The organism is Cloacibacterium sp. DMC96 (assembly GCF_056313765.1).
In genome coordinates, this window is sequence record NZ_JBQUZQ010000002.1 from 229040 (window position 1) to 459725 (window position 230686).

The 230686-nt window shown below is 33.1% G+C and carries 217 protein-coding genes and 3 tRNA genes (1 of these 220 only partly in view); 127 read left to right on the forward strand and 93 right to left on the reverse strand.

Going from position 1 to position 230686, the window contains the following annotated elements; genetic code table 11:
* The 3 genes in view from ACT53I_RS09915 to ACT53I_RS09925 are tightly spaced (each overlapping or abutting the next) and all read left to right on the forward strand, a layout consistent with a single transcriptional unit that may run on beyond the window.
* Positions 1-813 carry the 3' portion of an acyltransferase family protein gene (locus ACT53I_RS09915; RefSeq protein ID WP_476079523.1) on the forward strand. 243 nt of this gene lie to the left of the window's left edge, so only the last 813 of its 1056 coding nucleotides appear in the window; its start codon lies beyond the left edge, outside the window; its stop codon occupies positions 811-813.
* Complete coding sequence (locus tag ACT53I_RS09920) at positions 810-1613, forward strand: glycosyltransferase family 32 protein (RefSeq protein ID WP_476079524.1); 804 nt, start codon at positions 810-812, stop codon at positions 1611-1613. Before ACT53I_RS09915 ends, ACT53I_RS09920 begins: the two co-directional genes overlap by 4 nt.
* Positions 1610-2287, forward strand: a complete 678-nt coding sequence (locus ACT53I_RS09925) for an NAD-dependent epimerase/dehydratase family protein (protein WP_476079525.1) — start codon at positions 1610-1612, stop codon at positions 2285-2287. The genes ACT53I_RS09920 and ACT53I_RS09925 overlap by 4 nt, the downstream gene beginning before the upstream one ends.
* Here the strand turns inward: ACT53I_RS09925 and ACT53I_RS09930 are convergent.
* Positions 2284-3282, reverse strand: coding sequence for a glycosyltransferase (locus ACT53I_RS09930; RefSeq protein WP_476079526.1), 999 nt, complete (start codon positions 3280-3282; stop codon positions 2284-2286). The two genes, ACT53I_RS09925 and ACT53I_RS09930, sit on opposite strands and share 4 nt — an antisense overlap.
* An 82-nt stretch (positions 3283-3364) precedes the next feature.
* Between ACT53I_RS09930 and ACT53I_RS09935 the strand changes: the two genes are divergently transcribed.
* The 16 genes from ACT53I_RS09935 (at position 3365) to ACT53I_RS10010 (ending at position 18322) form a co-directional block, all read left to right on the forward strand.
* Positions 3365-3919: an acyltransferase gene (locus tag ACT53I_RS09935; protein ID WP_074650878.1), complete on the forward strand. Its 555-nt coding sequence runs from the start codon at positions 3365-3367 to the stop codon at positions 3917-3919.
* A 3-nt stretch (positions 3920-3922) separates the two neighbouring features.
* Entirely contained in the window at positions 3923-4891 is a 969-nt protein-coding gene (locus ACT53I_RS09940) for a glycosyltransferase family 2 protein (RefSeq protein WP_476079527.1), read from the forward strand.
* Positions 4885-5904, forward strand: a complete 1020-nt coding sequence (locus tag ACT53I_RS09945; protein WP_476079528.1) for a glycosyltransferase family 2 protein — start codon at positions 4885-4887, stop codon at positions 5902-5904. The genes ACT53I_RS09940 and ACT53I_RS09945 overlap by 7 nt, the downstream gene beginning before the upstream one ends.
* Positions 5904-7070, forward strand: coding sequence for a glycosyltransferase (locus ACT53I_RS09950; RefSeq protein WP_476079529.1), 1167 nt, complete (start codon positions 5904-5906; stop codon positions 7068-7070). Before ACT53I_RS09945 ends, ACT53I_RS09950 begins: the two co-directional genes overlap by 1 nt.
* Positions 7071-7130: 60 nt before the next feature.
* Positions 7131-8045, forward strand: coding sequence for a glycosyltransferase family 2 protein (locus tag ACT53I_RS09955; protein ID WP_476079530.1), 915 nt, complete (start codon positions 7131-7133; stop codon positions 8043-8045).
* Positions 8046-8048: 3 nt separating this feature from the next.
* Positions 8049-9494, forward strand: a complete 1446-nt coding sequence (locus ACT53I_RS09960; protein ID WP_476079531.1) for an MBOAT family O-acyltransferase — start codon at positions 8049-8051, stop codon at positions 9492-9494.
* Complete coding sequence (locus ACT53I_RS09965; protein WP_476079532.1) at positions 9494-10432, forward strand: hypothetical protein; 939 nt, start codon at positions 9494-9496, stop codon at positions 10430-10432. Before ACT53I_RS09960 ends, ACT53I_RS09965 begins: the two co-directional genes overlap by 1 nt.
* A gap of 3 nt (positions 10433-10435) precedes the next feature.
* Positions 10436-11581, forward strand: a complete 1146-nt coding sequence (locus ACT53I_RS09970; RefSeq protein WP_476079533.1) for a glycosyltransferase — start codon at positions 10436-10438, stop codon at positions 11579-11581.
* Positions 11582-11668: 87 nt separating this feature from the next.
* Positions 11669-12223, forward strand: coding sequence for a serine O-acetyltransferase (locus ACT53I_RS09975; protein ID WP_476079534.1), 555 nt, complete (start codon positions 11669-11671; stop codon positions 12221-12223).
* 125 nt (positions 12224-12348) lie between these two features.
* Positions 12349-13026 (forward strand): carbonic anhydrase, encoded by a 678-nt coding sequence (locus ACT53I_RS09980; RefSeq protein WP_104793183.1) that lies wholly within the window; start codon positions 12349-12351, stop codon positions 13024-13026.
* Positions 13027-13039: 13 nt separating this feature from the next.
* Positions 13040-13333 carry a hypothetical protein gene (locus ACT53I_RS09985; RefSeq protein WP_476079535.1) on the forward strand — a complete coding sequence of 98 codons (294 nt, stop codon included), beginning with the start codon at positions 13040-13042 and terminating at the stop codon, positions 13331-13333.
* A gap of 147 nt (positions 13334-13480) precedes the next feature.
* Positions 13481-15070, forward strand: coding sequence for a SulP family inorganic anion transporter (locus ACT53I_RS09990; RefSeq protein WP_476079536.1), 1590 nt, complete (start codon positions 13481-13483; stop codon positions 15068-15070).
* A 103-nt stretch (positions 15071-15173) separates the two neighbouring features.
* Positions 15174-15809: a carbonic anhydrase gene (locus ACT53I_RS09995; protein ID WP_476079537.1), complete on the forward strand. Its 636-nt coding sequence runs from the start codon at positions 15174-15176 to the stop codon at positions 15807-15809.
* 281 nt (positions 15810-16090) lie between these two features.
* Complete coding sequence (locus ACT53I_RS10000) at positions 16091-16807, forward strand: phosphatase PAP2 family protein (RefSeq protein ID WP_476079538.1); 717 nt, start codon at positions 16091-16093, stop codon at positions 16805-16807.
* Entirely contained in the window at positions 16791-17915 is a 1125-nt protein-coding gene (locus ACT53I_RS10005) for a hypothetical protein (protein WP_476079539.1), read from the forward strand. Before ACT53I_RS10000 ends, ACT53I_RS10005 begins: the two co-directional genes overlap by 17 nt.
* Entirely contained in the window at positions 17912-18322 is a 411-nt protein-coding gene (locus ACT53I_RS10010) for a hypothetical protein (protein WP_476079540.1), read from the forward strand. The genes ACT53I_RS10005 and ACT53I_RS10010 overlap by 4 nt, the downstream gene beginning before the upstream one ends.
* Here the strand turns inward: ACT53I_RS10010 and pth are convergent.
* Genes pth through mfd form a run of 4 tightly spaced genes read right to left on the reverse strand, consistent with a single transcriptional unit; the run spans position 18309 to position 23904 of the window.
* Complete coding sequence (gene pth / locus ACT53I_RS10015; protein ID WP_476079541.1) at positions 18309-18872, reverse strand: aminoacyl-tRNA hydrolase; 564 nt, start codon at positions 18870-18872, stop codon at positions 18309-18311. The two genes, ACT53I_RS10010 and pth, sit on opposite strands and share 14 nt — an antisense overlap.
* Positions 18873-18901: 29 nt before the next feature.
* Positions 18902-19618: a hypothetical protein gene (locus ACT53I_RS10020; RefSeq protein ID WP_476079542.1), complete on the reverse strand. Its 717-nt coding sequence runs from the start codon at positions 19616-19618 to the stop codon at positions 18902-18904.
* Positions 19619-19629: 11 nt separating this feature from the next.
* Complete coding sequence (locus ACT53I_RS10025; RefSeq protein ID WP_476079543.1) at positions 19630-20517, reverse strand: hypothetical protein; 888 nt, start codon at positions 20515-20517, stop codon at positions 19630-19632.
* A 30-nt stretch (positions 20518-20547) separates the two neighbouring features.
* Complete coding sequence (gene mfd / locus ACT53I_RS10030) at positions 20548-23904, reverse strand: transcription-repair coupling factor (protein ID WP_476079889.1); 3357 nt, start codon at positions 23902-23904, stop codon at positions 20548-20550.
* Positions 23905-24038: 134 nt separating this feature from the next.
* Between mfd and ACT53I_RS10035 the strand changes: the two genes are divergently transcribed.
* The 3 genes from ACT53I_RS10035 to ACT53I_RS10045 are packed head-to-tail and all read left to right on the forward strand — an operon-like array spanning position 24039 to position 26110.
* Entirely contained in the window at positions 24039-25541 is a 1503-nt protein-coding gene (locus ACT53I_RS10035) for a GH3 auxin-responsive promoter family protein (protein WP_476079544.1), read from the forward strand.
* A 46-nt stretch (positions 25542-25587) separates the two neighbouring features.
* Positions 25588-25827, forward strand: a complete 240-nt coding sequence (locus tag ACT53I_RS10040; RefSeq protein WP_461375601.1) for a hypothetical protein — start codon at positions 25588-25590, stop codon at positions 25825-25827.
* Complete coding sequence (locus tag ACT53I_RS10045; RefSeq protein ID WP_476079545.1) at positions 25811-26110, forward strand: type II toxin-antitoxin system RelE/ParE family toxin; 300 nt, start codon at positions 25811-25813, stop codon at positions 26108-26110. Before ACT53I_RS10040 ends, ACT53I_RS10045 begins: the two co-directional genes overlap by 17 nt.
* On the opposite strand, the gene ACT53I_RS10050 is transcribed toward ACT53I_RS10045, so the two are convergent.
* Positions 26111-26446 (reverse strand): DMT family transporter, encoded by a 336-nt coding sequence (locus ACT53I_RS10050; RefSeq protein ID WP_476079546.1) that lies wholly within the window; start codon positions 26444-26446, stop codon positions 26111-26113.
* Positions 26447-26505: 59 nt separating this feature from the next.
* Between ACT53I_RS10050 and ACT53I_RS10055 the strand changes: the two genes are divergently transcribed.
* The 9 genes from ACT53I_RS10055 to ACT53I_RS10095 all read left to right on the forward strand — a co-directional run bounded on the left by ACT53I_RS10055 (position 26506) and on the right by ACT53I_RS10095 (position 38216).
* Positions 26506-27741: an MFS transporter gene (locus ACT53I_RS10055; protein WP_476079547.1), complete on the forward strand. Its 1236-nt coding sequence runs from the start codon at positions 26506-26508 to the stop codon at positions 27739-27741.
* Between the two features lie 164 nt (positions 27742-27905).
* On the forward strand, positions 27906-29471 hold the full coding sequence (gene dnaB / locus ACT53I_RS10060; protein ID WP_213190068.1) for a replicative DNA helicase: 1566 nt from the start codon (positions 27906-27908) through the stop codon (positions 29469-29471).
* An 87-nt stretch (positions 29472-29558) separates the two neighbouring features.
* Positions 29559-30035: a ribonuclease HI gene (rnhA, locus tag ACT53I_RS10065; protein WP_476079548.1), complete on the forward strand. Its 477-nt coding sequence runs from the start codon at positions 29559-29561 to the stop codon at positions 30033-30035.
* A gap of 116 nt (positions 30036-30151) precedes the next feature.
* Positions 30152-31726, forward strand: coding sequence for an L-aspartate oxidase (nadB, locus tag ACT53I_RS10070; protein WP_476079549.1), 1575 nt, complete (start codon positions 30152-30154; stop codon positions 31724-31726).
* A 36-nt stretch (positions 31727-31762) separates the two neighbouring features.
* A complete protein-coding gene (nadC, locus tag ACT53I_RS10075) occupies positions 31763-32635 on the forward strand; it encodes a carboxylating nicotinate-nucleotide diphosphorylase (protein ID WP_476079550.1) in 873 nt (290 codons plus the stop codon).
* Positions 32636-32810: 175 nt separating this feature from the next.
* Entirely contained in the window at positions 32811-35429 is a 2619-nt protein-coding gene (locus ACT53I_RS10080) for a TonB-dependent receptor (protein WP_476079551.1), read from the forward strand.
* Between the two features lie 77 nt (positions 35430-35506).
* Positions 35507-35944: a hypothetical protein gene (locus ACT53I_RS10085; protein ID WP_374449616.1), complete on the forward strand. Its 438-nt coding sequence runs from the start codon at positions 35507-35509 to the stop codon at positions 35942-35944.
* A 194-nt stretch (positions 35945-36138) separates the two neighbouring features.
* Positions 36139-37146 (forward strand): aspartate-semialdehyde dehydrogenase, encoded by a 1008-nt coding sequence (locus ACT53I_RS10090; protein ID WP_374449618.1) that lies wholly within the window; start codon positions 36139-36141, stop codon positions 37144-37146.
* Positions 37147-37208: 62 nt separating this feature from the next.
* Positions 37209-38216 (forward strand): cation diffusion facilitator family transporter, encoded by a 1008-nt coding sequence (locus tag ACT53I_RS10095; protein ID WP_476079552.1) that lies wholly within the window; start codon positions 37209-37211, stop codon positions 38214-38216.
* Here ACT53I_RS10095 and ACT53I_RS10100 read toward each other — a convergent pair.
* A complete protein-coding gene (locus tag ACT53I_RS10100; protein ID WP_476079553.1) occupies positions 38213-38647 on the reverse strand; it encodes an exosortase F system-associated membrane protein in 435 nt (144 codons plus the stop codon). The genes ACT53I_RS10095 and ACT53I_RS10100 overlap by 4 nt on opposite strands.
* Positions 38631-39164, reverse strand: coding sequence for an exosortase family protein XrtF (xrtF, locus tag ACT53I_RS10105; protein ID WP_476079554.1), 534 nt, complete (start codon positions 39162-39164; stop codon positions 38631-38633). Before xrtF ends, ACT53I_RS10100 begins: the two co-directional genes overlap by 17 nt.
* Before the next feature lie 198 nt (positions 39165-39362).
* On the opposite strand from xrtF, the gene ACT53I_RS10110 reads away from it, so the two are divergent.
* From ACT53I_RS10110 to ACT53I_RS10140, 7 genes are all read left to right on the forward strand, one after another.
* Positions 39363-40913, forward strand: a complete 1551-nt coding sequence (locus ACT53I_RS10110) for a S8 family peptidase (protein WP_476079555.1) — start codon at positions 39363-39365, stop codon at positions 40911-40913.
* Positions 40914-41013: 100 nt separating this feature from the next.
* Complete coding sequence (locus ACT53I_RS10115) at positions 41014-42036, forward strand: aminoglycoside phosphotransferase family protein (RefSeq protein WP_476079556.1); 1023 nt, start codon at positions 41014-41016, stop codon at positions 42034-42036.
* A 67-nt stretch (positions 42037-42103) separates the two neighbouring features.
* Positions 42104-42508 carry a GxxExxY protein gene (locus tag ACT53I_RS10120; RefSeq protein WP_424307187.1) on the forward strand — a complete coding sequence of 135 codons (405 nt, stop codon included), beginning with the start codon at positions 42104-42106 and terminating at the stop codon, positions 42506-42508.
* A gap of 84 nt (positions 42509-42592) precedes the next feature.
* Complete coding sequence (locus tag ACT53I_RS10125; RefSeq protein ID WP_476079557.1) at positions 42593-43003, forward strand: RapZ C-terminal domain-containing protein; 411 nt, start codon at positions 42593-42595, stop codon at positions 43001-43003.
* A gap of 29 nt (positions 43004-43032) precedes the next feature.
* Positions 43033-43752 (forward strand): nucleotidyltransferase family protein, encoded by a 720-nt coding sequence (locus ACT53I_RS10130; protein ID WP_476079558.1) that lies wholly within the window; start codon positions 43033-43035, stop codon positions 43750-43752.
* A gap of 139 nt (positions 43753-43891) precedes the next feature.
* Positions 43892-44611 carry an LOG family protein gene (locus ACT53I_RS10135; RefSeq protein ID WP_213190079.1) on the forward strand — a complete coding sequence of 240 codons (720 nt, stop codon included), beginning with the start codon at positions 43892-43894 and terminating at the stop codon, positions 44609-44611.
* 79 nt (positions 44612-44690) lie between these two features.
* Positions 44691-45161, forward strand: coding sequence for a DUF6702 family protein (locus tag ACT53I_RS10140; RefSeq protein WP_476079559.1), 471 nt, complete (start codon positions 44691-44693; stop codon positions 45159-45161).
* A gap of 56 nt (positions 45162-45217) precedes the next feature.
* Here ACT53I_RS10140 and ACT53I_RS10145 read toward each other — a convergent pair whose 3' ends face one another.
* The 3 genes from ACT53I_RS10145 to ACT53I_RS10155 all read right to left on the reverse strand — a co-directional run bounded on the left by ACT53I_RS10145 (position 45218) and on the right by ACT53I_RS10155 (position 50566).
* A complete protein-coding gene (locus ACT53I_RS10145) occupies positions 45218-45577 on the reverse strand; it encodes a hypothetical protein (RefSeq protein ID WP_476079560.1) in 360 nt (119 codons plus the stop codon).
* An 87-nt stretch (positions 45578-45664) separates the two neighbouring features.
* Positions 45665-47710, reverse strand: coding sequence for a DUF5689 domain-containing protein (locus ACT53I_RS10150; protein WP_476079561.1), 2046 nt, complete (start codon positions 47708-47710; stop codon positions 45665-45667).
* Positions 47711-47728: 18 nt separating this feature from the next.
* Entirely contained in the window at positions 47729-50566 is a 2838-nt protein-coding gene (locus tag ACT53I_RS10155) for a carboxypeptidase regulatory-like domain-containing protein (RefSeq protein WP_476079562.1), read from the reverse strand.
* Positions 50567-50818: 252 nt separating this feature from the next.
* Between ACT53I_RS10155 and ACT53I_RS10160 the strand changes: the two genes are divergently transcribed.
* Together ACT53I_RS10160 and ACT53I_RS10165 are read left to right on the forward strand one after the other, a co-directional pair.
* Positions 50819-52024 (forward strand): endonuclease/exonuclease/phosphatase family protein, encoded by a 1206-nt coding sequence (locus tag ACT53I_RS10160; protein ID WP_476079563.1) that lies wholly within the window; start codon positions 50819-50821, stop codon positions 52022-52024.
* A 94-nt stretch (positions 52025-52118) separates the two neighbouring features.
* Positions 52119-52538: a DUF6146 family protein gene (locus ACT53I_RS10165; RefSeq protein ID WP_104793160.1), complete on the forward strand. Its 420-nt coding sequence runs from the start codon at positions 52119-52121 to the stop codon at positions 52536-52538.
* Positions 52539-52608: 70 nt separating this feature from the next.
* Here the strand turns inward: ACT53I_RS10165 and ACT53I_RS10170 are convergent, their stop codons facing one another.
* Positions 52609-53208 carry a superoxide dismutase gene (locus ACT53I_RS10170; RefSeq protein WP_104793159.1) on the reverse strand — a complete coding sequence of 200 codons (600 nt, stop codon included), beginning with the start codon at positions 53206-53208 and terminating at the stop codon, positions 52609-52611.
* 178 nt (positions 53209-53386) lie between these two features.
* A complete protein-coding gene (gene rho / locus ACT53I_RS10175; RefSeq protein WP_476079564.1) occupies positions 53387-55189 on the reverse strand; it encodes a transcription termination factor Rho in 1803 nt (600 codons plus the stop codon).
* A gap of 145 nt (positions 55190-55334) precedes the next feature.
* Between rho and ACT53I_RS10180 the strand changes: the two genes are divergently transcribed.
* The 4 genes from ACT53I_RS10180 (at position 55335) to ACT53I_RS10195 (ending at position 59754) form a co-directional block, all read left to right on the forward strand.
* The gene (locus ACT53I_RS10180) at positions 55335-55724 is read left to right on the forward strand and encodes a DUF4293 domain-containing protein (RefSeq protein ID WP_476079565.1); all 390 of its coding nucleotides are present in this window, start codon (positions 55335-55337) and stop codon (positions 55722-55724) included.
* Positions 55725-55802: 78 nt separating this feature from the next.
* Positions 55803-57596 carry a hypothetical protein gene (locus tag ACT53I_RS10185; RefSeq protein WP_476079566.1) on the forward strand — a complete coding sequence of 598 codons (1794 nt, stop codon included), beginning with the start codon at positions 55803-55805 and terminating at the stop codon, positions 57594-57596.
* A 24-nt stretch (positions 57597-57620) separates the two neighbouring features.
* Positions 57621-59453 carry an ABC transporter ATP-binding protein gene (locus tag ACT53I_RS10190; protein ID WP_476079567.1) on the forward strand — a complete coding sequence of 611 codons (1833 nt, stop codon included), beginning with the start codon at positions 57621-57623 and terminating at the stop codon, positions 59451-59453.
* A 1-nt stretch (position 59454) separates the two neighbouring features.
* The gene (locus tag ACT53I_RS10195) at positions 59455-59754 is read left to right on the forward strand and encodes a hypothetical protein (protein WP_476079568.1); all 300 of its coding nucleotides are present in this window, start codon (positions 59455-59457) and stop codon (positions 59752-59754) included.
* 61 nt (positions 59755-59815) lie between these two features.
* Here the strand turns inward: ACT53I_RS10195 and ACT53I_RS10200 are convergent, their stop codons facing one another.
* From ACT53I_RS10200 to rsfS, 5 genes are all read right to left on the reverse strand, one after another.
* Positions 59816-60469: a phosphatidylserine decarboxylase family protein gene (locus ACT53I_RS10200; protein ID WP_461377088.1), complete on the reverse strand. Its 654-nt coding sequence runs from the start codon at positions 60467-60469 to the stop codon at positions 59816-59818.
* A 25-nt stretch (positions 60470-60494) separates the two neighbouring features.
* Positions 60495-61367, reverse strand: a complete 873-nt coding sequence (locus ACT53I_RS10205) for a phosphatidate cytidylyltransferase (protein ID WP_476079569.1) — start codon at positions 61365-61367, stop codon at positions 60495-60497.
* 26 nt (positions 61368-61393) lie between these two features.
* Positions 61394-61975 (reverse strand): LUD domain-containing protein, encoded by a 582-nt coding sequence (locus ACT53I_RS10210; protein WP_274780428.1) that lies wholly within the window; start codon positions 61973-61975, stop codon positions 61394-61396.
* A 134-nt stretch (positions 61976-62109) separates the two neighbouring features.
* Positions 62110-64089, reverse strand: a complete 1980-nt coding sequence (ftsH, locus tag ACT53I_RS10215; RefSeq protein ID WP_461375579.1) for an ATP-dependent zinc metalloprotease FtsH — start codon at positions 64087-64089, stop codon at positions 62110-62112.
* 67 nt (positions 64090-64156) lie between these two features.
* The gene (gene rsfS, locus ACT53I_RS10220; protein WP_476079570.1) at positions 64157-64519 is read right to left on the reverse strand and encodes a ribosome silencing factor; all 363 of its coding nucleotides are present in this window, start codon (positions 64517-64519) and stop codon (positions 64157-64159) included.
* Positions 64520-64598: 79 nt separating this feature from the next.
* On the opposite strand from rsfS, the gene ACT53I_RS10225 reads away from it, so the two are divergent.
* Positions 64599-65309: a biotin--[acetyl-CoA-carboxylase] ligase gene (locus ACT53I_RS10225; RefSeq protein ID WP_476079571.1), complete on the forward strand. Its 711-nt coding sequence runs from the start codon at positions 64599-64601 to the stop codon at positions 65307-65309.
* Here the strand turns inward: ACT53I_RS10225 and ACT53I_RS10230 are convergent.
* From ACT53I_RS10230 to ACT53I_RS10245, 4 genes are read right to left on the reverse strand one after another with little or no spacing between them, the layout of a single operon-like run.
* Positions 65303-66400 (reverse strand): LptF/LptG family permease, encoded by a 1098-nt coding sequence (locus ACT53I_RS10230; RefSeq protein WP_476079572.1) that lies wholly within the window; start codon positions 66398-66400, stop codon positions 65303-65305. The genes ACT53I_RS10225 and ACT53I_RS10230 overlap by 7 nt on opposite strands.
* Positions 66401-66442: 42 nt before the next feature.
* Entirely contained in the window at positions 66443-67576 is a 1134-nt protein-coding gene (tgt, locus tag ACT53I_RS10235) for a tRNA guanosine(34) transglycosylase Tgt (RefSeq protein ID WP_476079573.1), read from the reverse strand.
* Between the two features lie 26 nt (positions 67577-67602).
* Positions 67603-67974 carry a DUF4296 domain-containing protein gene (locus tag ACT53I_RS10240; protein ID WP_476079574.1) on the reverse strand — a complete coding sequence of 124 codons (372 nt, stop codon included), beginning with the start codon at positions 67972-67974 and terminating at the stop codon, positions 67603-67605.
* Positions 67971-68687 (reverse strand): polyprenol monophosphomannose synthase, encoded by a 717-nt coding sequence (locus ACT53I_RS10245; protein ID WP_104793148.1) that lies wholly within the window; start codon positions 68685-68687, stop codon positions 67971-67973. The genes ACT53I_RS10240 and ACT53I_RS10245 overlap by 4 nt, the downstream gene beginning before the upstream one ends.
* 113 nt (positions 68688-68800) lie before the next feature.
* Here ACT53I_RS10245 and ACT53I_RS10250 point away from each other — a divergent pair, with 113 nt between their 5' ends.
* From ACT53I_RS10250 to ACT53I_RS10275, 6 genes are all read left to right on the forward strand, one after another.
* The gene (locus ACT53I_RS10250) at positions 68801-69445 is read left to right on the forward strand and encodes a DUF4271 domain-containing protein (protein ID WP_476079575.1); all 645 of its coding nucleotides are present in this window, start codon (positions 68801-68803) and stop codon (positions 69443-69445) included.
* Positions 69446-69466: 21 nt separating this feature from the next.
* The gene (locus ACT53I_RS10255) at positions 69467-70210 is read left to right on the forward strand and encodes a uroporphyrinogen-III synthase (protein ID WP_461375573.1); all 744 of its coding nucleotides are present in this window, start codon (positions 69467-69469) and stop codon (positions 70208-70210) included.
* Positions 70211-70349: 139 nt separating this feature from the next.
* Entirely contained in the window at positions 70350-72401 is a 2052-nt protein-coding gene (locus ACT53I_RS10260; RefSeq protein ID WP_476079576.1) for a S9 family peptidase, read from the forward strand.
* Positions 72388-72738, forward strand: coding sequence for a hypothetical protein (locus ACT53I_RS10265; protein ID WP_461375572.1), 351 nt, complete (start codon positions 72388-72390; stop codon positions 72736-72738). The genes ACT53I_RS10260 and ACT53I_RS10265 overlap by 14 nt, the downstream gene beginning before the upstream one ends.
* A 147-nt stretch (positions 72739-72885) precedes the next feature.
* A complete protein-coding gene (locus ACT53I_RS10270) occupies positions 72886-74430 on the forward strand; it encodes a sensor histidine kinase (protein WP_476079577.1) in 1545 nt (514 codons plus the stop codon).
* Between the two features lie 25 nt (positions 74431-74455).
* Positions 74456-75142, forward strand: a complete 687-nt coding sequence (locus ACT53I_RS10275; protein ID WP_274780419.1) for a response regulator transcription factor — start codon at positions 74456-74458, stop codon at positions 75140-75142.
* 53 nt (positions 75143-75195) lie between these two features.
* On the opposite strand, the gene ACT53I_RS10280 is transcribed toward ACT53I_RS10275, so the two are convergent.
* On the reverse strand, positions 75196-75711 hold the full coding sequence (locus ACT53I_RS10280) for an SPOR domain-containing protein (protein ID WP_476079578.1): 516 nt from the start codon (positions 75709-75711) through the stop codon (positions 75196-75198).
* Between the two features lie 180 nt (positions 75712-75891).
* Here ACT53I_RS10280 and ACT53I_RS10285 point away from each other — a divergent pair, with 180 nt between their 5' ends.
* The 14 genes from ACT53I_RS10285 (at position 75892) to ypfJ (ending at position 92221) form a co-directional block, all read left to right on the forward strand.
* Positions 75892-77235, forward strand: a complete 1344-nt coding sequence (locus ACT53I_RS10285) for a c-type cytochrome (protein WP_476079579.1) — start codon at positions 75892-75894, stop codon at positions 77233-77235.
* 22 nt (positions 77236-77257) lie between these two features.
* Positions 77258-80293, forward strand: a complete 3036-nt coding sequence (locus ACT53I_RS10290) for a TAT-variant-translocated molybdopterin oxidoreductase (protein WP_476079580.1) — start codon at positions 77258-77260, stop codon at positions 80291-80293.
* Between the two features lie 20 nt (positions 80294-80313).
* Complete coding sequence (gene nrfD, locus ACT53I_RS10295; RefSeq protein WP_069800010.1) at positions 80314-81711, forward strand: NrfD/PsrC family molybdoenzyme membrane anchor subunit; 1398 nt, start codon at positions 80314-80316, stop codon at positions 81709-81711.
* Positions 81698-82219: a DUF3341 domain-containing protein gene (locus tag ACT53I_RS10300; RefSeq protein ID WP_104793140.1), complete on the forward strand. Its 522-nt coding sequence runs from the start codon at positions 81698-81700 to the stop codon at positions 82217-82219. Before nrfD ends, ACT53I_RS10300 begins: the two co-directional genes overlap by 14 nt.
* Entirely contained in the window at positions 82212-82904 is a 693-nt protein-coding gene (locus tag ACT53I_RS10305; RefSeq protein ID WP_476079581.1) for a c-type cytochrome, read from the forward strand. Before ACT53I_RS10300 ends, ACT53I_RS10305 begins: the two co-directional genes overlap by 8 nt.
* 15 nt (positions 82905-82919) lie before the next feature.
* Entirely contained in the window at positions 82920-84254 is a 1335-nt protein-coding gene (locus ACT53I_RS10310; protein WP_476079582.1) for a quinol:cytochrome C oxidoreductase, read from the forward strand.
* A 241-nt stretch (positions 84255-84495) separates the two neighbouring features.
* Positions 84496-84876 (forward strand): hypothetical protein, encoded by a 381-nt coding sequence (locus ACT53I_RS10315; protein ID WP_476079583.1) that lies wholly within the window; start codon positions 84496-84498, stop codon positions 84874-84876.
* A 170-nt stretch (positions 84877-85046) separates the two neighbouring features.
* On the forward strand, positions 85047-86195 hold the full coding sequence (locus tag ACT53I_RS10320; protein WP_476079584.1) for a hypothetical protein: 1149 nt from the start codon (positions 85047-85049) through the stop codon (positions 86193-86195).
* 16 nt (positions 86196-86211) lie between these two features.
* Entirely contained in the window at positions 86212-86748 is a 537-nt protein-coding gene (locus ACT53I_RS10325) for an adenine phosphoribosyltransferase (RefSeq protein ID WP_104793136.1), read from the forward strand.
* A gap of 133 nt (positions 86749-86881) precedes the next feature.
* Complete coding sequence (locus ACT53I_RS10330) at positions 86882-87913, forward strand: potassium channel family protein (protein WP_476079585.1); 1032 nt, start codon at positions 86882-86884, stop codon at positions 87911-87913.
* A gap of 81 nt (positions 87914-87994) precedes the next feature.
* On the forward strand, positions 87995-88705 hold the full coding sequence (locus tag ACT53I_RS10335) for a YfgM family protein (RefSeq protein ID WP_476079586.1): 711 nt from the start codon (positions 87995-87997) through the stop codon (positions 88703-88705).
* 9 nt (positions 88706-88714) lie between these two features.
* Complete coding sequence (ribH, locus tag ACT53I_RS10340; RefSeq protein ID WP_476079587.1) at positions 88715-89203, forward strand: 6,7-dimethyl-8-ribityllumazine synthase; 489 nt, start codon at positions 88715-88717, stop codon at positions 89201-89203.
* Positions 89204-89239: 36 nt separating this feature from the next.
* On the forward strand, positions 89240-91324 hold the full coding sequence (locus tag ACT53I_RS10345; protein ID WP_476079588.1) for an LTA synthase family protein: 2085 nt from the start codon (positions 89240-89242) through the stop codon (positions 91322-91324).
* Positions 91325-91369: 45 nt separating this feature from the next.
* Positions 91370-92221 carry a KPN_02809 family neutral zinc metallopeptidase gene (gene ypfJ / locus ACT53I_RS10350; RefSeq protein WP_476079589.1) on the forward strand — a complete coding sequence of 284 codons (852 nt, stop codon included), beginning with the start codon at positions 91370-91372 and terminating at the stop codon, positions 92219-92221.
* A 53-nt stretch (positions 92222-92274) separates the two neighbouring features.
* Here the strand turns inward: ypfJ and ACT53I_RS10355 are convergent, their stop codons facing one another.
* A complete protein-coding gene (locus tag ACT53I_RS10355; protein WP_476079590.1) occupies positions 92275-92781 on the reverse strand; it encodes a hypothetical protein in 507 nt (168 codons plus the stop codon).
* 121 nt (positions 92782-92902) lie between these two features.
* Entirely contained in the window at positions 92903-93439 is a 537-nt protein-coding gene (locus tag ACT53I_RS10360; RefSeq protein ID WP_476079591.1) for an RNA methyltransferase, read from the reverse strand.
* Positions 93440-93522: 83 nt separating this feature from the next.
* Between ACT53I_RS10360 and mutS the strand changes: the two genes are divergently transcribed.
* Positions 93523-96102: a DNA mismatch repair protein MutS gene (gene mutS / locus ACT53I_RS10365; protein ID WP_476079592.1), complete on the forward strand. Its 2580-nt coding sequence runs from the start codon at positions 93523-93525 to the stop codon at positions 96100-96102.
* A gap of 38 nt (positions 96103-96140) precedes the next feature.
* Here the strand turns inward: mutS and ACT53I_RS10370 are convergent, their stop codons facing one another.
* From ACT53I_RS10370 to ACT53I_RS10385, 4 genes are all read right to left on the reverse strand, one after another.
* On the reverse strand, positions 96141-96488 hold the full coding sequence (locus ACT53I_RS10370; RefSeq protein WP_476079593.1) for an energy transducer TonB: 348 nt from the start codon (positions 96486-96488) through the stop codon (positions 96141-96143).
* 1 nt (position 96489) lies between these two features.
* Entirely contained in the window at positions 96490-96912 is a 423-nt protein-coding gene (locus tag ACT53I_RS10375; RefSeq protein ID WP_476079594.1) for an energy transducer TonB, read from the reverse strand.
* A 65-nt stretch (positions 96913-96977) separates the two neighbouring features.
* Complete coding sequence (locus ACT53I_RS10380; RefSeq protein WP_476079595.1) at positions 96978-97415, reverse strand: hypothetical protein; 438 nt, start codon at positions 97413-97415, stop codon at positions 96978-96980.
* A gap of 107 nt (positions 97416-97522) precedes the next feature.
* Positions 97523-97873 (reverse strand): hypothetical protein, encoded by a 351-nt coding sequence (locus tag ACT53I_RS10385; protein WP_476079596.1) that lies wholly within the window; start codon positions 97871-97873, stop codon positions 97523-97525.
* 36 nt (positions 97874-97909) lie between these two features.
* Between ACT53I_RS10385 and ACT53I_RS10390 the strand changes: the two genes are divergently transcribed.
* The gene (locus ACT53I_RS10390) at positions 97910-98278 is read left to right on the forward strand and encodes a ribosomal maturation YjgA family protein (RefSeq protein WP_476079597.1); all 369 of its coding nucleotides are present in this window, start codon (positions 97910-97912) and stop codon (positions 98276-98278) included.
* The gene (locus ACT53I_RS10395) at positions 98275-99630 is read left to right on the forward strand and encodes a DUF4403 family protein (protein WP_476079598.1); all 1356 of its coding nucleotides are present in this window, start codon (positions 98275-98277) and stop codon (positions 99628-99630) included. Before ACT53I_RS10390 ends, ACT53I_RS10395 begins: the two co-directional genes overlap by 4 nt.
* Before the next feature lie 95 nt (positions 99631-99725).
* Here the strand turns inward: ACT53I_RS10395 and ACT53I_RS10400 are convergent, their stop codons facing one another.
* Positions 99726-100931, reverse strand: coding sequence for a BaiN/RdsA family NAD(P)/FAD-dependent oxidoreductase (locus tag ACT53I_RS10400; protein ID WP_476079599.1), 1206 nt, complete (start codon positions 100929-100931; stop codon positions 99726-99728).
* A 147-nt stretch (positions 100932-101078) separates the two neighbouring features.
* On the opposite strand from ACT53I_RS10400, the gene ACT53I_RS10405 reads away from it, so the two are divergent.
* Together ACT53I_RS10405 and thiL are read left to right on the forward strand one after the other, a co-directional pair.
* Entirely contained in the window at positions 101079-101579 is a 501-nt protein-coding gene (locus tag ACT53I_RS10405; RefSeq protein WP_104793124.1) for an acyl-CoA thioesterase, read from the forward strand.
* Between the two features lie 52 nt (positions 101580-101631).
* Complete coding sequence (thiL, locus tag ACT53I_RS10410) at positions 101632-102684, forward strand: thiamine-phosphate kinase (protein ID WP_476079600.1); 1053 nt, start codon at positions 101632-101634, stop codon at positions 102682-102684.
* 29 nt (positions 102685-102713) lie between these two features.
* Here thiL and ACT53I_RS10415 read toward each other — a convergent pair whose 3' ends face one another.
* Entirely contained in the window at positions 102714-103565 is an 852-nt protein-coding gene (locus ACT53I_RS10415) for a UDP-2,3-diacylglucosamine diphosphatase (protein WP_476079601.1), read from the reverse strand.
* Positions 103566-103731: 166 nt separating this feature from the next.
* A complete protein-coding gene (gene pepT, locus ACT53I_RS10420) occupies positions 103732-104982 on the reverse strand; it encodes a peptidase T (protein ID WP_476079602.1) in 1251 nt (416 codons plus the stop codon).
* A gap of 302 nt (positions 104983-105284) precedes the next feature.
* Between pepT and ACT53I_RS10425 the strand changes: the two genes are divergently transcribed.
* From ACT53I_RS10425 to ACT53I_RS10435, 3 genes are read left to right on the forward strand one after another with little or no spacing between them, the layout of a single operon-like run.
* The gene (locus ACT53I_RS10425) at positions 105285-106130 is read left to right on the forward strand and encodes a hydroxymethylglutaryl-CoA lyase (RefSeq protein WP_476079603.1); all 846 of its coding nucleotides are present in this window, start codon (positions 105285-105287) and stop codon (positions 106128-106130) included.
* A 12-nt stretch (positions 106131-106142) separates the two neighbouring features.
* Positions 106143-107159: a tetratricopeptide repeat protein gene (locus ACT53I_RS10430; RefSeq protein WP_476079604.1), complete on the forward strand. Its 1017-nt coding sequence runs from the start codon at positions 106143-106145 to the stop codon at positions 107157-107159.
* Complete coding sequence (locus ACT53I_RS10435) at positions 107156-107995, forward strand: sulfurtransferase (protein WP_476079605.1); 840 nt, start codon at positions 107156-107158, stop codon at positions 107993-107995. Before ACT53I_RS10430 ends, ACT53I_RS10435 begins: the two co-directional genes overlap by 4 nt.
* Positions 107996-108132: 137 nt before the next feature.
* Here the strand turns inward: ACT53I_RS10435 and ACT53I_RS10440 are convergent, their stop codons facing one another.
* From ACT53I_RS10440 to ACT53I_RS10470, 7 genes are read right to left on the reverse strand one after another with little or no spacing between them, the layout of a single operon-like run.
* The gene (locus ACT53I_RS10440) at positions 108133-108462 is read right to left on the reverse strand and encodes an SUF system Fe-S cluster assembly protein (RefSeq protein WP_069799686.1); all 330 of its coding nucleotides are present in this window, start codon (positions 108460-108462) and stop codon (positions 108133-108135) included.
* A 21-nt stretch (positions 108463-108483) separates the two neighbouring features.
* Complete coding sequence (locus ACT53I_RS10445) at positions 108484-109182, reverse strand: 3'-5' exonuclease (RefSeq protein WP_371460958.1); 699 nt, start codon at positions 109180-109182, stop codon at positions 108484-108486.
* 28 nt (positions 109183-109210) lie between these two features.
* Positions 109211-109720, reverse strand: a complete 510-nt coding sequence (locus tag ACT53I_RS10450; RefSeq protein WP_476079606.1) for a hypothetical protein — start codon at positions 109718-109720, stop codon at positions 109211-109213.
* 21 nt (positions 109721-109741) lie between these two features.
* Entirely contained in the window at positions 109742-111034 is a 1293-nt protein-coding gene (gene sufD / locus ACT53I_RS10455; RefSeq protein ID WP_476079607.1) for a Fe-S cluster assembly protein SufD, read from the reverse strand.
* Between the two features lie 18 nt (positions 111035-111052).
* Positions 111053-111796 carry a Fe-S cluster assembly ATPase SufC gene (sufC, locus tag ACT53I_RS10460; protein WP_104793115.1) on the reverse strand — a complete coding sequence of 248 codons (744 nt, stop codon included), beginning with the start codon at positions 111794-111796 and terminating at the stop codon, positions 111053-111055.
* Between the two features lie 24 nt (positions 111797-111820).
* On the reverse strand, positions 111821-113269 hold the full coding sequence (sufB, locus tag ACT53I_RS10465) for a Fe-S cluster assembly protein SufB (RefSeq protein WP_213190128.1): 1449 nt from the start codon (positions 113267-113269) through the stop codon (positions 111821-111823).
* A 2-nt stretch (positions 113270-113271) separates the two neighbouring features.
* Entirely contained in the window at positions 113272-113601 is a 330-nt protein-coding gene (locus tag ACT53I_RS10470) for a HesB/IscA family protein (RefSeq protein ID WP_104793113.1), read from the reverse strand.
* A gap of 142 nt (positions 113602-113743) precedes the next feature.
* On the opposite strand from ACT53I_RS10470, the gene ACT53I_RS10475 reads away from it, so the two are divergent.
* From ACT53I_RS10475 to ACT53I_RS10485, 3 genes are all read left to right on the forward strand, one after another.
* Positions 113744-114565, forward strand: a complete 822-nt coding sequence (locus tag ACT53I_RS10475; RefSeq protein WP_461377114.1) for a GLPGLI family protein — start codon at positions 113744-113746, stop codon at positions 114563-114565.
* A 105-nt stretch (positions 114566-114670) separates the two neighbouring features.
* Entirely contained in the window at positions 114671-115015 is a 345-nt protein-coding gene (locus ACT53I_RS10480) for a hypothetical protein (RefSeq protein ID WP_476079608.1), read from the forward strand.
* 73 nt (positions 115016-115088) lie between these two features.
* A complete protein-coding gene (locus tag ACT53I_RS10485) occupies positions 115089-117470 on the forward strand; it encodes a TonB-dependent receptor domain-containing protein (RefSeq protein ID WP_476079609.1) in 2382 nt (793 codons plus the stop codon).
* Positions 117471-117524: 54 nt separating this feature from the next.
* Here ACT53I_RS10485 and ACT53I_RS10490 read toward each other — a convergent pair whose 3' ends face one another.
* Together ACT53I_RS10490 and msrB are read right to left on the reverse strand one after the other, a co-directional pair.
* Positions 117525-118265 (reverse strand): murein L,D-transpeptidase catalytic domain family protein, encoded by a 741-nt coding sequence (locus tag ACT53I_RS10490; protein ID WP_476079610.1) that lies wholly within the window; start codon positions 118263-118265, stop codon positions 117525-117527.
* Between the two features lie 130 nt (positions 118266-118395).
* Positions 118396-118914 (reverse strand): peptide-methionine (R)-S-oxide reductase MsrB, encoded by a 519-nt coding sequence (gene msrB / locus ACT53I_RS10495; RefSeq protein ID WP_476079611.1) that lies wholly within the window; start codon positions 118912-118914, stop codon positions 118396-118398.
* Positions 118915-119010: 96 nt separating this feature from the next.
* On the opposite strand from msrB, the gene ACT53I_RS10500 reads away from it, so the two are divergent.
* Positions 119011-120255: a DUF445 domain-containing protein gene (locus tag ACT53I_RS10500; protein ID WP_476079612.1), complete on the forward strand. Its 1245-nt coding sequence runs from the start codon at positions 119011-119013 to the stop codon at positions 120253-120255.
* Positions 120256-120277: 22 nt separating this feature from the next.
* Here the strand turns inward: ACT53I_RS10500 and ACT53I_RS10505 are convergent, their stop codons facing one another.
* Positions 120278-121300: a quinone-dependent dihydroorotate dehydrogenase gene (locus tag ACT53I_RS10505; protein WP_476079613.1), complete on the reverse strand. Its 1023-nt coding sequence runs from the start codon at positions 121298-121300 to the stop codon at positions 120278-120280.
* Between the two features lie 436 nt (positions 121301-121736).
* On the opposite strand from ACT53I_RS10505, the gene ACT53I_RS10510 reads away from it, so the two are divergent.
* On the forward strand, positions 121737-123278 hold the full coding sequence (locus ACT53I_RS10510; protein ID WP_476079614.1) for a glycine--tRNA ligase: 1542 nt from the start codon (positions 121737-121739) through the stop codon (positions 123276-123278).
* Positions 123279-123355: 77 nt separating this feature from the next.
* Here ACT53I_RS10510 and ACT53I_RS10515 read toward each other — a convergent pair whose 3' ends face one another.
* The gene (locus ACT53I_RS10515) at positions 123356-123955 is read right to left on the reverse strand and encodes an OmpW/AlkL family protein (RefSeq protein ID WP_374451426.1); all 600 of its coding nucleotides are present in this window, start codon (positions 123953-123955) and stop codon (positions 123356-123358) included.
* Between the two features lie 143 nt (positions 123956-124098).
* Between ACT53I_RS10515 and ACT53I_RS10520 the strand changes: the two genes are divergently transcribed.
* Entirely contained in the window at positions 124099-125253 is a 1155-nt protein-coding gene (locus ACT53I_RS10520; protein ID WP_476079615.1) for a serine hydrolase domain-containing protein, read from the forward strand.
* 239 nt (positions 125254-125492) lie between these two features.
* Positions 125493-126719, forward strand: coding sequence for an aminotransferase class V-fold PLP-dependent enzyme (locus ACT53I_RS10525; RefSeq protein WP_476079616.1), 1227 nt, complete (start codon positions 125493-125495; stop codon positions 126717-126719).
* An 86-nt stretch (positions 126720-126805) separates the two neighbouring features.
* Here ACT53I_RS10525 and ACT53I_RS10530 read toward each other — a convergent pair whose 3' ends face one another.
* Positions 126806-127678, reverse strand: a complete 873-nt coding sequence (locus tag ACT53I_RS10530) for an AraC family transcriptional regulator (protein WP_476079617.1) — start codon at positions 127676-127678, stop codon at positions 126806-126808.
* Between the two features lie 169 nt (positions 127679-127847).
* Here ACT53I_RS10530 and ACT53I_RS10535 point away from each other — a divergent pair, with 169 nt between their 5' ends.
* Positions 127848-128441, forward strand: coding sequence for a hypothetical protein (locus ACT53I_RS10535; protein ID WP_476079618.1), 594 nt, complete (start codon positions 127848-127850; stop codon positions 128439-128441).
* A 90-nt stretch (positions 128442-128531) separates the two neighbouring features.
* On the opposite strand, the gene ACT53I_RS10540 is transcribed toward ACT53I_RS10535, so the two are convergent.
* The 17 genes from ACT53I_RS10540 to ACT53I_RS10620 form a co-directional block, all read right to left on the reverse strand.
* Positions 128532-128906, reverse strand: coding sequence for a hypothetical protein (locus ACT53I_RS10540; protein WP_476079619.1), 375 nt, complete (start codon positions 128904-128906; stop codon positions 128532-128534).
* 2 nt (positions 128907-128908) lie between these two features.
* Complete coding sequence (locus tag ACT53I_RS10545; RefSeq protein ID WP_476079620.1) at positions 128909-129901, reverse strand: endonuclease/exonuclease/phosphatase family protein; 993 nt, start codon at positions 129899-129901, stop codon at positions 128909-128911.
* A complete protein-coding gene (locus tag ACT53I_RS10550; RefSeq protein WP_476079621.1) occupies positions 129902-130627 on the reverse strand; it encodes a rhomboid family intramembrane serine protease in 726 nt (241 codons plus the stop codon). It abuts the gene before it with no gap.
* Positions 130628-130642: 15 nt separating this feature from the next.
* Positions 130643-132421 carry a DNA mismatch repair endonuclease MutL gene (gene mutL, locus ACT53I_RS10555; protein WP_476079622.1) on the reverse strand — a complete coding sequence of 593 codons (1779 nt, stop codon included), beginning with the start codon at positions 132419-132421 and terminating at the stop codon, positions 130643-130645.
* A 130-nt stretch (positions 132422-132551) separates the two neighbouring features.
* Positions 132552-133979 (reverse strand): glycoside hydrolase family 30 protein, encoded by a 1428-nt coding sequence (locus tag ACT53I_RS10560; protein WP_476079623.1) that lies wholly within the window; start codon positions 133977-133979, stop codon positions 132552-132554.
* Positions 133980-133998: 19 nt separating this feature from the next.
* Positions 133999-135441, reverse strand: a complete 1443-nt coding sequence (locus tag ACT53I_RS10565) for a glycoside hydrolase family 30 protein (protein ID WP_476079624.1) — start codon at positions 135439-135441, stop codon at positions 133999-134001.
* Positions 135442-135453: 12 nt separating this feature from the next.
* Positions 135454-136515, reverse strand: a complete 1062-nt coding sequence (locus tag ACT53I_RS10570; protein ID WP_476079625.1) for a glycoside hydrolase family 16 protein — start codon at positions 136513-136515, stop codon at positions 135454-135456.
* Between the two features lie 66 nt (positions 136516-136581).
* Positions 136582-137550 carry a hypothetical protein gene (locus ACT53I_RS10575; protein ID WP_476079626.1) on the reverse strand — a complete coding sequence of 323 codons (969 nt, stop codon included), beginning with the start codon at positions 137548-137550 and terminating at the stop codon, positions 136582-136584.
* An 8-nt stretch (positions 137551-137558) separates the two neighbouring features.
* Positions 137559-138698, reverse strand: coding sequence for a hypothetical protein (locus ACT53I_RS10580; RefSeq protein WP_476079627.1), 1140 nt, complete (start codon positions 138696-138698; stop codon positions 137559-137561).
* Positions 138699-138708: 10 nt separating this feature from the next.
* On the reverse strand, positions 138709-140211 hold the full coding sequence (locus ACT53I_RS10585; RefSeq protein ID WP_476079628.1) for a RagB/SusD family nutrient uptake outer membrane protein: 1503 nt from the start codon (positions 140209-140211) through the stop codon (positions 138709-138711).
* 12 nt (positions 140212-140223) lie between these two features.
* Positions 140224-143133, reverse strand: coding sequence for a SusC/RagA family TonB-linked outer membrane protein (locus tag ACT53I_RS10590; protein WP_476079629.1), 2910 nt, complete (start codon positions 143131-143133; stop codon positions 140224-140226).
* Positions 143134-143648: 515 nt separating this feature from the next.
* The gene (locus tag ACT53I_RS10595) at positions 143649-144488 is read right to left on the reverse strand and encodes an endonuclease/exonuclease/phosphatase family protein (protein WP_476079630.1); all 840 of its coding nucleotides are present in this window, start codon (positions 144486-144488) and stop codon (positions 143649-143651) included.
* 20 nt (positions 144489-144508) lie between these two features.
* The gene (locus ACT53I_RS10600) at positions 144509-146431 is read right to left on the reverse strand and encodes a sialate O-acetylesterase (RefSeq protein WP_476079631.1); all 1923 of its coding nucleotides are present in this window, start codon (positions 146429-146431) and stop codon (positions 144509-144511) included.
* A 49-nt stretch (positions 146432-146480) separates the two neighbouring features.
* A complete protein-coding gene (locus ACT53I_RS10605) occupies positions 146481-148700 on the reverse strand; it encodes a glycoside hydrolase family 3 N-terminal domain-containing protein (protein ID WP_476079632.1) in 2220 nt (739 codons plus the stop codon).
* Positions 148701-148711: 11 nt separating this feature from the next.
* On the reverse strand, positions 148712-150124 hold the full coding sequence (locus ACT53I_RS10610) for a glycoside hydrolase family 30 protein (RefSeq protein ID WP_476079633.1): 1413 nt from the start codon (positions 150122-150124) through the stop codon (positions 148712-148714).
* Between the two features lie 96 nt (positions 150125-150220).
* Positions 150221-151672 (reverse strand): RagB/SusD family nutrient uptake outer membrane protein, encoded by a 1452-nt coding sequence (locus ACT53I_RS10615; protein ID WP_476079634.1) that lies wholly within the window; start codon positions 151670-151672, stop codon positions 150221-150223.
* A gap of 19 nt (positions 151673-151691) precedes the next feature.
* Complete coding sequence (locus ACT53I_RS10620; RefSeq protein WP_476079635.1) at positions 151692-154502, reverse strand: SusC/RagA family TonB-linked outer membrane protein; 2811 nt, start codon at positions 154500-154502, stop codon at positions 151692-151694.
* Positions 154503-154737: 235 nt separating this feature from the next.
* Between ACT53I_RS10620 and ACT53I_RS10625 the strand changes: the two genes are divergently transcribed.
* The 3 genes from ACT53I_RS10625 to ACT53I_RS10635 all read left to right on the forward strand — a co-directional run bounded on the left by ACT53I_RS10625 (position 154738) and on the right by ACT53I_RS10635 (position 157442).
* A complete protein-coding gene (locus ACT53I_RS10625; RefSeq protein WP_476079636.1) occupies positions 154738-155919 on the forward strand; it encodes an MFS transporter in 1182 nt (393 codons plus the stop codon).
* Complete coding sequence (locus tag ACT53I_RS10630; protein WP_476079637.1) at positions 155909-156670, forward strand: NUDIX hydrolase; 762 nt, start codon at positions 155909-155911, stop codon at positions 156668-156670. The genes ACT53I_RS10625 and ACT53I_RS10630 overlap by 11 nt, the downstream gene beginning before the upstream one ends.
* 88 nt (positions 156671-156758) lie before the next feature.
* A complete protein-coding gene (locus ACT53I_RS10635; protein ID WP_476079638.1) occupies positions 156759-157442 on the forward strand; it encodes a hypothetical protein in 684 nt (227 codons plus the stop codon).
* Positions 157443-157583: 141 nt separating this feature from the next.
* On the opposite strand, the gene ACT53I_RS10640 is transcribed toward ACT53I_RS10635, so the two are convergent.
* The 3 genes from ACT53I_RS10640 to ACT53I_RS10650 form a co-directional block, all read right to left on the reverse strand.
* A tRNA-Leu gene (locus ACT53I_RS10640) sits at positions 157584-157667 on the reverse strand.
* Between the two features lie 9 nt (positions 157668-157676).
* Positions 157677-157749, reverse strand: a tRNA-Gly gene (locus ACT53I_RS10645).
* A gap of 14 nt (positions 157750-157763) precedes the next feature.
* Positions 157764-157845, reverse strand: a tRNA-Leu gene (locus ACT53I_RS10650).
* A 164-nt stretch (positions 157846-158009) separates the two neighbouring features.
* On the opposite strand from ACT53I_RS10650, the gene ACT53I_RS10655 reads away from it, so the two are divergent.
* The 8 genes from ACT53I_RS10655 (at position 158010) to ACT53I_RS10690 (ending at position 164522) form a co-directional block, all read left to right on the forward strand.
* Positions 158010-158390 (forward strand): DUF3127 domain-containing protein, encoded by a 381-nt coding sequence (locus tag ACT53I_RS10655; protein ID WP_424307642.1) that lies wholly within the window; start codon positions 158010-158012, stop codon positions 158388-158390.
* A gap of 67 nt (positions 158391-158457) precedes the next feature.
* Positions 158458-159120 carry a leucyl/phenylalanyl-tRNA--protein transferase gene (gene aat / locus ACT53I_RS10660; protein ID WP_476079639.1) on the forward strand — a complete coding sequence of 221 codons (663 nt, stop codon included), beginning with the start codon at positions 158458-158460 and terminating at the stop codon, positions 159118-159120.
* Between the two features lie 105 nt (positions 159121-159225).
* Positions 159226-160101: a DMT family transporter gene (locus ACT53I_RS10665; protein WP_476079640.1), complete on the forward strand. Its 876-nt coding sequence runs from the start codon at positions 159226-159228 to the stop codon at positions 160099-160101.
* Positions 160102-160286: 185 nt separating this feature from the next.
* A complete protein-coding gene (locus ACT53I_RS10670; protein WP_476079641.1) occupies positions 160287-160940 on the forward strand; it encodes a CBS domain-containing protein in 654 nt (217 codons plus the stop codon).
* A gap of 30 nt (positions 160941-160970) precedes the next feature.
* Positions 160971-161837, forward strand: coding sequence for an NAD kinase (locus ACT53I_RS10675; RefSeq protein WP_104793069.1), 867 nt, complete (start codon positions 160971-160973; stop codon positions 161835-161837).
* Between the two features lie 74 nt (positions 161838-161911).
* Complete coding sequence (fbaA, locus tag ACT53I_RS10680) at positions 161912-162982, forward strand: class II fructose-bisphosphate aldolase (protein ID WP_213190175.1); 1071 nt, start codon at positions 161912-161914, stop codon at positions 162980-162982.
* A gap of 54 nt (positions 162983-163036) precedes the next feature.
* Positions 163037-163888, forward strand: coding sequence for an acetyl-CoA carboxylase, carboxyltransferase subunit beta (gene accD, locus ACT53I_RS10685; protein WP_069799756.1), 852 nt, complete (start codon positions 163037-163039; stop codon positions 163886-163888).
* Between the two features lie 109 nt (positions 163889-163997).
* A complete protein-coding gene (locus ACT53I_RS10690) occupies positions 163998-164522 on the forward strand; it encodes a DUF6973 domain-containing protein (protein WP_476079642.1) in 525 nt (174 codons plus the stop codon).
* 35 nt (positions 164523-164557) lie between these two features.
* Here ACT53I_RS10690 and ACT53I_RS10695 read toward each other — a convergent pair whose 3' ends face one another.
* From ACT53I_RS10695 to ACT53I_RS10710, 4 genes are all read right to left on the reverse strand, one after another.
* Positions 164558-165637, reverse strand: coding sequence for a mannose-1-phosphate guanylyltransferase (locus ACT53I_RS10695; RefSeq protein ID WP_476079643.1), 1080 nt, complete (start codon positions 165635-165637; stop codon positions 164558-164560).
* Positions 165627-166229 carry a SprT-like domain-containing protein gene (locus ACT53I_RS10700; RefSeq protein ID WP_476079644.1) on the reverse strand — a complete coding sequence of 201 codons (603 nt, stop codon included), beginning with the start codon at positions 166227-166229 and terminating at the stop codon, positions 165627-165629. The genes ACT53I_RS10695 and ACT53I_RS10700 overlap by 11 nt, the downstream gene beginning before the upstream one ends.
* A gap of 126 nt (positions 166230-166355) precedes the next feature.
* Positions 166356-167669 carry a TolC family protein gene (locus ACT53I_RS10705; RefSeq protein WP_476079645.1) on the reverse strand — a complete coding sequence of 438 codons (1314 nt, stop codon included), beginning with the start codon at positions 167667-167669 and terminating at the stop codon, positions 166356-166358.
* Between the two features lie 96 nt (positions 167670-167765).
* Positions 167766-169166, reverse strand: coding sequence for a nucleoside recognition domain-containing protein (locus ACT53I_RS10710; protein WP_476079646.1), 1401 nt, complete (start codon positions 169164-169166; stop codon positions 167766-167768).
* Positions 169167-169513: 347 nt separating this feature from the next.
* On the opposite strand from ACT53I_RS10710, the gene ACT53I_RS10715 reads away from it, so the two are divergent.
* The 4 genes from ACT53I_RS10715 (at position 169514) to ACT53I_RS10730 (ending at position 174986) form a co-directional block, all read left to right on the forward strand.
* Positions 169514-171640 (forward strand): elongation factor G, encoded by a 2127-nt coding sequence (locus ACT53I_RS10715; RefSeq protein ID WP_476079648.1) that lies wholly within the window; start codon positions 169514-169516, stop codon positions 171638-171640.
* Between the two features lie 386 nt (positions 171641-172026).
* A complete protein-coding gene (locus ACT53I_RS10720; RefSeq protein ID WP_476079649.1) occupies positions 172027-172806 on the forward strand; it encodes a hypothetical protein in 780 nt (259 codons plus the stop codon).
* A gap of 165 nt (positions 172807-172971) precedes the next feature.
* A complete protein-coding gene (locus ACT53I_RS10725) occupies positions 172972-174507 on the forward strand; it encodes a YifB family Mg chelatase-like AAA ATPase (protein ID WP_476079650.1) in 1536 nt (511 codons plus the stop codon).
* A 20-nt stretch (positions 174508-174527) separates the two neighbouring features.
* Positions 174528-174986, forward strand: a complete 459-nt coding sequence (locus ACT53I_RS10730) for a DUF5362 family protein (RefSeq protein WP_476079651.1) — start codon at positions 174528-174530, stop codon at positions 174984-174986.
* Between the two features lie 64 nt (positions 174987-175050).
* On the opposite strand, the gene ACT53I_RS10735 is transcribed toward ACT53I_RS10730, so the two are convergent.
* Together ACT53I_RS10735 and ACT53I_RS10740 are read right to left on the reverse strand one after the other, a co-directional pair.
* Complete coding sequence (locus ACT53I_RS10735) at positions 175051-175833, reverse strand: DUF4382 domain-containing protein (protein ID WP_476079652.1); 783 nt, start codon at positions 175831-175833, stop codon at positions 175051-175053.
* 167 nt (positions 175834-176000) lie between these two features.
* Positions 176001-177107, reverse strand: a complete 1107-nt coding sequence (locus tag ACT53I_RS10740) for a DUF3078 domain-containing protein (RefSeq protein WP_476079653.1) — start codon at positions 177105-177107, stop codon at positions 176001-176003.
* A gap of 165 nt (positions 177108-177272) precedes the next feature.
* Between ACT53I_RS10740 and ACT53I_RS10745 the strand changes: the two genes are divergently transcribed.
* The 3 genes from ACT53I_RS10745 to gdhA all read left to right on the forward strand — a co-directional run bounded on the left by ACT53I_RS10745 (position 177273) and on the right by gdhA (position 180715).
* Entirely contained in the window at positions 177273-178043 is a 771-nt protein-coding gene (locus ACT53I_RS10745) for a rhomboid family intramembrane serine protease (protein WP_476079654.1), read from the forward strand.
* Positions 178044-178067: 24 nt separating this feature from the next.
* Complete coding sequence (gene dprA, locus ACT53I_RS10750) at positions 178068-179171, forward strand: DNA-processing protein DprA (protein WP_476079655.1); 1104 nt, start codon at positions 178068-178070, stop codon at positions 179169-179171.
* A gap of 185 nt (positions 179172-179356) precedes the next feature.
* Entirely contained in the window at positions 179357-180715 is a 1359-nt protein-coding gene (gdhA, locus tag ACT53I_RS10755; RefSeq protein WP_213197104.1) for an NADP-specific glutamate dehydrogenase, read from the forward strand.
* A 448-nt stretch (positions 180716-181163) separates the two neighbouring features.
* Here the strand turns inward: gdhA and ACT53I_RS10760 are convergent, their stop codons facing one another.
* Positions 181164-181655 carry a YkgJ family cysteine cluster protein gene (locus tag ACT53I_RS10760; RefSeq protein ID WP_476079656.1) on the reverse strand — a complete coding sequence of 164 codons (492 nt, stop codon included), beginning with the start codon at positions 181653-181655 and terminating at the stop codon, positions 181164-181166.
* 33 nt (positions 181656-181688) lie between these two features.
* Positions 181689-182621, reverse strand: a complete 933-nt coding sequence (locus ACT53I_RS10765) for an ion channel (protein WP_476079657.1) — start codon at positions 182619-182621, stop codon at positions 181689-181691.
* Between the two features lie 62 nt (positions 182622-182683).
* Between ACT53I_RS10765 and ACT53I_RS10770 the strand changes: the two genes are divergently transcribed.
* Positions 182684-183070: a group III truncated hemoglobin gene (locus ACT53I_RS10770; protein ID WP_476079658.1), complete on the forward strand. Its 387-nt coding sequence runs from the start codon at positions 182684-182686 to the stop codon at positions 183068-183070.
* On the opposite strand, the gene ACT53I_RS10775 is transcribed toward ACT53I_RS10770, so the two are convergent.
* The 6 genes from ACT53I_RS10775 to ACT53I_RS10800 form a co-directional block, all read right to left on the reverse strand.
* Positions 183065-183403, reverse strand: a complete 339-nt coding sequence (locus ACT53I_RS10775) for a DUF6122 family protein (protein ID WP_476079659.1) — start codon at positions 183401-183403, stop codon at positions 183065-183067. The two genes, ACT53I_RS10770 and ACT53I_RS10775, sit on opposite strands and share 6 nt — an antisense overlap.
* Positions 183404-183406: 3 nt before the next feature.
* Positions 183407-184120: a DNA alkylation repair protein gene (locus ACT53I_RS10780; protein WP_476079890.1), complete on the reverse strand. Its 714-nt coding sequence runs from the start codon at positions 184118-184120 to the stop codon at positions 183407-183409.
* Positions 184121-184409: 289 nt separating this feature from the next.
* Positions 184410-185621 carry a GTPase HflX gene (gene hflX / locus ACT53I_RS10785; RefSeq protein ID WP_476079660.1) on the reverse strand — a complete coding sequence of 404 codons (1212 nt, stop codon included), beginning with the start codon at positions 185619-185621 and terminating at the stop codon, positions 184410-184412.
* A 48-nt stretch (positions 185622-185669) separates the two neighbouring features.
* Positions 185670-185936: a SemiSWEET family sugar transporter gene (locus tag ACT53I_RS10790; protein ID WP_213197109.1), complete on the reverse strand. Its 267-nt coding sequence runs from the start codon at positions 185934-185936 to the stop codon at positions 185670-185672.
* Positions 185937-186006: 70 nt separating this feature from the next.
* On the reverse strand, positions 186007-186270 hold the full coding sequence (locus ACT53I_RS10795; RefSeq protein WP_213190194.1) for a SemiSWEET family sugar transporter: 264 nt from the start codon (positions 186268-186270) through the stop codon (positions 186007-186009).
* A gap of 104 nt (positions 186271-186374) precedes the next feature.
* A complete protein-coding gene (locus ACT53I_RS10800; RefSeq protein WP_461377170.1) occupies positions 186375-186797 on the reverse strand; it encodes an META domain-containing protein in 423 nt (140 codons plus the stop codon).
* Positions 186798-186890: 93 nt separating this feature from the next.
* On the opposite strand from ACT53I_RS10800, the gene ACT53I_RS10805 reads away from it, so the two are divergent.
* The 4 genes from ACT53I_RS10805 to ACT53I_RS10820 all read left to right on the forward strand — a co-directional run bounded on the left by ACT53I_RS10805 (position 186891) and on the right by ACT53I_RS10820 (position 191268).
* A complete protein-coding gene (locus tag ACT53I_RS10805) occupies positions 186891-189023 on the forward strand; it encodes a S46 family peptidase (protein WP_476079661.1) in 2133 nt (710 codons plus the stop codon).
* Between the two features lie 165 nt (positions 189024-189188).
* Positions 189189-189665, forward strand: a complete 477-nt coding sequence (locus ACT53I_RS10810; RefSeq protein ID WP_476079662.1) for a DUF1905 domain-containing protein — start codon at positions 189189-189191, stop codon at positions 189663-189665.
* 17 nt (positions 189666-189682) lie between these two features.
* Positions 189683-190750 (forward strand): calcium:cation antiporter, encoded by a 1068-nt coding sequence (locus ACT53I_RS10815; RefSeq protein ID WP_371487924.1) that lies wholly within the window; start codon positions 189683-189685, stop codon positions 190748-190750.
* A 5-nt stretch (positions 190751-190755) separates the two neighbouring features.
* Positions 190756-191268, forward strand: a complete 513-nt coding sequence (locus ACT53I_RS10820; RefSeq protein ID WP_476079663.1) for a GNAT family N-acetyltransferase — start codon at positions 190756-190758, stop codon at positions 191266-191268.
* 3 nt (positions 191269-191271) lie between these two features.
* Here the strand turns inward: ACT53I_RS10820 and bcp are convergent, their stop codons facing one another.
* Complete coding sequence (bcp, locus tag ACT53I_RS10825; protein ID WP_069799804.1) at positions 191272-191718, reverse strand: thioredoxin-dependent thiol peroxidase; 447 nt, start codon at positions 191716-191718, stop codon at positions 191272-191274.
* Positions 191719-191866: 148 nt separating this feature from the next.
* Here bcp and nth point away from each other — a divergent pair, with 148 nt between their 5' ends.
* Complete coding sequence (gene nth / locus ACT53I_RS10830; RefSeq protein WP_476079664.1) at positions 191867-192487, forward strand: endonuclease III; 621 nt, start codon at positions 191867-191869, stop codon at positions 192485-192487.
* Between the two features lie 31 nt (positions 192488-192518).
* On the opposite strand, the gene ACT53I_RS10835 is transcribed toward nth, so the two are convergent.
* Positions 192519-194309: a DUF885 domain-containing protein gene (locus ACT53I_RS10835; protein WP_476079665.1), complete on the reverse strand. Its 1791-nt coding sequence runs from the start codon at positions 194307-194309 to the stop codon at positions 192519-192521.
* A 95-nt stretch (positions 194310-194404) separates the two neighbouring features.
* Positions 194405-194902, reverse strand: coding sequence for a DinB family protein (locus ACT53I_RS10840; protein ID WP_274780322.1), 498 nt, complete (start codon positions 194900-194902; stop codon positions 194405-194407).
* 127 nt (positions 194903-195029) lie between these two features.
* Here ACT53I_RS10840 and ACT53I_RS10845 point away from each other — a divergent pair, with 127 nt between their 5' ends.
* The 10 genes from ACT53I_RS10845 (at position 195030) to ACT53I_RS10890 (ending at position 203744) form a co-directional block, all read left to right on the forward strand.
* Positions 195030-195917, forward strand: coding sequence for a GLPGLI family protein (locus ACT53I_RS10845; RefSeq protein WP_476079666.1), 888 nt, complete (start codon positions 195030-195032; stop codon positions 195915-195917).
* A gap of 43 nt (positions 195918-195960) precedes the next feature.
* Positions 195961-196953 carry an AraC family transcriptional regulator gene (locus ACT53I_RS10850; protein WP_476079667.1) on the forward strand — a complete coding sequence of 331 codons (993 nt, stop codon included), beginning with the start codon at positions 195961-195963 and terminating at the stop codon, positions 196951-196953.
* 96 nt (positions 196954-197049) lie between these two features.
* Positions 197050-199266: a TonB-dependent receptor gene (locus ACT53I_RS10855; protein WP_476079668.1), complete on the forward strand. Its 2217-nt coding sequence runs from the start codon at positions 197050-197052 to the stop codon at positions 199264-199266.
* Positions 199267-199540: 274 nt separating this feature from the next.
* The gene (locus ACT53I_RS10860) at positions 199541-200197 is read left to right on the forward strand and encodes a hypothetical protein (protein WP_476079669.1); all 657 of its coding nucleotides are present in this window, start codon (positions 199541-199543) and stop codon (positions 200195-200197) included.
* 219 nt (positions 200198-200416) lie between these two features.
* Positions 200417-200704: a 2TM domain-containing protein gene (locus ACT53I_RS10865; protein WP_476079670.1), complete on the forward strand. Its 288-nt coding sequence runs from the start codon at positions 200417-200419 to the stop codon at positions 200702-200704.
* A gap of 23 nt (positions 200705-200727) precedes the next feature.
* Positions 200728-202071 carry a 2TM domain-containing protein gene (locus tag ACT53I_RS10870; RefSeq protein WP_476079671.1) on the forward strand — a complete coding sequence of 448 codons (1344 nt, stop codon included), beginning with the start codon at positions 200728-200730 and terminating at the stop codon, positions 202069-202071.
* The gene (locus ACT53I_RS10875) at positions 202062-202370 is read left to right on the forward strand and encodes a 2TM domain-containing protein (protein ID WP_371487941.1); all 309 of its coding nucleotides are present in this window, start codon (positions 202062-202064) and stop codon (positions 202368-202370) included. The genes ACT53I_RS10870 and ACT53I_RS10875 overlap by 10 nt, the downstream gene beginning before the upstream one ends.
* 3 nt (positions 202371-202373) lie before the next feature.
* Complete coding sequence (locus ACT53I_RS10880; RefSeq protein WP_476079672.1) at positions 202374-202685, forward strand: 2TM domain-containing protein; 312 nt, start codon at positions 202374-202376, stop codon at positions 202683-202685.
* Positions 202682-203422, forward strand: coding sequence for a LytR/AlgR family response regulator transcription factor (locus ACT53I_RS10885; RefSeq protein ID WP_476079673.1), 741 nt, complete (start codon positions 202682-202684; stop codon positions 203420-203422). The genes ACT53I_RS10880 and ACT53I_RS10885 overlap by 4 nt, the downstream gene beginning before the upstream one ends.
* A gap of 7 nt (positions 203423-203429) precedes the next feature.
* Entirely contained in the window at positions 203430-203744 is a 315-nt protein-coding gene (locus ACT53I_RS10890) for a hypothetical protein (RefSeq protein ID WP_476079674.1), read from the forward strand.
* A 2-nt stretch (positions 203745-203746) separates the two neighbouring features.
* Here ACT53I_RS10890 and ACT53I_RS10895 read toward each other — a convergent pair whose 3' ends face one another.
* A complete protein-coding gene (locus ACT53I_RS10895; protein WP_476079675.1) occupies positions 203747-204976 on the reverse strand; it encodes a DUF6051 family protein in 1230 nt (409 codons plus the stop codon).
* A gap of 130 nt (positions 204977-205106) precedes the next feature.
* The gene (mnmA, locus tag ACT53I_RS10900; protein ID WP_461376359.1) at positions 205107-206294 is read right to left on the reverse strand and encodes a tRNA 2-thiouridine(34) synthase MnmA; all 1188 of its coding nucleotides are present in this window, start codon (positions 206292-206294) and stop codon (positions 205107-205109) included.
* Between the two features lie 108 nt (positions 206295-206402).
* Here mnmA and ACT53I_RS10905 point away from each other — a divergent pair, with 108 nt between their 5' ends.
* The 3 genes from ACT53I_RS10905 to ACT53I_RS10915 all read left to right on the forward strand — a co-directional run bounded on the left by ACT53I_RS10905 (position 206403) and on the right by ACT53I_RS10915 (position 208917).
* Positions 206403-206927, forward strand: a complete 525-nt coding sequence (locus ACT53I_RS10905) for a hypothetical protein (RefSeq protein WP_476079676.1) — start codon at positions 206403-206405, stop codon at positions 206925-206927.
* A 198-nt stretch (positions 206928-207125) separates the two neighbouring features.
* Complete coding sequence (locus ACT53I_RS10910; RefSeq protein WP_476079677.1) at positions 207126-207776, forward strand: hypothetical protein; 651 nt, start codon at positions 207126-207128, stop codon at positions 207774-207776.
* 52 nt (positions 207777-207828) lie between these two features.
* Positions 207829-208917, forward strand: coding sequence for an ImmA/IrrE family metallo-endopeptidase (locus ACT53I_RS10915; RefSeq protein ID WP_476079678.1), 1089 nt, complete (start codon positions 207829-207831; stop codon positions 208915-208917).
* 34 nt (positions 208918-208951) lie between these two features.
* On the opposite strand, the gene ACT53I_RS10920 is transcribed toward ACT53I_RS10915, so the two are convergent.
* The gene (locus ACT53I_RS10920; RefSeq protein WP_476079679.1) at positions 208952-211468 is read right to left on the reverse strand and encodes an ATP-dependent Clp protease ATP-binding subunit; all 2517 of its coding nucleotides are present in this window, start codon (positions 211466-211468) and stop codon (positions 208952-208954) included.
* A 160-nt stretch (positions 211469-211628) separates the two neighbouring features.
* On the opposite strand from ACT53I_RS10920, the gene ACT53I_RS10925 reads away from it, so the two are divergent.
* The 8 genes from ACT53I_RS10925 (at position 211629) to porW (ending at position 219237) form a co-directional block, all read left to right on the forward strand.
* Positions 211629-211847, forward strand: coding sequence for a uroporphyrinogen decarboxylase (locus ACT53I_RS10925; RefSeq protein ID WP_069799835.1), 219 nt, complete (start codon positions 211629-211631; stop codon positions 211845-211847).
* 12 nt (positions 211848-211859) lie between these two features.
* Positions 211860-212978, forward strand: coding sequence for a glycosyltransferase (locus ACT53I_RS10930; RefSeq protein ID WP_476079680.1), 1119 nt, complete (start codon positions 211860-211862; stop codon positions 212976-212978).
* Between the two features lie 142 nt (positions 212979-213120).
* Positions 213121-213540 (forward strand): SufE family protein, encoded by a 420-nt coding sequence (locus tag ACT53I_RS10935; RefSeq protein WP_371460825.1) that lies wholly within the window; start codon positions 213121-213123, stop codon positions 213538-213540.
* A 44-nt stretch (positions 213541-213584) separates the two neighbouring features.
* Positions 213585-214490 carry a glycosyltransferase family 9 protein gene (locus ACT53I_RS10940; RefSeq protein WP_476079891.1) on the forward strand — a complete coding sequence of 302 codons (906 nt, stop codon included), beginning with the start codon at positions 213585-213587 and terminating at the stop codon, positions 214488-214490.
* 126 nt (positions 214491-214616) lie between these two features.
* On the forward strand, positions 214617-215372 hold the full coding sequence (locus ACT53I_RS10945; protein WP_476079681.1) for a Rossmann-like and DUF2520 domain-containing protein: 756 nt from the start codon (positions 214617-214619) through the stop codon (positions 215370-215372).
* 82 nt (positions 215373-215454) lie between these two features.
* Positions 215455-215973 (forward strand): KdsC family phosphatase, encoded by a 519-nt coding sequence (locus tag ACT53I_RS10950; protein ID WP_374451380.1) that lies wholly within the window; start codon positions 215455-215457, stop codon positions 215971-215973.
* A gap of 157 nt (positions 215974-216130) precedes the next feature.
* A complete protein-coding gene (locus ACT53I_RS10955; protein ID WP_476079682.1) occupies positions 216131-216691 on the forward strand; it encodes a Maf family nucleotide pyrophosphatase in 561 nt (186 codons plus the stop codon).
* A 77-nt stretch (positions 216692-216768) separates the two neighbouring features.
* Positions 216769-219237, forward strand: coding sequence for a type IX secretion system periplasmic lipoprotein PorW/SprE (gene porW, locus ACT53I_RS10960; protein WP_476079683.1), 2469 nt, complete (start codon positions 216769-216771; stop codon positions 219235-219237).
* A gap of 1 nt (position 219238) precedes the next feature.
* Here the strand turns inward: porW and tsaB are convergent, their stop codons facing one another.
* The 7 genes from tsaB to ACT53I_RS10995 form a co-directional block, all read right to left on the reverse strand.
* Positions 219239-219910 (reverse strand): tRNA (adenosine(37)-N6)-threonylcarbamoyltransferase complex dimerization subunit type 1 TsaB, encoded by a 672-nt coding sequence (gene tsaB, locus ACT53I_RS10965; protein ID WP_476079684.1) that lies wholly within the window; start codon positions 219908-219910, stop codon positions 219239-219241.
* A gap of 94 nt (positions 219911-220004) precedes the next feature.
* Positions 220005-220754 (reverse strand): SDR family NAD(P)-dependent oxidoreductase, encoded by a 750-nt coding sequence (locus ACT53I_RS10970; RefSeq protein WP_476079685.1) that lies wholly within the window; start codon positions 220752-220754, stop codon positions 220005-220007.
* Positions 220755-220776: 22 nt separating this feature from the next.
* On the reverse strand, positions 220777-221148 hold the full coding sequence (locus ACT53I_RS10975; protein ID WP_476079686.1) for a YraN family protein: 372 nt from the start codon (positions 221146-221148) through the stop codon (positions 220777-220779).
* 299 nt (positions 221149-221447) lie between these two features.
* Positions 221448-222377, reverse strand: coding sequence for a S66 peptidase family protein (locus ACT53I_RS10980; protein WP_476079687.1), 930 nt, complete (start codon positions 222375-222377; stop codon positions 221448-221450).
* Complete coding sequence (locus ACT53I_RS10985) at positions 222374-223060, reverse strand: LysE family translocator (protein ID WP_476079688.1); 687 nt, start codon at positions 223058-223060, stop codon at positions 222374-222376. The genes ACT53I_RS10980 and ACT53I_RS10985 overlap by 4 nt, the downstream gene beginning before the upstream one ends.
* Positions 223061-223171: 111 nt before the next feature.
* Entirely contained in the window at positions 223172-225319 is a 2148-nt protein-coding gene (gene rnr / locus ACT53I_RS10990; RefSeq protein ID WP_476079689.1) for a ribonuclease R, read from the reverse strand.
* Between the two features lie 69 nt (positions 225320-225388).
* A complete protein-coding gene (locus tag ACT53I_RS10995) occupies positions 225389-225820 on the reverse strand; it encodes an RpiB/LacA/LacB family sugar-phosphate isomerase (RefSeq protein ID WP_476079690.1) in 432 nt (143 codons plus the stop codon).
* 658 nt (positions 225821-226478) lie between these two features.
* Between ACT53I_RS10995 and ACT53I_RS11000 the strand changes: the two genes are divergently transcribed.
* Positions 226479-227669 (forward strand): phosphoglycerate kinase, encoded by a 1191-nt coding sequence (locus ACT53I_RS11000; protein WP_213190229.1) that lies wholly within the window; start codon positions 226479-226481, stop codon positions 227667-227669.
* Between the two features lie 183 nt (positions 227670-227852).
* Here the strand turns inward: ACT53I_RS11000 and ACT53I_RS11005 are convergent, their stop codons facing one another.
* Together ACT53I_RS11005 and mnmG are read right to left on the reverse strand one after the other, a co-directional pair.
* Positions 227853-228671, reverse strand: a complete 819-nt coding sequence (locus tag ACT53I_RS11005) for a class I SAM-dependent methyltransferase (protein WP_476079691.1) — start codon at positions 228669-228671, stop codon at positions 227853-227855.
* 69 nt (positions 228672-228740) lie between these two features.
* Positions 228741-230606, reverse strand: coding sequence for a tRNA uridine-5-carboxymethylaminomethyl(34) synthesis enzyme MnmG (mnmG, locus tag ACT53I_RS11010; protein WP_476079692.1), 1866 nt, complete (start codon positions 230604-230606; stop codon positions 228741-228743).
* Between the last annotated feature and the right edge of the window lie 80 nt (positions 230607-230686).

Genomic DNA, 230686 nt, shown 5'->3' on the forward strand with positions numbered 1-230686 from the left:
AGAATTCTGAGATTATTCCCTGCTCTTTTGGTAATGGGAATTTTTATACTTCTAGTTATTGCTCTATTTTTATATAAAAGTGATGTTCCTATTTTAGAAAACTACTCGTTTTTAACCTATTTTCCAAGAGTACTTTCATTATTTTTCTTACAAGAAAATATAGATGGTGTTTTTCAGGACTTGCCTTATCAAACCATCAACGGAAGTTTATGGACACTTTGCTATGAATTCTCTATGTACATCACTATTTCTATATTGTTTTTTGTAAAAAATAGAAGATGGAGATTTTATTTTTTGGCTTTACTGTTTATCATATTTTTTCTCTTGATGAATTTATACCCTGCATTTCTTAACAAGAGATTATTCTCTCTATTAGAAATGAATTCTTATAACTTCTATGATTTGGGAATTTTTTTCGTAGCAGGTGCTTTACTCACGTATGTAAACTTCAAAGCAACTAAAATTCAGAAAATATTATTCTATGTATTTATCGTCATAATTATTCTGTCTGTATTTTTCAGATTCTACAGCATTGCTAAATACCTATTTCTACCTTATATTATTATTTATTTTGGTGTATCATCTACACCTGTAATAAATAAAATTGGAACTACAATTGGTGATACTTCTTACGGAATTTATATCTATGGATGGTTTGTACAACAATTTTTACTAGAAACCTTCCAACTTGCTACATATCCTTTAATGATTTTCAGTTTATTAATTACCTTTGTTTTAGGATATATTTCATGGCACTTAATTGAAAAGAGAGCATTGACTTATAAAAATTTATTTTCAAAAAACACAAAATGATTCCTAAAAAAATACATTATTTCTGGTTTGGAAGAGGTGAAAAGTCTCCTCTTGTAAAGCATTGTATAGAAAGTTGGCAAAAAATCCAACCAGATTTTGAAATCATAGAATGGACAGAAGATAACTTTGATGTAAACCAATGCAAATTCTCCCAAAAAGCCTACGAAAATAAAAAATGGGCTTACGTTTCAGATTTTGCAAGAGCTAAAATTCTCTTCGAACATGGCGGTTTCTACCTAGATACTGACATGGAATTGAAACTTCCGCTCAATGAATTTTTAGAAAATCAAGCTATTTGTGGCTTTGAAATGAAGGGAATTCCTTATTCTGCATTTTGGGCGGTAGAAAAAAATCATGAATTGGCAAAAGACATTCTACAATATTATTTAGATAAAAATACATTCGAGGAAATTCCGAACACCAAAATTTTCTCTGATTTATTGGTCAAAAAATATGGAGCTGATGCTGAAAAAGATGCTCTTCAGGAATTGAAATTCGGGGTAAAACTTTATCCTTCCACTTACTTTTCGCTTGATTTACCGAAGAATTATATTGCACACCATTTTTCTGGTTCTTGGCATGGAGCATGGAGCGAAGAAAAAAACACCTATAAAAATCTAGTTAATACGTATGGTTTGATGAAACTTTTCTCTGAAATTCCAGACGGAAAGGCCAATGTAAAAAACGTAGTTTACAATCATAAAAAAATGGAAATTGACCAAATTTTAAATCAAATTCCGCTTTCTTATTTAGTGAAATATATCAAGAATCAAATTTTTAAAAAACTAAAAATCAAATGATTGTAGGAAACGGACTGATTGCGAATTTATTTAAAAATGAAGACAGAGAAAATGTAGTTTTCTTTGCAAGTGGCGTTTCTAACTCTCTAGAAACCGAAAAATCTGCGTTTCTTCGAGAAGAAAACCTTCTTAGAAAACACCTAACAGAAAATCCTAAAAAAATCTTCATTTACTTTTCTACCTGTAGCATTTATGATTCCTCTAAAAATGGAAGTCTCTACGTAAATCATAAACTAAAAATGGAGCGATTGGTAGAAGATTTGGCACCTAAATATTTAATTCTTCGCGTGAGTAACGCAGTTGGCAAAGGTGGAAATCCAAACCTTTTGATGAATTATTTGGTAAATTCTGTGAAAGAAGAAAAAATCATCAATGTGCATACTTTGGCCACCAGAAACCTTATTGACGCAGATGATATTAAAAATATTACGTTAGAATTAATCGACCAAGGAAGATTGAACCAAATCATTAATGTAGCTTATTTGGAGAATTTCTCAACCTTAGAAATTCTAGAAATTTTAGAAAAATTCTTCTCTAAAAATGCCAAAACAGAACTACACAAAAGCGGACAAACGTATAAAATCTCTATTCCAGAAGTAGAGCCATACTTTGTTGAAAATCAATTAACCAACAAGGAAAATTATCTGCTGAGAATTCTAGAAAGATATTACTAACTCCCAAATCTCTTCCTGAAAATTTTATACCCTAAATCTGTCGGTAGATTTTGTAATAAATTTTTCTTTTTAATTTCTTTAGAAAAATCTGTACTCCAATAATCTGCAAAAGATAGAGAAACGAGTTTTTTGTAGGCATCATAACTATACTTCCAGAGTTGCTCATTTTTCTGTGCCTTCCAATTCATGAGAAGCGTCAAATCTTTATAATCGATGATATACGCTAAAATTTGTTTTTTGCGATTAGGATTTTGCTCTTTTTGATAATGCTTTTCAAAAATTTGTGCAATCGTAATCCAGTTATCAAAATGTTTTTTCTTTCGATTATGAATCACAGAATCTTGATGAAGATAGTAGATATAAGTGTAATCTTGCAGAAAACAAACCGATTCTAAAACCAAGGCTGTTTCAAAACTTTGGAGTGAATCTTGCGCAAAAAGTCCCGGTGTAAAATACAATTGGTTTTTCTTCAAAAAGTCAAGAAGGATTAGCTTATTCCAAGACGGAACAGGAAATTTACCTTGAACAAAGAGGTCAAAAATCTGTTTATTTCCTTCTATTTTTTTCTCAGTAATTGCTAGTTTGAAGGCATCGGTTTCTTCTCGAGTGTCTAATTTTATGGTTTTTACATTTCCACAAACCATTTCTACCTGTTCACGTTCGGCAATTTCTACCATTTTCGAGATGCAATCTGGCGTAATTTCGTCATCTGAATCTAGAAAGAAAATATATTTTCCTTGAGCGTTATCAATTCCTACATTTCTCACGACTGAAAGCCCAGAATTCTTCTTATTTTTTAAAATTTTGAAATTTAAATGAAGATTTTTCTGAACAAAATCTTCTACTAAAAGCATACTGTTATCATTCCCAAAATCATCCACCAAAAGTATTTCTAAATTCTGATACGTTTGGCTCACTACCGATTTCAAGCAATTAATAATATAATTTTCGCATTGATAAATGGGTATAGAAATGGTAACTAAAGGAAGATTCATGGATGGGACTTAGTTTAAAACATTTGTTAATAAGCAAAAATAGAATTATTTTGATAAATTTGTAATAGAAAACCGATGAAAAATGAAATCTTTACTGATTAAACTCTATAATCTCCAAAAAAAATTAATTTCTGAAGACCAGAGAAAAAAATTCTTTAAAAACAAAAAAAGTAGCGTTAATTCTTCTTTTAAATTGGGCATTAACAATTATATCGACATTTCTGAAAATGCAGAAATTACCATAGAAGAAGGAGTGACCATCAACGAATCCAATAATATTGCCCTCAAGAAAAATGGTCAGTTCATCATCGGCAAAAACACCTATATTACAAGAGCTACCATTGCGTGCTATGAAAAAATAGAAATTGGCGAAAATTGTATTTTAGGGGAAGGAATGAAAATTTTCGACCATAATCATCAATATACTACCGAACCTTTCTCTGTATCTAAAACAGAATTTAATACCGCTCCTGTAAAACTCGGAAACAACGTTTGGACTGGTGCTAATTGCATCATTTTAAAAGGAGTAACAATAGGCGACAATGTAATTCTAGGAGCGGGCTGTGTAATTCACAAAGATATTCCTGCAAATTCTATTGTGATTAATAAACAAGAATTGGTAATAAAACCGCTATAAACCATGAATCCTCCTCTAGTTTCTGTAATAATGTCTGTTTACAATGCGGAAAAGTTTTTACACAGTGCCATAGAATCAATAACAAATCAGACTTTTACTGATTTTGAATTTATCATTATTGAAGACTGTTCTACTGATAAAACCTTAGAAATTTTAAGAGAATTCAAAGAGAAAGACAACAGAATAAAAATCATACAAAAAGAGAAAAATGAAGGTCCAAAAGGTTTTATAAAAAACTTAAATGTAGGCTTAAATATGGCACAAGGAAAATACATTGCAAGAATGGATGCAGATGATATTTCTTTGCCTGAAAGATTTCAAAAACAAGTATTGTTTTTAGAAAACAATCCTGAAATATCTATGGTTGGAGCTCAGATTGATTTTATAAACGAAAAAAATGAAATCATCGGAGAAAAAACAGGTGCGCTAGAACATGAAGAAATCGTAAAAAAAATGACTTCTAAAATTCAACTTTTTCACCCAGTCATCATGTTTAGAAATCATCAAAACATAAAATATAGAGAAAAATTCATCTATTGTGAAGATTACGACCTTTATCTCAATTTAATTACCCAAGGAAAAAAACTCGCAAACATAAATGAAAAGCTTCTCCATTATAGAATTTTAGAAAGCTCTATTTCTAGAAAAGGAGATAATTTTGTAAAAAAGTTAATGGTAGAGAAAGCACTTTACTTTTATAAATTAAGAAAAGAAAACGGACAAGATTTATACGAAACCTTCAACAATGAAGAAGTATTAGAGATTAACAACTTCGAATTTAAAAACAAAATAGAGGAATTATTTTTCGCATTAGAAGCAGCCATTAAGCTCAATAAAAAAGAAAAAATAGTTCTTCTCGTAAGAAAAATCAAAAAATATTATCCCAAAGAAAAGATTCCTTTCAAGTACGTGTTGCTATCTAGTGTTCCACTGTCATTTTTCAGAGTTTTAAAAAAACTATTTTCATGGTAAATATCTTCATCAAATCCTTTAACCGTCCGTTTTACTTAGACCGCTGTTTGCAAAGCATAGAAAGCTTTGTAGAAGGGGATTTTTGCGTAAAAGTGCTTGATGATGGAACCCCAGAAACCTATCTTTCTAAAATCAAAGAAAAGCACCCAAAAATAGAAATCATAAAATCTGAAAATTATCAAAATAAAGTTGCTGCAATTGCAGAAAATTTACAATCTGGAAAGGAAATTGACGGCTTCACTATTCCTACCAATTTATGGTACAGAGCGGCAAAAAACGCTTCGGATTACTTTATCATGATAGAAGATGATGTTTGGTTTACCCACAAAATAAACGTGAATGATTTACAAGAAGCTTGTAAAAAAAATCAAATTTCACTGCTAAAATTAGGTTGGTTAGGCAACAAAAAGGATGATGAATTTGTAGAAATTTCAGAAATCACAGAAGAAATTCTTCGAGTGGAACCGAAAAACTTACTCCTTTTTCCAGAATTTTTTAACGATTTATTCTTTTATAATAAATTCAAGTTTTTCACCATTCTTTACAAATTAGGAATCGTAGATAATGCCACAAAACAAAAATATTGGTCGCTCAATTCTATTTTGATGGGATTTTGGCAAAAAGAATATTGGCTACACATTTGGAAAAACGCCAGAGGAAAAGTAGACGAAAAACAACAACTCAGAAATGCTTCTAATTACTACCGAAAACATCAAGACAATCCTAATTTTATTGCAAAATTAGAAAAAGAAGCACTGAAAACCACTTTCCAATCCTCGGCAACCAATTCTTACCATAAATACGGTGATGATTTTGATGTGAATTACTTCAATCATCTCATCAATCAAGCTTGGCTCAATGGTAGTTTTGATGAAATGCAAAATTTCCCTAGAGATTTTTCTTTAGAATACTTTGAGAAATTTTTAGAAGAAAAAATAGATAAAACAGCATTTAGAAATTGGGTGCTAAAATTTAAAAATCAGTACAAAAATTTAGGCTGTGAAGTAGAATAATGGATAATCAAAAAAAAATAAAAGTTCTTTTTAGGCTTCGCTCATTAGAAATGGGCGGAGTTCCTAGAGTGATCCTCGATTTATTGAGAAATTTACCCAAGGATAAATTTGATTTTACCTTGATGCTCAATTTGTATCAAGGCGAATTGGTTACAGAAATCCCGAAAGACATTAAACTCATCGTGGTAGAAAAAGGCCGTGAACAAATGTCGAAAAATCCTTTTATCCAAAAAATGCAACTCGGATTAAGAAGACTAAAACTAGAAATTTTCGATAAATTCCCCTCCATTTTATATGCTTTAAAAGTAAAGGAAGATTTTGACATAGAAGTTTCGCCAGGTTATGCAGAATTTGAAATGGTGCTGAATTCTCCCAACAAAAAATCTAGAAAAATCGGTTGGTTTCACACAGATGTAAGTTATGACACAGACCAAAACAGAGTCATAAAACGCATCAATCTGATGAAAAAATTTGACTGGATGATTTTCGGCGCTGCGCAAACCAGACAAGTGATAGAAGATTTGTACGGTGTTTCTTACCCAAAAAGCTCTGTGATTTACAACGTGATAAAACTCCCAGAAGTAAGAAAAAAAGCAGAAGAATTTCAAGCAGATTTTGAGATAAGACCTACATTTATTTCCATAGGAAGATTGCACCACAGAAAAGGCTATGCAGAACTGATGAAAGTCCATCGCAGACTTTTAGACGAAAATTTGATACATTCCATCGCTGTAATTGGTGGCGGAAACGAGATAGAAAATTTGAAAAATCGAGCAAAAGAATTAGGTGTAGAAAAAACCTTTCTGCTTCTAGATTCTCAAAAAAATCCTTGGCCTTACGTAAAAGTGGCTGATTATTTTGTACTTCCTTCAAAATCTGAAAGTTATCCTTTAACGATTGGCGAAGTAATGGGATTGCACAAACCGATTATTTCTACCAATGTAGGCGGAATTCCAGAAATGATAGATGATGGAAAAGACGGAATTTTAGTTAACTTTGATGAAAATGAAATTTTTGAAGCCATGAAAAGGTTTCTTATCGAACCCGAATTGGTCAAAAAAATCACCGAAGGAACTCTAAATGCTGATGAAAAATTTGATGAAAAGAAAATCTATCAACAAGTCACTGAAGTTTTTGAACAACAATATAATTTATTGAATAAGTGAAATTATTCCTTCGGAAAAGTGAATTGTGAATTTTAAAAATTTCAAAACTTGTAAACACAAATGAAAAAAATTACCATTATCACGCCTACTTACAATCGGGCAAAAACGCTTCCAAAGGTTTTTGAATCTCTTCTCAATCAGAGTTTCAAAGATTTTCTTTGGATTATTTTAGATGATGGTTCCACAGATAATACTTCCACAGTGGTAGAAAATTTCCAACTGCTGAATCCTTTTTTTGAAATTATTTATAAAAAAGATAAAAACCGCCATAAATTTCTAACTGTTTTAGAAGGCGTAAAAATGGTGAAAACATCTTATTTTATGGTGGTAGATTCTGATGACGCTTATCCAGAAGACGCTTTAGAAAATTTAATTTCAGAAGTTGAAAAAATAGAAAATCAAGACGATTTTATTTCTGTGATGGGACTTTCGGCGGATGAAAACGGTAAAATTGTTGGTGATAAATATCCAAACGAAGGTTTTGATGGAAGCATTTTCGAGATGCGCTACAAATACAAAGTAAGAGGAGATAAATTCGGGATTTTTATTACCAAAACCTATCAAAGAGAAGTTTCTGATAAAGATTTTAGTCATTATGAAGGCAAAGGTTACATTCCACAAAGTGTGATTTTCAATGAGTATGACGCTAGAGGAATTAAGACCAGATTTGTAAATAAAATAGTGCGATTTTACCTAAAAGATGATGATGATGCAGCTTCTGTTTCGAATACAAGATGGAGCGGAAAAAATCTTTTTGGATTGACAGAAGGTCATCTTTCATTCTTAAACGCTTACGGAAATCAATTGTTTTTTTATCCAAAAGCATTGCTCAGAAACGTAATTGGTTACCAAACCTATGCTTTAAAAAGTGGAAGAAAAATTTCTACCCTTTTTAATGAGATTAAAAATCCTTGGATAAAAATTTTAGGAATTCTATTCATGCCTTTCAGTTATATTTACGCTAAGATTTACTAATATATGCTTTTTAACTCTATTAGTTTTGCCATATTTCTGCCAATAGTTTTTTTCCTCTATTGGTTTATGACCAATAAAAATCTGAAACTCCAGAATGTATTGCTTTTGGTGGCAAGTTATTATTTCTATGCATGTTGGGATTGGCGTTTCATGTTTCTGCTCATGTTTTCTACTTTTTTAGATTATTATACGGGTCTTAAAATTGAAGAAAGCAAAAATCAAAATCTTAGAAAATTCTGGCTTTGGTTGAGCGTAGGAATTAATTTAGGTTTTCTAGGATTTTTTAAATATTACAATTTCTTTGCGGAAAGTTTCGCGGAAATGCTACAAAATTTCGGGTTACAAGTCAATCCGTGGACATTAAAAGTCATTCTTCCTGTAGGAATTTCTTTCTACACTTTTCACGGTTTGTCATACGTTCTTGATATTTATTTTAAAAGAATTAAAGCCGAAAGAAATTTTGTAGAATATGCAGTTTTCGTAAGCTTTTTCCCACTTCTTGTAGCTGGACCGATAGAAAGAGCAACACATTTATTACCTCAAATCAAGGTTAAAAGAGAATTTTCTTACGAAAAAGCAGTTGACGGAATGCGCCAAATTCTTTGGGGACTTTTTAAGAAAATGGTGATTGCTGATAATTGTGCTGTTTTTGCCAATCAGATTTTTGCCAATTCTGCTACATCTTCTGGAAGCGAATTGGTTTTGGGAGCATTATTTTTCACGTTCCAGATTTATGGAGATTTTTCGGGATATTCTGATATTGCGTTAGGAACAGCTAGACTTTTTGGAATAGATTTATTAAGAAATTTTGCATTTCCATATTTTTCAAGAGATATTGCAGAATTTTGGCGAAGATGGCACATTTCCCTTTCTTCCTGGTTTAGAGATTACCTTTACATTCCACTTGGTGGAAGCAAAGGCGGAAATTGGATGAGAATCAGAAATACATTTGCTATTTTCTTGGTTTCAGGATTTTGGCATGGTGCGAATTGGACATTCATTATTTGGGGATTTCTCAATGCACTTTTCATTATGCCTTCTATTATTTTAAAAACCAATAGAAACAATCTAGAAATTGTAGCGATGAATAAATTAATCCCGAGTTTAAGAGATGTTTTCAATATTTTACTTACTTTTTCTTTGACGGTTTTTGCTTGGATTTTCTTTAGGGCAGAAAGTGTACATCATGCTATAGAATATATTGTAGGGATTTTTAATGCCAGTCTATTTACCGTTCCAGATGTAAAAACCGCAGCTTATGCTACATTAACCTTAATCGGATTTTTTATGCTTATAGAATGGATTGGTAGAGAACATCAGTTTGCGTTACAAGATTTTTTAGTGAAAAAACCTAGATTCATTCGTTGGTTATTTTACGGATTCATCATACTTTTGATAGGATTATTTTTACAAACTCACGAAACCCCGTTTATTTATTTCCAATTCTAATGAAAAAGTTTTTACTTAATCTATTAAAATTCATTGCTTTTGCTATTCCATTTTATGTGATTGCCATTTGCTTATGGAGTTGGATGATGCCTCAATTTTTGGCAAAAAATACCCGAAATAAATTGGCGAGTTACGGTCATCTTTACTCAAGATCAAGAGAAGCAGAACATATTAAAAATCCAGATATTTTATTTCTTGGTTCTTCACATGCTTACAGAGGTTTTGACACCCGAATTTTTGCAAAACATGGCATCAAAGCATTTAATTTAGGCTCTAGTTCACAATCTCCAATCAATACACAAGTTTTTTTGAAGCAATATTTAGATAAAATTCAACCAAAATTTGTAGTGTACGAAGTGTATGCAGGAACGCTTTGTACAGATGGTGTAGAAAGTTCGCTAGACATGCTCATCAACGGAAAAATTGATAAAAACGCAGTCGATATGTCATTCAAAGTTCATAATTTAATGACTTATAATACCTTGATTTACGGATATTTTCGTCAAATTTTTAATCTTAATAAAAATATTACTGAACCCGAAAAACAAGGAGATGATTTTTACGTAAAAAATGGTGGTTTCGTAGAAACTACTGTTGCAAGAGAAAATACATCTTTAGATTTTGAAAAATCAAAATGGGAATTAAATGACAAACAAATTCAGGCGTTGAAAGAAAATATTGAAATTCTTCAACAAAGAAAAATTCCTTTCATATTGGTTCAAACTCCTATTACCAAAGCTTTGTACAAATCTAAAACCAACAATAAAGAAGTAGATGATTTGCTCAGTAAATTAGGAAAATATAAAAACTTTACAGGAGATTTTAATTTTGATGACAGAAAAGATTTCTACGATGACAATCACATGAATCAAAAATCGGTGGTAGAATTTAACGAGAAGTTTATTGAATATTTAAAAACTCAAAACATAAAATTTTAAATTTTGGAAAAGAAAAAAATCCTTATCAGAATTGGTTCTCTGCGTCACGGTGGCGCAGAAAAAGTTCTGGTGACTTTTCTTAAAAATCTTCCAAAAGATAAGTATGAAATCGATTTACTGCTGAATTTATACTCTGGGAAATATCTTGCAGAAGTTCCTGATTGGATTAGTGTACTTTATCTGAACAAAGGTGAAATGATTACCACCAACAGAATTCAGGATATTCCGAAGAAAGCATATCGTGTTTTGTATCAAAAATTATTGAAAATATTTCCGAAAATTCTCTATTCTACGATTCTAAAAAACAAAAAATATGATGTAGAATTTGCTGCCATTCACGGAATGAGAGATGATATTTTGAATTCTCCTATCAAATCTTCTAAAAAAATCGTTTGGATTCACAATGACTTGAGAAAAACCGAATTTCACAACTATACCGACCAAGAAATTCGCAAGTTTTTTGGTTTTGATAAAATCATGGTGATTTCTGAACACATCCAAAAAGATTTCGAAAGTTTAGCCCAAAACGAAGTCGAAAAATCTAAAATTGTGAGGATTTATAATCCTTTGGATACTGAAGAAATCTTATTAAAGAGCCAAGAGCCAAGAATCAAGAATCAAGACCAACAACCAACCTTTGTTTCGGTGGGAACTGTTTTTCCACAAAAAGGCTTTGATAGATTGTTGAAGGTTCACAAAAAATTGATTGATGAAGGGTTTAAGCATCGCATTCAAATCATTGGTGATGGTTATGATTTTGAAAATATTAAAAATTTAAAAACGGAATTAGGAGCTAACGAAACCGCAGAAATGTTGGGCTTTACAGACAATCCTTACCCTTCTATTAAAGCAGCAGATTTTTACATATTGAGTTCTAGATACGAAGGTTTTCCTACCGTTTTATTCGAAGCCATCACTTTGAAAAAAAACATCATTGCCACTGATGTTTCAGGAGTTCAAGAAATGTTAGAAAACGGAAAACTCGGTTTAATTGTAGCGAATTCAGAAGAAGGAATTTACGAAGGCATGAAAAAAGCACTTACTCAACCTGAATTTTTTGAACAATATCAAGAAAATCTGAAAGACTATAAAATGCCTTTTAACCTAGAAAATTCTGTGAATAAAATTATGGAAATTATTGACGAATAATAAATCTCGCAGATTGCGCTGATTAAGCAGATATTTTTTAATCAGCAAAATCTGCTTAATCAGCGAGAGTTTTTATACATTTGCCTTATGTCAGAGAAAACAATCATCCAAAAAGATTTTTACAGAGAAAGCGGAAAATGGCTTTCAACAGGTGAAATTTGGGCAAAATGCATCAATCCTAATTTGCATTACGTTTATCTTTTGAGAAAATGCCAACAACATTCCAAGAAATCGGTTTTAGGAATTTTTTGGAGATTCGTTTTGCGCCATCATCAGATTAAATACGGTTTTCAAATTTATCCAGAAACTCAAATTGGGGAAGGTTTTTATCTAGGACATTGGGGAACTGTGGTGATTAATCCAAAAGTAAAAATTGGCAAAAACTGCAATATTATGCAAGGAGTTAACATTGCTCAAGCCAATCGTGGAAAACACGAAGGCGTTCCAGAAATTGGAAACGAGGTCTGGATTGGCACAAATGCTGTCATCGTTGGAAAAATAAAAGTTGGAAATAATGTCTTAATCGCACCAAATGTTTATCTCAATACAGATGTTCCCGACAATTCTGTAGTAGTAGGAAATCCTGCTCAAATTATATCAAAACTTAATGCTACTGAAGATTATATCAATCATAAAGTATAAATTTGCACGAGAATTAGACTGTTAAAAAGTCTTAAAGTCCTTATTTTGGAATAAAAATTGATGCTATCTATCGGAATTTAGATGTATTTAGAAATTTTTTATTCTACATTTGTAAATGAAAAATTATGGGTAAAAGCTACGAAACTATTTTCGAAAATAATAGAAAATGGGTTGAAGAAAAACTAGGTCAAGATGCTGATTTTTTTAAAAAATTAGCAGAAGGTCAAAGTCCAGAATATCTTTACATAGGTTGCAGCGACAGTCGTGCAACCGCAGAAGAATTAATGGGCATGAAACCCGGCGAAGTTTTTGTGCATAGAAATATTGCCAACTTGGTGAATACCCTAGATATGAGTTCTACTGCTGTAATTCAATATGCAGTACAACATTTAAAAGTAAAACACATTATTGTGTGCGGTCATTATGGTTGCGGTGGTGTAAAAGCAGCGATGACGCCTCAAGATTTTGGATTAATGAATCCTTGGCTCAGAACCATCAGAGATGTTTATAGATTGCACCAAGAAGAATTAGACGCCATAAAAGACGAGCAATTACGCTATGATAGATTGATTGAACTCAATGTTCAAGAGCAATGCATCAACGTTATTAAAATGGCTTGCGTACAAGAAAGATATATTTTAGACCAATATCCTATAGTTCACGGTTGGGTTTTCGACCTCAAAACAGGGAAATTAATTGACTTAAATATAGATTTCGAAGAAATATTGAAAAATATTCAAAAAGTTTATGACCTAACCAATTCTGATTGGGTGATGAGCAGAAAAAATAATAAAAACTTCTAAGAAAGTTTACGATATGAAGTATTTGAGCATTTTTGTTCTGGCAGTTTTCATCAATTTTACAGCTTTACCAAGTATCGCTGTGGTTTTTGATTGGGAAATTCCTACGCTCAATAATAATATTTCAGAAGAAGAGGTTAAAAATAATCTCGCCAATTACAATGAAAAGTTTCCGCCAAAACCTTATAATTCTAAAGATTTTATTGGTGTTTTCTTTTCTGATAAAAAAATCAGCAAATACATTCTTAAGGACGATTCTATTCATCTAAGTCCTTTTAAATCGATATTTTCTCCGCCTCCAGAAGTTTAATTTTTAAAATTTCATAGGAAAATTATGCCCTTTTTTCAAAAAAATGGGCTGTTCCTTGACGCTTTTTAACAAATTAAATTTTCAAACATTAGAATTGATTACTTACATCTAAGTAATTGATTGTAAATACATATCGATATTCATACAATGAAAAAAACAAACACTTTATTCGGCGGAATAAAAGAAAATATTCCTTCGGGAATTGTAGTATTTCTCGTAGCATTACCACTCTGTTTAGGTATTGCATTAGCATCTGGTGCACCACCACTTTCTGGAATTTTAGCAGGAATTGTAGGCGGACTCGTGATAGGATTCATCAGCAACTCTCCTATTTCCGTTTCTGGACCAGCTGCAGGTTTAGCAGCCATCGTTTTAGGAGCAATAACCGATTTGGGAAGCTTCGAACTATTTTTAACTGCAGGTTTAATTGCAGGTTTTATACAATTGGCACTTGGTTTTCTAAGAGCAGGAAGTATTTCTAACTATTTCCCCAATAACGTTATCGAAGGAATGTTAGCCGGAATTGGTGTTATTATCATTTTAAAACAAATTCCACACGCTCTAGGTTACGACAAAGATTTTGAAGGAAATCTTCAGATTTTTGATGGTTTTAATTTATCTGAATATTTATCAGGATTAGCAAATGCTGTTACACCAGGAGCGGTTTTAGTAACGATTATTTCCCTAGCTATTCTTATTACTTGGGAAAAAGTAAATTTCCTCAAAAAAATTAAACTTTTACCAGGAGCTTTAGTAGCGGTAATTGTTGGGATTTTATTCAATGAAGTTTTCAGAGGAAGCGCGCTAGAAATTTCTAGAGAACATTTGGTAACACTTCCGGTTCCTCAATCGGTAGAAGATTTTAAAAACTTAATCACTTTTCCAGATTTCTCAGGATTCCTTAATCCGCAAGTTTGGATTATTGGTGCAACTATCGCAGTAGTAGCTTCCATAGAAACATTATTATGTATAGAAGCTGCAGATAGAATGGATGTACACAAAAGAATAACAGATACTAACTTAGAATTAAAAGCTCAAGGTATTGGCAACTTAGTTTCTTCTTTTATTGGAGGTTTACCTATGACTTCGGTGGTAGTGAGAACTTCTGCAAATGCTAATGCTGGTGCAACAAGTAAAATTTCGGCTATTGTTCATGGTATTTTATTGTTAGTATCTGTTTTATCTATTCCATTTTTATTGAACAAAATTCCTTTGGCGACTTTAGCAGCAGTTTTATTAATGGTAGGTTATAAATTAGCAAGTCCTGCAAAACTTAGCCATTTCTGGAGCAAAGGAAAATATCAATTTATCCCTTTTATTGCAACGATTATTGCAGTGGTAGCTTTAGATTTATTAAAAGGAGTAGGAATTGGTTTAGCCATCAGCATTCTGTTCTTGTTGCTTGGAAACATGAAACGTGCTTATTATTTGAGCAGAGAAGATCTAGAAAGCGCTGATGAAATCACCATAGATTTGGCAGAAGAAGTTTCATTCTTAAATAAAGCAGCCATCAAGAAAACGCTTAAAAATATTAAGCCCAATTCTAAAGTGATTATTAATGCTAAGAAAACTTCTTATGTATCGGATGATATTATAGACTTAATCTCGGATTTTGCTAACGTAAGAGCCAGAGAAGAAGATATAGAAGTGGTTTTAGAAGGATTTAAAACTTCTTACAAAGAATATGAAAACGACCAACATTCACACATTACCATCTCACACAGAAGAGTAATTTAAAATCATAACTTCAATTCATACTTATTAAATTAACATTGTTTCCTTTTCGGAGCCAAATTTCAGTGTTCCGAAAAGGTTTTTAAAAAAATTAAAAGAAAAAATTATGAAAGCACATACATTAGAAACTCAAGCAACCATTACTCCAGAAAAAGCACTTCTTTTTTTACAAGAAGGAAACCAAAGATTTGTAAACAATCTTAAGGTAAACAGAAACCTTCTTGAGCAAGTAAACGATACCAGAGAAGGACAATGGCCTTTTGCAACGGTACTCAGTTGTATCGACAGTAGAACTTCTGCGGAACTTATTTTCGACCAAGGTTTAGGAGATATTTTCAGCATCAGAATTGCAGGAAATTTTGCCAATCAAGACATTTTAGGCTCTATGGAATTTGCTTGTAATGTAGCAGGTTCTAAATTGGTGGTGGTTTTAGGACACACCAAATGTGGCGCTCTAAAAGGTGGACTAGATGCTCCTCAAATTGAAGGACTTGGAATGGATAATCTTAATCACCTTATCTATCATTTCGAATCTTGCATCCACGAAATCATTAAAGAAGGAGAAGAACGTTCTTCTAAAAATGATGATTTATTAGATAGATTAACGCTTTGCAACATCCAAAAAACCATCGAAGATATTCGTCACCAAAGTTCTACTTTAAGAAATTTAGAGAAAGAAGGAAAGATAAAAATTGTAGGTGCAAATTACGATGTGGAAACCGGAGTTGTAACATGGCTCTAGTTTTTGCGACTAACAAAATAACACAAGCGAGAATTTCTTCATATAACTTTGATTTTTAATTAACACTTTCTCGCTATAGCCCCTTAATTAGGGGCTTTTTTTGTACTTTTGATGAAATTTTCACCCTCTTGAAAAACATATCTATAATTTGGTTCTCCCTACTTTTCTATTTCTGCGGAATAGAATTGGTAGTACTTTTTACACAACCAAGCCTTTTTTTAGACCTCAATTTTTTTGGAGTCCGACTTTTATTTTTAATTATTTTTTTAGCATTTCTCTTTTTGAAAAATAAAATTTCTTCCAAGATTTTTTACTTAGTTGAAGGAATTACAATTTATGCTTTGATGACTTTTTTATACAAAGAAACTGCTGTTTTAAATACTTTAATTTTTCCAAAAGTTGATGGCTTTCTATCCCATTTAGACCAAAAAATATTCGGTTTTCAGCCTTCTTTAAGATTTTCTGAAACATTTGATTCTTGGTTTTTAAGTGAATTATTTTACTTCGGATATTTTTCATATTACCTTTTACCATTGGCTACTTTTTTGATTATTTATCTCAAAATTCCACAGAAAATAGAAGAGTTTAGTTTCATTTTAATCACTTCATTTTTACTTTATTATTTCACTTTTATATTAATTCCAGCAGAAGGTCCGCAGTTTTATTTTCCGTTTCCAGAAAATACGATTGAAGCCCAAGGAATTTTCGGGAATATGGTCAAACTCATTCAAAAAAACGGCGAAGTTCCCACCGCTGCTTTCCCAAGTTCACATGTAGGGATTTCTTGGATTGTTATTTTTTGGTTGTATCAAAATTTTAGAAAATCTGTGAAATATTTCCTTCCATTTGTTGTCCTATTGATGTTTTCTACGGTTTACATTAAGGCGCATTATTTTGTAGATGTAGTTGCTGGATTTATTTCTGCGCCGATTGTATTTTTTCTTACCTTTAAGTTTTACAAATTTTTAAACCATAAATTGGATGTCCGTTTCAATTAAAGAAGTCAAGACCAGAGAAGACTTAAAAACGTTTATTTATCTTCCCGAAAAAATTCATAAAAACCATAAAAATTGGCTTCATCCGTTGTATATGGATGATGAAAAATTCTTTGACAAAGACAAAAATTCTCTTTTCAAACACAATAATGCGACACTTTTCCTTGCATACGAAAACGGAAAAGCTGTTGGCAGAATTATGGGCGTAATTCCTACCGATTACAATAAATTTCAAGGGAAAAATGATGCCAGATTTTCCTTTTTTGAATGTTTTGAAAATAAAGAAGTTTTCAATGCTTTAATTACTGCGGTAGAAACTTGGGCAAAATCTAAAAATTGCACAGAAATCATTGGACCGATGGCATTTTCAGACAAAGAACCTCAAGGTTTTCTCACCAAAGGTTTCGAAGAAAAAGCAATGCTCGTCACCAATCACAGTTTTCCGTTTATGGTAGATTTCATCAAGGAAAATCATTACGAAAATTTTGTAGATTTGGTGCAATATGACATTCCGATTACCGCACAAATTCTGAACAGATATAAAAATTTCAACGAAAGAGTTTCTAAAAATTTAAAGATAAAAACGGTAGAATTTAACTCAACAAAATCGGTGAAACCTTATGTAAAACCTGTTTTTGACCTCATTAATAAAACTTACACCGAAATTTATGGCTTCACCAAACTCACCGAAGACGAAATGACGGAATTTGCTGAACGTTTTTTGCCACTTCTCAACCCAAAACTCATCAAAATGATTACCGATGAAAACGGCGAATTGCTCGCTTTCATCATTGCAATGGCAGATTTAAGCGAAGCGATAAAAAATTCACGAGGAAGAATTTTACCTTTTGGTTGGGCGAGAATTTTATGGGCAATGAAAACTTCAAAAAGGCTTCAACTTTTGTTGGGCGCGATTCATCCCAATTATCAAAACAAAGGTCTGGATGCGGTTTTAGCAACGATGCTTTTCGGTTCTGCATTGAAATTAGGATTCAAAACAGTAGATTCTCATCTCATTATGAAAGACAACCTAAAAATGCGTGGCGAAATTGAGAAATTAGAAGGTTTTAACCTATATAAAGAGTATTGTATTTTTAGGAAGAAATTATGAAAATGTATTTAAAAATTATAGCTCTTAGCAGTTTGTTTGTGATTATACAAGCAATAGTTTCAATGAATACAAATTTATTAAATACATCTTGCAATAACGCAGATGATTCTATTTTTCTAGAAGAATTTGGAAAATATTTTATTTATTTAAGTCTTCTAAATATTGTACTTTTTAAATTGTTTGATTTATTGAGTATCAATAAAAATATTATTTTTCTTTCATTAACATTAACTACAATTGCATGTAGTTTTCTTGTAAATTATGAAATTTTTATTGTTAGAGTCTCATGTTGGAGCACTTTTGATGAAGAAGATTTATGGAAAACTCCTCTTTTTCAATCACTTGTTCCAAATATTATTTTAGGGATTCTGTATTACAAATATTTGAATAAATCTACTTCCCGTTAAAAGTATTCATCGTATTATTCATTCCTGCGAAAACGAATGATAGACACGCTTTTGCGAAAATATCTATTCTATCTTGTAAAGTTTTGAGTTCTTCTTCATTCCATTTCCCAAGAACATAATCTACTTGTTTTCCTTCGGAAAAATCTGCAGAAATCCCGAAACGCAATCTTGCGTAATTTTGTGTTTGTAAAACTTCTTGAATATTTTTTAAACCGTTATGACCAGCATCAGAACCTTTTTTTCTTAATCTTAAAGTTCCGAAAGGAAGTGCCAAATCATCCGTAATCACCAATACATTCTCTAAAGGAATATTTTCTTTCTGCATCCAAAAACGAACGGCATTCCCAGAAAGATTCATGTAGGTATCTGGTTTAAGAACAAAAACTTTTCTGCCTTTGTATTTTCCTTCAGAAATCCAACCAAAATTAGCTGATTTAAACGGAGCTTCTAAAGTTTGTGCAATTTTTTCGGCTACTTTAAAACCAATATTATGACGCGTTTCTGCGTATTCTTCACCTTTGTTTCCTAAACCTACGATTAAGTATTTCACGTTTTATAATTGATAATTATTCTGCAAATTTATTGAATAAAATTAGAAATAACTTCTTCAGATTTTGGATTGTAAAACATAACCAAGATAATCTCCTCATTTTTAATTTCAGTCATGAAATTTTTTAAGAAAACCAATTCTTTCTTAACTGTAAAAAGAATTTCTTCATCTTTATTTGAACCAAAATTTTGAATAACTGTTATTGATTCTGCTTTTGATTTTGCGTCAACTTTTATTTTATAAACAGCAAAACTGTTTTGAGTTGTGATATTTTTAAATTTATTAAAGTAATCTCCTGAAAAATAAAAAACATTGGTTCTCTTTATTTTGTGTGCAATTAAAAACTCTAATGCTTTTCTTTCAATATTAATGTTTTTATTATTCAAATCTGTTTTTGGGGTACAAGAAGACATGCCAAAATTACTTTCTGTATCTAAATACACTAACATTTTTTGCCCCACTTTCAGTTCAATTTCACAAGCGGATTCATAAACATTACCAACTTTTCCCCGAACAAGAATAGAACTTATTTTTTTACCCTTATAAAGTTTTAAAATTTTAATATCTGCTTTGTAAAACCTATCATCTTCACCATTATTAAAATCTACATTATATGTTTTCAAAATTTCTACTTCTGCAATAAACTCACTTTTCTCAAATCTTTCTCCAAAACTTTGATAAGCGCATTTGCAAGCAAAAACATTCACAGAAACAATAAGTGCAAAAAAGACAATTAATTTTTTCATTTAGAAAATTTTTAAAGACTCATATACTCAAAAGTACTTTTCTCGCCTGAAACCGTCATAGAAGTAGCATAATTTTGTGAGTCATAAGTATAAGAAACCGTTTCTGTAGTAGTGGTTCCCATCATAGATTCTGTCATCTCTACTTTGGTGAAATTATTAGACATTCCGTAAACGCCTAATCCTTTTTCTGACATAGAAAACTCGTTATAATTATTTCCTAAGGTAGAAGTTGGCGAAATCTTATTATCATAACCCGAATAATTGGTCGTAACAATTACATCTGGAATTGGACCTAAACTCAACTTAGTCGTAAACACCATTTTAGTAAGGTTTTTCCCTGAATAAGTATATTCAAAAATTCCAGTTTGGGTAGAAATTCCTGCCATAGAATATTCTTGAGTAACTTTAGCAACCTGGTTTGCAGCATTATAGACATAAGTGCTCACTTTTTGGGTAGTGTTAATCAGAGTTCCACTTAATTTGGTTACTTCTGTAGCTTCTACTTTAGCAATATTTCCCGTTGCGTTATAACTCACAATAGAGGTAATGGTAATATCTTCAGAGGTTTCTGCATCCACCAAAACACTTACCACTTTAGAAATTTTACCATTATTGTAAGAAATGGTAGAAATATAAGAATTATCAGAAGTAGTGATTTTAGAAATTGCTTTATTAGCGTAAGTAAAACTGAAAGAAAAAGGATCGCCATTATCATCAAAAGTATTGATTTTTGCCAAAAATTTAGTTCCGGTAGTTCCTGTTCCGCCACCACTTCCTGTTCCACCTCCATTTCCGTTACCGCCACCTGTAGAATCTAAACCTAAGAAAGAAGATGTTTCTGGCGCACAAGAAATAATAAATAAAGAAACTAAGGCCAGCCAAAAATATTTGATTTTCATGATTTTTATTTTTTACAAAAGTACAATTTTCTAACTTAAAATTTTGGTCAATAGAACATTTACCTCATCTACATTTTTCACACCATCTTTTCTCATCATAAGCTGATTGCCTTCTTTGCCAGATTTTTCCTTAAGTTGAGCTTCTCGTGGATTTTGAGAAAGATAAGCGATAATATTTCTGAATTTTTCGCTTTGGTAAAATTTATCTTGAGGATTATCTGGGAAATAGCCTAGAAAGATTCCGTTTTTCATGACGATTTTATCAAAACCAATCTCTGCTGCGAGCCATTTTAATTCTACTGATTTCAATAAATTAACGGCTTCTTTTGGCAAGTTTCCAAACCTATCAACCAATTCATTTTCAAATTTCTGCAATTCTTCTTTGGTTGGAATTTCTGCTAATTTTTGGTATAATGAAAGTCTTTCTTCCGTAGAATTCACGTAAGAATCTGGCAACATCAGCTCAAAATCAGTGTCAATATTGACTTCTTTCTGAGATTTGAATAATTTTTTACGGTCTTCTTCATTCTCAAATAAATCTTGGAAATCATCTTCGTTTTGCAATTCTTCCAATGCTTCTTGCATTAATTTTTGGTAGGTTTCAAAGCCCATTTCATTGATAAAACCACTTTGTTCTGCTCCCAGTAAATCTCCAGCTCCTCTGATTTCTAAATCTTTCATCGCAATTTGGAAACCGCTTCCTAAATCTGAAAACTGTTCTATCGCTTCCAAACGTTTTCTAGCATCCGAAGTCATCATATCAAACGGTGGCGTAATCAGATAACAAAACGCTTTTCGGTTGCTTCGTCCAACTCTACCTCGCATTTGGTGCAAATCTGCCATCCCGAATTTTTGCGCATCATTAATAAAAATCGTGTTCGCATTCGGAACGTCTACTCCAGATTCTACAATCGTGGTAGAAACCAAAACATCATATTTCCCTTCCATAAAATCGAGAATTCTGGCTTCCAATTCTTTTCCGTCCATTTGTCCGTGACCTGTAATGACTCTCGCATCTGGAACCAAACGCTGAATTAATCCTGCAATATCTTTCAGATTTTCAATTCTATTATTGATGAAATAAACCTGTCCGTCTCTTTGAATTTCGTAAGAAATCGCATCTCGAAGAATTTCTTCATTAAATCCAATAATTTGTGTATCAACTGGTTGTCGATTTGGCGGTGGCGTTTTAATGACCGATAAATCTCTTGCAGCCATCAAAGAAAACTGAAGCGTTCTTGGAATTGGTGTTGCTGTTAAAGTCAAGGTATCAATATTCGCTTTTAACGTTTTGAGTTTATCCTTTACATTTACGCCGAATTTATGCTCTTCGTCAATAATCAATAACCCTAAATCTTTGAATTCTATATCTTTTCCTACCAATTGATGCGTTCCGATGACGATATCAATTTTACCATTTTTGAGTCCTTCTTTGGTTTCATTTTTCTGTTTGGCAGAACGGAAACGGTTCAAATAAGAAATGCTGACAGGAAAATCTTTCAACCTTTCTTTGAAACTTCGGTAATGTTGAAACGCCAAAATCGTGGTAGGAACCAAAACCGCGACTTGTTTTCCATCGGTTGCCGCTTTGAACGCTGCACGAATTGCGACTTCCGTTTTCCCGAAACCTACATCTCCACAGATTAAGCGATCCATTACACCATCATTTTCCATATCGTTTTTCACATCTTGCGTTGCTTTTTCCTGATCTGGAGTATCTTCGTAAATGAAACTTGCTTCTAATTCATTCTGCAAATAAGAATCTGGCGAAAACGAAAACCCTTTTGCCGTTTTTCTTTGTGCATATAATTTGATAAGGTCAAATGCAATTTGTTTAACTTTTGCTTTGGTTTTTTGCTTTAAAGTTTTCCAAGTTGGAGAACCGAGTTTATTGAGAACGATTTCTCTTCCATCTGGACCGTTATATTTTGAAATTTTATGAAGCGAATGAATAGAAACGTAGAGCAAATCGTTGTTTTTATACGTCAATTTGAAACATTCTTGTGTTTTTCCATCATTGGTAACTTTCACCAAACCCATAAATTTCCCAATTCCGTGGTCAATATGCGTGATGTAATCGCCTACTTTCAGAGACATTAAATCTTTCAGCGTTAATTGCTCAGATTTGGCAAAAGAATTTTTGGCTTTATATCTTTGGTAACGGTCAAAAATCTGATGGTCTGTATAAACCGATATTTTTAGTTCGTAATCTACAAAGCCTTCATGAAGCTCAGATTTGAAAGATTTAAACGGTAAATCATGATTCAGTTCCTCAAAAATACTCTCTAATCTTTCCTTTTGTTTTTCTCCCGAAAAAGAAATCCAAGTTTCATAACCTTCTTCTTTTTTTTCTTTCAAATCTTCGGCGAGAAGCTCAAAATTTTTGTGGAAGGTGGGTTGTGCGGTTTGATTGAGTTGGAGAATGGTAGAGTTGTAGAGTTGTAGAGATTGAGAAGTGAAATCAATCGTTTTAAATTTTTGGAAATCTTCCAAAAATACATCATCAGAAACGAAAAGAATTTCTGGTTTTTGATGCTTAATTTCTTTGCTTAACGTTTCAAATTTTTGCTCTGCTTTTTCGTAGAAATCTTTGAGTTTTTTTACGGTGAGATAAGCATTTTTAGTCACAATGAAACTATCTTTTGGCAATAAATCCAATAGAGAAACCTTGCTTCCTGAAACCGCAAAATTCATATTAGAAACCAATTCAAAGTCATTGACTTTTCCTGTGGAAAGTTGAGTTTCGATGTCAAATTCCTTAATACTTTCTACTTCATTTCCGAAAAAAGTAATTCTGAACGGTTTTTCGTAAGCGTAAGAAAAAACATCTACAATTCCGCCTCTCACAGAAAATTCTCCAGGTTCAGAAACGAAATCGGTATAATTAAAATTGAACTGATTTAAAAGTTCTTCCGTAAAATCAAAATCCAGTTGATCGCCAACTTTTATCGTGTGAGAAATCGCTTTGAAATCTTCCTTTTTCAACACTTTTTCTGAAAGCGAAGAAGCGGTGGCAACGATAATTTTTTTCTTTTTATCAAAATTCAAACGATTGAGAACTTCGGTTCGTAAAACGATGTTTGCATTTTGGGTTTTCTCAACTTGATAAGGTTCTAAATGCGTTTCAGGAAAATACAAAATGTTTTCTTCGCCTATCATTTCCTCTAATTCCGAAGTGATATAATTAGAAGATTCTTTATCGTCAATAATAAAAAGAACATCTTTTTTCTGTGTAAGAAATAATTCTGCCACCAAAATAGACGGAACAGAACCTGCAAAACCTTTCACAGAAATATGTTGGTTTTGGTCTAAATTTTCAAAAAGTTCTTTTCCAAAATTTTTTCTTAAAAACTCAGGAATAAGCGTTTGACTAATATTTTTTAGCATTGTAATATCATAAAGTTGTATTTTTTTCATCGTTTTCAAAAATTGATAAAACGACAAAAGCGATTTCGGGTTGCTCCGAAATCGTTTGACGGTGCAAAGATAGTTTTTTCAAAACTTATTTTTAACTTTGGCAAATGATAAATTTCTTAAAGAAAAGCATCGCCAAAATTTGGGCGAAAAACCATGTTGCTAAAACAGAAGACTTCAAAAATAACGCCGAAGTTCTTCAGGAAAAATTGTTATTAGACTTGGTCAAAAAATCCGAAAAAACACTTTTCGGACTTCAGCATAACTTTTCGGAAATAAAATCAGTAGAAGATTTTCAAAAAAATGTGAAAATCTCTGACTACGAAGACCTAAAACCTTTTGTAGAAAAAGTAAAACACGGAGACAAAAATATTCTTTGGCCAGAAAAACCAGAATATTTCGCAAAAACTTCTGGAACCACTTCTGGAACCAAATATATTCCTTTGACCAAAGAAGGAATGGACTACCAAGTGAAAGCGGCGCAATCTGCACTTTTCCACTACATTGCTCGAAAAAATAATGCCGATTTTGTAAACGGAAAAATGATTTTCTTGCAAGGTTCACCAGAACTGGAAGATATTAACGAAATAAAAACAGGCCGACTTTCAGGAATTGTAGCGCATCACATCCCAAAATATTTGCAAAAAAACAGATTGCCGAGCTACGAAACCAATTGCATAGAAGATTGGGAAACAAAAGTAGATAAAATTGTAGAAGAAACCGAAAAAGAGAACATGACGCTGATTTCGGGAATTCCGCCTTGGTTAATTATGTATTTTGAAAAATTGATTGAAAGAAATGGCAAAAAAATAAAACAATTATTTCCGAATCTTCAACTCATTGTAACAGGCGGTGTAAACTACGAACCTTACCGTGAAAAAATGGAAGAATTATTGGGCGGAAAAGTAGATATTATCCAAACATTTCCTGCAAGTGAAGGATTTTTCGCCTTTCAAGATGATTATCAAAAAGAAGGACTTTTACTACAATCGAATCACGGAATTTTTTATGAATTTATTCCGCTAGAGTTGTATGGTAAACCAGACGCTCCAAGATTGACTTTGAAAGATGTGGAACTCAATAAAGATTATGCGTTGATTTTGACAACAAATTCTGGACTTTGGGCTTATTCTATTGGTGATGTGGTACGTTTTATTTCTAAAAATCCGCACAGAATTTTAGTTTCTGGAAGAACGAAACATTTCACCTCAGCTTTTGGCGAACACGTAATTGCTTTTGAAGTAGAAGAAGCAATGAAAGCAACAATTGAGAAATTCTCAGCGCAAATTACGGAGTTTCACCTCGCTCCACAGGTAAATCCCGAAAATGGAGAATTGCCATACCATGAATGGTTTATAGAATTTGAAAAAGAGCCAGAAAATCTAGAAAGTTTCCGTCAAAACCTTGATGCAGAAATGCGCAAAAGAAACACGTATTATGATGATTTGATTGCTGGAAATATTTTGCAAGTTTTAAAAATCACCAAATTGCAGAAAAACGCCTTCCAAGAATACGCAAAATCTGAAGGAAAACTGGGCGGACAAAACAAAATTCCACGTTTGGCAAATGATAGAAAAATTGGGGATTTTTTAAAGAATTTTAAAATCTAGATTTTGGATGAAATAATTTTTTATCTTTGATTAATATTTTGTGAATATGAATTTAGATTTTAACATAGAAAGCAAAAAATTGGCACTTATTCAATGGTTAACTTCATTGAATGATGTTTCTATGATTGATAAAATTCTAGAACTCAAAAATAAAGAAAGTAAAGATTGGTGGAACGAAACTTCTGATGAAGAAAAAGAATCTATTGAAAAAGGATTAGAAGATGCCAATTCTGGAAAGCTAAAACCACATTCTGAAATAAGAAAAAAATATGAAAAGTGGTTATAAAATTTTTTGGACAGAACACACAGCCTCTGAATTAGAAAAAACCATTCAATATTTACAAACAGAATTTTCTGATAAAGAAATTTCAAAACTTTTAATAAAATTAGAAGAAACTTTAGAGCTAATTTCTATCAATCCTAAAATATTTCCCATTTCTGACAAAAAAGGAATTCACAAAGCAATCTTGCTTAAATACAATTCTATCTATTACCGAGAAATAAACAATACTGTAGAAATTTTATCCTTCTTTTCTAACAGACAAAATCCTAAGAAAAGAAAAATCTAATTACTCACTTACAAACTTCAATCCTACGATTGAAATAATTAAAGTTGACACAAAAAAGATGCGCCAAAAAGTGGCTGGCTCGTTAAAGAAAAAGATTCCCATCAAAACGCTTCCTACCGCTCCAATTCCTGTCCAAACTGCGTAAGCTGTACCAATTGGCAAACCATTTTCGCCAGCAATAGCTTTGTACATGAGAAACATAGAAACAAAAAGGCAAACTGCAAATCCAGACCACCAATAGAGGTTTTCTTTGCCTGTGGTTTCTTGTGCTTTTCCTAAACAAAACGCAAATGCAGTTTCGAATAATCCTGCGATGATGAGCATTAACCAATTCATAGCACAAATATAGACTTTAACTATTAAAAAAATATTTCTAATTCCTTTATATTTGCTCAATGATTTCTCTTGAGCCCATTAAAACTCTAAAAAATAAAGAGTTCCGAAACTTACTTACCGGAAGATTTTTTCTAATTCTAGCGTTTAGAATGCTCGCCACGTTATTAGGATGGTGGGTTTATCAGCTGACCAAAGATCCTATTTCAATTGGTTTGATAGGACTTTCGGAAGTTATTCCTGCCGTTTCTACAGCATTATACGCTGGTCATGTTATCGACATGAACGAGAAAAAAAGAATGCTTCTTTGGTGTACTTCGGGATATTTTTTGCTGATTGCCTTGTTATTAATTCCTGCATTTTACGCATCTAATCTTCATTTTACAGGTCACGAAATCACTTATTACATCTACGGAATTATATTTTTTACAGGAATTTGTAGAGCTTTCATCGGCCCGATTGTTCCGGTAATGATTCCCAAAATTGTAGGACAAGAAAAATTAGCTAACGCCATTACCTTAAACCAAGCTACATTTCTTACGGCATCCGTTTCTGGGCACGCTATTGGAGGATTTCTCATCGCACTCATCACTATAAAATGGACTTTAGTCGTTATTTTATTTTTAATTTTATTGGCATCCTTATTTTTCTTTCAAATCAAAAAACAACAGTCAGAATACCATAAAAATGAGTTACAAGTTTGGGCTTCAATGAAAGAAGGAATCACTTACATTTATAGAACGAAAGAAATTCTAGGAGCATTGTGTTTAGATATGTTTGCCGTACTTTTTGGCGGAGCAGTTGCCATGATTCCTGTTTTCGCAAGTGATATTTTAAAAGTAGGAGCTGACGGTTTCGGACTTCTCAACGCTGCATCAGATATTGGCTCTATGATGATTATTGTAACGCTTTCTTTCATTCCGTTAAGAAAAAATCAGGGCAAAATTTTAATCGGTGTCGTGGCTGGATTTGGTTTATGCATCATTGGTTTCGGCTTGTCAAAACTCTACTGGTTGTCTTTCTTATTCCTCATGTTGAGCGGAATTTTTGACGGAATTTCAGTCGTAATTAGAGGAACCATCGTTCAGTTGAAAACTCCAGATCACATCAGAGGAAGAGTGATGAGTGCAAATTCAATCTTCATTATGTCTAGCAATGAAATGGGACAATTTGAAAGTGGCGTTGCTGCAAAACTTTTTGGCGTAGTAAGGTCAGTCGTTTTTGGAGGAACCATGACCGTTCTTATTGCACTTTTTGTAGGAAAATTTGTTCCAAAATTGAGAAAAATGGAATATTAAAAAAGTCTAGCATTATTTTTAAAAAAGTTTAAATATCAATAAGTCAAAAACTTATCAACATTCGGAATTTAGCCTCATCTTCCATTAACAAAGCATTTGCAGATTATTATCCGCAAAAAGCAGATTTAACCTCAAAAAAATTTTAAAAATTCTATCTTTGTGCAATGGCACAGAAGGAAACATTATCAAGTTTAACACATGGTAATTTCGCGAAGGAACTTTCTATTTCAGCAGGCAAAATGCCGCCTAATGCAGTTGAATTCGAGAAATTGGTTATTGGAACTTTTTTGATTGACAAAAAAGGATTAGATTATTCTATAGATTTATTAACTCCCGAGGTTTTTTACGACCCGAGACATCAAGTTATTTTTTCTGCAATCTTAAAATTGTACGAAAAAAACGAGCCTGTAGATTTAATGACCGTAATCCAAGAGCTCAAAAAAGAAGAAAAACTAGGTTTTGCCGGAGGTGACCATTATATTATAGACCTTACGATGGGCGTTTCTTCGAGCGCTCACATAGAATATCACGTTCGTGTAATTCTAGAAAAATTCATTCTCAGAAGTTTGATTAACGTTTCTGCGAATGTAATTGACAGTTCTTACAAAGAATCTACAGACGTTTTTGAATTGCTAGACAAAGCCGAACAATCATTTTTTGAAATTACCAATGGAACCATCAAAAAAGGCTTTGACACCGCCAATTCCTTGGTAAAAGAAGCGATTGATAAAATCAAATCTTTAAAAGACAAAGAAGGACTTTCTGGTATTCCATCAGGATTTAGAGATGTAGACAAAGAAACAGGAGGATGGCAAAGTTCTGACTTAATCATCATCGCGGCACGTCCTGCAATGGGAAAAACCGCATTTCTACTTTCTATGGCGAGAAACATCACGGTAGAACACAATATTCCGATGGCGCTATTCTCTCTGGAGATGGCTTCTGTACAGCTTATCACGAGGATGATTGCCTCAGAAACGGGAATTTCTTCTGAAAAATTGAGAAAAGGACAAATGTCTGAAGAAGAATGGCAAAGACTATTCTCAAACGTTGCCGCTCTTGAAAACGCACCGCTTTATATAGACGAAACACCTGCACTTTCTGTGTTTGATTTCCGTGCAAAATGCAGAAGACTGGTAATGCAACATGGCGTAAGAATCATCATGGTGGATTATTTACAGTTGATGACCGCAAATTCTGGAGGAAAAGGCGGCGGAAACAGAGAGCAAGAAATTGCAACCATTTCTCGTTCATTAAAGGCGATTGCAAAAGAATTAAACGTTCCTGTTATTGCACTTTCTCAGTTATCCAGAACCGTAGAAACCCGTCCAAATAAGAGACCTCAACTTTCGGATTTGAGAGAATCTGGAGCGATTGAGCAAGATGCAGATATCGTTTCTTTCATCTACAGACCAGAATATTATAAAATTGACACTTGGGAAGACGAAACTCCTTCTGCGAACCAAGCGGAGCTTATCATTGCGAAGCACAGAAACGGTTCTATTGCAGATGTAAGATTAAGTTTCCACGGAAGTTTAGCCAAATTCTCAGATTTAGACGTTTTCGGAAGCTATCATTCTTCTGGTTTTGCGCAACAAGATGAACCAAGCGGTTTTGATAAATTGCGAGTTTCCATAGATCCAGGCGCAGCATTTGGCTTACCAGATAACGGAAATATTTCTGGCTCTGCCATGAATGACGACGACGATGATGCTGAAATGCCGTTCTAAAAAATGTAAAATCGAAGATTTTTAAAATTTTAAAAGTATATTTTTGCTTACGATTTTACGAATTTTCAGTTTCACGAATTTACTTACATGAAAATCGAAATTTATACAGATGGCGCTTGTAGTGGCAATCCTGGAAAAGGTGGCTATGGAATTCTCATGCGTGTTCCTGAAAAAAAATATCAAAAAACTTTTTCCGAAGGTTTCCGTTTGACCACCAATAATAGAATGGAACTTCTCGCGGTGATTGAAGCACTTGAAAAGTTAAAAAATCCCGAAGAAAACGTTCACGTTTTCACTGATTCTAAATATGTAGCTGATGCGATTAACCAAAATTGGATTTTTGGTTGGATAAAAAAAAGCTTTAAAAATGTGAAAAATCCTGATTTGTGGCAAAGATTTATTCCGCTTTTTAGGAAACATAAAATAGAATTTCATTGGATAAAAGGTCATGCTGGTCATCCTGAAAATGAAATCTGCGACCAACTCGCTGTAAAAGCTTCTCAATCATCGAATTTAAAAATTGACACCTTCTTTGAAAATCAAAAAGAGGGCGGATTGTTTTAAATCTGAATAAAGATTATAGTCAATTTCTTTAGCAGAATCCTACCTATTCTTTTCAAAATCCTTACATTTGAAATGTAGTTTTACAGACTTTCTAATTTCAAATCTCAATTTTTAAAATGATAAAAACAGATGTATTGGTAATCGGCTCAGGAATTTCGGGACTTTCTTACGCCATTAAAATTTCTGAAAAATTACCAGATGCTAAAATCACCATCGTCACCAAAGCTGAGGAAGACGAAACCAACACCAAATATGCTCAAGGTGGTTTAGCTGTAGTAATGGATTTAGACACAGATAATTTCCAGAAACATATAGACGATACCATGCGTGCTGGAGATTACGAAAACAATAGAGAAGTGGTAGAAATGGTTATCAAAGAAGGACCAGACCGTTTCAGAGAGATTGTAGAATGGGGCGTAAATTTTGACAAAAAAGAAGATGGCGAATTTAAACTCGGAAGAGAAGGTGGCCACACCGAATTTAGAATTGTGCATCACAAAGATATTACAGGCGCCGAAATAGAACGTGCACTTTTAGAATATTGCAACAAATCTCCGAATATAGAAATCCTTGATTATCATTACGTTATTGATTTAATCACACAACACCACATTCCCAATAAAAACTTTGATTTAGAAAATATTTCTTGTTATGGAGCTTATGTTCTAGACCAAAAAAATAAAAAAATCAAGAAAATCACTGCAAAAGTAACCATGGTAGCAACTGGAGGAGCTGGTCACGTTTATAAAAACACCACGAATCCAAAAATTGCAACTGGAGACGGAATTGCTTTTGTTCACAGAGCTCGCGGTAAAGTTTCTAACATGCAATACATTCAGTTTCACCCTACTGCAATGTATTCTAAACGAGACGGAATGCTGTTTCTCATTTCCGAAGCAGTACGTGGTGATGGCGCAAAACTCAGAACCAAAAATGGCGAAAAATTCATGCACAAATATGATGAGCGAGAAGAATTAGCTTCGCGAGATATTGTAGCAAGAGCCATTGACAACGAAATGAAAATTTCTGGGGATGAATATGTAGGCCTGGATTGTAGAGAAATGGATAAAGAAAAGTTCATAGAACATTTCCCTAATATTTATCAAAAATGCATGGATGAAGGAATTGACCCATTTAAACAACTTATTCCTGTGGTTCCTGCGAGTCATTATTTAATGGGCGGAATCGTGGTAGACAAAGACGGACAATCTTCTATCAAAAATCTTTTTGCAGTAGGAGAATGTACCAACTCTGGATTGCACGGTGCGAATCGTCTCGCTTCTAATTCACTTTTGGAAGGTTTGGTTTATGGTCATAATGCTGCAATGAAATCTGTAGAATTGCTTCACAAAGACGAATTTAATTACTTTGACCTCGAAAACGTACCAGAATGGAATGAAGAAGGCATGAAAGTAATGGAAGAAAAAGTGCTCATCACTTATCTCAGAAAACAACTTCAAGAAATGATGAGTGATTTGGTAAGCATTGTAAGAAGCAACGAAAGATTGCAACTGGCTCAAAAAAAACAAAGAGAAATCTACGAAGCGGTTACAGAATTGTATAATTATTCAGTAATTTCGCCAGAATTATCAGAATTAAGAAATCTGGTGAATGTTTCTTACCTTATTATTAAGCATTCTTTGGCGATGAAAGAAAACAAAGGTGCTTTTTACAATAAAGATTTTGCTTAAAGATTCATCACAGATAAAAACTTGAAATTTACATCTATGAAACGTCCACACTATGTAACCGATAAAGCCTTAAAACAATTTATAAAATCTGCTTTAGAAGAAGATATTCAAAGCGGTGACCACTCTACCCTTTCTACCATTCCTAAAGAATTGGTACAAAGTGCAAAACTTTTGGTAAAAGAAGACTGTATTTTGGCTGGAGTAGAATTGGCAGAAATTATTTTTAAAACTTTTGACAAAGATTTAAAAATAGAGGTTTTTATTAAAGATGGAGAAAATGCAAAAGTTGGCGACGTAGCTTTCATCGTTTCAGGAAGTGCGCGTTCTATCCTTTCTACAGAAAGATTAGTGCTAAACTGCATGCAAAGAATGAGCGGAATTGCTACTTTAACTCATGAATGGGATTCTAGACTTCTAGGAACCAAAACCAAATTGCTTGATACGAGAAAAACTACTCCAAATTTCAGAATTTGCGAAAAATGGGCAGTAGCAATTGGCGGCGGAACCAATCACAGATACGGGTTGTATGATATGATTATGCTGAAAGACAATCATATAGATTATAACGGAAGTATTACCAATGCAGTGAAAATGACGCAAGACTACCTCAAAAAAAATAAATTAAAACTTAAAGTAGAAGTAGAAACCAGAACTCTAGCAGAAGTAGAAGAAGCTGCAAAACTTGCTGGAAAAGGAATTGACAGAATTATGCTAGATAATATGGATGTAAAAACCATGACAGAAGCAGTGAAAATTATTGCAGGAAAATGCGAAACCGAAGCTTCAGGAGGAATTTCAAGAGACCAACTAAACGAAATCGCCAGAACAGGTGTCACTTATATTTCGGCAGGAGCACTTACCCATTCCGCAGAAAATATAGATTTAAGTTTAAAAGCCATAAAAAATTAAAAATAATAAAAACACGCTAATAGCGTGTTTTTTTGTATCAAATTGAAAATCAAAAGTTTCATTGTGGATAAAAAATTATGGATTTCATAAAATTTTAACACAATGTTAATTTTAGTTAAAAAAAAATAATGTATTTTGCATTCCGATAAAACAATGTTTGAAATAATATAACTTTATGAAAATCAACTATTTAGGAAAGTCAAGACTTTCTGTGGTTATTGTATTAAGTGCTGCTAGTGTAGCATTTGCGCAAAAAACTAGAGATTCTATCAACTCTAAAGACATCGAACAAGTTGTTCTTACTGGGGTGGCAGATATCGCAAAGGACAGAAAAACTCCAGTTGCTGTTTCTACTATTAAAGAAGCACAAATTGTAGAGAAATTGGGTAACCAAGAATTCCCAGAAGTCCTAAACACTACTCCTTCTGTGTATGCAACTAAATCTGGTGGAGGTTTTGGAGACTCTAAAATTAACATTAGAGGTTTTGCTCAAGAAAACGTAGCGGTAATGATCAATGGGGTTCCTGTAAACGACATGGAAAACGGAGCTGTATATTGGTCAAACTGGGCTGGTCTATCAGATGTAACTTCTGCTATGCAAGTACAGAGAGGTCTAGGTTCATCTAAATTAGCTATTGCTTCTGTAGGTGGTACTATTAATGTAGTAACTAGAGCTGCTGACAAAAAACAAGGAGGAATTGTTTCTTTAGGTGTTGCTAATGACGATTACTTAAAAACTCTATTTGCTTACAATAGCGGTAAAATGTCTACAGGATGGTCTACTTCTTTCCTATTAAGTAGAACTGCTGGTAACATGTATGCTAATGGTACAGAATTCGAAGGATATAATTATTATTGGGCATTAGGTTACCAAAATGGTAAACATGATTTCCAATTTACCATTACTGGTGCTCCACAATGGCACAACCAAAGATCATCTTTCATTACTATTGCTAACTATATTAAATATGGTGGTGTAAATGGTGGTGATCCAAACAGAAAATATAACGCAGATTGGGGACTTCTAAATGGAGAGGAATACTCTATGAGAAGAAACTATTACCACAAACCAGTAATGTCTTTAAACTGGGACTGGAACATTTCTTCTGCTTCTAAACTTAATACAGTAGTATACGCTTCTTTTGGTAGAGGTGGTGGTACTGGAGATACTGGTTCAGTAGGAGGTAAAAACTTCTCAAACGCAGCTTGGAGACTTCCTGATGGAACGGCTAACTTTGACGCGATTTATGCAGCAAATGCAGCTTCTACACCTACAGCTGGTGTGTTAGTAAGAAGATCTTCTATCAACTCTCACAACTGGTTTGGTATCATCTCTAGTTTTAACCAAAAAATTAATGACAACTTAAAACTTACCGCAGGTATTGATGGTAGATATTACTATGGTTACCACTACCAAGTAGTAAGTGATTTCTTAGGAGCTACTGGTTTCAGAGATACTACTAACAAAAATGCTATTTCTACAAGTAACCCAACTGGTCAAAGAATTATCGTAAATTCTCATGATGCTACTCCTACTTGGAATCCTTTTGGAGGAAAAATTGATCCAGAAGCAGATATGATTTCTTACTGGAATGATGGAGAAGTTCTTTGGTATGGTGGTTTCGGTCAGTTAGAATATTCTAATGATAATTTATCAGCATTTGTACAAGGTGCAGTTTCTAACCAAGGTTTCCAAAGAATTGACCACTTTATCGTAGATGGTGTTTCTTTATTAAACGGAACATTAGCATCTCCAACTAACCAACCTACTGCTAAAAACCCAGCACTTAATACTAAAACTGGTTTCAAAAATTTAGTTGGTTACAATATTAAAGGGGGAATCAACTATAATATTAATGATCACCATAACGTTTTTGGAAACATCGGTTACTATTCTAAGCAACCTTTCTTAAACGCTGTTTATCCTAACAATAAAAACTTCTTAAACCCAAATCTTACCAATGAAAAGATTTTTGGTGCTGAATTAGGATACGGTTTCCGTTCATCTGCTGTAAACCTTAACGTGAACGTTTATAGAACTTCTTGGAAAGATAGATTCTTAAGAAGAGGTAATTTAAATATTCCAGATCCAAACAACCCAGGAGTAACATTTACTAACGCATATGCTAACATTGCTGGAATTACTGAAATTCACAGAGGTGTAGAAGTAGATGGTAGCGTAAAAGTAAACCAATATTTATCTTTCACAGGTATGGTTTCTGTAGGGGATTGGTATTATGAAGGAAACGCAACTGGTACTTACTTCACTGAAACAAACGAAGAAATCGCTGGAACTAGCTTTGCTGGAACCACACTTTACTTAGACAAAGTAAAAGTAGGAGGATCTGCTCAGAATACTTATGCTGCAGGTTTCGTTCTTGAACCAGCTAAAAACTTCAAATTAGATGGAACATACAGATATGTTAACAATCTATACGCTAACGTAAACCCTATCAACTTCCAAAGTCAAGCTGCTGGAAACTTAGGTGCTCTTAAACTTCCTAGTTTTGGACTTTTTGATTTAGGTGCATCTTATAAGGTAAACCTTAATGCTAAGCAATACTTTACTCTAAGAGCAAACGTTTATAACGTTTTTGATAAAGTTTACATTGCAGAATCTAACACTAACTACCAGAGCAACCTTTCTGCAGCTGATTACGCAGCTTATGGTTCTTCTGCTCCTTCTTACACAAGCTATGTACAAGCAGGAGAATGGAACGGTGTTTCTCAACAAAACCAAGTTTTCTTTGGATTTGGTAGAACTTGGGCTGCAACATTCTCATTCAACTTCTAAAACAATTTTAGATTTTATAAATCACGAATCCCGGCTATATTTGCCGGGATTTTTTATATTTGTAACAAATAAAAAATATGGATACATTTAACATTATTAGAGAAGCTCACAAAGGTTTCGGTTATTTAATTTTAGTAGCAGCATTAGTTTTCATCGTAGCATTATTGATGGCTATGTTTGGTTATTCTGGTAAAATCAGCAAGCTATTAAAAAAATCTACCCTTTTTACCATGATTTTGTTTCACCTACAATTCTTAATCGGGATTGCTATGCTTGTTTTTTCTCCAGGACTAAAAGCAGCATTAGAAAGCGGAACATTAATGAGCGATTCTTACAATAGAGTAACTTTCGTAGAGCATCCTTTTTCTATGTTAGTGGCAGCTATTTTATTGACCATTATCAACAAATATTTAAAAAAGAACGAAACATTAGCACTAAAAGTAGTTTTCATGGGAGTTCTGGCATTGCTATTATTTGGCTACGCTTTCCCTTGGGCTAAAGTTTTCGGAGCATAAAAAAGGAAAGGTGTAAAATTGATTTAAATCATTCTACCACAAAAGATAATTTTTACTATCTTTGTAAAAAATTTAGATAAATTTTCCAATAAACAATTTTCAAAAGGATTATTTATAACGAATTTTATCAAATATTAGATTTAAGCAATATTTTACACCTTTAACTTTTTAAAAAATTTAAAACAATTTCAATTATGAAAATCGCAGTAGTAGGCGCAACCGGAATGGTAGGCCAAGTTATGTTGAAAGTTTTGGAAGAAAGAAATCTTCCTATTACAGAATTAATTCCTGTAGCATCAGAAAAATCTGTAGGAAAGAAAATCACTTTCAAGAGTAAACAGTATGACATCGTTTCTATGGAAACTGCGATTTCTATGAAACCTGAAATTGCTATTTTCTCTGCAGGAGGCTCTACTTCACTAGAATATGCTCCTAAATTTGCAGAAGTAGGTTGCACTGTGATAGACAACTCTTCGGCTTGGAGAATGGACCCTACCAAAAAATTAGTAGTTCCAGAAATTAACGCTCACGTTTTAACCAAAGAAGATAAAATCATCGCAAATCCTAATTGCTCTACCATTCAAATGGTGATGGTTCTTAATCCTCTTCATTTAAAATACAAAGTAAAAAGAGTAATCGTTTCTACTTACCAATCGGTTTCAGGAACAGGAAAAGCTGCTGTAGACCAACTGAATGCAGAAATTGCAAATGCTGTAAATCCTGGTTCTGTAGAAGTAAACGCTGTTTATCCTTACCAAATTTTCAAAAATGCATTACCACAGTGTGACGTTTTTGATGCAGATGATTACACTAAAGAAGAGCTTAAACTCATCAAGGAACCTAAAAAAATCATGGGTGATGATTCTATTAAAATTACAGCAACTGCGGTGAGAATTCCTGTACAAGGAGGTCACTCAGAAAGCGTAAACATAGAATTCGAAAATGATTTTGACTTAGAAGAAGTTAAAAATATTTTAGCAAATACTCCAGGAGTAGTTCTTCAGGATGATGTAGAAAATAAAGTTTATCCTATGTGTTTCTACTCTGAAGGAAAAGACGAAGTTTTCGTAGGAAGAATAAGAAGGGACCTTTCTCAGCCAAACACTCTGAACTGCTGGATTGTAGCAGACAATCTGAGAAAAGGCGCCGCAACGAACGCGGTACAAATCGCAGAATATCTCATTGCAAACCAATTAGTATAAAATAACATCCCGCGAAAAGCGGGATTTTTTGTTAGAACCTTCAAACTTTTAAAATTAAATACATGGAAGTCGCTACCATCAATAAAAACAAACAAAAATTTACTTTCCAGAGAAATGTAGCCATCGTAGGTGTCATTTTATTCATCGGAAAACTGATTGCATGGCATCTCACCAATTCTGATGCTGTTTTTTCAGACGCTATGGAAAGTATTGTGAATATTATTTCAGCTTTCATGGGATTATATTCTTTGTATTTGGCAGCTCAACCGAAAGACGAAAACCATCCTTATGGTCACGGAAAAGTAGAGTTTGTAACTTCTGGAGTAGAAGGTTCTTTGATTATTTTTGCAGGAATTATGATTATTGTAGAAGCAGTAGACAGTTTACTTCATGGCAATACTTTAAAAAAATTAGATTATGGAATTCTCATTGTTTTAGCAACTGCCATTATCAATTATTTGATGGGATATTTTTCTATCAAAAAAGGAGAAAAAGAAAACTCAGTGGTTCTTATTTCTTCAGGAAAACATCTTCAATCAGACACTTGGACAACTTTGGGCGTAGTCATCAGTTTAGTTCTAGTGTATTTTACTAAAATTTATTGGATAGATGCAGCCGTAGCTTTGGTTTTCGGTTCTTACATCATCATTGTAGGTTACAAAATTGTAAGAAAATCACTCAGTGGAATTATGGATGAAGCTGATCCAGATTTATTAAAAGCTGTAGTAGAAGTTCTTGCTAAAAACAGAAAAAAAGAGTGGATTGACATTCATAACATGAAAATCCAACAATACGGAAGTGGTTTACATATCGACGCTCACATTACGCTTCCTTGGTATGATACGCTTAGAGAATCTCACCAAGAAATGGAAAATATCATCAAAACTCTGGCTGCAGAAACAGAAAGACACGTGGAATTTAATTTTCACATGGATGATTGCAAACCGCATTCTTGCGAAATTTGTCAACTAGAATGCGCGCACAGAATTCATACTTTTAAAAAGAAAATAGAATGGACTCCTGAAAGCGTTTCTCAAATTTCTAAACATTGCCTGGAAAACAATCCTTAATTTTTTCCAAGCTTTTTTCTGTAGTAGAAAATTGGAATAATCAACAGTAAAATAATTGGCTGAATCACGAATCTCCTCACTGAAAAGGTAAAAAGATAACCTACTTCCATTTTTGAATAAAGGCACCAAAGATAAATCGGGAAGAAAAATAAAAACGCTATCGCCATTAAAGCAACAGCTTGCAAAGTCCATTTTTTATTTAAAAACATAAAATGAACTACAACTGCCGAGAAAAATAAATTCAATAAAAATCTTAACAAATGACTTGTAATTAATTTCACCGAATCAAAATCTGGAATTGTTGCTACTTTGTAATCTCCTTTGAAAAAAGCTAAAAATGGGTCGTAGAAAATTTTATCTTCTAAAAAACGTATAGAAATTAATCCTAAAATCCCCACGAAAACAAACAGCCAATTAAGAATTTTTCTCATGGGTAACGACAAATTTATTAATCCAAATTAACCACAGAACGACTACTCCACCATAAATAATCGCAGGAAAAAAATAATCGTGCGCAGGTTTTGTTAAAGCAGGAAAATCTACTACAATCACATTCAGCACATAAATTCTAAAAAGATTTAAAATATAGAGCAAAACAATTCCTGCAAAAGCGAAATAAAATGTTTTTACGCCTTTATAAAAAGCAAAAACAAACGCCAAAAACATGATCATCACCGAAACCGCATTACAACCTTCTACCATTCTGGTCGCCACTTTTCCATTGATGTAAAACTGAACGGTTTCATGACTTGGAAAATCTTTAGTAACGGTTTCATAACCCATAAAATTGAGCAAGAAAGAACTTTGGTCTGAAATAATTTTGGTAAAGCCATCAATATTTCCAGAAAATTGGTTCAGATACCATTGATACGTGAGAAATAGCAATAGCCAAATCCCCAAAAATCTAAGCAAAACCCACAATATTTCTTTGAAATCTTTCATCTTCATCAAAAATAGTAATTTTTAAAATGAAAATATTAAAATATAGGATTTAATTCAAGTAAAATTGTTAAACAATTGTTTTAAAATTTCGTTATTCTCATTAGTTAATCGCTTTCAATAAACACTTTGCATTATTTTAAATTAAAGTTTGATTATTGAGCAAAAATTTTATATTAGTCGCCTAATTATTAAAAATCAAAGACTATGAAGATTAACTACTTGAAAATTCTGGGAGCAATGGCTGTTATGTCCTTAGCTTCTTGTTCTACCAACGAAGAACTCAACCCAAATGCTACAGAAGAATTGGCTCAACAAAAACTTCTCACGCAAAAACAAATCAATAACATTATCAAAACTTCTTTGGCTCAAAAAGGAGATTTTTTCTGGAAAGACACAGATGCACTTACCATTTATAGTGCTTTAACGTATAGTGATTACATTTTAACCATCGGTTATGGAACTTCTAGCGCTGACTATGCAAGAACCAATGCTAGAGCAAGTCAAGATATTAAAGAAAATATTTTAAGCATCATCAAAACCTCTGAAAGCAGCACTAATTCTAGAAATGTAAACGACCTTCTTATTCATGATGATGCAACACTCAATTTCATCGACGTAAAAGTAAAAGATTACGCTACAGTAAAAAAACTGATGTCTATGAAAGGCATAAGATACATAGAGCCATCTAATTATAAATTTACAGACGTAGCTACCACTTCTAATTCAATTTTAGAGCAAGTTCAAAGCAGCGGAAGTTCTAGCTCTGGTTCTGGTTGTGGATATGACATCGCCACTTTAAATGCTGCTGAGTATACCGTTACTACACCCAATGCTAAAGTTCCTTGGAATTTTTCTAAACATGGCATTACTTCAGCTTGGGCTAATTCTACAGGAAGAGGAGTAGGAATTGCCATCGTAGATACTGGACTTTCGCCAGAACAATCTTTATTGAACGCAGACTTTAACAACGGAGCTTCTACAGGAAGAACATTAAGCAAAAACGGAACTTTTGTAAATTCTGATTCTTCTACAGACACTGTAACAGATGGTGTAAATGACGGCTGTGGCCACGGAACTTCTATGGCAGCTGTAGCTGCATCTCCTAGAAACGACAGAGGCTTACCAGTTGGTGTTGCTTACAACTCTAATCTTATTACTTATAGAGCAACTGGAGACGTAGTTTTAGACAGTTACAGAGATCAAAGAGGCGTTACCAATGCGCTGAAAGCTATTGCCAACAGAACAGATGTAAAAATTGTTTCTATGTCTATTGGTCATGCTTTTTCTGTAGGAAGTATTTCAGATGCAATTAAAACGGTTTATTCTAAAGGAAAACTCATCATTTCTGCAGCGGGAACTTCTACCAGTTTCACGACTTGGTATGGTGTAATTTTCCCAGCAAATATGGCAGAAGTAGTAGCTGCAACAGGAATTACAGACGCTTCTACTTATCAAGCTTGTGATGTTTGCCACACTGGTTCAGAAGTTGACTTTACCATTATCATGCAAAGATCTGCAAACAAAGACATTACCGTTCCTGTGCTAAGTTATTATAACGGACAAACAGATTTTGTAGGAGGTTCATCAGTTGCTACTGCGATGACTTCTGGAATTGCTGCTCTTGTTTGGGCTAAAAACCCAACTTGGACCAGAGATCAAGTCCTTGCAAAAATGAAGGCTTCTTCTCAATTCCCTACTACTAGAAATTCTAAATTCGGTCATGGAATTCTCTACGCCAATGTAGCAGTACAATAAAAACACTAAAACAAAACTATGAATAGAGAATCTCAACAAGCAATTGTTGGGGTTTTCTTTTATAGAGACATTTAGATTTTAAATCCTTATTTTTGTACTCATGAATATTTCTGAAGCACAACTTTTTTTCGAAGAATTTTTAGGCGAAAAAGCAACTGCATTTTTGGCATTGCCTCAAAGTGGTTCTGCGCGAATGAATTTCATTGGAAAATCATCGAATGAAACTTACGTGATTACTTACAACGAAAATCTTCTAGAAAACGAAGCGTTTTTCTATTTCACACAAGTTTTTTCAGATTTAAAGTTGAACACGCCTCAGATTTTTAAAATCAACGAAGAAAGAAAACTTTACATTCAGGAATTTTTAGGAGAAAAAACACTTTCTGAAATCATCACTCAAGAAGGTGAATCTGAAAGAGTAAAATCTTTGGTCAAAAAAACTTTAGAACATTTATTTGAACTTCAAGAAAAGACCCAAAACAAAATAGATTTTTCTAAAACTTTCGAGTACGAAAAGTATGACGAACTGCCCATTACGCATGATTTGTACTACTTCAAAAATTATTTGATAGACATTCTAGAGTTGACTTATCATAAATCTACTTTACTGAAAGAGTTCAAAAAAATTGTACAAAAAATAGAAAATCTAGCTCCAAAATCATTAATGATAAGAGATTTTCAGGCAAGAAATATTTTGGTAAATGATATAAATGAAGTTTTTTTCATCGATTATCAAGCGGCAATGAAAGGACCTGCTCTTTACGATGTAGTTTCTTTTCTCTTCCAAGCTAAAGCCAATTTTACTGAAAATTTCAAAAATGAAATGCTGGAATATTACTTCTCTTTTCATCCTTCAGAACAAAGAAATGAATTAGAAAAATCTTTGAAATATTGTAAAATAATTCGTTTCATTCAGGTTTTAGGAGCCTATGGTTTCAGAGGACTCATTCAGAGAAAACCCCATTTTATCGCAAGTTTAGAACAGGGAATTCAGAATTTAGTAGAATTCACCAAAACGGAACTCGAAATGAATGAATATCCAGAGCTAAAAAATTTAATTTTAAAACTGAACACAACAGAAACTAAAAATAAAATTCAAAAATTAATTAATCTAAACCGTTAAGATTTTGAAATTTCAAAATTAATTAAGAGATTAAGAATATTAAGTTTAAAAACTAAAGTTTTTAAAAATGACAAAAAAGAAAGTAACTCAATTATCATATGAAATAATAGGACTTGCCATAAAAGTTCATAAAGAACTTGGCGCTGGTTTATTAGAAGGTATATATGAGGATTGTTTAAAATATGAGTTAGAAAAAAATGGCTATGACGTGAAACAACAGTTAACTGTTCCTATTATTTATGATAATAAAATTATGGAAACTAAACTAATTGTTGATTTGTTGGTAAATGACACCATTGTTGTTGAATTAAAAGCAATTGAAGAAACATTACCAATTCATGAAGCTCAACTCCTAACATACATGAAAGTTCTAAAAAAACCACAAGGATTATTAATAAATTTTTTCTCCAAAAACATCACAAAATCCATGAAGCCTTTTGTTAATGAATATTTTAACATGCTTCCTGATTGATTTTTGATAAATCAAAAATCCTTAATTTTCTTAATACCTTAATAAATACTTAATGGTAAAAAATAAAAATCTTAATTTTAAAAAATGAATAAACTAAACATAAACATTTACAGTTTTTCTTATAAAAAAGGTGGAATACCAGTAGACAACAGCGGAAATGGCGGCGGTTTTGTATTCGATTGCAGAGGAATACTCAATCCGGGAAGAATAGAAGAATACAAACCTCAAACTGGTAATGATAAACCTGTTCAGGATTTTCTAGAAACCAAAACTGAAATGCCTCAATTTATAGAACTCATCAAAAATTTAGTAAGCATTACCATCAATGATTATATCGCACGTGGTTTTGACCATTTGCAAATTGCTTTTGGTTGTACAGGTGGTCAACACAGAAGTGTGTATTGCGCCATAAAACTCGGAGAATTTTTGCAGGAAAAATATCCAGAATTGGTAAATGTTACGGTGACGCATAACGAACAACCTCAACTTAATTAACATTGTAAAATCTGCAATATTCATTCTACATGATTAAGAAAGCTCTCATTTTCGCAGCAGGAAAAGGAACTCGTTTAAAGCCTTTTACAGACAGCCATCCAAAAGCATTGGCTTTGGTGAATGATGTTCCGTTGCTGGAAAGAAATATAAAATATCTGCAAAGTTTTGGAGTTAAAGAGTTTGTGATTAATGTGCATCATTTCGGGGAACAAATTGTAGAATTTTTAGAGAAAAACAATCATTTTGGAGCCAAAATTGATATTTCTGACGAAAAAGATGAACTTCTAGAAACTGGAGGTGGATTACTTTTTGCTCAAAAATATCTGGAAAACGAAGAAAAGTTCCTGATTATGAATGCTGACATTCTAACCGATTTGAACATTCATGAATTGGTAAAATTTCACGAAATGCATCTTCCATTAGCTACTTTAGCGGTTTCAGACAGAAATTCTTCCCGAAAACTTTTCTTCAATTCAGAAATGGTTTTAAAAGGTTGGATGAACAAAAACACTGGAGAAACCAAAATGACAGAATTTAACAATAATTTTAAAGAATTGGCTTTCAGCGGAATACATTGTATTAATTCTTCTATCTTTGACAAAATAAAAAGAAGAGGAAAATTTTCAATCATGGATGAATATTTGGATTTAATGTTTGACAATGAAATCTTAGGATTTCAACACGAAGCCAGATTAATAGACGTAGGAAGACCAGAATCTGTGATAGAAGCAGAAAAATATTTTAAATAATTTTTAAACCATTAAGTTTCCAAATAAATTTTGAAAATCATTAAGAAATTAAGTGCATTAAGAGGATTTTTACTTTCAACTTAATTTTCTTAATTCCTTAATAAGAACTTAATGGTAAAATAAAACTAAATTTTAAAAAATGCTAGACGATAACGCATCAGAAGATAAAAGATTACAAGAAAGTTTAAGACAAAAAACTTGGGACGAAACCGTAACCAAAGATTCTTGGATGGTTTTCAAAGTGATGTCTGAATTTGTAGATGGCTACGAAAAATTAGCCAAAATAGGACCTTGTGTTTCTATTTTCGGTTCTGCAAGGTTAAAACCAGAAGATCCTTATTATCAAATGGCGGTAGATATTGCCAGAAAAATTACAGAAATTGGCTTCGGTGTTATTACAGGAGGCGGTCCTGGAATTATGGAAGCAGGAAACAAAGGAGCGAGAGAAGGCAACGGAAAATCCATTGGATTAAACATAGAATTGCCATTTGAACAGAATTTTAATGCTTTTATAGATAAACCTTACTCGATTAATTTTGATTACTTTTTCGTAAGAAAAGTGATGTTTGTGAAGTATTCTCAAGGCTTCATCGTTTTACCAGGAGGTTTCGGAACGCTAGATGAACTTTCTGAAGCGTTAACATTAATTCAGACGCATAAAATCGGCAGATTCCCAATTGTTTTGGTGGGAACAGAATTTTGGAGCGGACTTCTGGATTGGTTTACCGGAACTTTACTGAAAAATCATTTAATAAAAGAAGAAGATTTAAGTCTTTTCCGAGTGGTAGATACAGCAGATGAAGCTGTGGCTCACATTAAAGCTTTCTACGATAAATACTCTGTAAGTGTAAATTTCTAGAATTTGGCACAAGATTTGACATTTTTTATATACATTTGAAAAAAATACAACTTTGAAAAAAGTATTAAATAAGAAAAAAATGAAAAAATTTATAGGAATAATTGCAATAGGTTTAATCACAATGCTGATGAGTTTTACACTCTCAGATTTTTATTCTTCTATGACCAAGGTAGATTATGTAGAAGGCAGTAAAACGCTAAAATTTACTACAAAATTAAACTCTGGACACATTGCAGAAGTTTTAAAAATTAATCCTAATACTACTGCTTTTGAAGCGGAAGTGAAAAAATATGTAAATGACCATTTTGACGTTTATGTAAACGGTCAAAACAAAGCACTTACGTTTACCGGAAGTCAAGTGAATGGAGAAAGTGTTTGGGTATATTTCGAAGCGAATGGCGTTTCTGATATTTCTAGTTTAAAAATTAAGAATAACATTTTACTAGAAGCTTATCCTAAGCAACTCAACTTGGTAAACATTGCTTATAAAGGTTCACAAAAAAACATGACCTTTATGCGAGGCAAAGAAGTAAACGAAGTTTCTTTTTAACAAAAATTTTAAAGATAAAAGTAAAGCCTTACAGATTTTGTAAGGCTTTTTTGTTCTTAAAAATTATTATCAATTAATGCTTTTGTTTTTACATCAACGTCTTCTTTTCTATTCAATATAAATATTACATCTTCTTTGGCTGATTGATAATTATTCCTGTTATACATTATCATAGAATTGTAGAGAAAACCATCTGCATTACCACTTAAATAATAAATATTTCTTAACTGTTTATAAGCTAATGTATCATTGCTATAAATTGCCTTTTCTTGTAAACTGTCTCTTAATTTCTTATTCTCAAAATCTGTAGTATAAATTTCACCTGTGTTTACAGAAGAGTCAAAACTAGATTCTTTCTCTTTACAATTAAAAAAGAATAAAAATAATGATATTATAAACATTAATTTTATTTTCATGATGATTGGTTTTTTACTACTCAAAGTTAATAAAAAAAACAGCTTCATTTCTGAAGCTGTTTTATGAATATATATGCGAAGTTAGATTTATTTTCTACCTCTTACTTTTACGTTATCAAGCTCCCAAGTTGCAGAAGCAGTAGCCGTAGAAGTATATTTAAATGCAACTACCACATTTTTACCTGCAAAATTAGAAATATCTAATTTACCTGAGTTCACAAATGGTGCAAACTTAGTCATATCTGGGTCTAGAGTTGGGTTAAGTTTAGTCCAAGTCGTAGTAGCATAGTTTCCTGTATAGTTATCTGTTACATAAACTTCTAACGGATTTGAAGGAACGCTTGCTCTACCATCAGTTTCAAAACTTAAGTAGTAATTTTTATATCCTGCAAGTGTAATAGGTTTAGAAATCAACCAGTCTTCATTACCGTTTCCGCTCATTACAACACATGGTTTTGGATTACCAAACTGTTGGATATTCCAAACAGCAGTTCCAAGAACGCTTACAGCCGTCCAGTTATTGGTTAATGCTCCAGAGAAATCTTCATTAAAAATGCTTTCAAATACTGGTGCAGGAGAGCCATCACATCTATTTCCATCAAAGTCTGCTCCAAGTGGATTAGTAATCCAAACTTCGTACTTGCCATTATATTTTGTTAATACGCCATAAAGGTCTCCTTTTCCGCTATCAATTTGTCTACTTGCAAAAGTCGCAAAGCTACTTGTAGTAAGAGAAAGTTTAGATCCTGAACAGTCTTCTAAAGTTCTAGTAGTATTAGATGCTCCTGCATAAGTTTCTCCTAAATCATCATTAATGAATTGAAGATCTTTAATTTTGATCCATCTTCCTACATCTGCATCAGTAAGACCCGCGATTGTTTTTTCTGTAGCTACAACTTCTGTAAAATCTGTAGTTGGGAAGAAGTGTTTATAAACATCATTCGCAAGAACTCTACCTACATTACCGTTAAACAAACCACCTAATTGTACTTCTGTATTTACAGAACCTACGTATAAGTCTTTAAGGCTAATTAATACTTGTTTTCCTACAAAGAATCTAGGGTCTGCATAAAGAGAAGCCATATCTATGTTTACTCTAATACCACCTGTTTTATCTTCTACATAAATGTATTTAAACAAGTTTCCTGTTTTATCATTAGCAGTTACTTGAGCTTTAAGGTATGCATTATCTGGAATTTGAGCCAAAGTACCAGAGAAATAAGCTTTTACTTCTGCAACAGTTTTCATTGTTTTACCTGTAGTGTTGAAAGTACAAGAAGGAGTAGTACCATCTAATCTTGGACCTTTCATGTTTAGGTCAGAAACTCTATTGATATAGAATTGGTAAGTAGAATTAAATTTACTTAAAATACCAATAAAAGTACCGTTTCCTGAAGGCAATTGGTCTGCTGCAAAAGATGCATAACCACTGTTTCTTACTACTCTAGAACTTGCAGGTGTATTTCTAGTAGGGTCTACAATTTGTCTATCTACAGAAGTTCCATTAGGAGCATAAATATTACAAAGTAAATTGATAGGAAACTCTGCATTGTTTACTTGAACTAAAGCACCGATTAATGGGTCAATTGTAGTAGCTAACTGAGATAAAGTAATTACTTTAGGTACTATTTTCACTTTTGGAGCGCAAGATCTCACTAAGTGATTCCCTACTAATTTTTCTGGAATTCTACCAAAAGTAGTGGTATTGGTTACAGGATCTAAGTTATTATAACCTACCTGTAGAACGCTTCCGTATTTACCAAAAGCCAAACCTTTTAGTTTGATATATACTTTAGAACCTTGTGGGTAAGAAGTATAAGTACTTACAGCATCTACACTTACTACTAAACCTTGAGTAGGGTTTTCTGGTGCATCTTGTAAATAAATCGTTTTATAAACGTTCCCAGACTCATCAGAAGAAGAAACATACCCTTCTATAATGATATCATCTGTAATGGTAGCAGTGTTATTCGCATAAGCTGTTTTTACCTCTGCTATAGTTTTCGTAGGCGTTAAAGTCTGACACTTTCCTTGTAAATCTGGTGTCGAATACTCATCATCTTGTACACAACTGGTTACAAAAACCGTAAGTGACAAAATGAAAATTCTTATAATTGAAAAATATTTTTTCATGTTTTAATATTAATAAAATTAAAATCTTAAATAAACATTAGCAAAGAAAGTAGTTCCTCTGTCATACCATAATTTCGGACCAAATAATGAAACTGGCGAAATTACATTATCTACATATGATTCTGTGAAGTTTGATTTTCTACCTTGTTCAAAACCACCTGTTACATAATCTCTATTGTTTAGGATATTGTTTACGCTTAAACTAGCTCCTACTCTATATTTACCAAATAAGAAAGACTTACCAATATTTGCATTAAGCATGAATTGGTCATCAAATTTCTTTTGTTTGTTTAATGCATCTACATCACTCTGAGTTACTACTTGTCCTGTAACTGGGTGAATATAATTATCACCAGTAGTTGGATCTGTGTAGAAGTTTGGAGTTCTATTTAATGCAGAGAAATCTAAATATTGATCCATTAAATAGTTTGCAGACATACCAAACCACCAGTATTTAGGTGAGTTATATCTAAAGCTTAAAGAAGCTGCTTTTTGTGGAGTTCCTGCAACTTTATAACCTTTAAGTTTTGCAGTTCCGATTTCGTCATAACCATTAGGATATAAATCTGAATCAATAGAAACATAAGCTGTAGGATTATTGCTAATAGTATAATCACCATAGCTTACTACTAAAACTGAAGTTAAAGTAGGGGTAATTTTTACATCTGCAGCAAATTCTGCCCCCATGTATTTTTTATCAATTCCTGATAAAATCTCAGCTACGAAAGCATCTTGTGCAGTTGCATCTGTACCTAACTGAATACCTTCTGCAAAATATCTAGAAATTTCTGTAGAATTTTTGATTGAGGTATAGTAACCAGTTAATCTTAGTTTAAGAACTTGACCTCTTGTAATATAACTGAAATCAGAAGAAGCAATTTCTTGGTTTTGCAAGTTTGGAGTTACAAAATCATTTACTCTTGGGTTAATGAAAATCTCGTTCAATGTAGGTGCTAATGTAAAATAAGCTCCGTTTGCCACTAAGAAATTTCTACCATTAATCTTATAAGTAAGTTTACCTTTTGCACCATAGTCTAGAGAATTGTATACATCACTTTTCCCTTTAGAATTATTTAAATAGAAGTGGTTTCTGTAATGACCATCTCTGAATGATTCTGAATAAGAAGAGAAACCAGATAATACGAAGTTCCATCTTTTTAAATCTAACTCTGTAGAAATATTTAATGCAGCTGCATCTCTATTTAGGATATAAGAATATTGAGTTCTATCACCTTTGTAAACTCTAGTGCTCATTCCGTCTACGTTAAATGGCTTATCACCACCGAACGCATCTAAATTATTTGCATAAGCAGCACCTAATAAATCTTTAATTCTTCTAAAGTTATCAGATTTTAGATTTTGATAGTTAAAGTTTACATTTAATTTCCAATTGTCTTTTAATCTGGTATCAAAGTGAGATACAAAGTTGATGGTTTTATCTCTATTTACATCTTCTACCATTGTGTAAACAGCTCCTTTTTCAAGATTGTTTAAGTTAGCATTGTAAAGAGAAGCCCAATCGATTTGTTGACCAGCTTTATTTTGTCTCCAATCGTAGATTCCTCTAGCGTAAAGTGGTAAATAAGCATTAAATTCTGCAGCAGTAATATTATAGCCACCGTCACTATCATCATAAGTAGTTGGTGCGAAAATGTAGCTTGGTAATTTTCTATAATAAGTTGGGTTAGGATCTGCTCCATGGAACCAATCTAGTCTACTTCTAGCATCTTCACCTTGTTGGTAAGAGAAAGTAGAATTTAAATTAGATGATTTTCCGATTTTCCAATAGTGAGCCATTTGGAATACAGGTTCGAAAACTTTTCTAATTCTAGAATTTCTTTTCTCACCATCTTGCCATCCCCAATAAGAGTTGTAGTTTTTACCTGCTAAATCATATACTTCTTGTGTATTTGGACTGTTTGAACCTCTGTAAGTTGGTGAACCAAATGCTGTAAAGTTAAGAGCATGTCTTTCTCCTAATCTTTTTTCTACAGATAAGAAATATGCATAAGCATCTTGATAAGTACCTTCTATCACTCCTTCTTCTGCCCATCTTCTACTTGCTGAAATAGAGTAAGCCCATCCTTTTTTGTTAAGTCCACTGTTATAAGTAGCCATCGCTCTGTGGAAATAGCTTCTGTTAGTTAATGAATAAGCTAAAGAAGCTCCTTTTCTATAAGAAGAAGCTCTAGTGTTATAATACGTTACACCTCCTAAATTACCAAAAGTAAATTCTGATGGAGTAAGATTTTCTACATTTTCTAATGGATATCTGGTTACGTCATTAAGACCTCCCCAGTTACTGAAATCTACTCTACCGTCATCATTTTTAGACATGGAAACACCGTTGAATAAAATATCTTCAAAACGATTATCTACACCTCTTGGTCTAAACCAATATGCTCCTAGTTCAAATGCTGCTACATTAGCAAAAGCATCTCTACCAGAACTTAATAAACCTACTGTAGGTTGAGTACTACCATTGTCTGAATCTTGAGTGTCAGAATCATCAATCGTGATAACTCCTAAATCTGCCATATCAAGCGAAGGAGCAAGAGAAATAGAACCTAAATCTTTTTTCTTCTCATTTGCATTAACATCAAATTCAATAATTTTGTGTTCAAAGCCAGGCTTCGAAATTGTAATGGAATAATGTCCCGGTTTCATATCCACAAATTGGAAATAGCCAATTTTATCAGCCGTAACATCATTGTCTGAATCTCTCAAATCAACTTCAGCATTTTCTACTGGTTTGCCTTGTGCGTCTTTTAGATAGGCATAAACTGTAGTTTGCGCTTGTAGTGCTGAGAAAGAAAGTATCCCAAATATTGAGATAATTGATAATTTCTTAATCATAACTTATTTTATTTTTTTCCTTCTTTACAATAGTGAACTATTGAACCTACAAATTTATGTGAAATTTCCTTTACTTTAACTTTTTTTAATCTTTTTTTCACAAAAATTAAACCTAATAATTGTCATATTTTTTTTAATAATGTTTAATATCATGCTAATCTGGCATTTTTTTGGATATATATTTGCAAATAATTATATGCGTTATTCGAACTAAATGATTTAAATTTGTAACCCACTTTTTAATTTTATAAAATGAGAAAATATTTTAGCCTTATTGCAATAGCGATTTTCTTTATAGGATTTGCTCAAAAACCACAAGTTCAGGTTAAAAGAGCTACTATTGCTTTCCTAAATGTAGAAAACCTTTGGGACACCATTCCATCTGCTGATTACATTGATGGAACCTTACCAATTAATAATCCTGCTTTCCATAGAAGCGTACCTATTGATTCTCTTAAATTTTTACCTGTAACAGAAGAATATAAAGGACAATGGAGTGACGAATTACTTATCGGAAAAAAAGTAATCAGATACCAGAACTTAGCAGATGATTTTACTCCAAAAAGTGCTAAAAACTATAATTCTAAAGTTTACCAAACTAAACTTGCGAATGAGTCAAAAGTAATCTCTGAGCTAGGATATCAATACACCAAAACTTTACCCGCAATTGTAGGTTTAATAGAAGTAGAAAACAGACAAGTTGTTCAGGACTTAATTAAACAACCTGCGCTTAACAAAGTAGAATGGGGAATTGTACATTACAATTCTTATGATGCAAGAGGAATAGACGTAGCTGTAATTTATCAAAAGAAAAGATTTACTGTAACAGAATCTTACAAAAAAGAAGTGGTAAATTATAATGACGAAGGAAAAAGAAGCTACACCAGAGATGTTATGGTGGTAAAAGGTTTATTAGACGGAGAAAAAGTAGCCGTTTTCATGAACCACTGGCCAAGTAGAAGTGGTGGCGAAGCTGCATCTGCACCGAGAAGAAATGCTGCTGCTGCAGTTTTAAAAGCAGAAATGGATAAAATAAGAGCCGAAGAACCAGATAGACTGCTTTTTGCAATGGGCGACTTTAATGACGACCCGGTAAATGTGAGTTTAACAAAACATTTAGGAGCTGTAGGTGATAAAAAAGAATTATCAGAAGAAAGACCTTACTATAATTTAATGTATAAAATGTTCAAAAGCGGTGTAGCATCATTAGGTTACAGAGACGCTCCGAACTTATTTGACCAAATTATTGTATCTAAAAATGCTTTATCTGATACACTTCAAAAAAATTACAGTGTTTATAAAGCTGAAGTATTCGCTCCGTCTTATTTGATTACACCAGATGGACAATACAAAGGTTATCCTTACCGTTCTTGGGCTGGAGATACTTTTACAGGAGGTTACAGTGACCACTTCCCTTCTTTAGTAGTTTTACAAAAAGAATTTACACCAGCTCAATAAGCTGTAAATAAATAAAAATTAGACCGCTTCAATTCTTTTGGAGCGGTTTTTGTTTTTTATGATTAACTTTACTTTAAAATAAAACCACCTCATCATGAAAAAATTAATTCTAATTATTGCTACAATATTTTTAATTATCAGTTGTAGTAGCCCACAAAAAATTGCTAAAGACGCCAATAATCAAACTGCAATGAAGCCAGAAAAAAATGATGATGGAGAATGGGATTTAGACGTAATTGATACTCAATATGATTATTTCTTAAACGCCATTGCAAAACCAATGAGCTTTTACTCCGAAGAATATTTGAAATCTAGAAACACTTTCCTTGTAAACGAATGGAACAGTTATTACTATTCTGGAAGATATAGAAACATCATAGAATCTTCTATTGACTATGACCCAAATGAAAAATACGGCTTAAAATTCGAGTATAAACTTTACCAGGTTTTTGCGTATGTACAATGGAAATACGGTCTAAAACTACAAGGTTTAAGCATGACGGAAGTAAGATAATTTCTAAAATGTAGAAAACAAAAAAAGGTTCAGAATTACTCTGAACCTTTTTTATTGAAATTAAAAGTGATTATAATTTATTATAATTTTCTTCTACTTTATCCCAGTTGATTACTTCAAAAAATGCTGAAACATAATCTGGTCTTCTGTTTTGGTAATGCAAATAATAAGCATGTTCCCAAACGTCTAAACCTAAAATTGCAGGATTTCCGCAACCCACTCCTGGCATTAAAGTATTATCTTGATTAGCCGAAGAACAAACTTCTAAGCTACCATCTTCTTTTTTACATAACCAAGCCCAACCAGAACCGAATCTCGTTTTAGCAGCCGTAGAAAAATCTTCTTTGAATTTTTCAAAACCACCATAAGCTTCAATTGCTGCTTTTACATTTCCTACAGGCTCTTTGCTTCCTCCTGGAGTAAGAATTTCCCAGAAAAGCGTGTGATTAAAATGACCACCACCATTATTTCTAATAGCAGGAACATCAGAAGCTGTTTTACAAATTTCTTCTATTGATTTTCCTTCGTGCTCTGTACCTTTTATAGCATTGTTTAGGTTATCTACGTAAGCTTGATGATGTTTTGTATGGTGAATTTCCATAGTTCTTGCATCAATTACTGGTTCAAGAGCATCATAAGCGTAATTTAATTTTGGTAATTCGAATGACATAATGTTTATGTTTTTAAATTTCTCCAAAGATAAAAATTCTCATCATACTTTCATTTATAATTTTTTTTAAAAATTTTATACTTAATATAGATGAAACCAAATATAACTTTCCTCACAAAAAAAGAACACGCAAAATACGTGTTCTTACTTTTTATCTAAATTATATATTGAAAGTCTTTTATCTATTCATAGACATTAAGAACTCTTCGTTATTTCTAGTGGTTTGCATTTGTTTTTGTACAAATTCCATTGCTTCTAAAGGATTCATATCTGCTAAATATTTTCTAAGAATCCACATTCTTTGTTGCGTAACATCATCATGCAATAAGTCGTCTCTTCTGGTAGAAGAAGCCACTAAATCTACAGCTGGGAAAATACGCTTGTTAGAAATTTTTCTATCCAACTGAAGTTCCATGTTACCCGTTCCTTTAAATTCTTCGAAGATTACTTCGTCCATTTTAGAACCTGTATCAATAAGTGCAGTCGCAATAATGGTAAGTGAACCTCCGTTTTCTATTTTTCTAGCAGCCCCGAAAAATCTCTTTGGTTTGTGCATAGCATTCGCATCTACACCACCAGAAAGCACTTTCCCTGAAGCTGGTGTTACGGTGTTGTAAGCTCTTGCCAATCTCGTGATAGAATCTAATAAAATCACTACATCATGACCACATTCTACCATTCTTTGCGCTTTTGCCAAAACCAAATTCGCTACTTTCACGTGTTTTTCTGCAGATTCATCAAATGTAGAAGCAATCACTTCTGCATTTACACTGCGCTCCATATCTGTAACTTCTTCTGGCCTTTCATCAATCAAAAGAATCATCATATACGCTTCTGGATGGTTCGCCGAAATAGAATTTGCAATTTCTTTCAATAGCATGGTTTTACCCGTTTTTGGTTGGGCAACAATCATGGCACGTTGTCCTTTACCAATCGGAGCAAAAAGGTCTACAATTCTGGTAGAAATCGTAGCATTTTTCCCTGCTAAATTAAATTTTTCCTGCGGAAAAAGTGGCGTTAAGTATTCAAACGCTACTCTGTCTTTTATAAAGTCTAAATCTCTACCATTTACTTCTAAAGCTCTCTGTAAAGAAAAATATTTTTCGCCTTCTTTTGGTAATCTTACAATTCCTTTTACAGAGTCACCCGTTTTAAGTCCATAATTTCTGATTTGTTGTGTAGAAACAAATACATCATCTGGTGAAGAAATGTAAGAAAAGTCTGCTGAACGAAGGAAACCGTAGTTGTCTGGTAAAATTTCTAAAACACCTTCTACTGTTACAATATTGTCAAAGTTAAAATCTTTTTTAGGTGGATTTTCTTCGGCGTTTTCTTGGTTTTCGTGAGATTGATTTTGATTTTGGTTATTTTGAGCACCATTTCCGTTTTGATTACGGTTTTTATTTTTTTGTTGATTTTGCTGATTCTGTTGGTGCTGTTTTTGCTTTTGCTGATTCTGTTGCTTCTGCTGATTTTGATGAGAAGCAGCCTGTGGAATTTCTGGCTCCGTATCTTCGGTTTTTGCGACTACTGCAGTTTCTGTGGTTCCTGCAGTAACTTCTGTCTCTGTAGCTTTTTCTTCTGTTTTAGGAGCAATTCTTTTTCTTTGCTTTTTAGAAGAAGTATTTGCTTCCGCAGGTTTTTCTGCTGCTTCTACTTTCGGTTCTGTTACTTCTTCAGGTTTCGCTTCAGGAGTAATTTCTTCGAAGAGTTCTGCAGGTTTTTCTACGGGTTTAGTCGCTACTTTCTTTTTTGCAGGAGCTTTCGCTTTAGGTTTTGGAGATTCTTGTTTTTCTTCCATAGTATTTTCGGTAGCGTTAAAATATTCCTTTGTTACTTTCGGATTAGAAGCCTGGAAATCTAAAATAGCAAAGACGATGGTTTCTTCAGTACTATTTCTAGGAATTTTAACGCCTAAATCTTTTGAGATTTTGGTCAGTTCCGATAAGGACTTAGACCTTAACGTTTCAATATTAAACATAAAATATGTGAAAAAGTTGTAATAATATAAGTAATTGTAAGTAAGAAAGTTGAATCAGGCGATTCTTCTTTTTTGCTGAACTTGTTACTTGCAAATCTACACTTTTTTTGACAAATACAAAAAAATAAATTATTTTTGCACTGAAATGATACAGAGAATACAAACTATATTTTTACTGATTGTAGTATTGGCGCAAGTTGCACTGCATTTTACAGGGTTAGATGTAGCGCTTTTTGGCAGTGTTTATGTCATTGCTACCCTAAGTTTAGTATCATTTTTATTGGCTTTACTATCTATTTTCAGTTACAAAAAGAGAATGAGACAGATTCTGTTGAATAATATCAACATTTTCATAAACGCTTTGTTGACTGGTTTATTGATGTATTGGCTACTAAATTTATCTGGAGGAATAGATTTTCCTGAGAAAGGTATTGAGTTAGCATTCCCTCTGATTTCTTTGTTTGGTTTGTTTATGGCAAACGTCAATATCAAGAATGATGAGAAACTCGTAAAATCTGTAGACAGAATTCGATAAATCTTACCAACGATTTATTTTGAGTGAAAACAGTTTCGGAAACGAAGCTGTTTTTTTTTATCTTTGAAAGAAAAACTTATGAGCTTATTTGACAAAATAAAATCTTCATTTATAAGCAAACCATCTTCTCTCTCAAATTACTTGCCTATTAATTCTGAAAACATTCTTCAATTTCACTGGGAAAAATTCATCTATGCTGTAAGCGAATTTTCAAAAATAGATTTTCAATTACTAGAAAAATATGCTGATGAATTCCATTGGAGAGCCATTTCTAAAAATGAAAATTTAGATTGGACAGATGAATTAATCGAAAAATTTAAAGAAAAAATCAACTGGTCATATTTCACAGTCAACAAGAAAATAAATTGGAATTTTGAAAAAATAGAAAAATTCAAAAAATATTTAGAAATAGATAGAATTGGCTCTAATCCATCTTTAGTTTTGGATGAAAAGTTACTCGACAAATATTCTAAAAAACTAATTATTACTTTCCAAAATCCTTTATTAACTGAAGAATTAGTAAAAAAATATAATTTAAGAATCAATACTTACAAGCCTTCGAAATCTTACAGTGAAAAAATTATAAATGAAAATTCTGTTAAAGAAAAATTTGACAGCTATATGGAAGTAGAAAAGGAAGTTTATCAAAAATTTTTTGAACCTATTCTCTTAGAAAAACCACTCCATAAAATTTTATCTGAAAAGTTTGATAGAAAGCAGAAATATTATTATTTAACTCCTTTCCAAAATGACAATTCTGGACTTACTCCTGAATTTGAAATTAATAATTGTGAAAAAATAAAAGGAACTTTTGAGGAAAAAGGAATTATAGAAATAGAAAAACCTATACTTTTAAAAAACGGCCCTTTACAAGAAGGAAAAAATAGATTGTATGAAATAGTAAGAAGTTCATCATTTAGCTTTACTACATTAATGATTGTAAGCGAAAATATAAAGACTATTTTAGAACAGTTTAAGCTACCTCCGAATAAATTTCACCCAACTCATTTTCAACCGAAACATATTACCACTGAGACAAAATATTTTGTTTTTCAACTTGATTTTGATCAACTTACAAAGGATTTAGATTTCAATCAAGAGTTTTATTTAATAGAAGAAATTAATGGACTGAAAGAAGTGAGTAAAATTCGACAAAATTTTTCTTCTAGCCAAGAAATCTATAATTTTATCAACAAGAAAAGAGAAGAGAACAAAGAGAAGTACCGTACTTATTTTGTAAATGTTATGCCTCAAAAATACAATATTATAAGCGATTATGACATTTTTTCCTTTTCAGTTCATAGGAAATTTATTGTGAATGAATACTTAAAAGATATTTTAGAAAAATATCTACCTAACCAAATGGTTTTCAAGTCAGCTCAATCCTTAAACATAGAAATACCACAATTAATATACGAAGAAAAGTCATCAAGAGAATTTGAATTTAAGATAAATCCTGTCAAATATGAAATTTCTGAAGAAATTAAATTCTATATTTCTAAACAAAAAAGAATTAAAAAAGAGAAGAAGAAAATTGACGAAAACGCTCTTCTAAAAGATGAGTTCTTTGATATACAAAAGAAATTAAATGTTATTCTTTCTGAAAATTTTAAAAACAACTATAGAAACAATGAAAATTTAGAAGACCATTATGAATACTTAAAAATTCAAGACTTTTTCATTGAAGATGGTTTTTCAGATTCTTTCCCAGAAACTTTCAAAGCAGTAATGTTTGCAGAGCAAAAAAACGGTGATTATTTAGGTCTAATTCTAGAAAAAGAGAATGATTTCAGACTTCAAGAACAAGTCTTTGAATTTCTCCACGAAACTGGAGAATATAGACCTTATGATTTTCAAATTAAAAAAGTGTAATTTTGCACTTTATTTAAAATATAAATGAGTCCACTAAAAAGAATACTTGCTTTTGCAAAACCTCATCAGAAATATCTTTTTTTAAGTATATTTTTCAATCTTTTATATTCCGTTTTTCAGATTTTTTCCGTTTTGGTCATGCTTCCTGTGCTACAAATGATTTTCAATGTAGACAAAGAAAAAATCACCAAACCTGTTTACAGCGGAAAGTTTTCAGAATATTTTTCTTACATCAAAACTTCTGCTTTTTACAACATCCAAGAAAGCATCACAGAATATGGCGCCATAAAAGTTTTGGCAGCGCTATGTATTATCACCGCAACTTCATTCTTGTTTAGAAATATTTCTAGATATTTTGGTTCGTTCATGCTGGTGAACTACAGAGTAGGCATTACCAAAGATTTAAGAAGCAAAGTTTATCAAAAATTTCTAAAATTACCGGTTTCTTTCTTCACAGAACAGAGAAAAGGTGACATGATGAGTAGAATTTCAAACGACATCGGGAGTATAGAAAATTCTATTATGGGAAGTTTGGTAGACGTAATTAATGCGCCTTTTATGATTACAGCTTCACTCATCACGCTATTTGCGCTTTCGCCAAGCCTAACCTTGTTCTCTCTATTGGTTTTCCCTGTAATGGGCGGAATCATTTCTTGGGTAGGAAAAAGCTTGAAAAGAAAATCTAAAAAAGCACAAGAAGAACTCGGAAATCTTTTTTCTATCGTAGATGAAACCTTGAAATCATCAAAAATCATTAAAATTTTCAATGCTGATATCATCCTAAATACTCGTTTTGAAAAAACCACGCAAAACTGGAAAAATCATGCAATTGCCATGAGCCGAAGAAGAGAATTGGCTTCTCCAAGTTCAGAATTTCTCGGTTCGGTAACCATTTTGTTAATCACTTGGTTTGCAGGAATCCAAATTTTAGAAAAACAAACCATGGATGCGGTAACTTTCATAGGATTCATTGCTATCTTTTTCCAAATTCTAGAACCTGCCAAAAGATTATCTGCCGCTATTTCTAATATGCAAGGAGGAATTCCCGCAGTGCAAAGAGTTCTGGAAGTTTTAGATTACGATTTAAAGGTAGAAGAAATTGCCAATCCTATTTCTATCAAAAACCTCAATCATCAAATAGAATTCAAAAATATTTCTTTCTATTATGACAAAGACAATCAAATTCTTAAGAATTTCAATTTGACCATTCCGAGAGGAAAAACAGTGGCTTTGGTAGGACAATCAGGAAGCGGAAAAACCACGATTGCGAATCTTTTAGCCAGATTTTATGATGTAACAGATGGAGAAATTTTAATTGACGGCATCAATATTAAAGACTTAAATTTAACTGAATACCGTAAACTTCTGGGAATGGTTACTCAAGAATCGGTATTGTTTAATGACAGTGTTTATAATAACATTTGGATGGGAAAAACTGAAGCATCGGAAGAAGAAGTGATTCAAGCTGCAAAGATTGCCAATGCTCATCAATTCATAGAAAACTTACCAGAAAAATACCAAACCAATATTGGCGATGACGGGAACAAGCTTTCTGGTGGACAAAAACAAAGGATTTCTATTGCAAGGGCAGTACTTAAAAATCCGCCAATTATGATTCTCGACGAAGCAACTTCTGCACTCGATACAGAATCTGAACGTTTGGTTCAAGACGCTCTAGATCACATGATGGAAAACCGAACTTCTATCGTAATTGCACACAGACTTTCGACGATTCAAAAAGCAGATCACATCGTAGTAATGGAACGCGGAAACATTGTAGAACAAGGTACTCATGACGAATTAATCGCCAATAATAACGTTTATAAAAAGCTAGTAGAATTACAGAATTTTGGGTAAAATGACTTCTCAAAAGAATGATGAAAGAAAAAATTTTCTTGAAAAAAAATTAAAGGAAAATTCAAAAAAGAAATTAAAAATCATTTGGGCTATTTTTGTTTCAATAATTTGCCCTTTTATATTACCATTTTTTCCCACGAAAAAATCAGTTAATTTTGCAACAGGAATAGGATATTGGAAAGCGGTAATGCTATTTGGAATTATGATTCTCATTTTTATGCCATATTTGATATACAAAGAATATGACCAAATGAAGAGAAATAAATATGATATTGAAAGAGAGCTAAAAAGTTTAAAATAAAACCCGCAAAGATTATATAGTCTTTGCGGGTTTTTAATTTTTATTCATATAAAGCGAAAGATTACTCTTTCATCTTAGCAATTACATCTATTCCGCCTTTGGTTTTATCCCCAATTTTGCAGGTAATTTCTGTGTCTAACGGTAAGAAAACATCCATTCTAGAACCGAATTTAATGAATCCAAATTCGTGACCAGCCTTAGAAGTATCACCTTCATTACAATAGAAAACAATTCTACGTGCTACATAACCAGCAATCTGGCGAAAAACCACTTTATGATTGGTTAAACTTTCTACTGCTACGGTAGTTCTCTCGTTTTCGGTAGAAGATTTTTCGTGCCAAGCTACTAGATATTTTCCTGGGTGATATTTTTTATAAATTACTTTCCCAGAAACTGGATATCTACAAATGTGAACATTCAGCGGAGACATAAAAATAGAAATTTGAATGGCTTTTTCCTTTAAAAACTCATCTTCGAAAACTTCTTTTATCATCACCACTTTTCCGTCTACTGGTGCAATTACGTTTTCTTTATGGTCTACAATATCTCTATTGGGAACTCTGAAGAACCAAAAAACCAATCCATATAAAATTAATAACGGGATAATGATAATTAATGACCAAATTTCTAGAAAATATACTGCTAAAAAACCTAATACAGCTACTGCAATGGTAGCAACTAAAATGGTTCCTTTACTTTCTTTATGTAGTTTCATTTTTATGAGTTAATAAGTTATGTTTTTAGAATATGTTTTCTAGAATAAAGTACAAATATACAACAGGTGCTGCGATTATAAAACTGTCTAATCTATCAAGCACGCCTCCATGTCCTGGAATGATATTTCCGCTGTCTTTTACGCCGAATGTTCTTTTCAGTTGGCTTTCTACCAAATCACCAAGTGGAGCAAAAATAGAGACCAATAATCCTACTACAATCCAATTCCCGCGTAAATCTGGGAATTTTTGCTCGATGAAATATCCTAAAATTAAAGTGAAGAAAACGCCTCCCGCAAAACCTTCCCAAGTTTTTTTGGGTGAAATTTTCGGGGCCATTTTATGTTTACCGAAAATTCTTCCGGTAAAATAAGCAAATGAATCACTGCTCCAAATAAGGACAAAAAGAAGAAAAACTTCCCAAGTGAAAGCATTATCATTTAAGAAATATTTTGGCAAACCTAATGCGAAACCAAATGGTAAAACCGTATAAATAACGATGAAAATGAGCTTCCCTTCGTCTTGATATAATTCTTGAGGAAATTTAAATAAGGTAATTGCAGCAATTAGGATTAATGAAAGTGCTAAAATTTCTGATAAATCAAAGGTATAATAAAATCCAAAACCGAAGAATCTTGTCGTAAATTTATAATAAACCAATGCGACTAAAGGCAAAACCAACCATTGATATAAGTTTCCTTGGAATTTCATAATTCTTACGCCTTCATAAGCTCCTACAACTAAGAAAAATGTAATTAATCCATAAAAAAGCTGATGGGGCTTTACTAAATCTGGCGAAATTTTATTGATGAGTATTGCTCCGTATTCTGTAGTGCACAGAAAAGTAAGTAATCCGTAGATTAGACCAGAGCCAACTCGCTGAATGAGATTTTTATCCAATTTGTGAAATTTAAAAATAGAAAGAATTAGTCTTCGAGTAGAATTAAGAAAAGTTTGGTTTGATCTTGAGTAGGAGCATCTAACTTAGATTGGCTTCCGCTGATGGAAGTAAGATTTCTTACGTTCCCTCTTCTCTTAATTTTCATCATGGCTTCATTTAAGTCTCTTACAATCTGAGAAACGGTTCCCATGATAATAATTTTACCAGGTAATCTAGAAGAATGATAGTGCAAAATATTATTGTAAGAAAGCATAATTCTGCCGTCATAAGCGATTAAAAATTCGCAGGTAATAAAAGCGGCATCATTATTAATATCTAGATTTTTGGTGAAATTGGTTTTGGTAACGTTTAAAAAGTTCTGCAAGTCATCATCACAACAAAAAACATTCTTAATCCCCTCGATTTTGATAATCTGATTTAAGACTTGTAATGCTTCTGCTTCGTCTCCACAATAGTTAAAAAAACCACCTGAAGCCGTAAATAATTGCGCAAATTTATAATCAAGATCAGCGTTTTTAAGTTGATCTGCCAATTTGGTAACATTGGTGTCATCTTGCTGCTCCTCTTGATTAAGAATTTTACTAACAATTTTCTTAAATAAACTCAATTTTCTTCAGATTTTTAAACTTAGCCAACAACAAAAATATAAAATAATTTAGAAACTAACTATATATCAAAGATATAAATAAAAAAGTTCCTAATAAAAATATTAGGAACTTCTATATAAATGAATGTAAATTCTTAATTTTGAGACTCTTGCGACTCTTCACTAGAAGTGTTTTCTGGAGTATTTTCTACTACCGCTTCAGTGACAGGACGCTCTGTTAATTCAGGATCCCAAGCTCTTTTGCCAAAAATCTCTTCTAAGTCTTCTCTGAAGATGACTTCTTTTTCTAAAAGCTTTTGAGCAAGAGCATCTAACTTATCTCTATTCTCATGAAGAATAGTTACCGCTCTTTTATACTGATTTTCGATGATATCTTTAATCTCCACATCTATTTTCTTAGCCGTTTCTTCTGAATAAGGCTTACCAAAACTGTATTCTGACTGACCAGAGCTGTCATAGTAAGAAATATTACCGATGTTTTCACTCAAACCATAAATCGTTACCATTGCTTGAGCTTGTTTCGTTACTCTTTCTAAATCCGAAAGCGCACCTGTAGAAATATTTCCAAACGCTACTTCTTCTGCAGCTCTACCACCTAAAGTAGCACACATCTCGTCTAGCATTTGTTCTGTAGTGGTTAATGAACGTTCTTCTGGTAAATACCAAGCCGCACCTAAACTTCTTCCTCTTGGAACAATTGTTACTTTTAACAAAGGCGCTGCGTGTTCTACTAACCAAGAAATTGTAGCGTGTCCTGCTTCGTGGAAAGCCACTCTTTTCTTTTCTGATGGCTTAATTGCTTTATTTTTCTTTTCTAAACCACCGATAATTCTGTCTACAGCGTCTAAGAAATCTTGCTTTGTAACAAATTCATGATTGTTTCTTGCTGCAATAAGCGCCGCCTCGTTACAAACATTAGCAATATCTGCACCCGAAAATCCTGGAGTTTGTTTTGCCAAGAAATCTCTGTCAATATCTGGAGCTAATTTAATTTTAGCCAAATGCACATCAAAAATTTCTCTTCTTTCGTGCATTTCTGGTAAATCTACATAGATAGAACGGTCGAAACGTCCTGCTCTCATCAATGCTTTATCTAAAATATCAGCTCTGTTGGTTGCCGCCATTACAATAACGTTGGTATCTGTTCCGAAACCGTCCATTTCTGTAAGCAATTGGTTCAGCGTATTTTCTCTCTCGTCATTTCCACCTTGTAATCCGCCTCTTCCTCTAGCTCTACCAATCGCATCAATCTCGTCAATGAAAATAATGGCTGGAGATTTTGCTTTAGCTTGAGCAAATAAATCTCTTACTCTAGAAGCACCAACTCCTACAAACATTTCTACGAAATCTGAACCAGAAAGCGAGAAGAAAGGAACTTTTGCTTCACCAGCTACAGCTTTTGCCAATAAAGTTTTACCCGTTCCTGGAGGACCAACTAAGAGAACACCTTTCGGGATTTTACCTCCTAATTTTGTGTATTTTTCAGAATTTTTCAAGAAATCTACTACTTCTTGCACTTCTTCTTTAGCACCTTCTAGACCTGCCACATCTTTAAACGTTACTTGAACTTTTTCATTCTCGTCAAAAAGTTTTGCTCTCGATTTACCAATGCTGAAAATTTGTCCGCCAGGTCCGCCTCCACTTCCCATTTTTCTGAAAAGGAAGTAATAAATAACGGCCATGATTCCAAACCAAATTAAAGCTTGGATTAAAATATCTTGAAAAGGAGAACCTGCGGTTTTAAAATCATATTGTGTTTTAACTTGAGGATTTTCTTTTTTCAAATTGTCAAATTTCTCTTGGAAGTATTGTAAATTTCCGTAATTGAAATCAAAATCTGGCTTTTGCTCTTGCATAGAAGGCAAAAGATTCTGAGTGTCTTTTTTAGCATTTTTTACGAGAGCAGCTCTGGCTTCTTTAGTAAGAAACACATCTGCTCTTGGTGTATCTGTATATACCACTACTTTTTCTACTTTGTTTTCTTTCAACAAAGCGAAAAATCCGTTCTCATTGATAGACTGAGGCGGATCAAGATTGAGCAACGGATAAATGGTGATGGCTAATACTGCGAAAACCACCAGATAAAACCAGTTGAAACTACTTTTTTCTTTCATCTTATAATCATTAAAATCCTGATAGAAATTCAGAAAATTTCATCAGGATATTATTTTTAGGTTAATATTAATTTTCTACGGTGATTACTTTGGCATCTCCCCAAAGTTCTTCTATATCGTAATATTCTCTGATATGTTTTTGGAAAATGTGAACGACTACTGAAATATAATCTACTAAAACCCACATTGCGTTTTCGCTTCCTTCTACATGCCAAGGTCTGTCTTGGAGCTCGTTACGTACTTTTTTTTCTACATTTCCAGCGATAGAAGATACTTGCGTATTAGAATTACCACTACAAATCACGAAATAATCTGCCACAGAATTTTCTATTTTAGTAAGGTCTAGTATTTTAATGTCTTCACCTTTTGTGTCTTGTATTGCATCAACAATTTTAGCGATTAATGCTTCTTTTTCTGTATTTTTACTCATTCAAAAATATATGTTTAATTGCAAATTTATTGTTTTTTATTCAGTTTTTGGTGATTAAGGTTACTTAAAGTTTTGTTAAATGAACAGTCTAATTTACTTCAATAATTGTGCTTCTACGCAAGATGAGCTTATAGATTTTCTCAATCAGCATTATCTTTCTGAAGATTTTTTAGCGGTTTATACGTTTAATCAAACCAAAGGAAGAGGACAGTACGGAAATTCTTGGGAAAACTTACCCGAGGAAAACCTCGCCTATTCATTTGCTCTAAAAACCAAAAACATAAATATTTCTGATACTTGCTTCAATTTCTATACCGCAATTCTGGTGAGAGATTTTATTGCCAATTTGACAAAAACCGAGGTGAAAATCAAATGGCCTAATGATTTGATTCTCAAAAACAAAAAAATCTGCGGAATGCTTTTCGAGAAGAATAAAAATTATTTCGTGGTGGGAATTGGCATTAATATTCTTCAAAAAAATTTTAAAAATCTACCAAAAGCAGGTTCTGTTCTAAGCCAAACCGGACTGTCTTTTGAGCTGAAAGCCTTTACAGAAAGCCTTCATCAGTATTTGTTTGAACATTTGGTTCAAAAGGAAATTCCCAATAATATTTTAGAATTGTATCACCACCATCTTTATCGCAAAAATAAAGTTTCTGTTTTTGAAAAAAATGAGGTGCGACAAAATGGCATAATTCAAAACGTAGACGAAAATGGTTATATTTGGATTGACCTAGAAAATGAAGGTTTACAAAAATTCTTCCACAAAGAAATAGAATTGCTTTATTGATTCGCTCTCTTCATGTAAAGGTAAAATGCCAATGCTCCGAAAACAATATTTGGCAACCACATCGCCAAAAGTGGCGGAATGGAATTATTACCAGACGCTACAATTTTGAGCACTTCAAATGAGAATACAAAAACGAATGCCAATGAAATTCCGATGGCTAAATTCATTCCAAGACCTCCTCTTTTTTTCTGCGAAGAAAGCGAAAGCGCTAAAAAGGTAAGAATAATAATAGAAACTGGCATCGCAGTTCGCTGATGTAGTTCATTGAGATAAGCATTGATATTGCTATTTCCTTTTTCTCTTTCTCTTTCGATGAAATTAATTAAATCTGGGGTGGTTTTATTTTGACCCAATAATTCATTCGGGAATAATTCTTCGGGTGTATGTTTAAAATCTTGTGTTTTGGAATCGCCACTCGTTAAGATTTCGTGGTCATTTTTATCAATTCTTTTTTCTAAATAATTACTGATAACGAAGTTTTTCTTTTTCTCGTCCCAGTAAATTTCCATGGCATTAATTTGATAAAGCAGTTTTTTGTTTTTATCAAATTTCTGATACAGGTAGCCAGAACCTCGGTTCATTTGGCGGTTATAACTATTGATAAAAATATATTCCTGAGGATTTAATTGAGTAGAAATCTGTGCATTTGCCGTAAATTTTTCACGGTTCGTGGTGTTCATGGTATAGATTTCTAATTTATTTTTCTTGATATTAGACCAAGGCAAAATAAAATGGTTCACTGCAAGAATTGCCGTGGCAATAATGAGCGCAGCAATGAGATATGGCTTCGCAAAACGATGAAAACTCGCTCCACTACTGATGTAAGCTACAATTTCTGTATTGTTTGCAATTCTAGAAGTAAAATAAATTACCGAAATGAAAACCAAAATAGAAAAGAATGTAATCAGATAATACACCATCAAAAATGGGTAGAAATTTATCAAAAAATAGCCTACTGTAAAACCATTACTCTCAATTCTGGGAGATTTTGCTTGTACATCTATTACCACAATGATAATTGAAAGCAACACCAGCATGAAAGCAAGAGTTCCTAAGTATTTTTTAAGGATATATCTATCTAAAATTTTCATTGAATTCTAAAATCGTTCAATTATAAAACTACGAAATTGTTTTTAAAGTCTTTGTTTCAACTGTGGAATGATTTGTTCTTTCCACTCGTAGAAGTCTCCAGCAATAATGTGCTCTCTAGCAACTTTTACCAAATCTAAATAAAATGCTAAATTATGAATAGAAGCAATTTGTTTGGCTAAATATTCTTTGGCTACAAATAAGTGACGAACATAAGCTTTGCTGTAATCTCTATCTACATAACTCGTCCCAAATTCATCTAATGGAGAAAAATCTTTTTCCCATTTTTTATTTTTCATGTTCATTACGCCTTGCCAAGTGAAAAGCATTGCATTTCTGGCATTTCTGGTAGGCATTACACAATCCATCATATCAATTCCTAGACCAATACTTTCGATGATGTTCCAAGGTGTACCAACTCCCATTAAATATCTCGGCTTATCTTTTGGCAAAATATCGGTTACCTCATCTGTAATTCTGTACATTTCTTCTTCTGGTTCACCAACTGAAAGTCCACCAATCGCATTTCCATCAGCTCCAGCTTCAGAAATTACTTCTGCTGAAATTTTTCTCAAATCAGAATATGTAGAACCTTGAACAATTGGGAAAAGGTGCTGTTTATGACCGTAAATTTCTTGATTTTCATTGGTCCAATCAATACATCTTTTTAACCAACGGTGCGTAAGTTCCATTGAACGTTTTGCTTGATTGTATTCGCAAGGATAAGGTGTACATTCATCAAAAGCCATGAAAATATCTGCTCCAATCTGACGCTGAATTTCCATAGATTTTTCTGGAGATATGAAATGGTAACTTCCATCAATATGCGACTTGAATTTCACACCTTCTTCTGTCATTTTTCTGCTCGAAGAAAGTGAAAAAACCTGATAACCACCAGAATCGGTAAGAATGGGTTTTTCCCAATTCATGAATTTATGCAAGCCACCTGCTTCTTGCATGATTTCCATTCTTGGTCTTAAATATAAATGATAGGTATTCCCAAGTATAATTTGTGCTTTTATGTCTTCTCTTAGTTCATGCTGATGAACTGTTTTTACAGAAGCCACTGTTCCTACTGGCATAAAAATAGGAGTAAGAATTTCGCCGTGGTCTGTAGTTATTTTTCCGGCTCTTGCTTTACCGGAAGTGTTTTTTTCAACTTCAAAAAATTTCTGCATTATTTTATAAAAGTAAGTTAAGTACTTTATCTTAAAAATTCTGGGAGATTAGGATTCTCCTTTCTCTTTTTTTCTATGTAATCTTCTAATTTCGGGTCTTTGTCTAAGATAATTTCTTTAGCTTCTGCAAAGATGTCATCCATTTCTTCTGGATTAGAAATATAATATTTATAGCTGTCTCGGTAAGTTTTAGCATCTATTTTATGTTTTTTCAAAACAAATCTGCTTACCAATTCCATGTTAGCATCTGGTTTTACCGTATAGGTTTGGTCATAAATAGCAAAATCTGCTATTATTTCTGCCATTTCTTGTTTTTCGATAAGATTTTTGGGCTTATCTACAATTTTTTCGCAGGAAAACAGTGAAAATAGTATAAAAAAAACGAGGAGTTTTCTCATATTTTACCGAAGATAGATTTTAATTTCAAATTAATTACTCCAAAAATGGCTTCTTTTATAATTCCGCCACTCATTTTACTTTCTCCTTCTGTTCTATCTGTGAAAATAATAGGAACTTCGTTTATTTTAAAACCTTTTCTGTAGGCTCTGTATTTCATCTCTACTTGGAAACCATACCCTGTCATTTTCACTTGGTCTAGACCGATATTTTCTAAAACTTTTCTAGAAAAACATACAAAACCAGCAGTGGTATCAAAAATAGGAATTCCTAAAACGAATCTCACATATTTAGAAGCGAAATACGACAATAAAACTCTAGACATGGGCCAGTTCACCACATTTACACCTTTACAATATCTAGAACCGATACTCATATCACCTTTTTGTGCGGCATCAAATAATTTAGGCAAATCATTAGGATTGTGCGAAAAATCTGCATCCATCTCGAAGATGTAGTCATAACCATTTTCTAGCGCCCATTTAAAACCATGAATGTAAGCTTTCCCTAATCCGTCTTTTACTTTTCTTATGGTAAGATGTAGCAAATGCGGAAATTCATGCTGCATTTTTTTTACGATTTCTGCGGTTCCATCTGGTGATGAATCATCTACAATCAAAACATGAAAATCTTGTTCTAAAGCAAAAACAGCTTTAATAATGTTTTCTATATTTTCTTTTTCGTTGTAGGTTGGGATAATGACTAATTTTTTCATAGAGATAAGAAAATGCAAAGATAATGTTTTTAAGGTTTTAAATAATTATTTAATATAGCCTTATATCAAAATGTATTCCTTAAAATTCTTACTTTTGCAAAAAATCTAATAAATTGATAAGAGTTGTAGAACATCATGACTGGGTTATTTACTGTATTATAGGCATTATTCTGTCTTATATTATCATATTTAAAACCCTGCACAGAGATGTAACCTTGATAGAATTTATTTTACAACCTTATGAAGAATCAAACAATAACACTTTAAGTTGGGTTTTCACTACTATTCTTTTTTCGGTAAGTTTTTCGGTGTTATTTTCGCAATTCATTCCGATTGTTCCGAAATTTATTACCCAAAATTTAGTTGTAGCAGACATTACTTTTAACAAGTTTGGTTTTGTCCTCGTTTCATTGCTTCTGTTTCACCTTATTAAAAATATTTTCGTCTATTTATTCTACGGAAGCATTAATCAATTAGAACGATTCGGCAGATATTCTTTTGTGGCGCAGAAATATTTTATGGTGTATTCGTTAGTGATTTTGGTCATAAGTTTCCTCCATTATTACCTGCATTTCAAAACTTCTAATGCCTTTATTTACTACAGCAGCTTGATTTTCATAGCATTTACTGTCAAAATATTAATCTACCTATTTCATCCTCAGCAAATTTTGCCTAGACAATGGTATTATAAATTTTTGTATATTTGCACTCTCCAAATTCTACCAATATTGGTCCTTTGGAAATTTTGGTTTTTATAAATCGTTTTATTAAGTTTAAGAATGAAAATAAAATCTATTTTGGTTTCTCAGCCTGCTCCACAAGGTGATTCTTCACCATATTTAGAGATGGCTAAAAGTGAAAAAATTAAAATTGATTTCAGACCTTTCATCCATGTTGAAGGTGTAGATGCTAAGGAATTAAGAACTCAAAAAATTGACCTTTCTCACTATACAGGTGTTATTTTTACTAGTAAAAATGCAATAGATCACTATTTCAGATTAGCAGAAGAAATGCGCTTCTCTGTTCCTGATAACATGAGATACATTTGCCAATCAGAAGCAATTGCGAATTATCTTCAGAAACACATTATTTACAGAAAAAGAAAAATTTCTTTTGGTGAAAAATCAATGGCAGATTTATTGCCACTTTTCAAAAAACACCATGACGAGAAATACCTTCTTCCATGTTCTGATGTAGTAACAGAAGAAACTACTAAAATTTTAGACCAATCAGGAATTGACTGGACTAAAGCAGTAATGTACAGAACGGTAGCTAGCGATTTATCTGATGTAAAAATAGAAGAATATGACATGCTTGTGTTTTTCTCTCACCAAGGAATCAAATCTCTTTTCCATAATTTCCCTAATTTCCAACAAGGAGATAGAAAAATTGCGGTTTTCGGGATCACTACGCAAAACGCAGCAGAAGAAGCTGGCTTAAAAATAGATGTAATGGCTCCTACTAAAGAAAACCCTTCTATGACGATGGCAATAGAAAAATACATCAGAGCCAATAACAAATAAAACTCTACATTATAGATATTATCAAAATCATCAAAATATTTTTGGTGATTTTTTTCTTTTTTAGAAAACCTATATTTGCAAAAATTTAAAATTTAGAGAAATAAAATTACTTATTGCTCCATTCTAATTTAACTGAACGATGAACGCTCCCAAAGCAAAAAAAATAGATAAATCACTAGAAATTCATGGTCACCAAAGAAACGACCCGTTTTTTTGGCTCAATGAAAGAGAAAATCCCGAAGTTTTACAATATTTAGAAGAAGAAAACGCTTATTGCGACTTCGTGATGAAAGATACCGAAGAATTGCAAGAACAACTTTTCCAAGAAATGAAAGCTCGTTACAAAGAAGATGACGAGAGCTTACCTTATTTTTTCAATGAATATTGGTATGTGGTAAAATTTCAGAAAGGAAAAGAATATCCACTGTTCTACAGACATTTTAAAAGCTTGGAAAACGAAGCAGAACTCATGCTAGATGTAAACGAAATGGCAGCTGGTAAAGATTTTTACGATGTAGGAAGTTTCTCTGTTTCGGTGAATAATCAATTGGCTGCATTTTCGGAAGACATTATAGGAAGAAGAATCTATACCATTTTGCTCAAAAATTTAGAAACAGGTGAATTTCTAAATGATAAAATTGAAAACACCACTGGTAAAACAGTTTGGGCAGCAGATAATAAACATTTTTTCTACATCAGAAAAGACGAAACTTTGCGTGCTTTCCAAATTTACAGACATAAAATTGGCACTTCTCAGGAAGAAGACGTTCTCGTTTTCCACGAAGAAGATGAAACTTTTGACGTAAGCGTTTATAAATCAAAGTCTTTAGAATATATTTTTATTGCGAGTTCTTCTACCATTTCAGATGAACACTGGTTTATTCCTTCTGACAATGTTTTTGCAGAATGGAAAGTCATTCAAAAACGTGAAGACGATTTAGAATACGCGGTAGAACATTATCAAAATGATTTTTACATCATCACCAATGAAGGCGATGCTACCAATTTCAAAATCATGAAAACTTCAGTGGATAAACCATCCAAAGAACATTGGAAAGAGGTAATTCCGCATAAAAAAGAAACTTTACTGGAAGGTTTTGAAATTTTTAAAGATTATTTCGTGATTGAAGAAAGAACCGAAGGTTTACTTCAACTGAAAATTATAGACAATTCTACAGGAAAATCTCATTATTTACCCTTTGACGAACCTACCTACACCGCTTATGTTGGGCTAAATTTAGATTTTGACACAGAAGTTTTGCGTTATGGTTACACTTCGCTTACCACGCCAAGTTCTACGTATGAATACAATATGAAAACGGGCGAAACCAAACTTTTGAAACAACAGGAAGTTTTGGGCGGAACTTTTGATTCAAAAAACTACATTTCGGAGAGAATTTGGGCAAATTCTAGAGACGGAAAAGTAAAAATTCCGATTTCTTTAGTCTATCATAAAGACACTCCAAAATCTGCCGAAACCCCACTTCTATTATATGGTTACGGAAGTTACGGACACACGATAGATGCAAGTTTTTCTAATGTAAGGTTATCAATTTTAGACCGAGGCTTCATTTATGCGATTGCACACGTTCGTGGTGGCGAATATTTAGGAAGAGAATGGTATGATAATGGGAAAATGCTGAAAAAGAAAAACACGTTCTTCGATTTTATTGACGCAGCAAAATTCCTTATTTCTGAAAATTACACTTCTCCGAAACATCTTTATGCAATGGGCGGTTCAGCTGGCGGACTTTTGATGGGAGCAATTATGAATTATGAACCTGAAATTTTCAACGGAATTGTGGCACAAGTTCCTTTTGTAGATGTTGTAACTACCATGTTAGACGAAACAATTCCTTTGACAACTGGAGAATTTGATGAATGGGGAAATCCGAAAAAGAAAAAATATTACGATTACATGCTTTCTTATTCTCCTTATGATAATATAGAAGCAAAAAATTACCCAAATACATTAATCACCACTGGTTTCCACGACAGCCAAGTGCAATATTGGGAACCCGCAAAATGGGTTGCAAAATTGCGTGATTTAAAAACTGACAATAATATTCTCATCTTCAAGACCGATATGAAATCTGGTCACGGTGGCGCTTCTGGAAGATTTGAAAGCTTGAAGGAAGACGCTCTGGAATATGCATTTTTATTAAAATTAGAAAACAATGGAAGAAATTAACGAAATAGAAGTTTGGAAAGATGTAGAAAAATTTTTCGTTGAGAATTTTCAAACGGAGAAAAATCCGCCTATTGAAACACTCTTGTTTTTGATTGGCATCCAAGAATTGGGCAGTGGGAAACAAAAATATTCTAAAGATGACAAGGTGAACCTTATTCACATTGCGGTTTGCAGATTGCTAGAACCTTTCGGATTTTATGAATTCGAAGATTATGATGATGACGGTTGGCCAATGTACAAGCAATTAGAAGAACTCCCAGAGCTGAAACCGAATGAGCAACAACTGCTCATGAAAAAAGCCATTATTCAATATTTTATAGACGAAGACTTGTTATAAATTTCTTAAAAAATTTCTGCAAAAGGGAAATTAATTCACAATAATTTGTTAAAATTCTCGTTTTTAAGAAAAATCATATAAAAATATTGTGATTTTTTTGTTTAATTTGTGTTAAATTTTTAATTTTAACAAAACTTTTAGGCGAAAATGAATAATAAATTTATCCCAATAATCTCCGTATTTATGACGATTTCACTTGTTGTTTTCGTGTCATTGCAATTTTATTGGCTTAAAGAATATTACACCGCACTAGAGCAAGATTTTTCTAATAAAGTATATACTGCACTAGAAAACTCAAGTAAAAAAATTGAAGAATTAGAGATTCAGAAATACAACGAAAAATTTAAAAATTTCGACAAAACTTTAGCTAATAACGCTAAAAGTCCTACTCTTTTCCAAATCCAGCAAACGCAGGATTCTGCTAACAAAACCACGCTTACTTTCAATAAAACCATTATTGAAAAACAAAATATTCCGATTTCTAAAAAAGGAGACAGCATTACTAAAATAAAACTTTACAAAGACGAGGGCTTATACAGCATTAAAAAAAATGAAAGCACTCCTCAAATTATTTCTTCGGTTCAGAGTCAAGACATCAGCAGCGGACAATTTACTTTGACAGAATTTGCGAAATTTAATGCTTCTAACTTACCTATCAACCAAAGAGTTAATCCAAAAATGCTGGATTCCGTTCTTGCTAAAGAACTGAAAAACAATGGAATAAACTCTAAATTCGGCTATGGAATTTTAGACAAAAACAATAAATTAACTCAGATTTCTAACAATACCTATTTAGACCAAAAAGACAAAACCAATTATAATTTTCCACTTTTTACAGACGATAAAGACCGAACGCTTTTTACGCTTTCGCTGGTTTTCCCTAGAAAAGATGCGTCTTTGGCAATGAATAATTTGCCAATGCTATTAGGAACTTTCATGTCATTATTGACCATTTTAGGAATCTACATTATCTCGATTAATTACATGATGAAACAGAAAAAAATCTCAGAAGTAAAAACTGATTTCATCAATAACATGTCTCATGAATTCAAAACACCATTGGCTACGATTTCTGTGGCTACAGATGCTTTGGCTAATGATAAAATCTCTACCAATCCAGAAAAGGTAAAATATTATTCTCAACTCATCAAACAAGAGAACTTGAGAATGAAAAAACAGGTAGAAAACGTTCTCAACATGTCAAAATTAGAGAGAAACGAGGTGAAACTCTTCTTAAAAGAGACCAATGTAAGAGAACTCATCAAGCAAATTTCTCAGTCATTTAGACTTATTGTAGAAGAAAGAGGCGGAACATTAACCGAAGAATTCAAAGCGGAACATTATCATGTAAAAGTAGATGAATTTCACCTTTCTAACGCACTAGTTAATTTACTGGACAATGCCAATAAATATTCGCCAGAAACCCCAGAAATTAGAATTACTACCAGTAATGAACCTGGATTTTACGTCATTGCGATTTCTGATAAAGGAATGGGAATGGAACAACATAACAGAACCAAAATTTTCGAAAAATTCTTCAGAGAAGAAACTGGGAATATTCACAATGTAAAAGGACAAGGTTTAGGATTATCTTACGTGAAGAAAATTGTAGAACTGCATCACGGTCAAGTGATTGTAGAATCAGAAAAAGATAAAGGCAGCACATTTACCATCAAACTGCCAATGAAATAACAACAAATAAAAAACACCAAATATTATGAGTAACAGAATCTTATTAGTAGAAGACGACCAAAGTTTCGGAGCGGTACTTAAAGATTATTTAAGCATTAACAACTTTGATGTAACCCTTGCTACAGACGGAGAATTAGGGTTAAAAGAATTTACAGAAAAGGAATTTGACATTTGTATTTTTGATGTCATGATGCCTAAAAAAGACGGCTTTTCACTAGCTGAAGACGTGAGAAAAATTGATAAAAACACTCCAATTATATTTTTAACGGCAAGAAACCAGCGTGAAGACGTGTTAAAAGGCTATCAAATTGGTGCAGATGATTACATCACAAAGCCATTTGACACCGAATTACTTTTATACAAAATCAAAGCTATTTTACAAAGAAGTGCAGTAGTAGAAGACGAAGAACAAGAGCAATTTAAAATCTCTAACGTATTTTTCGACTCTGTTCTAAGACAATTGCGAGTAGGCGATAATGAATATAAACTTTCGCCAAAAGAAAACGAATTACTAAAACTTCTTTGCCTACACAGAAATGATTTCATGCCTAGAGATTTAGCGTTAAGAAAAATCTGGAAAAAAGAAAATTATTTCACGGCAAGAAGTATGGACGTATACATTGCTAAACTCAGAAAACTCCTAAAAGACGATGAAGGATTAGAAATCATCAACGTTCACGGAGAAGGTTTTAGACTTTTAGTAAAAAATTAAATAAAAAAATCCACCAAAATTTGGTGGATTTTTGTTATGCTAATGTGTGAAAATTATTTTGCTTCTACACAGAAAACTCTGTATTGTACGGCAATTGCAGCAGGGAAATAACTTCTAATTCTTGCTAAATCGCCACTTGCAGATTGCTTACTGAAATAACTTCCTACCAAAACCTTATAATTCGGTCTTAATGAAGCATCAGTTTCTGCTTTCATATTAGGGAATTTCGTACGGAAATAAGATTTCACTTTGTTGGCTTCCTCATTACTTTTTACAACCGCCACCTGAATTTTGTAACCTAAAATTCTAGGATTATCTCTACATATTTCAGCATTTGTTTTAGGTTTCGTCGAAATTTCTACTTTCGGAGCTTCATTTTTATTCGCTTCTTCCTCTTTAATCTTATCACATTTCCCTTCTAAATCCGTCAAAAGCTCATTTACTCTGCTGTCCATAGAAACTTTTAACTCTGTTCCATTATGTGTTTCTTTTTTCTCAACTACCTGAGCATTAGAGAAATTAAAACTTAAAAAAGCTAATAATGATAGTATTTTTATTACGTTTTTCATTAAAATTATTTTTGACAAAGTTAATACAAATAAAAATTATACCAATCTTTCTTATTTAGAATAGTTATAAATTAAAAAAAATTGATAAAATACATACAAACCTTCTGTTAATATTGTGTTAAAGTATTATTTTTGCGGAATTGAATGTAAACTCAATAGTATTAACCCAAGATTATTTAAATGATTAGTTGGAGAAAGCATTACAAGAGAGTGTTGTTAGCATGTAGTTTGCTCTTAACAACCAGTGCTTCTATTTACGCTCAAGATCTAAAAGGTGACGCTAAGAAGGGAGAAACCCTTTTTAAAACCAATTGTTCTGCGTGTCACGCGCTAGACAAACAAATGGTAGGCCCAGCTTTAGGAGGCGTAGTAGACAGATTAAAAAAGGAACAAAATTTAGGTGTAGATTGGTTCCAAAAATGGATTAAAGATAACAAAGCACTTAGAGCTTCTGGCGATAAGTACGCGAATGAAGTCTTTTTAAAATTCAACAAAGTAGAGATGACTCAATTCCCGAATCTTACAGATCAGGATATTGCAGACCTTCTAGAATACACCACTAATCCGCCAAAAGCAGAGCCTGCTGCAGCAGAAACTGATGTAAACTCACCAGAGGCCATCAAAGCTGCTCAAGATGAAAAAAATAATTCATCTGCTCTATTAATTTCTTTAGCTGCAATCGGTGGATTACTTCTTTGGTTACTTTTCAGATTAACCCAACTCGTAAATTTACACAGAAAATCTGGAGAAATTTCTGCTCTAGACGCTACAAGAATCAACTCAATTGGCGAATTCTACGAGAAGTACAATACGCTAGGTAAAGCATTAATGGGATTATTAGCCCTATTTGCACTTTACGGAATTTGGAATTGGTTAATGTGGGTAGGTGTATACAAAGGTTATCAACCAGAGCAACCTATTTACTTCTCTCACAAAATTCACGCTGGTGAGAATAAAATCGATTGTCAATTATGTCACTCAAGTGCTAAGTATGGTAAGGTATCAGAAATTCCTTCTGTAAACGTTTGTATGAATTGCCACAAAGGTATTTCAGAATACAAAGGAAAATACATAGAAGAAGGAAAATCTAGAGAATTCTATACTGCGGAGATTAAGAAAATCTACGAAGCTGCTGGTTGGGATGAAGGTTCACAGTCTTACACTGGAAAAACTAAACCAATCGAGTGGGTGAGAATTCACAATATGCCAGATTTCGTATACTTCAATCACGCACAACACGTGGTAGCTGGTGAACAAACTATCATTAAAGCTAAAAAAGTAGACGTAGTATGTAAAGCTTGTCACGGTCAAGTTCAAGAAATGGACAAAGTACAAATGGCAAATAACTTTACAATGGGATGGTGTATTGATTGTCACAGAACTACAGAAGTAGACATGACAAACGGTTATAACAAAGAATACTACCAAAAACTTCACGACAAGTTGAAAAAACAATACAGTGGAGAAACTAAAATGACCGTAGATGCTATTGGTGGTTTAGAGTGTGGTAAATGTCATTATTAATAACAGAAAATTAGAAGTATAAATGGCTTCAAATAAAATACAATTCAGAAGTATTCACGAACTTAAAGACCAATCGCTTAATGCGAAATTGGCTCAAAAAGAATTTCAAAACGAAATTCCTGTAGATGAGTTCTTGGGTGATGCAGAAAAAATGAACAATTCTGGGACTTCTAGAAGGGATTTCTTAAAATTATTAGGCTTCTCTACAGCTGCAGTTACTCTTGCAGCGTGTGAAGCGCCAGTAATCAAAACAATTCCTTACTTGGTAAAACCACACAGTATTATCCCAGGAATTCCTAATTACTATGCATCTACCTATTTTGACGGGTTTGACTTTGCTAGTGTTTTAGTAAAAACTAGAGAAGGTAGACCAATTAAAATTGAACCGAATAAAACTGCAAATGATCTAGGTAAAACTAATGCTAGAGCTCAAGCAAGTGTATTGTCATTATATGATAATGATAAAATTAAACAACCAAAACTAGACGGTAAAGACGAAACTTTCGACAAAGTAGATTCTGTAGTTCTAGAAGCACTAACTAAAGCTCAAGCTGAAAATAAGAAAATTGTAGTTCTTTCTCATTCATATCCTTCTCCTACATTCAAGAAATTATTCGGAGAGTTTAAAACCAAATATCCTAATGCAGAATTAGTAACTTACGATGCTTATACCTATGCTGCTGCATTAGACGCTGCTCAAGAAGTTTTCGGTAATAGAGCATTACCTGTTTACGACTTATCAGCAACTGAATTAGTGGTTTCTTTCCAAGCAGATTTCTTAGGAGATTATAACGCAAATAGCTTAGAAACATCATACGCAGCTGCTAGAAAACCAGGAGCTAACATGCTTAGACATATTCAAGTAGAATCTAACATGTCTCTTACTGGTGCTAATGCTGATACTAGAATTAAGCAAAAACCTTCTGCTGTAAATAAAACTTTAGTAGAAGTTTATAACGCAATCGTAGGAGGTGGTACTTCTGATAAAGTAGCTTCTGAAATTGCTAAAGAATTACAAGCTAAAGGAAACAAAGCGGTAGTTTTTGCAGACGGTTCTAAAGCTTCTTATGTTTTAGCTCACTTAATCAATCAAAAATTAGGTTCTGTAGCTTTCACTGGAAAAGCTAACCTATTAAAAGAATATGACAACGCTAGATTTAACGAGTTTTTAACTTGGGTAAATGCTGGTCAAGTTGGTGTTTTAGTTGCTAACAACGTAAACCCAATCTATTCTCACGCAAAAGGTGCAGAATTCAAAAAATCATTAAGCAAAGTAGGAACTGTAGTTGCTGTAGCTGATAAGAAAAATGAAATTGCTCAAGCAGCAAAAGTAGTAATTCCAGCAGCACACTGGTTAGAATCTTGGGGTGATATCGCTCCTCAAACTGGTGCTTATTCATTAATGCAACCTACTATCCAAAAAATATTCAAATCTAGACAAATTGAAGAATCACTTCTTGTTTGGATGAATGGAAAAGGATTTACTCCTAACTATTATGAATATTTAAAAGCCAATGCTGCAACAATTCTTAATGGAACTTCATTTAACCAAGCTCTTTATAATGGTTTTAATGCAGGGAACATTACAGGAACTCTATCTTACACAGGTGGAGATGCTGCAAAAGCGGTGTCTGAATTACAAGGTTTCAAAGCTTCTAAATTAGAACTTGTACTTTATACCACTACTGCAATGGGAGACGGTACTCAAGCCAATAACCCTTGGCTACAAGAGTTGCCAGATCCAATTACGAGAATGGCTTGGGATAACTACCTTACTATTTCTCCAGCAGACGCTAAAGAATTTGGTATCGAGAATGAATTAAATGCGAGAATGCAGTTAGATGGTACTGTGGTAAATCTTACTGTAAATGGTGTGAAATTAGAAAACGTTCCTGTTTTCATTCAGCCAGGTCAAGCAGAAGGTTCATTAGGTCTTGCTTTAGGTTATGGTAAAAAAGACTCAGGTAAAGTAGCTGAAACAGGTGTAAACGCTTATTCTTTATTTGATGGATATAACACTGTAGTATCTAATGTTTCTATTGAAAAATCAGGAGCAGATGATCACGAATTTGCAGGTGTACAGCTTCAGAATACATTAATGGGTCGTTACGAAATCGCTAAAGAAGTAACATTAGACACTTACTTAAACGAAGACATAAACAAGTGGAACAAACCATTAACAATGGAAACATTACAAGGAACTTTACCAATGGGCAAAGTAGATCTTTGGGATGCTTTCGATGATACTGATGGTCCACACTTTAATCTTTCTGTAGACCTTAACTCATGTATCGGTTGTGGAGCTTGTATCATTGCTTGTCAAGCAGAAAACAACGTACCTGTAGTAGGTAAAGAAGAGGTAAGAATGTCTAGAGATATGGCTTGGCTAAGAATCGATAGATATTACTCTGCTAAAGAAAAAATAGAAGTAAAAGAAGGTTTAGATAAGGGATTAAATGTTCCTAACCTTTATGATATATTAATTGAACCAAACGAAAGTCCTGATGTGATTTTCCAACCAGTAATGTGTCAACACTGTAATCACGCACCTTGTGAAACAGTATGTCCTGTTGCTGCAACTTCTCACGGTAAGCAAGGTCAAAACCAAATGGCTTACAACAGATGTATTGGTACAAGATATTGTGCAAACAACTGTCCTTACAAAGTAAGAAGATTCAATTGGTTCACTTATAACTTGAATGATAAGTTTGACTTCAACATGAACAACGATTTAGGAAGAATGGTTCTAAATCCAGATGTTGTAGTAAGAACTAGAGGGGTAATGGAAAAATGTTCTATGTGTATCCAAATGACTCAAGCTACAATTCTAGAAGCTAAAAAAGAAGGCAGAAGAATTGAAGATGGAGAACTTAAAACAGCTTGTTCACAGGCTTGTTCTACAGGAGCACTTAAATTCGGTGATATGAATGACAAATCATCAGAAGTAAGAGCATTATTCAATGACAAGAGAAAATATGTATTGCTAGAAGAAGTGGGTACTAAACCAAACGTATTCTACCATACAAAAGTGAGAAACAGAAAAGAAAACAACGTTTAAATAATATAAATAGGTAAAAAATGTCAGGACATTACGAAGCCCCTATTAGGGAACCGCTAATTATTGGTCACAAGACTTATCACGATATCACCGAAGATATTGCAAGACCTATCGAAGAAAGAGCCGGAAAACTCTGGTGGATTTCTTTTTGGGCAGCTCTAGTTCTATTTGTATACGGTTTTGGATGTATTGCTTACACCATTGGTACCGGTATCGGAGCTTGGGGACTAAACAAAACTATTAACTGGGGTTGGGATATTACTAACTTCGTTTGGTGGGTAGGTATTGGTCACGCAGGAACCTTAATCTCTGCAGTATTGTTATTATTTAGACAAAGATGGAGAATGTCTGTAAACCGTTCTGCTGAAGCAATGACGATTTTTGCAGTTGTACAGGCAGCTATCTTCCCAGTAATTCACATGGGTAGAGTTTGGGTAGGATATTGGGTATTCCCTTTACCAAACCAATTTGGTTCTCTTTGGACTAACTTTAACTCTCCACTACTTTGGGACGTATTTGCAATCTCTACTTACTTCTCTGTATCTACCGTATTCTGGTTCATGGGATTAATCCCAGACTTTGCGATGATTAGAGATAGAGCAAAAACGCCTTGGACTAAAAAGATTTATACATTCCTAGCATTCGGTTGGGGTGGTAAAGCAAAACACTGGCAAAGATTCGAAGAGTTATCTCTTGTATTAGCTGGTTTAGCAACACCACTTGTATTCTCAGTACACACCACGGTATCATTTGACTTCGCAACTTCAGTAATCAAAGGATGGCACTCTACCATCTACCCTCCTTACTTCGTAGCAGGTGCGATTTTCTCAGGATTTGCAATGGTACAAACCCTTCTATTAGTTGCTAGAAAAGTAGCACACTTAGAAGATTATATTACCATGTATCATATCGAAATCATGAACATCGTAATCATCGTAACAGGTGGTATGGTAACAGTAGCTTATGCTGTAGAATACTTCATCGGTTGGTACTCAGGAAGTAGATATGAAGACTTTACATATTTATCTCCAGGTGCTGCTACTGGTCCTTACTGGTGGGCATTCTGGGCGCTAATTATCTGTAACTTAGTTGTTCCTGCTTCTTTCTGGTTCAAAAAATTAAGAACGAATATTATTTGGACTTTCTTCGTAGCATTAATCATCAACATCGGTATGTGGTTTGAAAGATTTGACATCATTGTTATCAACCTTTCTAGAGACTACTTACCAGGTTCTTGGACGATGTTTAAGCCAACGATTATAGACGTAGGAGTTTATTTAGGAACAATTGGTTTCTTCGGAGTATTATTCCTATTATACGCTAGAACATTCCCTGTAATTGCACAGGCTGAATTGAAGACTATTTTGAAAATTTCAGGTGAAACTTATAAAGCAAAAGAAGGAGATGAGCACCACTAAAAGAATATATGGACTTTATGGCGATGACGACGATTTAATGAACGGCGTTAAAGCTTTCAGAGATAAAGGTATTGAAATTACCGAAGTGTATACTCCATTCCCAGTTCACGGGCTAGATAAAGCTTTAGGTCTTAAGAAAACTAGAATTTCAGACGCAGCTTTCATTTATGCTTGTTATGGTGTTACCATTGGTGCATTAGCAACTTGGTACATGATGAATCATGACTGGCCACAAAACATCGGTGGTAAACCAGCTTTCTGGTGGGGTCATAACATGCCAGCTTTTGTAGTTCCAATGTTTGAATTAATGGTATTCTGTGCTGCACACATGATGTCTCTTACTTTCTTAGTAAGAAATAAAATGTATCCTGGAGCTGCTCCTCAGAATCCAGATCCTAGAACTACGGATGATAAGTTTATGATGGAGTTTGTGTCTGAAGATGTAGAAACCATTAAACAGATGCTGATTGAAACAGGTGTAGAAGAAATAACTGTAAAAGATGCGTAATATGAAAAATATTTTAAAAATAACAACCATCTTGGGAATCTCAGTTATCGCGCTGAATTCTTGTGGACCAAAAGATAATCCGCCATTAGTTTATTTTCCGGATATGTATTTTCCTGTAGCTTATGACCCAATGTTAAAAACTGCTAGTAAAGCAGATGGACATTATGTAAGCAAAGAAAACGAAATCCCGGCTTTTGTAAATAACTACGGCTCTACTTTACTTTCTCCTGTAGAAGGTACGGTTCCTCAAGACAAGGAAGGAATTTTGCCAGAAGATAAAACTCCTAAAAATGTAGAAGAATATACTGCATTTTATGAAGAGTCAAAAAGTGTTACCGTTTCTCCTCTAGATCCTAAAAATAAAGAAAAAGATTTAGCAAGAGGTAAAAAATTATACGAAATGACTTGTGCAGCTTGTCACGGTGTGGGAGGTGATGGACAAGGTCCAATTGTACAAAGTGGTGCATATTCTGGTGTTCCTAATTACAAAGACAGACAGATTACAGTAGGTTCTACTCATTATGTAATTGTAAACGGAAGAAACTTAATGGGATCTTACGCTGGTCAATTAGCTCCTGCTGATAGATGGAGAGTAGCAATGTATGTAATGAGCGCTTTCAAAGCTGATGCTGCAGCTCCTATAGCCGCTGCTGATGCAACTACAACTCAAACCAATACTAAATAATAAAAACAGAAAAAAATGTATAGTTTTTCACCAAAATTAAAATTGTATTCTATTATACTGATAGTTGTTGGATTGGTACTATTCGGTATTGGCTACCTATTAAATCATGGGTTAAATGAGTCTGCAATTCAGACAATGATGGATAATGTACACCATGGTACACAACATCATACCCCAATGAACTCATCAGAATTAGTAGGACCTCAAGATAATGACGCACACTTAGAACATGCTACGCATCAGATTCATAATACGCCGTTCTCGGCTTTATTAACTGCTGCTATGTTATTCTTCGGAATCTCTGCTTGTGCTTTATTCTTTTTATCAATTCAGCATGCAGCTCACGCTGGTTGGTCTGTAATTGTAACAAGAGTGATGGAAGCAGTAGCTTCATTCATTCCAGTAGGCGGAATTATTTTATTAATTCTTACTGGTCTTAATGTAATGCACATTGCTCATTTATATCACTGGATGGATCCAGATTTAACAAATCCTAATTCTCCAAACTTTGATGTTATCCTTTACGAAAAATCTAAATTCTTAAATATTCCTTTCTACGTAGCGAGAATTCTTATCTATGTATTTGGTTCTTGGTTCTTCGTTTGGAAAATTAAGAAAGTTTCTAAGAGATTAGACGAAACTAAAGATAGAAAAGATTACAAAGCATTATACAACTGGAGCGTAGGTTACATTGCGTTCTTCGGATTTGCTTCTGCAGCTTGGGCTTGGGATTTCTTAATGTCTATTGACCCTCACTGGTATTCTACTCTTTACATTTGGTACTCTATGGTATCTACTTTATCTAGTGCTGTAGCAGTAATCATTATTATTGCAGTTTACCTAAAGAAAAAAGGAGTTTTACCACAGTTTAATGATAACCACTTACATGATTTAGCTAAATTCTTATTTGCTACTTCATTATTATGGACTTATTTATTCTTTGACCAATTCATGCTTTACTGGTACGCAAACATCCCAGAAGAAGTAAGATATTTCTTCGATAGATTTGCTTACTACAAGTATACTTTCTTACCAATGCTTATTATTAACTTCTTATTACCACTATTGGTATTAGTAAGTTCTAGCATCAAGAGAAATTACAAAGTAGTAACTACAATGGCTGTTTTAGTAATTCTAGGTCACTGGTTAGATTTCTTCAACATGATTATGCCAGGAACAGTAGGACCTTTCTGGAACAATGCATATACATTCTTATTAGTATTAGGTGCATTCTTATTCATGGTAGGTTTATTCGTTTTAGTAGTAATGTCTGCATTATCTAAACTTAAATTGATTCCTGAAGGAAATCCTCTAGTAAAAGAATCTAAGATTTTTGAATATCCTTTCTAATTTCAGAAAGAAACATCATATAAATCCCAACTTATTGTTGGGATTTTTTTTGTCCGTGACCACCGAATCTAATTAAGCTGGTCTATTCTTATATTTTGATAAAAAAACAATATTCTTTAAAAAAATGCCTAATTTTGATAAAACTAAGTGTGGAAATTATTTAGTCACGGATTAAAATCCGCCTCAACGGAGAAGAAAGACCAACGCCTTTAGATATAGAACCTTTAAAATCTCCATAATAATGAAAAAAATTTTATTTTTTATAGTTCTTTTAGTTCTTTTGTCTTGCAAACAAAAACAATCAAAATTTGAACAAATCCTAACAAATCCTAACATTAAATGGGTAAAATCAACAAAACCTATTAATAAATCACATTATATATTTTACAGTAAATTTTTCCTAGATTACACAATAAGAAATTATTATATTTCTAACAATTCTCTTGATTATGAGAAAGTAGGTAATTGGAATTTTAACGAAAAGGATAGTATTTTAAAAATAGACAATGAAACATACTATAAGATTATTTCATTTTCAAAAGACTCCATTGAACTAAAAGAAAAGGATTTCTTATTTAAATTATATAATTATGATTCAACATCCGATGGCGTAAATAGGTAGAAGATGGGTTCAGCTCTCCGAAGTTTGCAACTTCGGAGCAGATAAATAAAGAAAATGCTAACTAAAGAGTCTAATATTTTTTGAAATCCCTTTCTAATAAAAAATAAACCTCATATAAATCCCAACTTATTGTTGGGATTTTTTTATTTTTGTATATAAATATTCATTTTATGAAACGTTTCCTTTTTCTAAGCATATTTTCATTGCTTTTTTTAATCGGTTGTAAAAAAGATGCAGTAGATGCAAGCAGTACAAAAGCCTTCCAAGAAAGTATCAATGACATGTCTTCTTCGCTTCCCACTATTAAACAAATTAAGTTTAATGAAGCCCTTTATATTCTAAAAACCTTTGGCGTAGATGCAGAAGGCGATATTGAAGAGTTAAAAGCTCTTGGTAAACTTCTAGAAGGGAAAAAAGTGCCAGAAATTTTTGCAATGGCAGACAAAGTAGCACAAGAAAACGGAATCAACTGGGCAAGTACAGCTCCTCCATCTTTAGGTGAAATGAATATCTTCCAAAATATTATGCCTTCTGAAACAGATGTAAATGATATTGCCGCTAATTCTTTGCAAATTACAACCAGTGAAGTTTCTGTAGATAGTGTTTTAGGACCAAAAGCTTTACAAATCGTTCCAAGATTATTAGACGCAGCAGGAAATAAAGTAGATTTCGAAAATGCAGCCTTAGAAACCACTTTAGAAGTTTCTAGCCAAGGTGTAAAACTTTTGACTTCTAAAAATTTGATGCAAAATAATCAATTCAAAGGGTTTTATATGAGATTTTCTTCTCTTCCTCAAGAGAAAGTAATGGATAATAAAATTGACATAAAAGTTACTGTAAAAACTTCTAAGAAAACCATTCAAATGACCAAAATGGGTGTAGATGTAAATCCTAACGCTCTTTTGATGCCTCAAAGCTCAGAAAATCCAGAAAATCTTGAAGGAACTCCAGAAGAAAATGCTACGGGAACAGATTCTCCAAAAGTAATTGGAGACCCAAAAAATACGGTAGTGAATTTCTTAAGCAACTTAAACAGTCAGAATTTAAAAGCAGCTTACAGTCAGTCAGAAAACCCGAATTGGGGTTCTTATGAAACATTTGCCAATCCTACATCTGGTTTTGGAACCGTAAAAAGTGTAGATGTCACCAATGTTTCTACTAAAGCGAATGCCAATAACACTGCAAGTGTAAATGCAACGTATACGGTAACAGATAAAGCTGGAAACGCAACTTCACTTGATGTTTCTTATGGATTAAAAGCTACAGAAACAGGTTGGAAAATCACCAGCTATAAAATCAATTCTTCTCAAAAAAAATAAATTAAAATCCCATAAAATGGCAACGCAAGATTTAATCGCTAGATTAGAAAGCACAATTCAGAATATTCCAGATTTCCCAATCGAAGGAATACAATTCAAAGACATTACGCCCATTTTCTTAAATCCTAAATTATACGAAGACGTAATTGCAGATTTAGTAGAATTCAGCAGAGGAAAAGTAGACGTAGTGTGCGGAATAGAAAGCAGAGGCTATCTCTTCGGAATTGCAATTGCTGTTGCCCTAGAAGTTCCATTTATTTTAATTAGAAAAAAAGGGAAACTTCCTCCTCCATTTATTTCAGAAAAATACGATTTAGAATACGGAACTGCCGAAATAGAAATGCGCACGAACCAAATTCAACCAAATCAAAGAGTTTTGATTCACGATGATTTATTAGCAACAGGCGGAACAACTGAAGCTGCCGCTAAATTGGTCGAAAAACAAGGCGCAAAAGTGACTCAATTCAGTTTTTTAATTGGTCTTAAAGATTTACACGGCGAAGATAAACTGAAACAGTTTGACGCTGAAGTGTACAGTATTCTGAACTACTAATTTTTATTATTTTTTTCTCCATTTTGCAATTTTCAGCTCATATTTTTGATGCTGAAAAACATTGTAATATATTTTTTTCAAATCTTCAATCATAACTGTAATTTTTGTAAATTTATACAAGAATTCATTGACAATGAATAGGTTTTCCGCATTATATAAAAGAATTTTAATTTTAGTGGTCTCCATACTCATTTTTGTATTATTGGGAGCATTAGCACTCATGTATTCTGAGAAAATGAGATTACTAGACGCCATTTGGTACAGCATTATGACGCTCACAACCGTAGGTTTTGGAGTGCCTGATAATTTCTCAGATTTAGGAAAAATCATTACTATTTTTTTAATGCTTTTCGGTGTGGGAGCTGTGCTTTATGGTTTAACAGCACTTGCATTAGAATTCTTTAACGGAAATTTCGCCAAAGAATACAAACAAAATCTCATCAAACGCAATATGAAAAATTTAGAAAATCACATCATCATTTGTGGTTTCGGGAGAAATGGCAGACAAGCCGCCAGAAAACTTATTCTCCACAAAAAACCTTTTGTTATTATTGACAAAAAACCGCTAGAAAATAGAGATGATGAGTTCCGCAATACTATTTTTATCCACGGAAATGCGGTAGAAGATGAAATCTTGATCAAAGCTGGAGTAGAAAAAGCCAATGGAATCATCGCTTGTTTACCATCTGATGCAGATAATCTTTTTATTGTAATCAGTTCCAAAGAATTGAATCCAAAAATTAAAGTCATCAGTAGAGCTTCTAACAGCAGTACCATAAAAAAATTGAAAACTGCAGGCGCCGAAAATGTAATTATGCCCGATAAAATTGGCGGCGAACACATGGCTTCTCTTCTTATTACGCCAGATTTGGTAGAATTTATTGACAATATTGTGTTGGAAGGCACCAAAAAAATTAACGTTTTAGAAATTTATACGGATAAACTTTCCAAAGAATTTATCGGCAAAAAATTAGAAGAACTTAAAATTTTCCCAAAAACAGGTTGTAAAATTGTAGGCTACAAAGACGTTCATGGAGAATACATCATCAATCCTGACGAAAGTAAACTCATAGAACCGAATAGTTGTATTTTCATTCTTGGGCAACCTCATCAGATTGAAAACCTACAAAACATGTATCCTCAACAAGACAAATATTTCTCATAAAAACCCTAACTGAAAACCACTGAAAATAAATATTGTATATCACAATAGAAACTATTATTTTTGCATTTCAATTTCAAAATTATGACAGACAAGCATAAAAGCAAAAAAGAGCTAGAGAACGAAGGAAAAGAAACGGTAGAAATTTTTCAAGATTTAGACCAAACCGCGCTCAAAACAGAGATGTTCATTGAAAAATACGCTAAACAAATCGGGATTATTTTCGGTGCTATAGTATTAGCGGTTTTAGGATACTTTGCTTACCAACAATTCATTGCAAATCCTAAAAACGAAGAAGCTACACTGAGCTATCTGGCTGCTCAAAAAAACCTTTCTGAAGGGAAAGATGATATCGCATTAGGTGGAAAATCTGCTGCAAATCCAGGATTTAAAGGTACTTATGAGCAATTTACTGGTACAGATGCTGGTAAACTTTCTGCTTACAATGCAGGTTTACTAAAATTCAAAGAAGGTAAATACCAAGAAGCTTACGATTTATTAGACAAGTTTTCTTCTGATAATAAAATCTTAATGGCTCTAAAATATGGAGCAATGGGAGATGCTCAAGCAAATCTTAACAAAAATGAAGATGCACTTTCTCTTTTAGACAAAGCTGCTTCTGCTTCTGATGATGCATACACTTCTTATTACTTTACAAGAAAAGCTGGTTTACTAGCACTTGCAATGAAGAAAAACGCTGAAGCTAAAAAATACTTCGAAACCATCGAAGAAAAATATGCAGATTATGACGGCGGTACTTCTGATGCTTATATAGAAATGGTAAAAAACTTTTAAAAATATAAAATGGCAACTGTAAATCTTTCGGATTACAAACCATTACAAATCTCAAATGCTGATTCTTTTAGAATCGGCATTGTTGTTTCAGATTGGAATGATTTTGTAACCTATAACCTTCGCGATGCAGCGATACAAATTCTAGAAAAAGAAGGCGTACAAAAAGAAAATATAGAAATTTTTTCTGTTCCTGGTGCATTTGAGTTAAGCTACGCTTGCATGCAATTGTGTGCCGCAGAAAACCATGATGCAGTAATTGCCATCGGAAATGTAATTAGAGGAGAAACTCCACATTTTGATTACGTTTGTAGCGCTGTAGCTCAAGGAATTAAAGATTGTAATGTAATGACAGATGTTCCGGCTATTTTCTGTGTTTTGACAGATGATAACAAGGAACAGTCTTTAGCAAGAAGCGGCGGAAACCTTGGAAACAAAGGCGTAGAAGCTGCGGTTACAGCTCTTAGAATGATTGAATTCAGAAGAAATTTGAATAAATAATCAAATTCTACACACAAATCTCAAAATTGTATCAAAATGTATCTTCAAAAAGTAAAACCTTTTCTCTATTTAGGAATTTTTTACCTTATCGTTTCCTTTTTATTAAGGTTAGTATTTGTATTCCACCCGATTACTACCGCAGATTTTTCATTTGCAGAAGTATTGAAGGTTACTTCGCTTGGATTAGTGAATGACATTTTGGTATTTACTATTGCCAGTAGCTTTCTAGCGCTTTATTTTTTATTCCTGTCAAACGGTAAATATCAAAAACCTTACGGACAAATCATCCTAGGAGTTCTGGTTCTTGCATTTATATACATTTTAGCAACTCCAAATAATATTTTCAAACAATATGGAGGTGGCGTAGTAAAAATTGTTTTAGCATTTTTGGGGCTTAAAATTTTATTTTTTGCATTGATGCTTTTTTTACCAAAACAAAGGCTCAAAATCAGAAACAGTTTATACTTTACCACATTATTTTTGTACGTGCTTTTGATTATTTTCAATTCCGTTTCAGAATATTTTTTCTACAATGAATTTGGGGTTCGTTATAATTTTATCGCGGTAGATTATCTTATCTACACCACCGAAGTTATAGGAAACATCATGGAAAGTTATCCTATCATTCCTTTGTTTACTGCTATTTTCGTAGTAACAGGATTGGCAACTTGGTGGATTTACAAAAAAACCAAAGACAGCCTTTTACAATTACCTAATTTAGCTCAAAAGTTTACCTTATTAGGTGTTTTTGCTGTTTTATTGGGAATCAGTTTAAGCTTTGCAGAGAAAATTAACCTTAAAAAAGGAAATATTTTCCAACAGGAGATCGCAGCGAACGGAATGGTAAAATTCTACGAAGCGTTTAGCAATAATACGTTAGATTTTTTCACCTTCTATCCTACTGTTGACCAAAAAACTGCAGAAAAAAATACTTTGCTTCCTTTAGGAACCACTACTTTAAACAGACCTATCACTTCTGAGAAACCAGAATTACAAAAAAATGTAGTTCTCATTTCTATAGAAAGTTTGTCCGCAGCTTACATGAAAGCTTACGGTTACGAAGAAAGTGTAACTCCTTTCTTAGACCAATTGGCACAAAAAAGTTTATTTTTCACCAATTTATACGCCACAGGAAACAGAACGGTAAGAGGTCTAGAAGCATTAACGCTTTGTATTCCTCCAACTGCAGGAGAAAGTGTAATTAAAAGAGAAAAAGAAAACAAAAATAAATTTACCACAGGAAGCGTATTTAAGTCAAAAGGTTACAGCGTTAAATATTTATACGGTGGTTACAGCTATTTTGACAATATGAAAGATTTCTACGCTGGAAACGGTTACGAAATTGTAGACAGAGATAATTTCACACCAGAAGAAATCACTTTTGCCAATGTTTGGGGAGTTTGTGACGAAGATATGGCCAAAAAAGCCATCAGCGAAATGAACAAAGATTATAAAGCTGGTAAACCTTTCTTCCATCATTGGATGACGGTTTCTAACCACAGACCTTTTACTTATCCAGAAGGAAAAATAGACATTCCTGCTGATTCTAAATCTAGAAAAGGTGGCGTAAAATACACCGACTATTCTATCATGAAATTTTTTGAAATGGCTCAAAAACAGCCTTGGTTCAAAAATACCGTTTTCGTGATTGTAGCAGACCATTGTTCATCTAGTGCTGGTAAAACAGAACTCCCAATGGATAAATACAGAATTCCGGCGATGATTTATTCATCAGAATTTGTGGCGCCACAGAAATTCTCACAAGTTACTTCTCAGATAGATGTGATGCCTACCGTTTTGGGATTATTGAACTTCAAATATCAATCTAAATTTTTAGGTCAAGATGTTTTCTCTAAAAATTTCGTTCCTAGAGCGTATATTGCAACTTATCAGGATTTAGGATTTATAAAAGACAATTATCTTACCGTGATTTCTCCTACCAAAAATATTAAGCAATATCAATTAGTTCAAAAACCTAATACCAATACCACAACTGAGTTTAACATCTATTACACCGAAAATCTTCTAAAGGACAATCCTAGAAAAGATTTGGTAGATCAAACCATTTCAACTTATCAAAGTACAAGCTTTTGGCTAAAAAATAAAATGCTCGACAAATAATTTTTTATTACATTTATCCATCATTAAATCTAAAATATTAAAATTATGAAATGGACAAACGATAGAGCAGATAATGTAGATGATAGAAGAGGTTCTGGTGGTGGCGGAATGCTAGTTGGTGGTGGATTAGGAACCTTAATTATTGCTGCAATTATATTTTTCTTGGGAGGTGATCCTTCTGCTATTTTAAGTAACGGTGTTGGAAACGCTCCTCAAACAGAACAAAGAGAACTCACTGCCGAAGAAGTTAAGGTAAGAGAATTTGTAAGAATGCTTTCTGCAGAAAATAACCAAACTTGGACTAAAATTTTCTCTGAAAACGGAATGCAATACAGAGAACCGAAAATTGTACTCTTCGAAAATGTAACGCAATCTGGTTGCGGAACTGCACAAGCTGCAATGGGACCTTTTTATTGCCCTGCAGATGAAACGGTTTACATGGATATGAGTTTCTTTGGGGAAATGCAACAGAAATTTGGCGCTCGAGTTACAGAATTTACGGTGGCTTATGTTTTGGCTCACGAAATTGGGCATCACATCCAGACGATTTTAGGAACTACTCAACAAGTAGATAAAATGCGCAGAAGTGGACAATATTCTGAGGCTGATATGAATAGGGTTTCGGTAGCTACAGAATTACAAGCAGATTTCTACGCAGGTTTATGGGCTAAACAAACCGATAACAGAGAAAAATTTCTTGATCCTCAAGATATTCAGAGCGCTATGGAAGCAGCAGCAGCAGTAGGTGATGATAATATTCAAAAAAGAACGGCGGGTTATGTAAACCAAGAAGCTTTTACTCATGGTAGCTCTAAACAACGAGTAGAATGGTTTATGAAAGGCTATAATTCTGGAGATATTACCAAAGGAAATACTTTTGACCAACTTTTAAAATAATAAAAAATAAAATCCCGAAAATTATCGGGATTTCTTATGCGAATAAGTTGAACTTATTTTTTCTTTTTTTTGTTGGTGTAATCAAAATACAATAACGATTTCACAATTTCAGGATAATCAGCATCTTTTTCAGTATAAAACTGTTCTAGAAGTGCCAGATTATTATCCATATTATCAGAATCCAAAATTTCTAATTTATTTCTCACTTGAGAGCTATCATAAGTAGTTCCTGAAATGATATTTCCCTCTTGAGAAATTCTAAAAATAAAAGTGTCAGGATTATAACTGCTTTTCCCTTTCAAAAAAACTGGCGTTCCTGTTCCTTCAATTTTCAGAATTACATCATCTAAATGTTGCACGTCATAATCAGCTTCATATTGCACCATAATATCGTCATATTTTACTCTCACCGTGGTTTTGTAATCATTTTTAACGATAATAGAAGCGGTGTACGTTTTATTGGAAGTCCATTTCACAAAACCATAACTATTGATGCCACAACTTTGAGAAAAGACAAATACTGAAAATATCAGCAAGAAAAGAGCGTAAAGTTTTTTCATAACAGAGTGATTTAATATTATAAAAATAGAGATTATTTTATTAAATCAACACTTTTTATAAAAAATAATTTTGAATTTTTAAATAATTTAAAGACTTACCTTAAAAATTCATCAATCCATTTTATTTCAATCCTTTGAAAAATTCCCACATCACGATTCCACCGCAAACCGAAACATTTAGAGAATGTTTAGTTCCCAACTGTGGAATTTCTAGACATACATCTAAATCTGTTAAAATCTCATCAGAAATTCCGTCTACTTCATTGCCTAAAACCAAAGCGTATTTCTTGGTTTTATCAATTTCAAAATCTGTAATCATCACAGAATTAGTAGTTTGTTCTATCCCCACAACTTCATAACCTAAAGTCTTTAAATCTATTACGGCTTCTTTCACATTGTCGTAAAATTGCCAATCTACACTTTCTGTAGCACCAAGAGCTGCTTTATGAATTTCTCTATGAGGCGGTTTCGGTGTAATACCACATAAAATAATTTTTTCTACCAAAAAAGCATCGGCAGTTCGGAAGGCTGCACCTACATTGTGCATACTTCTTACATTGTCTAAAACCACCACCAACGGAATTTTCTCCGTCTTTTTGAAGGTTTCTACATCTATTCTTCCTAATTCTTCTAATTTCAGTTTTTTGGTAGGTTGCATTTTCGTATTTTTGGGCAAAATTAAGGTTTTAATTTACAACCTCAAATTTCGAATCTTAAACCTCAATATTCATACTCTCAAGAATGGCAAAAAAAGAAACTCCGTTAATGACTCAGTACAACACCATCAAGGCGAAATATCCAGATGCGCTATTGCTTTTCAGAGTGGGAGATTTCTACGAAACTTTCGGGCAAGATGCCATAAAAACTTCTCAGATTTTAGGAATAGTTCTTACCAAAAGAGCCAATGGAGAAGGTCATATTGAGTTAGCGGGTTTTCCGCATCATTCTGTAGATTCTTACTTGCCAAAATTGGTAAGAGCCGGAATGCGTGTTGCGATTTGCGACCAATTGGAAGACCCAAAAATGGTCAAAGGAATCGTGAAACGTGGTGTTACAGAATTGGTAACTCCCGGTGTTACCTTTAACGAGCAGGTTTTGAATTCTAAAAAAAATAATTTCTTGCTTTCTCTACACAAGGAAAAAGAGAAATTTGGGATTGCGCTAGTAGATGTTTCTACGGGTGAATTTCTGGTTGCAGAAGGAAATTTAGAGAAATTACTGCACATTGTTCACACTTTTGATCCTGCTGAAATTATTTACCAAAGAACCGCCGAAATTCCTTCTCAACTTAAAAATAAGAACTGTTTTAAGCTAGAAGATTGGTCGTATCAATATAATTTTGCTTACGAAAAACTGAATTCCCATTTTAAAACCAAATCTCTAAAAGGTTTCGGGATTGATGAACAAAAATTGGGGATTACCGCAGCTGGAGCGATTTTCGCTTATTTAGTAGAAGATACTCATCACGCTCTTTTACAACACATTACCAAAATACAAAGCATTCCTCAAGATGATTATTTGATGATGGATAATTTCACTTTGCGAAATTTAGAAATTGTACATTCTAGCAGTTTTCAAGGGAAATCTTTGCTTGATATTATCGATAAAACTTCCACAGCAATGGGAGGAAGACTGCTTCGCCGAAGATTAATTTTACCGCTGAAATCAGTAAACGAAATCAACCGAAGACTTTCTTTAATCGATTTTTTCAACAATGAGGATTCTTTGAAATTTGAAATCCTGGATTTATTAAAAGGAATTTCAGATTTAGACCGATTGGTTGGAAAATTGGCTGCCGAAAAAATTTCACCGAAAGAACTCGGTTACCTTCGTCAGAGTTTAATCAATATTCAGAAAATCAGAGAATTATTGAGTTCTCATCACGATGTTTTGGCTTGGCTAGAACCGCTGAACAATTTGGAAGAACTCATTTCTTATCTTCTGAATCATTTGAATGAAGAACTTCCGGTAAACCTCAACAAAGGAAATGTGATCAAATCCGAAGTTTCGGAAGAACTCGATAGATTGAGAAATCTTCAAAGCAAAGGAAAAGGTTTTTTGGATGAAATGTGCCAAAGAGAAATCGAAAGAACAGGAATTTCTTCCCTGAAAATTGATTTTAACAATGTTTTTGGTTACTACATCGAGGTTAGAAATACGCATAAAGATAAAGTTCCAGAAGATTGGATTCGTAAACAAACTTTGGTAAATGCGGAACGTTATATTACCGAAGAATTAAAAGAATACGAAACGCAAATTCTCGGAGCAGAAGAAAAAATTTCGCAAATTGAGCACCAATTGTATCGTCAAGTTTGTGAAAATGTACTGATGTATATTGACCAAATTCAGGAAAACTCAAGATTGGTGGCGCAAATTGATTGTGCAGTTGCCCTTTCTGAACTTTCTATTTCTGAAAATTATACAAAACCTGTTCTCAACGAAACTTTTGCGATTGACATTAAAGAGGGAAGACATCCAATTATAGAAAAGTCGCTTCCTTTAGGAGAAAAATATATTCCGAATGATGTTTTCTTGGATAAAGATGCTCAACAAATTATCATGGTAACCGGACCAAATATGGCGGGTAAATCTGCGATTTTGAGACAAACTGCAATTATTTGTTTATTGGCGCAAATTGGAAGTTTTGTTCCTGCAAAACATGCCGAAATCGGTATTTTAGACAAAATTTTTACCAGAGTTGGTGCTACAGATAATATTTCTGCGGGAGAATCTACTTTTATGGTAGAAATGAATGAAGCTGCCAATATTTTGAACAATATTTCTGAGAGAAGTTTGATTTTACTCGATGAAATCGGACGTGGTACTTCTACTTATGATGGCGTTTCCATCGCTTGGGCGATTGCAGAATATCTTCATCAGCATTCTACTCAACCGAAAACACTTTTCGCCACGCATTACCACGAACTCAACGAGATGAGTGTGAATTTTGAAAGAATTAAAAATTTCCACGTGACCATTCAGGAGAATAAAGGCAATATTATTTTCCTCAGAAAACTGGTTTCTGGTGGTAGTGAACACAGTTTCGGGATTCACGTGGCAAAATTGGCAGGAATGCCTTCAAAAGTGGTAAACAGAGCTTCTGAAATTCTGAAAACTTTGGAAGATTCTCGTTCCAACAGTGGTTCTACCGAAAAAATAAAACGGGTAACCGAAGAAAATTTACAACTTTCTTTCTTCCAACTCGATGATCCTGTTTTGGAAAACATTAGAGAAGAACTCACGAAAATTGACATTAATACTTTAACGCCGATTGAAGCTTTGATGAAATTGAATGCGATTAAAAAGATGATTGGGAAATAAAGTTGATGTGGTGATTTTTTGATGGGATGATGTGACAATTATTCAAAAACAACAGGAAAAGAAACCACCACTTCTGAATCTACTTTTTTACCATTTTTGATGGCTGGTTTCCATTTTTGGTTGATTTGTTTTGCGGCTTTTAAGAATTCTGTTTTAGCTTCTGGATAAAATGATTTGCAATCAATATTTTTCACCTTTCCTTTTTTGTCAATTTTAAAAATCAATTCTACAGTAGTATTTTCATCAATTCCAGTAGAATCAAAATTAATTTTGGAATAGATTAATTTCTTCAATTGTTTTTCTCCTCCAAAAAATTCAGCTTGTTTGTTTTGCCCGAAAACAAAACCACTAAAAATAAGAGTGAAAAGTAAAATTAGTTTTCTCATATTAATCAAAATTCATGGTTATAGGCATTCTAAATCTTTGTCTTACAGGCTGGGAATTGATTAAAGCGGGTGACCATTTGTCTTTAACTCTTTTCACTGAAGCAATTGCTTCTTCCATAAATTTCACGTAATCTCCTTCTGCTGTGATATTAGTTAAGCTCCCATCTCTTTCTACGATGAATGAGATAACAATTCTAAAAACAGCTTTTCTTTTTTCGACTTTTATATTTTTATGATTAAAAGACTCTGCAAACTTACTTCTAAAAGCATTCAGTCCACCTGGAAATTCTGCCTCTTTATCTACTTTTTCATATACATTGATAAAAGAGTCTGATGGATATTCATTTTTAGAAGAATTTTGAGTTTCTTGTCCGAAAATTAAGCCGCTAGAAACTACAGCGATAAGGTAAATTAGTTTTTTCATGTATAGAGAATTATTAGTTTTTTTACACACAATTGCTTAATAAGCAATTGTTTATAGGTTTTAAATTATTTAAAATTCATACTGAGTGGCATTCTTAACATGTGTCTTACCACTAAGTTATTCACTTTTGCTGGAGCATATTTCGTTTTGATGGATTTCAACGTTCTTTCAGCTTCTTTGTTGAAGGATTCATTTTCTCCGATAGCTTTTACATATACAATACTTCCATCTACTTCTACTACATAATACACCACCGTTTTCAGCGTTCCACCATCTGTTTTTTCTAAAGCAAAAGTGTCAAAATTCTGAGAAAATTCTTTTCTAAAAGCACTCATTCCTCCTGGAAATGAAGGCTCTGTATCTATCACAAAAGTAACGGTAGAAATATCTACTAAATTGGCTACTTCTATGGGAACCTCTTCTTTACTTAAATTTTTAATAGGCTCTTGTGCGAAAAAGACACCTATAAAAAATATAGCTGTTAATACAATAATTTTTTTCATCGTTTGTTTTTATCAAAGATACAACTTTCTTTTTTCAATAAGATAGTTCATCTTAGCATCAAACTATGATGATTTTTTCTAATGTAGAATTACTTTTTGTTTAATTTTTAAAATTGTCCTATTGGTTTTTGATGATAAAAAGCGGTACCAACTAACGCTAATCCTATAACACCAACAACTAATAAAATAGTCCCTCCAACTTTAGTTTTCTTGATTTCTGTAATTTTAGATTTTTCAATTGTTATTTCCTTTCCATCTACATTTTTACCAAAAATATTTTGCTCATCAATTTTTGTTAAACTCAATACTTCTTTCTTGCCTTCACTTGAAACAATAGTATAAGTTTGTCCCACAGAAATTGCAGAGTCTGAATAAGGTTTTTTGGCAGAAACCACTCTTGTTGTACAAGAATTAAGAAGTAATATTGACAATCCTAAACTCAAGAATAATTTTTTCATGTTATTTCAGTTTTATAATTGGTAAATTTACTTTAAATGAAATTCAACTACAAATATTTCCTCACATCCATTATCATCTTTTTAGCAGAGGTTTCCATCGCTACTATTTTCAAAAATATTGTTTGGTTACGGGCTTATTTTGGCGATGTTTTAGTGGTGATTCTTATTTATACTTTTATTCTAACCTTCCTTGATATTAAAAACAAAACGCATCTTAATATTGGGGGTTTCTTGTTTGCTTGTGTCATAGAATTCGCTCAATATTTTAATTTCGCTGAATGGCTTGGGTTAAAAGACAATAAAATTGCCATGATTGTCCTCGGAAATTCTTTTTCTTGGATTGATATTTTGTGCTATGCAATGGGTTCTTTTTGTATTTTTACTTTCCATAAGATTTTAAAATGAGACTATCACTTCTATTCATATTTCTATCCATTTTCGGATTTTCACAAACCGAAATACATCAATTTCCGAAGATTCCTTCTAGCATTTCCGTGCCGATTTCTTTGCCGATTTCAGAAATCCAAAGATTAACGAATCAATCCATTACAGGAACACTTTACGAAGACCAATCCTATGAAAATAATGATAATGACCAACTGAAAACCAAAGTAGAAAAAGATGGCGAAATCACGATGAAAGCATTAACCAACAACCGATTACTATTTTCTGTTCCGCTTAAAATTTGGGCAGAAAAAGGCATTGGAACTTTGGGTTTATACTCTTACCAAGAAACCCAATTCAGAGTGGTGATGAATTTTATTTCATCCGTAGAATTTCTACAAAATTGGCAAGTGAAAACCACTACTTCTACCGCTGGTTTTGTTTGGAAAGAAAAACCAGTCTTAGATTTTGGGAAAATAAAATTTTCTTTAGCCAGCGTCATTGAAAAAATTCTGGTGAAACAACAAAAGGATTTTACCACTGTGATTGATGCGCAAATCCAACAAAAAATGAATCTTCAACCGTATATTCTCAAAGTTTGGAATAATTTTTCTGAACCAATGAAAATTTCTGATGAATACAATACTTGGCTAAAAATTACGCCGCAAACCGTAAAAATGTCGCCACTAGAAATTTACCTTGACAAGATGAAAACTACAGTTTCCATTGATTTGTTCTCGGAAACTTTTGTGGGAACCAAACCTTCGAAAAATCCTTTGGTGAATGCGGTTCCTTATTTTACTCCGGCTCAAAATTTGGGCAGAGAATTTTTACTCAAAACCACCACCAATATTCCTTTTTCTGAAGCTACAGCGATTGCCCAAAAACAATTTCAAGGCAAAGAATTTCCTTTTAATGAAGGGAAATCAAAAATTAAAGTAGAAGACATAAAAGTCTATGCTGAAAACGAAAATGTAGTCATCGAAATTCAAACTTCGGGAAAAGTAAATGGCATTTCTTATATCAAAGGAAAACTCGTTTATGACGCCCAAAAACATAAAATAGGATTCACCAAATCTGATTTTAAACTGAAAACCAAAAATATATTTCATAAAGCAATCACTTCACTTTTTGAAGGAAAAATCGTGAGAATGATAGAACAAGACTACGGAATTCCGTTTTTAGACCTGGAAAACGCATCAAAAAAATCTATAGAAGAAAGTTTCAACAAAGAATACCAAAAAGGATTTAAACTTTCGGGAAAGGTAATGGATTTTAAACCTACAGAATTCTTAATTTCTGAAGACCATATCACAACGGTAGTCGATAGTTATGCAAAAGTAGAACTGAAAATCGAAGGAATGAGTTTTTAGAATTTCATGCAGTTGTCATTCTAAATGCAGCGTAGCGAAATGAAGAATCTTATCAAAATAGATTCTTATTTCGTTCAGAATGACAAAAATGCTTCTTATTTAGCATTCAAATCCTGCGCAATCAGCCATGCTTCACTCCAGCACGCTTGGAAATTAAAACCACCAGTTACCGCGTCAATATTCAGAACTTCTCCTGCGATGTAGAAATTTTCTAAAATTTTAGATTCCATCGTTTTGAAATTTATTTCCTTCAAATCCACTCCTCCTGCTGTTACAAATTCGTCTTTAAAGGTAGATTTCCCTTTGACTTGCATGGTGTTTTCGCAAAGATTTTCAAGAATTTTTTGGAGTTCTTGTTTATTGATGTGCGAAATATTTTTTTCTAAATCTACTTTAGACAACCAAAGAATTCTATGCCAAAAACGAGTCGTAATTTCAAAAACTTTCGCATTGCCAATGGTTTTTTTAGGATTTTCTTCTCTATAATTTTTGAAAACTTCTTCCGCTTGTTCTTTGTCTATGCCTATGAAATTGACTTTAATCTCGAAGTTATATTTTAAATCGGCGAGTTCTCTCGCTTTCCAAGCTGAAAGTTTAAGAATTGCAGGCCCAGAAAGTCCCCAATGCGTAATGAGAAGTGGACCAAATTCTTCCATTTTCAATTTTGGAATAGAAACTTCTGCATGAGGAAAACTTGTTCCCATTAAATCATTCAGCACATCATTTTTGATATTAAAAGTAAACAATGACGGAACTGGCGAAACAATTTTATGCCCTAAATTTTCAATCATTTTCAAAGATTTCGGTGAGCTTCCTGTAGTGTAAATCACGTAGTCGGTAAAGATTTCTCCTTCTTTGGTGATGATTTTATAGCCTTCTTCTAATTTCTGAATTTCTAAAACGACTGATTGTGTTTTGATTTCAAAATTTTTAGACTGAACTTCTTTCAAGAAACAATCCATAATGGTTTGTGAGGAATTACTTTCTGGGAAGATTCTGTTGTCATTTTCCATATTCAACGAAACATTTCGTTGAGCGAACCAATCCATTGTATCTCCTGGTTGAAATTTACTGAAAACACTTAATAATTCTTTATTTCCTCTAGGGTAAAATTTCACCAATTCACGAGGATCAAAGCAAGCGTGAGTCACATTGCATCTTCCACCTCCAGAAATTTTTACTTTTTGCAAAACATCTTGGTTTTGTTCGAGAATGGTAACGTTAAATTTATTTTCGTCAAGATTGGCTGCACAAAAAAATCCTGCAGCGCCGCCTCCAATGATGGTGATTTTCTTTTTCATATTTTATCTGTTCTCTTGCTTCAAGACAAAAGAACCAAAAGTTCAGGACTTGAATTCTTTGCAAAAATAAATAAAACTTATCGCCTTTGTGTTAAATTTTTTAAAACCATGATTATTGCGTATTTTTGAAGCCTAAAAAACTTAAAAATGATTTACTACCATAAACACGAAGTTCGCTGGAGCGATATAGATGCCAACAGACATTTAGCCAACTCTTCTTATGTGCAATATTGTGCGCAAACTAGAATGGCTTTTATGACAAAACACAAAATGGGCGTTGCTCAACTCAATAGATGGGGAATTGGTCCTGTAATTTTGCATGAAAGATATTCTTTTTTTAAGGAAGTTTATGCTGACCAAGAAGTGATTGTTTCATTAGAAATTTCTGGAAGTTCTGAAGACGCAAGTATTTATCAGTTCACGCACAAGTTCTATTTACCAGACGGTACACATTGTGCAACTGCCGAAGCAACGGGAGTTTGGATTGATATGATGCTGAGAAAAACCACCACTCCACCAGATGATATTTTAGTGGTGATGAATCAGTTTAAAACCGAAAACACTAAACTGCTTTCAAGAGAAGACATTAAAGCATTGCCTTTCCGTCCGGAAAATATAGATGCGAGTTTAATGGATTTAAATCGTTAAATTTTAAAAAATTAAGAGTCGAAATTTTTGACTCATTTTACTCTTTACAATTATGTTAGAAGATAAAAAACCTCAATTAACACCAATTTCTGAACTAGGAGAATTTGGATTGATTAAACATCTTACCGAAAATTTCCCTATTAAGAATTCATCCACCGAGCATTCTATTGGTGATGACGCCGCAATCATCAATCCTGAAGGAAAAAAAGTAGTGATTACGTCTGATGTTTTAGCAGAAGGAGTGCATTTTAATTTGGGCTATGTTCCATTGAAACATTTAGGATATAAAGCTGTAGTGGTGAACTTGAGCGACATTGCCGCAATGAACACTGTACCTACTCAGATTTTAGTTTCTATGGCGGTTTCTAACAGATTTCCTGTGGAAGCTCTTGATGAAATTTACGATGGAATTTACAGAGCTTGCGAAAAATACAATGTAGATTTGGTGGGTGGAGATACTACCAGTTCTACCTCTGGTTTAGTGATTACCATTACTGCTATTGGTTTAGAAAATTCTGAAAATATCGTAACCAGAAACGGTGCGAAAACAAATGATTTATTAGTAGTTACCGGAGATTTAGGTGGCGCTTACATGGGTTTACAAATTTTGGAAAGAGAACATTCTGTTTATCTCGCCAACCCAAATATGCAACCCGAAATGGAAGGTTATGATTACATTTTGGAACGTCAATTAAAACCTGAAGCAAGAACAGACATCAAGAAAACGTTAGAAGAACTCGACATAAAACCGACTTCTATGATTGACGTTTCTGATGGTTTGGCTTCGGAAATTTTACATCTTTCTGACCAAAGCAAAGTTGGTTTCAGATTGTATGAAGAAAAAATTCCTTTAGATACGCTTACGATTACTACTGCAGATGAATTTAACCTGAATCCTGCAATGTGTGCATTAAGCGGTGGTGAAGATTATGAATTATTGTTCACTATTTCTCCCAATGATTTTGAAAAACTGAGAAATCATCCAGATTTTACGGTGATTGGTCATGCTGTGGATTTGGAACAAGGTAATTTTATGGTTTTACGAGGAAGCAACGAACTGGCTCAAATTACAGCACAAGGTTGGGATGCTTTTTTGAAAAGATAAAAATGAAAGCCACCAATTAGGTGGCTTTTTTATATTTTTACTTCTGAAAAACTCGCTAAAATCTTAGGATGAATGAGTTCTTCCATATTGACTGAAATATCATTTTTCTCAATAATAGGTTTTTCAAAATCCTTTTCATTGAAGAATTTTAAGTTCCATTCTCCATGATTGTATTCTAGCCAAGAGAGATTTTCAATCCAGTCGCCTGAATTCAGGTAATGAACACTTCCTTTTTCCGTTGTCCAAATTTTATCTGCTGGTTGATGAATATGTCCGCAAATCACATAATCATAATGATTGTTGATAGCAATTTCAGTGGCTTTTTTCTCAAAATCTCCAATAAATTTCACCGCTTTTTTTACAGAATTTTTTACTTTTTTAGAAAGCGAAACTTTTCCTTTCCCGAATTTTTCTAAAATCCAATTAATAGCTCTATTCACCAAAATCAACCAATCATAACCCATTCCTCCCAATTTGGCAATAAATTTTGCAGAACCTGAAGTGGTATGGTCAAAAACGTCTCCGTGAAAAATCCAATGTTTTTTGCCTTCAATTTCTAATAAATATTTATCGGTAAGAAAAAGATTTCCCATCGATAAATCGGTGTATTTTCTTAAAAATTCATCGTGGTTTCCTGTAATGTAAATCACTTGAGTTCCTTTTTTCATCATTTTGAAAAACTCACTCAAAACTGCCATATGAGAATTTGGGAAATACCTTTTAGAAAAAGCCCAACCATCAATAACATCACCATTGAGAATTAACACTTTCGGAGAAATACTTTTGAGATACGCCACCAATTCTTTAGCATGACAACCATACGTTCCCAAATGAATGTCTGATAAAACTACTACTTCTACTTCGCGTTTTTGTTTTGCCATAATCGTTTTTGTAAAATTAATTTGGCAGTGTTAATTGGTAATTAACAGAATTTTAAATAATTTTCACGCAAAGTCGCAAGGTTTCTTACGCAATGAACGCAAAGTTAAATATATTAAAATCTTTGCGAGCGTTGCGATTTCTTCGCAGCATTGCGTGAAAAAAAACTTATTTCTTCGCTTTCGCAATATTCACAATTACTTTCACAGCTTTTTCCATTGATTCTAAAGCCACGTATTCATAAGGTCCGTGGAAATTTTCTCCACCTGCAAAAATATTTGGGCAAGGCAATCCCATGTAAGACAATTGCGCACCATCAGTTCCACCTCTAATTGCTTTAATTTTCGGTTCTATGTTGGCGTCTTTCATCGCTTGCTCTGCAATTTCTACGATGTGCATTTTGCCTTCAAATTGCTGTTTCATATTTCTATACTGCTCTTTAATTTCTATTTCGGCAGTATTTTCACCATGTTTTGCATTAAATTCTGCTACTTTTTCGGTGATGAATTTTTTACGATTTTCAAATTTTTCAGCATCGTGGTCTCTAATAATGTATTGCAACTTCGCTTCAGAAACATCACCTTTAATTTCCATTAAATGATAAAAACCTTCAAAACCTTTGGTGGTAGCTGGTGTTTCATCAGCAGGTAACATCTGTGCAAATTCCACTGCAAGAAGTCCTGCATTTTTCATTTGACCAAAAGCATAACCTGGATGTACAGAAAGTCCATTGATTTTCACCACTGCTCCTGCTGCATTGAAATTTTCGTATTCTAATTCACCCACTTCACTTCCGTCCATTGTATAAGCATATTCTGCCCCGAATTTCGCTACATCAAATTTGTGCGCACCTCTTCCGATTTCTTCGTCTGGTGTAAAACCAATCGCAATTCTTCCGTGTTTAATATCTGGATGCGCCAAAAGATATTCTGCAGCGGTTACAATTTCTGCAACTCCCGCTTTATCATCAGCTCCAAGAAGCGAAGTTCCGTCTGTAGTAATCAAAGTTTTTCCTACATATTTTTTCAGACTTGGGAATTTTTCAGAAGAAAGCGTGAAGCCCGTTTCTTGGTTGAGCAACAAATCTCCACCGTTGTAATCTTCCCAAATTTGTGGATTTACATCTTTCCCGTTAAAATCTGGTGAAGTATCATAATGCGCGATGAAGCCTACCGTTGGTTCATTTTCAGAAATATTAGAAGGAACATACGCCATGATGTAACCATTTTCGTCCATAGAAACATCAGAAAGTCCCAAATCTTGTAATTCCTGGAAGATGTATTTCGCAATGTCCCATTGCTGTGGAGAAGAAGGCGTAGTTTCGCTTTCTGCATCACTGGTTGAATATATTTTAACATAAGTCAGAAAACGGTTCAGAAGACGCATTTTCCATTCGTGATTGAATTCTATTGTCTGCATTTCTTAATTTTTATTTCTCACAAATTTACAGATTTTTGACGGGATGATGAATGTTAGATGATGGATGTTTCTTAAAAAATATTTGGCGCCAAATTCCAGCTTTCGCTACTCGCTTTTTTTCTAAAAATTCATCCTCTTAGCCATCTTTTCAAAATTTTTAGAAAAAAGAGCTCAAACATGCCGCTCAATCTGGGGCGCAGTTTGGTACACAGAATCAAGGGTTTTCATAAAATTGACTTTCCATTTTCTTTTGGTCAAAAAAATCGTATTTTTAGGCAAGAAATAAAATCTAAAAATTAGAAATGTTTTTAACTGAATGTCCACGAGACGCCATGCAAGGTTGGGGAGAATTTATTCCCACTCAAAAAAAGATTGATTACATTAATGCATTGATGGAAGTAGGCTTTAATGTACTTGATTGTGGAAGTTTCGTGTCGCCAAAAGCCATTCCTCAAATGGCAGATACTAAAGACGTAATCCCCGAAATTCAGAAAAAAAATAAGACCAAAATTTCTGTCATCGTTGCCAATATTTCTGGGGCAGAACGAGCCTTAAAGCATGAAAACGTTGATATTTTAGGCTTTCCTTTTTCTATTTCTGAAACGTTTCAGTACAGAAATACCAATAAAAACCAAGAAGAAGCGTATGAAGAAATTGTGAAAATCTGGGAGTTGGTACAATCTGAAAACAGAGAATTGAACCTTTATTTTTCTATGGCTTTCGGAAATCCTTATGGCGAAATCTGGAAATGGCAAGATGTAGAATTTTGGGCGAAAAGATTTGCAGAAATTGGCATCAAAAACATATTGCTTTCAGATACTACAGGAACAGGAAATGTAGAGCGAATTTCGCAATTGTTTGAAAAAATTCCTGCGCAGTTTCCTGATATTCATTTCGGGGCGCATTTTCATAATAAATATGAAGATTCATACGTAAAACTGAAAGCAGCTTACGATAAAGGTTGCAGAAGATTTGACTCTGCGATTAAAGGAATTGGCGGTTGTCCTTATGCAAAAGATGATTTGGTAGGAAATATGCCAACAGAACAAGTCATTAATTTTATGGCTTCTGAAAAAATAGACCACAAACTGAATCTTCTTAATTTTGAAGCAGCTTGGAATAGAGCAAAAGATATTTTTAAGTTTTAAAACTAATACCACATGAAAAAAACATTTTTTTCACTTCTAATTTTTAGTTTTTCATTTACATTTTCACAAAGTATTGAATCTCTCTTTGAACAGCAAAAGTATGATGATCTCATAAAATATGAGACAAAAACTGATTCTCTATCTGGAGAAGAACTCTATTATATAGGTTATGCTTTTTTTAGAAAAGAGAATGATGAAAAAGCCATTGAGCTATACAACAAAGCCATTGAAAAAGGATTTAATAATCCAATAATTTTTTTTCAAAAAGGATTTTCTCTTATGTTTTTAAATAAACTAGATGAAGCCATAAAAAACTATGACCTTGCAATTTCACAAGCACCGAAAGCAAAATTTTATATAGAGAAAGGTAGAATCTTTAATAAGCAAGGTAAAAATAATGAGGAAATTCAAACTTATTTAGAAGGTCTAGAAAAATCCCATAAAGATTCATTTTATCTTGAGCTTACAAAAATTACAGGAAATTACTATTATGCTCGAACAAAAGAATTTGATAAATCTATAAATATTTATAAAAAAGGGATTGAAAACTTCCCTGAAGATTATATACTTTATGAAAAACTTATTAAAGCTTTGAATGCGAGTAATAAGTTTGATGAAGCAAACGAATACTTTGAACATACAAGAAAGTTATACCAAGAAAAAAAACTTTCTGATGATTATATGAAATATAAAAATATAGCCGTGGATGAATTTGAATGGAATGGGCAATGGATTAATATCTTCAAATCTTTTGAAAAACCAAAAGAAATACTTGATTCCCTTTACAAAGTTTATTTAATTGACAAGAGCGGTAAAAAGATTGAAAGAAAATTCAATATTGAAAAAACTATAAAAATTGAAAAAAAAGATCCTGAATTTGTTGTTTGTGAAGAATTAAATAATGGACACAATACATATCCTATTGGATTGAAAGACGAAACATTTAAGCTAAGCGAATTAAGACAGATAATTGTATCTATTTTAAATAAAAAACAAAAAGAAGCAGCCACAATAAGATTTAACCAATGAAACCCATCATCACTGCAACCGAACTTTCAGAAATTTTCCATCAAGAAAACTTAGTAATTCTTGATGCGAGAACGGGAAAAGATGCCCGTGAAAATTTCCTGCAAAATCACATCAAAGGCGCTAGGTTTATCGACCTTGACAAAGATTTAGCAGAAATTGGCGAAGATGTAGCTTTCGGAGGAAGACATCCTTTGCCAAAGATTTCAAAATTTGCAGAAACTATACAAAATTTAGGAATTTCTGAAGATTCACACCTTGTGGTTTATGACACTTCTAACGGTGCAAATGCAGCGGCTCGTTGTTGGTGGATGTTAAAATCTTTTGGAATTGAAAAAAATCAGGTTTTGAGTGGTGGATTTCAAACGGCAGAAAAGGCAGGGATTCCTTTAAAATCTGGAGAAGAAATTTTTGAAAAAACATCTTTTATCTTGAAAGAAAATTGGAGTTGGCCAACCTCAACTTTAGAAGAGGTAGAAAAAGAAATTTCAGAAAATTCCGCTACTGTGATTGATGTGAGAGATGCATACAGATACCGTGGAGAAAGCGAACCGATAGATTTAGTAGCAGGTCATATTCCGGGTGCAATCAATATTCCTTTTTCTGAAAATTTAGACGAAAATGGCGAGTTTCTTCCTCCTGAAATTTTAAGAGAAAAATATCAACAATTATTAAAAGACAAACCAGAAAAACTTATCATTCACTGTGGTTCTGGAGTTACTGCTTGTCATACGATTTTGGCTTTGGATTATGTAGGATTCCCCATTCCGAATTTATACGTGGGTTCATGGAGTGAGTGGAGCCGAAGAGAAGGTAAGGAAATTGCGAGAGAAATTTAATTTTCTTGCGGATTGTGCTGATTCGGCAGATTTTAAGAATTAAGAAAATCAGCAAGATTGGCAAAAAAGCGAGAGTTATAAATAAAAAAACACCAATAATTTGGTGTTTTTAATTTTTATCTGTGAAATGATTGGGATTAAAAAAGAATTCCCAATTCAAATTTTGCTTCTTCACTCATCATGTCTTTGTTCCAACTTGGCTCAAAAGTCAATTCTAAATCTACAGATTTTACATTTTCTACAGCCGCAACTTTTTCTTTTACTTCTTGAGGTAGAGATTCTGCAACTGGACAATTCGGTGTAGTAAGAGTCATTACCACTTTTACATCTCCATCTTCAGAAATTTGCACATCATAAACCAATCCCAATTCGTAGATATCCACAGGAATTTCTGGATCGAAAACGGTTTTTAAGGCTTTAATGATATTTTCACCTATATCTGCAATTTGTTCGTCTGTATATTTCATAATTCTTAATACATTTGAGATTTAATCTTCTCTTCTTTCTAATAAATCTTCTTGTCTCATTTTGCGAAAGATATTGGCCAAAGTTAAGACATCTTTTTCGCAATATTTTACAATTCTCGGCAAGTCTTTTTCTATATAATAGATAGACGAAACCATAGAACCATCTATATCATCTTTGGGAGTAGGAACGCCAAAAATATGCGCCATTAATTCCAAAGAAATAAAACTTTTCCAATCACCAAATTTCCACAATTCCATCGTATCAAGATGCGGAATTTCCCAAGGTTTTTTTCCAAACATCTGGAACGGAACTGGCGGTTGCATTCCATTGATGAGAAATCTTCTAGCAATCCAAGGAAAATCAAATTCTTTTCCGTTGTGTGCACACAAAATCACGTTTTGCAATTTCGGTCGGTTGAAAATTTCTCCAAATTCTTTTAACAATTCTTCTTCATGGTCTCCTGCAAAACTTCTGATGAGAATTTTATTGTTTTTATCGTAAATCCCAATAGAAATGCAGATAATTTTTCCAAATTCTGCCATTATTCCGGCTCTATCTCCATAAAAATCTGCAGCAGAAATATCTTCTTCTCTTTGTCTTGCAGTTTTTTTGTCCCAAAGTTTTTGTTCGGTTTCAGAAAGTTCTGCAAAATTACTTACTTGCGGAACGGTTTCTATATCCAGAAAAAGCACTTTTTCTATCGGAATATTTTTTATCATTTTGGTTGGTTTTAGTTTTTTTTGGTTTTTATGGTTGAGAAGTTATTAAATCTTCTACTTCCTTTTTCTGTTCAGCATATTTCTGCTGCAAATCAGAACCTTCTCCCATTCTTCTGTAATACTCTAAAGCTTTCTCACCAAATTGTTTAATATAAAAAGGCGAAAGCTCTGGAATTTGCGGAAAAACTTTGTGAAAAAGCATTTCATAATACGCTTGAAATTCCCTTTCATTTTTATCTTCCACTAGAGAATTTGGGTCTTTTTGACGAACATGAAGCATTTCGTGAGCCACCATATTCAAAACCAATTTGATATCAAAATCAAACAAATTTCTAGGAATTTTTACGATTTGCTTTTCTCCTATTTCTCCTTCTGCAGTTAATAAAAGTCCATCATTTTTCAGTTCTTCTCTAAACCCAAAACCTGCAAAATTCTCGTGTTCTAAGTCGAAATTTCTAATCAGATACTTGGCTGCATCTAAAATTTGGTCGCTTTCTTTATACGCTTGAATATGTAAATGGACTTGTTCTAAATTCATTTCTCAACGAAAATATGAATTTTAATCTAAATCTTCAAAAGCAATTTCTACTTCTAATTTTTCAGCCAAAAGTTTAGAAATTTTTAGTTTTAAAGGCTCAATATCAATATTTTGCATCGCATCATTCGCAAAAGCATACAATAACAATGCTTGTGCTTCTTTTTTAGAAATTCCTCTCGCTCTTAGATAAAATAAAGCGTCTTCATTCAGCTGACCAACCGTACAACCGTGAGAACATTTTACATCATCTGCGAAAATTTCTAACTGAGGTTTCGTATCAATCGTAGCGCCTTCGTCTAACAAAATATTATTGTTTTGCTGATAAGCATTGGTCTTTTGAGCAATTTTATCTACAAAAACTTTTCCGTTAAAAACACCATGCGCTTTATCCTTGAAAACACCTTTGTAATTCTGATAAGATTCACAATTCGGTTGGTTATGATGAACCGCAGTGTGATGATCCACCAATTGTTCCCCACCAATAATGGTAATTCCGTTCATAAACGAGTTAATGTTTTCTCCATTATGAATAAAATCTAGATTGTTTCTCACCAATTTTCCACCGAAAGAAAATGTATTTACGGTTGCCAAAGAATCTCTTTCTTGCTTCGCAAAAGTGTGGTCTACCAAATAAGAAGTATCAGAATCATTTTGCAATTTATGCCAATCTGCTTTTGCATTTTTACCTGCAAAAATTTCGGTTACAGAGTTGGTAAACACGTAAGTTTCATCAAAATTATGATGTGATTCTATCACTTCTACTTTCGCACCTTCTTCTACCACCAATAAGTTTCTTGTATTATAGAAAGTGTTCTGTTCTTGACTTTGAGAAAGGTAGAACACATGAATTGGCTTTTCTATCACCACATTTTTCGGAACGTGAAGGAAGAAACCATTCTCATGAAGTGCTTCATTTAAATTGCAGAAAGCCAAATCTTGATTAGCAATCGAATTGAAGTGTTTTTTAATTATTTCTGAATAAGATTCGTGAGAAAGTGCATAATTCAAGGTTAAAAATTCAGCATTTTCTACAGAAATATTCGATAATTCTCTGTGTAATTTTCCATTCACAAAAACAATAAAATCGAAATGTTCTTCGCCAAGGTGAAGTTCATCCAATTGTTTTTTGCTGATAGAATGGTGCTCTGAAGCAGAAAAATTGTAATCTTTTTCTACAATTTCCTTCAGATGGGTATATTTGTATTCTTCGTCTTTTTTTGTCGGAAAACCTTTGCTCAAGAATTGTTCTAAAGCTTGAAGTTTGCTCCCAGAAAGTGAAGATTTTTGAAGTTCTATTTGTTCGAATAAACTCATTTTAATTTACAATTTTCATTATTTTACGAGCCAATCGTATCCTTTTTCTTCGAGTTCTAACGCGAGAGATTTATCACCCGTTTTAATGATTTTTCCGTCTGCTAAAACATGTACAAAATCTGGCTGAATGTAGTTTAATAATCTTTGGTAGTGCGTAATTAATAGCACTGCATTTCCTTCATTTTTGAAAGCATTTACACCATCAGCTACGATTCTAAGCGCGTCAATATCTAATCCAGAATCGGTTTCATCAAGAATAGCCAATTTAGGATTAAGCATCATCATCTGGAAAATTTCATTTCTTTTCTTTTCGCCACCAGAAAAACCTTCATTCAGCGAACGAGAAAGGAAGTCTTTTTTAATTCCTAATAATTCTGATTTTTCACGAACTAAGGCCAACATTTCTTTAGCAGGCATATCTTCTAAACCATTTGCTTTTCTGGTTTCGTTAAGTGCTGCTTTGATGAAATTAGTCACCGTAACTCCCGGGATTTCCACTGGATATTGGAAAGAAAGGAAAATTCCTTTGTGTGCTCTTTCTTCAGGAGCGTCTTCTATAATGTTTTCTCCTTCGAAAAGAATTTCTCCATCAGTAACTTCGTAATCTTCTTTTCCTGCAATAACAGAAGAAAGGGTAGATTTTCCTGCACCATTTGGTCCCATAATCGCGTGAACCTCGCCTGGTTTTATTTCTAAATTAATTCCTTTCAGAATTTCTACGCCGTCTTCAATTTTGGCGTGTAAGTTATTTATTTTTAACATTTTGTATATTTTCTTATTTAAAAATTATCCTACAGAACCTTCTAATGAAATTTCTAATAATTTCTGTGCTTCAATCGCAAATTCCATTGGTAATTTGTTCAAAACTTCTTTACTGAAACCATTTACAATTAGAGCAATTGCCTTTTCTGTATCAATTCCTCTTTGGTTACAGTAGAAAATTTGGTCTTCACCAATTTTAGAAGTTGTAGCTTCGTGTTCTAATTGAGCCGTTGGATCTTTGATTTCGATGTATGGAAAAGTGTGAGCTCCACATTCATTCCCCATCAAAAGCGAATCACATTGTGAAAAGTTTCTCGCTCCTTTTGCAGAAGGCATTACCTTAACCAAACCACGATAAGAATTATTAGATTTCCCTGCCGAAATTCCTTTAGAAATAATCGTAGATTTCGTGTTTTTACCAATGTGAATCATCTTGGTTCCTGTATCTGCATACTGGTGATTATTGGTCACTGCTATCGAATAAAATTCACCCACAGAATTATCACCTTTTAAAATACAAGAAGGATATTTCCAAGTTACGGCAGAGCCTGTTTCTACTTGAGTCCAAGAAATTTTAGCATTTTTTTCGCATAAACCTCTCTTGGTCACAAAGTTATACACTCCACCTTTTCCGTTTTCGTCTCCTGGAAACCAGTTTTGTACGGTAGAATATTTAATTTCTGCATTGTCCATCGCAATCAATTCTACCACAGCAGCGTGCAATTGGTTTTCGTCTCTTGCAGGAGCAGTACAACCTTCCAAATAAGAAACGTAACTTCCTTCATCTGCAATCACCAAAGTTCTCTCGAACTGACCCGTTCCTGCCTGATTAATACGGAAATAAGTTGAAAGTTCCATCGGACATTTTACACCTTTTGGAATATAGCAGAAACTTCCGTCTGAAAATACAGCAGAGTTTAAAGCTGCATAGAAATTGTCTCCTCTTGGAACAACTTTTCCAATATATTTTTGAACCAACTCAGGATATTCCTTAATCGCTTCAGAAATAGAGCAGAAAATAATTCCTTTTTCTTTCAAAGTCGCTTGGAAAGTGGTTTTCACTGAAACAGAATCCATTACAATATCTACTGCAACTCCAGCTAAACGCTTTTGTTCTTCGATGTTGATTCCTAACTTTTCGAAAGTTTTCAATAATTCTGGGTCTACCTCATCTAAGCTTGCCAATTCTGGTTTTACTTTCGGAGCAGCGTAATATTTAATCGCCTGAAAATCTGGTTTTTCATATTTAATATTTGCCCAATCTGGCTCTTCCATTTTTTGCCAAATTCTGAAAGATTCTAGACGCCAATTGGTCATCCATTCTGGTTCTTCTTTTTTCGCAGAAATCATACGAACAATTTCCTCGTTCAAACCAACGGGAAAATCTTCATATTCAATATCTGTATAAAAACCAGCTTCGTATTCTTTGGTTTTGAGGTCTTCCCTCAAATCATCTTCTGTATATTTTGCCATACTTATAAACTAAAACTTTCTCCACAACCACAAGTTCTTGCAGCATTTGGATTATTAAAAACGAAACCCTTTCCATTCAGACCACCAGAATATTCTAAAGTGGTTCCAACAAGATATAAGAATGATTTTTTATCTACCACAATTTTTACCCCATTGTCTTCAAAAACTTGGTCAGCTTCTGTTTTTTCATTGTCGAATTTCAAAACATACTCTAATCCAGAACAACCTCCACTCTTTACGCCAACTCTTATATAGTCGGTTTCTGGGTTGAAGCCTTCTTCTTTCATCAATTGAGATGCTTTTTCTTTTGCTAAATCTGATACTTTAATCATTATTTTTATTTAGAATGATTTTAGATTGCAAAAATACTACATTTCAAATCAATATCAAATTTGTGGCGAAATATTTGTCTATGTATTTCATAGATAAATTTTAACTTTGGGGAAATTTAATCATCAAAAAGAAAATTTATACATGAAAAAAATAGGAATTTTATTTTTAGGACTCATTTCAGCATTCAGTTTTTCACAAAATACACGTTTTGTGTATCAAGTTTCTATGAAAACAGATTCTACTGCAGCTCCTAAAATAGAAAATGCTTACTTAGACATCTCTACAGAAAAATCTATTTTCTACGGCGAAAAAAGAATGAAAAGAGATTCTACCATTCGTCAAGCGATGGAAACCAGAAATTTCAATTTTGACAGAAATTCTATGGAGCAATTCAGAACCGCAATCACTTATTCCATAGAAAAAAATCACGCTACCAAAACCATTTCTTATAAAGACAGAATCGCAAGAGACCAATATTGGTACGATGAAGACAGAACTTTTAACTGGAAAATTTTACCAGAAACTGTAAAAATCGGTGAATATGAAACTCAAAAGGCAGAAACTACTTTTGCAGGTAGAAAATGGTTTGCTTGGTTTACTCAAGATCTTCCTTTTATAGATGGCCCTTATAAATTTTCTGGATTGCCAGGATTAATCGTAAAAGTGGAAGACGAAAAAGGAGATTATTCTTTTGACTTGAAAGAAACCAAAAAAATAGCTGAACTTCCTAATTTCGAAAGCAGATTTGGCAATAATATTAAAGTGAAAAGAAGCGAATTCTTAAAACAGCAAGAAAAATTCAATAAAGACCCGATGTCATTTTTTCAAAATCAAGGTGGCGGATTTGCAATGAGAATGGGAGGAAACCAAAACCCACAAAATGAAGCCGAGAGAAGAAAAATGATGGAAGAAAGGCTGAAAGAAGAAGCGAAAGCCAACAATAATCCACTGGAAAAGAATTAATCACAAAAAAGTTAAACTTTGTCAAAAACTCAACAAATGTATTTTGGCAAAGTTTTTTTTTATAATTTTGCTCCATAAATGGGAAAGCATTTAAAAATAATTGTAATGATTTTCGCATTGGGAATGTTCATCGTTCCGAATCAAATGCTTTTTGCTCTAAATACAGAAACAGCTTGTTGTACTACAGAAAAATCCGAGAAAGATTGCTGTAGTGCTTCTAAAAAATCTAGTCCTTGTCACGATACTTCCAAAAAATCACAATCTTGTAATAGCAATTGTGCAAAATGTACTTCTTGCTCATTAAGTGTTGTTTTCATTGGTGAAGAAACGGACAAATCTCTAGGCGAAATTTCTTCTCACGCTATTTCTAATAAAGTAGAAAATTTCTACTTAGCGCCTTATTTATCTCAACTTTCTATTGCGATTTGGCAACCGCCTAAAATAGGTTAATAAAATTTGCACAGCCAAAATTGTGGCTTATTCTGAAAAATTATTTCAACAAAATTTACTTAACTTATTAAAAATGAAAAATATACAGAAAAGTCTTCTGACTTTACTCCTTTTATTCGTATTCCAAATTACCTTTTCACAAATCACCAAAGAAAAAGCTTTAGTAAAAGGTGAATGTGGAATGTGCAAAAACAGAATAGAAAAAACAGCTTTAAAATCTGGTGCCAAAACCGCAACTTGGTCGCCAGAAACCCAAACCTTAGAAGTGGAATTTGATATTTCTAAAATTTCTTTGGATAAACTTCTGAAAAACATTGCAGATGTAGGTCACGACAACGAAAAGTATAAAACAGACGAAGACACTTACACTGCTTTACCAGAATGTTGTCATTATGATAGAGCCCTTAGTTTCGAAGAGGCTATAGCTGCTAAAAACTCTGAACATACAGAATCATCTGAAAGTCATTCCGAAGATCATTCTGAAGATCATTCTCAACACACCAAAAAAGAGAAAACCATAGAAGGTGTAAAACTTACCAAATATCAAGAAGCAACTGCACTCAACAAAAAAGAAGCGGGTTTGGTTTTCAATATTAATTCAAAAGAATTATTGAAAGCGGCGTGTTGTAATCTTTCTGAAAGTTTCGAAACCAATGCAACAGTAGACGTTTCTTTTTCTAACGCTGTCACAGGAACCAAACAGTTGAAAATGCTTGGTTTAGACCAAAAATACACCGCTTTAACCAAAGAACTTTTGCCCGAAATTAGAGGATTAGCTTCAGCTTATGGTTTGAATTTCATTCCCGGTCGTTGGATTTCAGGGATTCAATTAACAAAAGGAGGAAGCACCGTAGTAAATGGCTACGAAAGCATTACAGGACAAATCAATACAGAATTTGTAAAATTTAATAAAGAACCAGAAAATTCTGTAAATCTTTTTGCAGATTTTAACGGAAGATACGAAGCCAATATTGTTTCTACTTCTAAATTGAATGAAAAATGGGGGCAATCCATTCTACTTCACGGAAACGCAACTGTGGGCGAAATGGATGATAATAATGATACTTTCCTTGACAGACCAAAAGGAAACCAAATCAATGCAGCTTATTTATTGGATTACAATGATTTAGAAAACTCTGGCTTTGGTTCACATTTTGGAATTCAATATTTAGTAGACAAAAGAATTGCAGGACAAGTTGGTTTTGATGACAGACTTCCGCAAATTTCTCAGAATAAATATGGAGTGAATATTGACATCAATCGTTTTCAGGTTTGGAACAAAACAGGTTACATTTTCAAAGGAAAACCTTACCAAAGCATCGGTTTGATGAACCAATTTACTTATCATAAACAAAATAGCTTTTTTGGTCTTAGAAATTATTTCGGCGAACAGAAAACCTATTATTCTAACTTGATTTTTGAGTCAATTTTTGGAAATACCAATCATAAATATAAAACAGGAGCAAGTTTTTTATATGATGACTATAACGAAGATTATTTAGCTCAAAATTTCCAAAGAACAGAAACCGTTCCCGGATTGTTTTTCGAATATACTTTAACGGGACTTAAATACACTTTGGTAGCGGGTTCGCGTGTAGATTTTCACAATTTAGCAGGAACTCAATTCACGCCGAGAATTAATTTCAAATATGACTTTTCGCCAAAAACCATTTTGAGACTTTCTGCTGGAAAAGGCTTTAGAACTGCCAATATTTTTGCAGAAAACCAACAGTTTTTTGCATCAAACAGAAGTGTAGAAATTTTACAAAACGGAGGGAAAACATACGGTCTAAAACCAGAAATCGCTTGGAATTATGGAGCAAGTTTGCAACAAGATTTCAAACTTTTTGGCAAAAAGGCAAGTTGGATTACAGATTTCTTCAGAACAGATTTCCAAAATCAAGTTTTAGTAGATTTAGAAAATCCACAGAAAATCGTTTTCTATAATTTAGACGGAAAATCATTTGCCAATTCACTGCAAACGCAATTAGATTTTAGCGTGGCAAAAAATCTAGATTTCAGAGTAGCGTACAAGTACTATGATGTACAAGCAGATTTTACTAGCGGAAGAAAAGAAATTCCTTTCATGGCGAAAAACAGAGGTTTTTTCAATGCAGCTTATAGCACTAAAAAAGAAGGAAAAAATGCTTTTTGGACCTTTGATACAACCGTTCAATACGTAGGAAAACAAAGAATCCCGAATACTGCTTCTAATCCAACTCATTTACAGTTGCCAGAATTTTCTGATTCTTATATGACTTGGAATGCTCAAATTGCTCACAACTTCAATAAAAACATCAGAGCGTATTTCGGTGGGGAAAACCTGACTGGAACTCGACAAAAAAATCCGATTGTAGATGCACAAAATCCTTTCGGAAATTATTTTGACGGAGGAATGGTTTATGCGCCCATCATGCCTGCCAATTTTTATGTAGGATTTGATGTAAATTTTTAAACAAATAAAAAAGGATTTCAAAATTTTGAAATCCTTTTTCTTTTATATCAATTACTAAGCATTTAGCCACACTGAAGAAGAAAGATAATTTCCGTCTGGATAATAAATAAATATTACGTTTTTATCTTTAATTGTATTGATAATTGGTTTTGCTAACGCTGTAGGAACAGCTGGACAACCCCAACTTCTACCAATTCTACGCTGAGATTTTATAAAATCTTCGCTCACATAATCTGCTCCATGCATCACTATTGCTCGTTGTAAAGCTCGGTCATTAAAGCCTTTATCCATTCCGTGAAGCTTTAGTGAAAAACCATTACTTCCGTTATAAGTAGACTCTGTAATGTAAAAACCAAGGCTACTTTGCAAAGAACTTTCTGTATTCGAAAATTTTCTGGCAAATTCTTCACCCGTGTTTTTTCCGTGGGCTACCAGAGAATTAAACAATATTTTTTTATCATTTAAATCTATTACCCAAAGTCTTTTTTGGGTAGACGAAAGTGAAAAATCACAAATGGTTAAAAGATGACTTTCTTCATCTATTTTCCCAGCTTTTTTTAAATTATTGAAACCTAAAATTGCTTTTTCAAAAACATCTAATTCTAGTTTATTGGAGTTATTGAATTCTATAGCATGGTATAAAGTTTCAGCTTCGCTAAGTTCTGTTGCTTTACCAGAATTCTTTTCAATTTTAGTTGATAAGGATTTTTTAGAACTAACTTCTAAGTTTGTTTTTTTATAAAATGACGTGGCAATCATCAAAATTGCCGTGAGTAATAATAGTAATTTCTTCATCGATTTTGGTTTTGGTATTTTAGTCGGGCAAAAATACAAAACACTATAAACCAACAAATTAAATTAAAATTAATTAACTTTTATTTAACTTTATTTAACATAATATAAAGAAACTAGAATTATAGAAATGCTATTTTTTCTCAGAATCTCTCTGAAAATCTAGACTCACCGAATTCATACAATAACGCATTCCTGTAGGTTCTGGACCGTCATTAAAAACGTGACCAAGATGCGAATCACAACGCTTGCACAACACTTCTATTCTTTCCATTCCGTGAGAAGAATCTCTCTTGTAAGATACGCCTTCTTTATCTGCTTCGAAGAAACTTGGCCAGCCACAAGTTGACGCAAACTTAGAAGAACTTCTGAATAAATGATTGCCACAAACTGCACAATAATATTCTCCTATTTCATCAAAATCATTGTACTTGCCTGTAAAAGGACGTTCTGTATCTGCTTCTCTCGCTACATAATATAAATCTGTAGGAAGAATTTTTTTCCATTCTGCATTAGAAACATTCAGTTTCGTTTTATCTGTTCTAGAATAATATGGGTTTTTGATGGTTTGATTTTCCATTGACTTTGGTTTTTGAACTTGTGAGCAAAATTGCAAAGAAATTAAACTTAAAAGAAAAAACAAGTTTTTCATTTTTTTAAAATTTTATAATAAAGTTTGGTAAAAATAGAAAGAAAACAATTTTTAGGATTCGTATCTTTATAAAAAATTTCGATAATCATTATTGAGATGAATGAAGAAATAAAAAAACGCCAACTCAGAAATCATAAAATGCTCGCAACAGGACTTTTCGTTTTGATGACTTGTATTTTTTTGACGATGACTTATCTTCAGAAATATCAAAATTTCGGACATTGGGTAGGTTATGTGAAAGCCTTTTCTGAAGCAGCGATGGTGGGAGCTTTGGCAGATTGGTTCGCCGTGACAGCACTTTTTCATCATCCACTTGGATTAAAAATTCCGCACACCAATTTAATTGAACAATCCAAGGAAAGAATCGGTGATAATCTGGGAAATTTCGTGGTTACTAATTTTCTTTCGCCGCAAAATATAAGACCTTACATACAGAATTTGAAGGTTTCCCATTTCATTGGAGAATGGCTTCAGAAAGAGAAAAACGCCTCTGCTTTGGTGAAAAATTTATCAGAAATCGTGCTGGATATTCTCCATAAATTAGAAGATGACGCTGTGGTAAATTTTATCAGCAAAAAAGCAAAAGAAATGACGGGAGATGTTAAAATCAACCAAATTCTAGGAAATGGAATGGAATATCTTCTCGAAAAAAATGACCACCAAAAACTCATTACCAGCCTTTCTGCTCAAATCAAAAACTATATTCTGGAACACCACGAAATGGTGAGAGAACGTGTGAAAAAAGAGAGTTTCTCTCTTATTCCGAGTTTTGTAGATGATAAAATTGCAGAGAAAATCACTTCTGGACTTTCTAAATATTTTGAAGAAGTAGAGCAAGACCCAAACCATGCTTTGAGAAAAGAAATCACCCAAAAATTATTTGATTTTTCATCTGAAATCAAAATTAATCCTCAATACGAACAAGAACTCAATGCGATGAAAGATGATTTTCTGCAACCAGAAAAAATTCATCAATATTCTCATGATATTTGGGTTTCTTTGAAAAAAACATTAACGGAAGAATTGATACAAGAACATACTTCGCTCAAAAATTATCTTCACAAAAACATTTCAGAATTTTCTGAAAACCTAAGAACAGACGAAAAACTACAGCATAAAATTGACCATTGGGTAAGAGTTACTGCTTATAAATATATCTTGCGAAATACCAATAAATTTGGGGATTTAATTGCTGATACCGTAGGAAACTGGCAAGGAAAAGAACTCTCCGAAAAACTAGAATTAGAAGTAGGGAAAGACTTACAATTTATTAGAATTAACGGGACTTTAGTCGGTGGTTTGGTTGGTTTGTTGATTTATAGTATTGCGCAGTTGATATAATCTTTCACGACTAATTAGTCAATCAATATTTTTCTAAAATCTTCTTATTAATTTGATTCATCAATACTGGACCTTCATAAATAAAACCTGTGTAAATCTGCACCAAACTAGCGCCTGCTTCTAATTTTTCGATGGCATCTTCTGCACTGTGAATCCCGCCAACTCCGATGATTGGAAAAGATTTATTGGACTTTTCTGAAAGATATTTGATGACTTCTGTACTTTTTTCACGGATTGGTTTCCCTGAAAGTCCACCGTTTCCAATTTTTTCCAAAGTTTCTTTAGAGGTCTTGAGGTTTTCTCTTGAAACAGAAGTATTGGTGGCGATAATTCCATCAATTTTGGTTTCTGCTACCAAGTCTACGATTTCATCCAATTGAATTTTGTTTAAATCTGGAGCAATTTTCAGAAGAACAGGTTTGGGATGAACATACTTAGCATTCACTTTCTGAATTTCTGTAATCAGTTCCTTTAAATATTCTGCGTCTTCCAATTTGGCGTGACTGGAAACATTTGGGCAACTCACATTCAGTACAAAATAATCTACAAAATCGTGCAAACCTCGGAAACATTCTACATAATCTGCTGTGTAATTTTCGGGTAAAGTGTTTGTGTTTTTACCAATATTTCCCCCGATGATTACTTTGTGAGGAGATTTTTTAAGATTCTCTACAATTTTTGCTAAACCTTCATTATTAAAACCCATTCTGTTGATAATTCCTTCATCTTCTATCAATCTAAAAAGACGTTTTTTCGGATTACCAGATTGTGGTTTTGGCGTTACGGTTCCTATTTCTACAAATCCGAATCCTAAATCTGCTAACTCATTAAACAGCACTGCATTTTTGTCAAAACCCGCAGCTAAACCTACTGGATTTTTGAATTTCAAGCCGAATAATTCACGCTCGAGACGTTTATCTTCGATAGGTTTTGGGAAAAATAATTTGGAAAGGAAACCGAAGTTTTTAAGAATAAAAAAGGTGAAATGATGAACTTTTTCAGGATCAAATTTGAAAAAAATCGGACGAAGAAGTGATTTGTACATTTTGAAAAAAGGTTTTACAAATTTAGTGTTTTTTTTCTTTTGTATGGAAAGCTGATTTTAAGAGTTGTGTTTGTATTTTGTTTTAACGCAGTGTCGCTAAGTGTTTCGCTAAGTACGCAAAGGTTTTTAACGGTTTTTTTGTAATTCCGTAGGAATCTAAACTTAAAACTTTCTGTAATTATTTGTAGAGATTCCTGCGGAATGATAAAGTGGATGTTAATTTTTAATGCAGATTTTTAAGTGAAAGAATAATTGAAAAGTGTCTATAGCCCTGATTGCAGTGGAAATCCCGCAGTAAGCGTTGGGTTAAGTAATGGAACGAGGAATTGCAACGGAAAGCAGGACTGAGTTTCCATAAATTTACGAAATGTCTTGCTCCTTAAAAATGTAGAAAATTGCTATAAATTCCCTATTTTTGCAATTCAATTCAAAAGTTATGGCAAAACAAGAAGACGTTTTCAAGAAGGTAGTTTCTCACGCAAAAGAATATGGTTTTATTTTCCCGAGTTCTGAAATTTATGATGGACTTTCGGCAGTATATGATTATGCACAAAATGGTGTAGAACTGAAAAATAACATCAAGCAATATTGGTGGAAAGCAATGGTGCAACTGAACGAGAATATTGTAGGACTGGATTCTGCAATCCTGATGCACCCAACTACTTGGAAGGCTTCTGGACACGTGGATGCTTTTAACGACCCATTGATTGACAATAAAGATTCTAAAAAGCGTTTTCGTGCAGATGTTTTAATTGAAGACTACTGCGCAAAACTAGAAGATAAAGCGCAAAAAGAGATTGAAAAAGCGGCAAAAAGATTTGGTGATGCTTTTGATAAAGTACAATTTGAAGCTACAAACCCTAGAGTTATAGAATACAGAGAAAAACAAAAAACCATTCTTGCAAGAATGGCAAAATATCTGGAAAACAATGATTTAGCAGATGTAAAAGCACTCATTGAAGAATTAGAAATTGCTGATCCTGACACTGGTTCTAAAAACTGGACGGATGTAAGACAATTTAACCTAATGTTCGGGACTAAGTTAGGAGCTTCTGCGGAAAATGCGATGGATTTATATCTTCGTCCGGAAACTGCACAAGGTATTTTCGTGAATTTCTTAAACGTACAAAAAACTTCTCGTCATAAATTGCCTTTCGGAATTGCACAAATTGGTAAAGCATTTAGAAATGAGATTGTTGCGAGACAATTTATCTTCAGAATGAGAGAATTTGAACAAATGGAAATGCAATTTTTTGTACCACCAGGAACAGAATTGAAATTCTACGAAGAATGGAAACAAAAACGTCTGAATTGGCATTTGGCGCTTGGTTTAGGACAAGAAAATTATAAATTCCACGATCACGAAAAACTGGCGCACTATGCAAATGCAGCTGCTGATATCGAATTTAAATTCCCATTTGGTTTCAAAGAATTAGAAGGAATACACTCAAGAACTGATTTCGATTTATCTGCGCATGAAAAATTCTCTGGAAGAAAATTACAATATTTCGACCCAGAAAGAAATGAAAACTACGTTCCTTATGTAGTAGAAACTTCTATTGGTCTTGACAGAATGTTCTTGGCTTTATTCTCTAATTGTCTGAAAGACGAAGTTTTAGAAGATGGTTCAGAAAGAACGGTTTTATCTCTTCCACCAGCTTTAGCGCCTGTAAAAGCAGCGATTTTGCCATTGGTGAAAAAAGATGGTTTACCAGAATTTGCAGAAAAAATCTTCAATGATTTGAAATATGATTTCAATGTGATTTCTGAAGAAAAAGACAGCATCGGTAAACGTTATAGAAGACAAGACGCCATCGGAACGCCTTTCTGTATTACTGTTGATCACGATTCTCTTGCAGACGGAACGGTAACTTTAAGAGAAAGAGACACCATGAAACAAGAGCGTGTGAAAGTAGAAGATTTACGCAGAATTATTGATGAAAAAGTAAACTTTAGAACTTTACTTTCTAAGATTTAATTCTTTCAAGAAATAGCAAAACAAAATCCCGAAGAAAATTCTTCGGGATTTTTCATAATTTAGTTTATAGCGAAATATTAGAATTTCATTCCTACACCAAAACCAATTAAAAGTGGATTGATTTTAACTTCAGCAGGAACAGTTGCAGGTAAACCTAAGTCTACATCTACATCTGTTTTAAGATAAAGTTTTTTAATGTCTACGTTAAGGAAAAATTTGTCATTCACAAAATAATCTACACCACCTTGTAATGCAAATCCCACATTGTTTTTGTAATCCATTCCTAGTGTATCACCGTTTTCTACATCATAGAAAATAGTATAATTAAGACCAGCTCCTACATAAGGTTTTAAACTTTTAGTTGGATAAAAGTGATATTGCAAAGTTACTGTTGGAGGTAATAATCTTACACTTCCTAGAGAAACTTCATCATTTCCAACTTTAACATCATGTTTAGAGGTTCCTAGAATTAGTTCCGCTGCAAAATTTTTGTTAAAGAAATAAGTAAAGTCTAATTCTGGAATAAATGCGTTTGAAATGTTTACATCGCTGTCTTCTCCTCCTACTGTAGATTTTTCATAAGGTTGTACACTTACACCTCTTAATCTAACTTGCCAGTTTTGTGCACTTAAGCTTACGGTAAATAATAACCCAGCTAAAAATAGTAATTTTCTCATTGTTATTTTTTTTGTTTGTTATGGTGGCTAAGATATTATTTTCAGGAAAACGCCCAAAATGATTTATATCACTGAGTTTTATCATATTTATGGTGAAAATAATTTTGCTTTGAAATATTTTTTAAATTTGAAAAAAATGATTTATGAAAACGCTTAAGAACCTCTTTTTTGGAATTCTACTTTTTATAGCAACAGTTATTGCGCTGGCTTATGCTTTTAATTATCAACATCTTTTTAATGCCATTGCGCTTACCTATCTCAAAGGAGAAACTAGTGCTACCATAGATGATGGAGTAGATTTTCCGTCTAGAAATATAGAAAAAGGAGTTGCACAACCTTGGCAAAAAGATTCGTTATACAATAAAACTTCTTTACCGAAAAACATCGTTGACAATTTAAAATCTACCAATTCTGCTTCATTTTTGGTGATAAAAGATGGAAAATTAATCCATGAAGAATATTTCGGAGAGTACAAACCTACCACGCAAACCAATTCTTTTTCTATGGCAAAAGCCATCACCGTTTTATTGATGGGATTGGCAATTGAAGACCACAAAATACAATCAGAAAATCAAAAGTTTGCCAATTTTTACCCCAATTTTAACGAAGTAGAACATGGAAATGAGTTAACCTTAAGAGATTTAGCCGCTATGGAAGCTGGCTATTACTGGGATGAAGATTACAGAAACCCGTTTTTACAAAATCCTAGAATTTATTATGGTAAAAACATGGCAGAAGCACTCTTAAAATCTCCTCAATTTGAGGCAAAACCAGGAAGCAGATTCGAATACCAATCTGGTGCGACGCAATTATTGGGATTTGCGATTAGAAAGGCGGTAAATGTTCCGCTTTCTGCGTATGCTTCTCAAAAACTTTGGAAACCTCTAGGTATGGAATCAGACGCTTATTGGAATGTGGATGAAGACAATAAAATGGAAAAAACGTTCTGCTGTATCAATGCTATTCCTCGTGATTATGCAAAATTAGGACAACTGATGCTCCAAAAAGGAAATTGGAACGGAAAACAACTGATTGATTCTAGCTACATTCAAAAAATGATTACGCCAACTCAACACTCTAATGGAATCTATGGCTTGGGAATTTGGATTAATAATGATGCCCCTTATAAATATTATCATTTCTGGGGATTTACCAGCCAATTAATCATCGTAATTCCTGAAAAAAATATGGTAGTGGTAAGAACTGGGAAATTTAACAATGAAGCCAAAGACGAAAAAGGCCGTTCTGTACAAGCTGCATTTTTAGCCGAAAATGCCGTGAAAACGTTTGCCAATTAAAGCAATAGAAGAAATTATTAGAATTTTTAATAATTAATTCCGTAATTTTGAACCATTCTAAACAAGTTTTAGAGTGGTTTTATTTTTTACTTAAATGATTTACCACAAAAGAGACAAAAGAAAATATTGAAAACAAGCAAATCAAAAGTAAAAAAAGTGAAATTCAACTCGCTTTTTCTTCTTTTGTAAAAACTTAAAATAAAAAATTTGTTGCTTTTGCGGTTTAAAGAAAATTTACAATGTTCAATATAAAAGAAATACGCAATCAGTTTCCTATTCTTCAGCAGCAAGTTAATGGTAAACCATTGGTTTATTTAGACAATGCAGCTTCTTCTCAAAAGCCAATTTCTGTACTTGAAACTTGGAAAAAATATTATGAAGAAATCAATGCTAATGTACACAGAGGAATTCACACTTTGTCTCAATTGGCGACAGAAGAAATGGAAAATTCCAGAAAAAAAGTACAATATTTCATCAATGCAAAGCATGATTATGAGGTGATTTTCACCAGAGGAACCACCGAAAGCATCAACTTGGTTGCTTATGCTTTGGGAAATTCTAATTTCTTAAAAAAAGATGACGAAATCATCATTGGTTATTTAGAACATCACTCCAATATTGTTCCTTGGCAAATGCTTTGCGAAAGAACTGGCGCAAAATTGAAAGTGATTCCGATGGACGAAAACGGAATTCTTCAACTCGATTTTTTAGACAAAAACCTTTCAGAAAAAACCAAAATTGTATCTGTAAATCATGTTTCTAACGCATTAGGAATCATTAATCCTATTGAAGAAATCATCGCAAAAGTGAGAAAAAATTCTTCTGCTTTAATCATGATTGACGGAGCACAATCTGTTCCACATTTCGAGATTGATGTTCAGAAATTAGACTGCGACTTTTTTGCATTTTCTGGTCACAAAATGTACGCACCAATGGGAGTTGGTATTCTCTACGGAAAGGAAGAAATTTTAGAAAAATTAGCGCCTTTTCATGGCGGTGGTGAGATGATTGCTACTTGTAGTTTTGAGAAAACCACTTATGCTGCACTTCCTTTTAAATTCGAAGCGGGAACCCCAAATGTTGGCGGAAATATTGCAATAGGAGCAGCCATAGATTTTATGAAAAAAGTAGACGTAGAAAATATCAGAAATCATGAAAATGAACTGCTAAATTATGCTCAAAAAAGACTTCTAGAAATAGATGGACTCAAAATTTACGGTGAAAAAGCGAATAGAACCAGTGTAGTTTCTTTTAATTTAGAAGGAATAGGAATTGCTTCGGATGTAGGAATGATTCTGGATAAACTGGGAATTGCCGTAAGAACTGGTCATCATTGCACTCAGCCTATTATGGAATTTTTCAAAATTGCAGGAACCGTAAGAGCGAGTTTTGCGGTGTACAACACCTTAGAAGAAGTAGATGCTTTAGTAGAAGGGGTAAAAAAAGCTCAAAGAATGCTGATGTAAATTTTAAAAATTTCAAAATTGAACTGATATAAATAAAAACTCCCGAAAATTGATTTTCGGGAGTTTTTTATAGCTTCTAAAAGTTATTATTCAATAATATTTTTAAACTCTTTTCGGTATTGAGATGGGCTTTTCTGCGTATATTCTTTAAAGGTTTTATTGAAATAACTGAAGTTATTAAATCCGCTTTCGTAACATATCTCGTTAATGCTCAACGGCTTCTCCGCCAATAACTTCATAGAATGAATGATACGATATTCATTCACGAATTGTGTAAACGTTTTATTGGTAATTTTTTTAAAATACCTGCAAAAAGAAGGCTCCGTCATATTGGCGAGATTTGCCACTTCTTCTAAAGTAATTTGCTCTTTGAATTTATTTTTCACATGATTGAAAATGAGGTTAATTCTCTCATTATCTTCCACTTGAGTTTGAATATAGAAATTTCCAGCATTTAGAATTTTGAAATCTTCGGTATTAGCAAGAACATTTAAAATCTCTAAAAATTTAATCAACTTGTCCAGTGAAGTTGCCTCATACATTTCTAAAATTTTACTTTCTAAAGATTTTTTAACCGATTCACCAAACACAATTCCACCTTTTGAAGCATCTAATAAATTCGTGATTTTCTTCATTTCAGGAGTTTTCCAGATGTAAGGTCCTAAAAAATCTGGCAAAAACTGAACTACAATTTCGTATTCATTTCTGGTATTTTCATTGGTTAAACCGCAATGCGGTAAATTACTGCCTATTAAAACCAAATCTCCTTTAGTAAAATAAGAAATGGTGCTACCAATTTGTCTTTTTCCTGAGCCTCCACCTACAAAAACCAATTCTATTTCTGGGTGGTAGTGCCAAAAATTAGATTTTAAATTTTCATTTTGAAGGAATTTGAAACAAGAAAAACTACTTCCAATATTGGGGTTAACTGCTTCATATGTAGGACTTGTCTGCTTCATTTTGTTCTATTTCGATATACAAATATACTATTTTATCTTTAAATTAATGTTAATTTTGTATTAATGTTAAAATAGAACACATATAAGAAAATTATCTTGTAAAATAACCCAAATTTCAAGTCTAGATTTGCACAGTACTTAATTGACTAACACACTAACAATTATAATTATGAAAAATTTATTAAAATTCAGCTTCCTTATAGGATTTCTATTTATTTCGGCAAATGTAATGGCCAATGACAAAGATTTTTCAATCTCTATTGACAACATCAATGCTAAAAAACTAAGCTTTCAGATGACGAATGCTAAGAATGTAGCGCTATATGTTTATAATGACAAGCAAGGAGAACTTTTTGCTGAAAAAGTGAGAAAACAAGATGAGGTTTCTAGAACGTATGACTTGAAAAATTTTCCTGCTGGAACTTATTATTTAGTAGCGGAATCTGATTCTAAAATCGAAAAATATAAAATTACTATTGACGAAACTAATGCTTCAATTGAGAAGACGCCAGTTTCTGAAATTTTCAAACCAGAATACACTATTGAAGGCAATCATGTAAAATTAGTGATGCCTAAATTAACTGATGGAGTAACAGTTTCTGTTGAAGATTTCACGAATACGGTTTATTATAACCAGACTTTAACTCCAAATAATGGTGTATTGGTTGTACAATTTGACTTAAACCCAGAAAATGCTGATGCGTATGTAATCAGTGTAGAAAAAGGCGATAACACCTTCAACAAAATCATATATCTAAAATAAATTTTAGGGTTAATTTTCACATCACATCAAAAAAAGTCTCATTTTATGAGACTTTTTGTTTTTTAAAGAACTAAAAATTTTAGAGAATAATTATTCTTTTTCTGGAGTAACTAATTCATCTACTTTCTTTTCTTGCTGAGCTTTTTCTTTTTCTGCATTTTTAGCAGCGTTTTGCTCCAGTAATTTTTTCTCTATTTCTGATTTCTTCTTTTGTTCAATTTTTTTCTTTTCTTCTGACAATTTCTGTTCGGGAGTTCTAGTGGTGTCTTGTTTTAAAACAGGCGCTTTTTTAGCATCTTCAATTTCCGAATTAATTGCCGAAAAAGAAGTTTGCCCCACTACAGAATCTACCAAAGTAGTATCAATAGGAGAATTGTCTTCTGCGTAATATTGTTCTCCTTCTTTGTTGTTTTTCCAACAAGAAACTAAAATAAAACTGGTTAATAAAAAGGCTAATTTTTTCATTTTTAATTTTTAAAACTAAATTCTGCAAAAACGGGATAATGGTCAGAAGTTAATCCCAAATTTCTTTTTACTTTAAAGGAATTGGATTCAAATTCTTTTGATGCAAAAATATAATCAATTCTCAAAGGGAAAATATAATCATGGAAACTGGTTCCAATGCCTTTTCCAGATTCTAAAAACGCATCTTGTAAACCTTCTGAAAGTTTATAGTATTCATAAGAATTAGGAACAGCATTGAAATCACCCGCTAAAATAACAGGATAAGGAGATTTCTTAATAAAAGCTGCAATTTTCTCTACCTGTTCTTGATGTTTTTTAAATACGGGAAGCATTTTTCCAACAATGGTTTTCGCTTTTTTCTCGGTGTTATCTATATTTTCCGGTGTTTCTTGCAAATCTTCGTATAATTTATACGGTTCTAGGTAAACATTTATAAATCTAATTCTCTTTCCGTTAATATCAATATCCGCGTAATCAGCATTTCCCGCCATTCTATTTTCTAAAATCAGACCTTTTTCTATAATAGGATGTTTGGTATAGATGGTCATGATTTTATAATCATCAATAATGGCATATTTAGAGGATTTTGGTTTTACAATTTTTCGGTCACCACATTCTTGCATCAAAATTACATCTGCATTTTGTTCATCAATGAAATCAGAAGTTGGATTTATTGTTTCCCAGCCTACAATTCTCGCATTATAACTGATTACTTTAATAGAATTTCCCTCACTCTTTGGCTCAGAATAATTAATCCATCTTCTTACTGGAGTTAAAAATAATGTGGAAATCAGCAAAAAAACAAAGGCCCTTTTACGCCAAGAAAAAATCCAAAAAACACAGAGTAACAGATTGGCAATCATTAAAAAAGGAAATGCCAATGATAATAAATTGAGTAAAGGAAATACTTTTGGAGGGATATAAGCATTAAGCATGGTTGCTCCTAAAAGCAATACAATAATAATATGACAAAAACTTATTAGACTTTTAATCATTTAATAAATTTCTATAATTCCATGTTTTCTCTTAAAAAAGTATATCCAAATAAATGCAACAACAGCTCCATATAAATATGATAGCTGAGCATAATTACCCTGTAATATATCTTTATACCCAAAATAAATTGATATTCCCATTGAAATAGGAATAAGATACTTTGCCTTTAATGGAATAGGTGGAAACAAGAGCATAATAGTTAAGTTAGGACACAAAAGTCCAAAAGCCATTAAAAAACCAAAAATAGCTCCTTCCTGTCCAAAAAAAGGTGTTGTTAAAATCTGAAGAGTTTTTCTTTCTTCAATTTGCAAATTCCTTAACTCCGTTACTTCATTTGTAAATAAATAAGATGATTTATAAATGCTATTAACTACTTCAAATGAAAAAGAACTTGTTAAAGAATTATATTGAATAAAACTAATTCCGGAATAAATAAGATAAGGCACAAAAGCACAAGTTAAGAAAAAAAGAACAAATTGTTTTGTTCCTAAAATTCTCTCTAATAGTGGCCCAAAACTTAAAAAAGGTATGCAAAACAATAATAAAACTAAAAAATTATTAAATAAAAAAATATGAGTAAATAACTGGAATAGCTTAAAATTAGGTGATAATGGAAAGTATGCTGAAAGCAAGAAAACTGCATTTGGAATTAATAAACTAATTATATAAATAATTACATTAATAATTACTATTGTTTTTACTGCAGGTGTTATATTTTGAAACATATTGTTTTTGGTGTATTAAAATTTATTTTTTAATTCTTCTGTAGGAACTTCTACAAAGGTTCTGTTTCCGTTTGGTGTAAACTCTGGGAAACCTAATTTAATAAAATCCTTCAAAATTTGTTCCACTTCAGCTTTATACAGAAAATCAAACTTAGATTTCGCATTGGTTCTAATCCACTGATTATTATAATTTTCTAAAAATTCTTCTTCGGTTTTGTATTCTAAAATTTCGAAGAGATTTTCTAAAAATTTAATCACTTGAGATTCTTTCACATCTTCAGGAACTGCATTTATTCTCAGCACATTATCTTGTGCCAAAACAATATCGAAACCTAATTCTGGCAAGTATTTTTTAATCGAACGATACTTGTTTTTTTCGATTTCATTTAAATGATACTCTAAAGAGAACAGCAAACTTTGGCTTTTCTTACTTTTAGAAACATTTTTACGGTTTTCTGCTAAGACAATTTGGTGAATTCTTCCCAAATCGAGCATCAACGTTCTGTGGTCTTTATTAAAAAGCCAATATCCATTTGGTAATCTAAGTAAATCTTCTTCTAAATCCTCGTCTTCTTCATCAAAAAGGTTAATTTTAGATGGCAAAGCTGATGTTTCCTGTTGATACATTTCGGTAAGATTTACCATCGCTGTATCATTAATTTTAGAAGGAATTTGGTCTTTAAACGGATTAAAATTTCTGTCGATATGAATTCCTGGAGCGTGATAACTTTTCGCAGCATCAACTTTTGGTGGAAAAAATGAATCCATTTGTTCATTTCGCTCAAAATCTAGACTTGGCGCTACATTATAAATTCCCAAAGATTTTTTAATCGTAGAACGAATCAATGCAAAAATAAGGTTCTCATCTTCGAATTTCACCTCTGTTTTTTGCGGATGTATGTTGACATCTATTTTTTCTGGGTCAAGTTCCAAATACAAGAAAAAACTCGGGCTGTAATTGCTTTGCAACAGTCCTTCGAAAGCTTCCTGAACCGCTCTGTTTAAGTATGGACTTCTAAAATATCTTCCATTGACAAAGAAAAACTGTTCGCCTCTAGATTTTTTCGCTGCTTCTGGTTTTCCTACGAAACCATTGAGTTTTACCCAACCTAAATCTTCTTTGATAGGAACCAAAAGTGGATGCAATTTTCTACCGAAAATATCTACAATTCTCTGCATTTGGCTTCCTTTTCTGAGGTTAAAAATCACCTCATCATTATGATAGAGCGAAAACTCTAAATTTTCGTGAGCCAAAGCTACTCTTTGAAATTCGTCTATAATATGTCTGAATTCTATATTGTTGGATTTCAGAAATTTTCTACGCGCTGGAACATTAAAAAACAGATTTTTCACGGAAAACACAGCTCCTTCTGTAGTTTGTGCAGGCTCCTGAAATTGTAATTCTCCGCCTTCTATATAAATGACGGTTCCTATTTCTGCGTCTTGTTTTTTGGTTTTGAGTTCTACCTGAGCTACCGCAGCAATAGAAGCCAATGCTTCACCACGAAAACCTTTGGTAGCGATATGAAAAATATCTTCTGTAGTTCTAATTTTAGAAGTAGCGTGTCTTTCGAACGCCATTCTAGCATCGGTTTCAGACATTCCGCTTCCGTTATCTGCTACTTTTATGAGATTTCTCCCCGCCTCTTCTACAATCAGTTCTATTTTAGTAGCACCAGCATCTATGGCATTTTCTAGCAATTCCTTAACAATAGAAGCAGGTCTCTGCACTACTTCTCCTGCAGCAATCTGATTGGCAACATGATCTGGTAAAAGTTGAATAATATCTGACATTTCTATAATTGAAACTCCAAAAATAGTGTTTAATTTCTAAAAAATAAAGCTTCTTGGGAAAGGTTATGATTAATTTTGATAAAACAAAAAAAAGGCGCATCCTAGGATGCGCCTTCGTCTGAAAAACGAATCAAATAACTATAGTTTGTATAGAATTTGCGGGTGATTTTACGCTGACAGACTGACCTTCTATCCAAAGATTATATTGGGTTTCTTGGTCAGAAGAATTCATCACCACTACTACCATTTGTCCATTCGGATTCATAAATGAAGTAGAAATTAGAAAATCTCTATTGGTAACGGTTCCAAGTCTTCTTGCGTTCATTTGTACATATTTAGAAATATGTCCTATGTAATAATATTCTGCGGTATAGTGCAATTCTCCGGTTCTGGTGTCTGCAATAATCGGTGCGAAACAGAAATTACCTACATGGTTTGGACCTCCTTTTTCATCTAAGAGAATGTTCCAATCTGTCCAAGCAGAAATTCCGTTGTTAAAATCATTAATAATGTTTTTACCATAAATTTCGCCTAATCTCCAATCGTAGATTTCCTCGAATTTAAATTTTTCTACACAACCTTCGGTGAAAATGAGAAACTTATTAGGAAAAGCTTTTGAGGTTTCTTCTACATTTTCGAATAGCGGTTGAGATTTTGTCCATGTTTCGTACCAGTGGAAACCTATTCCTGTAGCGTATTTATTCGCCAAAGGATCACTTAATGTAGTGGTAGCTCTTTGGTATAATAAATCTCTATTATGGTCCCAAATGATGACTTCTTTATTTTTGTAGCCGTTTTTCCAAAGGGTAGGTCCTAGATATTTTCCTAAAAATTCTGCTTCTTCTTCGGCGGTATAGATACAAGATTCCCAAGTCTGAGTAGCCATAGGTTCGTTTTGTACAGAAAGTCCCCAAACTGGAATTCCTCTTTTTTCATATTCTTTGATGAATTTAATGTAATAATTTGCCCAAGGTTGATAGTATTCTTTTTTCAGTTTACCGCCTCTCAACATATTATTGTTATCTTTCATCCAAGCTGGTGGAGACCACGGACTGAAATAAAATTTGAAATTTTTGCCAATCATTTTTTGAGCCTCCTTAATCATCGGGATTTTATATTGCTCATCATGTTGGATATTGAAGGTTTTAAGCGCCTTGTCATTTTCTTCTACATAGGTATAACTTCCACTGCTGAAATCACTAGAATTCATGCTGGTTCTAATCAAGTTATACTGTAAGCCATTTTTGCCAAAATAGGCTTCTAAAAATTCTTTTTGCTTGTCTTGGGGCAATTTATAAAAGGTTTCTGCAGAAGCATCTGTAATGGCTCCACCAATTCCTGTGATTTTTTGGTACTTAAAATCTGGATCTACAAAAACACAAATATCTGTTTCCTTCGGCTGAGGAAAATTCTGAAAACTGCCTTTGCTGGGTACAAACTTTTCGGTTTGGTTTTTGGCAGTAGTATATATGGAAACGTCTTTAAGTGTTTTCTTTTGCTGTGCAAAACCTACACTAAATGCCAAGACAGACATGATTATTACTGCATTCCTTTTCATTTTTTTATTTTTAAAAAAATTAGAAAATATAGGTAGCTACTGCTCCCGCATCTAAAGATGTAGTTGCAATTTTTCCATTAATTTTAATATTGAATGTTTCTGGTGCGGCTCCATCATTTTCTACAATCAAAACAATTTTACCATCGGCTCTCTTGAAAGCTACGTTATTAAGGTTTCCTGATTGAGAACTTGCGATTCTTACAGAATTCTGTGAAACAAACTTAGAAGCATGAGCAATGATGTAATAGCCTACGTTTCTCTCGAAGCTTTCTGAAGAATTTATGGTAATTGCACCTTTACACATAGTACAACCACCTTCAGTATGAGGTTTAAACTGAGAATTATTGGCTAAATTCCATTCTAAAGCAATTTTACTCCAGTTTCTCATGGAACCTATAACCACATTTTTCAGGTGCCATTTTAAATCTCCACCAAAATCACCAGTAGAAGAAGTCCACTGTTCTGTAAAATATACATTTTTTGTAGGGAAAGTTGCTTTTATATCTCCAAGAGCTGTAATATAACCTCCATAAAGGTGAAATGCAGAACCATCAATAAACGGATTTGCCTCTTTATCTGACAAAACAGCAATTGGATAGTCTGGTCTATCACAATTATGGTCATAAGCTACAATTTTAGTAGAAATATTAGCAGCTTTAAAAGCTGGACCTAGATGTTTTTTTATAAATTCTGCTTGCTTTTCAGCAGTCATTATCATACTAGGATTATTACCACCATATAAAGGTTCGTTTTGTGGTGTAATGGCATCTATGGTAATGCCTTCATTTTTCATAGCGGTGATGTATTTCACAAAATATTGTGCATATACACCGAAATATTCTTCTTTTAGGCTTCCTCCTACAGAACTTCCGTTATCTTTCATCCAAAGTGGAGCAGACCAAGGAGTTGCCATAATCTTAATATTAGGATTTATCACAAGTATTTGTTTTAATAAATCTATCAATGGGCGGTCTTTTTCTAAACTGAATTTTGACAACGTAGGATCTGTTTCTCCTGCAGGAAGATCATTGTAAGAAAATACACTGCTATTAAGATCAGAAGCACCTATACTTAATCTAAGATAACTTATAGAAATAGAATTAGCGTTACTGCCAAAGAGTTCTTGTAAGAGTTCTTGTTTCCTAGCAGCAGTAAGACTATTAATAACTTCTACACTACCTCCTGTTAAAGTATAACCAAATCCGTCAACTGTTTGGTATGTTTGGCTTTCGTCTATCTGAATGTTTTGATAAGAATTAGAGTTCGCAGTAAAACCAAGAATAGTATTTTGTTTCTGAAGTTTTACGGATTGATCACCTTTTGTAAGCCACACTTCTACATCATTAGTAGGAGTAGGTTTGGGCGGTTCTGGCGTAGGTGAAGAAGTACTTCTAGAGCAATACGCCATTGTACTCATACTGGCAATCGCCCATATGAATAGATATGATTTTTTTAAAAACATGAATTTAAATTTTTATTGATATACTCTAATGTAATCTACTTCCATAGTTGCGTTAGTCACATTCGGATCTATGGTTCCCCCAAAATTACCTCCCATTGCTACATTCATAATGAAGAAGAAATTCTGATTAAAGGGTGAATTTGCACTATTATTATAAGTAAAGAACAATTGATTATCTACATAAATTTTTATGGTACTCGCATTCCATTCCATACTGTAAATGTGGAATTCTGTAGTTGCATTAGAAATCATTACGCTTGCTCCATCTGCATTTCCACCAGAACGACCGGGATAATGAAGAGTTCCAAAAATTCTATTTAATTGGTTTCCTACATGCTCCATAATGTCTATTTCTCCGCAAGCTGGCCAACCTACAGAATCGATATTATCTCCTAACATCCAAAGTGCAGGCCAAGTTCCGCCACCAGATGGGATTTTAGCTCTAATTTCTACTTTTCCATATTTCATAGAATATTTACCTTTAGAAAGTAGTCTTGCTGAGGTATAATTGTAACCTTGGTACGATTCTTTGATTAAATTAATTTTAAGAGTTCCGTTACTTACTACGGCATTTTGGGTTCTATTGGTATAATATTGTGCTTCGTTATTTCCCCAACCATTATTGTTTCCTAAATCATAGCCCCATTTAGAAGAATCTGGCGCTCCATCAACATTAAATTCATCAAAAAAAACTGCTTTTGGAATTACGTACACCGTTACTTTTGTGCTACCAGAAACAAATTTATCTCCATTATATGCCGAAACATAAACGGTATGTTCATTAGTCCCAGATTGCTTAAATGTATAGGTGAAGTTACCTGTGGTAGAGGTAAGGACTTCTCCATCTACTGACATTTTATATTCTTTGGCATTGTTTGCAGAAGCGGTAAAATTTACCACACCTGTTCCATCACCGTTTGGCATAGTAGCAGAAGAACCAACAACTACTTTATTGATTACTAAATTGGTAGGCGTAGTTACAACCGGATCTGATGAGCCTGAACTGCTGCCACCACAACTAAAAAAAAGAAATGAAAAAATGGAAATTATGAGTAAAAATTTATAATTTTTCATAGATATTCAATTGTTAAAAATCACAGAGTAATTAAACTCTGTGATTTTTGAAAGAAACTAATTGTTTTATAAAGCTGGAATTAACTTGATGTACCAAGCATTTCCAGTTTCGGTTCCTTGTACTCTTAGGTACATATAGTCTGGAGTAATCTGCATGATTTCGTATTCTTTTTTCAAAGATCCATAACCAATATAAGTATTATTGCCCTCTAGAACGATGCTTGTTCCAGTAGTAGGATTTTCTGCAGTTCCTACGATTCCCGAAGTTGAGTCCATAAATTTAAATACAGACGCACCACCTCCGTAACCATAACAACCTTCGTCACCTGAAGCAGGAATTCCTGTTACAGATGCTAAGCTACCTGTTTTAGTAAAAGCTCCATCTGGAGTAGAAAGTTGTAAAGAGAAATTAAACTTATCTATTTGTTTAAATGTAAATCTAGCAGTGTAGAAACAGTTACAACAAGCTACTTTTTCGTTTACAGCTGCTGCCCACCATTCTGGAGTTAAAGAAGTAGGAGACCATGGACCTACTCCAAAATGCCCTGCAACACTTTGATCTACTTTCCAAGTTTTAGAAGCGTTTCCAGTAAGATTTGTTACAATAGCAGGGTCTGCTTCATATACATATTTTACTGTAATATCTTTAGTTGCTACTGTAGAAGTTCCACCTTTACCATAGGCAATAACAGTAATTCTATAAGCTACTTCTCCATTCTCACTGAATTTTTTTACTACTTTCAAACCTTCAGGAGTATTAGGAACTGGAATAAGATCTAGATTATTATCTAATTTAGAAATTACTGAATATCCTATTTTATAAGCTAGCGCATTATTTGCTTTAGCTACAATATTTACTACACCAGAACCATCTCCGTATGGATTTGCGGTATTCTGACCAACTAAGGTAGTGGTAATAACCAAGTTACTAGGCTTGGTTAAGTCTCCCATTGTATATTCTTCTTCTTTACAAGCAGTAAAAATTGCTGCAAAAACGAAAAATAACCCTAATATAATTGAAATTTTCTTATTCATGATTTATATTAATTTGTTTGTCTTACGTTATCTATATAGATTACTTCTCCTACACCATCAGCTGAATCATTATATCTAAACACTAATTGTTTAAACTCTGTTCCTGCTGGAATTGTTCCTAGTGCACCGAAATCAAAAGTTAATTCTTCCCACTGATTTGCAACTGTAGTAGCAGCTTTAAGAACTTGATTAGAAATTCCTGTAGTAGCTTGCTCTAATTCTACATTTAATTTTTTACCTGCTTCTGTAGAGTAAACCATAACTTTGATTTTACCTCCATTGTCAATATTAATTGGCACTGAGTTAGGTGATGACATAGGTGTCCAAGTACCACTCCAAGTTGCTGCTCCAACGGTTTTGGTATATTGCCAAACTTTAGCAGAAGTATTGATTCCTCCTGGGAAAGGATTATTTACCACGCCTACATTTACTCCACCAAATGTTCCACCTATAGTGTAGTTTTGACCTGGAGTTTCATACGTAATAGGTAATGTATATGGATCAAAGATGGTAATACTAGTAGTGCTAGTAGTAAAAGCAGCACCTCCACTTAAAGCAACCACTTTGATGGTATAATCACCACCTCTTGCATAAGTATGTGATAAATCTTCAAAAGAATATTCTCCTGTAGCACTGTTTAAAGTACCTTGTACTTTGGTTCCCACTTCATTTGCAACATCTCCGAAATATACTAAGAAACCTCCTGCTGCATATTTTGCTTTAGCTCCTAAATTAAGAGTATATGCTGCTAAGTTAGAATTTAGAACTACATCAGTTGGCGCTACATAAGTAATGGTAAATGGATAGGTTTTTTTGGTTTGATTACCTGCCATATCATAAGTAGTAATACTTACAGTATAATTACCTTCTGGATATACATGAGTAACACTACTTCCTGGTAAAACTACAGCCGAAGCAGCTGCACCAGTTCCATGACCAAATTCTACTAAGAATTTTGCAACACCTTCACCAGTCGGTGTAATCTTTACTCTTCCTGAGTTATCTTTACTGATATCAATTACTTTATTAAGGTTATCAGAACTGATTGAAGTTAAATCAGGGGTATCATTGTTGATTCCTTCTATATCACAGCTTACCATAAAAAGCATTAGAAATAGTGAACCAATAAATATTTTAAAATTTCTCATAGTTATAATTTTAATAGCCAGGATTTTGAACGAGTTTAGTATTAATAAGCTCTGCATAAGGAATAGGGAAAATTTCGTTTTTTCCTGCTTTAAATCCTCTGCTTGCTAATGCTGTAGCAGCATCTCCCCATCTTACTAAGTCAAAGAATCTATGACCTTCTCCTGCTAATTCTCTTCTTCTTTCTGCCTTAATTGCTGCCATAGAAACTGCAACTGGAGGTAAACCTACCCTTGCTCTTACTGCAGTAAGTAATGCTTGATCTCTTGCTCCTGTTCCACCTAGTGCTTCAGCTTCCATTAAGTAAGTATCTGCTAGTCTGATGATGTAAGTATCTTGTTGATAGTTTAATACAGCATCTCCTAATCCTGTGGTTACATCTGCCATTCTAGGAGTAAATTTATTCAAGAAATATCCTGTGTCTTTATAACCTGGAGCGTAATCTGCTTTACCTTCTGCTTTTAGCGTTTTAAGGTCTAAAACAGTTGCATCTAATCTTGGGTCATTTTTCATGAAGTCATAAAACTCTTGAGTAAATACACTAAAACTCCATCCTGATGGTAAATCTGGCGCACTATTGTCTTTTCTTACATAGTTTCTAGGTCCTACCATTACGTTTAGAGAGTTTCCTTCATCTTTTCCACTTCCCCAGATTCCCCAATAAGAGTTACCTTGATTAGTGTGTACAGCTTCCCAAATAGATTCTGAGTTAAATTTATTATTTACTACCCATAAATCTTTAAAATTGGTAAGTAATTTATACCCGAATTGGCTAGTTCCTCCTGGAGTTCCATTTACTTCAGCCAATTGCGCTGCAGCTAATGAGTTTTTACCTTCGTATAGATAAACTTTTCCTAGTAATGCTTTAGCAGCTCCTTTTGTTACTCTACCGTTTTCTGTAGCAGAGATAGTAGCTGGTAAATCTGTAATTGCTTCGGTTAAATCTTTTTCTATCTGAGCATAAACTTCTTCTGGTTTTGCTTGAGTAACATTATAGATCTCTGCAGGTACCACTGGTTCTGTAAAAAGAGGCACGTTCTTAAACATTCTTACTAAATTAAAATAGTATAATGCTCTAAGTGCTTTTGCTTCTGCTACGAATCTTTTCTTCACATTCGCATCCATTGTGGTAGATGGAACTTTCTGAAGAAGAATATTTGCTCTAAAAACTCCTTGGAAATGGTCATTCCAAAAACTTTGAGGAATAGTGTAACCATCTTGAGAATAGTTAGAGAAACTTTGGATACCTCTACCATCACTATCACCACCGCCTCCTGCAAAGTGGTCATCTGAACCAGCATTTAGCATAGCTATCATGTTTTCGAATCCCCCTGAGTTTTTCTTCATAATATCATAGGTAGCCACTAATCCAGAAAATGCTTCTGCTTCGTTTTTATAGTAATTACTCGTCAAAGCTTTTCCTTCTGCTGGAACAGTTAAAAAATCCTCAGAACAAGCAGCAAAAGATGCTGTAGCAGTCGCCAATATAATTAGATTTTTTATATTTAATTTCATAATATTAATTTTTTAGAATTGAACATTAAGCCCAAATAAAAATGTTCTAGGCTGTGGATAAAAACCTTTATCTATACCGAAAACACCTCCTCCAATTTCTGGATCGTATCCTGTATATTTAGTAAATGTAACTAAGTTAGATCCGGTAACATATAATCTTACTTTCTCTGCGCCGATGGTTTTAACCGCTTCACTTGGTATAGTATAACCTAGAGAAAGTAGCTTAAGTCTTAAATAATCTCCATTTTCTAAATAGAAATCAGACATTTTAGTAAAGTTACCGTTTTGGTCATCACTAGTCAGTCTAGGATAATCATTAGAAGTTCCTTCACCTGTCCATCTAGATAATGCTACTGACTGATAGTTAGCATTTCCTACGTCTAATCTTCTTAACCCTTGGAAAATTTTATTTCCTGCAGCTCCTTGGAACATCACACTGAAATCAAAATTCTTATAGTCAAGATTTAAAGTAGCTCCGAAAGTATACTTAGGTAATGAACCTCCTAATTTTACTACGTCTTTATCATCTATGGTTCCATCATTATTAGCATCTACCCATTTGAAATCTCCTGGTTGAGCTTTTGCTTGGATTAAACCTCCTGTAGCGTTTTTATAAGCATTCACTTCATCCCAATTTTGGAAAATTCCTGCTGTTTTAAGACCAAAGAAAGTACCATAAGCTTCTCCTTTCATTACTCTGGTAACTCCTCTATCCAATGATTGGAAAGAACCTAGTTCGAAATATTCTACATCACCAGTAGAAGTTACTTCGTTTCTAAGAGTGGTAAAGTTTCCATTGATAGAAAGATTAAAATCTCCAATTTTTTTCTTGTAACCAAGTTCAAATTCAAGACCTTCATTATCCATATCTGCTACGTTTGCATATGGGTTAGAAGAAACACCTACATATCCTGGGATTCTTACTTGACCTAAAATACCTTCTGTTCTTTTTTTGTAATATTCTGCTGTAAAGCTGAAATCATTAAATAATCTTGTTTCTACCCCTACGTTGGTCTGAATCGTTTCTTCCCAGTGTAAATCAGGGTTTTCTAGAGTATCTGGTGCACTACCTACAATAATAGCATTTCCTACATAATAGTTGTAACCACCACTTACTAGTGATTCATACATATTAGGAGCAAGAGTACCATCGTTACCATTTACCCCATAACCTGCTCTGAATTTTAAATTATTGATTACTTTAGAATTCCAGAAATCTTCCTTAGAAACTACCCAACCAGCAGAAACTGAAGGGAAAACACCATATTTTTTATTTGGTCCGAATAATGAAGAACCGTCTCTTCTTACGATACCTGTTAATAGATATTTTTCTTTATAGTCATAATTAATTCTTCCGAATAAAGAAGTTCTTTTCTTAGGTGTAAAATTGTAAGTATAACCGTCTTTTTCGGTATCAGGAACTTCCATATTAAATGTAGCTTCGTACCAGTTATTGGTAGGTAAATTAGTATGAACTACTCCTATAGAATTTCCAATACCGTATACATAAGCACCTTGACCTAATAATAGGTTTACACTATGTTCACCAAATTTCTTGTTATAAGTTAATGTATTTTCTACATTCCAGTCAAAACCTTGAGATGAATTTCTAGATAATGCATTTTTCCCTAAGTTATTAGTTGCTGCATTTAAATAATAAAGAGGGTTAAAGTTTTGGTCTCCCCAATAAGCTTTTTTCCCTCCAACTGTAGATCTAAATTTTAATCCTTCTAAAAGTTTTGCTTCTGCGTAAGCGTTTCCAATAAATACGTCTGACCAACCATAGTTTCCAAGTCTTGTTCTCATGTAAGCTACTGGGTTTACAATTTCTTGAGTAGAAATGAGTGACATACCATAAGGATTCCCGTTAGGATCTCTTACAATATAAGGAGAAGCATTATAAGGAGCCTGCATAAGTCTAATTGGATCCGTTTCAATCACTGGAATGGTAGGATCAAACATGATAGCATCACTTAGTACACCACCAAATTCGTTGTTTTCGTTTCCAATTCCTACGCTTTTTCTATATGTATAGAAGAAACTTTCACCTACGGTTAAGAAATCGTTTACCTTGTGATTAGAATTAATTCTAACAGTTTTCTTATTAAATTTAGAAATATCACTTGCTACGATACCTTCTTGGTCTAGTAAACCAAAAGATAAGAAATAGTCAGATTTTTCATTAGCACCACTAATACTTACCTCATGGTTATTACCCATTGCAGCTGTATTAAATACTTGTTTTTGCCAATCTGTTCCTACTCCTAAGATAGATAAATCTGGATAAACTACATTTCCTCCACCTGCAACTGTTCTTTCGTTAATAAGCGTTGCAAATTCTGTAGCGTTAAGAACTTTAATTACTTTAGAAGGAGACGAAGCACTTACAAAACCATTATAGTTAAGTGACATTTTGCCTTTTCTTCCTTTTTTAGTCGTGATGATTACTACACCTTTTGCTGCAGTAACCCCATAAATCGCAGCAGAAGCAGCGTCTTTTAACACCTCCATAGATTCTATATCTGCTTGGTTAATAGCAGCTACATCCTGTGGATTATCCATTTGTACTCCGTCTACTACAAATAAAGGATCGTTTGCCCCTGCAAAAGTAGTAATACCTCTTACTCTGATGGTAGCTACTGCACCAGGTGCTCCTGAATTACTTGCAATAGTAAGCCCTGACGTTCTACCTTGTAACATCTGACCTACACTACCATTTGGCACCTTTTCCAAGTCTTTAGATGTAACTTTGGAAATAGCCCCTGTTACTACGCTTTTTTTCTGCGTACCATAACCTACGTTTACCAAAACAACCTCTTCAATAGCTTTTTCTTTAAGAGAATCTCTTTTTTCTTGCCCCTGTAAAACAGCAGCCGAAAGAACCATTGAGAGACTGATTAAACTAACAATTTGTCTTTTCATACAATATAGTTTTTGTTTATATCTCAATTTGAGACAAAAAAGTTAATCGTTTTTTGGAAATAAAAAAAATTTCTTAAAAATATTTTAATTTTCCCTTTATTCATAGGGATTAGAAACTGGTCATTTTAGTTAAAAAAGGTGAATTTGTCCTATTTTGGTTTAACTATTTTTAACATTTTTTTAACCCTAGATTAACAAAATTGGATTTTTGGAAAAAAAACTAATCAAATTTCTGCCACAATCTTCTTCTTTAATTTTTAATTAAGTGTAAGTCAGTACATTACAATTATTGAAAAATAAAAAAACAGAGGGAATACAAATAATTTGTATTTTTTTAAATACACCCCTATGCAATTCATAGCATTATCAATTTTTATATAAAAAGATTAGAATAACACTCATAATAAAAAGGGGTGCAGCTTGTTAATTTATATTTAAAAAAAATGAATTTTCAATATGCTATAAAACAAAAAAGCCTTCTCAAAATGAGAAGGCTTTTTTATATTTTTTTCAGATTATTTCAATTGTATTTTTGCTACTATAGGAAAATGATCAGACGGATATTTATAGTCATAAAAGTCTGTAATCGTTCTGTATTTTAAAACTTTAGTATTGTTTTTTGAGCTAAAAATAAAATCTATTTGTTCGCTAGGTTTTTCATTGAATTTAAAACCATTCCAAGTTGCTTTTTCGGCGTAAGGTTTTGTAACGCTATTGCTTCTGGCTTCTTGTAAATTTTCAAAAAGCGGTTTCATCCATGAATCACTCTCTACAGAATTAAAATCACCTGTAAGAACTACAGGAACATTTCTTTTCTTCTGCAAAGTTTTAATTTTTTCGAGGATGATTTCTGCAGATTTCTGTCTCGCAATTATACCTACATGGTCAAAATGCGTATTCAGTACCCAAACTTTCTTTTTGGTTTTAATGTTTTCAAAAAGAGCATACGTAACGATTCTAGGATATGCTGCGTCCCATGATTTACCTGATTTTTCAGGATTTTCTGAAAGCCAAAATGTATTTTGTTCAAGAACTTTATACTTGTTTTTTAGATAAAAAATACATGAAAATTCAGCATGGGCTTCATCTGTTCTCGGTCTTCCTAAAAAACTATAGGCAGAATTATTTTCTAGCAAATAATCAATCTGTGGCTTCTGCGCTTCCTGTAGTCCTACAAAATCTGCTTCGTAATAAGAAATAAGGTCTTTTACTTTATCTTTTCTGATGTTCCAGTGATTTTCCCCATCATCTACACTTGCCAATCTGATGTTAAAACTCATCACATCAATGGTTTGGGAGAATAAAAACGATGCAAAAAGTATAAACAAAATGGTAGAAATGTTTTTTGTTTTCATATTTTAATTCTTGATGAAAATTATTTTAACTCGAACTGATATTTCTTGTTTTCTGTAGAAAGTTTAAAAGAATCTGTTCTAAATGGCGCTATAGGCAATCCTTTTTCGGTGAAAAGATTAATTTCTGAGTCATCTCCTTTCCAGCCATATCTTACAGCAACGGGATTGCTTACCTTTTCTGATGTAACTACAATTTTATTTTTCTTAATTTCTGCTTTTGCTGGATAGAATTTTTGGTCATTTCCTGCAATTTCAAAACCTTTTAAGATTTCATTATTTTTAGAAACTAATTTTTCTTTCGTATTGAAACTGATGGTAATTTTATTTCCTTTTACCGTTGATTTCTTATAAATTGGGCTTTTCAGACCATTATTTAATGCTAAATTAGCCAATCTTTCACCTACTGTTTTTTTATTTCTTGGGTGAATATCATTCGGATTTCCAACGTCGGTAGTTACTACCATTCCTGTGTTTTTCATTTTGGTAGTATTCAGTTGAGCATCTCGTACTTCACACCAATCGCAACCTTCATTACTGTCGCCTTTAGTGTTAAAAGTGGATAATTGAACGAAATAAAAAGGTAAGTTTTCTCCAAATTTCTGTCTCCAACTGTTAATCAATAGTGGGAAACTTTGGTTATATTCATAAGCTCTCTCTGCATTTGATTCTCCTTGATACCAAAGCATTCCAGAAATTCTAAAATCTTCTATCGGGTGAATCATGGCATTGTAAATCAAAGAAGGAAATTCATTTTGATTGATGGCTGCATAAATTTTTTCTACAGCAAATTTCCAATTTCCCGCCAATGGAATACTTTTTTGAGCGGTGACTAATTTCACCTCATCATCATTACTCCACAAACCACCGCCACCACCAGTGTCATTAACTTTTACTGCAATAATATTCTCTCCTTTCTTTAAAATTTCTTTCGGAATGGTATAAATTCTATCATCTGACCATTGTTTCATTTGTCCCACTAATTTTCCATTAAAATAAGTAAGGTCTTCGTCATCAATTTTTCCTAAATACAGCACTGCATTTCCGGCAAGGTCTTCGTCTGATAGAACAATGGTTTTTCTAACCCAAGCCACTCCGTCTAAACCTTCGAAACCTTGTTGTTCCCAAGCTTTTGGAACATATAAATCTTTTAAAGCAGAAGCGTTATAATCTGCACTCAAGAATTGTTCTTGATTAAAATCTGCAATTTTAGCATTCAATTTTTTCTCAAAAAAAGCAGTTTTAGCCTCGAAATTTTTTTGTTGAAGACTTTCTATGTCTATTTGTGGCATATTGGCAATCATTTCCTTAAAATAAGGAGATTGCTCGAATGCATTTTTAGGAATCCAAGCCTCGATTACAGTTCCGCCCCAAGAAGAATTAATGATTCCTATAGGAACTTGTCTCTCGTGATACATTTTTTTAGCAAAAAAATAGGCTACTGCAGAAAAATCTCCAATAGTAGAAGCATTCGCAACATTCCATTCTGTTTTTGCAAGGTTATTTTGAGGTAAAGAATTTATTTTTCTCTCAATTTTAATATGTCTAATGAGCGGAAATTCTTTTTGATTAAGCTCTTCTTTATAACCTTCAGAAGACGAAAGCGCCCACTCCATATTGCTTTGTCCACTACATAACCAAACATCTCCTACCAAAACATTTTTGAAAACAATTTCATTATTTCCTTTAATCGTCAATGTAAAAGGACCACCTTCTTTTTCTTGGTCTAAATCTACTTTCCAATTGCCATTTTGGTCAGCAACAGTGGATTTGGTTTGATTTTTAAAACTTACCGATACTTTTTCATGAGGTGATGCAAAACCCCAAACTGGAATTTTAGAATTTCTCTGCAACACCATATTATCTGAGAAAATATATGGTAAAGAAACATTTGCCATCAATAATTGAATGGTCAATAATAAGAATACGCTGATTGATTTTTTCATTTTAATTCCTTTAAGATTTATTTCTTATAAGGTTAATTTTTTAAGGATGTTATTTTTCCCAATTTACTCTTTTGGTTTGTACCTGAGCAGAATTGGCACCTATCATGATGTCAAATTCTCCTGATTCCCAATCGAAATTCAGTTCATCATCATAGAATTTTAAATCTTCTGGTGTAATGTTAAAAGAAATGGTTTTGCTTTCTCCTTTTTTCAAGAATATTTTTTGAAAACCTTTCAGTTCTTTTACAGGACGAACTATTTTTCCTACTAAATCTCTGATGTACAACTGAACCACTTCTTCTCCGTCATAATTTCCTGAATTGGTAAGCGTAACTGAAGCCGTCAAAGTTTGGTTGCCTTTCAGTTGAGTAGCACTTACGTTTACATCCGAATATTGAAATGTAGTATAACTCAAGCCAAATCCGAATGGATAAGCTGGGTCATTATCTAAGTCAATATACGCCGAAACATAGTTTCTGTCTGTATTATTTTTAGCAGGTCTTCCTGTATTATAATGATTGTAATAGATAGGAATTTGACCTTCATTTCTAGGAAAAGTCATCGGCAATTTACCTCCAGGATTTATTTTCCCGAAAAGTACATCTGCAATAGAATTTCCAGCTTCTGTACCTAACCACCAAGTGTAAACAATGGTAGGAATGTTTTCTGAAGCCCAATCAAAAACCAAAGGACGACCGGCATTAATCATTAAAATAATTGGTTTTCCTGTTTTGGCAATTTCTTTTAATAAATCTTCCTGAACTCCAGAAAAATGGATGTTGCTTCTGCTTTTTGCTTCGCCACTCATGGCGTGACCTTCGCCTAAAGTCATAATCACTACGTCTGCTTTCTTGGCAGTTTCTACCGCTTCTGCAAATAGAGATTTATCATTGTCATTTGCGTTACATCCTTTCGCATAAAGCAATTCTGAATTTTTATCCAATTGAGCTTTAATTCCATCAAATTGAGTGACAATTCTTTGGCTATCATCTGGAAAAGCGATAGACCAGAAGCCGTGATTTTCTACTGTAGCTTTCGCAAATGGCCCTATAATGGCCACTTTTTTAGTCGTAGGGGAAAGTGGTAATAATTGATTTTCATTTTTTAATAAAACGATACTTTTCGCACCAATTTCTCTTGCAAATTTTCTGTGTTCTGGATTATTGGCTTGTTCTTTTTCTCTCTTTTCATTAATGAAACGATAAGGGTCATCAAAAAGTCCAAGTTCATATTTTTTAGTCAAAATTCTACGAACTGCATCATCTACTAACTGAATATCTACTTTCCCTTCTTTTACCAATTCTGCTAAATGATTGGTATAAGAACGGCTTTCCATATCCATATCACTTCCCGCGATAATTGCTTTCAGAGCAGCATCTTTATTGTCTTTTGCAAAGCCATGAGGAATCATTTCGCCAATGCTTCCCCAGTCAGAAACCACAAATCCTTGGAAATTCCAAGCGCCTTTTAGCAAATCTCTTTGTAAATATTTACTACCAGTTGCAGGAATTCCATTGATATCATTAAAAGAATTCATAAAAGTAGCTACTCCCATATCAGAAATAGCTTTGAAAGGTGGCAAATACGTTTCGTGCAACTGTCTAAGGCTCATATCTACAGAATTGTAATCTCTTCCGCCAACAGCAGCTCCATAAGCTGCAAAATGTTTAGCACAAGCCATTATTGCATCTTTATTTCCTAAGCCATTTCCTTGGAAACCTTTTACTCTGGCTTTTCCTACTAATGTTCCTAAATAGGTATCTTCACCTGCTCCTTCCATTACGCGTCCCCATCTTGGATCTCTTCCTATATCTACCATTGGTGCAAAAGTCCAATGAATTCCATAGGCTGAAGCTTCAGTAGCTGCAATTCTAGCAGATTTTTCAATTAAATTCATATCCCAAGTAGCGGTTTCGCCTAATGGAATAGGAAAAGTAGTTCTAAAACCATGAATAACATCTTGCCCGAAAAGCAAAGGAATTTTAAGACGAGATTGCATGGCTTGGTCTTGCCAGTTTTTAGTGTTTTTAGTGCCTACAGCATTTAAAATAGAGCCTAGTTTCCCAGCGCGAACTTGACCTGCTTTGTCCGCATCTTTCGTAATAGGACCGGTTGCTGTAATATCATCATTGTATTGATTAAGCTGTCCTATTTTTTCTTCCAAAGTCATTTTCGCCATCAGCTCTGTAACTTTTTGGTCGATTGATTTCTGTGCAGAAACAGTTATTCCCAATCCTGCTAAAAAAATTGAAAGGAATATTTTTTTCATAAATTTTATATTTAAAAAGTGTAGGTAGCCACTGAATTAGATGGCAATGATGCTGCTACAGATTTACCATCAAAGTTAATATTAAAATTTTCAACTTCTGCTCCTTCATTTAAAACAATTAAAGCTATTTTGCCTTCTGGTGTTTTAAACGCTAATGTACTTAAATTTCCTAGTTGTGTAGAACCTATTCTTTGTGAATTTTGAGGTACAAATTTAGAAGCATGAGCAATGATGTAATACGCTACATTTTTAGTGTAAGATTCAGAAGAATTGATGGTAATTGCTCCTTTACATTGGGTACATCCACCTGGAGTAAAAGGTTGGAATTGTGCATCATTCGCTAAATTCCATTCTAATGCAATTTTGCTCCAATTTCTCATGGTTCCAATGATTACATTTTTGGTATGCCAAATAAAATCTCCAGCAAAAGTTCCTGTAGAACCCGTCCATTGTTCTGTGAAATACAGATTTTTATTTGGAAAAGCGTTTTTTACAACACCAAGAGCAGAAACATCTCCTGCATAAAGATGGAATGCAGATCCGTCTACATATTGTGCCGCTTCTGGATCTTGGAGAATTGTAATAGGATATTCGGGTTTATCACAATTATGGTCGTACAATACTATTTTTGTAGCAATATTGGCTGCTCTAAAAGCAGGACCTAAATTGTTTTTTATGAAATCTCTTTGTTGTTCTGCGGTCATATACATACTTGGGTTATTCCCAGGATGCAGTGGTTCGTTTTGAGGAGTAATGGCGTCAATGGTGATTCCATTTTTCTTCATTTCCTGAATATATTTCACAAAATATTCTGCATAAACTTGATAGTATTCTGTTTTCAGGCTTCCTCCAATGCTATTTCCGTTGTCCTTCATCCAAACTGGTGGTGACCAAGGTGCACCAATGATTTTAATATCTGGATTAATGGCTAAAATTTCTTTTAACATATCAATCACTGGTTGGTCTTTTGCTAAGCTGAATTCGCTCAGGTCTTCATCTGTTTGACCTGCGGGAACATCATCATAAGAAAAGACAGAACTGTTAAGATCTGATGCGCCAATGCTTAATCTAAGATAACTTACACCTATGGATTTTTCTGATTTTCCGAAAATATCTTGAAGTAGTTCTTTTTTCTTCGCTGGAGATAATTGATTGATTACCTCTACGCTTCCTCCGGTAAGAGTATACCCAAAACCATCTACGGTTTGGAATTTTTCTGAAGGATTGATGAGAATGTTTTGGAAATTATTTTGTGGATTATCAAAAACAAGATTGTTTTGTTTTTGAAGTTTTAAAGTTTCATCAGCATTAGTTTGCCAATATTCTATTGTTTGTGGAGCTTCTACTTTTGTAAAAGAATTACATGAGATAAGAGAAGCTATAGAGCCTAAAACTAAGGCGGGGATAATTTTTTTTAGAACCATAACATTTATTTTTAATATTCAAAAAAACTGCTGCACGATAATATGCGCAGCAATTTTTTTAGAATGAGGTTATATAAATTCTAATTTGATATAAGATTAATAACCAGGATTTTGAGTTAAATTAGGGTTATTATCAATCTGAGTTTGAGGGATTGGCCAAAGTAATTTTTGTTCTGTAATGTTAGCAGCATAACTTAGTGGGTTTCCGCTAGCATCTTTTCTGTTTTTAATAATTTCAACAGCTTTTCCTGTTCTCTTAAGGTCAAACCAACGTTGTCCTTCGAATGCTAATTCTAGTTTTCTTTCTTCTAGCACTTTGTTGATACCATCAGTTGCACCAGTAATTGTGATAGGAGCTAAATTAACTCTTGCTCTTACTTGGTTTACTAAAGCTGCAGCACCTGTGTAATCTCCTAATCTTACTTTAGCTTCAGCTCTTAGAAGAAGTAAATCTGCATATCTAAAGATGTAAACATTTTGGTTTCCGCTTTGCTCTCTTTGTTTCCAAGCAAATGGATAGCTAGAGCTGCTCCAATATTTATCTGACCAACCTACTGGTTCAAACTTAACTGTAGAAGCTTTTCTGATTGCATCTCCTTGAGCATCAAAAGATTTAATTAAATCATTAGATGGAGTATTGAATTTTTTCCAGTCTGTTCCGATGAACATGAAAGTTCCCCACCACCAAACACTGCTTCCATTTCCATTGATTTCGAAAATAGATTCTGCGTTTGCTTCGTGATTACTGTCAAATAAATGGTCGTAAGTTGGTAAAAGACTGTATCCTTGTGTCATTAATTGATCTGTATAAGATACCACTTTTGCAAAATCTGGACTTGGTTTAGTCGCATACACTTGAGCTAAAAGAGATAAAGCAGCACCTTTAGAAGCTCTATATTTATTAGAACTTGCAGGAAGGTTAGCCAAAGCTCCTTCTAAGTCAGCAATGATAAGAGTATATACTTCACTTACAGGCTTTCTTGCTGGATAAACTTGTGCATATACTTCTTCGAAATTTTCTGCAGTTACTCCGATTACTGCTTTAGTAACTAATGGTATGTCTCCCCAAAGTTGTACGGCGTGGAAATAGTAAAGTGCTCTCATTACAGCAGCTTCGGCTTTCATTTCGTTTCTTCTTTGAGTAGTAAGTGATGTATCTGGAATTTTATCTACATAGTTTAGTACTAAATTACAGTTATTGATACGTCCGTAAATGTAGTTCCAATCTCTACTAACATTAGTATTAGAAGATTGTATTCTGTATTCTGATTGCTGAGCATTCTGTGGGTTATCACCACCTTGGTAAGCGATATCTGTTTGTGCATCACCATTAAAGAAATAATCTAACTGCCAGTATTCATTACCTAAATCATTATAGATAGTATTCATTAAATCCTCAGCATCAGAAGCATTTTTAAAAGGCACTTCGCTGAATTCAACCGCTTTGTCTGTTATCGGTTCTGTATCTAAATAATCTGAACAAGAAACTGCTCCTAATGATAAGCCCGCTCCTAGTACTGAAAAATATATAATTTTATTTAGTTTCATAATATTAAATTATTAATGATTAAAAATTAGCTTTTAGTCCTACAACAAAAGTTTTTACTTGTGGGTAAGTACCGTAGTCAATACCTAAAACCCCATTTGTACCAGCAAAAGCATTTACTTCTGGATCAAATCCTGTATAGTCTGTAATGGTGTATAAATTTTGTCCTGTTACATATACATTTAATTTGCTTACTCCTTTAAATGGATTCTGGAAGTTATACCCTAATGTTACGCTTTTCAGCTTAATGTATGAACCATCTTCTACAAATCTGTCTGAGATTTTATCTACATCGGTAGATCCCGCTTTAGGTACGTTGGTTATTTGCCCTGGAGTAGTCCATCTATCTAATACTACAGTAGATTGGTTTTTGAAGTCATTCATTAACTCTAATTCAAATCTTGAAGCATTATAAATATCATTTCCTACAGAACCTGTAATTAATGCGTCTAAATACCAGTTTTTATAAGTAAAATTATTAGTAAAACCGAAAGTAAAATCTGGGTTTGGATTACCAATAAATGTTCTATCTCCTGAGTCTGTGATTTGTCCATCTCCATTTAAATCAGCATACATTATTTTACCATCTTGAGGATTTACACCCATCATTTTATATCCGTAGAATGCACTTAGAGGCTGTCCTTGTGTAAATCTTACGATCTTGTTACCAATTCCTTCAATTGGAACTTCATCTTTGATAGGCATGTAATAGAGTGCATTAATTTTACTCTTGTTAAATGAAATATTAAAATTAGTATTCCAATTAAAATTATCATTTTTAACATTAACTGTATTAAGTGTAAACTCTACCCCTTTGTTTTCCATTGAACCAACGTTTCTCAATATGTTACCTACAGTAGGTCCCATTTCAATTGGCATAATTAAATCATCCGTTGTTCTTTTATAGAAATCTGCAGTTAATTTAATTCTATTTTTCACAAAAGCTAAATCTACCCCGAAGTTGGTATCTGTAGTAACTTCCCAGCCTATGTCACTTCCCCATTGGTAGAATTTATAAGTACCATCAGGTCCGTTATTGGTAAGTCTATGTAAAATAAAGTGTGAGTATGGAGGAATACCTGATGCATTACCTGTTTTACCCCAACCTCCTCTAATTTTTAATTCTGAGATTGTAGAATTGTCTTTTAAGAAGTCTTCATTAGAAATGTTCCATGATGCTGATACTCCCGGGAAGAAGCCCCATTTTTTTCCTGGCGCTAATGCAGAACTTCCGTTATAACGGAAAACCCCCATTAAAGTATACTTATTATCATAAGTGTATACTGCTCTACCAAAATATGATAATTCTTTTAAAACTTCTTCTCTAAAAGTAGGAGTTTTGTTTCCTGATGCTAGGTCATAATTAAATTCTCTTACGTCTTCTGCGAAACCTTGTCCCCAATAGCTATCTAATTTAGTGTTTCTCTCATGTATTTGAAAACCTCCTAATAATCCTAAATCGTGAGCACCTGTTTTTAAAGTATAGTTTAAAGTGTTCTCAATGTTTAAATCTTGATACTTGTTAGTGTCTTGTTGTCCAAAACCATGATTGGTTCTACCATCTGAAGATCTATAAGAATCTCTAAAGAAATTATATTCGCTATCAATATAATCAAAAGAAACACTTGGTTTATAAACTAAGTTTTTAAGTAAGTTAACTTCAAAACCTAAGTTGGATAAAAATCTGTGAGTAATGGTGTTTTCAAGATCTCTATATTGGAAAGAGACTGGGTTTTCCCAACCTGCAGTAAAAGGATTTGGTGCAAATTGACCTGGTTTATAACCATCTTTAACGGTTCCATCATTATTATAAACAACTTGATCACCTGGAACAAAGTTAATTTGATCTCCATAAGCTGGCATAAAAGTAGGAGTGGTCAAAGCTGCTAAAATAACACCTCCTCTTGCTCCTTGTCTGTTATCTGCAGTATTATTTTGCTTGGTGTGCATGTAATTTAAACTTGCATTTACCTTAAGCCAATCTGTTATTTTTGAATCTAAATTAACTTTTGCGGACATTCTGTCAAATCTAGAAGGAGCAACAATACCGTCTATTCCTTGGTAACCTAAAGCAGTGTAAGCCTTAGTGTTTTCATTACCGAAAGAATAATTTACATTATAATTTTGATCAACTCCAGTTCTATAAACTTCTTTTTTCCAATCTGTACTAATTCCTGCATATCTTGGATTGTTTACTGTGCTCAAATAATCATCTCCTCCATTTGCATTAATGTCTGCCATTAATGCTTTATATTGGTCTAAATTAAGTACATCTACATTATTAACAATTTTAGAAATACCCCAATAAGTATTAAAATTAAGTTGAGGCTTATTCGCTTTTCCTCTTTTTGTAGTTATAATTACAACTCCCGCAGAACCATTAATACCATAAATCGCCGCTGATGTTGCATCTTTCAAAATCGTCATATCTACGATATCATCTGGATTTACACCTGTAATATCATTAGTCTGAATACCATCTACTACATATAATGGATTTACCCCTGAAGAAATAGAGTTATTCCCTCTAATTTTAATGTTTAAAGCCTGCCCTGGTTTACCCGAGTTTTGTACTACACTTACACCCGCTGCTGTACCTTGCAAAGCTTGTGTCACGTTATAAATTGGTCTGTCTTCAAAAACATCTGCTTTAATGTTTTCAATTGCACTGGTTGCATTTTTCTTTTTTACAGAACCGTAACCAATTAGAACTACCTCATCAATTTTCTTCTCTTTAATCGCTGAAGAATCACTTTTAATTTGAGCCTGAAAACTTGAGGTGAAATAAAGAACTGCTATCAGTCCTAACCCTTTTTTAATATTCATGTTCATAATATATTTTTTTATCTCATTTTGAGACAATAAATTTAAATGAATTTAGTTAAGAAAAAAAAAAAATTCTGAATAATTTTAATTTTTCGTTTATTTGAGGTACTTTTGAGGAGGTCAAAAACCTATTTAAGGAGAAAAAACTCTTATTTTTTCAAAAAAATTTTAACTAAAAAATGGCTCAACTTTTAACATTATGTTAATAAACAAGAAAAATAAATCGCTTAATGTTAACTTAATGTTAAGTTTTATAGTCTTTTCTATGCTCCTTAACTCTATGAGCATTATCATACTACAACTCTCTCAAAACGCTCAGCATACTTATACAGGATTAGGAATTTTAGAATTTTTCAAAGATATTCCCATCGCTTTAGTTTCTATTTTTTTGGTAGACTACATTAAAAAAAAGAGTTACTACCTTTCATTAGCTTTTGCATTATTTATTTGTACCGTCTGTAGTTTTAGCATCCCATTTCTCACAGAATTTTGGTTTTTAAAAATCTGGTTTATTCTTATCGGAATTTCATTTTCTATTGGCAAAATATGTGTGTTTAGCATCATCAAAAACACAACGGATACTGAAAAAGAATTCTCTATCACCATGAGCAGAACAGAAGCTGCGTTTATGCTCGGAATTTTCATTGTAAACATGGAGTTTGCGCTTATTCTGAGCAGTGACTATCAAGAATTTTGGAGATTTGGATTTTGGTTGGTAGGATTTATTTCGTTGTGGACAGCTATACAAATTATAAGACATCACCACACTCATAAAAATATTGAACCAGCCCCCGTAAAAAAATCAAAAATTGACTTTACAATTTTACTGAACAAAAGTTCACTATTGTTTTTGGCTATTATATCACTCATTATTTTTGCTGAACAAATATTCAACTCGTGGCTTCCCACTTTTTATAAAAAATCCCTCAATTCTTCTTCTTTTTTTGCGCTTCAATCTTCTGCATTACTGGCATTCTTCTCATTTTTAGGGAGAATAATCGCATCTAAGCTCATTCATAGATTTAGTCCCATGAAAATCTTTTACACCAGCTTAATTTCCGGGATTATTCTCATTAGCTCAGCATTTTTTATAGGGCAAGAAAGCGATTTAAAAATAAAGATATTAATGTTTATTTTTCCACTGATTGGCTTTTTTATTGCGCCACTTTACCCTATGCTAAACTCTAAGTTCCTAGGCAACTACCCCGAGAAAAAAATAAGCAGAATGGTTTCCTTCATCATTTTGTTCACTTCTTTAGGCGGTTCTATAGGCTCTATAAGCACTGCATATATTTTTCAAAAAAATTTAGCAAATTATTACTTGTTATTTGCTTCAATTCCCTTAATTTTGATACTGATACTTTCTTCTTTATTTTCCATCAAAGAAAGAATGTCTATAAATAAAAATGATCATGAAACTTGACGACTCTAAAAATAAGATGACCCTACAAGAATTGATTGATACCAAAAACTTTATAAATCAATTATCTGTAGACTGTGCAATCTTTGGCTTTCACGACAATTCTTTAAAAATTTTATTGCTTAAATATCACGAGCTCAATCTTTGGGCGATTCCTGGAGGTTTTATCTTCGAAGATGAACATCTAGATGATGCTGCACACAGAATTTTATATGAAAGAACTCATTTAGAAGACGTGTATTTGCAACAGTTCTATGCATTCGGTGGAATAGACAGAACCGAAAAAAACAATCCGCACCGTCAATTATTAGCTAACAAAGGAATAGAAACAGATAAAGACCACTGGATTAATAAGCGATTTGTAACTGTAGGCTATTATGCATTGATAGACTACACCTTATCTCATACCTTCCCAGATGCGTTCAATGAAACTTGCGCTTGGTTTGATGTACATGATTTACCAGAGATGGCTTTTGACCATAAAGAAATCATCGAAAAAGGATTAGAACACCTTAGAAAAACGCTAGATTATGACATTGTAGGAAGCAATCTGCTGCCAGAAAAATTCACCATGAAAGATTTGCAAAATCTGTATGAAGCCATCTTGGGAGAAAAATTCAGAAGAAACAACTTTCAGCGTAAAATGCTCAGTTTAAATATCTTAGACAGACACGAAAAACTTTTTAGCGGTTCTGCAAATAAGGCGCCTTATCTTTATTCTTTTAAGAAAAATAAATTGAGACTTAAGTTTTGAGGGAAAACATTTTGTAAAAAAATTCTCACATTAAAGTAAAGCCATTTTTTAATGGCTTTTTTATTTATTTTTACTAAAAATTTTAACCATGAAAAATCTATTCTTTTTACTGCTATCATTATTTTATTATCCTCAATGTACAATTAAAGATTTGAATCTTAATTTAATGCACATGAATGAAGAATATTTGAACAATTTTATTTATAGTGACTTAAGAGTTACTGAAATAAGAAATAGTGATAAGTATTTTCATGTTGAGCGTGATGAATTTATTGATTACTTAAATGAGCCTCACAAAGTAAAAAACACGGACTTTACATTTAGATTAGAAAAGTGCTTAACTAATAAATCAAAACTTGCTGATTATACTGTAAGTTTTATAGATGGAAGAATATATAAAATTAGAATAAAAGTTATATACGATTTGAATGAAGTAAAAAACATAGAAAATGATTATATAAAAATTAAAAGTATCATTACAAATACCTATAAAATAAATAGAGGTATGGAGACTATGTCATACAGATTTTCAGGAAACCAAAGTAGAGTGACTGGAAAATTTGAAAGTTTTGATTATAAAATAAATATACCACTAAAAATTTTAGAAGATGGAAACCGTATTTGGAAAGTAAATGATGTATCTATCTCAAAAAATAAAAATTATGAAGTAGATTTTAAAAATATGGTACATACAGATAATTTATTGAATTATGAAATGGAAATTAAATTTACCAATTTATTTGACACTCCACTAGACAATAGAGGCTATTAAAATTAATATTTTAGAAAATCTGAAAAATAAAGAAAAAGTAATAAAAGACTCAGTAATTATATTATAAAAATCCTTACTAATTATCTCAAATTTACTTGAATAAAATAAAAAAGCCTTCTCAAAAGAGAAGGCTTCTTAATGTACCCCAGACGGGACTTGAACCCGTACGTCCTTGCGGACACAGGATTTTAAGTCCTGCGTGTCTACCAGTTCCACCACCAGGGCAAAATGGAGAGCGAAAAACGGGATTCGAACCCGCGACCCCAACCTTGGCAAGGTTGTGCTCTACCAGCTGAGCTATTTTCGCATTTCTATTTCGTGTGCGGATGAAGGGACTCGAACCCCCACGCCTCACGGCACCAGATCCTAAGTCTGGCGTGGCTACCAATTACACCACATCCGCTAGTATTTAAAGAACTTTGTTCGTTTTTTGTGAGTGCAAATATAGAAACTTTTTCCTAATCTTCACAACTTTTTTTTGAAAAATTTTATTTTTTGAAAAAAAAACTTAGAAATTAGATTTTTGTTTCTCTTTTTATTACTTTTACAACTTTAAGATTAATAGATATGGAATTACAAGGAACGGTTAAGAAAATATTTGATACCCAGACTTTTGCAAGCGGTTTTCAAAAAAGAGAAATGGTTTTATTGACTCAGGAACAATATCCTCAGCCTATTTCAATAGAATTTTTATCAGATAAAATTAATTTATTAGATAATGTTTCTGAAGGCGAAACTGTAAAATTAGGAATCAATATTAGAGGTAGAGAGTGGACTAACCCACAAGGTGAAGTAAAATATTTCAACTCTATTACCGCTTGGAGATTAGAAAAAGTAGCAGATAATGGTGCACAACCTACTTATGCTGCTCCATCTGCAGCGGCTACTCCAGCTACTACTAATGAAAATCCTTTCGCAGACGAAGGTGATGACGATTTACCTTTCTAAAATAATAGAAATTTTATACATTTTAAATCCTACTTTAATAAGTGGGATTTCGTTTTTAGAATAAGATATGTTTCTACTAGATTCCGAAGAAATTGCTTTCCCAGACCCTGCTTTGTATGATTTTGAAGGAGGATTACTGGCAATGGGCGGAGATTTATCTCCAGAAAGAATCTGGTTTGCTTATCAGAACGGGATTTTCCCATGGTTTAATCCCGAAGACGATATTTTATGGTGGTGTCCCGATCCTAGATTCGTATTGTTTCCTGAAGATTTGAAAATTTCTAAATCCATGAAGAAAATTCTGCGAGAAGGAAAATTTACTTTTACCGAAAATAAATGTTTCGAAGAAGTGATGAAAAATTGCCAAGCCGCAGAAAGAAAAGGTCAAGATGGAACATGGATTACAGATGAGATGATAAAATCTTACAGCACTCTTCACCGATTTGGAAAAGTAAAAAGCATAGAAGTTTGGGAAAATGATGAATTGGTGGGAGGTTTATATGGTGTAGATTTAGGTCATATCTTCTGTGGAGAAAGTATGTTTGCCAAAGTGAGCAATGCAAGTAAAGCGGGTTTTATTTATTTTGTAGAAAAATATAAAAATCAGTATCAGCTGATTGATTGCCAAGTTTACACTGAACATTTAGCTTCTTTAGGCGCTAAAGAAATCCCTAAAAGGGAGTTTCTGAAAATTTTAAAACAAAATTTCTCAGACGAGAACGTAAATTAATAAAGAAATTGCGCCCCGAGTTGAGCGGAGCTCTTTTTAAAATTAACAAATTTTAAAAAAGCGAGAGCGGAACGAGGAAATTGGCGCCCAAAAAATTAAAAAAATATGAACCCTGAAAAAGAAAAATGGATTTTATTGGTATTGCTCTCTCTGATTTGGGGCTCTTCATTTATTTTGATAAAAAAATCGCTGGAACATTTTAACCCTTATCAAGTAGGAGCGCTCAGAGTTCTTATTTCTGGAGTTTTACTCTCGCCGATTGCTTTATTGAACATCAAAAAGTTTCCTAAATCACATCTAAAATGGTTGATTATAGCCGCGCTTTGTGGAAATTTTATTCCCATGTTCTTATTCCCTATTGCGGAAACCAAAGTCAGCAGCAGTATTGCCGGAATTATCAATTCTACGATGCCACTTTTTGTGATTATAGTAGGTGCTGCATTTTGGAAAACCAAAACCACTCCTCGACAAATTTTGGGAATTGTCATCAGTTTTTTTGGAGTGATTTTATTGATGAATTCGGGACATGATAATAATACAGAACACTTATTTTACATAGGATTATTACTTTTTGCAGCTTTCTTGTACGCTGTAAGCGTAACTACAGTTGGCGCAAAACTCACGCATATTCCTGCAAAACTTCTGTCCTCATTTGTATTTTTCTACGTCTTGTTTTTACCGTCTTTATTGGCTTTATATTTCTCAAATTTCTTTCACGAGTTTTCTTTTACAAGAGAAAATATGATAGGATTAGGATTTGTAGCGACTTTATCCATCTTCGGAACTGGATTGGCTATGATGTTGCAGTATCGATTAATGAGTGTTTCTAATCCGCTATTTGCGTCTACCGTAACTTTATTAATGCCAATTGTAGCGGTAGCTTGGGGAATAATCGACGGAGAAAGTTTTACTTTTTTACAAGGAATAGGCGGTGCAATTATTCTGGGAGGATTAATTTTTCTAAGAAAGAAAAAAAGCTAGCATTTTTACATAAAAAAACTGCATAACCCCTTAGGAAGCAATGCAGTTTGAAATAAATCTAATAAAAAGTAAAAATGAAAGGTGACAAAGATAAAATTTTTTTTCAATAAAATTCAAAAATGTTTGAAAATTTTTTATGATTTCCGTCATTTAGCTGATTGATAAGAATTAATTACCTTTGCAACATGTTAATTTCTGAATACATATCCAAAGATTTTCCCGCTTTTGAAGTTGATTCATCAGCAGAAGAAGCACTAGAAATAGCCTCTGAATTTGGTTTTACCCATGTTTTTGTACAAAAAAACAATCTTTTTTTGGGAGGAATCTGCAAAGAATTTTTGGAAGAAAATCCAGATAAAAATTTAGAAGAACTTCTTATTCACATCGAACGTTTTGCCATTTTAGAAGGCGGAACCGTATTAGACACTGTAAAATTATTCTATACTTTTAACGCTAATATTATTCCTATCATCAATAAAAATGAAGAATATTTAGGATACATTGCTTACGATGATGTTTTTAATGAACTGTCGAAATATCCTTTATTTTCTGAAAACGGAGCGGTTTTAACGGTAGAAACCACCTTAAAATCGTTTTCGATGACTGAAATTGCCAAAATTGTAGAAAGCAACAATTCTAAATTTTACGGAGCATTCATCAGTCATGTAAATGATGATGTAATACAAGTTACCATGAAAATTAATCATGATAATTTAAGTTCTATAGACGAAACCTTCGACCGATTTGGTTATCACGTAGTTCATAAATTTTATAACGACGAAAAAGAAGAACTCATCAAAGACCGATATCAATATTTTCAAAAATATTTAGAATTTTAATGTATTTTTGATTTTATAAAAAGATTTATTTTGAAAGCTGCCATTTATTCACAGAAAAAAGACTTAGATACATTTTTATACTTAAGTAAGTTTATATCAGAACTTAACAAAAGAGGTGTAAAAGCTATTATATATGAACAGCTCTTCAAAGATTTAGAATTTTCTAAAGAGTTTTCCACTTTTTCTAACTACGAAGATGTAAAACAAGAAAAAATAGATTTTTTCTTCAGTTTTGGTGGAGACGGAACCATTCTAAATGCCTTAAATTTTATCAAAGAATTAGAAATTCCTATCATCGGTGTAAACACGGGTAGATTAGGGTTTTTGGCAAGTTTTTCTAAAGAAGAAATCTTCAGTCACATAGACGAAATCATCACCAAAGAAATGAATTTGAGCAAAAGAAGCGTTTTGCACGTTACTTCTTCTGGTACTCCTATCGACTTTCCGTATGCACTAAATGATTTGAGCGTTTCTAGAAACGAAACCACTTCTATGATTACCATAGAAACGCACATTAATGAGCAATTTCTTACGTATTATTGGGGAGATGGTTTAATTATTTCTACACCTACTGGTTCTACCGCATACTCACTGAGTTGTGGTGGCCCTATTATTTCACCAGGAAACGGAATTCTTTCGCTTACGCCAATTGCGCCTCACAACCTTAACGTGAGACCAATTGTTTTAAGAGACGATATAGAAATTACCTTAAAAGTAGAAAGCAGAGTTCCACAATATTCTCTTTCTCTAGATTCTAGACTCTATCACATGAAAAATGATGATGTGATTACAGTAAAAAAAGCCGACTTCCAACTGATCTTAATGCACCCAAAAGACTTGAGCTTTTTCAAAACTTTAAGGCAGAAATTGCTGTGGGGCAAAGACAAAAGAAATTAGTATTAATAGCATAAAATTCACTAAATTTACATTTCGAAATTTACATTTAACAATCAATAATAAAACAAAAGAAAATGAGCAGAAAATTTCCGGCAGGTGTTGCCACAGGTTCATTAGTATCAGAAATTTTTGCACACGCAAAAGAAAATAATTACGCACTTCCTGCAGTAAACGTAGTAGGTTCTAGTAACATAAACGCTACTATGGAAACAGCAGTTAAATTAAACGCTCCAGTAATTATTCAGTTTTCAAACGGAGGAGCTGCATTTAACGCAGGAAAAAGCCTTAGTACTGAAAATCAAAAATCTGCAATCCTAGGAGGAATTGCAGGAGCTAGACATATTCATACCCTTGCAGAAGCTTATGGAGCTACCGTAATTCTTCACACAGACCACTGTGCTAAAAAATTACTTCCTTGGATTGATGGATTATTAGACGCAAGCGAAGAGCACTACAAAGCTTTTGGTAAGTCATTATTCTCTTCTCACATGCTAGATTTATCAGAAGAACCAATTGAAGAAAATTTAGACATTTCTACTAAATATTTCGAAAGAATGGCTAAAATGGGCATGACTCTAGAAATAGAATTGGGTGTAACTGGTGGCGAAGAAGATGGTGTAGATAACTCAGATGTAGATTCTTCTAAATTATATACTCAGCCAGACGAAGTAGCTTACGCTTACGAAAGATTAAAAGCGATTTCTCCAGAATTTACCATTGCTGCAGCTTTTGGTAACGTTCACGGTGTTTACAAACCAGGAAACGTAAAATTAACTCCGAAAATCTTAGACAATTCTCAAAAATATGTACAAGAAAAATTCGGAACTTCTGAAAAACCAGTAAATTTCGTATTCCACGGTGGTTCTGGTTCTACATTAGAAGAAATTAGAGAAGCGATTTCTTATGGTGTTATCAAAATGAACATCGATACAGACCTTCAGTTTGCTTACACAGAGGGAATTAGAGATTACATGAATTCTAATATTGAGTATTTAAGAACTCAAATTGGTAATCCAGAAGGTGAAGAAAAACCAAACAAAAAATTCTATGACCCAAGAGTTTGGATTAGAAAAGGAGAAGAAACTTTCGTAAATAGATTGGTAAAAGCCTTTGAAGATTTAAATAACGTAAATACATTAGGCTAAAATCAAAGATTTCACTAAATTCGAAACCTCAATTTTAACCTTAAATAAATAACTATGGCTTTTGATTGGTTTAAAAGAAAGAAAAAAAATATTACCACAGGAACCGAAGAGAAAAAAGACGTTCCAAAAGGTCTTTGGCATCAAACTCCTTCTGGTAAGATTGTAGAACATGACGAGCTTAAGAGAAATAATTACGTTTCTCCAGAAGACGGTTTCCACGTGAGAATAGGAAGCGCAGAGTTCTACGATATACTTTTTGACGAAGGGAAATTCACAGAATTACATCCCGATGTAGAAAGTGTAGATATGCTTAAATTTAAAGATACAAAAGCATATACAGACCGATTAAAAGAAGTAAAATCTAAAACAAAACTTAAAGATTCCATCAGAAATGCAAGAGGAAGCGTAAATGGTGTAGACATGGTGATTTCTTGTATGGATTTTGCGTTTATCGGGGGTTCACTTGGCTCTGTAATGGGCGAAAAAATCAGAAGAGCTGTAGATTATTGTATAGAACATCAACTTCCTTACATGATTATCTGCCAATCTGGTGGTGCTAGAATGCAAGAAGCGGCTTATTCTCTTATGCAATTAGCAAAAGTACAGTCTAAGTTGGCTCAACTTTCTGATAAGAAATTGCCTTACATTGCTTATTTATGCGACCCAACTTTTGGTGGAATTACCGCATCTTTTGCAATGACTGCTGATGTAATCATGGCAGAACCTGGCGCTTTAATTGGTTTTGCAGGTCCTAGAGTAATTAGAGAAACCATTGGTAGAGATTTACCAGAAGGTTTCCAAACATCTGAATTTATTCAGGAAAAAGGATTTGTAGATTTTATTGTAAAAAGAACTGAAATTAAAGAAACGGTTTCTAAAACAGTGAAACTATTGATGAATAAATAGAATATTTATTCTCTGAGATAATTTTAAATCGTAAAACTTAATTGTTTTACGATTTTTATTTGAAACATTTTCAAAAAAACACTTACTAATCTTAGAAAAACCCCTTAGAATGACACCTAAACTTGTTTTTAATGTCTTAAAAAGCTTAAGTTTAAAAAACCTTTTGAAATTATTTTTCATCGGGTTTAGTCATCCTATTTTTTCTGTTCTTACTTTTTTTGCAACCTATAAAACGTACAAAATTTCTGAAAAATTATTTCCAAAAACACATGGTTTACACGGTGCAGGAAATGCTTTCAGACACGCACTTTGGAACAGTTTGATTATGATGTATTGCTGCAAGGTTTCTTCCCCGAAAAAAGCGCTAATTTGGACTGAAAAAATCACGCAAATGCACGAAGATTTATTTCCCAATGAGCCTCTACAACGAAAAATGGATTTGCATAATAATAAAGTGGGGCGTGATTATTTTATGCAATTATTGCCTACGATTCACAGACAGTTTTTTGAAACCAGTTTTTTCATAGAGCAACTGCTGGCATTAACTCAGGAGATTAAAACTGTAAAAAGTGTAGACGAAACTTTCGGTTTTGAACTGATTATGATAGACGAAAAAAGAGAAACTTTAGCATAAGTTTCTCTTTTGTTTTATTGGGTTAAAGAATAAAATTACATGAATTTTTCTCCTTTTTTAAAGTTTTTCAAATCTAAAACGTAGTCTTTAATCAACTGGTCATTACTAATTGGGCAAATCAGAAGAGCTTTTTCAGTATCTACCACAATATAGTTTTCTAAACCATCTATAATAGCTGCTTTATTGTTGTTTCTAAGTCTGATGATGTTTCCTTTAGAATTATAGGTAAGAACGTGCTTAGATTTAACCGCATTATTGTTCTCATCTTTTTCTGCGTTTTCGTAGACAGAAGTCCAAGTTCCCAAATCACTCCAACCTAAATCTGCTGGAATTACGTATACGTTTTTCGCTTTTTCTAAAATTCCATTGTCTATAGAAATCTTTTCTACTTTTGGATAAATAGTTTCTATACAAACAGATTCTTTATCATTATTATATTCACATGTGTCAAATTCATGCGTCATTTCTGGTAAAAACTCTTGAAACGCTTTATGAATTGATTTAACATTCCATACAAAAATTCCTGCATTCCAAAGGAAATCTCCACTTTCTAAAAAAGCTTTAGCAATTTCTAAACTAGGTTTTTCGGTAAAAGTTTTTACTTTAAAAACTTCTTCCTCTTTTTTCTCAATAAATTGTATGTAACCATATCCAGTATCAGGACGAGTTGGCGTAATTCCTAGCGTGATAAGATACTCATGCTTACTTGCCAAATCAAAGGCTAATTCTACTTTTTCTAAAAAGGTTTTCTCCTTAATAATTAAATGGTCTGCTGGTAAAACAATTACGTTTGCATCAGGATCTCTATCTGCAATTTTATTGACCATGTAAATATTACACGCTGCTGTGTTTTTCATTACAGGTTCGCCAACAATATTTTCTAGAGGAATCTCAGGCAACTGATGATGAGATAATTCTACGTACTCTTGGTTGGTGATTACGTATATGTTTTCAGTAGGAACTATTTGCTTAATTCGATCAAAAGTTTGCTGAATCATGGTTCTTCCCGTTCCTAAAATATCTTGAAACTGCTTCGGAAATTTCTGAGTAGACATTGGCCAAAATCTGCTACCAATTCCACCTGCCATAATGACGCAGTAGTTATTATTTTTCATAATGATTATCCATTTTTTTCACCCGAGCTAATGTATTTACCTTATATTTTAGCCCAGATTTTAAATTACGGCAAAGATAGCGCTTTTTTGTTGTTTCTTCAATTACGAAAACTTTATTTTTAAGGACAAAAACATCCCCAACGATAAGGTTTTCTAGATATAATAACTCATCTTCCTCTGGTACATGAAAATACTTCACTAAGTCTGGGGAAGCCATAAAATTGGCTTTCGGAGATTTTGAAAATTTCTGAATGATGGGACGTAACTCTTCTGCATAAACGGTCAAACTTTCTAGCAACATTTCTCTAAAAGTTTGCTTCCATTCTGCACCATGAGGCGAAATTCTTCTACCATATTTTTCAAAAGCAATCAAATGCGCCAATTCATGCGTAAGCACAAAGAAAAACAATTGCGGTTCTAGTGTTCCATTAACGGTAATTTGGTGAGATTTATCGGGCAATTTTCGGTAATCTCCCAGTTTGCTGTTTCTGTTTTTGGTAATTTTAAGATGACAAGGATAACTCCCAAACCAAATTTTGAGATAAGGAAGCGCGTTCTCTGGTAAAAATTTTTCTAAAACGGAAACAGACATTTAGTTCGAGTGAATTTTTTCAAATCAATTCGTTTCGCTGTGAATTTCTTTGAGTGAATTTTTACAAATATATACATTAAAAAAATTCGACATTCACTTTTCTAAAGGAAAATATTCACGATTCAATTACAACGAAAGCGGAATCCCTGCATAGAAATTCAACAGTTTTGTGCTAAAAATAAAATTATATTTCGCTTGAGAAACAGAACCTTGCGCATTGATGTAATTATTTCTTGCATTGTTCAGGTCATAAATGGTAGCTCTACCTGCTTCATAACTTTTCTCTGCAAACTCTAATGCTAACTTGGTCGATTTTTCGGCTTCTAAAGCAGCCAGATAGTTTTCATAATTTGCATTGGCATCAAAATAAGCACGCTGAACATTTTGCTGAACTTCTACTTTTTGTTGTTCCAAAGTATTTTTAGCAATGCTTTCAGAAATTTTAGCTTGTTCTACTTGTAATTTGGTAATCCCTTTGTTAAAAATTGGAATGTTTGCAGAAACGCCTAATTGTTGACCAAAATTATCTCCATATTGTTTAAAAAAACCATCATTACTTCTACTTAAAGAATCAAAATAATTGGTGCCAATTCCAGCAGAAGCAGAAACGCTAGGATAAAAAGCTGTTTTTGCGATTTCTGTTTGTTTTTGAGCAGAAAGAATTCTGGTTTCAGCAGCTTTTACTTGCGGTTGATTTTCGAAGGCTTTTTCTACAATATTTTCGGTAGAATTAAGCGGTGCGTCTAATAAACTAGGCAAAGGAACTTCTTGAACATCAAAATTATGATAATCTTTTAGTTGCAATAACATCGCTAATGAAAATAGTGAACGCTGAATGTCTATTTCAGCAGATTTCTGGCGCTGTTTTTCTCTTGCTAAACCTGCAGTTGCTTCTGCTTCTACCGTTTTTGGCGTGGTTCCTACTTCTGTGGTGATTTTAGCTCTGCTCAATACTTTTTCGGCATTTGCTACGGCTTCATCAGAGATTTTTTTTACTTCCTTATTCAGTAAAACTTGTAAATATTGTTGCGCAATTTGAAGTGAAATATCATTTTTCACACGTTCTGCATCTAACAAACTCGCTTCTAAATCATATTGAGATTTTTCAGCAGATTTCTGCAATCTTCCGTTATTGTACAATTGCATATTTGCACCAACCGAAGCACTGTTACTGAAATTATCATTTCTACCGATACTTCCTTGGAAACCTTGCGTAGTTCCAAAACTCATATTATTGTTAAAACTACCCGAAACTGAAGGCAGTTTTTGTTTCTTAGAAATTTCAAGATTTTTAGCCTGAATATCTGCATTATATTGATTGCTAATGACTTGTAAATTATTTTTAACAGCATAATCTACACATTCTTGTAAACTCCATTTCTTTTGAGAAAACCCTAAAGAAAATGCTGATAGCAATACGAGTGAAAATATTTTTTTCATAGGATGAAAAGTTTCTTAATTAGACGATGAATGGTGTTTTTTGTTACAAAAAAAGAAGCATTTCTGCTTCTCTTGTTCATTTATTTAGAAAAAATACTACCCAAAAAACAAATACGCCATTAAAATAGAAACCACAATTCCCACTAAATCTGCCAACAACATCGCACCCACAGTATAACGAGTATTCTTAATTCCTACCGCTCCGAAATACACTGCAATGACATAAAATGTAGTATCTGAACTGCCTTGTAAAATCCCAGAAAGTCTCGCAGGGAAAGAATCTACCCCAAAAACATTCATCGTGTCTACCATCATTCCTCTTGCTCCAGAACCAGAAAGTGGTTTGATTAAAGCCGTTGGTAAACCGTCCACAAAACGGGTATCTAAATTAGCAATTTGGGCAAACCATTTCATTCCGTCTATAATGACATCAAAAACACCAGAAGTTCTTAGTAATGAAATCGCAATCAGCATTCCTACCAAATACGGAATAATTTTCACACAAACGTTGAAGCCTTCTTTTGCACCATCAATAAAAGCATCAAAAACATTTATCTTTTTATAAACCGCTCCTAAAATAATTCCAAAGAAAATCAAGAGAATCATTCCGTTGCTTATGAGTTTACTTGCGTTATCTAATTCTTCCTTATTTAACTGAACTAAAAACCAAACCAAAAGTGCAATAAATAGAGAAATTCCACCTACGAAAGCCAAAAGTGTAGGCTGAAAAAGATTTATTTTTTGTTTGATGGAAACAATAATCATCGCAGCCATGGTTGCACAAAAAGTAGCAATTAAAGTCGGCAAGAAAATATCAGTTGGCGTTGCAGAATTCATAGAAGCTCTAATCGCAATGATGGAAACCGGAATCAGCGTTAATCCACTTGCGTGAAGACACAGAAACATAATTTGTGCATTAGAAGCTCTGTCTTTATCAGGATTCAAGGTTTGTAAACTTTCCATGGCTTTTAAACCAAATGGCGTTGCAGCATTATCCAATCCCAATAAATTCGCCGCAAAATTAAGCGTCATGTGACCGAAAGAAGGGTGATTTTTCGGAATTTCAGGGAATAATTTCGAGAAAAATGGTTGAATCATTCTCGAAAGGAAATTGATGCCTCCTGCTTTTTCGGCGATGCTCATAAAACCCATAAAAAGTGTCATAATTCCTATTAATCCTAGAGAAATTTCTACCGCAGTTTTACTGGTAGAGATTACACCATCCGCTTTTTGAACTCTATAAACAGCCACTTGATTGGTAGAATCTTTTTTATAATTAATTCTAGCAATTTCTGTATCTGGATTTTCGGTTAAAGATTTCTGAATTTCCGCAGAAAGTTTTTGAACAGGAACTTTAGCAATCTGAACCGTGTCTCCACTTTTTCCTACTACCAAATCATTATAAATTGCTTTGTAGTTGTCGCTAAATAAATATTTAATACTTGCCACTACAATGGCTACAATAATAAATGCGCTCCAAATTCTGCTTAAAACCATTTCCTTGAAAAATTTTGATAAAAGTAACTAATTTTGCTGGAAGTCAGAAGTCAGAAGTCAGAAGTTTTTTAGAAAAAGTACAGAAATGTTTTCTACTTTTTTTTAACATCAAACATCCAGCTTCCATCACCTCACAATTCCCGACCTTTCAAAAATCATGTTCCAAAGTTTACATTGTATTAAAATCTTTTGTAATTTTAGTATCCTAAATTTTTACATTCAAAGTGCCTTTTAAGACATTCTTGATTTTAAAAATTTTCGCCTTATAAGGAATTGCAGTGTGCATTCCGTCTGAATTTTAGTAAATCAGATGTGATAGATGAAAATAATTTTAAAACTCAAAAGATATGAGCACTAACACTAAAGACCTCCGTAACGTAGTTTTACTCGGGCATTCAGGAAGCGGTAAAACTACATTTATAGAAACCATGCTCTACGAAGGTGGAGCGATCAAAAGAAGAGGAACTGTAGAACAACACAACACCGTTTCCGACAATACCGACCTAGAACACGAACGCGAAAACACGATTTTCTCACATCAAATGTTCGTGAATTGGAAAAAAAATAAAATCAACATTTTAGATACCCCTGGTTTTGACGATTTCGTAGGTGAAGTAATTGCCAACTTAAAAGTAGCAGATACTGCACTGATTATGGTAAATGCTGCAGCTGGTGTGGAAGTAGGCACTGAATTGGTTTGGGAATATGTAGAAGATTACAAAACACCTTCTATTTTCGTGATTAATCAGATGGATCATCAAAAAGCAGATTACGATGCTGCTTTAGAACAACTTAAAAATAGATTTGGAAGCAAAGTGATTCCTATTCAGTATCCACTGAACTCTGGTGAAAGTTTTAACCAAATTGTGGATGCCTTGAGAATGGTAATGTACGAGTTCCCTGCAACTGGTGGTAAACCAGAGAAAAAACCTATCCCAGAATCTGAAATGGCAAGAGCCAATGAAATGCACAATGCATTGGTAGAAATGGCTGCCGAAAACGAAGAGGGATTAATGGAAAAATATTTCGAAGAAGGTAATCTTTCTGAAGAAGAATTGGCACAAGGTTTAATGATTGGTTTAGCAAAACACGATTTCTTCCCAGTATTTGTAGCATCTGGTGCTAAAGATATGGGCTCTGGTAGAATTATGGGCTTTATAGATGATATCGCTCCATCTCCAGCTGACCGTTTTGGTAGCAAACTAGAAAATGGCGAAGTTTTGGCTTGTAATGCTGCAGACAAAGCCACTATTTTCATTTACAAAACTCAATCTGAACCGCAAGTTGGCGTAGTTTCTTATTTCAAAGTATTCTCTGGCGAAATAAAACCAGGTGATGAACTGATTAATGCCAATAACGGTGAACTCGAAAGAATTTCTCAAATTTTCGTAGCAGAAGGAAAAGAAAGAACCGCCGTAGATAAATTAGTTGCGGGTGACCTAGGTGTTACCGTAAAACTTAAAAGCGGACATTCTAACAATACTCTCAATACAAAAGGTGTTGATAGAAAAATAGAACCTATGAAATTCCCAGAAAGCAGGCTGAGAAAAGCTGTTTTCGTAGAAAATACAGCAGAAACGGAAAAACTTTTTGCTGCACTTAATAAACTTAAGGAAGAAGACCCTACCCTAAAAGTAGAGATAGACCATGATACGCACGAAGCGATTTTAGGAGGACAAGGTCAGTTGCACCTAGACTTGGTAAAATATCGTCTCGAAAAAGATTTCGGAGTAAAAATGGAAATGAAAAATCCTAAAATTTCTTACCGCGAAACCATCACTGGAAAAGCAGAAGCAGATTACAGACACAAAAAACAATCTGGTGGCGCTGGTCAATTTGGTGAAATTCACATGAGAGTAGAAAACTACTATGAAGGAATGCCAGAACCAGAAGGTGTAAATATTAGAAGCAAAGAATTCGAAGATTTACCTTGGGGCGGAAAATTTGCATTCTACTGGTGTATCGTAGGTGGAGCTATAGATTCTCGATACATCGGCGCCATTAAAAAAGGAATTATGCAACAGTTAAAAGAAGGTCCATTAACTGGTTCACACTGCCAAAACATCAGAGTTTCTGTATATGACGGAAAAATGCACAGTGTAGACTCTAATGATATTTCTTTCCAATTGGCAGCTTCTGGTGCGTTTAAAGAAGCGTTCCACAATGCGCATCCTCAATTGCTAGAACCTATGTATCATGTAGAAATTCTAGCTCCAGACGAATGTACTGGTGATGTAATGGGAGATTTACAAACCAGACGTGCCATGATTTCTGGTATGGATAGCGAGGGTCATTATCAAAAAATTATGGCCGAAGTTCCATTGGCTGAAATGAACGATTATGGTTCTACCTTGCGCTCATTAACAGGAGGCAGAGCAAAATTCTCTATGAAATTCAGTGACTACCAATTGGTTCCTGCCAATGTACAACAAGACCTCGTGAAAAAACATGCTGCTGAAAAAGTAGAAGCATAGTTTTTCTAATATAATTTCGAAGAAAACCTCAGCGCAAGTTGGGGTTTTTTGTTGGGTACATTTTCTTTTTTCTTGATAAAAATTTCACCAAGTAAGTAGCATTCAAAAAGCAGTCTTTTAGGAGTCTTACTCTACGTTTGTTCGTGGTTTGTTCGTGTTTCCTTCGAATTAGCCTCGGAAAAGTACCATAAATTACGAACAAACCACGAGCAAACCTAAAACTTGAGTGGGACTTGATTCGAGTTTGTGTATGAAAAATATGTGAGGAAATTTCTTATTTTAACTTATAAAGGTGTGTGTTTTAAGGAAAACCATAAAATTAAATTATTGAGAATGTGTATATTTACAATTATGTCTAATTTTTAATTAACAGACTTATTTGATTTATGGCACGTCGTAAAATGCAAAATGGGATTTGTAGAATTTGTAAAAAGAAAACTGAACTAAGTTTTGAACATATTCCACCCAAATCTGCCTTTAATAAATACACTAAATTTAGAAGTATCCCATATTTAGAATATATTCAAAACTCACATCGTGAAGATTACAAACCAACTGCAAAATTACAACAAGGAGGTATTGGATATTATTGCTTATGCAGAAGTTGTAATAGTTTTCTAGGATATAATTATGTGCCTGATTATTTTAAAATGGCTCAGGTGGGTAAATCAATTTTTAAAAATAACGACTTTCAAAAGGCTAAATTTACAACAGTAGAAATTTCTCCTTTAAAATTATTAAAACAAGTAATATCGATGTTTATATGTATTAACAAACCTGATTTTACAGAACAATACCCTGAATTATTACACTTTATAAAAAATCCTAAAGAAAATAATTTACCTGAGAAATATAGAATATTCATGTATCTTAATAACTCGGGACAAATAAGAAATCTATCCATGATGTATACTAATACCCATGGATTAGTAAATGAAATAACATTTCCTCCTTTTGGTTTTGTATTGAGTATTGACTCAAATTCATTTTTCCCATTAACAGAAATAACACATTTCAAAAATAGCAATGTAAATTTCAATGGAAAAATAGATTTTGAACTATTCAATCATCCTACTCATCTTCTTTATCCTATTGACTATAGAACAAAAGAGGAAATTGATGCCACTATTAAAAAAAATTTAGATTTTAAAAAATACAAATCTTAATATTATATTATTCCATAAATTTAAATCCCATTATTAATAATAAAAAACCCGATGTTACGGATTAGAAATCCGTGACTTATAAAAACAAAACCTCAACCAAAAATTGAGGTTTTTTCATTTCAAAAAAATCCTTACTTTTACTTTTATAAAAAACTAATAACCAAAATGCTAGTAAAGATTTTCGGGAGCGCTATTCATGGCGTTTCGGCGCAAACCATCACTATAGAAGTTAATGTAGACACAGGCGGAGTAGGCTATCATCTTGTAGGCTTACCAGATAATGCCATTAAGGAAAGCAGCTATAGAATTAATGCCGCACTCAAAAATGTAGGCTACAAAATTCCGGGTAAGAAAATCACCATCAACATGGCTCCTGCAGATTTGCGCAAAGAAGGTTCTGCCTATGATTTAAGCATTGCCATTGGTATTTTGGCAGCTTCAGACTTAATAAAAGCCGAAAATCTAGAAAAATACATCATCATGGGCGAACTTTCCCTTGACGGAGGTTTGCAACCGATAAAAGGCGTTCTGCCGATTGCCATAAAAGCCAGAGAAGAAGGTTTCAAAGGCATTATTTTACCAAAGCAAAATGTAAGAGAAGCCGCAATTGTCAATAATCTGGAAGTGTACGGTGTAGAAAACATTAAACAAGTTATTGATTTTTTTAACGAAGATATTCCGCTAGAAAGAACAGAATTTGACACCCGAAAAGAATTTCAAGAAAAAATAGACCATTTTCCTTTTGATTTTTCTGAAGTGAAAGGTCAAGAAACGGCAAAACGCGCGATGGAAGTTGCCGCAGCTGGTGGTCATAACATTATTCTCATCGGTCCTCCTGGAAGTGGAAAAACCATGCTCGCTAAACGCGTTCCTAGTATTTTGCCACCATTAACCATGAAAGAAGCTTTGGAAACTACCAAAATTCATTCTGTGGCAGGAAAAATGAGTGCTAATAATTCTTTGATGACGGTGAGACCTTTTAGAAGTCCGCATCACACGATTTCTGACGTGGCTCTAGTTGGTGGTGGAAGTTATCCTCAACCTGGCGAAATTTCTTTGGCGCATAATGGCGTTTTGTTTCTGGATGAAATGCCAGAATTTAAAAGAACAGTTCTGGAAGTAATGCGTCAACCGTTGGAAGACAGAGAAGTAACGATTTCGAGGGCGAGATTTTCGGTGAATTATCCTGCAAGTTTTATGCTGGTAGCAAGTATGAATCCATCACCAAGTGGTTATTTTCCTGATGATCCTAATAACACTTCGTCTCAATTTGAAATGCAACGCTACATGAATAAACTTTCTGGACCTTTGTTGGATAGAATTGATATTCATATAGAAGTTCAAAAAGTAGAATTCGAGCAACTTTCAGACAGAAGAAAAGGCGAAAGCAGTATTGCAATAAGAGAACGCGTTTTGAAAGCCAGAGAAATGCAAAATGTGCGCTACCAAGATTTAGACATCAGTTACAATGCTCAAATCGGACCTAAAGAAATAGAAAAATACTGCGAACTGAATGAAGATTCTAAAAATCTCATCAAAAACGCAATGGAAAAACTAAATCTTTCGGCGAGAGCTTATGACAGGATTTTGAAGGTTTCTAGAACCATTGCAGATTTAGAACAATCAGAACATATTCTTTCTCATCATATTTCTGAAGCCATACAATACAGAAGTCTGGATAGAGAATTTTGGAATGCTTAATTTTTTAAACTATATAATTTATGGAAGACAATTTACATGTAGAGAACGGCGAAAATTTAGTAATCGATTGGCGTTCGAAAGAATTTTTAAAAGAAACGGCAAAATGGACTAAGTTTTTAGCCATTTTAGGTTTCGTAGGAATCGGATTAATGGTTTTGGGTTCATTAGTAATGCTTTTTGCTCCGTCATCATTAATGTCTAATGGAGATTTTCCTTTTGGTGGTAAAATATTTATGATGCTTCTTTATTTGGCATTTGCTGTTTTATACTATTTCCCAATTTCTTACTTGTATCAATTTTCAGAAAATACTAAAAAAGCAATTGAAAACAATGACAATAACGCTATTAGAGATGCTTTTGAATTTTTAAAATCTCATTATAAATTTATGGGAATTTTGACTATCATTCTGCTTGCTTTTTATGCCATTATTATTTTCATTGGGCTTATTGGAGCGGGAGCTGCTGCAATGATGAATTAAGAGATATTCTGACTTAAAATAAAAAATCCACCAAATTATTGGTGGATTTCTCTTTTTACTATTTTTAGTTTGCTTTTACTAAAGTTGTAGTTCCTAAATTGGTTACTTGACCATAAGTTACCGATACATTTTCTTTGTTTACATCTCCATAACCTGTAGAAGCATCTGCATCATAAGAAACTTTATACGTAGCAGAAGGTAAACCTTTGAACATGAAGAAACCATCTGCATTTGGCAATGCTGTAGCTATGGTGTCATTTACATTAATCACATGAATTAATGATTTAGCATCTTGTGGTAAAACATATCCTTTGATTTGTCCGTCAGTTAACTCAGAAAAAGTTCTGATGACTGGCTTTAAAGCATAGGTTCCGTTTCCTTGTTTTACGATAGAACGACCTGCGTCAAAATCTATCCAAACATTATAAGCACCACCTGCTTCAAGTGTTTGTTGCCAGTTAAACTTCAATCCGCTCTGCATTGCTGAAGGAGTAGACAATGGATATTCTACACCATCTACTACTACAGAGTTATTATTTCCTAGCACTAATCTCATCTGAGAAATTCTTCCAGCTGGCAATTCGGCTTCAGCTAGAAGCATATCCATTCCGTTTCTGAAATCTAGAAGATTATATACACCTGGTTTTATTACAGAGAAAGAATTCCAGCCAGATTGGTCTGAGTTAATTTCTACGCTTTTGATGTCAATTTTTACTGCATCATATTTTGCAGGAGCATCCGTTAGCTTAACATTCAATTTTGCGGTGTTTCCTGAGTCGTCTGAAGAATCACAAGAAACTAACGATAAAGCTGCGATGGCAGCGAAAGATAAAAATAAATTTTTCATAATTAAACTTTTTATTTTTTGGTGTTACAAAATTTCAAATTCCTTCACATAAAATAATTATAGAATTATTTGAGAATTTTACAACATTTTGATTACTAAAGAGTAATGCTATTTCATAGATTAAAAAGTTTAATTTCTATTTCTCTAACGGATTTTTGGAGGAATTATTATAAAAATGGCTTTACCACTTTTTTAATTTTTGGCTTTTCTTGGTTTTCTACGCCTAAATTATAAGAAAAACCTATACCTAAAGTTTGCTTAAACTGCATTCTCTTAATTTGGTCATGATCGTACAATAAATCTGCACTTACATTGGCAGAAATCAATTTATTAACTCTAAAGTTCAATTGACCGTTGTAAGAAAAATCCACTCGTTCTGTATGATATAAATAATTGGTAAAGAAGTTCAATTGATTCACTAAATTAATGTCTTTATAAATTTTTTGTCTGTACAAAATATTCACCATGGCTCCTAACTCTTTTCTGAGGCTTTGACCATCTTTTTCTAAACCGTAAAAACCTACTTTTTGCAAATGCTTATCGGCCACGATGGTAAACTTACCATTAATCGGTCTAAAAATCACTTGGAAATTTTCATTAGGATTATACGAGATACCGATACCCGTATTAATATATGCAGGTGCTAAAAATTTAGAAATTCTGTCATCAAAATTCGGACTTGGCGTTTTCACATAATTATAACCCGGAGCAAACTGAGAAATAAACTGCAAACCTGAAGACAAATAATAATTCCTTCCTAAATCATATCCATAATTCGCCATGACATTGATGAAATCTTCTGTTTTTCTGGTGGTTTGTCCGCTTGCTGCTACAATTCCGTATCCTAATTGGAAATTATTTTCTAAATAATGCTTTCGCTTTTTGAAACTCAAATTATAGTTGATTTTCCCTAAAATCCCAATGTTATTATTTCCCCCAGAATTCCAGTTGCTGAAACTCGCTTGGTTAAAAACCATATTGTTTTGACCATAGAAATACCAAACTTTTTCTTCTTTGGTCTTAATCAATTGAAACGGTGTAATAGGAATCTCTGTGCCGAGTTCCGCAGTAATTTTATCGGTTTTTAGAATAATGGAATCTTTGTGCTTTACATCTATTTTTTGTAGATTAATTTCAGCCAAAGAATCTAAATTAGGAATGTTTTTTTTCCAATTTTCTGCACTGATGGAATCTAGAATTCTTTTACTCTCAATTTGGGAGTAATACATATTTATAGATAGACAACCGAACACAAAAATTAACAACTTCTTCATTTTCAAAATTTAAAAAACCAGTCCAAAAATACAATTTGTAAAACGAATGGAAGTCTTGAAAACGAAAAAATCTTACTTTTTGTCTATAATTTTTAAAAAAATCGGGGATTTATAGTCAAATTTTCCATAAAATTGTCTTGGCATTTATTTAGTCACATTTTATTTATGCTAAAAAACACCATCCACATCAAAGCGCTTTTAATTCCTCTCTTCATGCTCTCTGCCATGTGGTTAGGTTTCTTTTTACAACACATCGGTTTTGTAGAAAACTGCGAAGGTTCCCTCATTCCTCTAGTTCCTGAAGGATTAAAAGGCGTAATATTTTCTCCGCTTTTACACGGAAATTTAGAACATATCGCCAGTAATTCTGTACCGATTGCAGCATTGCTGTTCTTGCTCTATCAGTTTTATCCTAAATTGGCCAATCTTGTATTTTTTTACGGATGGATTGTTACGGGACTCGTAGTTTGGTTACTTCCACCTATGAATTTTTTCGGACAAGAAGCTACCTATACCTGCATCATCGGAGCGAGTGGAATTGTGTACATGCTTGCATTTTTCTTATTCTTCAGTGGAATTTTCAGAAAAGACAAAAAACTGCTTACTGTTTCCCTTTTGGTTGCCTTGTATTACGGAAGTTTAATCTGGGGAATTTTTCCAGAAGAATTATTCTATCGATTAGACGAACCGAGCCGAATTTCTTGGCAAGCTCACCTTTCTGGAGCTGTAGTCGGCCTTTCTTTGGCGCTAATTTTTAGAAAAAAACATCAAGAAAAAAAGAAAAAATTCATTTGGGAATTCCCGAATTATTACAGCGAAAAAGACGATAAACTTTGGCAAGAATATATCGAAGGTCATCCTGAACATTTTCTAGAAATGCCACAGAAAAAGAAAGAAGAAATCTGGGAACATTTAGACGAAATCAGAAAAAAGTAAAGCGATTTTTTCTTATTTTTGAGAATGTTACATGAAGAACATCTATATTCCATAGCGTTACGCGCTACTCCGCTTATTGGCGATGTAAATTTTATGAGATTGGTAGAAATTACAGGTTCTGCCAAAGAAACTTGGCATCTTTCTAAGAAATTATTGAAAGAAATTCCAGGAATTGGCTCCAAAATTACGAAAGAAATCGGCAACGAAACTTATTTGAAATTCGCAGAAAAGGAAATTGCCTTCTGTGAAAAAAATAACATTAAAATTAATCTTCGCCATTTAAAAGAATTGCCAAAATTGCTTTCTAACTGTGATGACGCTCCTGTTATTCTTTACCAAAAAGGAAGTTTAGACGAAAGTTTAACTCCCATTTCCATCGTAGGAACCAGAAACATGACGAGTTATGGCAAACATTTCATTGAAGAATTTCTAGAAATTTTAAAAAATAAAAAAGTCCTCATTGTAAGCGGTTTGGCACTCGGAACAGATGGTTGCGCTCATACAGAAGCCTTGAAAAACCAACTGAAAACAGCAGGAGTTTTAGCTCATGGTTTGCATCTTATTTATCCTTCTCAGCATAAAAAATTAGCCGCAGAAATTCTAGAACAAGATGGCGCTTTGCTTACAGAATTTAATTCTCATGATAAACCAGACCGCGAACATTTTCTGCAAAGAAATAGAATTGTGGCAGGATTTTCTCCGGTTACCATTGTGGTAGAAACTGCTTTTGGTGGCGGTTCTATGAGTACTGTAAGTTATGCTAATGATTACAACAGAGAGGTTTTTGCCCTTCCTGGAAAAATCAATGATAAGTACAGCCAAGGTTGTAATTTACTCATCGCACAGAACAAAGCTAGAATTTTACAAAATTTTGAAGAAATATTAGACGAATTGCAATTGGGTAAAGAAAAAGAAAAGATAGGAAGCCTTTTTGCTGCAAGAGAAATTAAACTGAGCAAAGACTTGCAACCGATTTATGACACGATTGCTTCTCAACCTCAAATTTCGTTAGACGACTTGAGCGAAAAACTAGACATTCTTCCTTATAAATTATTGCCCATTTTGCTTGATTTTGAGTTAAAAGGATACATTAAAGCACTTTCCGGAAAGCAATATTCTATAATTTAAAAATTCACTATTTTTTAATATTTCATTATTTTTCACATAACATCATGTTTTCCTTAACAGAAACATTATAATTGTGAATTTAATAAAATTTTTAACATAATTTATATAATTTTCATTAAAGTCAAAATATTCCTTGTGAGAATAGAAAAAAAAATTAAATTTGTCTTTAATAATTCATAACATCTATGGAACAAAACACTATCGAACAAAAAATACAAGAGTTCGTTGCGAAAATTGAAGCAAAAAACCCAAATGAGCCAGAATTTCTACAAGCGGTAAAAGAAGTAGCGGTTACAGTTATTCCTTTTATTGCTACCAAAGAAGAGTACAGAGGAATGAAGCTTCTAGAGAGAATGGCTGAACCTGAAAGAGTAATCATTTTCAGAGTTCCTTGGGTAGATGATAAAGGTGAAATTCAGGTAAATAGAGGTTTCAGAATTCAGATGAATTCTGCAATCGGACCATATAAAGGAGGAATTAGATTCCATCCTACAGTTAACTTATCAGTGCTTAAATTTTTAGCATTTGAACAGGTTTTCAAGAACTCATTAACTACTCTACCAATGGGTGGTGGAAAAGGAGGTTCTGACTTTGATCCAACAGGAAAATCAAACAACGAAATTATGCGTTTTTGCCAATCTTTCATGACGGAAATGTGTAAACATATCGGTCCAGAAACAGACGTTCCTGCAGGAGATATCGGAGTAGGTGCTAGAGAAATTGGTTACCTTTTCGGTCAATACAAGAGAATTAGAAATGAGTTTACCGGAGTTCTTACTGGTAAAGGTTTAGCATATGGTGGTTCATTAATCAGACCAGAAGCTACAGGTTATGGTGTAGTATATTTTGGTGAACAAATGCTAAAAACAAAAGGCGAAGATTTCAAAGATAAAATCGTAACCGTTTCAGGTTTCGGAAACGTAGCTTGGGGAGTTATCAAAAAAATAGAAGAATTAGGCGGAAAAGCAGTAACTATTTCTGGTCCTGATGGTTATGTTTATGATAAAGACGGTATTACTGGCGAAAAAATAGATTTCTTATTAGAATTAAGAGCTTCTGGAAACAACAGAGCTGAAGATTATGTGAAGAAATTCCCAACTGCAGAATTCCATGCTGGTAAGAGACCTTGGGAAGTGAAATGTGACGTGGCGATTCCTGCTGCTACACAAAACGAACTTCACCTAGAAGATGCTAAAAATTTAGTAGAAAACGGTTGTAGATGTGTAGTAGAAGCGGCAAACATGCCTTCTACATTAGATGCTATCAACTATTTCTTAGATAATAAAGTATTATTCAGCCCAGGAAAAGCTTCTAACGCTGGTGGTGTAGCAACTTCTGGTCTAGAAATGACGCAGAACTCAATCAGATTAAACTGGAGTTCTGAAGAAGTAGACGCTAGACTAAAAGAAATTATGATTGGTATTCACAATGCTTGTAGAAAATACGGTAAAGAAGAAGATGGATACGTAAACTATGTAAAAGGTGCTAATATTGCAGGTTTCGTAAAAGTAGCTGAAGCAATGCTTGCACAAGGTGTAGTCTAAATAATTGATGATTTTTTCAAAATAAAGACCCGTAAAACGGTAGAAAGTCTCGGATTTTATTCGAGACTTTTTTATATTTGAATAATGAAAGTATTCCTAATCAATTTATTTAAATATTCATATTACGAGGTTTATCTGCAATATAAATCCAATCCTTTTTGGGGAATTATTACCAAATACAAAGTATCAAGATACTATGGTTCTGGTTTATTTTTCTTTTTATTTCCCTTATTTCTTTCGGCTTTAATTTTAAAATTGAATTATGTAGGATATTTCATTATGATTTTCCCTTTCATTCTATTTTTGTTTTATGAGGATAAATTAATTAATTTTGAGAATATTGAAACTGAAATAAATCAATTTTATCTAAACAATAGTTTACATAGACAATGTAAAATAGTTCTTAATGTGAGTTTAGTTACATCTTATTTAATTTTGACTCTTATATTTATTTTGAAACAATTTTACTAATCATTTTCTCTACAAACATAAATGCAGCGGGACAAATCACGGTGTTTTTCAACATGAGATTATTGATTTGATAAATCTTTTTTCTATCGGTATGAGGATATTCTCGGCAAGCTTTTGGTCTTACTTCGTAGATAGAACACGTGTTATCTTCATTCAGGAAAAAACAAGGTAAATTTTGCAGAACTTTATCATTATCTTCGTCTATTCTCAGAAATTTTGCTTCAAAATCTGCTGGTTTCATTCTCAAATGCTTAGCAATTCTCTCGATGTCTTTTTCGGTATACAATGGTCCTGTAGTTTTGCAACAATTGGCGCAAGACAAACAATCAACCTCATCGAAAACCTCATCATGTACTTCCTGCACTACATAATCTAAATTTTTCGGTGTTTTTTTCTTGAGATTTTCCAGAAATTTCTTGTGCTCTTTTTGCTTCTGTAAAGCTTGATTTTTATAAAATTCTAAATCCATAAAAGGAATGCTAATATTTTTTGAAATCTAAATTTATACTTTTTGATAGTCATTAATTTTATCCAAATCCAAAATCGTAGTCTTATTGTCCTCAGAAGAATGATACATCGGCAAAAATTTAGCTCCAAAAATAATTTCGGGAGTTATATAAGAGGTTCTTTGGACTACTGTATTGGCAAAAACTTCATCAAAAGCTTTTATCATAATGATTAATTCTATATCTGTGTTTTTAAAATCTTCTTCGGTAAATCCATAAAAAGGAGACTCACTGTGGATTTTATGAACTACTGTCCAATTGAGACTAAAACTATTTATTTTAGGCAAAGTAGGTTCTAATTGATAGAAACTGCTTACCATTTTTCCATCTATTTTTTCTTCAATGGCTGCGGTAATGGTAACTTCGGCTTCCGAAAGCATATTATTTTTAAAAGGAGCGGCTCTAAACATTATGCCCATTCCATCTTCATAAGGTGCTACTACAGCTATTTCACTGAATTTTATAAATGCTCTTGGCCTAGAAAATCTTCCATAAAATAAACCAGTAGCAATGGCGAATCCCAATAATCCTAAAAATGCTTCGAATGTAGCCACAAAACTTGCTAAAGCACCAACTGGAGCTATTCTACCATAACCTACTGTAGTAAAAGTTTGAGCACTGAAGAAAAATACATCTACAAACTCCTGAAAAGGCGAACTTTTATCAATTCCTGTGAGATGTTCTATCCCAATAGCATAATAAATAGACGCAAAAAATAAATTTGCAATAATGTAAGAAATAACTAAAATGCCAATAAATTTAAATCTTGGTAATAATAAAAAAGTATGATACCAACTATAACGATCAAAAATGTTAATTCCAGTTCTTTTTACATTATATTGCCCATCTTTATTGGTAAATCTTCCAGAAGCAATGGCAGAAAAGCCACTATCTTTTTCTTCCTTGATTTTTAAATTTCGTTTTCCCATAACACAAATGTAAAAAAAGTTAAAATTATTTAATTAAGATAAATTTATCTTATTTTTGTAAGATGAAAGACATTACAACCACTCAAGATATACAATTACTCGTCAATACTTTTTACGAAAGCGTTCGAAAATCAGAAATCGGGTTTTTCTTTGAAGAAATCGCCCAAGTAAACTGGGAAAAACATTTGCCCAAAATGTACATTTTCTGGCAAGCATTGTTATTTGCTGATGTGAAATTTGACGGAAATCCAATGGGTGCTCATTTCCCGATTAACGAAAAAATGGCAATGGAAAAACATCATTTTGACACGTGGTTGAGACTTTGGAAATCTACTGTAGACCAATTATTCTCTGGCGAAATTGCAGAATCTGCCAAATCTAAAGCCGAAAATATTGCCAGTTTAATGGCTTATAAAATGGAAATGGATACCAAACTGAGAAAACTATAATTTCATTAACCAATTCCAGAAATAGAAATCCTGAAAATCTGTAAACATGTGAAATAGCAATCCTATTGCTATGATTCTATAGTTCCCTCGTAGAAATAAAACGCCTAAAAAGTATAAAAAAATCATAGGATAAGTATGCAAAGGATGAAAACCAATGCTACTTCTTCCCTCTTGGAAAATTGGCGTAGCTAAAAGATGATCTATATCTACCAACATGGTGGCCAACATAATGAAATAAGCCTTTTTCCAATTTTCTTTATAGAAAACAAGCGCTATAAACACCGGAAATATCAAGTGTAAAAAATAATGCGTTATGATTTTTGCAATTTCCAAAGTTTAAATTCTTCCTTTTAAAAAGTCTTGCCGTAAATCTTCGTCTAGTTTTTCAATCGCATAACGAAGTGAAGTTCTGGGCATATTTTGGTAATGCGTTTTCAAAAAATTCAATAATTTTTCTTCATCTTTTTTGCCCATTTCTCTTAGAAGCCAACCGTTTGCTTTGTGCATCAAATCATGTGAATGATTCAAATTATTCAGTGCCAATTCTATGGTTAGACCATGACTTCCTTTTTTGATATGATACATCGTAGCTACAATTGCGATGCGTTTTTCCCACATGTTTTCAGAATTCGATAACTTTTTCAAAATCTCATCTTTCTGATTTTCAAAGCAATATCTTCCTAATAATTTATAACAAGACAAATCTACCAAATCCCAATTGTTGATATACTTTGTATTTTTTAGATAAAAATCAACGAGCGTTTTCTTTTCTTTTTCGTCTTTGGTTTTCTCAAATTTTGTTACTAAAATCAACAGCGCCACTAATCTCATCTCGTGAAATTCTGATTTCAAAATTTCTTGAACATCATCTAAAGTGGCTTTTTGCCAATATTCCTTCACCAACTTTCTAGAATCTGGAACGACTACACCAATGAATTGGTCACCTTCTGCATATTGACCTTTTCCCGTTTTAAAAAAATACGGCAAAAAATCTCTCTTTTCTGGCGTAGAAAGAAATTGTAAGGCTTCAAGGATTTGGTTGTGGAGCATCATTTTATTGTTATTGGAAATTTTTGTAGGCAAATTTTTCTACTTTCATAAAATATATTTATTGATACTTTCGACCTAGTAAATAAATGTTGATTTTTTCTGTCGTTCCTACGGAACTTTATTTTCTACTCTTTCTAAATTTCTACAAACCTTTCTTTCCTACGGAACTCATTTTCATTAATTTCTATTTCATTGGAATAAATTCCAATGCTAAATATCGTTCGTTCCTACAGAACTCACTTCATAATTCTAAAATTCTCTAACTCTAACATTCTCTAACGCTCCCATTCTATTTTTCCTCGTCATCAAAATATTCAAACAAGAAATCGTTATATGGAAATCTAGAGATATGAATTTTATGAACCTCATCGTAAATCATTTTCTTCATTTCTGGAAAATTTTCTTTAGACAAAGCCGAAATGAAAACCGTAGGATATTTAGATTTTGCCATCCACGTTTTTTTCCATTCTTCTAGAGAAATGTTCTTTTTGGTAGCTGGAGTTAAATCATCTTCGTCTTTTTTCTCATAAGCAAAAGCATCTATTTTATTGAAAACCATAATCATAGGTTTCTGATGCGCATTAATTTCCATGAGAATTTGGTTTACAGAATCAATGTGGTCTTCGAAGCTTTCGTGAGAAATATCTACTACATGAATCAGCAAATCAGCCTCGCGAACTTCATCAAGCGTAGATTTGAAAGATTCTACCAACTGAGTCGGCAATTTTCTAATGAAACCAACCGTATCTGTCAATAAAAATGGTAAGTTTCCAATCACTACTTTACGAACCGTAGTATCTAGCGTTGCAAACAATTTATTTTCTGCAAAAACTTCAGATTTAGAAAGCGCATTCATCAAGGTAGATTTTCCTACGTTGGTATATCCTACCAATGCAACTCTCACCACTTTTCCACGATTATTTCGTTGAGTCGCCATTTGTCTATCAATGGTTTTCAGCTTTTCTTTTAGAAGCGTAATTCTATCACGAATAATACGTCTGTCGGTTTCAATTTCGGTTTCACCAGGACCACGCATTCCGATTCCTCCTTTTTGACGTTCAAGGTGCGTCCACATTCTGGTTAATCTCGGAAGAAGATATTGATATTGAGCGAGTTCTACTTGAGTTCTTGCGTAAGAAGTTTGAGCTCTTTGTGCAAAAATATCGAGGATAAGATTGGTTCTATCGAGGATTTTTACTTCCATTTCTCTTTCTAAATTTTTCAATTGAGAAGGTGAAAGTTCGTCATCAAAAATAACGGTTCCTATTTCGTTTTCTTTTACAAAATTTTTGATTTCTTCTGCTTTTCCGCTTCCTACAAAGGTTCTAGAATCTGGTTGAGATAGTTTTTGCGTAAAGCGTTTTTCTACAGTTGCACCTGCAGTATAGGCAAGAAATTCTAACTCATCGAGGTATTCGGTAAGTTTTTCTTCGTCTTGATGCTGTGTAATTAAGCCTACTAAAACGGCTTTTTCGTATTGATGTTCTTTTTTTTCGAGCATAAGGTTTACTGACTACATTATTTTACAAAGGTAATATATATTCACCTATCATAGAGATTTTGAGAATTTCCATTTTAAAATCAATAAAAAAACGGTGATGGCGATAGAAATACTGTTAGTCACCATCATAGAAATGCTGTCTTTTACCACACCATAATACAACCAAAGCACACTGCTGATTATTCCTATAATACAAGTGAGCAAAGAGATTTCTTCGGCTGATTTTTCCTTGAAAATTTTAATAATTTGTGGGATAAAAAGCGCTGAGGAAATTCCACCAGCTATAAACCCAAAGACTTCTGGATTGATATTCATGTTTTTCTTTCAAAGAAAATTCCTTTTCTCCAAAAGAACATTTCAAGGTTTAGAGAATCTTTTATAGAATTTACTTTTCAGAATATTTCCACTTGAGTAAAAGCATGATAACTGCTGATATACAGACCACTACATTGGTGAGAATTACAGAAGGAAGCTCTTTCCAAATTCCGTAAACCAACCAAATTAAAGTACTGGTTACCACAATCATAAAAGACGTTACAGAAATATCTTTCACCGATTTAGACTTCCAAGTTTTAAAAATTTGTGGAACAAAGGTAATGCAAGACAATGTTCCTGCAATCAAGCCGAGAATTTCTGGGTTAAAATTCATTTGATAATGTGTTAATATGATGATGAGTTGATATGATGATTTTTTTTAATTCAAATTTGCGAATTTTTTCAAAATCTACATCAAATCTACTCAATATCAAACTATCAGTCCCAATCTTCGGCAACAAATTTCATGGTTTGTCCATTTTTATTTTTCAAAGTCAAAAAATGTCCTTTTACTTGATATTTGGTAATCGTAGGTAATAATTTCCCGAAGTTTTCTTCTAATTTCATGTTTCCGTCACAATACATCATGGTAGAACCAACTCCTGAGAAATGTATTCTGTGATTATTTTTCAGTTTTACAGAGAAAAAAATACTGTTGCAGCCCATTTTTGCACCACCTCCTTTTTCGAGGTGAGTTAGGTCTAAATATGCTTTTTTCTGAATGAGTTCTTCCTTGGTAAATCCTTGAAATTCAACCAACATCCACTTTCTCTTCAGAGAAGAAACTTCTTTCTGTGGAGCAAAACTCATCATAAAAAATGAAATTGATAATAAGCTGATTATAAAAAAACGTGTTTTCATCATAGGTAATTTGTAACAGACCAGTCAAATTATATACCAATTTTCAAAAATCGCTTTTAATTCATACATTTACCCATAAAATTTTTTAGATCAATGAAAAGAATATTTTTACTATTCACATTTCTATTGAGCTTTGCACAAATGCGTGCAGACGAAGGAATGTGGCTGATGATGCTCGTAAAGAGATTAAACGGAAAAGACTTACAAAAACAAGGTCTTAGATTAACTGCAGAAGAAATTTATTCTGTAAACAACTCTAGCCTAAAAGACGCCATCGTACAGTTTAATGGTGGTTGTACTGCAGAAGTAGTTTCTAAAGAAGGTTTGCTTTTCACCAACCACCACTGTGGTTATGATGCTATTGCAGCACTTTCTACGCCAGAAAAAAATTATTTAAAAGATGGTTTCTTCGCCATGAACAACAAAGAAGAGCTTCCTGCAAAAAATCTTTATGTGAGATTTTTAGTAAGAATGGATGATGTAACGGCTAGAATCAACGGGAAACTTAATCCTCAAATGTCTGCTGACGAAAGAAAAGCGGTAATCGATGCAGAATACAAAGCCATCCAAAAAGAAAATTCAGAAAATGGTAAATATACTGTTGTAGTAAGAGATTTCTTCAGTGGAAATGAATTCTACTATTTTGTATATCAAGATTATAAAGACGTAAGATTGGTAGGAACTCCTACAGAATCTATTGGTAAATTCGGTGGTGATACCGATAACTGGGAATGGCCAAGACACACTGGTGACTTCTCTGTTTTCAGAATTTATGGTGATGCTAACGGAAATCCTGCAGAATATTCATTAAACAATGTTCCATTAAAACCTAAATATCACCTTCCTGTTTCTATGAAAGGAGTAAAACCTGGTGATTTCACCATGATTATGGGTTATCCTGGTAGAACTAACAGATATTTAACTTCTTATGGAATCAATCAATTGGTGACTAAAGATTATATCGGTTGGGTAGAAGCTTCTAAATCTGCAATGGATGTGATGAAGAAGTACATGGACAAAGACACTCAAATCAGATTAGATTACGCTTCACAATACGCTTCTGTAGCAAACTACTGGAAAAACAGAGCTGGAACCATAGAATCTGTAAACAAAAACGGAACAGTTGCAGACAAACAAAAAGTAGAAGCTAAATTCCAAGAATGGGCAAACTTAGCAGAAAACAAAGCTACTTACGGAAATGTTCTTTCAGAAATCGAAGCATATTACAAATTAATTGCTGATAGAAATCTTGAAAGAAACTACGCTACTCAATTCCAAAGAAATGCTAAATATGCAGTTCTTCCTTACAGAATTGGCGCTGCTCTTAAATCTTATATTGAGCAAAACGAAGCTGGAAAAGCAGCTATGAAAGCTAGAGTTCTTGCTGGTGTAGAAGCTTCTTACGATGGTTTCCACCCAGTAGTAGAAAAAGATATGTTACAAACTTTACTTTCTCTTTATAAGAACAAAGTACCGTTTGATTATCAACTTCCAGTGATGAAATATTCTAATCCAGCAGAATTAGCCAACCAAACAGACGCTTCTATTTTCAGCACCAAAGAATCTTTACTTAAATTTATCGAAAATCCTAGTTTAGCTGTTTTAGAAAACGATCCGCTTTACAAATTCTCAGGAATTATGGTAGCAGAAGCGATGATGTTTGGAGACAAATATGTAAAAGCTGATGACCAATTTGCTAAAAACACTAGATTATATTTTGACGGTCTTAGAAAATCTATGCCAGAAAAAGAATTCTATCCAGATGCTAACTCTACTATGAGAGTAACTTTCGGTAAAGTAGATAGATTACCAATCAGAAAAGACAGACAATATTATGGCGTAAAAGATAACTTCTATACTGATATGAAAGGTATGGTGGCTAAATACAAAAAAGGCGACGCAGAGTTTGATTTACCTCAAAGATTGTTAGATCTATACAAGAAAAAAGATTTCGGTCCATACAAAGACAAAAAAGGTTATATGCCTGTAAACTTCTTATCAGATAATGATATTACAGGTGGAAACTCTGGTTCTCCTATCTTAAACGGAAATGGTGAATTAATTGGTCTTGCTTTCGATGGTAACTCTGAAGCGCTTTCAGGAGATATCGTTTTCGAAAAACAATGGCAAAAAACCATCAACCTAGATGTAAGATTCTTACTTTGGGTAATGGATAAATATCACGGAGCTGGTTATTTATTAAACGAAATGACTATCAGAAAATAAGGCAACTTTGTTGCTTCTAAAATTAACCTCGGAGAAATTTCTTCGAGGTTTTTTATTACTTTTTACTCCGTTTAGTTTTTAAAAAACTTTTATAAAAACTCAAATTTTCTTATTTTTAGGAAATCATAATTTTTAAACGTTTCTTTTTTCTCAAAATTCATAAAAATGACAACGGATTACATCACTTTTGAAGCAGAAATTAAACAAAATGGCACTATGAATGCTGCCTTTGTAGACTTTCCTTTCTCTACAGAAGAGTTATTTGGCAAAAAAGGTCAGGTAAAAATCAAAGCTTTGCTTGATGAAAAAGTAGAATACAGAGGAAGCCTTGCCAAAATGAAAAGTGATTGCCATCTACTGGGATTAACACAAGAGGTGAGAAAACAACTCGGGAAAACGTTTGGCGATAAGGTTACGGTGAAACTTTGGGAAGACCAAGAAGAAAGAATTGTAGAAATTCCTGAAGATGTTTTAGAAGTTTTCGAAAAGAACAAAGAGGCTTTTGAAATGTATCAAAAAATGTCTTACACGCATCGGAAAGAATACATGAGATGGATTACCGAAGCCAAAAAACCAGAAACCAGAGAAAACCGAAAGGTGAAATTGATAGAAATGATTTTAGCAGGTAAAAAAGGAATATAACTTAAATATAAACGCGTATGAAATTAAAAAAACTTTTCCATTGGACGGTTATTGCTCCTATTTTAGCTTGGGTTATTTACTTTTTAACTCCCGATTCAGACAGTACAGTTATTTTAATGCTTTGTGGCGTTTTTTTAATGTTAAGTGTATTTTCTGCAGTACACCATTCAGAAGTCATCGCACATAAAATTGGCGAACCTTTTGGAACCATTGTCTTGGCGATTTCCATTACAATTATAGAAGTAGCACTTATTATTTCGCTCATGACAGCAGGAGGAAAAGAAACCTCACATCTCGCCAGAGATACTGTTTTCGCAGCGGTAATGCTTATTTTAAACGGTGTTTTAGGTTTAAGTTTATTGGTAGGAAGTGTGAAATTTCACGAACAGTTTTTTGCGAGAACTTCTGCCAATTCCCTACTCGTTTCTTTGATTGCTATTTTAGTGCTTACTCTTATTCTTCCCAATTTTACCACTAGTGCAAATGGTCCTGTTTATACACAACCTCAATTAATTTTTGTTTCTATAGCTTGTCTCACCATTTACAGCACTTTTTTATTAGTTCAAACGGTGAGACATAGAAATTATTTTTTACCCAATAACAAAGAAGAAGTAGTTTCTGTCCCTACTGCAAAAGAAAGTATTCTGAGTTTTATTACCTTATTGGTCTGTCTAGGAATAGTAGTATTAATGGCAAAAAAACTCTCTACACCTATAGAAACCATTATCAGAAATGCAGGATTGCCACAATCTTTGGTGGGAGTCATCATTGCAGCAGTGATTTTATTACCAGAAGGAATCGCTTCCATTAAAGCAGCCAGAAAAGATGATTTACAGACCAGCCTCAATCTTTCTTTAGGTTCCGCATTAGCTTCTATTGGACTTACCATTCCCGCAGTTGCAGTAGTGTGCAGTATTTTTGATTTAGACCTTGTTTTAGGATTAGATTATAAATCGATGGTTTTGCTGGGATTATCTATTTTTATCACCATGTTATCGCTAAGTCGAGGAAAAACCAACATTCTTTACGGTGTGGTTTTACTTGTAAACTTAGCAGCTTATATTTTTACTGTAATTTATCCTTAATTAATATGAAAACCTACGAAACCGAAAGACTTTTACTCAAACCTACAGATTTAGATGATGCCGAATTTATTCTTCAACTTTTAAATTCTGAAAGTTTCATCAAATATATTGGAGACAGAAACGTAAGAACCATAGAAGACGCCGAAAACTACATTCGCAATAGATGTTTTCCTCAGTTTGAAAGACTAGGTTACGGAAGTTTCACCGTAATTCTAAAGGAAGATTCCTCTAAAATGGGAACTTGTGGAGTTTACGCAAGAGAAAACACAGATAATGCTCCTGATATTGGCTTTGCTTTTTTGCCAGAATTTGAAGGAAAAGGGTATGGCTACGAAAGTGCCCATTTTATGAAAAATTTAGTTAAAAATGATTACGGAATTAAAAAATTGGGCGGAATTACGGTAGAATACAACCACGCTTCCAGAAAATTATTAGAAAAACTAGGCTTAAAATTCCAAAAAAAATTCTTCATGGATGGTGATCCAGAAGAATTATTGTATTTCGAAGCTGATTTATAAAGATTACTTCAAAATTTGAGCTGCGTGATTTTTGGTTTCTACTTTTTCGATGACTTCTGTGCAAACAGAATTTTCATCAAATAAAAAGGTAGTTCTCACGATTCCCATGAATTCTTTGCCCATGAATTTTTTGAGTTGCCACACCCCAAATTTTTCACAAACTTCATGGTTTTCATCAGCTAATAAATCATATTTAAACCCGAATTTATCATGAAATTTCTTTTGATTTTTCACAGGATCTGCTGAAATTCCCAAAATCGTAAAGCCTTGTTTCGTTAAGTATTCTATATTTTCATTAAGGTTACAAGCTTCTGCTGTACAACCTGGTGTATTGGCTTTCGGATAGAAGAAAACCACCAATTTTTTTCCTTTGAAATCTGAAGATTTAACCAGATTTCCGTCTTGATTATCCAATTGAAACGTAGGAAGTGTATCACCTATTTTTAACATAATTGTAAAATTTTAGATTATAATTTAAAACACTCTAACTTGATTAAGAAATTGAGATAACTAAGTTTCAAATAAATTTAAAAGGTTACAATCAGCTTAATCTGCAAAATCAGCGAGAGTTTCTTATTTTTGCTCAAATTTACAGAAAATGATCAAGAAAGAGCGTGCAAAAATAGTAATGACTGAGTTAGAAAAAATCTATCCCGAAGTTCCTATTCCACTGAACCATAGAAATGCTTATGAACTATTGGTTGCAGTTGCACTTTCTGCACAAACTACTGATAAAAAAGTAAATGAAGTAACTCCCAAATTGTTTTCTGTAGCACCCAATCCAGAAAAAATGGCTTCATTAGAAGAGCCTGAAATCAAGGAATTGATTAAAGAAATCGGACTTTCTACAACCAAAGCCAAAAATCTAAAAATCATGGCCAATCAACTTCTGGAAAGACATAACGGCGAAGTTCCTTCTAATTTTGAAGATTTAGAAAATTTAGCAGGAGTAGGTCATAAAACGGCAAGTGTAGTAATGAGTCAGGCTTTTGGTGTTCCTGCTTTTCCGGTAGACACTCACATTCATCGATTGATGAAACAATGGAAATTAACCGAAGGGAAAAACGTGGTTCAAACCGAAAACGACGCTAAAAAACTTTTCCCAAAAGAAACTTGGAATAAACTTCACCTTCAAATCATTTTCTACGGCAGGGAATATTCTCCAGCCAGAGGAAATCAGGAGAAAGATTACCTCACAAAAATGCTTTTTGAGAAATAAAAAAAACCGCAAAATTCTGCGGTTTATATTTTTACTGTTTTTTTGCCCAAAGTTCCATCTTCCTTTCTAAAACGGATAATGGAAGACATCCTTGGTTCAGAATTTCATCATGGAATTTAGCCAAACTAAATTTCTTACCAAGTTCTTTTTGATATTTAGCTCTTAATTCTAAAAATTTTAGCGAACCGATTTTGTAACCTAATGCTTGTCCCGGAATCGCCATATAACGCTCAATTGCGGCAGTTGCGCCTTCTTCAGAATCAGAAATATTGTTCAGATAATATTCTATAGCCTCTTCTCTGGTCATTTTTCCAGTGTGAATTCCTGTATCTACAACCAATCGAACTGCACGCAACATTTGGTCACTTAAATAACCCATTTTTTGATAAGGATCGGTGTACAAACCAAACTCTGGCCCTAAAGTTTCGGTATAGTGCGCCCAACCTTCACCATAAGCTCCGAACCAACCAAATCTCATGAATTTAGGAATCTCCATATTTTCTTGTTGAAGCGAAACTTGATAATGATGTCCCGGAATAGCTTCGTGCAAGAATAAAGATTCGAAACCATTGGTTACATTATATTGAGTAGCATCTGGAATAGGTGTGTAAAAAATTCCCGGTCTGCTTCCATCTGCAGAACCCGGTTTGTATTCTGCACTTGCACTTGCTTCTCTAAATTTTTCTGTTCTTCTGATTTCAAACGGTGTTTTAGGAAACTTAGTAAACATCGTTGGAAGCTTTGGTTCTATTTTCTTTAAAATACCATTAAACGCGGCAATTACTTCTTCTGGCGTTTTATAAGGCATCGCTTTTTTGTCCGTTTTTAAACTTACCAAAAATTGTTCGAGTGTTCCTTTAAAACCTAATTGAGTTTTTACTTTCTCCATTTCTGCTCTTAGCATTGCCACTTCTTTTAGCCCAATTTTATTGATTTCATCGGGAGTAAGATTAGTGGTCGTCCAAGATTTTGCGAGATAAGTATAAATATTGCTTCCATTTGGAATAGCGTTAATTCCATCTGTATTTCTCGCTTTTGGCAAATATTCTTTTTCTAGAAAATCTCCCATTCTTTTGTAAGCAGGAATAATTTTCGTTTTGATGGCGTTTTGATAAAGTACGGTGTACTTTTGTTTATCTGCAGCAGAAAAATTGGCTGGAATTTTTTTGATAGGTCCGTAGAAAATATTTTTATCAAAGTTTTCAGAAATAATTTCTTCACCTCTCATTTGAGGAATCATTTTTACCACCAATTTTTTGGGAAGCATAACATTTTGTTTCATTCCATCTCTGAAATTCTTTTCGGCAGTATTCATCCAAACGGCAAAAGCATCTATTCTTTTCAAGAAATTATCATAATCTTTAGTCGTTTTAAACGGTTGATTCCCATCTCCACTTCCTAACAAGGGAAAATCTAATGGCAAACCTTCAAATTGGTTAAAAGGCATCAGTTCTGGATGATACGCATATTTCTCAATCTTATCTTTTAAGGTAAAATCTAAAACATCAAAAACGGTTTTATCTTTATCTGAAAGAGATTCATAATCAAGAGTTTGCAACTTTTTTTGAGTTTCGGTGTAGAAACCTATTTCTTTAGAAATAAAATCCTGACTGATAGCATTTGGCAATTGGTCATTATATCTATTATCGCCTTGCATAGTAGCTTCCAGAGGAAACATTTTCAGGTAACCTTCATAATATTTAGAAGCAATGCTGTCTATATTGGCTTCGGATTTTGGCAAAGCAATGTCTGATTTTTTACAACTGATTACGAAAAGCATCATTGCAAATATTCCTAAAATAGGCGCTCTAAAGAATCTCATTTGTCTTAAATTTTAAACAAAAATATAAATTATCTGTAAATGTGGATTTTAAAATCATAAAAAATAAAAAACTCCGAAAAATTTCGGAGTTTAATTTACATTTCTTGCTCGTCTGCAGAAGGTCCATAACTTCCGGGAACGGGAATATCTAATAATCGATAATAAACGCCCAATTGAGCTCTGTGATGCGTAGCTTGATTTAATGAATGACGAATTGCTCCGTATTTATCCCAATCTGCGAGAACTTGTTCGCCCATTTTCATTTGCCATCTTTCATTCAGTTTATCCTCTGAAATTTCATGAAGTGTAGCTTTGCTTTTTTGATAATCTTCTTCTAATTTTTGTAAAAGTTGCTCTCTAGTTTCTAAAAAAGTAGGTTGATAATCTCCTGCTGCAAAATCTAAAACAGAAGTTTTGACAATGAAATCTGGCCAACCGAAAACTTCGGCAATGTGCGCTGAAAGGGGCATCATCTTCATGCTTTTTTCATGCGGCGCATAATCATTTTTCCCTTCAGGAAATCTTTCGAAAAACTTTTTAGTGGTTTGATACTCTTGTTCTAGTTCTTGTCTAAGTTGTGATAAGGTGTCCATAATTTTTGAGTTTGGTAGAACGAAGTTACATCAACTTAGAGAATCGTTTCTAAGAGTTGCTATTAAATTTTTCATAAATTTTTGTAACAAAGTATAAAATCCCTTACTAATTAATAAAATTTAAAAAATGAAATGGTATAAATCTTTAAGCTTTGCTTTATTGTTTTTAGTAACTCTTGCAAACGCACAATCTGCAAACAGATTTTTTTATGAATTAACCTTTAAACCCAAAAAAGGAATAGACTCTTTACAAAAAACTGTTATGATTCTAGACGTAACCGATAAAAAATCACTTTATAGAGATTACTTGACGGTTTCACAGGATTCTGTCCTAAAAATTGAAGTTGAAAAAATGCAAAAAGCAGGTGTTTTCAAAGATTTATCAAAGTCTTTCCAAATGCCAAAATTTGCTTATAAAATCACGAAAGAATATCCTACCATGAAGGTAAACTTTAGCGAAAGAATGCTAAATTCTGTTTTTGGATATAATGAAGAACCAAAATTCAACTGGAAAATATCAAACGATAAACAAAAAATAGGCGAATACGAAGCTCAAAAAGCTACCACGGAATTTGGTGGAAGAAAATGGACGGCTTGGTTTACAGAATCTATTCCTTTCCCTGATGGTCCGTATAAATTCTCTGGTTTGCCAGGATTAATCGTAAAAATAGAAGATGCTGATAAAAATTTCTCTTGGATTTTAACCGCGAATAAACCGCTAAAAGAATTTGAAGAACTTTCTTACAGCGAAAAACTATCGGCACAGTTTGGTGCGAGAAATGATGTAACGATTATCAACAGAGATAAATTTGAATCTTCTTTTGAGGAATATAAAAAAGATCCTTTTGCATCAATAAGAGCACAAATCACTCCAGAAATGAAAGCGATGAAAATGCCAGGAAATGATAAAACGATGGGCGAAATGATGAGTGATCAAGAAAAATCAATTAAAGATTTCTATAACGCAAGTAATAATACAGTAGAAATCTACACTCCAGAAAAAGCGAAAAAATAAAATTCCCTTCATATTAAACTTTTGTAACAGAAAACTCGAGGATTTGTCTTCGAGTTTTTTGCATTTTATAAGAGCAAGAATAGACCATTGTGCTGTGGTTTTTAGTTCTATATTTGTAAAAAATAATCGTTTGACTTCACAAGAACATCTTGCGAGAATAAGAAAGGTTTTAGATTACATTGACCAACATCTGGACGATGAACTTCCTCTGGAAAAACTCGCAGAAATGGGCTACTACTCGCCTTTTCATTTTCATAGAATTTTTCGCGCGGTTACCCGTGAAACTTTATTAGCTTACATCACCAGAAAACGCATGGAAAAAGCTGCCATGATGCTTTCCTTAAAAAAAGAAAAATCTTTAGAAGATATTTTCTTGGAAATAGGATTCAATAGCCATTCTACTTTTGGCAAAACCTTCAAAAAACATTTTGGGATTTCTCCTGCTGCTTTTAGAAAAAATTCGCCAGAAAATTTTAAGAAAATTCAAACCATTATCAGCAATATCGGACAAAAAGAAGTCGTTTTCGAGCAATATCTTTACCAACTAGAACAAATGAAATTTTTTATGGAAAATAAAGCCAATATCCAAATAAAAGAAATGCCAGAAATGCAGATTGCATCAGTATTAAGCATTGGTGTACAAAATATAGGAAACGCTTACAACACCCTTATTTCTTGGGCAATTTCTAAAAATATTTTCCCTAGAGAAAATGTGAAAATGATTACCGTTTATCACGATAGTTTCAAAGTTACTGCTCCCAATAAAGTGAGAATTCATGCAGGAATATTGCTAGAAGAAGCCATCAAAAATGAAGGCGAAGTTTTTCTAGAAATTTTGCCAAAAGGGAAATATATCGTTTCTCGACAAGAAATTACGCTTCCCGAATTCGAAACTGCTTGGAACGCACTTTTCCTTTGGATGAACGAAAACGGACATCAGTTCAGAAAAGAATGTCCTTATGAAATTTACCATAATGATTACCAAGAACACCCTGAGAAAAAGTGTTTGGTAGATTTCTGCATTCCTATTTTGTAATTTTCTACGATTCAGTTTCTGTTTTTTACGGTTCAGTAAAACTTATTTCTTTTCAGAAATGAGCAGAGATACCTTTGCTTCATCAAAAACAGAATTATGAAAACTCGCATTTTTACATTACTCTTTACCTTTGTGTTTACTTTTACCTTATTTGCTCAAATTACCATTTCTGGAAAAGTTTTAGGAAGAAATAACAAACCGCTGAAAGATGTTTCTGTAACGCTGAAAGATACTTATGATGGCGCTACAACAGATGAAACAGGAAATTATAAGTTTGAAACTTCTGAAAAAGGAAGCCAAACCTTGATTTTCTCTCATCCTAAATTTATAGAAATTGAAAAATCTATTCAAATTGAAGACAAAAACCTTATTCTAAATGCTGAACTAAAAGAATCGGTGAGCGAAATAGATGCGGTAGTCATTTCTGCGGGAAGTATAGAAGCCAGCGATAAAAAACGCGCCACTACTCTATTGACGCCCATTGATGTCTACACAACAGCTGGAGCAAATGGTCAAATTTCATCGGCGCTAGAAACCTTACCTGGAGTTCAAAAAGTGGGAGAATCAGAAGGACTTTTCGTGAGAGGAGGAACCGGAACGGAAACCAAATTCTTCATGGACGGAAATTTGGTCAATAATTATTTCGGAAATTCTGTACCCGGAATTAAAGCGATGGATAGATTGAATACTTCGCTTTTCAAAGGAAATGTATTTTCGAGTGGTGGTTATTCTGCAGTTTACGGACAAGCTTTATCTGGAGTTTTAGCTTTGGAAAGTATCGATTTACCAGAGAGAAATGCTGCAGATTTTGGGATTTCTCCCATTTTTGCAAGCGGCGGAATTCAGCGAGTTAATCAAGAAAAAACACATTCTTACGGAATTTCTTTAGGCTATTCTAACCTAGAACTCATGCAGAAAATTCTGAAATTCAATACCGATTTCGAAAAAGCACCTCAAAGTTTCGGTGGCAATGGAAACTTCAGAATTAAAACGTCAAGAGGCGGTTTTATCAAATATTACGGAAGTTATGACACCAGTTCTATGAAACTTTCTTCTCCCAATTTAGACGACGAAACTTCTTCTGATAAAATCAATCAAAACGGGAAAAATACGTTTCACTCGCTTTCTTACAGAGAAAAATTTGGCAGATATACTTTGAATCTTGGAAGTTCATATACTTATAATCAAAATATTCTTCATTTTTCTAATGTAGACCAAAACGGAAGTTCTCAATTCAATAATGATATAGACTCTAAAGGCAATTATTTCAATACCAAAGCATTGATTGAGAGAAAATTATTTAAAATTTCGGCAATAAGAGCAGGAATAGAACTGAATACAAGCAAAGAAGAAACTTGGGTTTCCATCGCTCAAAAAAAATATGAATTTAGAGATGATATCACATCACTTTTTGCGGAAACTGATTTGGGAATCAGCAATGATTTATCCTTAAAAATTGGAGCAAGAGCAGAAAACTCTTCTTCTATCAACCGCTGGAATTTTTCGCCAAGATTTGCCATGGCTTACAGAATTTCTAAAGAATGGACGAGTTCATTGGCTTACGGAACTTTCTTCCAAAATCCTGAAAGTAGATTTTTTACCGAAAATTATCAACCCAATTATCAAAGAGCTGACCATTATATTTTTCAAGTTCAAAGAGCTGCAGATGGAAGAAGTTTGAGATTGGAAACGTATTACAAAAAATATCAAGATTTAATAAAAACCACCACAGATTTTTACAGACCTATCGCTGTGAATAATAACGGAAGTGGATATGCAAAAGGTGTAGAATTATTTTGGCGAGATAAAAAATCTTTGAAAAATATAGATTATTGGGTGTCTTATTCTTACCTAGATTCTAAAAGAGATTACCTGAATTACACCGAAAGTCTATTCCCAAATTTCGCGGCAAAACATACGCTTTCTGTTGTGGCTAAAAAATTTGTAACCAATTGGAAAACAGGATTTAATATTTCTTACAATTACAATTCTGGGAGAACATATTACAATTTCGTGACCGAAAATGGCAATACTGTTCTCAAAAATCAAGGCTTTGTAAAAGATTATCAAGCGGTTAATTTCAGCCTTAATTATTTACCGAATTTAGGCAAAAAAGATGCGAGAGCTTTTACCGTTTTGGTGCTTTCTATCAATAACGTTCTAGGAACTAAAAATGAATTTGGATACAATTTTTCGAGCAATGGATTGAAATCTAGAGCCATCGTTCCTCCTACCAATACTTTTGTGTTTATCGGTGCATTCATCAGTTTAGGAACAGACAGAACTCAAGAAGCCATTAATAATAATTTATAAATAGTTAATGGTTATCAGTTGATAGATTTATGTTTGAAATCAAAGTATAGTTAAATTTTCAAATTATTGAAAATCAAAATATTACATCTTTCGTCTCTTTTGGCTATGTATTAAGAAGTGAAAAAAACAGATACCAACAACTGTCAACCGTCAACTGACAACCAAATTACCATTCAGTCAACAAAAACTACAGTTCGGTGAACTAAAATTTCAAAAAAATTTCTTTCAAAATACCTTTGAAACATAAAATTGAAACAAATAAAAAATATTACATATGAAAACTTTACAAAAAACCATTCTTACACTTGCTATTAGCTTATCTACCACTTACGCTTTTGCACAGACTGCTTACGAAAAAGCCATGATGCCGAAAGTTCAAACCATCGAAATGCCAAAACCTAATCCAGATGATTACACTGCTCAAGCCAATGACTTTGCAAGAATTGGAGACAAAGAAAAAACACTTTGGCAACCGTATTATTACGCCGCTTTTTCCATTCTAAAAAAAGGAAGAACACTGATGCAACAAAACCAAATTGCACAACTAGACGAAGTAGCTAAAGAAGCTCAAAATTATATTGACAAAGCAGAAGCGCTTTCTCCGAATAATGCAGAAATTTATATTTTGAAAAAAATGAATCACGGACTTAAAATGATGGTAAATCCTATGGAAAGATACCAAACTGAAGGTCTCGCTGCTCAAAATGCTCTTGCTGAAGCTAAAAAATTAGACCCAGAAAATCCTAGAATTACGATTATGGAAGCCGAAGATTTATATTTCACTCCAGAACAGTTTGGCGGAAGCAAAACAAAAGGAATTGAACTTTTTAAGAAAGCTTTAGAACAATTCCAAACTTACAAAATAAAATCGTCTCTTGACCCAAATTGGGGACAAGGTGAAGCAAATTATTTCATTGCTCAAGCGAAATAGTTTTTAAAAATTTCTATAAAAACCACGAAAATTTCGTGGTTTTTTATTTTCTATAGTTTTCTTTAACTAAAAAATCCAACATCTTTTTTACAATTCAGTATACAAAAATGACGGTTCAGTCAACTAAAATTTGAAAGCGCCTCTTATAAAACTACCTTTACATCAAGAAATTTAACCCCATCACAAAATATTAATTTTTAAAATTCAAACACTATGGAAATGTACAAAACAACACAAGAACAGAAACTAGAAAACGCTAGAAAACACGTAAAAAGAATCAAAGGTTTTTACACGCACGCTTTGGTTTTCGTATTGGTAAACGTATTTATTATTTTCTCTAATGCAATTGCAGACGGAAAAGGTTTTAATGACATGGATAATTATTACACGGCTTTTTTCTGGGGTTTCGGCTTATTGGCTCATGGTTTATCGGTTTTTGGTGGTGAGCTATTTTTAGGAAGAAACTGGGAAGAAAGAAAAATCCAAGAAATTTTAAACGAAAAATAATTTTAAAATATTATTTTTAGAAAATGAAACTCGAGGTAATCAAAAAAACGGCACTTAACCTACTCTACATCAATATTATTGTAAGTCTTTTTATCTTCTTAATTGATCCAGGAGAAAAAACATTCGAAAGATACTCTGTAACTTTCCTTATTTCTGGAATGTACACGTTTTTCATAGGTTTAGGAAACGGTTTTTTAAACGATTATCTAGATTCTAAATTCTCGTGGACAGAGGAAACACGCAAAAGAACCATTGCGGCGATTGTAGGAACTTTGGTGATGAATGTTGCACTGGTATATTTTTGTAATTATTTGAATTTCATAGTTATACAAGGCAAAAATCCAGAAAAATTCTTCAACGGTGAGATGAACTTCATCAATTGGTTTTTCATCAATTTTGCAATTATGATTTCGGCAATTGGTCACGCTAGAGGTTTTATGGCCGCTTGGAAAAACTCTACCAAAAAAGAAGTAGTAGAACAAAAACTTATCGCCAAATCTGCCAATGCTCAATTCGAAAGTTTAAAAAATCAATTAGACCCACATTTTTTATTCAATTCTCTAAATGTTTTAGATTCTTTGATTGAAGAAAATCCTGTTCAAGCGCAACGTTTTACCAATTCTATGTCGAAAATTTATCGCTATGTTTTGGAACAAAAAGACAAGGAACTGGTTTCGGTGGAAGAAGAAATAGATTTTGCCAAAACCTATTGTGAACTGCTGAAAACGAGATTTGAAGACGCTGTAACCTTTGATTTCAATATTTCAGAGGAAGATAAAAAAGGTTTTGTAGTACCACTTTCTTTGCAACTTTTGCTCGAAAATTCGATTAAACACAATTTTGCTACTTCATCTAAACCATTGAATATCAAAATATTTACAGAAAAAGGAAACCTCATCATCGAAAATAATTTGCAAACCAGAGAATTGCCCAATACATCTACAGGCGTAGGTTTAGCGAACATTGTTTCGAGATATAATTTATTAACCGAAAGAAATGTCTTTGTAGAAAAATCCGAAACTTTCTTCCGTGTGAAACTCCCTATTTTAACAGAAAAATTGAACCCTATGAATCCATATACTCCATCACAAGAACAATTGGCTTACGAAAAAGCCGCAAAACGCGTAGAAGAACTCAAAGGTTTCTACGGAAACTTAATTTCATACTGCATTTTTATTCCATTTTTAATTTTTATTAATTTCCAAACTTCGCCTAAATATCATTGGTTTTGGTGGCCAATGTTAGGTTGGGGAATTGGCGTAATTTCTCACGGAATTAAGACTTTCGGTATCGGAACAGATTGGGAAGAACGCCAAATCAAAAAATACATGGAAAAAGAAGAAGAAAACGCTAGAAAATGGAAATAACTATGGAAAATCAAGATAAATTCAACGAAATTGCTTACAAAAAAGCACAAAAAAGAGTAAAAGACATCAGAACGTATTATTACATGGTTTTGGGATATTTAGCAGTGGGTTATTTCATTGTTAGCCGAAATTATGATGGCAATCTTCTTAATATTTCTAGAAATTACAGCGTTTGGATTGTAATCTTGTGGGGAATTTTTCTTTTGGGTTACGGAATTTATTTATTCACGCCTTATTTCAGAAATTGGGAAGAAAGAAAAACCAAAGAATTAATGGAGAAATACAAACAAAAAAATTAAAAAATGGACCCTGTAAACGATAAAAATATTCAATACGAAAGAGCCAGAAAAAGGGTGAAAGAAATCAAAGGTTTCTATATTCACGCTTTGGTTTATGTGTTAGTCAACTTGTTTTTAATTTTGTCAACATCCATAAAATACGATTCTTTTGAAACATTTTTCCAGCAGAATCAATTCTGGGGAATTGGACTTTGGGGAATTGGACTTTTTGCGCATGGTTTGTCCGTTTTCTTGCCTAATTTTATCCTCGGAAAAAACTGGGAAGAAAAGAAAATTCGTGAATTGATGGAAAGAAATAGAAATTTTAAAATATGAAAGTAGTAATTATAGAAGACGAAAAACCAGCCGCAAGAAAACTCGAAAGATTAATAAGCAATTTCCCTGATTTACAATTGGTCGCAACACTTCATTCTGTGGAAGACGCTGTAGATTGGTTCAGTAAAAACGAACATCCTAAACTGATATTTTCAGACATCGTTTTGGGTGATGGTTTGTCTTTTGATATTTTTGAAAAAGTTCCTACCAAAAGTTTCATCATTTACACCACCGCTTTTGATCAATACACGTTGAAAGCCTTCAAACTCAATTCCATAGATTATCTTCTCAAGCCAATTTCAGAAGAAGATTTAGCCAAAGCAATTGAAAAATTCAAAAGTTTTTTACCTTCCGAAGAAACACACAATGCTTTGGAAATGAAATCTTTAATCAAAGAAAATCAGCCGAAATTGTCTAGAATTCTAGTGAAAATTGGTTATAATTTAAAGGTCATCAAAACTGAAGAAATTTGCTGTTTTTATTCTGAAAACAAGATTGTTTACGCACAGACTTTAGAACGCAGTTTCCCAACAGATTTTACCTTAGATGAATTAGAAGAAGTTTTGGATGAAAAGACGTTTTTCCGTGTAAACAGACAGTTTATCATCAGTTCAGATTGTATCAAAAACATTCATACTTCACCGAATTACAAAGTAGAATTGCAAGCGCAACCTGCCGAGGAAATTACAGTTAGCAGAGAACGTGTGAAAGATTTTAAAGATTGGTTGGTAAAATAATTGAAATATGAAAAAATTGACTGCTTTTGTTGTTCTATTCTTAATGAGTTGCCATCCAAAAACCTTTGTTTTAGAAGAAAAAAATGATGACAAATTTTTCCTCAACCAAGAAGTAAAAAGAGGCTATTCAGATGGAGTTTTATCTAAAAATCCCCTTATCATTATTAATGGTGAAGTTTTTAAATATGATGAAAATCTAGACACTATAAAAATTCCTTTAAAAAAATCTAGAATAGAATCTGTAAATCTTTTAAATGAAAATGGCGCAAAAACAATTTATGGCGTAGAAAAACGTGGCGCGGTTATTATTAATGCTTTTTAATATCAACCATTATAAAACGCACTTGCAGAATTGATAAAATGCTGAAAAGCTTCCGTAACTTCTTTCTGAATTTTATTGGTTAAAGGAAACGGAACCATGTGCGAATATTCATACGGAAAATCCTGTATTTCTACCTCAGTTTTTATATTTCTGTAACCACCTTGCAAAGTATTGAGTGCTTCCATTGGTGGTGCAACTTCGTCTTTTTCAAGGACATAGAGTTTGATTTGATGATGCAGTTTTTTAATTCTGTCTTCTCTTTCTTTTTGGAAATAATTGTACCTCAACATCATTTTGAACCAACTTTCCTGCGGATGTAATTTCTCGTCTTGAAAATGACCTAATCTTTCATCTGACTGAAAATCAGAACTCAATAATTCTGCAAAAACCGTTTGCATTTTTATGGCAGCTCTTGCATCCATAATGTATTTAGAAATCGGGAACATTCTATCAATCGTCATTCCACCACAAAAACAAAAGAGTTTAGAATTTTCAAAAATTCCTTCAGGATCTGCCATTTTTAGAATCATCGACAAAAATGAACCAATAGAATAGCCAAATAAATCAATAGAAGTTTCAGTTGAAATACTTTTAATCTTCTGATTTCTAATGTCTTTCACCACTTGTATCACATCTGAATACGTCTGAAAACCAGACCAAAAAATTCTCTGAGGATGCGCTTCTAAACGTGAACTAATGGCTGCATTTACAAATGAACAATTGGTATTTTCGGGATAATTTTTCTTTCTAAACTGTGCTACTTCTACCATTGCACGTCTGTCACTCCAGATTTCTTCGGCTCTGTTCATGTGAAAAGCAATCGGGAAAAGAATGATGGCTTTTTTGGTTTTTTGAGCCAATTCATAAGCCCAAGGCAAATATTTATCCCACTTTTTCTCGTTCAATCCATGGAAAAAAATGAGCGTTCCTTCGGCGATTTCTACATCTGCTCTTTTGAGAATATAATAGTCGAAATGTTTATTTCTTTCGATGTCAAAATCTTTTACATCAATGCTAGAAAACCCATAAAGTATTTGATTTTCATTGCTTTCCTTGAAATGTGTTTGGTGTTTTTCGCAGGATGTGGTAGAAAAAGAACCATTGAGTAAATCTGCTTTTTTAGAATGAAAATGAATGGTTTCTATCGTTACATTTAAGTCTTCAATTGTTTTGAAATTTCCTTCTTTTTCAAAGTTTTCTTTTAAAATTTCATAGAGTTCATTGTAATTCATAAGCATCATTTTAATTATAACTTCAAAATAAAAGTATTTATTGCTTAAAAGCCTTTATTGATAAGGTTTTTTCTTATTCTAAACATAAAAAAGCAGCCTGAAATGACTGCTTCTACATATTTTAAAATTTCTAAGAAATCACTCCGCTTCCTAATAATTCTTCGCCTACATACCAAGCTGCGAACTGTCCTTCCGCTATAGCGGATTGTGGATTTTCGAATTCTATAAAAAATCCTTCTTCAAACTGATAAAGCGTGGCTTTTTCTAGAGGTTGACGATATCTAATTCTTGCCATTACTTCCATAGATTCTCCGTTTTTCAAACGCAAATCTTCACGAACCCAATGCAATTCTGAATTGTCAATTTTCAAAGCTTTTCTAAATAATCCTGGGAAATTTCTTCCTTCTCCTACATACACCAAATTATTTTCCATATCTCTGGAAATGAGGAAACAAGATTCTTTATGTCCGCCAATTCCCAAGCCTTTACTTTGTCCGATTGTGTAGAATTGTGCACCTTGATGTTTGCCAATTACTTTTCCGTCAGATTTTTTGTAATGGATTTTTGCAGACAAATATTCTAACTCTTCTAATTTTGAAGAAAATTCAGGTTTTTCTTTGTGATATTCAGCAAAATCACTGAAAATTTCTACAATTTCGCCTTCTTTGGCTTTTAATTGTTGCTGAAGAAAAGTCGGCAAACTTACTTTCCCGATGAAACAAAGACCTTGAGAATCTTTTTTATCCGCAGTTGCCAATTCCATTTCTCTGGCAATTTCTCTTACTTCTGGTTTAGTAAGTTCGCCAATTGGGAAAAGCGCTTTAGAAAGCTGTTTTTGGTTCAATTGACACAAGAAATAACTTTGATCTTTGTTGTTATCTTTTCCTGCCAAAAGTTGATACACTTCTTCCCCATTTTCGTTGGTAAAAGAATCTAATCTGGCGTAATGTCCTGTTGCAACTTTATCTGCACCTAGTGAAAGTGCTGTTTCTAGAAAAACATCGAATTTTACCTCTCGGTTACAAAGCACATCAGGATTGGGTGTTCTACCCTTTTCATATTCGGCAAACATATAATCTACAATGCGTTCTTTGTAGAGTTCGCTCATATCAATCACTTGGAACGGAATTCCCAATTTTTTGGCCACTAAAAGGGCATCATTACTGTCTTCAATCCAAGGACATTCATCTTCTAAAGTTACCGAAGCATCATTCCAATTTCTCATAAAAAGTCCGATGACTTCGTGACCTTGTTTCTGCAACAAATATGCTGCAACGCTGGAGTCTACACCTCCTGATAAACCGACTACTATTTTCATAATTGAGTTACGCTTTCGTTAAGGGAAAGTTTTACGACTGCAAAATTACGAATTAAAAACTCATTTGAAATTTTTCTGCTAAATTTGAATTATAGAAATTTTCTAAAAATGAAAAAATTATCTCTATTCTTTCTGATGCTGATGTCTTTTTCGGCATTTTCACAGGTGGAAACTCCTACGCAAAACTCTAAATGGACTTTTGGTGGTTATGCTGGTTTAACTGGCAGTTTTGGCAGTAATAGCGGCATTGCAGTACATATTGCACCAAGAGTAGGCTATAAAATTTATGAAAATTTAGAAACAGGTTTGATGGGAAGTCTCAATTGGCAAAACTCATCTTATTCTTACTCCACTTTGTTTGGAATTGGGCCATTTGTGAATTATTATTTGGGCAGAAATTTCTATTTGGGTTCTCAATTTCAGGAATATTTTATCAGTCAAAAAATAAAATCTTCAGAAGAAAAATACAGTTCAAACGAATCTGCACTTTATATTGGTGGCGGTTATATGCAAAGAATGGGTAATAATTCTTATTTGCAGATTGGCGGAATGTATAATGTACTTTGGAAACAAAACAGCAGTATTTTCAGCAGTGGTTTTGTTCCTAATATTGGGGTGGTTTTTGGATTGTAAGAATGTATCAAAAATATAATTCTGTTATTGTGGAAAAATAATATTAGAATATTTTTTATAAATTTGTTTAATATTAAAAATATTTTATTATTTTTGTATAGTGCATAATTTATATGCAAGAAAAAAGCACCTTGTTCCCGCAAGATGCTTTAAGTTCTTTGACTTTTTTGATTTCTTCATTAAATACTTTACACTTTAATGAAAAATATTAATTTTTATTTTCTTGGTAAAACTAATACTTTTACCGGATATCTTGCAAATTTTAGACCAAATATTTGCAAAGAAATTTTAGAAACTGCTTATCAAGCAGTAACAGAAGGTAATGCTAAAGTTTTAGGTTTGGTGAAAACCGAACCTAATCTCTTTAGTAAAAAAACGCTGCAATCAATGCTTCTAAACAATGCAATTATTGACATTTTTAAAGCTAAGATTTTAGCCAATGAGAAGACTAGACATAGAGTCAAGTTTTTCGAAACTTATAGAATGACTTATGCTTTAGTTGACAATAGTTTCTTTTTATGTTTCAAAGCTTTAGGTAAGGAAAACACCGTTGAAGGCATGAAAACAAAAAGATTCGAAGATGTTTTACAAGGCTTGCCTTTTACAATGTCTAAAAAAATGAGTGCAGAAATTTCAAAATTAAATCTTAAAACCTCTCCGCCAATACTTTTTGTTGGTTTTAAGAAAACTACTGATTTTATAGATTTTGTAAATCTGCAATATTATCATGGAGGAGGTATCGCTTTAGAATATGGAATTAGAGAGGCTTCTAAAGTAAATACTGATAACATTATAAAATCAAAAAATAAACAAAACGGTGAATCTGATTCAGATTCAGCAATAGCTTAGTTCTAACCCGAAGAAATCAAAAAGTCAAAGTTCTTTTTAAAAAATTTATAAAATGGAAACAAATGCTTACAATGGATTTTCCATTAAAATTGTTAGAGATTTTTATGGATTAAATCAATCGCAGTTTGCAAAGTTACTTGGTGTATCTCAACCTGTTATTAGTAAGTTAGAAAAAGGAGATAAAAACCTTGAAGAAAATCAAATTGAAAAATTTAAAGAATATTTTGAACCAAGTTTCTTTAAAAGAAATGTAGAAAATGTAAATCAAAAACTATTTTACAGAAAATTATCCTCAATAACCAAAACAAAGCTTGCTCTTTTTGAATCAAGACTCAACTTGTTACACAACACTATTTCTGAAGCTTTAGAAATTATAGATTTAGACGCTGATGGTCTTCCTAAAATTAATACTGACGATTTTATTAAAGAAAAAAACGATGAGTTTAAAATTGATTTTGAATATTTAGCTACAGAAATCAGATTAAAATTCGGAATTGGTAGAGGACCAATCAATAACATTGTTGATTTATTAGAGAGTAAAGGTATAATAATTCATTTTTTTGATTATGATTTTATTTCTTCCGATAATAATAAGTTTGATGGAGTTAGCTTTTATGTGAAAGGAATTCCCGTTATTTTAGTAAATGATAAAATACCTAATTCTAGAAAAGTTTTCACAATAGCTCACGAACTCGGACATCTCCTATTACACTTTGAAGATTTAATTTCTATTGACAGAGATATTGAAGCGGAAGCAAATCACTTTGCTGCTTCTTTTTTAGCTCCAGAAAAAGATATAAAATCGTCTTTGAGACAACTAACACTTGAAAAACTAAAATCTTTGAAATTAGAATGGAATATGTCTATTTCATCATTAGTATATCGTGCATATTCATTAGGCACAATATCACAACAAACGCTTCGCTTTTGGATGATGAAATTAGCACCAATAAGAAAACAAGAACCTCTAGAGTTTGAGATTGCAAAACCCACACTTTTAAATAAAATGTTTAAACTTTTAGAATCTGAAACTGATAACGGTTTTTATAAACAATTAGGTTTTACAGAAAAGTTAAGAGAAGAACTTTTTGGTAAAGATAATTTACCATTAAGAACCAAATTAAAAATTGTTCTTAATTAACTAAAAAAACCTCCGAAAATTCGGAGGTTTCTTTTTATGCTTTTTGTTTAGATTTTTTTTGGGTTTCACCTTCTAAAGCATCTTTGGCTTCGTTCAATTTTAGAACTACAGTTTCGCCTTCAGAGAATTGTTTGTTTACGAGCATTTCTGCCAATAAATCTTCTATATATTTTTGGATGGCACGTTTTAGAGGTCTTGCTCCAAAATCTTTATCCCAGCCTTTCTCTGCGATGAAATCTCTAGCTTCGTCTGTTAATTCTACTTTGTAGTTTAGTTTTTCTAGACGTTTGTACAATTTATTTAACTCAAGGTCAATGATTTTCTTAATGTCTTCTTTTTCAAGAGAATTGAAGATGATAATATCGTCTATTCTATTCAAAAATTCTGGCGCAAAAGCTTTTTTCAAAGCGTTTTCAATGGTTGCTCTCGCTCTTGCATCTGTATTCGATTTTTTAGCAGAAGTTCCGAATCCTACTCCATCACCAAAGTCTTTTAAATCTCTGGTTCCGATGTTAGACGTCAAGATGATTATTGTATTTCTGAAATCTACTTTTCTGCCCAAAGAATCGGTAACGTGACCTTCATCTAAAATTTGCAATAAAATATTGAAAACATCTGGGTGTGCTTTTTCTATTTCGTCTAATAAAACTACCGCATAAGGTTTTCTACGAACTGCTTCGGTTAATTGACCGCCTTCTTCATAACCTACATATCCTGGAGGCGCTCCCACCAATCTAGAAACCGCGAATTTCTCCATGTATTCACTCATGTCTATTCTAATCAATGCATCATCAGAATCGAATAATTCACGAGCCATTACTTTTGCCAACTCGGTTTTACCAACACCTGTTGTTCCTAAGAAAATAAATGTTCCAATCGGTCTGTTTGGATCTTTCAGTCCTGCTCTATTTCTTTGGATGGCTTTCACCACTTTTTTCACAGCATCTTCTTGGCCAATGACTTTTCCGTTGAGTAAATTATCCATATTGGCTAATTTATCCATCTCGTTTTTGCCCACTTTCGTTACTGGAACTCCAGACATCATCGAAACTACCTCAGCTACATTTTCTTCGGTTACCACTTCTTTTTTCTCCTTTACTTCTTTGTCCCATTTGTCTTGAGCCACTGCCAATTCTAGCTGTAAACGCTCTTCTTCATCTTTTAATTTTCTCGCTTCTAAATAATCTTGAGCTTTTACCGCTTTTTGTTTCAGTTCCTTAATTTCTTCAATTTGCTTTTCATGCTCAATGATGTCAGTAGGAACTTTCATGTTTTTAATATACACTCTAGAACCTGCTTCGTCCATCGCATCAATCGCTTTGTCTGGAAGGAATCTATCGGTAATATATCTCGAAGTTAGGTTTACACACGCTGCAATTGCTTCGTCTGTATACGTTACATTATGGTGATCTTCGTATTTGTCTTTAATTTGATTCAAAATCAAGATGGTTTCTTCCACAGAAGTAGGTTCTACCATTACTTTTTGGAAACGTCTTTCTAAAGCACCATCTTTTTCGATGTACTGACGGTATTCGTCTAAAGTAGTCGCACCGATGCATTGAATTTCGCCTCTTGCTAAAGCAGGTTTAAACATATTAGAAGCATCTAAACTTCCTGTAGAACTTCCCGCACCAACAATCGTGTGTAACTCATCTATGAAAAGAATGACGTCTCTGTTTTTCTCTAGTTCCGTCATAATCGCTTTCATTCTCTCTTCGAACTGACCTCTGTATTTAGTTCCAGCAACTAAACTTGCTAAATCCAACGTAATTACACGCTTGTTAAACAGAACTCTTGATACTTTTTTCTGCATGATTCTAAGCGCTAAACCTTCTGCAATGGCAGATTTACCAACGCCTGGTTCCCCAATCAAAAGCGGATTGTTTTTCTTACGTCTTGACAAAATTTGAGAAACCCTTTCAATTTCTTTTTCTCTACCAATTACAGGGTCTAATTTCCCTTCAGAAGCTAGCGCAGTAAGGTCTCTACCAAAATTATCTAAAGTTGGCGTTTTGCTCTTTCCTGTTCCTAGATTTCCGGTAGGTTTTTTCATTTGACCATATTCTTCACGCTCTTCGTCATCATCATACGCAGAACTTTTTGGCAACTGACCAGAGTTTTTAAGCATAGATTGATATTCTTTAGCTACGCTATCATAATCAATTTCGTAAGCACTTAAAATATTGGTCGTAGGATCTTCCATTTTATAGAGAATTCCTAACAAAAGATGAACAGTATTAATTTCTGAAGCTCTGTATTGTCTGCATTCTAAATCTGCTCTTTTTACCGCATAATCTGCTAATTTGGTGAAAGAAATATTTTCCTTTTCTTCTGAAAAAGGATTGGTATTTACATTCATGTTTTCAATCTTTCTGCGAATCTGAGTAAGATCTGCCTGAAGATTTTCTAAAATTTCTTTAGCAGAATTATCCGTCTGAATAATTCCCAACAAGAAATGTTCAGTCGATAAAAATTCGCTATGCAAACGTTTTGCTTCGCTTTTACTGTGTTTGAAGACTTTGGTTAAGCCTTCTGAAAATTTATTTTCCATGATAATTTCTCTCAATAAAATTCTAATGAAGTCAATATGAATTGATTTCGTAAATCAAAGTTACAAATACTTTACCAAACTCATATTATGACTTTATGACATTATTTTACAAAATTAATAGCAGGAAATTAGTAATTTTGTCGTCTTAAATTTTTTTGAAATGGACGCGAATTGGGCAAATTATGTAGGTTATGCTGCATCATTCTTTGTAGTGCTGAGCTTTATGGTGAAAAACATTAAGCAAATTAGAGTGATTAATCTTATCGGTTGTATCGCTTTTGTGATTTATGGTGTTTTCAGCGGAATGTTGTGGCCTATCATTATTCCTAACGCAATTCTTTGCGTTATACAACTTTATCATTTAATAAAACACGATTAAAAGTTTTACATAATGAAAATTTTGGTAAGCGTTTTCAATAATTTATACACCGATCAGCGTGTAGAAAAATTCTGCAAAACCTTGCACGAAAATGCTTACCAAATAGAAGTAATTGGTAATAATTGGGGCGGAAATCCCAAAATGAAAAGGCCTTATCCATTTTCAAGAATTTCTTTACAGTCCAAAAAATTACGTTTCGCTTATTTAGAATTTCAGTGGAAATTATTCTTGGTATTGCTGAAAAAAGCCGACCGAAATACAATTCTTCACGCCAATGATTTAGATGCACTTTTACCCAATTATCTGGTTTCAAAAATCAAAGGAATTCCTTTAGTTTGGGATAGTCACGAGATTTTTACCGAAATGCCAACCGTTACCAACCGTTGGGTTCAGCATGTTTGGAGACTTCTGGAAAATGCTTTGATTAGAAAAATCAAATATTTTATAACGGCAAATGACTCTTATGCCAATTGGTTTGAAACCAATTATAAGATTAAAAGGCCAATTGTCATTAGAAATTTTCCTCAAAAATCAGAATCACCGAAAAGTTTCGTTGAAAACTCTCCTAAAATCATTCTTTACCAAGGAACCATCAATTATTCCAGAGGAATAGATAAGATGATTGAAGCGATGCAATTTATAGAAAATGCAGAATTTCACATTGCAGGAAGAGGTCCTTTTTTAGAAGAATATCAACAACTTACGAGAAATTTACAGCTAGAAAATAAAGTAAAATTCTTAGGGAATCTACATCCTGATGATTTAAGAAAAATCACCGAAAAAGCAGATGTAGGTTTAAGCATCGAAGAAAATAAAGGCTTAAGTTATTACTACTCACTTCCGAATAAAATCTCAGATTACATACAAGCCAGAGTTCCTGTAGTGGTTTCTAAATTCCCCGAAATGCAGAAAATTGTAGAAAATTATCACGTAGGCGAATTCATCACTTCTCACAAACCAAAACATTTGGCCGAAAAAGTAAAAACCGTTTTAGAAAAGGGGAGAAGTTCTTATTTGACTCAACTGGAAATTGCTGCCCAAGAACTTTGTTGGGAAAATGAAGCTCCGAAAATTCTGGAACTTTATGAAAGAGTAGCTCCACAACATAGACAGTTCAAAAGAAGCGAGTAACCAATTGATAACCCCGATTGCAGCGAAAATCCCGCAGTAAGCTTTGGCGAAAGTTGCTGCACGAGGAATTGCAGCGAAAAGCGGGACTACAAGTGAAAATATTTAGAAATTTTCTGTTTCTAAAAATTCTTACCTTTGTACCATGACAATTCAAGAAAAACAACAAGAAATCATAGAAGAATTCGAGTTTCTGGACGATTGGGAACAGAAATACGAATACATTATAGACTTGGGAAAAGAACTGAAAGGTTTGCCTGAAGACAAAAAAACAGACGAAAATCTGATTAAAGGTTGCCAGTCAAAAGTTTGGTTAGACGCCGAATTCAGAGACGGAAAACTATTCTTCAATGCAGATTCTGATGGGATTTTACCGAAAGGAATTGTTTCTCTTTTGGTGAGAATTTACAGCGGACATTCTACCCAAGAAATTTTGGATTCTGACTTTGATTTTATCTCAAAAATCGGTTTGCAAGAATTTTTATCGCCTTCTAGAGCCAATGGTTTGATGGCAATGACCAAACAAATTAAGTTCTACGCGGTTGCATTTCAGTTAAAATCGTGAAAAAAATCTTAGCATATCGTTTTTCCGCTTTTGGAGATGTTGCGATGATTGTGCCTGTTTTGAAAGAATTTTTGGCACAAAATCCTGACACAGAAATTGTTTTTGTTTCCAGAAAAAACTTTGCCGATTTATTCGATGGAGTAGAGCGATTGACTTTCCGTGGCGTAAATCTGGATGATTACAAAGGATTTTTCGGACTCAGAAAATTGGCTTTGGAACTAAAAAAGGAATTTCAGCCAGATTTTGTAGCCGATTTGCACAATGTTTTGCGCACTAAAATTCTGAGTTTTTTCTTCAAAAAAACGGCAACGCTTGACAAAGGAAGAACCGAAAAAAAATTACTTACGAGAAAGGAAAATAAGGTTAAAAAACCACTGAAACCAACTACAGAACGCTATGCAGATGTTTTCAGAAAATTAGGTTTTACGCTGAAACTTTCTCATCAATTATTCCCAAAATCTCAACAAAAATCTGGAATTGGATTTGCTCCTTTTGCGCAACATGCAGGGAAAATGCTTCCGATTGAAAAATCTCTAGAATTGGTGAAAACGCTTTCTAAAAATCATCCAATTTATCTTTTTGGTGGCGGAAAAAAGGAAGTAGAAATTCTATCAAAATGGGAGCAAGAGATTGAAAATGTAGCTTCTCTCGCTGGGAAACTTTCACTAAAAGAAGAACTTCAGAAAATTTCGGAATTAGAACTCATGATTTCTATGGATTCTGCCAATATGCATTTGGCAAGTTTAGTGGGAACTAGAGTGGTTTCGGTTTGGGGAGCTACCCATTATTTCGCTGGATTTTTAGGATACGGACAGTCCGAAAATGACATTGTAGAAATTACAGATTTAGCATGCAGACCGTGTTCTGTTTTTGGAAATAAACCTTGTTTCCGTGGTGATTATGCTTGCCTTAACCAAATAGAAATTTCACAAATCTTGAAGAAAATTTAGATTTAAGTTCATTCATAATTTTTTAAAAACATCTAAGATGTTTTCTTAATGAACTTAATCCCTTAATAGAGACTTAATGTTTAAATTTTAAACTCAATAAATACTTGTATTTCTTATCTTTGCTCTATGCAAATTGTACTCATCGGTTCTGGAAATGTGGCATTTCACCTAGCAAAAGCTTTTACCGAAGCTCAAATTCCTGTTTCTCAAATTTTTGGAAGAAATACCGCCGAACTTCAGAAAATTTCTGAGCAATTTTCCATTCCTTCTTCTACGGAAACTCTAGTTGATGCAGATGTGTACATTATTTCGGTGAGTGATTCTTCGATTGCTGAAGTTTCATCTCTCATCAAAAATGAAAATGCTTTGGTTGCACATACTTCTGGTTCGGTTTCACGTGAAGCATTGAATGGAAATTACAGAAAATCAGTTTTTTATCCGCTTCAAACGTTTTCAAAATCTAAAAATTTAGACTATTCTAAAATTCCATTTTTCATAGATGCAGAAAACGAAAATGACGAAGAAATTTTGAAAAATTTGGCTTCCAAAATTTCTAAAAATGTAATGCTTGCCAATGATGAAAAAAGAAAATACATTCATTTGACCGCGGTTTTTGCTTGTAATTTTGTGAATCATTTGTACGCGAGAGCTAAGGAAATATCTGACAGTCAAGGAATTCCGTTTGATTATTTTTTGCCATTGATTGACGAAACTACCCAGAAAATACATGAATTAGAACCAAAATTGGCACAAACTGGACCTGCTATTAGAAATGATGAAAAAGTGCTGAAGCTTCATGAATCTTTATTAACCGATGAAGAAAAACTAAAAATCTATAAAACCTTAAACGAATCGATAAAGAAAATGTATCATTTTGAGTAAAATCGCTTATTTGTAAAGTCGTTAATCGTATTTTTTACAACTTTACAACTTAGCGGTTTTACAACTTTACAACATAGAAAATATGAGTCATTTAGAAAAATTAAAAAATATAAAAGCCTTTGTTTTTGATGTAGACGGCGTTTTCACAGACGGTAGCGTTTATCTATTGCCAGAAGGAAATATGTGCAGAGTAATGAATGTTTTAGATGGTTTTGCAGTGGTAAAAGCATTGAAAAAAGACTATAAAATCTGCGTGATTACCGGTGGAGATGATCCCATGGTTCGTCACAGAATTCATTATTTAGGCATCACAGATTATTATGCAAAAGTGCATCATAAATTAGAAAAATTCGAAGAGTTTAAAGCCAAATACAATCTTCAAAACGAAGAAATTCTTACGATGGGAGATGATATTCCAGACATCAAAATGATGAAAATTTCTGGAATTTCGGCTTGTCCGCCAAATTCTGTAGCAGAAGTGAAAGAAATTTCGGACTATATTTCTCCTATTTACGGTGGAAAAGGTGCTGTAAGAGACGTGATAGAACAAGTCATGAAAGTGCAAGGAACTTGGATTGACGATGATACGCAGTCTATTTAAGTGGGAGAATTTGTAGAATTGGAGAGTAAAAAGTGAAAACAATTTTCCTGTTTGTATTAAAAGTTGTAAATTATATATCTTTTTAAAATCTAAAATCTAAAATCTAAAATCTAAAATCTAAAATCTAAAATCTAAAATCTAAAATCTAAAATCGTAAATGAAAATATTACTCGGCTCTAATTCACCCAGAAGAAAAGAACTTTTACAAAGTTTAGGTTTTGATTTTGAGGTGGTTTCTATAGATTGTGACGAAGTTTTTCCAGAAAATTTAACCGTAGAAAATATTGCAGGATACCTTTCTGAACTCAAAGCGAATGCTTATAGAAATTTAGAAAAAAATGAAATTTTGCTCACTTCTGATACCATTGTTACCTTTGAAGGAAAAGTTCTCGGAAAGCCTAAAAATAGGGAAGAAGTGGTAGAAATGCTTCAACATTTGTCGGGAAAAACACACCAAGTTTACACCGCTGTTTCATTTAAAAGTTCTGAAAAAATTATCACTAAAACTGATATAGCAGATGTAGAATTTTCAGAAATTACTGACCAAGAAATCAATTTTTACATCGAAAATTATCATCCTTTTGACAAAGCCGGAAGCTACGGAATTCAGGAATGGTTAGGCATGGCAAAAATCTCTAAAATCAACGGCAGTTTTTACACAATTATGGGATTGCCAACACATTTGGTTTACGAAACTTTAAAAGATTTAGGTTTCTAAAAAATTCCTTATTTTTACTGAATGTTTTTCGCCACAATCACAATAAATTGTGGCAATTTCAGTTATTAAAACACTCCATGAAAAAATATATACTTCTCGCTTTAGGTTCTGCAGTTTTTTTGGCTTGTTCGCCAAGAAAAGATGGCTATTTGAACCGTAAATATCAAGGTTTCACCACTTTTTACAATGTTTTGTTCAATGGAGAAGAAGCGCTCAATGCCGAATTAAAACAGCGAGATAAATCTTATCGAGATAATTTTCATGCGCCTTACATTAAATTACTCACTTACGAAGAGCAAATTTCTTCTGCTCAAATGGAAAATTTAGGCGTTTCTGATAACGAAGAAGGAGTAGCGCCAGAAGATTTTTACAGAGATGACACCGAAACTGGAGCTTCTGTTGCCAATACTGGAGTTAGCACTTTAGAAATCGCAGAAATGAAGGCTCAAAAAGCGATTGATAAACATTCGATGATGTTTAAGGGCGAAGAAAAAAACAAAACTATTTTTGATGCTTATCTTGTTTTAGCAAAAGCCAGATTGTTCCAAAATAAGCCTTTAGAAGCACTTGACGCACTTAATACAGTTCAAAAAATTTATAAAAAAGACAAGAGACTTTCTTTAGCCAAAGTTTACGAAGCCTACACTTACGGAAAAATGAAGGACTATTACCGCGCAGATGAAACCTTCCGTGAGCTGAAAGAGAACAAAAAACTCAAAAAATCTGAGAAAAAATTACTCAGTATTTTCTATTCGGAAATGCTTTTAAACGCTGGTAAAAAGGAAGATGCAGTAACAGAATTAGAAAGTGCTTACAAACTTAATAAAAACAAAAAATTAAGAAGCAGAATTGCTTTTCTTCGTGGACAAATCCTTGCCAATCTCGGCAAAAATGAAGAAGCGAGAGAAAGTTTCGTCACTGCTTATAAAAACGCCAGAAATTTTGAATTTGAAGTAAAATCTCAGGTAGAAATTGCCAAAACTTTCAACGGAAAAGACGATGATTACGAAGGTGCAAAAGAATATCTAGAAAAAATCAGTAAAAAAGGAACCTATGCTTCTAGAAAAAATGAATTCTATTATGCGCTTGGTTTAATGGCTAAAAAAGCTGGTAAAAAGGAAGATGCACAAGAATTTTTCCAGAAATCTATTAAAGAAAAAGTATCTGATCCTCAAGTTAGAGGTTTGGCTTACTATGAAATCGGGAAAAAATTTTTCGAAGATAATGACTATCTAAGCGCTGGTGTTTATTACGATTCTGCTTATGCTGCGATGAATTATGCACCTGCAAAAGAAGAACTAAAATCGCTTACCGAAAACATAAAAGACATTTCTAAAAATTATTATCTCATCAAAAAGAATGACAGCATTCTGAAACTGACTAAAATGTCTAATGATGAGCGAATTGCCTTTTTCAACAAACATATTGAAGGCATAAAAACCAAAGAAGCTAAAGAAGAACTCGAACGAAAAAAAGCAGAAAAAGAAAGCAAAAACAGAGTAGAAACCGTAGATTTTGCATTGCTAGAAAATACAGACAACAACAATTCTTTCATGGATTTTAATGGAAGTAAAGGCTTCTATTTTGCCAATCAAGCCAATATTTCTAAAGGCGAAAAAGAATTTAAGCAAATTTGGGGAAATAGAGCGCTTACCGACAATTGGCGAACTTCTACCAAAATGAATTCTATAGAAGATCTTAAAAATGAAGCACTTGGAATTACGGCTGCTCCAGATCCTAGAAGATATGAACCGGATTTCTATATTGAAAAAATTCCAACCAAAGCAGAAGAAATTTTAGCGCTCAAAAAAGACAGAGATACGGCAAGTCTTGGTTTGGGAAGAATGTACGAAAACTTCTTTTCTAATACTTCTTTAGCCACCAAAACATTGTACGATTTGGTAGATTCTAAGACTGATGAAGAAACCGAATTGCAAGCATTGTATCAAATTTTTTCTATGAATTATGAAAAAAATCCGAGTGCTGCAGAACGTGCGAAACAGTTGATTTTAGAGAAATATCCTTACACTTCTTATGCAGAATTTGTGAAAAATCCTAAAAAAGCAGATTTCACCACGTCTGATTCTGAAGTAGAAAAAATCTATACACAAGCTTTTGCTCTTTACTCCGAAGAAAAATTTGATGATTCTAAAAAATTGATTGAAGAAACTTTACAGAAATATCCAAAAGATGTTTTGGTTCCTAAATTTACCTTGTTGAATGCCTTTAACACAGGAAAAACTGCAGGAAAAGAAATCATGATTCTTCAACTAGAACAATTAATGCTGAATTATTCGAAAACTCCTGAAGGTATAAAAGCGAAGGAAATGCTTCAATATCTGAAAAGCGATATAAAAGTGGAACAGTTTGATGATAATGGAAATCCTATTTCACCGAAAAATGAACCAGCAGTTGCGCCTCAGAATGTGAATTCTAGCTCTACAAATCCTGAAAGAATTCAGCAAAATAATTCTAAACAAAGGAACTTGCAAGAAATGCAACAAGATGATCCGCTGCAACCAAAAGATTTAAAACCTAAAAAATAAGTTAAGATTTCTTCTTTACCCCGTGGAAATCTTTTAAATAAAACGGCTCGAAATACGCCACGTCTTCAAAATCTTGTCGGTTGAATTTCTCCACCGATTTTTTGATGAGATATTTTGCTGAAGGATAAACTTCTGAATTAAAATCTGCTCCCGAAATTTGTAAAATCTCTTGCGATTTTTTGGCTCCATCTCCTACGAAAAGGATTTTTTTGCCCTCAAATTCTTTGAAAGATTGTTCATCTAAGATTTTTGCTTCTGTCTCCGTCAACATCTCCCCTGAATTTCCATCAAAAACGGCGCAATAAACCTCCATTCTTCTTGCATCGATTAATGGAATGATTACATCATAGTTTTGACCTAAAAATGGCTCTATCATCGTTTCTAGAGAATTTACAGCAATGAGAGGAACTTTCAAGCCATAGCAAAAACCTTTTGCCGAAGCTGCGCCAATTCTAAGACCTGTGTAAGAACCTGGACCTTTTCCTAATGAAACTGCTTCAATATCTTTCAAAGAAATTTCTGCGCCTTCTAAAGCCCATTCTACAAAAGTGTGTAGCGATTCTGATTGCTTATAGCTTTCTGAAACTTCTTCGCAAAGACATAATAATTCTTCGCCATCAGAAATAGCAACTGAACAGTTTTTAGACGAGGTTTCTATATGGAGGATTTTCATTTCTAAAATTTGAAGATTTGAATATGAGAGAATTTGAAAATTTTTACAAAGATAGTTTTACATTTTCAAATCTTCAAATTATTACATTTTCAAATTATTTACGGTGAATCGTTCTTGGTTCTGCCTGAGCTTTTGGATAAATGCATAATTCTGCAATAGAAACTCTTTCTGGTGCATTTACACAATACGAAATAGCATCTGCAATATCTTCTGCTTTTAGTGCATCATAACCAGCATAAACAGTTGCAGCACGTTGTTCATCTCCTTTGAATCTTACTTTAGAAAAATCAGTTTCTACTGCTCCTGGTTGTATATTAGTCACTTTGATTCCAAATTCTGTAAGTTCTAAACGCATTCCTTCAGAAATAACGTCTACAGCGCGTTTTGATGCACAATATACCACACCATTTGCATACGTTTGTCTCGCAGCAACCGAAGAAATATTGATGATATGACCTGTATTTCTTGCTTTCATGATTTTAATAATCGGTTGAGAAACATACAGCAGTCCTTTTACATTTCCATCCATCATTGCATCCCAATCTGCAATATTTCCTTCGGATATCGATTCTAATCCATGAGCATTTCCTGCATTATTCACCAAAACATCTATGTTTTTCCATTCTTCTGGAAGTGAATGGATGGCATTTTCTACTTCTTCTTGGTTTCTTACATCAAAAACCAAACTGTACACTTCTGTAATTTTGCTTAATTCGATTTGTAATTGCTCTAAAACTTCTTTTCTACGACCACAAATAATCAATCTATGACCTTGTTTAGCAAAAGTTTCTGCGGTAGCTTTTCCTATTCCTGAAGTTGCACCAGTGATGAATATTGTTTTCATTTTATAGTTGATAGATTTATTTTTAATTTGCATCAAATGCTTCAAAAGCGTCTTCTAAGTGTGAAATTTTAAGTTTTCCTGTTTCGTCTGGAAGGACAGAAATAATATCAAACCTTACTTCTTTGTCTATATTTAGAGATTTTAGGTATTCGTCTGTGGCAGAAACGATGGATTTAATTTTCTTTTTGGTCACTGCTTCATGAGGTTCCATAAAAATATCTTTACCTCTCGCTTTTACTTCTATCACTACTATTTTCCCATCAAATTCTGTAATGATATCTACTTCTGCTTTTTGAAAACGAAAGTTTTTGGCTAAGATTTTATAGTTTTTTTCGACTAAAAATTGCTCTGCCAATTCTTCTGCAAGTTTGCCAAAATCATTGTGTTCTGCCATAAATGAGTTCCGAGTTTAAATTTCGTCGTCTTTAAATTGCTTTAATAATAATAAAAACATTACAGTTAAAAATACATCAAATAAAAATGCTATATAAAATATTTTAGAACTTTCTATAAATTCATCATAAAACAAAAAGCAACAAAAGATAAAAGAAGCCCAAATTGAGAAAATAACCTGACTTCTTAATTCTTTCTTTTTATTAATAATATTTCTTCTGAAAAACGTTCCTCTTAACCAAGCAACTAGCCCAAAAATTATCGGCCCAATGAATAAGGAAAATTCCAAAGTTCCCATTTTTAAGACTCAACTTTTATCTTGTTATCAACCTCAATTTTAACTTTTGCTCCAATAATTAGTGGTCTATTGTCAAAAATATGCCCATTTGGAAAGCCAAATAGAGTAGGGAAGTTGTATTTTTTTATTCTTTGAGCTATGATTTCGTAAGCAAATTCGTCAAAAGGTTCATCATAGTTTTTATTTTCTTTTGCATCGCCCATATTGGTCATTCCGCCAATTATTAATCCTTTGATTTTTCTGAAAACTCCTGCTAAATCAAGGCTTATCAACATTCTGTCAAGTGAATAAAAATTCTCGCCAATGTCTTCTATAAAAAGAATTTTATCTTTGAAATCAAATGAATAAGGAGTTCCTAAAAGGGCATAAATCAAGGCTAAATTTCCGCCAATGAGCTCTCCTTCTGCTTTTCCTTTTTTATTGAATTGATGTTTTTCTACGGAATAATGAATTTTCTTTCCTTCTAAAATTTTGAAAATATCTTCATAGCTTCCTTCAGAAACCCCGAAACTCGCTGTTTTAATGGTTTGTCCGTGAATAGAAGCGAAATTATTTTTCAGTAAATAACTGTTAATGACTGTATTATCAGAATAACCAATATACCATTTCGGATTTTCTCTAAATTCTGAAAGTTTCAGATGTCTCAATAAATGCTGACAACCGTAACCACCTCTGGAAGCCCAAATTGCAGAAATTTCTGGGTTATTTAAAGCCCATTTTAAATCCTGAATTCTTTCTTTTTCGGTTCCTGAATAGTTATAGCCATTTTCAAATTTCCCAAGAGTATATTTTCCTAAAATAGGTTCGTAACCTTTTGATTTTATCAAACTGATAGTGCTCTGAAGTGATGCTTCTTCTACAAATCCTGCAGGAGAAATAATAGCTATTTGATCACCTTTTTTTAAAGTTTTAGGAAAAATAATATTTTTCATTTTGCTTTTTGATAGAGGATTTCTTTGCTTTCTGCTTCTTCTAAACGCTTATCAAATTGATTGAATTTTTTATAACTCTGCAGAAAGATGAAAAAACTAAAAATGATAAGAATAATCCCTACAGTTTTTCTGATTTTATTAGCTAAATTTTGAGTCAATTTATAATGAAATTGCTTGGCTAACAATATTTTGAGTAAATCTATCACAAGATAAGTGGCAATCACTAAACTGATATAGAGCAAGAAATTCTGTAAATCTGGATATTCATTTCTCACCGAAATTACGGTAACCAACCAAAATAAAATAACCCCTACATTCAAAATATTGAACAAGAAGCCATTTACAAAGGTTTTGAAATAATTTTGACTGATGATTTTTTTCTCATTAGCTATATGCATTTGAGTTTTGGTAACCATCATAAAGATACCATAAACCAAAATAATTAGTGCTGTGATTCTATAAAATCCTGGATGTTTGTCTATAAGTTCTACCAAATCTGCGCTGGCAAAATAAGCAGCTATAATACACAAAATATCTGCAGTAATCACGCCTAAATCTAATGCCAATGCATGACGATGACCTCTACAAAAACTAGTCTCAATCAATAAAAAGAATATTGGTCCTATAAAAACAAGACTCAACATAAATCCTAATCCGATTGCCGAAAGTATAAGTTCAAGCATTTAACAAAGGTAAGAAATAAGTATTTAAAGATTAATATTTTTTAAAACTTTGCTTGTTGTTTGAACTAAAATCTTACAAATTTTAAAGTTAATTCTTTGTGATGAATAGCATTAATCCACCACTTTAAAATCTAATTGTTTAGCTACCAAATTTGCTTTTACAACTTTAATTTTTATGGTGTCTCCCAATTGATAGGTTTTACCTGTTCTCATTCCTACGATAGAATGTGTTTTAGCTTCATGGAAATAAGAATCATCCATCAAATCACGCAATTTAATTAAACCTTCTGCTCCGTTTTCTGGAATTTCTACCCAGAATCCAAAGTCTGCTGTTCCAGAAATCACCCCTTCGAAAACTTCTCCTACATGTTTTTCCATAAATTTTACTTGCATAAATTTAATAGAATCTCTTTCTGCATCTGATGCGAGACGTTCCATATCACTGCAATGTTTGCAATATTCTTCGTATTCTGCAGCAAAAGGAGATTTTCCTCCATCTAAATAATGCTGTAACAAACGATGAGCAATTAAATCTGGATATCTACGAATAGGAGAGGTAAAGTGCGAGTAATATTCGAATCCTAAACCGTAATGTCCAATAGGATTGGTAGAATAAACTGCTTTACTCATGCTTCGCATGGCAAGAGTTTCAATCATGTTTTCTTCACCTTTTCCTTTTACATCTCGCAATAAATTATTGAGTGATTCTGCTACTTTTTTAGAATTGGCAAGGTTCATTTTGTACCCAAAAGTTCCTACGAATTCTCTCAAAGCTTCTAATTTTGTAGGATTAGGATCATCGTGAACTCTATACACAAAAGTATTTCCAGTAGTTTCTCCTTTTCTGTTTAATGAAACAAATTCAGATACTTTTCTATTGGCTAAAAGCATGAATTCTTCAATCAAATGATTAGAATCTTTGCTAATTTTAAAATAAACACCAATAGGTTCATTATTTTCGTCTAAATTGAATCTTACTTCACTTCTATCAAAAGTAATTGCACCATTTTTAATTCTATTTTTTCTTAGAATTTTAGCGAGTTTATCTAATACCAGTATTTCTTCTGCCAATTCGCCTGTTTTCGTTTCAATTCGTTCTTGCGCTTCTTCATAGGTAAATCTTCTGTCTGAATGAATAACCGTTCTTCCAAACCATTGATTTTGAACTTCAGCTTTATCATTTAATTCAAAAACTGCAGAAAACGTGAATTTATCTTCATTGGGACGAAGTGAACAAACATCATTACTCAAAACTTCAGGAAGCATAGGAACCACTCTGTCTACTAAATACACAGAAGTTGCTCTATTATATGCTTCATCATCTAAAATAGTTCCCGGTCTTACATAATGCGAAACGTCTGCAATGTGAACACCAATTTCCCAGTTTCCATTTTCTAATTTCTGTAAAGAAAGGGCATCATCAAAATCTTTTGCATCTTTTGGGTCAATGGTAAATGTGAGAATTTTACGCATATCTCTGCGTTTTTTCACTTCTGCAGCGGTAATTTTTCTATCAATTTTATCTGCTTCAGCTTCTACTTCTGGTGGAAATTCATAAGGTAAACCATATTCTGCTAAAATAGAGTGGATTTCAGTTTCATGTTCTCCAGGAAGCCCCAAAACTTGAATAATTTCGCCTTCTGGATTTTTAGAATTAGCATCCCAATTCAGCATTTTCACCACTACTTTTTCGCCATCTTTAGCGCTATTTATTTTATTTTTTGGGATAAAGAAGTCGTTGTTGATTTGTTTTTTATCAATGACTACAAATCCAAAATCTTTATGCGGAACGAACTGAAAAGTCCCAACAAAAGTATCATTTGCACGTTCTAGAACTTCTAAAACAGAACCTTCTAATTTCTTACCTTTAAAATGATAGGTGACGATAAGAACGGTGTCACCTTGCAACGCATCTTTTACATTTTTTTGATGAATGAAAATGTCATCTTCTACTCCTTCTACTTTTACATAAGCATTTCCATTGGCTGCAAAATCGATAACTCCGGTTAACGTATCGGTAATTTGAAGGTTTACAATATATTTATTCTTCTCTGTTTCTTTAATTTTATCTTCGGCTTTCAATTTATGAAGTGCCTGAATAACAAGTTCTCTTTGTCTAGGATTTTTATATTCTATTCCGTCTGCAATCTGTTTGTAATTGTAGATTTTAGACGCTTTTTTATTCATAAAACGCAGAATGAGCTTCCCAATATCGCGAAGTTTCTGGTCTTGTTTTTGTGATTTATGTTGTTGTTTCATATATGTTTTAGTGTTTTTTTAATTTTTATAAATTTAAATAAAAATCTCCAACTTTCGTTGGAGATGGTTTTATTTACAAGTGATTTTATCAACTCTGTTCTGATGTCTTCCTCCTTCGAAATCGGTGGTGAGAAATTTCTCTATGATTTCTAGCGCCAATTCTTTGGCAATAAATCTGGCTGGCATTGCAACCATATTACAATTATTATGTTGTCGAGATAAAGCAGCAATTTCTGGCATCCAAGCTAGAGCACATCTTATTCCTTGGTGTTTATTAGCACTTAATTGTACACCTTGTCCACTTCCACAAAATAAAATTCCAAATTCACAATCTCCGTTTTCTACAGCACTTGCAGCAGGATGTACAAAATCTGGATAATCTACAGAATCTAAACCATGGGTTCCAAAATCTATCAATTCATATTTTCCTTCTAATTGCTTCTTTGCAAATTCCTTGTATTCATAGCCTGCGTGATCTGCGGCGATTGCTATTTTTTTCATTTTATTCTTATTATTTCTACAAAATTAACACTTTAAATGTGAATTGTGGATTAAATTTTAAAATCGATTTTTTAAATGAGCTTTAAAATCAAATGTTTAAGAAAATCTCAGCAAATTACTTTCAATTGTATTATCCTAATTTACAGTATTTTAAGATAATGTTACACAATTATTAACAGAATGTTAATTACTATGTTTAAAACTTCTGCTAAATAAAATAAAAAGTTAAAGAATTTTTGTGTAATAGAAAAAATCTTGCAAGATTATAGATTTTGTTTATCTATTTTTTTGAGGTCAAATTCTTTAGTTTTTCCATAACATGTTTTTCAATATATGCATGAAATAAGAGATATTCACATTTGTTAGTAAACTTATTATTTATTTGATTATTAATATTTTATAATATGGAAAACTTATGAATTGTACTACAACTCTTTCCGTAAAAAAATTAGAAAATAGTTTTCCCCATTATTCACAACTACAACAATAGTATTCATTTCTTTTTTTCTTAAAAAGAAGAAAATATGTTAGAAAATGTTTTTCGTCAGTTTGTGGAAATTTTTCTCAGGATTTTTCTTTTTGCCATTTTAGAAATCTTAAATTTGTAAAGCTTTAAAAAAAGCAGTATAATCTAAAAACTTTAAAAAGAAAAAAATTTATGAAAACCATTAATGATATCAGTTTCGCTGGAAAAAAAGCATTAATTAGAGTAGATTTCAATGTACCTCAAGATGAAAATAAAAAAGTAACGGATAATACCAGAATAGTTGCTGCTAAACCTACGATTGATAAAATCTTAAATGATGGAGGTTCTGTAATTATCATGACGCATCTTGGTAGACCAAAAGGTAAAGTAAATCCAGAGTTTTCTCTTTCTCAAATAGTAGATGAAGTTTCTAAAGTTCTAGGAAAAGAAGTGAAATTTGCTTCTGATTGTATAGGTGAAGTTGCAGAAAAAGCAGCTGCTGAACTTCAACCAGGAGAAATTTTATTGTTAGAAAACCTTAGATTTTATAATGAAGAAGAAGCAGGAGATGAGGAATTTGCAGGAAAATTGGCAAAATTAGGAGATGTTTATGTAAATGATGCTTTTGGTACTGCTCACAGAGCGCATGCTTCTACTGCTGTAATTGCTAAATTTTTCCCTTCAACTAAATTTTTCGGTTTATTAATGGCTAAAGAATTAGAAGCGATTGATAAAGTATTAGGAAGTGGTGAAAAACCAGTAACTGCAATATTGGGTGGTTCTAAAGTTTCTACTAAAATTACCATTATCGAAAATATTTTACCAGCAGTTGATAATTTAATTATCGGAGGAGGAATGTCTTTTACTTTTATTAAAGCTTTAGGCGGAAATATAGGAACTTCTTTATTAGAGGCTGATAAAATGGATTTGGCTTTAGAAATTTTAGAAAAAGCTAAATTAAATAATGTAAAAGTTTTCTTACCTGTAGACGTAATTGCTGCAGATGAATTTAATAATGATGCACACAGAGAAGAGGTAGATATTTATCACATTCCAGAAAATATGATGGGAATGGATGCAGGATCTAAAACTAGAGAAATCTTCCATGATGTGATTATGAATTCTAGAACTATCCTTTGGAACGGACCGATTGGAGTTTTTGAAATGGAAAATTTCTCAGCAGGAACTAAAGCTTTAGGAGACAGTATAGACGAAGCTACACAATTAGGAGCTTTCTCTTTAGTTGGAGGTGGAGATTCTGTGGCTTTTGTAAAACAAAATGGTTATGCAGACAAAGTTTCTTATGTTTCAACAGGAGGAGGTGCTATGTTAGAATCTTTAGAAGGTTTAGAACTTCCAGGAGTTGCTGCAATAAATAATTAAAAAATTTTGATTTAAACTTTATTTAAGTTTAAAGGTTATAAAAAAATCTTCAGAAATTTTTCTGAAGATTTTTTTGTTTTATTAAAAGGGAAGTTTTTTTAAAGTATAAAATTTCTAAAAAGTTGAAATTTTAAACAAAATAGCTGAAAAATGACTTTCATAAATAGCTTAAAAATCGATTTTCTAATTTTTTTTGATAATATATACCAAACTTGAAAATTCGCCGTTTTTTGATGCTTTTATGTTCGAAATTGCTCCTAGAATTCCTCCAAAAATCCAAAAAAGTGGATTTTTCTTATATTTTTCACTCAAAATAGAAATGTAATAAGAATCGAGTAGGAGAGGTTTTATTTTTTGTAATTTCCAATTTTCGGTGTTGAAAAATTTTTCCATTCCTTTTTTTGAGAAATGAAAAATATGACGAGGTACATCATAAGCTGCCCAAAAATCTTTATAATATTTTGCATCATAAGAAGTACAGTTGGGAACAGCAATTATTAAATGACCGTTTGATTTTAATTTGTCATAAAATAATGAGAGTATCTCAGTCTGATTTTCGATATGTTCAAAAACATGCCAAAGTGTTATTACATCTAAACTAGCGTTTTCTATTTCATTTAAGTTTTCTATAAACTTTGTTTTGGTAGTTTTTTGTTTGGCAAAATTTTTGGCATCGTCACTTGGTTCATATCCGAAAGTTTGGACATCATTTTCTATATGTTTTAAAAATTCACCAGCACCGCAACCATAATCTAGAACTTTAGCATTTTCAAAACTTACAGAAGAAAGAATATTTCTTTTATAATTTAAATTAAAAGATTGAGCAAATTTGTAAATTTTTTCTTTTAAAGAATTAGAATCTTGGTGATGAGAAATGTAATCTTTACTCTCATAATACTTACCTAAATTTTCTGGAATAGGGTAAGTTTTAAAAATTCCTTCTATTTCGGTTTCTTTAATTTCAAAAATTTCTTTGCTTAAAAAATGATCTTTTATTTTCATGTTTAATTTGCTAAGTCCAATCTAAATTTATTACAAATTTCAAAAATGTTTCACGTGAAACATTTTACTTTATCTTCCTAAATAAATAAGTAGTACATTAATATCTGCTGGAGAAACTCCAGAAATTCTTCCGGCTTGTGCTATGGTTTTAGGTTGAATTTTATTGAGCTTTTGTTTTGCTTCAGCGGAAAGAGATGAAATTTTAGAATAATCAAAATCTTCTGGAATTCTGATGGTTTCTAATCTTTGTAATTTAGCTACATTATCTCTTTCTTTTTCTATATAACCTTTATACTTGATATTAATTTCTGCCTGTTCTTTTTGCTCTTCATTATACTGTTCTACTTTTTCTTTGATGAAATCAATAGCAGTTAATTTTTCTAAGGAAAGATTAGGTCTGGTAAGAATTTGTGCAGCTCTGTACGCTTGGTCTACCGGTGAACTTTCATTAGCTTCTAGAATAGGATTGATAATACCAGGTTTTAAAGAAGTTTCTCTCAGAAATTCTTCTAATTCCGAAGATTTAGCCACTTTTTCTTCCATATTTTTGAGTCTTTCTTCTTTAGCTAGACCAAGATTGAAAGCTTTTTCTGTAAGTCTAATATCAGCATTATCTTGTCTTAGAAGCAGTCTGTATTCTGCTCTAGAAGTAAACATTCTGTATGGTTCTTCGGTTCCTTTGGTAATTAAATCATCTATTAAAACTCCGATATATGCTTCATCTCTGCTAAGTATGAATTCATCTTTTTCGTGGACTTTATTATGAGCGTTAATTCCTGCCATTAAACCTTGTCCTGCAGCTTCTTCGTAACCAGTAGTTCCATTAATTTGACCAGCAAAATAAAGATTTTCTATCAATTTGGTTTCCAAAGTATGCTTTAATTGAGTAGGAGGGAAGTAATCATATTCTATAGCATAACCAGGTCTGAAAATTTTAGCTTTTTCAAAGCCAGGAACATTATGTAATGCTTTCAATTGAACATCTTCAGGAAGGGAAGAACTAAAGCCATTTACATAAACTTCTACCGTATTCCAACCTTCAGGTTCAGCAAATAATTGATGACGATTTCTTTCTGCAAAACGATTGATTTTATCTTCAATACTTGGACAATATCTTGGTCCAATACTTTGGATAGTACCATTAAACATTGGAGATTTATCAAATCCAGTTCTTAGAATTTCGTGAACGGTATCATTGGTATAAGTAATGAAACAACTGCGTTGTTTCGTTAATTTAGGAGTATCTAAATAGCTGAATTTTTGAGGATTTTTATCTCCTGCTTGTTCTTCCATCTTAGAATAATCAAGGCTTCTTCCGTCTACACGAACTGGAGTTCCTGTCTTCATTCTACCAGCTTCAAAGCCTAAATCTACCAATTGTTCGGTAATTCCATAAGCTTTTGGTTCTCCCATTCTTCCTCCTCCTAACTGTTTATCACCAACGTGAATGAGTCCATTTAGGAAAGTTCCATTGGTTAAAACCACAGATTTTCCTTTAATTACTATACCTAAAGAAGTTATTACGCCTTCTACTTTGCCATTATTTATGATTAAAGATTTCACCATATCCTGAAAAAAGTCAAGATTTGGTGTATTTTCTAGAACATAACGCCATTCTTCTGCGAATTTCATTCTATCATTTTGTGTTCTAGGAGACCACATTGCAGGTCCTTTTGAAAGGTTAAGCATCTTAAATTGAATGGCAGATTTATCCGCTACAATTCCGCTAAAACCACCCATTGCATCTATTTCTCTTACAATTTGTCCTTTTGCAATACCACCCATTGCTGGATTACAAGACATCTGTCCGATGGTTTGCATATTCATCGTAATAAGCATGGTTTTAGAACCTAGATTAGCAGCAGCGGCAGCAGATTCGCAACCAGCGTGACCAGCTCCTACTACGATTACATCATATGTTTCGTTAAATAACATTTATATCTATTTATTTATAAATTTTCTATTTTATTTAAAATGTTTCACGTGAAACATTGTATAAATTTTCTACCAATTAC

Bases quoted from the DNA above. Each gene is read 5' to 3' on its own strand.
- ACT53I_RS09955 (WP_476079530.1), top strand. From the start codon at position 7,131: ATGAAAAAAATTACCATTATCACGCCTACTTACAATCGGGCAAAAACG.
- ACT53I_RS10740 (WP_476079653.1), bottom strand. From the start codon at position 177,107: ATGAAGAAGTTGTTAATTTTTGTGTTCGGTTGTCTATCTATAAATATG.
- ACT53I_RS10170 (WP_104793159.1), bottom strand. From the start codon at position 53,208: ATGTCATTCGAATTACCAAAATTAAATTACGCTTATGATGCTCTTGAA.
- msrB (WP_476079611.1), bottom strand. From the start codon at position 118,914: ATGAAAAACTTGTTTTTTCTTTTAAGTTTAATTTCTTTGCAATTTTGC.
- ACT53I_RS09940 (WP_476079527.1), top strand. From the start codon at position 3,923: ATGAATCCTCCTCTAGTTTCTGTAATAATGTCTGTTTACAATGCGGAA.
- ACT53I_RS10520 (WP_476079615.1), top strand. From the start codon at position 124,099: ATGAAAACGCTTAAGAACCTCTTTTTTGGAATTCTACTTTTTATAGCA.
- ACT53I_RS10575 (WP_476079626.1), bottom strand. From the start codon at position 137,550: ATGAATAAGAAAATTTCAATTATATTAGGGTTATTTTTCGTTTTTGCA.
- ACT53I_RS10300 (WP_104793140.1), top strand. From the start codon at position 81,698: ATGAGCACCACTAAAAGAATATATGGACTTTATGGCGATGACGACGAT.
- ACT53I_RS10805 (WP_476079661.1), top strand. From the start codon at position 186,891: ATGAAAAGAATATTTTTACTATTCACATTTCTATTGAGCTTTGCACAA.
- ACT53I_RS10200 (WP_461377088.1), bottom strand. From the start codon at position 60,469: ATGAAACTACATAAAGAAAGTAAAGGAACCATTTTAGTTGCTACCATT.
- ACT53I_RS10120 (WP_424307187.1), top strand. From the start codon at position 42,104: ATGACAAAAAAGAAAGTAACTCAATTATCATATGAAATAATAGGACTT.
- ACT53I_RS10795 (WP_213190194.1), bottom strand. From the start codon at position 186,270: ATGAATTTTAACCCAGAAATTCTCGGCTTGATTGCAGGAACATTGTCT.
- ACT53I_RS10735 (WP_476079652.1), bottom strand. From the start codon at position 175,833: ATGAAAAATTTATTTTTATCTTTCGCTGCCATCGCAGCTTTATCGTTA.
- ACT53I_RS10335 (WP_476079586.1), top strand. From the start codon at position 87,995: ATGACAGACAAGCATAAAAGCAAAAAAGAGCTAGAGAACGAAGGAAAA.
- ACT53I_RS10095 (WP_476079552.1), top strand. From the start codon at position 37,209: ATGGAAGTCGCTACCATCAATAAAAACAAACAAAAATTTACTTTCCAG.
- ACT53I_RS10780 (WP_476079890.1), bottom strand. From the start codon at position 184,120: ATGCTCCACAACCAAATCCTTGAAGCCTTACAATTTCTTTCTACGCCA.
- ACT53I_RS10355 (WP_476079590.1), bottom strand. From the start codon at position 92,781: ATGAAAAAACTTTACGCTCTTTTCTTGCTGATATTTTCAGTATTTGTC.
- ACT53I_RS10135 (WP_213190079.1), top strand. From the start codon at position 43,892: ATGCTAGACGATAACGCATCAGAAGATAAAAGATTACAAGAAAGTTTA.
- ACT53I_RS10865 (WP_476079670.1), top strand. From the start codon at position 200,417: ATGTACAAAACAACACAAGAACAGAAACTAGAAAACGCTAGAAAACAC.
- ACT53I_RS10480 (WP_476079608.1), top strand. From the start codon at position 114,671: ATGATTTTCGCATTGGGAATGTTCATCGTTCCGAATCAAATGCTTTTT.
- ACT53I_RS10815 (WP_371487924.1), top strand. From the start codon at position 189,683: ATGAAATTAAAAAAACTTTTCCATTGGACGGTTATTGCTCCTATTTTA.
- ACT53I_RS10510 (WP_476079614.1), top strand. From the start codon at position 121,737: ATGGCAAAACAAGAAGACGTTTTCAAGAAGGTAGTTTCTCACGCAAAA.
- nrfD (WP_069800010.1), top strand. From the start codon at position 80,314: ATGTCAGGACATTACGAAGCCCCTATTAGGGAACCGCTAATTATTGGT.
- ACT53I_RS10625 (WP_476079636.1), top strand. From the start codon at position 154,738: ATGTTAAGTTTTATAGTCTTTTCTATGCTCCTTAACTCTATGAGCATT.
- ACT53I_RS10910 (WP_476079677.1), top strand. From the start codon at position 207,126: ATGAAAAATATTAATTTTTATTTTCTTGGTAAAACTAATACTTTTACC.
- ACT53I_RS10905 (WP_476079676.1), top strand. From the start codon at position 206,403: ATGAAAAAATTATCTCTATTCTTTCTGATGCTGATGTCTTTTTCGGCA.
- ACT53I_RS10955 (WP_476079682.1), top strand. From the start codon at position 216,131: ATGAAAATATTACTCGGCTCTAATTCACCCAGAAGAAAAGAACTTTTA.
- ACT53I_RS10730 (WP_476079651.1), top strand. From the start codon at position 174,528: ATGGAAGACAATTTACATGTAGAGAACGGCGAAAATTTAGTAATCGAT.
- ACT53I_RS10280 (WP_476079578.1), bottom strand. From the start codon at position 75,711: ATGAAAAACGTAATAAAAATACTATCATTATTAGCTTTTTTAAGTTTT.
- ACT53I_RS09975 (WP_476079534.1), top strand. From the start codon at position 11,669: ATGTCAGAGAAAACAATCATCCAAAAAGATTTTTACAGAGAAAGCGGA.
- ACT53I_RS10855 (WP_476079668.1), top strand. From the start codon at position 197,050: ATGAAAACTCGCATTTTTACATTACTCTTTACCTTTGTGTTTACTTTT.
- fbaA (WP_213190175.1), top strand. From the start codon at position 161,912: ATGAGCAGAAAATTTCCGGCAGGTGTTGCCACAGGTTCATTAGTATCA.
- ACT53I_RS10975 (WP_476079686.1), bottom strand. From the start codon at position 221,148: ATGGCAGAACACAATGATTTTGGCAAACTTGCAGAAGAATTGGCAGAG.
- nadB (WP_476079549.1), top strand. From the start codon at position 30,152: ATGATAAAAACAGATGTATTGGTAATCGGCTCAGGAATTTCGGGACTT.
- dprA (WP_476079655.1), top strand. From the start codon at position 178,068: ATGTTACATGAAGAACATCTATATTCCATAGCGTTACGCGCTACTCCG.
- ACT53I_RS09990 (WP_476079536.1), top strand. From the start codon at position 13,481: ATGAAAAAAACAAACACTTTATTCGGCGGAATAAAAGAAAATATTCCT.
- ACT53I_RS10260 (WP_476079576.1), top strand. From the start codon at position 70,350: ATGAACGCTCCCAAAGCAAAAAAAATAGATAAATCACTAGAAATTCAT.
- ACT53I_RS10320 (WP_476079584.1), top strand. From the start codon at position 85,047: ATGAAACGTTTCCTTTTTCTAAGCATATTTTCATTGCTTTTTTTAATC.
- ACT53I_RS10875 (WP_371487941.1), top strand. From the start codon at position 202,062: ATGGAAATAACTATGGAAAATCAAGATAAATTCAACGAAATTGCTTAC.
- ACT53I_RS10180 (WP_476079565.1), top strand. From the start codon at position 55,335: ATGATACAGAGAATACAAACTATATTTTTACTGATTGTAGTATTGGCG.
- ACT53I_RS10330 (WP_476079585.1), top strand. From the start codon at position 86,882: ATGAATAGGTTTTCCGCATTATATAAAAGAATTTTAATTTTAGTGGTC.
- ACT53I_RS10695 (WP_476079643.1), bottom strand. From the start codon at position 165,637: ATGAAAAATAATAACTACTGCGTCATTATGGCAGGTGGAATTGGTAGC.
- ACT53I_RS10040 (WP_461375601.1), top strand. From the start codon at position 25,588: ATGAATTTAGATTTTAACATAGAAAGCAAAAAATTGGCACTTATTCAA.
- ACT53I_RS10885 (WP_476079673.1), top strand. From the start codon at position 202,682: ATGAAAGTAGTAATTATAGAAGACGAAAAACCAGCCGCAAGAAAACTC.
- xrtF (WP_476079554.1), bottom strand. From the start codon at position 39,164: ATGAAGATGAAAGATTTCAAAGAAATATTGTGGGTTTTGCTTAGATTT.
- ACT53I_RS09930 (WP_476079526.1), bottom strand. From the start codon at position 3,282: ATGAATCTTCCTTTAGTTACCATTTCTATACCCATTTATCAATGCGAA.
- ACT53I_RS11000 (WP_213190229.1), top strand. From the start codon at position 226,479: ATGAAAACCATTAATGATATCAGTTTCGCTGGAAAAAAAGCATTAATT.
- ACT53I_RS10545 (WP_476079620.1), bottom strand. From the start codon at position 129,901: ATGATTAAAAGTCTAATAAGTTTTTGTCATATTATTATTGTATTGCTT.
- ACT53I_RS10010 (WP_476079540.1), top strand. From the start codon at position 17,912: ATGAAAATGTATTTAAAAATTATAGCTCTTAGCAGTTTGTTTGTGATT.
- ACT53I_RS10860 (WP_476079669.1), top strand. From the start codon at position 199,541: ATGAAAACTTTACAAAAAACCATTCTTACACTTGCTATTAGCTTATCT.
- ACT53I_RS10020 (WP_476079542.1), bottom strand. From the start codon at position 19,618: ATGAAAAAATTAATTGTCTTTTTTGCACTTATTGTTTCTGTGAATGTT.
- ACT53I_RS10100 (WP_476079553.1), bottom strand. From the start codon at position 38,647: ATGAGAAAAATTCTTAATTGGCTGTTTGTTTTCGTGGGGATTTTAGGA.
- ACT53I_RS10005 (WP_476079539.1), top strand. From the start codon at position 16,791: ATGTCCGTTTCAATTAAAGAAGTCAAGACCAGAGAAGACTTAAAAACG.
- ACT53I_RS10880 (WP_476079672.1), top strand. From the start codon at position 202,374: ATGGACCCTGTAAACGATAAAAATATTCAATACGAAAGAGCCAGAAAA.
- ACT53I_RS10945 (WP_476079681.1), top strand. From the start codon at position 214,617: ATGCAAATTGTACTCATCGGTTCTGGAAATGTGGCATTTCACCTAGCA.
- ACT53I_RS10325 (WP_104793136.1), top strand. From the start codon at position 86,212: ATGGCAACGCAAGATTTAATCGCTAGATTAGAAAGCACAATTCAGAAT.
- ACT53I_RS10110 (WP_476079555.1), top strand. From the start codon at position 39,363: ATGAAGATTAACTACTTGAAAATTCTGGGAGCAATGGCTGTTATGTCC.
- ACT53I_RS10895 (WP_476079675.1), bottom strand. From the start codon at position 204,976: ATGAATTACAATGAACTCTATGAAATTTTAAAAGAAAACTTTGAAAAA.
- ACT53I_RS10800 (WP_461377170.1), bottom strand. From the start codon at position 186,797: ATGAAAACACGTTTTTTTATAATCAGCTTATTATCAATTTCATTTTTT.
- ACT53I_RS10530 (WP_476079617.1), bottom strand. From the start codon at position 127,678: ATGAAGCAGACAAGTCCTACATATGAAGCAGTTAACCCCAATATTGGA.
- ACT53I_RS10870 (WP_476079671.1), top strand. From the start codon at position 200,728: ATGAAACTCGAGGTAATCAAAAAAACGGCACTTAACCTACTCTACATC.
- ACT53I_RS09920 (WP_476079524.1), top strand. From the start codon at position 810: ATGATTCCTAAAAAAATACATTATTTCTGGTTTGGAAGAGGTGAAAAG.
- ACT53I_RS10920 (WP_476079679.1), bottom strand. From the start codon at position 211,468: ATGGAAAATAAATTTTCAGAAGGCTTAACCAAAGTCTTCAAACACAGT.
- ACT53I_RS09935 (WP_074650878.1), top strand. From the start codon at position 3,365: ATGAAATCTTTACTGATTAAACTCTATAATCTCCAAAAAAAATTAATT.
- ACT53I_RS10845 (WP_476079666.1), top strand. From the start codon at position 195,030: ATGAAATGGTATAAATCTTTAAGCTTTGCTTTATTGTTTTTAGTAACT.
- ACT53I_RS10025 (WP_476079543.1), bottom strand. From the start codon at position 20,517: ATGAAAATCAAATATTTTTGGCTGGCCTTAGTTTCTTTATTTATTATT.
- ACT53I_RS10560 (WP_476079623.1), bottom strand. From the start codon at position 133,979: ATGAAAAGGAATGCAGTAATAATCATGTCTGTCTTGGCATTTAGTGTA.
- ACT53I_RS10270 (WP_476079577.1), top strand. From the start codon at position 72,886: ATGAATAATAAATTTATCCCAATAATCTCCGTATTTATGACGATTTCA.
- ACT53I_RS10810 (WP_476079662.1), top strand. From the start codon at position 189,189: ATGACAACGGATTACATCACTTTTGAAGCAGAAATTAAACAAAATGGC.
- aat (WP_476079639.1), top strand. From the start codon at position 158,458: ATGTTTCTACTAGATTCCGAAGAAATTGCTTTCCCAGACCCTGCTTTG.
- ACT53I_RS10240 (WP_476079574.1), bottom strand. From the start codon at position 67,974: ATGAGAAAACTCCTCGTTTTTTTTATACTATTTTCACTGTTTTCCTGC.
- ACT53I_RS10970 (WP_476079685.1), bottom strand. From the start codon at position 220,754: ATGAAAACAATATTCATCACTGGTGCAACTTCAGGAATAGGAAAAGCT.
- mfd (WP_476079889.1), bottom strand. From the start codon at position 23,904: ATGCTAAAAAATATTAGTCAAACGCTTATTCCTGAGTTTTTAAGAAAA.
- ACT53I_RS10515 (WP_374451426.1), bottom strand. From the start codon at position 123,955: ATGAGAAAATTACTATTTTTAGCTGGGTTATTATTTACCGTAAGCTTA.
- rnhA (WP_476079548.1), top strand. From the start codon at position 29,559: ATGAAAATCGAAATTTATACAGATGGCGCTTGTAGTGGCAATCCTGGA.
- ACT53I_RS10445 (WP_371460958.1), bottom strand. From the start codon at position 109,182: ATGATAAAAAATATTCCGATAGAAAAAGTGCTTTTTCTGGATATAGAA.
- ACT53I_RS10840 (WP_274780322.1), bottom strand. From the start codon at position 194,902: ATGGACACCTTATCACAACTTAGACAAGAACTAGAACAAGAGTATCAA.
- ACT53I_RS10450 (WP_476079606.1), bottom strand. From the start codon at position 109,720: ATGAATTTAGAACAAGTCCATTTACATATTCAAGCGTATAAAGAAAGC.
- ACT53I_RS10395 (WP_476079598.1), top strand. From the start codon at position 98,275: ATGAGACTATCACTTCTATTCATATTTCTATCCATTTTCGGATTTTCA.
- ACT53I_RS10185 (WP_476079566.1), top strand. From the start codon at position 55,803: ATGAGCTTATTTGACAAAATAAAATCTTCATTTATAAGCAAACCATCT.
- ACT53I_RS10540 (WP_476079619.1), bottom strand. From the start codon at position 128,906: ATGAAAAAATTAGCCTTTTTATTAACCAGTTTTATTTTAGTTTCTTGT.
- ACT53I_RS10890 (WP_476079674.1), top strand. From the start codon at position 203,430: ATGAAAAAATTGACTGCTTTTGTTGTTCTATTCTTAATGAGTTGCCAT.
- dnaB (WP_213190068.1), top strand. From the start codon at position 27,906: ATGGCACAGAAGGAAACATTATCAAGTTTAACACATGGTAATTTCGCG.
- ACT53I_RS10485 (WP_476079609.1), top strand. From the start codon at position 115,089: ATGAAAAATATACAGAAAAGTCTTCTGACTTTACTCCTTTTATTCGTA.
- mutS (WP_476079592.1), top strand. From the start codon at position 93,523: ATGGCAAAAAAAGAAACTCCGTTAATGACTCAGTACAACACCATCAAG.
- gdhA (WP_213197104.1), top strand. From the start codon at position 179,357: ATGGAACAAAACACTATCGAACAAAAAATACAAGAGTTCGTTGCGAAA.
- ACT53I_RS10590 (WP_476079629.1), bottom strand. From the start codon at position 143,133: ATGAAAAGACAAATTGTTAGTTTAATCAGTCTCTCAATGGTTCTTTCG.
- ACT53I_RS10405 (WP_104793124.1), top strand. From the start codon at position 101,079: ATGATTTACTACCATAAACACGAAGTTCGCTGGAGCGATATAGATGCC.
- ACT53I_RS10150 (WP_476079561.1), bottom strand. From the start codon at position 47,710: ATGAAAAAATATTTTTCAATTATAAGAATTTTCATTTTGTCACTTACG.
- ACT53I_RS10370 (WP_476079593.1), bottom strand. From the start codon at position 96,488: ATGAGAAAACTAATTTTACTTTTCACTCTTATTTTTAGTGGTTTTGTT.
- ACT53I_RS10345 (WP_476079588.1), top strand. From the start codon at position 89,240: ATGTATCTTCAAAAAGTAAAACCTTTTCTCTATTTAGGAATTTTTTAC.
- ACT53I_RS09995 (WP_476079537.1), top strand. From the start codon at position 15,174: ATGAAAGCACATACATTAGAAACTCAAGCAACCATTACTCCAGAAAAA.
- ACT53I_RS10385 (WP_476079596.1), bottom strand. From the start codon at position 97,873: ATGAAAAAATTATTCTTGAGTTTAGGATTGTCAATATTACTTCTTAAT.
- ACT53I_RS10715 (WP_476079648.1), top strand. From the start codon at position 169,514: ATGAGCACTAACACTAAAGACCTCCGTAACGTAGTTTTACTCGGGCAT.
- ACT53I_RS10080 (WP_476079551.1), top strand. From the start codon at position 32,811: ATGAAAATCAACTATTTAGGAAAGTCAAGACTTTCTGTGGTTATTGTA.
- ACT53I_RS10500 (WP_476079612.1), top strand. From the start codon at position 119,011: ATGAATGAAGAAATAAAAAAACGCCAACTCAGAAATCATAAAATGCTC.
- ACT53I_RS10940 (WP_476079891.1), top strand. From the start codon at position 213,585: ATGATTGTGCCTGTTTTGAAAGAATTTTTGGCACAAAATCCTGACACA.
- ACT53I_RS10930 (WP_476079680.1), top strand. From the start codon at position 211,860: ATGAAAATTTTGGTAAGCGTTTTCAATAATTTATACACCGATCAGCGT.
- ACT53I_RS10435 (WP_476079605.1), top strand. From the start codon at position 107,156: ATGAAACCCATCATCACTGCAACCGAACTTTCAGAAATTTTCCATCAA.
- ACT53I_RS10670 (WP_476079641.1), top strand. From the start codon at position 160,287: ATGTTAATTTCTGAATACATATCCAAAGATTTTCCCGCTTTTGAAGTT.
- ACT53I_RS10580 (WP_476079627.1), bottom strand. From the start codon at position 138,698: ATGAGAAATTTTAAAATATTTATTGGTTCACTATTTCTAATGCTTTTT.
- ACT53I_RS10490 (WP_476079610.1), bottom strand. From the start codon at position 118,265: ATGAAGAAATTACTATTATTACTCACGGCAATTTTGATGATTGCCACG.
- ACT53I_RS10765 (WP_476079657.1), bottom strand. From the start codon at position 182,621: ATGGGAAAACGAAATTTAAAAATCAAGGAAGAAAAAGATAGTGGCTTT.
- ACT53I_RS09950 (WP_476079529.1), top strand. From the start codon at position 5,904: ATGGATAATCAAAAAAAAATAAAAGTTCTTTTTAGGCTTCGCTCATTA.
- porW (WP_476079683.1), top strand. From the start codon at position 216,769: ATGAAAAAATATATACTTCTCGCTTTAGGTTCTGCAGTTTTTTTGGCT.
- ACT53I_RS10915 (WP_476079678.1), top strand. From the start codon at position 207,829: ATGGAAACAAATGCTTACAATGGATTTTCCATTAAAATTGTTAGAGAT.
- ACT53I_RS10290 (WP_476079580.1), top strand. From the start codon at position 77,258: ATGGCTTCAAATAAAATACAATTCAGAAGTATTCACGAACTTAAAGAC.
- ACT53I_RS10605 (WP_476079632.1), bottom strand. From the start codon at position 148,700: ATGAAAAAAATATTCCTTTCAATTTTTTTAGCAGGATTGGGAATAACT.
- accD (WP_069799756.1), top strand. From the start codon at position 163,037: ATGGCTTTTGATTGGTTTAAAAGAAAGAAAAAAAATATTACCACAGGA.
- ACT53I_RS10570 (WP_476079625.1), bottom strand. From the start codon at position 136,515: ATGAAAAATTATAAATTTTTACTCATAATTTCCATTTTTTCATTTCTT.
- ACT53I_RS09925 (WP_476079525.1), top strand. From the start codon at position 1,610: ATGATTGTAGGAAACGGACTGATTGCGAATTTATTTAAAAATGAAGAC.
- ACT53I_RS10565 (WP_476079624.1), bottom strand. From the start codon at position 135,441: ATGTTTTTAAAAAAATCATATCTATTCATATGGGCGATTGCCAGTATG.
- ACT53I_RS10430 (WP_476079604.1), top strand. From the start codon at position 106,143: ATGAAAAAAACATTTTTTTCACTTCTAATTTTTAGTTTTTCATTTACA.
- mnmA (WP_461376359.1), bottom strand. From the start codon at position 206,294: ATGAAAATAGTAGTCGGTTTATCAGGAGGTGTAGACTCCAGCGTTGCA.
- ACT53I_RS10390 (WP_476079597.1), top strand. From the start codon at position 97,910: ATGAAATTCAACTACAAATATTTCCTCACATCCATTATCATCTTTTTA.
- ACT53I_RS10050 (WP_476079546.1), bottom strand. From the start codon at position 26,446: ATGAATTGGTTAATGCTCATCATCGCAGGATTATTCGAAACTGCATTT.
- ACT53I_RS09985 (WP_476079535.1), top strand. From the start codon at position 13,040: ATGAAGTATTTGAGCATTTTTGTTCTGGCAGTTTTCATCAATTTTACA.
- ACT53I_RS10470 (WP_104793113.1), bottom strand. From the start codon at position 113,601: ATGATTAAAGTATCAGATTTAGCAAAAGAAAAAGCATCTCAATTGATG.
- ACT53I_RS10195 (WP_476079568.1), top strand. From the start codon at position 59,455: ATGACTTCTCAAAAGAATGATGAAAGAAAAAATTTTCTTGAAAAAAAA.
- ACT53I_RS10045 (WP_476079545.1), top strand. From the start codon at position 25,811: ATGAAAAGTGGTTATAAAATTTTTTGGACAGAACACACAGCCTCTGAA.
- ACT53I_RS10835 (WP_476079665.1), bottom strand. From the start codon at position 194,309: ATGAGATTCTTTAGAGCGCCTATTTTAGGAATATTTGCAATGATGCTT.
- ACT53I_RS10145 (WP_476079560.1), bottom strand. From the start codon at position 45,577: ATGAAAATAAAATTAATGTTTATAATATCATTATTTTTATTCTTTTTT.
- sufB (WP_213190128.1), bottom strand. From the start codon at position 113,269: ATGGCAAAATATACAGAAGATGATTTGAGGGAAGACCTCAAAACCAAA.
- mutL (WP_476079622.1), bottom strand. From the start codon at position 132,421: ATGTCAGATATTATTCAACTTTTACCAGATCATGTTGCCAATCAGATT.
- ACT53I_RS10690 (WP_476079642.1), top strand. From the start codon at position 163,998: ATGACACCTAAACTTGTTTTTAATGTCTTAAAAAGCTTAAGTTTAAAA.
- ACT53I_RS10245 (WP_104793148.1), bottom strand. From the start codon at position 68,687: ATGAAAAAATTAGTCATTATCCCAACCTACAACGAAAAAGAAAATATA.
- ACT53I_RS10535 (WP_476079618.1), top strand. From the start codon at position 127,848: ATGAAAAATTTATTAAAATTCAGCTTCCTTATAGGATTTCTATTTATT.
- ACT53I_RS10315 (WP_476079583.1), top strand. From the start codon at position 84,496: ATGAAAAAAATTTTATTTTTTATAGTTCTTTTAGTTCTTTTGTCTTGC.
- ACT53I_RS10360 (WP_476079591.1), bottom strand. From the start codon at position 93,439: ATGCAACCTACCAAAAAACTGAAATTAGAAGAATTAGGAAGAATAGAT.
- ACT53I_RS10400 (WP_476079599.1), bottom strand. From the start codon at position 100,931: ATGAAAAAGAAAATCACCATCATTGGAGGCGGCGCTGCAGGATTTTTT.
- ACT53I_RS09945 (WP_476079528.1), top strand. From the start codon at position 4,885: ATGGTAAATATCTTCATCAAATCCTTTAACCGTCCGTTTTACTTAGAC.
- ACT53I_RS10525 (WP_476079616.1), top strand. From the start codon at position 125,493: ATGTTCAATATAAAAGAAATACGCAATCAGTTTCCTATTCTTCAGCAG.
- ACT53I_RS10125 (WP_476079557.1), top strand. From the start codon at position 42,593: ATGAATAAACTAAACATAAACATTTACAGTTTTTCTTATAAAAAAGGT.
- ACT53I_RS10935 (WP_371460825.1), top strand. From the start codon at position 213,121: ATGACAATTCAAGAAAAACAACAAGAAATCATAGAAGAATTCGAGTTT.
- ACT53I_RS10925 (WP_069799835.1), top strand. From the start codon at position 211,629: ATGGACGCGAATTGGGCAAATTATGTAGGTTATGCTGCATCATTCTTT.
- sufD (WP_476079607.1), bottom strand. From the start codon at position 111,034: ATGAGTTTATTCGAACAAATAGAACTTCAAAAATCTTCACTTTCTGGG.
- ACT53I_RS10275 (WP_274780419.1), top strand. From the start codon at position 74,456: ATGAGTAACAGAATCTTATTAGTAGAAGACGACCAAAGTTTCGGAGCG.
- ACT53I_RS10380 (WP_476079595.1), bottom strand. From the start codon at position 97,415: ATGAAAAAAATTATTGTATTAACAGCTATATTTTTTATAGGTGTCTTT.
- thiL (WP_476079600.1), top strand. From the start codon at position 101,632: ATGTTAGAAGATAAAAAACCTCAATTAACACCAATTTCTGAACTAGGA.
- ACT53I_RS10760 (WP_476079656.1), bottom strand. From the start codon at position 181,655: ATGGATTTAGAATTTTATAAAAATCAAGCTTTACAGAAGCAAAAAGAG.
- ACT53I_RS10700 (WP_476079644.1), bottom strand. From the start codon at position 166,229: ATGTCTGTTTCCGTTTTAGAAAAATTTTTACCAGAGAACGCGCTTCCT.
- ACT53I_RS10165 (WP_104793160.1), top strand. From the start codon at position 52,119: ATGAAAAAATTAATTCTAATTATTGCTACAATATTTTTAATTATCAGT.
- ACT53I_RS09980 (WP_104793183.1), top strand. From the start codon at position 12,349: ATGGGTAAAAGCTACGAAACTATTTTCGAAAATAATAGAAAATGGGTT.
- ACT53I_RS10310 (WP_476079582.1), top strand. From the start codon at position 82,920: ATGTATAGTTTTTCACCAAAATTAAAATTGTATTCTATTATACTGATA.
- ACT53I_RS10615 (WP_476079634.1), bottom strand. From the start codon at position 151,672: ATGAAACTAAATAAAATTATATATTTTTCAGTACTAGGAGCGGGCTTA.
- ACT53I_RS09960 (WP_476079531.1), top strand. From the start codon at position 8,049: ATGCTTTTTAACTCTATTAGTTTTGCCATATTTCTGCCAATAGTTTTT.
- ACT53I_RS10790 (WP_213197109.1), bottom strand. From the start codon at position 185,936: ATGAATATCAATCCAGAAGTCTTTGGGTTTATAGCTGGTGGAATTTCC.
- ACT53I_RS11005 (WP_476079691.1), bottom strand. From the start codon at position 228,671: ATGAAAATAAAAGATCATTTTTTAAGCAAAGAAATTTTTGAAATTAAA.
- ACT53I_RS10710 (WP_476079646.1), bottom strand. From the start codon at position 169,166: ATGGTTTTAAGCAGAATTTGGAGCGCATTTATTATTGTAGCCATTGTA.
- ACT53I_RS10130 (WP_476079558.1), top strand. From the start codon at position 43,033: ATGATTAAGAAAGCTCTCATTTTCGCAGCAGGAAAAGGAACTCGTTTA.
- ACT53I_RS10820 (WP_476079663.1), top strand. From the start codon at position 190,756: ATGAAAACCTACGAAACCGAAAGACTTTTACTCAAACCTACAGATTTA.
- ACT53I_RS10630 (WP_476079637.1), top strand. From the start codon at position 155,909: ATGAAACTTGACGACTCTAAAAATAAGATGACCCTACAAGAATTGATT.
- ACT53I_RS10035 (WP_476079544.1), top strand. From the start codon at position 24,039: ATGATAAATTTCTTAAAGAAAAGCATCGCCAAAATTTGGGCGAAAAAC.
- ACT53I_RS10160 (WP_476079563.1), top strand. From the start codon at position 50,819: ATGAGAAAATATTTTAGCCTTATTGCAATAGCGATTTTCTTTATAGGA.
- ACT53I_RS10055 (WP_476079547.1), top strand. From the start codon at position 26,506: ATGATTTCTCTTGAGCCCATTAAAACTCTAAAAAATAAAGAGTTCCGA.
- ACT53I_RS10305 (WP_476079581.1), top strand. From the start codon at position 82,212: ATGCGTAATATGAAAAATATTTTAAAAATAACAACCATCTTGGGAATC.
- ACT53I_RS10230 (WP_476079572.1), bottom strand. From the start codon at position 66,400: ATGAAAATTTTAGATAGATATATCCTTAAAAAATACTTAGGAACTCTT.
- ACT53I_RS10985 (WP_476079688.1), bottom strand. From the start codon at position 223,060: ATGCTTGAACTTATACTTTCGGCAATCGGATTAGGATTTATGTTGAGT.
- ACT53I_RS10720 (WP_476079649.1), top strand. From the start codon at position 172,027: ATGGCACGTCGTAAAATGCAAAATGGGATTTGTAGAATTTGTAAAAAG.
- ACT53I_RS10115 (WP_476079556.1), top strand. From the start codon at position 41,014: ATGAATATTTCTGAAGCACAACTTTTTTTCGAAGAATTTTTAGGCGAA.
- bcp (WP_069799804.1), bottom strand. From the start codon at position 191,718: ATGTTAAAAATAGGTGATACACTTCCTACGTTTCAATTGGATAATCAA.
- ACT53I_RS10600 (WP_476079631.1), bottom strand. From the start codon at position 146,431: ATGAAAAAATCAATCAGCGTATTCTTATTATTGACCATTCAATTATTG.
- ACT53I_RS10635 (WP_476079638.1), top strand. From the start codon at position 156,759: ATGAAAAATCTATTCTTTTTACTGCTATCATTATTTTATTATCCTCAA.
- ACT53I_RS10770 (WP_476079658.1), top strand. From the start codon at position 182,684: ATGAAAGACATTACAACCACTCAAGATATACAATTACTCGTCAATACT.
- pepT (WP_476079602.1), bottom strand. From the start codon at position 104,982: ATGCAGACAATAGAATTCAATCACGAATGGAAAATGCGTCTTCTGAAC.
- rnr (WP_476079689.1), bottom strand. From the start codon at position 225,319: ATGAAACAACAACATAAATCACAAAAACAAGACCAGAAACTTCGCGAT.
- tgt (WP_476079573.1), bottom strand. From the start codon at position 67,576: ATGCAGAAATTTTTTGAAGTTGAAAAAAACACTTCCGGTAAAGCAAGA.
- ACT53I_RS10705 (WP_476079645.1), bottom strand. From the start codon at position 167,669: ATGAAAAAAATATTTTCACTCGTATTGCTATCAGCATTTTCTTTAGGG.
- ACT53I_RS10265 (WP_461375572.1), top strand. From the start codon at position 72,388: ATGGAAGAAATTAACGAAATAGAAGTTTGGAAAGATGTAGAAAAATTT.
- ACT53I_RS10745 (WP_476079654.1), top strand. From the start codon at position 177,273: ATGCTAAAAAACACCATCCACATCAAAGCGCTTTTAATTCCTCTCTTC.
- ACT53I_RS10255 (WP_461375573.1), top strand. From the start codon at position 69,467: ATGAAAATAAAATCTATTTTGGTTTCTCAGCCTGCTCCACAAGGTGAT.
- ACT53I_RS10980 (WP_476079687.1), bottom strand. From the start codon at position 222,377: ATGAAAAATATTATTTTTCCTAAAACTTTAAAAAAAGGTGATCAAATA.
- ACT53I_RS10655 (WP_424307642.1), top strand. From the start codon at position 158,010: ATGGAATTACAAGGAACGGTTAAGAAAATATTTGATACCCAGACTTTT.
- ACT53I_RS10155 (WP_476079562.1), bottom strand. From the start codon at position 50,566: ATGATTAAGAAATTATCAATTATCTCAATATTTGGGATACTTTCTTTC.
- ypfJ (WP_476079589.1), top strand. From the start codon at position 91,370: ATGAAATGGACAAACGATAGAGCAGATAATGTAGATGATAGAAGAGGT.
- ACT53I_RS10440 (WP_069799686.1), bottom strand. From the start codon at position 108,462: ATGAAATATACAGACGAACAAATTGCAGATATAGGTGAAAATATCATT.
- ACT53I_RS10585 (WP_476079628.1), bottom strand. From the start codon at position 140,211: ATGAAATTAAATATAAAAAATCTAATTATATTGGCGACTGCTACAGCA.
- ftsH (WP_461375579.1), bottom strand. From the start codon at position 64,089: ATGAAAGAAAAAAGTAGTTTCAACTGGTTTTATCTGGTGGTTTTCGCA.
- ACT53I_RS10190 (WP_476079567.1), top strand. From the start codon at position 57,621: ATGAGTCCACTAAAAAGAATACTTGCTTTTGCAAAACCTCATCAGAAA.
- mnmG (WP_476079692.1), bottom strand. From the start codon at position 230,606: ATGTTATTTAACGAAACATATGATGTAATCGTAGTAGGAGCTGGTCAC.
- sufC (WP_104793115.1), bottom strand. From the start codon at position 111,796: ATGTTAAAAATAAATAACTTACACGCCAAAATTGAAGACGGCGTAGAA.
- nth (WP_476079664.1), top strand. From the start codon at position 191,867: ATGATCAAGAAAGAGCGTGCAAAAATAGTAATGACTGAGTTAGAAAAA.
- ACT53I_RS10090 (WP_374449618.1), top strand. From the start codon at position 36,139: ATGAAAATCGCAGTAGTAGGCGCAACCGGAATGGTAGGCCAAGTTATG.
- ACT53I_RS10505 (WP_476079613.1), bottom strand. From the start codon at position 121,300: ATGTACAAATCACTTCTTCGTCCGATTTTTTTCAAATTTGATCCTGAA.
- ACT53I_RS10595 (WP_476079630.1), bottom strand. From the start codon at position 144,488: ATGAAAACAAAAAACATTTCTACCATTTTGTTTATACTTTTTGCATCG.
- ribH (WP_476079587.1), top strand. From the start codon at position 88,715: ATGGCAACTGTAAATCTTTCGGATTACAAACCATTACAAATCTCAAAT.
- rho (WP_476079564.1), bottom strand. From the start codon at position 55,189: ATGTTTAATATTGAAACGTTAAGGTCTAAGTCCTTATCGGAACTGACC.
- nadC (WP_476079550.1), top strand. From the start codon at position 31,763: ATGAAACGTCCACACTATGTAACCGATAAAGCCTTAAAACAATTTATA.
- ACT53I_RS10620 (WP_476079635.1), bottom strand. From the start codon at position 154,502: ATGAACATGAATATTAAAAAAGGGTTAGGACTGATAGCAGTTCTTTAT.
- ACT53I_RS10085 (WP_374449616.1), top strand. From the start codon at position 35,507: ATGGATACATTTAACATTATTAGAGAAGCTCACAAAGGTTTCGGTTAT.
- ACT53I_RS10375 (WP_476079594.1), bottom strand. From the start codon at position 96,912: ATGAAAAAACTAATTTACCTTATCGCTGTAGTTTCTAGCGGCTTAATT.
- ACT53I_RS10950 (WP_374451380.1), top strand. From the start codon at position 215,455: ATGAGTCATTTAGAAAAATTAAAAAATATAAAAGCCTTTGTTTTTGAT.
- ACT53I_RS10550 (WP_476079621.1), bottom strand. From the start codon at position 130,627: ATGTTTCAAAATATAACACCTGCAGTAAAAACAATAGTAATTATTAAT.
- ACT53I_RS09965 (WP_476079532.1), top strand. From the start codon at position 9,494: ATGAAAAAGTTTTTACTTAATCTATTAAAATTCATTGCTTTTGCTATT.
- ACT53I_RS10225 (WP_476079571.1), top strand. From the start codon at position 64,599: ATGAACAGTCTAATTTACTTCAATAATTGTGCTTCTACGCAAGATGAG.
- ACT53I_RS10665 (WP_476079640.1), top strand. From the start codon at position 159,226: ATGAACCCTGAAAAAGAAAAATGGATTTTATTGGTATTGCTCTCTCTG.
- ACT53I_RS10415 (WP_476079601.1), bottom strand. From the start codon at position 103,565: ATGGCAAAACAAAAACGCGAAGTAGAAGTAGTAGTTTTATCAGACATT.
- ACT53I_RS10285 (WP_476079579.1), top strand. From the start codon at position 75,892: ATGATTAGTTGGAGAAAGCATTACAAGAGAGTGTTGTTAGCATGTAGT.
- ACT53I_RS10725 (WP_476079650.1), top strand. From the start codon at position 172,972: ATGCTAGTAAAGATTTTCGGGAGCGCTATTCATGGCGTTTCGGCGCAA.
- ACT53I_RS10995 (WP_476079690.1), bottom strand. From the start codon at position 225,820: ATGAAAAAAATAGCAATCGCCGCAGATCACGCAGGCTATGAATACAAG.
- ACT53I_RS10475 (WP_461377114.1), top strand. From the start codon at position 113,744: ATGAAAAAAATAGGAATTTTATTTTTAGGACTCATTTCAGCATTCAGT.
- ACT53I_RS10610 (WP_476079633.1), bottom strand. From the start codon at position 150,124: ATGGTTCTAAAAAAAATTATCCCCGCCTTAGTTTTAGGCTCTATAGCT.
- hflX (WP_476079660.1), bottom strand. From the start codon at position 185,621: ATGCTCGAAAAAAAAGAACATCAATACGAAAAAGCCGTTTTAGTAGGC.
- ACT53I_RS10425 (WP_476079603.1), top strand. From the start codon at position 105,285: ATGTTTTTAACTGAATGTCCACGAGACGCCATGCAAGGTTGGGGAGAA.
- rsfS (WP_476079570.1), bottom strand. From the start codon at position 64,519: ATGAGTAAAAATACAGAAAAAGAAGCATTAATCGCTAAAATTGTTGAT.
- tsaB (WP_476079684.1), bottom strand. From the start codon at position 219,910: ATGAAAATCCTCCATATAGAAACCTCGTCTAAAAACTGTTCAGTTGCT.
- ACT53I_RS10140 (WP_476079559.1), top strand. From the start codon at position 44,691: ATGAAAAAATTTATAGGAATAATTGCAATAGGTTTAATCACAATGCTG.